Source organism: Mariniluteicoccus flavus, assembly GCF_054776655.1.
This window is the reverse complement of record NZ_BAAHBN010000001.1, coordinates 443,733-670,816: the sequence shown is the minus strand read 5'-3', so window position 1 is coordinate 670,816 and position 227,084 is coordinate 443,733. Positions and strand designations below refer to the sequence as shown.

Below are 227,084 nucleotides of genomic sequence, written 5' to 3'. Positions count from 1 at the left end.
CCACCCGGTTCGCCTACCACACCGACGGATCCCGGCTGATCCGCCGCGACGACACCACCACCGTGGTGAGCCTGGGCGACACCGAACTCACCCTCACCCGCGCCACCAACACCGTCACCGCGCAGCGCTACATCCAATACGCCGGACAGACCATCGCGATGCGGACCGGCCCGAACATCGCCGACGTCCACACCCTGTTCTCCGACGTCAACAACACCGCGAACTGGACGATCAACAACGCCACCTCCACGATCCAGACCCGCCGGACCCTCCCCTACGGCACCCCCCGCGGCGCCGACCCCGCCAGCTGGGCGCCGTCACGGGGATTCGTCCAAGGCCTCAACGACACCACCCTCGGCCTCATCCGGGTCGGGGCCCGCGACTACGACCCCACCACCGGACGATTCCTCTCCCCCGACCCCATCATCGACCTCACCGCACCCACCCAATGGAACCCCTACCACTACGGCAACAGCAACCCGATCGACCACCCCGACCCCACCGGCCTCCGCCCCGACGACTACACGCCGGAGATGTATAACGCGGAACTGACGGCACGTCGCAATGGCGAGCGGGACTGGTGGCAGGCTGCCTATAGGACACCCTCTGGCCGTGCCGGTGGGCAATCGTATAAGAACGCTTACGGGACCCGCAGGTATGACGAACTGAAGAGGATCACACATAAGTACGAGCGCCTCTATCGGTCCACCCCACGTAACCGGTGGAGTTCCCATGACCGTGCCCAAAGTGAAGAACGTCAGGCAGCCGACGTCCAGAAGCAGCTCAGTGATCAGAACGCCCGGGTTAAGAAGGCAGCCTCCGACGTCTGGCGCTCAGTCGTCGACACCTTCACATCCGCCTTCCTGAAACCCATGACCGGCGCCCAGATCAACGCCGCCGCCTGCGGATACGAATGCCCCATCTACATGGAGATGCTGCTGACCGATCCCGCGTTCCAAGAACAACAACAAGCCCAAGCAACCATCGCCGTCGACATGTGGGCCACCATCTTCCTCGGGGGCCCAAAGGTCAGCTTGGGTAAGGCCGCAAACAGCGTGAGGTCGGCCGCTCCCAGTACGTTGACTCGTGCTGAAGTGCTCAGGGGACGTGCATCGCAACGGACGGTCAATGAGATCGCGGAGTCGATGCGCGTCAACGGATGGCAGGGTGCACCAATCGACGTGGTGGAACTGAATGGCCAGCGTGTTGTGGTGGATGGGCACCATCGCCTCGCGGCTGCGCGCCGCGCAGGCATTGATGTCCAGTACCGGGTTGTCGATCCATCAACGGTGATTGGTCCAGGTCGGTACACGTCGATCGACGACATCCTCCAATCGACGTACTCCGTGGGCCGGGATAGGTTGCGATGACTCCCGGTGAGATCGTCGAGGCATTCGTGCAACTGACGGCCCAATGCCTAGATGCGCTTGTCGTGAGGTTCGAAGGGACCGAGCGGCCAACGATCTGGACGGGTGTGCTTCTTCAACCTCGAGACGGGAGCCATCTGGTGCGATCCGGTGCGCTTGACTGCTTGGGGACCTTTAGGCTCCATGGTCGTGGCTGTCGGTTCGAGTTGGAGTCGGGTGCGGATGTTGATGTGGATTGGGACGCTGAAGGCCGGGCGGTATTCGATTCTTGGCGAGTCCTGATGTATGCCCGCTCGATCGGTGAGGCTTCTGTAGACCAGGAGAGCTTGCGCCAGGCTGCTTTGGACGCGGTCGCGGTTGTCGCGATTGGCCCTGACACGTTCACGTGGCCGCATCGGCGGTATGACCTCACCGTTGGTGGCGTGTGATGCGGCGCGTCCTCTTGGCGTTCGTGGCGGCGCTCCTGGCGTTGGTTGGGTTGGTGTCGCCAGCGGCTGCCGCCCGGCCGGTTTCGGTGGTGGGTGCTGCCACCTACGCCTACGACTCTCCGGTCTACGACGCACCTGCAACTGCGAGCGATCGTGGTTCGCAGGTCGTGGGTTCCACCGATACCACCGACAACGGATCCGTGACGGTCGTGCAGGTCACCCGGACCGCCGGTGCGACCCTGGAGCCTTTCTGGGGTCTGCGCGTGGGACTGGCGCTGCTCACGACGGACGGTGTTGCCGCAAACAGCGCAGCGCCGAGATTCATTGGGAACAGCGCTGGCGACATCCTCGACACGACGCGGGTCACGATCCCCGAGGGCAAGTTTGGCTACCTGCTGAAGAACCCGAGTAAGTCCGGAGTCTTCAAGGACTCCATGGGCTTCGACCAAGCGGGCCTGGACTCCGCTCTCCGGAGTCACCTGACGACGAACTTTGGCAATGCGTCAGCTTCGGTCCCGATGACCGGCGGGGGCACCAAGTTCGTCGTTCGGGGACCGCTCACAGGTCCAAGCGGCCAGACCTGGAACATCACCTCAGCCTGGGGCGTAGACGTCGACGGCACCATCCGGCTGATCACAGCGACCCCATGAGCGCCGTCATGACTGGAGAGACTTTCATCCTGAGCGACCGCGTCTACGACGTCCGCGTGTCGCCAGCAGACGACCTCCGGGCCGCTGCGGTCACGGTGACGCTGGACGGGCGGTTCGAGTGGTCGCTGACGGTTCCCGGTTGGCGGGGGGTCTCCTTGGGCGCCTCAGGGGAGACCGGCTACCTATGGTCAGCTCGGGAGGTGATCGTGCTGCCCCGAGCCGCGGACGCGGAGTTGCAGGTGATCAGAGTCGATGAGGATCTGCTGTCCGCTTTCCGCGTTGACGACGGCTGGCTCGTGATCTGCGAGACATCAGTCCGCCGGCTGGTAGGTGTTGTCGAGACAGCTCGCGTTGAACTCGGTGATGTGGTCGAGGTTGCCAGGTGGGAAGGCGGAGTTCTGCTCGTCCGCGACGCCGGAGGCGAGGACCTTGCGCTACGCGTCGACGGTGAACACCTGATCGTGTAGCCGGCTCAGCCGGCGCCGCCGGTGATGAGCCTGAGCTTGGCCTTGGTGACAAGGGCGTCGATGACGTTGGTGATGGTGGCGCGTTCTTCGTCGGTGAGCTGGTCGAGGTCGGACAGGCGGGCGTCGACGTGGCTGCTGGGGGCGTTGAGCGGCCGGCGCTCGGCGCGTTCGATGAGCAGGTAGTCGACGGAGACGTTGAAGGTCTCGGCCATGCGGATGACGGCTTCGAGGCCGGGGGCGACCTTGTTGTTCTCGTAGCGGGAGACCTGGCGGGCGTCGGAGTCGATCTTCTCGGCCAGCTCTGCTTGGGACCAGCCGGCTTCGGTGCGCAGCGCCTTGAGGCGCTCGCCGTGGAAGGGGCTGGGCATCTGGTGGCCTCCGCTCGGGTCTGGTGATGCCCATTGTGCTGCGTTGATGACGGTCATGGTTGCCTCCGCTGGCCTGTCGCCTTGCACGGTGATGCGCTATCTGGCATATCGTGTTGCCTGCGAGTGTAAGTCAGAAATCTTTCAGGAGGTCCGGCGTGGCACGCATCCCCGACGCGGAGTTGGCCCGGTTGAAGGCCGAGGTCAGCGTGCAGCGGCTGGTCGAGGGCTGCGGCGTCGTGCTGCGCAAGCAGGGCAACGACCTGGTCGGTGCATGCCCGTTCCACGACGACAGCTCGCCGTCGCTGGTCGTGACGCCGGGCAAGAACCTGTGGCATTGCCTGGGTGCGTGCGGGCGGGGTGGTGGGCCGATCGATTGGGTGATGACCGCGCAGGGCGTGAGCTTTCGGCATGCGGTCGAGTTGCTGCGCGAGGCATCGCCAGAGCTGTCGGTGTTGTCGCAGACGAGGCCGTGGAAGGGTGCGGGGCCGGCGGCGAAGTCGACTCGGCCGAAGCTGCCGTCGCTGGTCGAGGTCGACGCCGCGGACCAGGAACTGTTGAACACGGTGGTCGGCTATTACGCCGAGACCCTCGTGACCCATGACGAAGCGAAGGCGTTCCTGGGTCGCCGGAGGATCGATCATCCCGAGGCGGTCGCGGTGTTTCGGCTGGGGTTCGGGGATCGGACGTTGGGCTACCGGATCCCGGGCAACCAGATTGTCGAGGGGAAGCGGATCCGCTCCCGCCTGCAGGCACTCGGGATCCTGCGTCAGACCGGGCATGAGCACTTCCGTGGCTCGCTGGTGATCCCGGTCATCGACGAGTCTGGTGACGTCGGGGAGGTCTACGGCCGCAAGATCCGCGATGACCTACGGGCCGGGACGCCGAAGCATCTCTACCTGCCGGGCCCGCACCGCGGGGTCTTCAACGCAGCGGCCTTCGCCGAGGCTGGCCGTGCTGGTGGTGGGGGCGAGTTGATCGTGTGTGAGTCGCTGATCGACGCACTCACGTTGTGGTGCGCGGGGTTCCGGCACGTGACGGCGACCTATGGCACCGACGGTTGGACCAGTGATCACCAGGCCGCGGTCGAGCGGCATGGGATCGGGCGGGTGTTGATCGCGTTCGATGCCGATGAGGCGGGTGACCGCGGAGCGGCCGCGCTGGCGGCACGGCTCGCTGAGACGGGCGTGGAGACGTTCCGGGTGCAGTTGCCGCGCGGCGCCGATGTCAACGAGGTCGCTGTCCAGGCAGGGCTGGAGGGGAGCCCGGCCGAGGTGTTGGGTCGGTTCCTGCGGAAGGCGACCTGGCTCGACACCGCCCGCCCCGCTAGTTGCCAGCCGCCGGCTGCTGTCGTCCGGCCGGGACTGGACTCACCTGCACATCTGATTGAGCCGGTCGAACCGGTGCCGGTGGTGGAGCCGATCGTTGTCCGGGCAGCCCCGCCGGTCGTGGCTGAGCAGGACGTCGAGGACGAGTCGACCGGTGAGCAGGGTGAGCAGGGCGCGGTGGTTGGTCGGGAGTTGGTGATCGAGCTGGGCACCCGTCGGTGGCGGGTCCGGGGCTTGGAGAAGGTCACGTCGTTCGATGTGTTGCGGGTCAATCTGCTGGTCACGAGGACGGACCGGCCAGGCTCGTCGCTGGGGTCGGATGCGGTGCCGGGGTTCCACGTGGACACGCTGGACCTGTACTCGGCGCGGGCGCGGGCGGCGTTCGTGGCGGCGGCTGCGGGCGAGCTGCGGTTCGAACCCGAGGTGATCAAGGCCGACCTGGGCCGCGTCCTGCTGGCCTGTGAGGCCAAGGCCGAGGAAGTCATCGCAGCGGCCCAGGCGCCCGCGAAGCCCGAGATCAGGCTCACCAGCGCGCAACGGGAGGCCGCGCTGGAGTTGCTGCGGGATCCGAAGTTGATCGATCGGATCGAGCGGGATTTCGGCCGGGTCGGGATGGTGGGCGAGGCGGTGAATTGTCTGGTCGGCTACCTCGCGGCCGTCAGCCGGCTGTTGCCCAGCCCACTCGCGGTGATCGTGCAGTCGACGTCGGCGGCTGGGAAGTCGGCGGTGATGGAGTCGGTGTTGGGCTTCGTCCCCGACGAGGACCGGGTGTCGTTCAGCGCGATGACCGGGCAGTCGCTGTTCTACCTGGGTGAGTCCGACCTGGCGCACAAGGTCTTGTCGATCGCCGAGGAGGAAGGCGCGTCCCGGGCGGCGTATGCGTTGAAGCTGTTGCAGTCGGAGGGCGAGCTGAGCATCGCGTCGACGGGTAAGGACACCGCGTCGGGGCGGTTGGTGACGCATACCTACAAGGTCACCGGACCGACCGCGATCGTGCTGACGACGACGGCGATCGACGTCGACGAGGAGCTGCTCAACCGGTGCCTGGTCCTCACCGTGGATGAGGACCGCGACCAGACCCGCGCGATCCACGCCGCACAACGCCGCGCCCAGACACTCGAGGGACTGGCCGCGCGGACCGAGCGGGACCAGATCGTCGGACTGCACCGCGACGCGCAGCGGCTGCTGGAGCCGCTCGCGGTCGTCAATCCGTTCGCGGACCGGCTCACGTTCGCCGACGGCCGCACCCGGACCCGGCGTGATCACGGGAAGTACCTCGGGCTGATCGCCGCGGTGACGTTGTTGCATCAGCATCAGCGGGAGCGGAAGACCGCCACGATCAACGGCAAGGTCGTCAGTTACGTGGAGTCCACGATCGGTGACATTGAGGTCGCCCACCGCTTGGCGCACGCGGTGCTGGGCCAGTCACTCGACGAGCTCGCGCCCCAGACGAGGCGGCTGCTGACCGCGGTCCACTCCTATGCGACGGCCGAGACGAAGCGGTTGGCGATCCCGTTGGACTTGGTGCGGTTCACCAGGCGTCAGCTGCGGGAGTACCTTGCCAGCCAGGGCGCCGGGTGGGGTGACACCCAGTTGAAGGTGCACCTGGCCCGGCTGGTCGACCTGGAGCTGGTGATCGTGCACCGGCTGGAGTCCGGCGCGTTCGGCTACGAACTCACCTGGAATCCACCTGTGGCCCCGAGTACGACCGGGCAGACGAGCAACGGCTACGACCACGGCGGCCGGTTCCTGGCGGGGCTCACCGACCCGAGTGCGCTCATCGACGGCATCGGGAACGGCTACGACCCGAAACCGGTCGGCCCGGAACCACCGCTGGTCGGGGTCTGGTCGGGGCCTGGTCGGGGGGTGGTCGGCCCCCAGTCGGCGGCATTGTCAAAGGTTCCTGAGGGCGGCTCGGAGCCTGATCTGAGGCGGGTGTTCGGGGATGGGTAAGCGTGGTGAGCATGTTCCGCAGAAGATCCCCGGTGATCCGACCGATCGGCACGGGTTCCCGGCATTGGTTGAGGAGTTCCTCACCGATCTGGCTGCCCGTGGCTACTCGCAGGCCACGATCCGTGGCCGTCGGCAACGGCTGGCCACGGTGGCCGGCTGGCTGGCCGATCGCGGGGTCACCAGGCCGGTGCAGGTCACCCGGCCGATGCTGGTCCGCTACCAGCGGTACTTGTTCCACTACCGCAAGGCCGACGGCGAACCACTGTCGTTCCGATCGCAGAACGAGACACTGTTGCCGGTCCGGGCGTTCTTCAAATGGGCCGTTCGCAACGATCACGTCGGATCGAACCCCGCCAGTGAGTTGGAGTTGCCGAAGGTCGAGAAACGCCTCCCGAAAGCTGCCCTGTCGGTGGAGGAGGCCGAGGCGGTGCTCGCGGTCCCGGACCTGACGAAACCGACCGGGGTGCGAGACAGAGCCATGATCGAGACCCTCTACGGCACCGGCATCCGACGCGGCGAACTCGCCCGGCTCAACGTCAGGGACCTCGACATCGAGCGGCACACCCTGATGGTCCGCCAGGGCAAGGGCAGGAAGGATCGGATGGTCCCGATCGGTCCCAGAGCCGTGGCGTGGATCGAGCGCTACCTCACCGAGACCAGGCCCAGATGGGTGGTCGAGCCGGATGACGGGATCTTGTTCCTCACCGTCGACGGCACCGGGTTCAGCGTCGACCGCTTGACACAGTTGGTGCGGGATTACGTGAAAGCGTCCGGGACGGACAAACAGGGGGCGTGTCACCTGTTCCGCCACACCCTGGCCACGTTGATGTTGGAGGGCGGGGCCGATATCCGCTACATCCAGGCCATGCTCGGCCATGCCGAACTGTCCACCACCCAGATCTACACCCAGGTCAGCATCAGGGCGCTGCAGGCCGTCCACGCCGCCACGTTCCCCGGAGCCACCAACGTCCCCCGATCCGGTCGACGAGATCACTCAGGCCACGACGACTTACCCGAGTCGTCCCAGAAGGTCAGTGCGGCTGAGTTGCTTGCTGCTATCGACTCCGAAATATCTTTAGAGAACCGCGGCCACCCCGGATCGCCCGACACCCCCTGACCCGTCGCGGCCGTGAGCTGACACCCGCACGCCCGTCCGAGTCGTACTCCCGCGATTTCGCCGAGATCGAAGTTCGGACACACCTCTTGCACTGTGGATAACCCCAGGTCCGCACCCGCTGGTCGTGTCACCCGGCCCAGAGCCTTACGGGAAGGGGCATGATGGGGTCATGACCCCACCCCGGCCCCCTGTCTTGGCACGGTGGTGGGTGCGTGTTTTCCTAGCTGCTTTGGTCGCGGTCTGGGCTGTCCTCGGTCTGGCCACAACCGCGTCCGCGGCCACCGAGGTCGGGGCTGAAAACCGCGTCCGGGCTTCCAGCATCACCATCGAGGTTCCCGTCGAGCCCCCGGAAGGTATCACCCCTAGTCAGCAGCTAGGAAACAATCCCTGTCGGACCGTAACCACGGCGGCTACCGGTGTTGCCGCAAACGGCGGTGAGCGGCTGCTCTGGACGTCATGGCAGAACTATCCGAAGGTCACGCAGGGAGGTCGTGAGTACGCCCAGATCGGCGACCGGCTCTACAGCCATCACGCCGTTGATCGGCTGCAGCCGAGCGGGCTTGGCGCACCGGCAGGAGCGACCGGGGCAGGCAGGAGCGTCTCGCCCAACTTCGTAGAGGACGTCCTTGGCAGCACCAAGGGTGTGCCAGTCAAGGGCCCGAACGGCGAAGCGAGGCTGTCGTTCACCAGCGGGACGGTGCAGGTCATTACCGAGGACAGCATCGTGATCACGGTGATCACGCGATGAAGATGAACGACTACAACACGACCGTCGCCCGGGACGTCCTCGACGCGATCGCCGGTCTCGAGGATGGCACGCTCACGCTCGCCGAGGCCCAAGCTCTGCTTCAGAGTGCCATCCCGCGCTTTGAGAACGACGGCTCCGGGATTGACGTGGCCGTGCGCCTCGCGGAAGCGGATCTTGAGGAGGTTCAGTTCACGATCCTGCTGGACGAACAGCGCCCCGCAGCGATCTTCCGGCTGGACGAGCTCCGCACGGCGATCGAGGACGTGTCTGATGCGTAGGTCTCTCGGTGCGCTCGTGGCCGCTTTCGTCGCGGCCCTCGTCGCACTACTCGCGATGCCGGTCCCGAGCAGCGTTGCTTGTGAGTCGACGGTGCCGGGCAACTTTGCCTGCGACGGCAGCCATCACATTGCCGTCCCGATCCACGCCTCCTCCGAGCGAGGCCCGCCCGCGACGTCCGACCCGAGCACCACCTACAACGCCGACGGCGAGTTGCCGCTCGGCGCTTCGGCGCGCCCGGACTGGCCTACGACCCCCACGGCCTACGGGTACGACGACCTCACTCGGCTTCTGCACACCACAGGCGGAGACCGCGTCGCCCAGGAGCAGGCCCGCCGCCAAGAGGCGAGCTCTGTCGTCGTTCAGCGATCTGACGTTGCCGCAAACAGCGCAGCGCCGAGATTCATTGGGAACAGCGCTGGCGACATCCTCGACACGACGCGGGTCACGATCCCCGAGGGCAAGTTTGGCTACCTGCTGAAGAACCCGAGTAAGTCCGGAGTCTTCAAGGACTCCATGGGCTTCGACCAAGCGGGCCTGGACTCCGCTCTCCGGAGTCACCTGACGACGAACTTTGGCAATGCGTCAGCTTCGGTCCCGATGACCGGCGGGGGCACCAAGTTCGTCGTTCGGGGACCGCTCACAGGTCCAAGCGGCCAGACCTGGAACATCACCTCAGCCTGGGGCGTAGACGTCGACGGCACCATCCGGCTGATCACAGCGACCCCATGAGCGCCGTCATGACTGGAGAGACTTTCATCCTGAGCGACCGCGTCTACGACGTCCGCGTGTCGCCAGCAGACGACCTCCGGGCCGCTGCGGTCACGGTGACGCTGGACGGGCGGTTCGAGTGGTCGCTGACGGTTCCCGGTTGGCGGGGGGTCTCCTTGGGCGCCTCAGGGGAGACCGGCTACCTATGGTCAGCTCGGGAGGTGATCGTGCTGCCCCGAGCCGCGGACGCGGAGTTGCAGGTGATCAGAGTCGATGAGGATCTGCTGTCCGCTTTCCGCGTTGACGACGGCTGGCTCGTGATCTGCGAGACATCAGTCCGCCGGCTGGTAGGTGTTGTCGAGACAGCTCGCGTTGAACTCGGTGATGTGGTCGAGGTTGCCAGGTGGGAAGGCGGAGTTCTGCTCGTCCGCGACGCCGGAGGCGAGGACCTTGCGCTACGCGTCGACGGTGAACACCTGATCGTGTAGCCGGCTCAGCCGGCGCCGCCGGTGATGAGCCTGAGCTTGGCCTTGGTGACAAGGGCGTCGATGACGTTGGTGATGGTGGCGCGTTCTTCGTCGGTGAGCTGGTCGAGGTCGGACAGGCGGGCGTCGACGTGGCTGCTGGGGGCGTTGAGCGGCCGGCGCTCGGCGCGTTCGATGAGCAGGTAGTCGACGGAGACGTTGAAGGTCTCGGCCATGCGGATGACGGCTTCGAGGCCGGGGGCGACCTTGTTGTTCTCGTAGCGGGAGACCTGGCGGGCGTCGGAGTCGATCTTCTCGGCCAGCTCTGCTTGGGACCAGCCGGCTTCGGTGCGCAGCGCCTTGAGGCGCTCGCCGTGGAAGGGGCTGGGCATCTGGTGGCCTCCGCTCGGGTCTGGTGATGCCCATTGTGCTGCGTTGATGACGGTCATGGTTGCCTCCGCTGGCCTGTCGCCTTGCACGGTGATGCGCTATCTGGCATATCGTGTTGCCTGCGAGTGTAAGTCAGAAATCTTTCAGGAGGTCCGGCGTGGCACGCATCCCCGACGCGGAGTTGGCCCGGTTGAAGGCCGAGGTCAGCGTGCAGCGGCTGGTCGAGGGCTGCGGCGTCGTGCTGCGCAAGCAGGGCAACGACCTGGTCGGTGCATGCCCGTTCCACGACGACAGCTCGCCGTCGCTGGTCGTGACGCCGGGCAAGAACCTGTGGCATTGCCTGGGTGCGTGCGGGCGGGGTGGTGGGCCGATCGATTGGGTGATGACCGCGCAGGGCGTGAGCTTTCGGCATGCGGTCGAGTTGCTGCGCGAGGCATCGCCAGAGCTGTCGGTGTTGTCGCAGACGAGGCCGTGGAAGGGTGCGGGGCCGGCGGCGAAGTCGACTCGGCCGAAGCTGCCGTCGCTGGTCGAGGTCGACGCCGCGGACCAGGAACTGTTGAACACGGTGGTCGGCTATTACGCCGAGACCCTCGTGACCCATGACGAAGCGAAGGCGTTCCTGGGTCGCCGGAGGATCGATCATCCCGAGGCGGTCGCGGTGTTTCGGCTGGGGTTCGGGGATCGGACGTTGGGCTACCGGATCCCGGGCAACCAGATTGTCGAGGGGAAGCGGATCCGCTCCCGCCTGCAGGCACTCGGGATCCTGCGTCAGACCGGGCATGAGCACTTCCGTGGCTCGCTGGTGATCCCGGTCATCGACGAGTCTGGTGACGTCGGGGAGGTCTACGGCCGCAAGATCCGCGATGACCTACGGGCCGGGACGCCGAAGCATCTCTACCTGCCGGGCCCGCACCGCGGGGTCTTCAACGCAGCGGCCTTCGCCGAGGCTGGCCGTGCTGGTGGTGGGGGCGAGTTGATCGTGTGTGAGTCGCTGATCGACGCACTCACGTTGTGGTGCGCGGGGTTCCGGCACGTGACGGCGACCTATGGCACCGACGGTTGGACCAGTGATCACCAGGCCGCGGTCGAGCGGCATGGGATCGGGCGGGTGTTGATCGCGTTCGATGCCGATGAGGCGGGTGACCGCGGAGCGGCCGCGCTGGCGGCACGGCTCGCTGAGACGGGCGTGGAGACGTTCCGGGTGCAGTTGCCGCGCGGCGCCGATGTCAACGAGGTCGCTGTCCAGGCAGGGCTGGAGGGGAGCCCGGCCGAGGTGTTGGGTCGGTTCCTGCGGAAGGCGACCTGGCTCGACACCGCCCGCCCCGCTAGTTGCCAGCCGCCGGCTGCTGTCGTCCGGCCGGGACTGGACTCACCTGCACATCTGATTGAGCCGGTCGAACCGGTGCCGGTGGTGGAGCCGATCGTTGTCCGGGCAGCCCCGCCGGTCGTGGCTGAGCAGGACGTCGAGGACGAGTCGACCGGTGAGCAGGGTGAGCAGGGCGCGGTGGTTGGTCGGGAGTTGGTGATCGAGCTGGGCACCCGTCGGTGGCGGGTCCGGGGCTTGGAGAAGGTCACGTCGTTCGATGTGTTGCGGGTCAATCTGCTGGTCACGAGGACGGACCGGCCAGGCTCGTCGCTGGGGTCGGATGCGGTGCCGGGGTTCCACGTGGACACGCTGGACCTGTACTCGGCGCGGGCGCGGGCGGCGTTCGTGGCGGCGGCTGCGGGCGAGCTGCGGTTCGAACCCGAGGTGATCAAGGCCGACCTGGGCCGCGTCCTGCTGGCCTGTGAGGCCAAGGCCGAGGAAGTCATCGCAGCGGCCCAGGCGCCCGCGAAGCCCGAGATCAGGCTCACCAGCGCGCAACGGGAGGCCGCGCTGGAGTTGCTGCGGGATCCGAAGTTGATCGATCGGATCGAGCGGGATTTCGGCCGGGTCGGGATGGTGGGCGAGGCGGTGAATTGTCTGGTCGGCTACCTCGCGGCCGTCAGCCGGCTGTTGCCCAGCCCACTCGCGGTGATCGTGCAGTCGACGTCGGCGGCTGGGAAGTCGGCGGTGATGGAGTCGGTGTTGGGCTTCGTCCCCGACGAGGACCGGGTGTCGTTCAGCGCGATGACCGGGCAGTCGCTGTTCTACCTGGGTGAGTCCGACCTGGCGCACAAGGTCTTGTCGATCGCCGAGGAGGAAGGCGCGTCCCGGGCGGCGTATGCGTTGAAGCTGTTGCAGTCGGAGGGCGAGCTGAGCATCGCGTCGACGGGTAAGGACACCGCGTCGGGGCGGTTGGTGACGCATACCTACAAGGTCACCGGACCGACCGCGATCGTGCTGACGACGACGGCGATCGACGTCGACGAGGAGCTGCTCAACCGGTGCCTGGTCCTCACCGTGGATGAGGACCGCGACCAGACCCGCGCGATCCACGCCGCACAACGCCGCGCCCAGACACTCGAGGGACTGGCCGCGCGGACCGAGCGGGACCAGATCGTCGGACTGCACCGCGACGCGCAGCGGCTGCTGGAGCCGCTCGCGGTCGTCAATCCGTTCGCGGACCGGCTCACGTTCGCCGACGGCCGCACCCGGACCCGGCGTGATCACGGGAAGTACCTCGGGCTGATCGCCGCGGTGACGTTGTTGCATCAGCATCAGCGGGAGCGGAAGACCGCCACGATCAACGGCAAGGTCGTCAGTTACGTGGAGTCCACGATCGGTGACATTGAGGTCGCCCACCGCTTGGCGCACGCGGTGCTGGGCCAGTCACTCGACGAGCTCGCGCCCCAGACGAGGCGGCTGCTGACCGCGGTCCACTCCTATGCGACGGCCGAGACGAAGCGGTTGGCGATCCCGTTGGACTTGGTGCGGTTCACCAGGCGTCAGCTGCGGGAGTACCTTGCCAGCCAGGGCGCCGGGTGGGGTGACACCCAGTTGAAGGTGCACCTGGCCCGGCTGGTCGACCTGGAGCTGGTGATCGTGCACCGGCTGGAGTCCGGCGCGTTCGGCTACGAACTCACCTGGAATCCACCTGTGGCCCCGAGTACGACCGGGCAGACGAGCAACGGCTACGACCACGGCGGCCGGTTCCTGGCGGGGCTCACCGACCCGAGTGCGCTCATCGACGGCATCGGGAACGGCTACGACCCGAAACCGGTCGGCCCGGAACCACCGCTGGTCGGGGTCTGGTCGGGGCCTGGTCGGGGGGTGGTCGGCCCCCAGTCGGCGGCATTGTCAAAGGTTCCTGAGGGCGGCTCGGAGCCTGATCTGAGGCGGGTGTTCGGGGATGGGTAAGCGTGGTGAGCATGTTCCGCAGAAGATCCCCGGTGATCCGACCGATCGGCACGGGTTCCCGGCATTGGTTGAGGAGTTCCTCACCGATCTGGCTGCCCGTGGCTACTCGCAGGCCACGATCCGTGGCCGTCGGCAACGGCTGGCCACGGTGGCCGGCTGGCTGGCCGATCGCGGGGTCACCAGGCCGGTGCAGGTCACCCGGCCGATGCTGGTCCGCTACCAGCGGTACTTGTTCCACTACCGCAAGGCCGACGGCGAACCACTGTCGTTCCGATCGCAGAACGAGACACTGTTGCCGGTCCGGGCGTTCTTCAAATGGGCCGTTCGCAACGATCACGTCGGATCGAACCCCGCCAGTGAGTTGGAGTTGCCGAAGGTCGAGAAACGCCTCCCGAAAGCTGCCCTGTCGGTGGAGGAGGCCGAGGCGGTGCTCGCGGTCCCGGACCTGACGAAACCGACCGGGGTGCGAGACAGAGCCATGATCGAGACCCTCTACGGCACCGGCATCCGACGCGGCGAACTCGCCCGGCTCAACGTCAGGGACCTCGACATCGAGCGGCACACCCTGATGGTCCGCCAGGGCAAGGGCAGGAAGGATCGGATGGTCCCGATCGGTCCCAGAGCCGTGGCGTGGATCGAGCGCTACCTCACCGAGACCAGGCCCAGATGGGTGGTCGAGCCGGATGACGGGATCTTGTTCCTCACCGTCGACGGCACCGGGTTCAGCGTCGACCGCTTGACACAGTTGGTGCGGGATTACGTGAAAGCGTCCGGGACGGACAAACAGGGGGCGTGTCACCTGTTCCGCCACACCCTGGCCACGTTGATGTTGGAGGGCGGGGCCGATATCCGCTACATCCAGGCCATGCTCGGCCATGCCGAACTGTCCACCACCCAGATCTACACCCAGGTCAGCATCAGGGCGCTGCAGGCCGTCCACGCCGCCACGTTCCCCGGAGCCACCAACGTCCCCCGATCCGGTCGACGAGATCACTCAGGCCACGACGACTTACCCGAGTCGTCCCAGAAGGTCAGTGCGGCTGAGTTGCTTGCTGCTATCGACTCCGAAATATCTTTAGAGAACCGCGGCCACCCCGGATCGCCCGACACCCCCTGACCCGTCGCGGCCGTGAGCTGACACCCGCACGCCCGTCCGAGTCGTACTCCCGCGATTTCGCCGAGATCGAAGTTCGGACACACCTCTTGCACTGTGGATAACCCCAGGTCCGCACCCGCTGGTCGTGTCACCCGGCCCAGAGCCTTACGGGAAGGGGCATGATGGGGTCATGACCCCACCCCGGCCCCCTGTCTTGGCACGGTGGTGGGTGCGTGTTTTCCTAGCTGCTTTGGTCGCGGTCTGGGCTGTCCTCGGTCTGGCCACAACCGCGTCCGCGGCCACCGAGGTCGGGGCTGAAAACCGCGTCCGGGCTTCCAGCATCACCATCGAGGTTCCCGTCGAGCCCCCGGAAGGTATCACCCCTAGTCAGCAGCTAGGAAACAATCCCTGTCGGACCGTAACCACGGCGGCTACCGGTGTTGCCGCAAACGCAGGAGTGAGGACCTGCCTGAACAGCTTCACCGGCACCACGCTCGTGCTCATGGCCGACGGCACCCGGAAGCCGATCAAGGACGTCAAGCTCGGCGACTGGGTAATGTCCACTGACCCGATCACCGGAGAGCGCGGACCGAGGAAGGTCATCGACCTGATCCAGCACGGTGGACTGCACACGATGGTCGCGGTCCAGCTTGCCGATGGGTCCACGATCGACGCGACCGATCGGCACCCGTTCTGGGTCGAGTCTCGCGGCGAGTGGGTCGACGCGATCGACCTGCAGCCCGGCGACGTGGTGGTGATGGCCGATGACGACCGGCTCGCGGTTGAGAGCGTCGGCATCAGCGAGCGGAACCTGACTGCCTACAACCTCACCGTTCAGGGCCTGCACACCTACTTCGTCGGCGCCGGGGACGTGCTCGTCCACAACGCGGTTTGCCCGACGGGGCTTCGTGGGGCATCGGATGGGCTGACGAGCGTCTTCGGTGGTGGGAGCGTCCGCGGAAGGTCTATCGCGGACATCCGCTCCGGGCTGCTCGACAACGGCTTCAAGCAGGGCCTGGCCGACAACAAGTCGGGCTACCGATTCGTCAACGGCACGGGCGAGGAGGTGCGGATCATGAGCCGTGGAGGTCAGTGGGACGTCCGCGTTCGGAACGCCGGTGGCAACTGGCTTGATGAGTTCGGGAACGTTCCCACGGGCCGTGCCGGTTCTCACGACATCTTCGTGTACTCGCGATGAAGATCGAAACGCTCGAGGAGATCAACGATTGGTTACCGCAGGTCGACAACCTGTGGGAGTCGCTGATGGACGAGTTGTCCCTCACGCACTTCGGGTACTCGGTACGTGTGGTGTTCACGCTGGTCATCGATCGGAACGGCCGCGTGTTGGAGGAACCGTTTCAGGTGACGTTCGACCTCGAGGGAGTTCAAGATCTGAGTCTTCATGGTGCACTTACCCCGCGAATGCTTGAGCATCCCGAGCGCATCAACTGGGGACTGAGCGAGGTCGCGCGGGTCCGTGTCACCCCGTCGGACGATGGGGTCTGCTTTGAAGTGCTCTGGGAGGGCGAGCGTCGAGTCGAGGTCACGTGCCGGCAGGCGACCCTCACGCTGCCAGGCCAACAGCCGTAGACCCTTCAGCCGGCGGTGTGGAGGGCTTGGCGGATGCGGGTGTTGGCGAGTAGGCCGTCGAGGATGTGGAGCAGGGCGGCGCGGTCGGCGTCGCTGAGCTTGTCGAGGTCGGCGAGCCGGGTGCCGAGTTCGTCGTGGGTCTGGCGGAACGGCCGCCTGTGTGCGTCTTCGACGAGGAGGTAGTCGACGGAGACGTCGAAGAGCTCGGCGAACTTCACGATCGCTTCGACCGAGGGCGTGATCTTGCCGTTCTCGTAGCGGCTGATCTGGCCGGCGTCGCCGACGATCTTGGTGGCGAGGTCGGCTTGGGACCATCCGCGTTCCTTGCGGAGGGTCTTGATCTGCTCACCGATCGCCATGGCCACCTGCCCGGGAGTGTTACGGGCTTCACGTGTGCCGTCATTTCGAGCCTCCTTGTTGGGTGCCGGCCTGTTGACTCATGTCAAGATGCCCGCTTCGGCGGGGTCGTTGAATCGCCCCGGGTCTCGTAGAGGGTCTGAAATCCCGAGAGGATGAGGGCTATGCCAGCACCAAGGAAGTATCCGCTGGAGTTGCGGGAGCGAGCGATGCGGCTCGTGCAGGAGGCGCGGAAGGAGAATCCGGAGGTGTCTGTGAACCAGGCACTGATCCGGATCGGGCAACGCGTGGGGGTGAACGCGGACACGCTTCGCGGATGGGTGAAACTGGCGCAGATCGACGCGGGCGAGTGGCCGGGGACGACGACAGATGACGCGTCGAAGATCAAGCAGCTCGAGGCGGAAGTGCGTGAGTTGAAGCGGGCGAACGAGATCTTGTTGGCGGCCTCCTCGTTCTTCGCGCGGGAGCTCGACCCGCGACTGCCGTGGTAGTTCAGGTCATTGACGATCATCGTGACCGGTTCGGGGTCGAGCCGATCTGCCGCGTGCTCACAGAGCACGGGGTGAAGATCGCTTCGTCCGGTTACTACGCATTCAAGACCCGGCCCGCCTCCGCGCGAGCCGTCAGCGACGCGGAACTGGTCGTGCAGATCGAGCGGGTGTTTTGGGACCGCAACCTCGGTCGCGGGATCAGCGGTGCCCGCAAGGTCTGGCGGTTGCTGCGACGCGAGGGCATTGTCGTTGCGCGGTGCACGGTTGAGCGCCTCATGCGCCAGCACGGCCTGCGCGGCATTCGCCGCGGTAAGCAGTTCATCACCACACGTGCCGATGACTCCGTGCCCAGGGCTGGGGATCACGTGAAGCGAGAGTTTCACGCGGACCGGCCGAACGAGCTTTGGGTGGTCGACTTCACCTATGTTCCGACGTGGTCGGGGATGGCGTTCACCGCGTTTGTCACCGACGTGTTCTCCCGCCGGATCGTGGGGAGCGTGTCAAGGTTTCTGTGTAAGTGGTGGTCTGGTGGGTTAGAGGTAGGGGTTGATTCGGTCGGGGTAGACGAGGGCGAGTTCGCCGAGGGCGGCTTTCCAGCCTTGGATGACGGAGCCTTCGACGAGTTTGCCGGGGGCTTTGCGTGCAGTGCCTTTGGGGAGGCCGGCTTCATTGGCGCGTTCCCGGGCGCGTTTGTCCTCGATGGTGCGGATCGCCAGCCACAGCAGCTTGATCGCGGACGCGTCGGAGGGGAAGTGGCCGCGGTTCTTGATGATCTTGCGGAGTTGGTAGTTCAGCGACTCGATGCTGTTGGTGGTGTAGATGACCTTGCGCCGTGCCGGACCGAACGCGAGGAACGGGACGAACCGCTCCCACGCGTTCTCCCACGAGGCGACCGCGGCCGGGTATTTCTTCCCAGCCTCGACGCGGGCTGCGCATCCCCTCTGGACGAGGAGCTAGGCCGCCCTTGCCCGCTCCGAGGCCGCCACGTCGATGGCCTCCTCGTAGTAGCCCAGCAGCCGCTCGACCATGAACGACCACGTGCGGTGTTCCACGGCCTCGCGGGCCCTCAGCGAGAACTGGGCGCGCTTGCGGTCGTCGCCGATCAGGTCGCGCACGTGGGAGCGCATCGACGCGAGGTCGCCCGGCCCATAGAGCCAGCCGGTGTGGGACGAGTCGATCAGGTCGATGGGGCCGCCGCGGGCCGGGGCGATCGCGGGCACGCCGGAGGCCAGAGCCTCCTGGATCGACTGGCAGAACGTCTCGAGCTCACCGGGCGCCACGAACAGGTCCATCGACGCCAACACGCGGGGAAGGTCGTCGCCGGTCAACTGGCCGAGGAAGGCCGCGCGGGGGAGGATCTGCTCCAGCTCGCCGCGGATCGGGCCGTCGCCCACGATGACGGTGCGCGTGTTCGGCAGGTCGGCCAGCACCTCGAGGTCGTCGACGCGCTTCTCGTACGCCAGCCGGCCCACATAGCCGATCAGCCGCTCGCCGTTGGGCGCGAGCTGGGCGCGCAGGGCCTCGTCACGCTTGGCGGGGTGGAACCGGGTCGAGTCGACGCCGCGACCCCACAGGCCTACGCGCTGCACCCCGATGTCGACCAACTGCTGGCGGGCGAACGTCGACGGCGCCAGCGTCATGGTGGCGAGTTGGTGGACGTTGCGTACCCACTTCCACAGCAGCGGCTCGGCCTGGGGGAAGCCGTACGCCTTCGCGTACGACGGGATCTCGGTCTGATAGATCGCGACCGACGGGATCAGGAGGCTCCGGGCGGCCTGCGCGGCCCGCTCGCCGATCGTGAAGGGAGCCGCGAGGTGGACCACGTCGGGCTGGAAGTCGGCGAAAACCCGCTCGAACCGCCACTGGGGCGACGCGCCGACGCGCACCTGGGCGTACCCCGGCAGGGAGACCGACGCGACCCCGACGACGGGGAAACCCGCGTACTCCCGCGGCGCCTGACCCGCATGAGCCGGCGCGATGACCAGGGCTTCGTGGCCCTGGTCGCGGAGGTGCTCGAGGACCCGCAGGACGGAGTGGGTGACTCCGTTGACCTGCGGCAGGAACGACTCGGTGACGATGGCTACCCGCACAGACCCAACGTAACCGGTCGCTCGGCGCCCGCCCCAACCGGCGAGCGACATGTCTGCCAACTCGAGGTGACGATTCGGTGATTTCAGGTAGCGAGTGACCCAGTGGTAGGGTGGTCCGGAACGATCGCGCGACTGACTGGCTCCATGGCTCAGGCAGTGCGGTCCCGGCTGCGCAGCGCAGACCGGAACATCGAGGCCAACCCGCCGAGGCGGGCGCCCTGGGTTCGTCTTCCGCCACCACTTCTTCACCACACGACTGTGTGGATCCGTGGGCTGGCCGCTGACGCACCTGACCAGCGGACCACGAGAGTCCAGAGAAGTGAGTGCATCATGTCCAAACGTCCCACCACGCCCATCCGCAGCAAGGCCAAGGCCGCTGCGAAGAAGGCCCCCAAGAGCTTCAAGGTCGACGGCACGCCCAAGAAGCGCTGGTCGCCGGCCGAGCGCGCCGAGCGCGGTCACACCCCCCGCCGCGGCGGCGGCCAGAGCCGTTCGCCCGAGCGCCGCGACGACCGGTTCGCCAAGCGCGATGACCGCAGCAGCAATGAGCGCTCGTTCGACCGCCGTGACGACCGCAGCAGCAATGAGCGCTCGTTCGATCGCCGTGACGATCGTTCGGTGAAGCGCGACGACCGCTATGGCAAGCGCGACGACCGCAGCAATGAGCGTTCCTTCGATCGTCGTGATGACCGCTTCGGCAAGCGCGACGACCGCACCGCCGACCGCGCGGGCCGCAACTTCGCGCGCCCGGAGCGCAACGACCGTGCAGATCGCGGCGACCGCAACGACCGCTTCGAGCGCAACGATCGCGGCGAGCGCGGCGACCGCGGTGCCGGCAATGACCGCTTCGACCGCAATGACCGCGGCGCCCGCAAGCCCTATTCGGCGTCGCGTCCCGCGCACCACCACGACCGTCCGCGTCCCGACAAGCAGGGCCTGCGCCCCGAGCCGCGCGAGCTGCGCAAGAACTTCCGCGACGACCACGCGGGCGACCGCAACGAGCGTTTCGATCGCCCCGAGCGCACGGAGCGTCCGCGCTTCGAGCGTGACGATCGCCCGCAGCGCAACGATCGCCCGCAGCGCAACGATCGTTTCGAGCGCAACGACCGTCCCCGCTTCGAGCGCACCGACCGTCCGCGCTTCGACCGCGACGACCGCCCGCAGCGCAGCGACCGTTTCGACCGCAACGATCGTCCCCGCTTCGACCGCAACGATCGCAATGACCGTCCCCGCTTCGATCGTGACGACCGCGACCAGCGCGACCGCTTCGACGACAACGACGCCGACCAGATGAGCTGGCAGGCCACCGAGGTCGCCGAGGTCGACGAGGCCACGGTCGCCGACGACGCGAGCTTCGCCCAGCTGGGCCTGCCGAAGGCGCTCGTGGGCGCCCTCGACCAGCAGGGCATCACGACGCCGTTCCCGATCCAGGCGGCGACGATCCCCGACGCGCTCACCGGGCGCGACGTGCTCGGCCGCGGACAGACGGGCTCCGGCAAGACGCTGGGCTTCGGCCTGCCGATGCTGGCCCGCCTCGCCGAGGGTGAGAAGGGCAAGGTCGGTCGCGCCCCCCGCGCCGTCGTCCTCGTCCCGACCCGCGAGCTGGCCCTCCAGGTCGCCGACGTGATCGCGCCGCTCGCCCAGGTCGTCGGCCTGTCGGCGACGCTGATCGCCGGCGGCATGGCGTTCGGCCCCCAGCTCAAGGCCTTCGACCGCGGCGTCGACATCGTCGTCGCCACGCCGGGACGCCTCATCGACCTGATGGAGCAGGGCGCGGCGAACCTGTCCGAGATCCAGGTGACCGTCCTCGACGAGGCCGACCACATGGCCGACCTCGGCTTCCTGCCCGCCGTCACGACGATCCTCGACGCCGTGCCGGCCGACGGCCAGCGCCTGTTGTTCTCGGCCACCCTCGACCGCGGCGTCGACCGGATCGTCAAGCGCTACCTGACCGACCCTGTCACCCACGAGGTCGACTCCGACCGCGCCTCGGTCACCACGATGGAGCACCGCATCCTCCACGTGCTGCCCCACGACAAGAACGCCATGACGGCGGCGATCGCCAACCGTGACGGGCGTACGGTCATCTTCGTCCGCACCCAGCGCGGCGCCGACCGCGTGGCCGAGCAGCTGCGTACCGCCGGTGTCATGGCCGGTGCACTGCATGGCGGCCTGACCCAGGGCGCTCGCGCCCGCATCCTCACCGCGTTCAAGGACGGCACCGTGCCCGTCCTGGTCGCGACCGACGTGGCCGCGCGCGGCATCCACGTCGACGAGGTCTCGCTCGTGCTGCAGGTCGACCCGCCCATGGGCCCGAAGGACTACCTCCACCGCGCCGGCCGCACCGCGCGCGCCGGTGGCACCGGTGTCGTGGCGTCCATCGTGCTGCCGCACCAGCGCCGCGAGATGTTCCGCCTCACGTCGCAGGCCGGCGTGAAGGCCGAGCCGATCGAGCTGCGCCCGTCCGACGACCTGCTCGGCGACCTCACGGGGGCGCGTACGCCGGAGGGCGACGCGATCTCCGAGGCCGACTATGCGGCCGTCATCGCCCCGCCCAAGGCCCAGCGCAAGTCGCGCCCGGCCCGCGGCGGCAAGTCCTGGGGACGCGACGACCGCCGCGGTGGCTTCAACCGTGGACAGGGTCGGCGCTCGCGCGACTGATCGGGTGTGATGGACCGGTGAACGCATCGGACGAAACACTCCCCGTCGAGCTGTCGCTCGCCGAGGTGGCGGACGCCGAGGGTGTCGTGGACGTGGTCCACGCCGCCTTCGGCGCCCGCGCCCACGTCGACCCGCCCCCGCCGGCGCTGTCGGAGACCGCCGAGACGGTCGCCGACGAGATCGCCGCCGGGGCCGGTGTCGTGGCCCGCGTCGACGGGCGTCCCGCCGGATTCATCGGCCTGCAGCCGACCGGGGAGCCCGGCGTGGTGACGCTCCAGCGCGTCTCGGTCCATCCCGACTTCCAGCGCCACGGCGTCGGTGCGGCGATGGTCGCGGCGGTCCAGCAGGTCGCCGCCGACGAGGGGTTCGCGGTCGCGGAACTCTTCGCCCGCAGGGAATTCCCGCACGTCGTGGCGTGGTGGGAGCGGCAGGGCTACACCCGCGTACGCGAACTCGAGCACGGCTTCGTCCTGCGACGACGGCTGCCCGTCGTGGCCGACGCCGCGACGCGCGAGGCGATGCACGAACTCGGCGCACGCCTCGCCGAAGTGCTGCGGGCCGGTGACCTCGTCATCGCCAGCGGTGACCTCGGCGCGGGCAAGACGACGCTGACTCAGGGCATCGGACGCGGCCTGCAGGTCGACGGCCCGATCATCTCCCCGACGTTCGTCCTGTCCCGCGTCCACCGGTCGACGGTCGGCGGGCCTGACCTCGTGCACGTGGACGCCTACCGGCTCGGATCGGCCGACGAGCTCGACGACATCGACCTCGCGGTCACGGCCGACCGGTCGGTGACGCTGGTGGAGTGGGGTGCAGGCCTGGCCGAGCAGCTCGCGGACGCGCGCCTGGAGATCGACATCCGCCGCAGCGACGTCGACGGCGACGAGGGCCGCCGCGTCTATCTGACCGGCATCGGCGCACGGTGGCAGGATGGGTCGCTGGAGGCGCTGGCCCCCGCGTACGCGACTCCCGCAATCCCCACGCACGAAGGAGAACGATGACCGGACTGGTGGTCGCCCTCGACACGTCGACCGACGTCCGCGTGGGCGTGGCCCGCGACGGCGAGGTGCTCGCACGCCGGGCCGTCGAGGACTCGCGCGCCCATGTCGAGCAGCTCGTGCCGCTGGTCCGCGAGGCGGTCGCCGAGGCCGGCGCGTCGCTCGAGGATCTGTCGCTGGTCTGCGTCGGGCTCGGGCCCGGTCCGTTCACGGGCCTGCGCGTGGGGATCGTCGCCGCCCAGGTGCTCGCGTCGGTGCGGCGCGTGCCGCTGCACGGGGTCTGCTCGCTGGACGTCGTGGCGCGGGCATACGCGGGGGGCGGTGTGGGCGGACCGTTCGTCGTCGCCTCCGACGCGCGCCGCAAGGAGCTCTATTGGGCGCAGTACGCGGCCGACGGCGTACGCGTCGGCGAGCCGCAGGTGAGCGCGCCGCAGGACCTTCCGGACCTGCCCGTCGTGGGCCCGGGCGCCGGGGTCTATCCCGACGTGATGGGTACGCGCGCGGTCGAGGGCCCGACGACCGTGGACGCCGGGCTGCTGGCCGCGCTCGGCCGGAAGATCCCCGGGGCCGGCACCGAGCCGCTCTATCTGCGCCGCCCCGATGCGGTGGTGTCCACGCGGCGCAAGTCGACGCTGGTCACCCCGCCGGTGCGGGTGCGGGGGAGGCGGCCGTGACTCCTCGACTGGCCGTCCTCGCCGACCTTCCCGCCATCGTCGCCCTCGAGGCGGACGGCTTCCCGCCCGGCGAGCGCTGGAGCGAGGCGTCCTGGCGCTCCGAGCTCGAGGCCGACAACCGCGACGTGCTGGTCGCCGGTGAGCCGGTCGCCGGCGTCATCACGGTGCAGCATGTCGGCGGCGTCGCCGACCTGAACCGCGTCGTCGTCGCATCGGCCGAGCGGGGCCGCGGTCTGGGGCGCCAGCTCGTCGAGGCGGGCGTCGCCGCGGCGTGGGAGGCCGAGTGCGAGGAGATGTTGCTGGAGGTGCGCCACGACAACGTCGCGGCCCTGCATCTCTATGCCCAGCAGGGATTCGTCGAGATCGCCCGCCGCCGCGGCTATTACGGCCCGGGCGTCGACGCGGTGATCCTGCGACGCGAACTCACCGATGACCCCAACCTCCCCCATGACCCAACTTGTGCACACCACTGCACGAGTTGCGTCGACACGCCGGGCCACGAGCCCCACGCGTGCACACACAACGACTCGACCGACTCCGAGGGAGACGACCGTGAGTGACCCCCTGATCCTCGGCATCGAGTCGTCCTGCGACGAGACCGGCGTCGGCATCGTCCGCGGCCACGAACTGCTCGCCCACGAGGTCGCCTCGTCGGTCGACGAGCACGTCCGCTTCGGCGGCGTCGTGCCCGAGATCGCCTCGCGGGCCCACCTCGAGGCCATGGTCCCGACGCTCGAGCGCGCCTGCGCGGCCGCCGACGTCGACCTCGCCGAGCTCGACGGCATCGCCGTGACCGCCGGGCCCGGCCTGATGGGCGCCCTCGTCGTCGGCATCTCGGCGGCGAAGACCCTGGCGTACGCGTTGGACAAGCCCCTCTACGGCGTCAACCACCTCGCGGGCCACGTCGCCGTCGACCTCCTCGACCACGGGCCGCTTCCCACCCCGTCGATGGCGCTGCTCGTGTCGGGCGGTCACACCTCGTTGCTGCGCGTCGACGACATCGCGACCTCGATCACCGAGGTCGGCTCGACGATCGACGACGCGGCGGGGGAGGCGTACGACAAGGTCGCCCGCGTTCTGGGGCTGGCGTACCCCGGCGGCCCGGTGATCGACCGTGCCGCCGCCGACGGCGACCCGCGCGCGATCGCCTTCCCGCGGGGGCTCACCGCGCGCCACGACCTCGAGAAGCACCGCTTCGACTTCTCGTTCTCCGGCCTGAAGACCGCCGTCGCCCGTTGGGTCGAGCAGCGTGAGCGCGCGGGCGAGGAGATCCCCGTCGCCGACGTCTGCGCGTCGTTCCAGGAGGCGGTGTGTGACGTGCTCACCGCCAAGACCGTCGATGCCTGCCGCCACTTCGGTGTCGACTCTCTGCTCATCGGCGGCGGCGTCGCCGCCAACGCGCGGCTGCGTTCGCTGTTGGAGGAGCGCTGCGCCGACCACGGCATCGCCCTGCGCCGCCCGCGTCCGGCGCTGTGCACCGACAACGGCGCCATGATCGCGGTCCTCGGCTCCGAGGTCGTACGCGCGGGTGGAAAGCCTTCTGGGCTTGACTTCGGTGCCGACTCCGGGCTGCCGGTGTCGCGGATCCTGGTCTGACGTGGACGCCCAGCTCGCGCGCACGCTCGTCTCACCCGAGGGCCGCGAGGCGCTCGAGGCCGCGCGGGCGTACGCCGACCCGACCTCGCTGGCGGCGGCCACGGCGATGCGGAAGGCGTACCCACCCGAGCTCGCCGCCGGGGCGCTGGCCCAGGAATCCCTGCGCCGCAAGGCCGTCGCGAAGTTCGGTGACGCCGCCCGGGACCTGTTCTTCACCCCCGCCGGGCTCGAGCAGGCCACCCGTCCCGCGGTGGCGCACTGGCGCGCTGAGGCGCTCGCGGCCACCGGCGTACGCCGGGTCGCCGACCTCGGCTGCGGTCTCGGCACCGACGCGGCGGCGTTCCGCGACGCCGGGCTGGGCGTACGCGCGGTCGAGCTCGACGAGGCGACTGCGATCCTCGCGAAGGCCAACCTGGGCGACGATGTGGAGGTCGTGACCGGACGCGCCGAGGACGTCGACCTGGCCGACGACGAGGCGGCCTACTGTGACCCCGCCCGCCGGAACGACCGCGGCCGGCTCTGGCGTGCCGAGGACTTCACGCCGGGCTGGGACTTCGTGCTTTCCCTACTGGCCAGGGATGCCGGCGCCTGCGTGAAGCTCGGACCGGCGCTGCCGCACCGCATGGTGCCCGACGGTGTGGGCGCGCGGTGGCTCAGTGACCACGGCGACGTCGTCGAGGTATCGCTGTGGAGCAAGGGGTTCGAGGGCTTCGGGGCGGTGCTGTTGCCGGCGGGGGTGGAGGTGGGTGGGCTTCGACTCGCTGGCGCTCGCTCAGCCGACGTGGGGGAGGGTGGGCTTCGACTCGCTGGCGCTCGCTCAGCCAACGTGGGGGAGGGCGCTCGCTCAGCCGACGTGGAGGGGGGCGCTCGCTCAGCCAACGTGGAGGAGGGCGCTCGCTCAGCCAACGTGGCGGAGGGCGCTCGCTCAGCCGTCGGCCCCCTCGGCGCCTTCGTCTTCGAACCCGATGGTGCCGTCATCCGGTCCGGCGTCCTCGACCAGGTCGCCGCCGACCTCGGACTGCGCCGCATCGACCCCGGCATCGCCTACCTCACCGGCGATGCGCCGGTCGCCTCCCCGCTCGTCACGACCTTCGCCGTCCGCGAGGTCCTGCCCTACAAGGAGAAGGCGCTGCGGCGCTGGGTCGCCGACCACGGCGTCGGCACCCTCGAGATCAAGAAGCGCGGCATCGACGTCGACCCGGCGGTCCTCCGCAAGCGCCTCAAGCCGGCCGGGTCGAACAGTGCGACCCTGATCCTCACCCCCACCGCCGCCGGGGCCATGGCGATCGTCGCGGAGCGCCTGCGCGAGCCCACCACCGGCTCGCTAGGCTCGGGGTGACCCCAACGACCTCGAGCGAGGGACGGCCCACCGTGAGCGCGATCGACCTGCCGGACACGATGCGCGCCTGCGTGCTCCACGGCGTGCGCGACCTCCGGGTCGACGAGCGCCCCGTGCCCCGGCCGGGGCCCGGCGACGTCCTCGTCAGGGTCGCCTCCGTCGCGGTCAGCATGTCCGATGTCGCCTACTTCACCCACGGCCGCAATCGCGAGCTGACGCTCGACGGCGACCTCGTCCTCGGGCGCGCCGCCTCGGGAACGATCGTCGCCGCCGGGGACCGCGTACCGACCGAACGCGTGGGGGAGCGCGTCGCCCTCGAGCCCACCATCGCGTGCCGCCGGTGCGCGAGCTGTCTGGCGGGGCGCTACAACCTCTGCGAGAAGCTGCGTTTCCTCGCGACGCCGGGCGTCGACGGCGCCCTCGCCGAGTTCGTGGCCCTCCCGGCGGAGTGCGCCCACCCGGTGCCCGATCACCTGAGCGATGACGCCGCCGCCATGGTCGAGCCCATGTCGGTCGCGGTCTCCGCCTGTCGCAAGGCCGAGGTCGGCGCCGGATCATCGCTGCTCATCACCGGCGCCGGCCCCATCGGGCTGATCACCGTTGCGGTGGCCAAGGCCCTCGGCGCCACCCGCATCGTCATCACCGACCTCTCCGACCAGCGCCTGGCCCGCGCCGAAGAACTGGGCGCGACCGTGGCGGTCAACACCTCCGACCCGACGAGCCAGATCCCGGAGCCCGCGTACGACGCCTTCATCGAGTGCTCCGGCTCGCCCGCCGCCATCCGCCGCGGCTTCCCGGCCGTACGCCCGGCCGGCCACGTCGTCCTGGTCGGCATGGGCCCGGAGTCGCTGCCCATGCCCGTACGCCAGCTCCACACCAACGAGCTCGTCGTCACCGGCACGTTCCGGTACGCCAACACGTTCCCCACCGCCATCGCGATGGCCGCCGCCGGCATGGTCGACCTCGACGGCCTGGTGACCAGCCGCTTCGGCCTCGACCAGGTCGAGCAGGCGCTGGCCTCGACGCGCGACCCGGCGACGTTGAAGTCGGTCGTGCGCGTCTGAGGGCTTCGACTCCTTCGTCGCTCAGCTGGCGTGGGAAGTCTGATTGGCACTCGGGTTGCCCGAGTGCCAGCCCCGCGCTAGATTCGGGTTAGCACTCTCCCCGTGAGTGTGCCAACAACCTGGGACGGCACCCGCGACGACGCCCCGGGCCTTGACACCCGTTGACCATCAAGACATTGAAAGGGGTTTGACGTGGCAGTCACGATCAAGCCGCTCGAGGACCGCGTCCTCGTTCAGCCGCTCGAGGCCGAGCAGACCACCGCTTCCGGTCTCGTCATTCCGGACACCGCCAAGGAGAAGCCGCAGGAGGGCAAGGTCCTGTCGATCGGCCCCGGCCGCGTGGACGACTCCGGCAAGCGCATCCCGATGGACGTCGCCGAGGGTGACGTCGTCATCTTCTCGAAGTACGGCGGCACCGAGGTGAAGTACGACGGTCAGGAATATCTCCTCCTGAACGCGCGCGACATCCTCGCCGTCGTCTCCAAGTGACGCTTCGGCCCACTCTGATCACCGAGGAGCACTGACCCTATGCCCAAGATCCTTCAGTTCGACGAGGAGGCGCGTCGCTCACTCGAGCGTGGCGTCGACATCCTCGCCAACACCGTCAAGGTGACGCTCGGCCCCAAGGGCCGCTACGTCGTCCTCGACAAGAAGTGGGGCGCGCCGACCATCACGAACGACGGTGTCACCGTCGCCCGTGAGGTCGAGCTCGACGACCCCTATGAGAACCTCGGCGCCCAGCTCGCCAAGGAAGTCGCCACCAAGACCAACGACGTCGCCGGTGACGGCACGACGACGGCCACGGTGCTGGCCCAGGCCCTGGTCCACGAGGGCCTCCGCGCCGTGGCGTCGGGGGCCAACCCCGTCGGCCTCAAGCGCGGCATCGAGGCGGCCGTCAAGGCCGTCGTGGAGCGCCTGCACGTCAACGCCCGCGACGTCGAGTCGACCGAGGACATGGCCAAGGTCGCCACCATCTCGTCGCGTGACGAGGAGATCGGCACCCTGATCGCCGACGCGTTCGACAAGGTCGGCAAGGACGGCGTCATCACCGTCGACGAGTCGCAGACCTTCGGCACCGAGCTCGAGTTCACCGAGGGCATGCAGTTCGACAAGGGCTACCTGTCGCCCTACATGGTGACCGACACCGAGCGCATGGAGGCCGTGCTCGACAACCCCTACATCCTGATCCACAGCGGCAAGATCTCGTCGATGAACGAGCTCCTGCCCCTGCTGGAGAAGGTCATCGGGGCCAACGGCACCCTGTTCATCGTGGCCGAGGACGTCGAGGGCGAGGCCCTGTCGACCCTGGTCGTGAACAAGATCCGCGGCACGTTCACCTCCGTCGCCGTCAAGGCGCCGGCGTTCGGTGACCGCCGCAAGGCCATGCTCGAGGACATCGCGATCCTCACCGGTGGCCAGGTCGTCGCCGCCGAGGTCGGCCTCAAGCTCGATCAGGTCGGTCTCGAGTCGCTCGGCCGCGCACGTCGCGTGGTCATCGACAAGGACAACACGACCATCGTCGACGGCGCCGGCGAGTCCAGCGAGGTCGAGGGCCGCGTGGCCCAGCTGCGCGCCGAGATCGAGCGCACCGACTCCGACTGGGATCGCGAGAAGCTCCAGGAGCGCGTCGCGAAGCTCGCCGGCGGCGTCTGCGTCATCAAGGTCGGCGCGGCCACCGAGGTGGAGCTCAAGGAGAAGAAGCACCGCATCGAGGACGCCGTCTCGGCCACCCGTGCGGCCATCGAGGAGGGCATCGTCGCCGGCGGCGGCTCCGCCCTCATCCATGCCGCCACGGTGCTCGAGGGTGACCTCGGGCTCGAGGGCGACGAGAAGGCGGGCGTACGCATCGTCGCCAAGTCGGTCGCCGAGCCGCTGCGCTGGATCGCCGAGAACGGCGGCCAGCCGGGCTACGTCATCACCTCGAAGGTCGCCGAGATGGAGCCGGGTCACGGCTACAACGCGAAGACCGACGAATACGTCAACCTCATCGAGGCCGGCGTCATCGACCCGGTGAAGGTGACGCGCTCCGCGCTCGCCAACGCCGCGTCGATCGCCGCCCTCCTGCTCACGACCGAGACCCTGGTCGTCGAGAAGCCCGAGGACGACGACGACGAGGCCGGTCACAAGCACTGACCCACCGGTCGACGAGGGCCCCTTTCCGCTTGGCGGGAAGGGGCCCTCGCGCATTTCCCCAACCCCGGTATCGGTCTGGCTACAGTTGGTCGCCAGTGCGCCCTCGGGAGGGCGCTCTCCCCGGTCGCTTGGCTAGCATGCCCGGGTAGCCCAGAGCGAGAGGATCCCGTGAAGCACACCGCGGACGGCAGCGCGCCGACGCTGTGGCGTACGCCCGGCGTCCTCACGGGCTTCCTCGGCATCCTGGCGATCGCCGTCGCGGTGATGACCCCGGGCTTCGTGCCCAACGCGTCGCTGGACTTCATCGTGCCGGTCCGGTGGCTGCGACGCGTGCTCCGCTACCAGGTCGGACGGGTCCTGATGGCCGTCGGCCTCATCCTGCTGTTCCGGTCCTGGATCGTGCTGCGGCCGGCCCGGGCGGGCGTGGTCAATCACGCCGCCATCCTCGCGCTGTGGTCGGTGCCGTTCCTCCTGGTGCCGCCCGTGTTCTCCAGCGACGCGTTCCTGTACGCAGACCAGGGCTGGATCCTGCATCGCGGGCTCAACCCCTATGAGGTGGGTCTCGCGCAGGCGGGAGGGCCGTTCGCGATCAACGTCCACCCGATCTGGCGCGGCACGACCGCGGTCTATCCACCGCTGGCGCTCGAGGTGCAACACCTCGTCACCTGGGCCACCGGTTTCCAGGGCCTGATCTCCGTCATCGCCATGCGGGTCCCCGCCCTCGTCGGGGTCGCCGTCATCGCCTGGACGGTCCCCCGCATCGCCCGCGAGCTCGGGGTCGACCCCCAGCTCGCGTCGTGGTTCGGCGTGCTCAACCCGCTCCTGCTGCTCCACTTCGTCGGCGGCATGCACAACGACGTCCCCATGGTCGCCCTGGTCGCGCTCGCCGTGTGGCTCACCCTGCGCTTCGGCCGGGTCGGCATGATCCCGGCCGCCGCGCTCGTCGGCGCGGGTGCGGCGTTCAAGCAGCCCGGCATCCTCGCGGCGGTCGCCATCGGCCTGATCCCCATCGGCCCGCGACTGAAGCCCATGCGCCTGGGGCCGCGGGTGGGGCTGATGGCCGCGTACTGCTCCGCCGCCGTCGCCATCGCCGCCGGCACGTTCGCGGCCATCACGGCGGCGACGGGACTCGGCTATGGCTGGATGTCGGCGACCAAGATCCACGAGCTGACCTGGGGGCTGTCGCCCGCCAGCATGATCGAACAGGTCATCGGCCCGCCCGTCCGGTGGATCACCCGCTGGAACCATGGCCTGCTGCCGTTCCTCACCCGGGTCACGACGGTGGTGAGCGTGCTGGTCACCATCGTCCTGGCCTGGCGCTACTTCTTCTGTGACCACGTGCTGCCGCGCCTCGTCCGCCACCACTCGCTCGACGCGGCCGGGCGGCGGGGCGGGGCCGAGCGTCGTTGGGACGACCACCCGCTGCGCTGGCTGGCGTGGGCCCTGACGGCGTTCGGGCTGGGCGGCGCCGGCTTCCACGTCTGGTATCTCATGTGGGGCGGGCTCTACCTCGGCATGCTGCGCTATTCCGACCGGGTCTTCCGCGGGCTGGCGTCGGTCATGATCATGTTCATCGTCGTCGAGGCCGGCGTGGAGTACTACGGGCTGCGCCCCGTCCCCGGCTATCCGCTGGGCGCCGCGATCGGATGGCTGTTCTGGGCCAACACGCCCGGCATGATGTTCAACCGGCCCGGCACCGAGCCCGCCTGGACCACCGGCGACGGCCCGTCCGGCATCGAGGGCGACGGCGACGAGCCGTCGGTCGCGCGCGATAACATGACTCCCTGAGCGGGCGTGGCCCGCGTACACCCGATTCGCTGCCCCCTGGGCCGACGAAAGGTTGCCGTGTCCGACCTGACCCCCGCTGGCGTCCCCCCGATGTTCGAGGCCATGGGCCTCACGTTCGACGACGTGCTGCTGCAACCGAACGAGTCCGACGTGATCCCGTCGGCCGCCGACACGGCCTCGAAGGTGTCGCGCAACATCTCCGTACGCATCCCCCTGCTCTCGTCGGCCATGGACACCGTCACCGAGTCGCGCATGGCGATCGCGATGGCGCGCGAGGGCGGCCTCGGCATCCTTCACCGCAACATGTCGATCGAGGAGCAGGCGTCGCAGGTCGACCAGGTGAAGCGGTCCGAGGCCGGCATGATCGACGAGCCCATCACCGTCACGCCCGACGCGACGATCGGCGAGGTCGACGAGATGTGCGGCCACTTCCGCATCTCGGGTGTCCCGGTCGTCGACTCCGACATGAAGCTGTTGGGCATTGTCACCAACCGCGACATGCGCTTCGAGAACGACCCCGGGCGCCTGGTGCGCGACGTGATGACGCCGATGCCGCTGGTCACCGGCAAGGTCGGCATCTCCGCCGACGACGCCATGCAGCTCCTCGCGAAGAACAAGATCGAGAAGCTCCCGCTGGTCGACGACGCGGGGCGCCTGCGCGGCCTGATCACGCTGAAGGACTACGTCAAGCGCGACAAATATCCGCTGGCGTCGAAGGACGAGCACGGCCGCCTGCGCGTCGGCGCGGCCATCGGCTTCTTCGGCGACTCGTGGGAGCGCGCGATGGCCCTGGTGGAGGAGGGCGTCGACCTCATCGTCGTCGACACCGCCCACGGCCACTCCCAGGGCGTCACCGACATGGTGCGCCGCCTCAAGGCCGAGAAGGCCTGCGCGGGCGTCGACATCGTCGGCGGCAACGTCGCGACGTACGCCGGGGCGAAGGCCCTGTGCGAGGCCGGCGTCGACGGGGTCAAGGTCGGCGTCGGGCCGGGCTCGATCTGCACCACGCGCGTGGTGGCGGGGGTCGGCGTACCCCAGGTGACGGCGATCCACAACGCGGGCCGCGCGTGCCGCGAGTTCGGCGTACCGGTGATCGGCGACGGCGGCCTGCAATATTCGGGCGACATCGCCAAGGCGCTGGTCGCCGGGGCCGACACGGTCATGCTGGGCTCTCTGCTGGCAGGCTGCGACGAGTCGCCGGGCGAGCTGACGTTCATCAACGGCAAGCAGTTCAAGACCTACCGCGGCATGGGCTCGCTGGGCGCGATGGCGGCCCGCGGCCGCAAGGCGTCCTATTCGAAGGACCGCTATTTCCAGGGCGACGTGACCTCCGACGACAAGCTCGTGCCCGAGGGCATCGAGGGCCAGGTGCCCTACCGCGGCCCGCTCGCGGCCGTGGCCTACCAGCTCGTGGGCGGTCTGCGGCAGTCGATGTTCTACACCGGCGCCTCGACCATTCCCCAGCTGAAGGAGCGCGGCTCGTTCGTCCGGATCACCTCGGCCGGCCTGCGTGAATCCCACCCCCACGACATCCAGATGACCGTGGAAGCGCCCAACTACTCGAGCCAGAATTGAGAGACCACATGTTCGACATCGGCCGCAGCAAGCGGGCCCCCCGCGCGTTCTCGCTCGACGACATCACGATCGTCCCCTCGCGCCGCACGCGCGGCATGGAGGAGGTGTCGCTGAAGTGGAAGATCGACGCGGTCGAGTTCGAGTTCCCGATGGTGGCGGCGCCGATGGACTCGGTGATGTCGCCCGAGACCGCGATCACCGTCGGCCGCCTGGGCGGCCTCGGCGTGCTCAACCTCGAGGGCCTGTGGACGCGCTATGACGACCCGCGCCCGCTGCTCGACGAGATCGCGGCCGTCGACGACCAGGTCGAGGCGACGCGCCTGATGCAGAAGCTGTACGCGGAGCCCATCCAGGCCGAGCTGATCACCGCCCGCATGAAGCAGATCCGCGACGCGGGCGTGCCGGCGGCCGGCGCGCTGTCGCCTCAGAACACCGCCGAGTTCGCGAAGACGGTCGAGGCGGCGGGGCCCGACTTCTTCGTGATCCGTGGCACGACCGTGTCGGCGGAGCATGTCTCGTCGGTGCGCGAGCCGCTGAACCTCAAGCAGTTCATCCACACGCTCGACGTGCCGGTGATCGTGGGCGGCTGCGCGACCTATCAGGCGGGGCTCCACCTGATGCGCGCCGGCGCCGCGGGCGTGCTCGTGGGGTTCGGCGGGGGTGCGGCCCACACCACGCGCGACGTGCTCGGCATCTCGGTGCCGATGGCGACGGCGATCGCCGACGTGGCCGAGGCCCGCCGTGACTATCTCGATGAGTCGGGCGGCCGCTATGTCCACGTGATCGCCGACGGCGCGGTGGGCCGCTCGGGCCACATCGCCCGGGCGATCGCCTGCGGCGCCGACGCCGTCATGGTCGGCTCGCCGCTGGCGCGCGCGACCGACGCGCCGGGCCAGGGCTGGCACTGGGGCGCCGAGGCGTGGCACGCGGAGCTGCCGCGCGGCGAGCGCGTGCGTTTCGGCCAGATCGGCACGCTGGAGGAGATCTTCACCGGTCCCTCCCACGTGGCCGACGGCACGATGAACCTCGTGGGCGCGCTGCGCCGCACGCTCGCGACGACCGGCTACACGGAGGTCAAGGAGTTCCAGCGGGTGGAGGTCGTGGTCAGCTGACGGCGGGGATGGTCGTGGCGGGGGTGTCAACCGGGGTTGCTAACTCGCTCCTTAGCAACTATGGTTGACACATGGAGAGCGCACCCCTGGATCGCGCGGCGGACCTGAGTGACCCCCGGGCCGGCCTGCGGGCGGTGAGCGCGCTGCGGCGCCTCGCCGATTCGCTGGAGCAGCAACAGGTCGAAGCGGCGCTCCGCTCCGGACTGTCGTGGTCGGACATCGGGTCCGATCTCGGGGTCACCCGTCAGGCGGTCCACAAGAAATACCACCACCGGATGCCGAGCGGCCTCGCTCCCGAGCGACGCCGCGGAACGGAGCGACCATGACCAGGCCCACCCTCGACGACTTCCTCGTCACCTATGCCGCGGCGGCGACCGAGGCGGCCCGCCTGCGTCACGCGGAGGTCGACATCGATCACCTCCTGCTCGGACTGCTGGCGGCCGGCGGCGAGCCGGCCCGGCGGCTGGCGGCCCAGGGCGTGACGCTGGCCGCGGCCCGTGGTGCCTGCGTACGACTGCAGGGCGAGGACCTCGGCGCGCTCGGCATCACCGCACCCGACACGACCGACGCCACGTCGACGGCGTCAGAGCTGGCCGACCGGGTGGCCGGGCTGCGCCTCACGCCGCGGGCCGAGCAGGCGCTGCCGCGCCACCGCGACGGCGACCTGCTGGAACACCTGCTGCGCGACGACCGCGTACGCCGGGGTCGTGACCGAGTGTGGGGGCGATCCCGACGTGCTGGCGTCGCGTGCCCCGGCGGGGACCCGGCGGGCGATCGGTGACCGACTGCTCGAGGTGGAGCAGTGGATCGGTGCCGACCCGGAGGCGGTCTATGCGCTGCTGGCGGAGCCGCGCCAGATGGTGCGCTGGAACAGCGGCATGCGCGACAGCTCGGTCGACGAGGACGGCGTGGTGCACGGCGACGAGGCCGGCGGGCTCACCGGCAATCGGCGCATGCGCGGGCGATGGGTCTGCACGGTGCTCTCGCCGCTGCGGGCCGGGCGTGCGCTGGTCGCCTGGAAGCTCGACGCGGGCGGAACGACGATGGTGGACGCGTACGAGGTCGAGGCCGACGGCGCAGGGACCCGCGTACGCCTGACCCGGGAGCGCCCCGGGCGCGGCCCGCTCGGGTGGCTCGTGGCGCGGCTCGCGCTGGTCGGCATGCGCCACCAGCTGTTGGGCCTGTCGCAGGCCGCGGCCTGACCGTCAGCTGATTTCGGTCTCGAACCGGAAGCCATGTGCGCGCAGCCGGTCGGCGTACGCATGGCCCAGCGCGGTGGCGGGCGTCCAGATGCCGCCGCGGTGGGCGTCCGGCAGGGCGAGCAGCGTACGCGCGGCCTCGCCCAGCATGATCGCCGTGCCGTCATAGCCGGGGTCGACGTCGGCGGCGACGGTGGAGGTGACGCGGGCGCCCGAGGTCGTGGTGCTGACGACCTCGACCTCGAACAGGCCGGCGGCGCGCTGGTTGTCGGACGGCCCGTCGCCGGGTTTCGGCAGGACGCGGTCGAGCACGCGGCGGCTGGGGCCGAAGGCGAGGCCGGCCACGGCGGCCGGGAGGACGCCCGCCACCGCGGCGGCGCGGGCCATGCCGCGGGCGCCGCGGCCGAGGTCGTGCACCTCGCGATAGCGGAAGGCGGGCCCATAGGCCAGGGCGCTGAGGGCGTTGCTGCGGTGGACGACCTGCCGGTTGTAGGCGCCCATGAAGAACGGTGCGCTCCAGCGATCGCCGGTGCGGCTCAGGACGACCTCGGGCTCGCGGGCGCTCGGGGCGGCGTCGCGGTCGGGGGAGAGGGCGTAGGGGTCGCCGGTCGCACGGGCGCTCTCGGCCGAGGCGCGGGCGCCGTCGACCTGGGTCTTGAGCGAGGCGATCGTGCCGCCCGACATGCCGCCGCGGAGGCGGCGCACGTGGAGCGTGGTGTCGGTGAGCTGGCCGGCGCCGGCCTCGCGCGCGGCGTCGGCGGCGTGGAGCACGGCGAGGTCGGACGGGACGGAGTCGAAGCCGCAGGAGTGGACGATGCGGGCGTGGGAGTTGGCCGCAGGCCGCTGGAACAGCTCGATGGAGTCGCGGACGAACAGCACTTCGCCGGTGAGGTCGACGTAGTCGGTGCCGGCCTTCGCACAGGCGGCGACAAGCGGGAGTCCGTGGGCGGCGTAGGGCCCGACGGTCGTGATGACGACGCGGGCGCTGTTGGCGAGGGCGTCGAGGGAGGCGGGGTCGTCGCTGTCGGCCTCGAGGACGGGCCAGTCGCCGGCGCCGGGGAGGTCGGCGCGGACGGCCTCGACCTTGGCGCGGGAGCGGCCGGCGAGGCCGATGCGGAGGTCGGGCGCATGCCGGGCGAGGTGGGCGGCGGTGAGGCGGCCGACGAAGCCGGTGCAGCCGAAGACGACGAGATCGAGGTCGCGGGTGTCGCTCATGGGTCCACCCCATCATGGCGGGGACGGGGTGGACACCAGGGGTCCGGATCATCGGGTGTAGTCACCCAGCGATCGTCATGTGCTCCGCGGCGCCGACGGGAGGGGATGGCGATCGTCGGGGGTAGTCACACGGTGATCGTCAGGCCGATGTTCTGGCCCGCGCCCGTAGAGTGGCGCCCATGACCGACGACGCCGTGGTGGACGAGCTCGAGCGCCTGCGGGCCAGCATCGACAACCTGGACGCCGCAGTGCTCCACATGCTGGCCGAGCGGTTCAAGATCACCGAGCGCGTGGGTCACCTCAAGGCGGAGCACGGGCTGCCGCCGGCCGACCCGGCGCGGGAGGCCCGCCAGATCGAACGGCTGCGGACCCTGGCGCACGACTCCCGCCTCGACCCGGCGTTCGCGGAAAAGTTCCTCAACTTCATCGTCAGTGAGGTCGTGTGGCACCACGAGCGGATCGCGCGGGAGAAGAAAGCCGACTGAACGTGAGCCTGTGGACGATCTGCAGGGATCGGGTCTCAAACCGCCGTGAGGTCGTCGAAACCCTCGATCTCTGCACATCGTCCATGACCAGCCGGTCTTTATAGGATCCCCTGGCAGTGCGGGCACCAATAACTGTGCCGTTCCTGCCCCTGCGGGCCGAACTCCTCGTGCTCGATCCTGGTGCCGCAGCGCAGGCACGGCCGTCCCGCCCGCTCGAACGTCCAGGTCCGTTGCCCCGGCCGGTCGCGTCCGGTCGTGAGGGTGTCAGAGCGGTCGAGGTTGGCCCGCAGCAACAACTGCGCCCGCACCACGAGTCGACGCAGCTTGGCCGGCTCGATCGTCCCGAGGGGCGTACGCGGGTGGATCCCCTGCAGGAACAGCGATTCCGCGCGATAGATGGTGCCGATGCCGGCGAGGTTGCGCTGGTCGAGCAGGGCTTCGCCGATGGTGCGGTCGGGCTGGGCGGTGAGTCGTCGCAGGGCCTCGTCGAGGTCCCAGTCGGGGCCCAACAGGTCGGGCCCGAGATGGCCGACGAGCTCCGATTCCCGAGTGGTGGGGACGATCGCGATGTCGTGGATGCGCAGCCCGATCGCGGTGTGCTCCGAGTTCTGCAGCACCACGCGGATCATGTGATCGGGCCCGGGCCAGCGCTGGCCCGTGTCGAGGGTCCGCCACGACCCGTCCAGCCGCAGGTGGGTGCGGAGCGTGCGCCCGTCCGACAGCCGGATCAGCTGGTGCTTGCCGCGAGGCACCACCTCCACGACTTCGGCACCCACAAGGTCGGCCGTGGCGTACGCCGGCACCCGCAGTTCGGCGCGGGTGAGCGTACGCCCGGCCAGCGCGGCGTGCAGGCGCCTGCACGCCCGGAAGACGGCATCACCTTCGGGCATGGGCGACAGTCAAGCAGATCGGGCCCGTGCTCTCGTCTCGCTGCGCTCGCTCGGAGAGCGTGGACCTGTGCTCCTCGTCTCGCTGCGCTCGCTCGGAGAGCGGTCGTCAGATGATCCATTCCGGCTCGAGCGGCTCGTCCGCCCGCTCGCGCACCTTGCCCGGGACGCCGACCACGGTGGCGGCCGCCGGCACGTCGCGGGTGACGACCGCGTTCGCGCCGATCCGCGCGCCCTGGCCCACCGTGATGGGGCCGAGGATGCGCGCGCCGGCGCCCACCACGACGCCGTCCTCGAGCGTGGGGTGGCGCTTCACCTTCGCGAGCGTCCGTCCGCCGAGGTTCACGCCGTTGTAGAGCATGCAGTCGTTGCCGATGACGGCGGTCTCGCCGATCACGACGCCCATGCCGTGGTCGATGAAGAACCGCCGCCCGATCGTCGCCCCCGGGTGGATCTCGATGCCGGTGACGCCGCGGTTGATGTGCGAAAGCACGCGGCCGGCGAGGTGGTGGCCCGAGTTCCACAGCGCGTGCGCGACGCGGTGCATCCACACCGCGTGCAGGCCGGGGTACGCGAGGACCAGCTCGGTCGTCGACCGCGCCGCGGGGTCGTTGCGCCGAGCGTTCTCCAGGTCCTCGGCGAACCAGGCCCGGACCTCGGCGAACGCGTCGGGAAGGAGCAGTCCGGTGAACCGGTCGAGGGCGACGAGGCTCATGGTCAGCCCGCCAGACCCTCGAAGAGGATGGTGGAGACATAGCGCTCGCCGAAGTCGGGGAACACCACAACGATGCGCTTGCCGGCGTTCTCGGGGCGCTGGGCGACCTCGACGGCGGCCGCGAGGGCGGCGCCCGACGAGATGCCGACCATGATGCCTTCCTCGGTGGCGGCGCGGCGGGCGAACTCGACGGCGGTGGGCGCGTCAACGGGGAGGACCTCGTCGATCACCGAGCGGTCGAGGATGTCGGGGATGAAGTTGGCCCCGATGCCCTGGATCTTGTGGGGCCCGGGCTGGCCGCCGGACAGGATCGCCGATTCCTTGGGCTCAACGGCGACCATATGGATGTCGGGGTTGCGCTGCTTGAGCACCTGGCCGACGCCGGAGATCGTGCCGCCCGTCCCGATGCCGGCAACGATGATGTCGACCTTGCCGTCGGTGTCGTTCCAGATCTCCTCGGCCGTCGTGCGGCGGTGGATGTCGATGTTGGCCTCGTTGGCGAACTGGCGGGCCAGGATCGCGTTGTCCTCCTGGGCGAGCTCCTCGGCCTTGGCGACGGCTCCCTTCATGCCCTCGGAGCCCGGGGTGAGGTGGAGCTCGGCGCCGAAGGCGCGCAGAAGCGCCTTGCGCTCGTTCGACATGGTCTCCGGCATGGCGAGCTTCACCGTGTAGCCGCGCGCCGCGCCGACCATCGCCAGCGCGATGCCGGTGTTGCCGCTCGTGCCCTCCACGATGGTCCCGCCGGGCTTGAGCTCGCCCGACTTCTCGGCCGCGTCGACGATCGCGACGCCGATGCGGTCCTTGACCGAGTTGGCCGGGTTGTAGAACTCGAGCTTGGCCACGACCTCGGCCTGGGCGTCGCCCGGGACGCGGTTGAGACGGACGAGGGGCGTGTTGCCCACCAGCTGGGTGATGTTCGCAAAGATGCTCATGCCACTATTAACAACACCTATGCACCCATTATTTCAAGTTCCGAGAAAGTTTCTCATTCCTCGGGCAGTGACCCCGGCGAGCTGAGCTCAGCCCTCGATCCACGAGGGAGCGTCCACCGTCAGCAGCGGCGCGCCGTCGCGCGCCACCCCGCCGCGCAGCGGCATGGCGGTGATGGTGTCGGAGTCGCGGCAGGCCACCAGTACGCGGCCGCTGTCGATGAACAGGTTCTGCGGCCAGTCACCGCCAGGATCGTGCTCGCCCAGCAGTTCGGGGGCGTGCGTACACAGGATGGACGCGACCGTGTCGATGCCGCGATTGGCGACGTAGGCCATGCGGCCGTCGGCCGCGGCGACGATGTCGGACGGATAGTTGCGTACGCCGTCGTCGGCCTCCCGCAGGGTGCTGGGGCAGATCTCCCAGACGCCGTCGTCGTCGAGTGATCCCACGAGGACGGTCGAGTTGAGCTCGCCGGAGATCGCGACGCGGCCCGCGCCCAGGTGGGCGAGGTGGCGGGGCCCGGTGCCGGGCGGCACGGCGAGGCGCCGCTGCTCGGTGAGGCCGTGGCGCCAGGCGAAGACGATGACGGCGTCGGCGCCGAGGTCGGTCAGGACCAGGTCGCGCCGCACGAACGCGACGTGGTGGGGGTGGCTGCCGCGCTGGCGGTCGGGGTCGGGGCCGGACCCCGTCATCTCCATCACCTCCGGGTTCCTGGGCACCCCGCGCTCGTCGAGGTCGAAGCGCGCGACGCTGCCCCCGTAGTTCGCGACCGCCAACACCTTCCCGTCGGGGGAGACCGCGACCGAGCACGGCTCCATCCCGCCCGTGGGCACGTCGGTCAGTGGGGCACCGTCCAACGACCACGCGTGCAGGCGGCCGCCGTGGGCCTCACAGCCGAGGCCATAGATGACCGGCAGCCGGGGGTGCCGCTCCAGCGCGGACACCTGCGGAGCGGGTGCGAGCAGCACCGCGCTGCCGTCCTCGGCGGCGTACAGGCCGTCGGGGTCGGTGACGGTCGAGGGGGCGCTGGTCCGCGTGGCGATCCACATGGCGCCGATCCTAGGCGGGTCTGACCGGGGTGGAGGCGACCGGGTGGGGCGCATGGCCAGCATTTGCCGCGCCTTGAAAGACTGGGACACGACCGAGGGCCGAACGACATCGTGAGGGGTGCTGTGACGCGCATCAGGGCCGTGCTGGTCGCCCTGCTGGCGGCCTGTCTGCTCGTCGCCTCCTGTACGCGGGCTCCCGACCGCCCGCCGTCCGACGGGCTCGTCGATGCGGGCGACTGGGCGGCCCGCCAGAAGGCGTACCTCCAGATCGCCACCGAGCGCATCGACCCGAACTCCCTCGACAGCCTCATCGCCGCCACCGGCCGAGCGCGCGGCGAGGCCGGCTTCGCGTGGGACGCGCGGAAGGTCACGACCGCGGGGCTCGCACCCGTGCTCGCCAAGGTCGAGCAGCACCGCGACACCAGTGACTTCGACCTGATGCGGCTGTGGGTCCTGTGGCACGACGCGCGGGACGAGCTCCCTGCACCCGTCCGCGACGCGTTGCAGGCAAGGATTCTCGGCTATCGCTACTGGTACACCGACCCCCAGCCGCGCGACGGCGTCGATCACAAGTGGTTCTGGTCGGAGAACCATCGCATCATCGCGCACACGCTGGAATATCTGGCCGGCAAGGACTTTGCGGACACGCGCTTCGCGGTCTCGGGTGAACCGGGGCGCGTCCACGCCGACCGCGGGCGCCAGCGAATCCTTGCCTGGTTGGACGAGAAGGCGCGCTGGGGATTCTCGGAGTGGCACTCGGATGTCTATTACCTCGCCGACATCGAGGCGCTCGTCCTGCTCGCGGAGCACGGCGACGACGAGGTGTCGGGGCGTGCGTCGGCAATGCTCGACTCGATGCTCCTCGACCTGGCCCTCCACCAGTTCAAGGGGAACATGGGGTCGACCCACGGCCGCTCCTACATGAAGGACAAGGCCCGCTCCGAGACCCAGGACGTCCACAACCTCATCCAGTTCCTGTTCGCCACGAGCCCCGAGGGATACACGCCGACGCCCGACTTCGCGTCGCTGCTCTTCGCGACATCGACGCGCTATCGCCTCCCCGAGGCGATCCGGCGGGTGGCGACCGACCCCGCGACCATGACCGACCGCGAGCGCATGGGTGTCCACCTCGACCTCACGGCTCCCTTCGGCGAGGCGACCCCGCCGCCCGGCACGTCGTTCACCGACCCGAACGCGCTGGCGTTCTGGTGGGACCGCGGCGCGATGACGGCGTGGCCGATCGTTCCCCTGTCCCTGCAGGCGATCCGCGAGCACAGGCTGTGGACCACCGACCTGTTCTCGCCGCTGGGCCCACTGCTGAAACGCGGCGATGTCCAGAACCCCATGGCGGCGCAGTACGCCGCGTACGCGCTCGGCTGCCAGATCAACCAGGGGCTCCTGACGCGCGCGAACACCGTCACCCACCGCACCGCCGACGCCATGCTGTCGAGCGTGCAGGACTACCGCGCGGGGTGTTTCGGAAGGCAATACCACGCGTGGCAGGCGACGCTCGGCTCGGATGCGGTGGTCTTCACGACCCATCCCGGCAACTCCGACCAGGGGCGCTGGGACGACCGCGACCTCTATTGGAACGGCGGCGTGACCATGCCGCGGGTGGCCCAGTCGAACGGCGCGCTGATCGCGGTCTACGCCCCGGCGTACGCGTCGGGGGAGGGTGACGAGGCGAACTTCCTGGCCATGACGCACGCCTATTTCCCGACCGAGAAGTTCGACGAGGTCCGCCAGGTCGGCCACTGGGTCTTCGGCCGCAAGGGCGACGGCTATGTCGCTCTGTGGTCCCACCGGGAGGCCGAGTTCCGTGACCCGGGACCGAACCCGGCGGGGCTGAAGAAGCGCTATGACCTCGTGGCGATCGGCGGAGCCGACAACGTGTGGATCTCGGAGGTCGGCCAGAAGGCGCGCTGGGGCTCGTTCGACGCGTTCGTCGAGGCCCATCGGGCCGCGCCGGTTCGCGTCACGCCCCGCCCCGAGCGCGCGCCGGGTGTGCCGGGCGGGTTCGAGGTCGCGTACGTGTCCCCGGCCGAGCGGCAGCTGGAATTCGGCACCGAGGGTCCTTTCCGCGTCGCGGGCCGCGAGGTCGCCCTGCACCCGGCTCCGCGGATGGACAACCCGTACGCGACCGTCGGCCCGGAGCAGCCGGCGATGACGGTCACGGCGGGGGACCAGCGGTGGTCGATGGACCTGGCGACGGGGCGGCGGGGTCCGGGCTGAGCGTGAGTCATTCGAGACGTTCCACGTTCGGATGGCCGCCGGGTTGGTTCAAGGCCGGGAGGACGCACGACGGCCCCGCCTCCCGAAGGAAGCGGGGCCGGGTTGAGGCGTGGAACGCTCTCCGAGCGAGGCCGCTTGCGGCCGAGACGAGGAGTGCTCCTCGTCTCGCTGGCGCTCGCTCGGAGAACGTGGGGCTCCTCGTCTCGCTGCGCTCGCTCGGAGAACGTGGGGCTCCTCGTCTCGCTGCGCTCGCTCGGAGAGCGTTGGGGCTCCTCGTCTCGCTGGCGCTCGCTCGGAGAACGTCGTGCTCACACGTCGAAGTTGACTCCCTGCGCCAGCGGCAGCGCGCCCGAGTAGTTGATCGTGTTCGTCGCCCGGCGCATGTACGCCTGCCACGCGTCGGAGCCCGACTCGCGGCCGCCGCCGGTCTCCTTCTCGCCGCCGAACGCGCCGCCGATCTCGGCGCCCGAGGTGCCGATGTTGACGTTCGCAATGCCGCAGTCGGAGCCCTCGGCCGACACGAACAGCTCGGCTTCGGCGAGGTCGGAGGTGAAGATCGACGACGACAGGCCCTGGGGCACGTCGTTGTTGATCGCGATGGCGTCGCGGACCTCGCCGGAATAGGTCAGCACATAGGTGACCGGCGCGAACGTCTCCGAGCGCACGATGTCGGTCTGGCCCGGCATGCGGACGATCGCGGGCTCGACATAGAACGCGTTCGGCGCCTCGTCGGCCAGGCGACGGCCGCCGCCGACGACGAGCTCGCCGCCCTGCTCCTGGGCCGCCTTCACGGCGCCCTCGAAGCCCTCGAAGGAGCGCTGGTCGATCAGCGGCCCGACCAGGGTGCCCTCGGCGCGCGGGTCGCCGATGGGGAGCTTCGCGTACACGGCCTTGAGGCGCGACACCAGCTCGTCGGCGATCGACTCGTGGGCGATGACGCGGCGCATGGTGGTGCAGCGCTGGCCAGCGGTGCCGGCGGCGGCGAAGACGATGCCGCGGACGGCGAGGTCGAGGTCGGCCGACGGCGCGACGATCGCCGCGTTGTTGCCGCCGAGCTCGAGCAGCGAGCGGCCGAAGCGGTCGGCGACGCGGGGGCCGACGGCCTTGCCCATGCGGGTCGAGCCGGTGGCCGACAGCAGCGCGACGCCCAGGTGGTCGACGAGCTTCTCGCCCACGTCGGCCGCGCCGATGACGACCTGAGACAGGCCGGCGGGGGCCCCGCAGTCGGCCAGCGCGCGCTGCATCAGCGCGTTGCTCGCCAGCGCACACATCGGGGCGGCCTCCGACGGCTTCCAGATCACGGGGTCGCCGCAGACGATGGCGAGCGCGGTGTTCCACGACCACACGGCGACGGGGAAGTTGAAGGCCGAGATGACGCCGACGACGCCCAGCGGGTGCCAGGTCTCCATCAGGCGGTGGCCGGGGCGCTCCGACACCATCGTCTTGCCATAGAGCTGGCGCGACAGGCCGACGGCGAACTCGCAGATGTCGATCATCTCCTGCACCTCGCCGAGGGCCTCGGAGGTGATCTTGCCGACCTCGATCGACACGAGCTCGCCGAGGTCGGCCTTGTGCTCGGTCAACAGCTCGCCGAGACGCTTGACGACGGCGCCGCGGACCGGGGCCGGGACGGTACGCCAGTCGGCGAACGCCTCGGACGCCGTGGCGACCATGCCGTCGACCTCGTCGGCGGTGTTCCAGCGCACGCGGTGGGCGACCTCGCCGTTGATCGGCGACGTGACGTCCTGGTCACCCTGGACGGCGTCCCAGTCGACGCCGCAGGCGACGGCTGCGGCCTTCGCGCGGGCGGCGAGGTCCTCGGCGGTGGGAATGGCTGTGGTCACGGTGTCCAACTTTCGTTTCGGTGGCGGTGCTTCGAGTGCGGTGAGATGGGGGCCGGCGTACGCGGCCTCAGACGATGTTGAACTCCGGCCGCAGGTCGGCGCTGGCGAAGCGGCGCGCGTCCATGCCGGAGACGTCGACGAAGGGTTCGGTGCCAAGGTACAGGTCGCGCATGACCTCGCCGCACGCCGGACCCTGCAGGAACCCGTGGCCGGCGAACCCCGTGCAGTAGAGGAATCGGGACACGCCCTCGGCCTCGCCGATCAGGGCGTTGTGGTCGGGGGTGTTCTCATAGAGCCCGGCCCAACCGGAGGCGAAACCGACCTCGGCCAGCGAGGGGATGCGGCGCTCCATCGCCTCGGCGAGCTCGTCGAGCCAGTCGTCGGTCTGGGTGGTGTGGAAGCCGGGCTCCTGCTGCGAATAGGACATGCCGAGCAGCAGTCCGGGCCCCTCGTTGTGGAAATAGAGCGTCGTGGCCTGGTCGATGGTGAACGGCGTGTCCGCCGGCAGTCCCGGGATCGCTTCGGTGATGAGGATCTGGCGCTTCAGCGGCTCGACAGGCAGGGAGACGCCCACCCAGTCGCCGACCTGCTTGGACCACGCGCCGGCCGCGCAGATGACCGTGTCGGTCTCGACGCGCCCCGCCTCGGTCTCGACTCCCCGGATCTGGCCGTCGACGACGTCGATGCCGGTCACGCGGCAGTTGTTCACCAGCGTCGCGCCGGCCTTCCGCGCCGCGCGGACATAGCCGCCCACGACCGACTCCGGCGTGCAGTGGCCGTCACGCGGCGTCCAGGCGGCGGCGACCAGCCCGTCGGTGGAGATGTAGGGCGAGCGCCGCTTCGCCTCCTCGACCGAGATGATGTGGCTCTCGAGCCCGAGCCCGGTCTGCAGCTCGGCGTTGCGCTCGAACGCCTTCAGCGCCTGGTCGTTGTCGAGCAGGAAAAGATAGCCGACCTGGTGGAGGTCGATGTCCTGGTCGAACTTTTGCTGGAAGTTCTCGAACGTCTCGAGGCTGCGTGCGCCGAGCTGGATGTTCACCTCGTCGGAAAACTGCGCGCGTACGCCGCCCGCCGCGCGGCAGGTCGACGCCTCGCCGAACCCGGCCGCCTCGAGCAGCAGCACGTCGGTGACGCCGGCGTTCGCGAGCTCGTACGCGGTGGCGACGCCCATGACGCCTCCACCGATGATGACGACGCTGGCGCGGGAGGGGAGAGTTGCCATGGTTTTCCTTGCCGGGTTGAAGATCGCGGGTGGTCGGGTCGAGCAGGGTCGGGGCGCGCGGCGGCGTCAGCGCGTGATCGCCGCGAGTCCCAGCCGCGCGGCGGCGGCGTCGAGGGACGCGTCCGACTGGGCAGCGTACAGCTCCTCGGGCGCCTTGATCGCCCGCCCGATCACCGACGAGAGCCAGTCCATGTCGCGCTCGGTCGCCTGCTGCGACTCATCCTTCGCGCCGCGGCTGGTGAGGTTGGAGTTGAAGATGCCGGCGGCCGACCGCGGCAGGAAGTCCTCATAGACGATCGGCTCGGCGGTCAGCCAACCCTCGGCGATCAGGGTCTGGAGGTCGGCGCCGTCGGGGCGTCCGCCGGCCAGCCTCTGCTCGTCGACCTCGTAGTGGAAATACGCCAATCCCTGCTGGTGCAGCTCTTCCTCGGTGCGGGGGCACATCTCGCGCCACACGTCACGCGCCACGTCCACGCGTACGCCGCCCTCGGTCTCGGCGAGTCGGCGGTCGGACTCGGCGGTCATCGCGTCGAACAGTTCGCGGCCCTTGGGCGTGAGGGCGATGCCGCGCTGCTCGACCTCGCCGAAGCGTACGCGCAGCTGGCCGGTGGTAACCGAGCCGTCGGCCTCGCGGAAGGCGCGGTCCTCGGCGAGCGCGCGGAACGATGTCTGACGCAGCAGGAGGTCGGGGCCCTCCCAGCCGGGCGGTCCCTGGATCTCGGAGATCATCTCGATGCCCAACGCCTGCATGGATTCATAGAGGTCGTCGATGTCCAGCACGCGCGGGGTGAGGTGGTTGATGTGGGTCGAGGTGATGCCGCCGATGTCGGCCGCGACGCCGGAGACGGCGGACAGCTCCTCATACCAGGCGCGGTCGACGGGCTCGGTCGACAACTCGAACGCCTCGCCCGCCAGCTGGAGGAAGCGGTCGGCGTCGGCGTCCTCGAGGCCGCCCTGCGCCTCCGCGCGATCGGCCAGCTCCAGCAGCTCCGGCCCGAACAGCTCGCGCGCGTCGAGGAACGCGATCAGGCGGCGCTCCTGGTCCTCGGTGAAGAAGCGGCGGTCCTGCGGCACCAGCATCGACGTGAACACGCGGAACGGGTTCTTCGCGAGCTCGTCGGCGTCGTGGGGGCGATAGGCCGTCGACACGACGGGGATCGGCTGGGGCTGGGCGTCGCGGAGGTCATAGAACCCCGTCGGATACATGCCGAACGCGCCGAACACGCGCGCCACCTGCGACATCTCCGCCGGCGACCCCACGCGGATCGCGCCGTGGCGCTCGGCCGTCACGCGGTCGATGGTGCCGAGCCGTTCGGCGGCGGCCCCCTCGCGATCCATCACGCGCCGGTTCACCTGCGTGGAGACGTCCACGAGCGTGTTGTACGCGGGGACCTCGCCGCCATAGAGCTCGGCCAGGCGGACGGCGAAGCGTGCGCGCAGCTGCCAGGTGGGAACGAGGGCCATCGTGTCTCCAATGCGTGGTGGGTCGCGGCGTGCGACGAATACGTGCTGGGGCCCAAGCCAAGCCTGCCCCGCTCCCATCGGCCAGCGATCAAGGGCGTGGGTCCGTTGCGGTGGGTCAAGATTCTCTTGCGCTGCCCGCGGGGCGATGGGCGGGCCCGGAGGCCATGCTGGAGGCCGGACCGAGAGGAGAAACACCATGACGCAGCGCCCCACGACCCCGCCCGAGCCGACCCAGCACGAGATCTCGTTGCTGTCGGCCGACGCCGTCCGGGAGGTCTTCGACCCGCGTACGGCGCTCGAGTCCCAGCGCGCCGCGTTCACCGCGCTCGGCGCCGGAGCCGCGGTGCTGCCCGCGCGGCTGCTGCTGCCGGGCAGCGATGACGCGTCGGCCTTCTGCTACGCCGCCCGCCTCTCGCCCGACGGTCCCGCGGTGTCGAAGTTCGGCAGCGTTAACCCGGCCAACAGCGGCCGGGGCCTTCCGGCGATCTCGGCCGTCATCACCGTGCTGGACCCGGCCACCGGCCGGCCGCAGGCGATCATGGACGGCACCGTGGTCACGACCCTGCGTACGGCCGCCGCGTCGGTGCTGGCGGCCCAGGTCCTCGGGGCCGACAGCGGCGTGCTGGCGGTCATCGGCTCGGGGGTGCAGGCCGCGGCCCACCTCGAGGCGCTCGCGGCGGTCTGCCCCGCGCGTGAGGTGCGGCTGTTCGGGCGCGACGCCGACGCCGCCCGCCGGTGCGCGGACCAGGCGCCGGGCCCGCAGGTGCGCGTGTGCGCGACCGCGGAAGAAGCCGTACGCGGGGCCTCGCTGATCGTCACCGCCACCACGTCGGTCGAGCCCGTCCTCGAGGCCGACTGGGTCGCGCCCGGCGCCACCGTGATCAGCGTGGGGTCGTTCGCCGCCGACCGGCACGAGCTCGACCAGGCGCTGGTCTCGCGCGCGGCCGCCGTGGTCGTCGACGACCTCGAGACCGCGCTCGAACACGCGGGCCCGGTCGTGCGGGCGGTCGCCGAAGGGACGCTGCGGCGCGAGGACATCGCCGACCTCGGCGCGGTGCTGACCGGGGGGCGCCCGTGGCGGCGCGAGGCCGGTGAGATCGTCTACTACAACTCGGTCGGCATGGGGGTGCAGGACGCCGCAGCCGCGGCAGCGATCGCGGAGGCGGTGGCGCAGCGGCCGGAGCTGGGGAGGCGGATGGTGTGGTGACCCTTCGACTCGCTGCGCTCGCTCAGGGAGCGTGGGGGTGACCCTTCGACTCGCTGCGCTCGCTCAGGGAGCGTGGGGGTGACCCTTCGACTCGCTGCGCTCGCTCAGGGAGCGTGGGGGCGCTGCGCTCGCTCAGGGAGCGTCGGTGTCGCAGTCCGCTGCCGCCGCCTGCAGCGCCGCGATCGCCTGTGCCACGTGGGGGCCCGCCGGTCCACGGTGGGTCAGGAAGATGTGGCGGCGGACGTCGACGCCGGCCAGGCGTACGGCCTTCACGCCGGGGGTCTCCAGGTGGCCGAGCGTGGGCACCAGCGCGATGCCGAGCCCGGCCTGCACCAGCCCACGGATGACGGCGTAGTTGTCGGAGCGATACGCGATCTGGGGCTCGAACCCCTCTTTGGCGCACAGCCGCTGGAGGCACATCGCACATGACGTGGGCTCGGTGGTGTTGATCCACACCTCCTCGGCGAGCCGGCCGAGCGCCACCTCGTGGTGGTCAGCCAGCGGGTGGCTCTCCGGCAGCAGCAGCACCAGCGGATCCTCGAGCAGCGGGAGCCGCTGGATGCCGCGCGGCCAGGGGCGCGGCACGAGGTCATAGCGATAGACCAGCGCGAGGTCGAGCTCGCCGTCCGCGATCAGGGGAAGCAGCTGGTCGGGCTCGCCCTCGTCGAGGTGGACCTCGAGGTCCGGGTGGTCGCGGCGGTGGGCGGCGAGCCAGCGGGGGATGATGCGCTCGCTCGCGGTCGCGAAGCTGCCGACGCGCAGCAGCCCGCGCTGCCCCTCGGCCAGGCCCGACACCTCGTCCTCCAGTTGCGCGATGACGGCCAGCACCTCGTGGGCGTGCTCCGCCAGGAACTCGGCCGCCGGGGTCGGGCGTACGCTGTGGGCCTCGCGTTCGAACAGGGTCAGGCGCACGGCGCGTTCGAGGCTCGCGATCTGTTGGCTGACCGCCGATCCGGTGTAGCCGAGGCGGCGCGCGGCGTCGGCGAACGAGCCCGTGCGCACCACGGTGACCAATGTGCGCAGGTGGATCGGGTTGAGCACAAGTTCTCCTTCCGGGCAGACCGCACCATCCGGACAAATCCGTGCAATCCTGTGACGGGCGCCACTTTGCCAGCGCAAGACGTGCTTAAGCAAGCCTGATCATCGCTGATGCTGAGTTCCCTTCCCAAGGGTCCTCGGGTCGGGCATTGTCGGGGCTCAACCGCCGGTGCCGGCGTACAACGTGCACCATGTCGAAGCCGGGAGTCGAAACTCGATGACGCAATCTGTAAGCCCACCCGCGATCGTTCTGGAATCGGTGGCCAAGAGCTTCGGTGACAACGAGGTCCTGGCCGACGTCTCCATGAGCGTCCGCGAGGGCGAGGTGTGCGCGATGATCGGGCCGTCGGGCGCCGGCAAGAGCACGCTGCTGCGCTGCATCAACCTGCTCGAGCGCCCCGACCACGGGCTGATCACCGTCGAGGGCCACACCATCGACGCCGACAAGAAGTTCTCCCCGGCCGCACTGGCCAAGCTGCGCCGCGAGGTCGGCATGGTCTTCCAGCACTTCAACCTCTTCCCCCACCTGTCGGTGCTGCGCAACGTCTCGCTGCCGCAGCAACGCGTGCTGGGCCGCTCGAAGTCGGAGGCCGACGCCCGCTCGATGTCCCTGCTGGAGCGCGTGGGCCTGGCCGACAAGGCGAGCCAATATCCGGGCCGCTGCTCCGGCGGCCAGCAGCAGCGCATCGCGATCGCACGAGCGCTGGCGCTCGACCCCAAGGTGATGTTGTTCGACGAGCCGACGTCGGCGCTCGACCCCGAATATGGCCTCGAGGTGCTCGGCGTCATGCGCGAGCTGGCTGCCGAGGGCATGACGATGGTCGTCGTCACCCACGAGATGCAGTTCGCCCGCGACGTGTCCGACCACCTGGTCGTCATGGCGAACGGGCGCATCATCGAGGAGGGCGACCCGCGCGAGATCTTCGCCGCGCCGGCCCACGAGCGCACGAAGAAGTTCCTCAGCGCCGTCCTGGAACGGTGAGCGGCGTGGACATCTTCCTCGCGCTGCTGGCCGGCGTACCCATGACGCTGCTGCTGACGTTCGGCAGCCTCGCGATCGGCGCAGTCCTCGGCGTCCCGCTGGTGCTGATGCGCCGGTCGTCGAAGGCGCTCGTGCACCTGCCGGCGCGCGCGGTCATCGAGATCGCCCGCGGCATCCCGCCGATCGTCTGGCTGTTCATCATCTTCTTCGGGGTGGGGGCGTCGCTGCCCGACCTCAGCCCGCTCGCGGCCGCACTCATCGGCCTCGGGGTGATCTCGGCGGGCTACATGGCCGAGATCTATCGCGGCGGCTGGGTCGCCGTCGGCCACGGCCAGGAGGAGGCGGCCGACGCGCTCGGCCTGCGCCGGGGCCACACGCTGGCCGACGTCATCGGCCCACAGGTGTTTCGGGTGTCGCTGCCGGCCGCGGCCGGCTATGGCATCGGCCTGCTGAAGGACTCGTCGGTGGCCTACACGATCGGCGTCACCGAGGTCATGTATTTCGCCAACGAGCAGTCGAAGTCGTCGTCCGACGCCATGACGCCGTTCCTCATCGCCGCGCTCGTCTACATCATCATGACCGTCCCGTGCGCCTGGGGCGCCCGCGCACTCGACGCGCGCCTGCGGAAGGCGGTCTCCCGATGATCGACTATCTCCCGAACCTCGCCCAGGGCCTGCTGATCTCGTTGCAGCTCACCGTGGCCGCGCTCGCGCTCGGGCTGCCGGGCGGCCTCGTCCTCGCCCTGCTCGCGGCGTCACCGGTCAAGGCGGTCCGCTGGATCACGATCCCGCTGGTCGAGCTCGGCCGCGGTACGCCGATGCTCGTCGTCCTGCAGATCTTCTATTTCGGGCTGCCGTCCTTCGGGCTCACGCTGTCGTCGTTCATCGCGGCCACGCTGGCGCTGGCGCTGACGACCGCCGCGTACACCTCGGAGATCCTGCGAGGGGCGCTGCTGTCGGTCAACGAGGGCCACATCGAGGCGGCGCAGGCCATGGGCATGCGCCAGCTCGACACCCTGCGCGACATCCTCCTGCCGCAGGCCATCCGCGTCGCGATCCCTGCCCTGATGGGGTTTGCGATCCTGATCTTCCAGGGAACGTCGCTGGCCTACACCATTGCGTTGCCCGAACTGCTCAGCCAGGCGTACTCGGCCGGGTCATCGACGTTCCGCTATCTCGCGATCCTCTCGATCGCCGGACTCATGTATGCGGTCATCACCGTCCCCGCCAGCATTCTCAGCGACCGACTGGAGCGCCGCATGGCGCGCTACACCTGACCATCCCAACCAACCGAACCTCACTGCTTTCCCTTACCACCAGGAGAATCCCATGACCCGCAAACTCGCGGCAGCTGCCACCGCACTCGTCACCGTCGCCGCCCTGTCCGCCTGTGGCGGCGGCGCCAGCGGCGGTGCGGCGCAGGCCAACTGCACCCCCAAGCACCAGTTCGAGACCGTCAAGAAGGGCTCCCTCACCGTCGCCTTCTATGACCTCCCGCCGTTCACGAAGGCCGAGGGCAAGAAGGTCACCGGGGTCGACGGCGAGATCCTCGACGAGATCGCCAAGATGGAGTGCCTCGACATCGTGGCCCAGCCGCTCGCGGCCGCCGCCGTCATCCCCACCGTCCAGTCGGGGCGTGCCGACCTCGCCGCCGCCGACTGGTATCGCACGAAGGCCCGCGCCGAGATCGTGACCCTGAGCGATCCGATGTATCTCGACCAGATGGCGATCATCTCCAAGGACGGACTCAGGTCGGTGCAGGCGTTGAAGGGCAAGAAGGTCGGCACGGTCGACGGCTACATGTGGGTGGAGGACATGAAGAAGCTCCTCGGCGACAGCCTCAAGGTCTATCCCTCGACGCTGAACATGAACCAGGACCTGAAGGCCGGCCGCATCGAGGTCGGCATCGACTCCTATGGCTCGGGCGTCTTCAACAACCCCGACCTCAAGGTGAAGGTCGTCGACGTCGACCCGGCCGTGGGAGGCACGAAGGAGGCCGCCCAGTCGACCTTCCCGATGCCGAAGGGCAAGGACGCGCTGGCCAAGGCCATCAACGAGGACATCGCCGAGCTCCACAAGAACGGCAAGATCAAGGAGATCCTCGTCAAGCACAAGCTCGACGCGACCGCCGGTGACGTGGGCGCGCCGCGCGTGCTCTGATTGCCCTGCAGAGCAACAGGTTCACAAGGACGCGCCGTCCGCCCGGGATTCGGGCGGATGGCGCGTTCGCTGTGTCACAAGGGGATGTACGCCGGGTGAGCTCAGACCGCCCGGCCCGCGCGGAGCCCCGAGTGGAGACAGCCGCCGAGGAAGGTCCCCTCGAGCGCGCGCCAGCCGTGGACCCCACCACCGCCGAAGCCCGCGGCCTCGCCGACCGCGTACAGGCCCTCGATCGAGTCCCCGTCGGCGCCCAGCACGCGCGCGTCGAGGTCGGTGTGGAGGCCGCCCAGCGTCTTGCGGGTCAGGACGTGCAGGCGGGTGGCGATCAGGCGGCCGCCCGAGCCGTGGTGACCGGGGCGGTTCGGATCGGTCAGGCGATGCGGCGCCACGACGCGCATCAGCTTGTCGACCACGAAGGTGCGCGCCGCGCGGGTCGCGACCACCTGCGGGTCCTTCCCGAGGCCCGTCGCGACCTGGCCGTCGCGTTCGCTGATCGTCGCGAGCAGGGCGTCGGCGTCGATGTCGTCGTTGCCCACCAGCGCGTTCATCTTCGCCGCGAGCTCGGCCACTGTGTCGGCGACCACGATGTCGATGCCGGCGTCGATGAACGCCTGCACCTCCGGCGTGGGGCCGGGGCGCAATCGCTTGCTGAGCAGGGGGACGTCCTTGCCGGTGAGGTCGGCGTTCTGCTCCGACCCCGACAGCGCGAACTCCTTGGCGATGGTCGCCTCGTCGAGCACGAACCACGACCAGGAGTCGCCGCGACCGGTGATCTCGCGCAGCGTGCCGAGCGCGTCGAACCCGGGGAAGTTGGGGGCGGGAAGGCGCTCGCCGCGGGCGTCGAGCCACAGCGACGACGGCGCGGGCAACACGCGGATGCCGTGCTGCGACCACAGCGGGTCGTGGCTGCGGATGCCCTCCGGGTAGTGCCACATGCGGTCGCGATTGATGATCGCGCCACCGGCGTCCTGGGCGATGAGCAGCATCGACCCGTCGACATAGTCGGGCACGCCCTGCACGATGTCCCCGCGGTTGGGCAGCGACCCGTGGGCCGCGGGCCACAGCTCGCGCACCAGGTCGAGGTTGCCGCCGATGCCGCCGGAGGCCACGACGACCTTCGCGGCGCGGAGCGCGAACTCACCGACACCGTCGCGCGTGGTCGGCCGGCCGCGCTCGGCATGGTCGGGGGCGAGCGTGCGGCCGCGTACGGTCCAGCCGCCGGCGTCGCGCTCGAGGCCCTCGACATAGTGGCGGAACTTCAGGTCGACCAGGCGCGACGCGAGCGCCCGTTCGGCGAAGGGCGCGACCACGCCCGGTCCGGTGCCCCAGGTGATGTGGAAGCGCGGGACGGTGTTGCCGTGCCCGGGGGAGAGGTGGCCGCCGCGCTCGGCCCACTGGACGAGCGGAAAGAAGCGGACGCCGAGCTGGTGCAGCCAGGCGCGCTTCTCACCGGCGGCGAAGTGGACGTACGCCTCCGCCCACTTCCGGCCCCACGCGTCCTCGGGACGGTCGAAGTTGGCGGACCCGAGCCAGTCGGACAGCGCGAGTTCTTCGCTGTCGCGAACGCCGAGGCGGCGCTGCTCGGGGGAGTTGACGAGGAAGAGGCCGCCGAACGACCAGAAGGCCTGACCGCCGATCGACTGGGGGCCCTCGCCGTCCACGATGATGACCCTCTGGCCGCGCTCGGCGGCGGTGGTGGCGGTGACGAGGCCCGACAGGCCCGCGCCGATCACGATGACATCTGCGTCCATTGATCAAGCGTCCCACAAGGGTGGGGTGCTGGGAAGGGGTTCGTCAGCGCACGGGAGGAGGCGTCAGGCGAGGCCGATCCGCGTCGCGTGGTCGTCGACGATCCGGTTCCAATAGGGATCGGCGGGGTCGACCGACCCGACGAGGTGGCCGAAGCGCTCGAGCGAGACAGTGCCGAGCAGGTGGGTCCAGGCGTCGACGACGGCGGCGAGCGTGGCGGGGTCGAGGTCGACGTCGAGCTGGGCCGCGAGGTCGCCGAGCTGGCGGCGGAGCAGGCCCGTCGGGGCATCGGCTGTCGCATGGGCCTCGGCGTCCGCGGCGATGCGGATCAGCACCAGGGCGACGCGCGAGGCGGGCTCGACGGTGTCCTGCGGTGCGGCATAGTCCGGCACCGGCGAGCCGTAGATCAACGCCCACTCGTGGGGGTGCTCGGCGGCCCAGGCGCGGATGGCGTGGCACGCGTTGCGCCAGCGGCCCCGGTGGTCGCCGCGGCGCCGCCTGCGCTCGGCCGTGGTCACCGCGTCGGCGAGCGACGCGTACGCGGTGGTGATCAGCCGGGTGAGCAGGGCGTCGCGGCTCGCGACATAGCGATAGACCGCCGACGACGACACCCCGAGGTCGCGGGCGATGGCGCGGAGGGAGAGCTGCTGGGGGCCGACCTCGGCGAGCTGGGCGCGGCCGAGCTCGAGGATGCGCTCGAGCGTGGCGGCGTGGGCGATCTCGCGCGGCGTGGGCATGGACCCATGGTGGAACGCGAGAGCACGGGAAGCAAATGAGAGCAGTGCTCTTGCTCGTGGCCAGGGCGGTGTGCCACGATGAAAACAGAGAGCGGCGCTCTCGTTGTCTGCTGAGGAGACGTCATGGACATCCGCCGAATCATCAACCGACTCGTGGTGGCGCTGGCCGGCGCCAGACTCCTGCCGGGCGCGCGCGTACTCGAAGTGCGTGGTCGCCGGTCGGGGGAACTGCGGCGCGCCGTGGTGAACCCCCTGGCGTACGCGGGGTCCACCCACCTCGTGGCCCCGCGCGGGCAGACCCAGTGGGTACGCAACGTCCGCGCGGCCGGGCGCTGCAGGGTCGGGGGAGCGGAGTTCACGGCCCACGAGGTACCCGTCGCCGACCGCGGCCCGCTCCTGGCGGCGTACGTCGCGCGCTGGGGGTGGCAGGTGCGCTCGTGGATGTCCGACGAGCCCGACGCAGCCGCCCATCCCGTGTTCCGGCTGGAGCCGGTCAGCCCAAGCCCGTATTAGCGACCCGTAATCCCACTCAGCACACCGTGCAGGGGCTGCTGAGTGGGATTACGGGTCGCTAATACGTGGATGGGGGAGCCTGTCCGATTCCCCTAGACTGCCGCCCATGTCGGAAAACCTCCAGATCGCCCAGGATGTCGTGGCCGATCATGACCGGGTCGTCGTCGTCGACTTCGGTGCCCAGTACGCCCAGCTCATCGCCCGTCGCGTCCGCGAGGCCGACGTCTTCTCCGAGATCGTGCCCTCGACGGCGTCGGTCGACGAGATCCTCGCGAAGCAGCCCTCGGCGATCATCCTGTCCGGCGGCCCGTCGTCGGTGTACGCCGAGGGCGCGCCCCAGGTCGATCCCGCGCTGTTCGAGGCCGGCGTACCGGTGTTCGGCATCTGCTACGGCTTCCAGGCCATGGCCGCCGCCCTCGGCGGCACGGTGCAACAGACCGGCCTGAGCGAGTTCGGGCGTACGCAGACCACCGTCGCCGAGCCTGGCCGCCTCCTGGCCGACCTGCCCGCATCGATGAACATCTGGATGAGCCACGGCGACTCGGTGGCCGAGGCCCCCGAGGGCTTCACGACCCTCGCGTCGACCCCCGGCGCGCAGGTCGCCGCGTTCGAGAACGTCGACCGGCGCCTCGCCGGCGTCCAGTGGCACCCCGAGGTCAACCACTGCGAGCGCGGCCAGGACGTGCTCGAGCACTTCCTGTTCGACGTCGCGGGGGTGCGACCCGACTGGACCGCGGCCAACATCGTGGAGGACTCCGTCGCCGCGATCCGCGAGCAGGTCGGCGACAAGCGCGTCCTCTGCGCGCTGTCCGGCGGCGTCGACTCCGCCGTCGCGGCGGCCCTGGTGCAGAAGGCCATCGGTGACCAGCTCACCTGCGTGTTCGTCGACCACGGCCTGCTCCGCAAGGGCGAGGCCGAGCAGGTCGAGCAGGACTATGTGGCCGCCACGGGCGTCGACCTCGTCGTCAAGGAGGTGTCCGACCAGTTCCTCGGCCACCTCGCCGGCGTCACCGACCCCGAGACGAAGCGCAAGATCATCGGGCGCGAGTTCATCCGCACGTTCGAGGCCGCCGCGCGAGAGATCGCCGACGACCACGGCATCGACTTCCTCGTGCAGGGCACGCTCTATCCCGACGTCGTCGAGTCCGGCGGCGGCGAGGGCGCGGCCAACATCAAGTCCCACCACAACGTGGGCGGCCTGCCCGACGACCTCCAGTTCCAGCTCATCGAGCCCCTGCGCACCCTGTTCAAGGACGAGGTACGCGCGGTCGGCGCCGAGCTCGGCCTGCCCGACGCCATGGTCTGGCGCCAGCCGTTCCCCGGCCCGGGGCTCGCGATCCGCATCATCGGCGAGGTCACCCGCGACCGCCTCGACCTGTTGCGCGAGGCCGATGCCATCGCGCGCGCCGAGCTGACGGCCGCCGGGCTCGACCGCGACGTCTGGCAGTTCCCCGTGGTCCTCCTGGCCGACGTGCGCTCGGTCGGGGTCCAGGGGGACGGGCGTACGTATGGTCACCCGATCGTCCTGCGCCCCGTCAGCTCCGAGGACGCCATGACGGCCGACTGGAGCCGCTTGCCCTACGAGCTGCTCGAGAAGGTCTCGACCCGCATCACCAACGAGGTGCGCGAGGTCAACCGCGTCGTCGTCGACATCACGTCGAAGCCGCCGGGCACCATCGAGTGGGAGTGAGGCGTACGCGCCCTCCGAGACAGAGCAACGGCCCCGAGCGGATTCGCTCGGGGCCGTTGTGCTGGGGTCAGCGCAGGTCGTCGCCGTTCGGGTAGCCGTTGCCCTGCGTACCCGGGTGGGTGCCGTAGGGCTGGTTCGTGCCGGCGTTCTTCTTGGCCTGCTGGTCCTTCACCCACGCCTCGCCGCGCTTGAACGCGTCCTCGGCGATCGTCTTCTCGCCGGTGTCGGCCGGGATGACGGCCCACGCGAGGAGGTAGGCGACGATGCCGACGCCGGTGAACAGCACGAGGGCGGCGACGCCCAGGCGGACGAGCGTGGCGTCGACGCCGAAATAGCGCGCGGCGCCGCCGCAGACGCCGCCCAGCATCTTGTCGCTGGTGCTGCGGGTGAGCTTCTTGGTCGAGTAGTCGTTCATGGTCTCTCCTTGTTGGGTGGGAATCCAGGCAATCGGTGGGCGGTCGGTCAGGTCTGGTCGCGTCCCCGCGAGAGGACGAGCCCCGCGCCGCCCACGGCGACGAGGAAGACGGGCAGGGCGACCTTGAGCCAGTCGCCGCGCAGGGTCCCGCCGAACGCCACGAACAGCGATGCGGCGGCGAAACAGGTGAAGATCGAGCCCATCACGAGGCCGACGACGTCGGGGCGCGTACGCTCCGGGCGCCGGTCGCCGCGCGTGTCGACGGTGGTACGCCGGGCGCTCATCGCTCGATCACCAGCTGGCCGGCGTCGACGTGGGCGACGATCGTGAGCAAGGGACCGGTTGGCGACGGGTCGTCCACCGTGGTGCCCTTGACGTCGACGCCCCCCTCGTGAGTCCGACCCAGGATCGAGGCGTGCCCGACATCGGTCGAGTAGTCGACGCGGACCCGCGCGTTCTGGGGCACCTTGATGTGGAGGTGGCCGACGTCGACCTTCGCGGTCATGGTGCGGTCCTCGGTGAGTGTCACCGCCGACAGGTCGATGTCGACCGGGCCGCGGTTGCGGATCACCTCGACGGGGATGTCGGACGGCGCCACGGCCGTGATCATGGTCGCGGCGCTCGGGCTGTGATTGCTGCGATCGGCGAGTCCGCCGAGCGTCGTGAGCGCCAGCACCACGCCGAGCGCCACGAACCCGCGGGGGCGGCCGAAGCGCGTGCCGGCGAGCAGGGCGAGCCCCACCACGAGGAGCGCCGCCGCGGGATAGGCCTCGAACGGGACGACGCGGAAGATGTCCACGACGCCGACCGCGCCGAGTGCGGCGCCCATCGCGGTCAGGCCGAGCCAGGCGAGGCGGCGGTTCGTCCGCCGCGCCCGGGTCGTCGGCTCGACCGACGCCCCGGTCGAGGTCGCCAGGGTCGTGGGCTCGGCGTACAGGCCGACGGGATCGGGGGCCGCGAGGAAGGCCTCGAGCGAATAGCCGGGATGGGTCGCGTACGCGGGCTCCTGCGTACGCCCGCTCTGGAGCTCGACCCCGGGTGTCCGCGGGGGCGGGGGCGGCATCTGGCCACTGCGCGCGAGGTGGTCGTGGACGCGGGCCTGCCAGGCGGCCGCCAGCTGGGTGAACTCGGTCTCCTGGGCGAACGGCGACGAGGTGGTGGCGGTGACCGACGTGTGTTCGCGGGAATGCCCGGACCGGTCCGCGGCGGCGGCGCGGCGGGGACGATGGAAGCCGAAATACCAGACCGCGAGGACCACCAGCGACGGTGTGACGCCGAAGGGGAGGATGGCGCCCAGCGCCGCCGACACGAGCAGCGAGGCGACGACCAGGACGGCGCCGACTGCCACCGGGGGCCACTGCCGCCAGCCGGGGAAGACGCCGTCGAGATGGCTGCGGTCGGACCCCTGCTTCGGGAGGGCGAGCCAGGCGGCTGCGTACAACACGATGCCGACGCCGCCGCCGAGCGCGAGGACGACGCAGACGATGCGGAGCACGAGCGGGTCGATGCGCCACGAGGCCGCGAGTCCGGCGCAGACGCCGGCGGCCTTGGCGTCGGGCGCGGCGCTGCGGCGCAGCGTGGTGAGGTCCATGCGTCCATGGTTCCCGGTGGGGGCGCTCCGCACCATCGGGGGTGACCCCGACTTTCACCCCTGTGAGCGATCCACACGTCGGGCTTCAGGGGATCATGGGTGATGTCCCTGTTGGCCAGGGGCGTGCCGCGTGTGAGGCTGGGAGGACCATGGCGACCACTGACCCGACCCCTCCCGCGCGCGCCGACGAGTTCGAGCGCCGCGGGTCGGTCACGCCCGCCGATCAGGCCGCGGCGAAGCCCGGGACCGCGGTCGACCGCCCCGACGGCCCACACGCCCGGGCGACCCGCGACCCCGACGGTGCCTGGCTCGGCGGTGTCTGCACCGGCCTGGCCGCCCACCTCGGCTGCCCCGTCATGGTCCTGCGCGTCGGCTTCGTCGCCCTGGCGGCCGTCCAGTTCATCGGTCTCCTCGTGTACGCGGCCCTCTGGCTCGCCCTTCCGCCCGCGGGTCCGAAGGAGCAGGCGCCGGGACTCGAGTCGGCGCAGCGCACGAACATGCGTACGGTCGAGAAGAAGGCCAGGCGGGCCAGCGACGTCGGGGCCGTGCTGGCCCTCGGCATGTTGGCCCTCGGCCTCTTCGCACTCGCCCAGACCAGTGGGATGGGCATGTCGCAGGCGTTCTTCTGGCCCGTTCTGTTCGCCGGCGCCGGGCTGGCGCTGGTGTGGCGTACGGCCGACACCGCGGGCCAGCAGCGCCCCGAACGCGTCGACGGACCGACCTGGCTCGCCCCGTTCGTCGCCCGCGGCCGCCTGCTGACCATCGCGCGCATCGTGCTCGGCATGGCCCTTGTGGGCGCCGCCGTGTCGTTCGTGATCGCCGCGCAGGCAGGCATGCAGGAGCTGCCAAGCGCCCTGGCCACCATCGGCCTCGGCATCGCCGGCACCGGCCTCGTCGTCGCGCCGTGGGTCTATCGCTCGCGCATCGCCCTGCGTACGGCGCGGGAGGACAAGGTGCGCGCCGACGAGCGCGCCGACATGGCCGCCCACCTGCACGACTCGGTGCTGCAGACGCTCGCGCTGATCCAACGCCAGTCCGATGACCCGAAGGCCGTCTCGACGCTCGCCCGCCGGCAGGAGCGGGAGCTGCGTACGTGGCTGTATGGCGACGTCATCAAGGAGGCCACTGTCAAGGCCGCCCTGGCCGCCGCGGCGGCCGAGGTCGAGGACGAGCGCGGCACGCCGGTCGAGGTCGTGTGCGTCGGCGACGTGCCCATGGACGAGCGCGTCGAGGCCACGATCCGCGCGGCGCGCGAGGCGATGGTCAACGCGGCCAAGCACTCGGGGGCGCCCAAGATCGACGTGTACGCCGAGGCCGACGAGGACGCGCTCGAGGTGTTCATCCGCGACCGCGGCCGGGGCTTCGACATGGCCGACATCGAGGACGACCGCATGGGCGTGCGAGGATCGATCCTGGGACGCATGGAACGCCACGGTGGCAGCGCCCGCATCAGGTCGGCCCCCGGGGACGGCACCGAAGTGAGACTGGAGATGAAGCGATGACGAACACCGACCAGCCCGGTCGCCCGCTCGGCGAGCAGCCGAGCGGACTCGGCAGCGGCAACACGGCGAGTTCGCCCGTCGGGGGAGTGCCCACCGATCCCACCAAGCGCCTGCGCGTCGTGGTGGTCGACGACCACGCGATGTTCCGGGCCGGCGTGAAGCACGAGATCGGCCGCTCGGTCGACGTCGTCGGCGAGGGCGAGGACGTCGCGACGGCGGTGGCCGCGATCGCGCGTACGCAGCCCGACGTGGTGCTGCTGGACGTCCACCTGCCCGGCGGCGGCGGGGTCGAGGTGCTGAAACAGGTCCACGCGGTCGATCCGGACCGGCGGTTCCTGGCGCTGTCGGTGTCGGACGCGGCCGAGGATGTCATCGGCGTCATCCGCGGCGGGGCCAGGGGCTACGTGACCAAGTCGATCTCGTCCGACGAGCTGATCGACGCGATCCGGCGTGTGTCGGAGGGCGACGCGGTGTTCTCGCCGCGGCTGGCCGGGTTCGTGCTGGACGCGTTCTCGGGCGCCATCGACATCGCGTCGGTCGACGAGGACCTCGACAAGCTGTCGAACCGCGAGCGCGAGGTGCTCCGGCTGATCGCACGGGGGTACGCGTACAAGGAGATCGCGAAGGAGCTGTTCATCTCGATCAAGACCGTGGAGACCCACGTGTCGTCGGTGCTCCGCAAGCTGCAGCTGTCGAACCGCCACCAGCTGACGCGGTGGGCGACGGACCGCAAGCTGGTCTGAGCGTCGCCCCTGTTCTGGGAACGAAGAACCGCCCCCCGCGTGAGCGGGGGGCGGTTCGGTGAATATTGGGGAAGGCTGAGCCTGGATCAGACGCGGGCGCCGCCACCACGACGCTGCATGGCGCCGTAGATGGCCAGGACGATCAGCGAACCGATGACCGCGATGATCACGGAGATGATCCAGTTGCCCGAGAGCGCGAGGCTCAGCGAACCGTTGAGGAGGAGGTTGGAGAGCAGACCACCGACGAGCGCACCGATGACGCCGAGGATGATCGTTGCCACGATGCCGCCACCCTGCTTGCCGGGCATGATGGCCTTTGCGATGGCGCCGGCGATGAGGCCAACGATGATGTAAAAGAGAATCGTCATGTGGCAAATGTAGCGGTAATCGCATGCTCGGTAGCAACTATATCGACAATTCTCAGTAACGCTTTGGTCAGAGTGACGTGAACATCGGTGGGATTCCGCGTTTTTGCGAGAAATTCCTCATTTCAGCGTGACCTTATCGTGACCGTCTGGGTTGATTTCTCAATCGTCTCTCAGCGAATGACGGGTCATCCCCATCACAGCAGCGGGCTCAGCGGCTTCAGCACGGCCTCGGAGAACTTCATCATCCAGTGGCGCGACGTCCACTCGTCGAGGGTGAGTTCGCGGCAGTTGGTGAGGTCGAGCTCGAACACTTCGGCCATCTTCCCGGCCATCACCTCGTCGGTGATGTCGAGGTTGACCTCGTAGTTGCCGGCCAGCGACAACCGGTCGAGGTTGGCCGTGCCGACCGTGGTCCACGCGTCGTCCACGAGCGCGGTCTTGGCGTGGACCATCGCGCCCTGGAACAGGAACAGGCGTACGCCGCCGTTCAGCAGCGCGCGGTAGCAGCCGCGCGAGACCCAGTCGGCCACGATGTGGTTGGAGCGCTCCGGGACGATGATGCGGACGTCGACGCCCCGGCGTACGGCCTGGGTGAGGGAGCGCAGGAGATCCTCGTCAGGGATGAGGTAGGCGTGGGTCAGCCAGATGCGGTCGGTGGCGCGGTCGATGGCCTCGAGATACATGTAGCGGATCGGGAAGACGCCGAGTTTCGGCACGTTGCGCTGCACCTTGATGCGGGAGAAGAAGTCACGGCGGGTCGAGTCGACCAGTTGGGCACGGGCGTGGGACGGGCGCAGGTTCCAGAAGTCGATGAAGGCGTTGTCGAGCTCCGCCACGGCCGGCCCCTCGAGCCGGACGTGCGTGTCGCGCCAGTCAGTCGCGTACAGCGAGCCGATGTTGTAGCCGCCGATGAAGCCGACCTCGCCGTCGACCGTCATCAGCTTGCGGTGGTTGCGCCCGAAGTTCCGCGGGTGCCAGAAGTCCCACACCGGGTCGATGATCGGGTGGCGCAACACCTGGATCTTCGGGTTGAAGCGATAGAACTTCGGCGGGACGACCAGGTTGGCGAAGCCGTCCCAGACCAGGTGGACCTCGACACCGCGGTCGGCGGCGTGGTTCAGCGCCCGGCGGAAGGCGCGGCCGGTGGCGTCGCTCTTCCAGATGTAGGTCTCGAGGAAGATCCGCTCGCGGGCCCCCATGATCGCCTCGAGCATCGCGTCGAAGACGTCCTGGCCGTAGGTGTAGACCGTCACCTCGGAGCCGGCCGCCTCGACCGGTGTGGGGTCGGTGCGGGGGAAGACGACCGGGCTGCGGTCGCGCTTGCGCTGGTTGTCGACGACGGTCAGGGCGGCGATGGTCACGGCCTGGAGCCCGATCCCCGCGAGCACCGCGCGGCCGGCCCAGGTGCGGACACGTCGGAAGAACATGCCCCGAGACTAGCCGGGGCGACGACGGGTCGGTTTTGTCGGTCGTCGGGCCTAGGCTTGGGTGCGCCATGACGACACCCGATCTCGACTCCCTGTTCCCCGACTTCCAGCCCCAGCGCGCCGATCGGCCGACCCGGCGTACGCGGGGGGAGAAGCCCGCCCCGGAGAAGGGGCCCTCACCGCTGCTGGAGGGGCTGAACGAGCCCCAGAAGCAGGCGGTGCTCCACCGCGGGTCGCCCGTGCTCGTCGTCGCGGGTGCGGGGTCCGGCAAGACGCGCGTGCTGACGCGGCGCATCGCCCACCTGGTGAAGGAGCGCGGCGTCCATCCGGGGTCGATCCTCGCGATCACGTTCACCAACAAGGCCGCGGCCGAGATGCGCCACCGCGTGGCCGACATCGTCGGCAACCGGGCGAAGCTGATGTGGGTGTCCACGTTCCACTCGGCCTGCGTACGCATCCTGCGGGCCGAGATCGGGCGGTTCGGCTATTCGCGGTCGTTCTCGATCTATGACGACACCGACTCCAAGCGCCTGATGCAACTGGTCTGCAGCGACCTGTCCCTCGACCCCAAGCGGTTCCCCGTCCGCGGGGTCATGAACTGGGTGTCGAACGCGAAGAACGACCTCGTCGACCACGAGGCCATCGCGTCGCGCATCACGAACGGCAACGACGAGGTGTACGCGGAGGCGTACGGGGAATACCAGCGTCGGCTGCGGGCGGCGAACGCGGTCGACTTCGACGACCTGATCATGCTGACCGTCCACCTGCTGCAGGCGTTCCCCGACGTCCGCGAGCAATACCGGCGGCGGTTCCGCCACGTGCTGGTCGACGAATACCAGGACACGAACCACGCGCAGTACGCGCTGATCCGCGAGCTGTGCGGTCCGGAGGTCGGCGACGACGCCATCAAGGGCATCGAGCCGCCCGAACTGATGGTCGTCGGCGACTCCGACCAGTCGATCTATGCGTTCCGTGGGGCGACGATCCGCAACATCCTCGACTTCGAGTCCGACTTCCCGGGCGCGCGGACAATCCTGCTGGAGCAGAACTATCGCTCGACCCAGACGATCCTGACCGCGGCGAACGCGGTGATCTCGAAGAACGAGGGAAGGCCGGCCAAGAACCTGTGGTCCGACGCCGGCGACGGCAGCCGCATCACGGGCTATGTCGCCGACACCGACCGCGACGAGGCCCAATGGGTCGCGACCGAGATCGACCGGTTGGTCGACGCGGGGGAGGCGGCGTACGCCGACACGGCGGTCTTCTATCGCACCAACGCACAGTCGCGCGCGTTCGAGGAGGTGTTCATCCGCACCGGGCTGCCCTACAAGGTGGTCGGTGGCGTCCGCTTCTATGAGCGCAAGGAGGTGCGCGACCTCATCGCCTACCTCCGCGCGATCGCGAACCGGGCCGACGACGTGTCCGTACGCCGCATCCTGAATGTCCCCAAGCGCGGCATCGGCGACCGGGCCGAGGCCGTCGTCGAGGCCATCGCCCAGCGCGACCGCGTGCCGTTCGCCGACGCGCTGCGGCGGGTCGACGGGGCCGGGCTGGCCACGCGCTCGGAGAAGCAGATCAAGGGCTTCGTGGAACTCATGGACGCCCACGAGAAGATGGTCGCCGACGGCGCGGCCGCCGACGAGATCGTGGTGTCGATCCTGGCCGGGTCGGGCTATCTCGACGAACTGAAGAACTCGACCGATCCCCAGGACCAGACGCGGCTGGAGAACCTCGCCGAGTTCGTGGCGGTGGCCGAGGAGTTCGTGGCCGCCGCCGCGGTCGTCGACGCGGTCGACGACGAGGAGGGCCTGATCGGTGTGCCCGAGCCCGACCCGTCGCTCACGGCGTTCCTGGAGCGCATCGCGCTGGTCGCCGACTCCGACCAGATCCCCGACGCCCCCGAGGGCGAGGAGCGCGGCGTGGTGACGCTGATGACGCTCCACACGGCCAAGGGCCTCGAGTTCGACACGGTGTTCCTGACCGGGTTGGAAGACGGCGTCTTCCCCCACATGCGGGCGCTGGGCGACAAGGCCGAACTCGAGGAGGAGCGGAGGCTGGCGTACGTCGGTGTCACGCGGGCCCGCAAGCGGCTCCACCTGTCCCGCGCGGTGACGCGCGCCGCGTGGGGCGCGCCCCAGCACAACCCGGCCAGCCGGTTCCTCGACGAGGTGCCGGCCCACCTGATGGACTGGCAGCGGCTCGAGTCGGCCCAGACCCAGTGGCGGTCCACGTCGGCCACGTCGCGATGGGGCGATCGGCCCCGCAGCGGCACGGCCGACTTCGCCCAGACCGTGGGGTACGCGGCCAAGCGCGAGAAGCGGGAGGTGCCGTCGCTGGCCGCGGGAGACCGCGTGCTCCACTCGACGTTCGGCATGGGGACGGTCGTGGCGACCAGCGGCGCGGGAGACGCCACCAAGGCCGACATCGATTTCGGGTCGGTCGGCGTGAAGCGGCTCGCGCTGAAGTTCGCGCCGCTGGAGAAGCTGTAGGTCTCCCCGGAGACGAACGACCCCCGCGAGCCAGGGCTCGCGGGGGTCGCTGCTGTTCGGACCGGGCCGAGGCTCAGAGGCGTACGCCCTGGCTCAGCATCCAGCGGTAGGGGTCATCGGACGAATAGGGGTTCGACGTCTGGCCGCTGGCGGGGTAGTGCTCGAAGTGCAGGTGGGGGCCGAACGTGCGGCCCGTCATGCCGACGGCGCCGACCGGCTGGCCCGCGGCCACGGTCTGGCCGGGGCGGACGGCCGCGTGCGACATGTGCGCATACAGCGTGTAGGTGCCGTCGCCGTGGCGGACGATCACGTGGTTGCCGGCCCAGCCGCCCGCGTTCGGCGACACGACGATGCCGGACGAGACCGCGCGGATCTGGGTGCCGATGGGGGCCGACAGGTCGATGCCGGTGTGGTAGCGGGACCACGAGCCGACCGCACCCCAACCGGCGCCGCGGCTGTAGCTGGCCATGGGCTGGACGGCGCCGCCGGGGGAGACCGCCGGGGCCGGACCTGCGGCCGGGGCGGGGAGGCCGGGGGCCGGAGCCGCGGGGGCGGCCGGGCCGTTGTTGGTGGGGAGCTTGCCCTGCTTGATGAGCTCCTCGGTCTTGCGCTTCTCCTCGGCCAGGCGGGCCTGCTCGCGCTTGGCCGCCTCCTTGGTGTTGTTCAGCTCGGTGGAGCGCGCGTCCTGGATCGCGGTGCCGGACGACTCGTTCGAGCGCTGGTTCGACAGCGTGAGCGAGGCGCCGCGCTCACGGGCCTTCTGGGAGGCGACGGCGCGGTCGATCTCGGCGCGCACGGCGTTGCGGCTGGCTCCGTCGGCGGCGGCGCGCGAGAAGGCCTCGAGCGCACCGTCGGCCTGCGGCGTGTCGTGCTGGGCCTTCTCCTCGGGCGGGATCGCGGCCTCCTGGGCACGCTGCTGCACGGCCTCGGGAACGGCCTGCGTCGCGTCGGGGGAGGCGCCGCGGGCGGCGGTGGACGCGGAGGTCTCGACCGACTGGGCCGCGGCGGTCAGGCTGATCGAGCCGACGAGGCCGAGGCCCAGGGCTGATACGGCGGCTGCTGCGAGGGCGTGCTTGACGAGCGTGGTCGTCGTGTCCTCAGCCGTGTCAACGACGTGGGAAACGGCGCGACGGGGCCCGGCGTGGGCTGCTCGCCTGGCTTGCTTGAGTGCCATTCGTTCTCCTGGATCGTGCGCCCGGGGGTGGCGCCGAGGGAGAACTTATCCCTTTCTAAGAAACTTTCACAATTCGCACGGCTGAAATTGGGGCTGATGTGACGAAAGTGACGCGATTGGCGGTGATTCGGCCCGAAAGGTGAGCAGGTTCACACTGCGGCGGGCCATGCTGAGCGACCGGTCGGTCAGGAATGACCGGGGTGGAGGAGGATGCTCTCAGAGTCGGACGCCCTGGCGGAGAAGCCAGGCGTACGGATCGTCAGTGGAATAGACGTCTCCCGGACGGGCGTCGACGGGGTAGTGCTCGAAGTGGAGGTGGGGGCCGCGGGTGTTACCCGTCATGCCGACGATGCCGACGTGCTGGCCGGCCTGTACCACTTGTCCCGGGCGCACCGAGGTGCCATTGAGATGGGCGTACAGGGTGGCGGAGCCGTCGGTGTGGCGCACGACGACGTGGATGCCGGCCCACCCGGCACCGGATGCGCCGCTGGTCACGATGCCGGGGGCGGCGGACCGGACCGACGTGCCGATCGGGGCCGGGAGGTCCTGGCCCGTGTGGTAGCGGGCCCAGACGCCCACGGCCCCCCAGCGGGCCCCGACGGAGTAGGCACCCGGGGGCAGGGGGGTGGCGGCGGTGCCGCCGGTTCCGCCGGTGAGGGCCGGGCCGGCACCGCCGGGGATCGGCACGGGCAGGGCCTGCGGGCCGCCCGGGGGCGCCGCAGGATTGGGCAGGAGGCCCGCCTTCATGGCCTCGTCGGCCTTGCGCTTCTCCTCGGCGAGGCGGGCCTGCTCGCGCTTGGCTGCCTCCTTGGTGTTGTTGAGCTCGGTCGAGCGGGCGTCCTGGAGCGCCGCACCGGAGATGGCGGTCTGCCTCTGCTCGCCGTGGGTGAGGGAGGCGCCGCGCTCGCGCGCCTTCTGGGAGGCGACGGCGCGGTCGATCTCGGCGCGTACGGCGCTTCGGCTGGCCCCGTCGGCGGCTGCGCGGGAGAAGGCTTCGAGGGCGCCGGTCAACTCGGGGGAGTCGGGCTTCTGCTGGGCGGTCTCGGGCGGGACCGCGGCTTCCCGGGCTCGCCGGGTGGCCGCCTCGGGGATGGCCTGCGTCGTGTCGGGAGACGCCCCCTGAGCGGTGGACGCCGAGGTCCGGACCGACTGGGCCGCGGCCGTCAGGGAGATCGAACCGACGAGACCGATGCCGAGAGCCGACACCGCCGCGAGGGCGTGTTTGAGCAGGGACGAAAGGGTCTCCTCGGCCGGTGTGTTGACCTTGGAAGCGGCCCGGCGGGGCCCGGCGTGGGCCGCCCGCCGTGCAGTTGCGTGGGCCATGATTCTCCTGGTTCGAGCGCCCGGGGGTGTGGCGCCAGGACGAACCTAACGTTGCTAAGAGAATCTCACAATGCGATCAGCGAAATCGGGCCAGGATTGGTGCTGCTGGGTCTGGGGGGACGGTTGGGGCGTCGCCCGGAGGCCGGTGCGGCGGGTTCAGAGGCGGACGCCGAGCGACAACATCCACCGATAGGGGTCGTCCGTCACGTAGGGGTTGCCGACCACGCCGCTCGGGTAGTGCTCGAAGTGGAGGTGGGGTCCGAAGGTGCGGCCCGTCATGCCGACGGCGCCGATGGGCTGGCCCGCGGTGACAGTCTGGCCGGGGCGTACGAGCGAGGTGGACATGTGCGCATACAGCGTCGCGGAGCCGTCCGCGTGCCTGATGACGACGTGGGTGCCGGCCCACCCGCCTCCGTTGGGGGACATGACGACGCCGCCGGCGGCCGCGCGCAGCTGCGTGCCCACGGGCGCGGGGAGGTCCTGACCTGTGTGGTAGCGCGACCACGAGCCGACCGCGCCCCATCGCGCGCCGAGGCTGTAGGAGCCCGGGGCCATGGGGCTGGCACCGCGAGCGTTGACGCCGGCGGAGCCGGCCGGGGCGGCGGCGCTCACCTGCGGCGCCGCGGCCGGAGCCTTGGACGAGGACTGGGCTGCCGCGGCGGCGGCGGGCGCGGCCTGGGCCGGAAGGTTGCCGCCCTGGCTGCCCTGGGCGTTCTGGGCGTTCTGGGCGGCCTCCTGGGCCTTCTTCAGGGCCTCCTCGGCCTTGCGCTTCTCCTCGGCCAGGCGCGCCTGCTCCCGCTTGGAGGCCTCCGCGGTGTTCACGAGGTTCGTGGACCGGGCGTCCTGCACGGCGGCGCCGGAACTCTGCGACTGCTTCTCCTCGGCCATCGACAGGGTGGCGCCCCGCTCGCGGGCCTTCTGGTCGGCCACGGCGCGGTCGATCTCGGCGCGCACCGCATTGCGGGAGGTGCCGTCGGAGGAGGAGCGTCCGAAGGCGCCCAGGGCTCCGTCGCTCTGCTCGGGCTCGTCATTCCCGCGGTTGTCGATGGCCTGCTCGCCCTGGGCCTGGGGTGCTGGCGGGGCCGCCTTGGCCTGGGTGGTGTCGGGGGAGCCCTGGCCGGCGACGGTCGAACTCGCCGTCACCGTCGACTGGGCTCCGGCCGTCAGCGTCACGGTCGCGACGAGGCCGAGGCCCAACGCCGAGACCGCGAGCGCGGCCAGGCCTTGACTGATCAACGACGAGCCGTCGTCGAGGCCGCTGTTCGGAGCCAGCACCGTGGTGGGGTCAACAGCCGCAGCGCGGCGCGGACCCCTGGCCTGGCGGAACGAGCGAGAAGTCACGAGTTATCTCCTGAAGAACGACAATGTGAAGCGTGTGCAACGCGGGAACCGCGCACCCCTCCAAGGTAACGGGCGGATAACTGCGGAACAAGCGGAAGCCCAAGATTTTCTGAGATTCTCTCAGGGCGGCCAATTCGAGAGGTTGCCTGCGGCCCCGCGTACGCGACTTGTAGGGTGCTGTCTGTGGATACCAACGCCCCAGTTCGAGTGGTCGTCGCCAAGCCGGGTCTTGACGGACACGACCGCGGTGCCAAGGTCGTCGCCCGCGCCCTGAGGGACGCCGGCATGGAGGTCATCTACACCGGCCTCCACCAGACCCCGGAGCAGATCGTGAAGACCGCGATCGCCGAGGACGCGGATGCGATCGGCATGTCGATCCTGTCCGGCGCCCACATGACGCTGTTCGCCAAGGTCCTCGACCTCCTGAAGGCCGAGGACGCGAGCGACATCGTCGTGTTCGGCGGCGGCATCATCCCCGAGGACGACCGCCAGCCGCTGGCCGACCTCGGCGTCGCCCACGTGTTCACCCCGGGGGCGACGATGGCCGACATCGTGGCGTGGGTGCGCGACAACGTGAAGCGGCCGGCGTCCGTCTGATGACCGCGGAGGCGGCGTGCGCGCCCCCCGCCATCGATCGGCCGGCCCACCCACTAGGCTCCCCATCGCGGTCGCGAGGGGAGCCTCGTCGGTCCTGAACCCGTCTTGGCACGCGGATTTCCCACGAGCGCCGAGCAGCGATAGAAACATGAGCAGAGGCCGGGCCCCCCGGCGTACCCAAGCCGCCAAGCACGGCGGACAACCTCCCGCCATCGAGCGGGAACGAACAAGGATGGAGCCGTCGTGGATCTCTACGAATACCAGGCGCGCGACCTCTTCGAGTCGCATGGCGTGCCGGTCCTTCGGGGCATCACCGTCACCGACGCCGAGGAGGCCCGCAAGGCCGCCGAGGAGCTCGGAACTCCCGTCGTCGTCGTCAAGGCCCAGGTGAAGACCGGTGGGCGTGGCAAGGCCGGCGGCGTGAAGATCGCCAAGAGCGCCGAGGAAGCGGTCGAGAAGGCCCGCGAGATCCTCGGGATGGACATCAAGGGCCACACGGTTCAGCGGGTCATGCTCGCCGAGGGCGCCGACATCGCCGAGGAATACTATTTCTCGCTGCTGCTCGACCGCGCCAACCGCAGTTATCTCGCGATGTGCTCGAAGGAGGGCGGCGTCGACATCGAGACGCTGGCCGTCGAGCGCCCCGAGGCCCTGGCCAAGGTGGCCGTCGATCCGGTCGTCGGCATCGACGAGGCCAAGGCGCTCGAGATCGCCCGCGAGGCGGGGTTCGACGAGGCCGACCACGCCAAGCTCGCGGAGGTCTTCCAGCTGCTCGGCAAGGTCTATCAGGCCGAGGACGCCACGCTCGTCGAGGTGAACCCGCTGATCAAGTCGGGCGACGGCCGCATCATCGCGCTGGACGGCAAGGTGTCGCTCGACGAGAACGCCCGCTTCCGCCATGAGGGTCACGAGGCCCTCGAGGACCACTCGGCGACCGATCCGCTGGAGAAGAAGGCCCAGGACCTCAACCTCAACTATGTGAAGCTCGACGGCAACGTCGGCATCATCGGCAACGGCGCGGGCCTCGTCATGTCGACGCTCGACGTGGTGGCGTACGCGGGCGAGGAGTTCCCCGGGGCGCCCAAGCCCGCCAACTTCCTCGACATCGGCGGCGGCGCCAACGCCGAGGTCATGGCCAACGGCCTCGACGTCATCCTCGGCGACGAGCAGGTGAAGTCGGTGTTCGTCAACGTCTTCGGCGGCATCACGGCGTGCGACGCGGTCGCCAACGGCATCGTGCAGGCGTACGAGATCCTGAAGGGGAAGGGCTCCGAGCCCAAGCCGCTGGTCGTGCGCCTCGACGGCAACAACGCCGAGCTGGGTCGCAAGATCCTCGACGACGCCGCTCTGCCGCTGCTGGAGCGCGTCGACACCATGGACGGGGCGGCGCGCCGCGTCGCCGAGCTGGCCTCCCAGGCCAAGTGAGAGGACCAGAACAACAATGGCTATCTTCCTGACATCCGATTCCAAGGTCATCGTCCAGGGCATGACCGGCTCCGAGGGCATGAAGCACACGCAGCGCATGCTCGACTCCGGCACGAACATCGTCGGCGGCGTCAACCCCAAGAAGGCCGGTGAGACCGTCGAGTTCACCGGCGGCGTCGCGGTCCCCGTGTTCGGCTCGGTCGCCGAGGCCATGATGGAGACCGGCGCAGATGTGTCGGTCATCTTCGTCCCGGCGAAGTTCACCAAGTCGGCAGTCGTCGAGGCCATCGAGGCCGAGATGCCGCTCGCGGTCTGCATCACCGAGGGCGTGGCGGTCAAGGACACCGCCGAGTTCTTCACGATGACCCAGGGCTCCAAGACCCGCCTCATCGGCCCGAACTGCCCCGGCCTCATCTCGCCCGGACAGTCGAACGCCGGCATCATCCCGGCCGACATCGCGCCGAAGCCCGGCCGCATCGGCCTGGTGTCGAAGTCGGGCACGCTGACCTACCAGATGATGTACGAGCTGCGGGACTTCGGTTTCTCCACCGGCGTCGGCATCGGCGGCGACCCCATCATCGGGACCACCCACATCGACTGCCTGCAGGCGTTCCAGGACGATCCCGAGACCGACGCGATCGTGATGATCGGCGAGATCGGCGGCGACGCGGAGGAGCGGGCGGCCGACTACATCAAGGCGAACGTCACCAAGCCGGTCGTCGGCTATGTCGCGGGCTTCACCGCTCCCGAGGGCAAGACCATGGGCCACGCCGGCGCCATCGTGTCGGGCTCGTCGGGCACGGCCGCGGCGAAGAAGGAGGCCCTCGAGGCCGCCGGTGTGAAGGTCGGCAAGACGCCGTCCGAGACCGCCGCCCTGATGCGCGAGATCATGGAGGGCCTCAGCAAGTGAGCTGAGCCCCGCGCACGCGACGCCCGTCCCCGTGGGGGCGGGCGTCGTTGCGTTGAGGCGCAACTTGTACGCACGCGTGCGTGTGGGGGCTGGGTTGGTGGCCCTCGGTTCCCTCGGGCGCAACTTGTGCACACGGGTGCGTGAGTCGGGTCGACACGCCGGGGTGGGTAGGCAACCCTCGCACACGGGACGAATCAGCGCGTACGCCCGGACTGGCCGGCCCACCAGCGTCGCGACGCGGCGACCAGTTCGTCGCCCATCGGGGACGGGTTGTGCGCCACCTCCCATCGGAATCCGTCGGGATCGGCGAAGTAGCCGGAGTAGCCGCCCCAGTCGCGAACCGTTCCGGGTTCGACCGCGGTCGCGCCCGCCCGGGAGGCCGTGTGGAGGACCGCGTCGACCTCGGCGGGTGAGCTCACGTTGTGGGCCAGCGTGATCGGCGCGAGGCCCGAGGCCGGCGTACCGACTTCGACCTCGAACTCATGCCGTGCCCACAGGGACAGGACCAGGCCCTCGCCGAGGGGGATCATGACCACCTCGCCGGCGGCCTCGAACGTGACGGGCCACCCCAGCCCGGTGACGTAGAAGTCACGAGTGCGCGCGAGGTCGCGTACCGCCAGGGTGACGAAGTTGAGGCGTGGGTCCATGTCGCGATTCTCGCAGGACGTCGCGTGTGCACGAGTTGCGTCGACACGCCGGGGTGCAAACCCAACCTGCGCAGCGGTGTGCACAAGTTGCGTCAGGGGGAGCGGAGCGACCAGCTCAGGGGGAGCGGAGCGACCAGCACAGGGGGAGCGGAGTGGGTCACGGCGGGTGCGCTAACGTGAATGGCCCAACCGGAATCCAGAAGGAAGGACACCCTCCAATGAGCTTCATGGACAAGGCGAAGGATCTCGCGGGCAAGAACCCGGACGCCGCCCGCGGCGGCATCGACAAGGTCGAGGACGCGGTCGACGCGAGGACGGGCGGCCAGCACGCCCAGCACGTCGACAGGGCGGGCGACATGGCCGAGAAGCACCTCGGCGTCAACGACCCCGCGGCCGGACAGCCGCCGGTCGATCCGCCGCCGGCGGATCAGCCCCCGGCCTGACACAGGCGCAGACGTACGCGGAGCCGCGGTCCCTCGGGGCCGCGGCTCCGTCGCGTCCCCATCCGATCAGGCCGGGGCGCTCACGAGATCGTGGCGGACACCCCTCCGGATCGCCAGCGTGACCAGCGTCGCGATGGCACACAGGGCGGCCCCTCCCAGCCACGCCGGCGTATAGCTGCCGTGCGCCTCGCGCACGAAACCCGCGGCCAGCGCGGCGATGGCCGCCCCGACCTGGTGGGACGCGAAGACCCACCCGAACACGATGGTCCCCTCCGACCCGAACGCCCGCTGGCACAGGATCGCGGTCGGCGGAACGGTGGCCACCCAGTCGAGGCCGTAGAAGATGATGAAGAACCACATGCTCGGCTGCACCGTGGCGCCCAGCAGCGACGGGAGGGCCATCAGGCTGATGCCGCGGCCGAAATAGTATGCGGCCAGCAGCAGTTTCGGATCGAACCGGTCCGACAGCCAGCCCGACGCGATCGTGCCGAGGATGTCGAAGACGCCGACGGCAGCGAGCAGTCCCGCCGCAACCGTCGTCGGCATGCCGTGGTCATGGGCTCCGGGGATGAAGTGGGTGCCGACCAGACCGTTCGTGGTCGCCCCGCAGACCGCGAACCCGAGCGCGAGGAACCAGAAGGTCGGGAAGCGCGCGGCGGCGCGGAGAACGCGGAGCGTACGCAGGGCTGCGTCGCGCGCCGCGGGCCCCTGCGGCGCGGATGTCGGGATGTGCTCGACGGGCGTGCCGGGCGGGCTGCCGTAGGGCGTGACGCCGACGGCGGCGGGTGAGCTGTGCAGGAAGAGGCGGACCAGCGGGATCACGGCGAGGGCGAAGGCGGTCACGACCCACGTGGCCGGCCGCCAGTCGAGGTGTTCGACGGCCCACGCGACCACGGGCAGGATGACGAGCTGTCCGGCGGCGCTGCCGGAGGTCAGGATGCCCATGACCAGGCCCTTGTTGGTCGTGAACCACGCGTTCACGACGGTCGCGGCGAAGACCAGTGCCATCGAGCCGGCGCCGAGGCCGATCATGACCCCCCACGTCGCGACCATCTGCCACGGGCGGGTCGCGAACGTCGACAGCAGCGCCCCCAGACCGATCAGCGCGAGCGCGGCGGTGACGACGTCGCGTACGCCGAACCGCTCCATCAGGGCCGCCGCGAACGGCGCCGTGAGTCCGAACAGCAGGAGGTTGACCGAGATCGCGGTCGACAGCACCGTGCGATCGAAGCCGAGGGACTCTTCGACCGGGATCATGAGCGCGCTCGGCGCCGCCCGGAACCCGGCTGCCCCGATGAGGGCGAGGAACGCCACGACGGCCACGGTCCAGGCCGGGTGCCACCGATGCTGCTTGCTCATGCGCCGATGATGTCAGGCCCGACGCCCCCGGCGGGGACTGTCCGCGGCCCAGACTCGGCGCCGGAACTCAGCGGGCCTGTGTGGCGCGCTCGCCCGCGCGGAGGGCGATGCCCAGCCACTGCTCGTCGGTGAAGTCGAACGTGTCGCTCGGGTTCGAGCGCAGGTAGATGACCTTCTGTCCCGCGGTGAGGACGGCCACGCGGTATTTGGCGCTGCGGTTCGCGTCGACCTTGATGTTGACGACATACCACTTGCCCCTGACCGGCATGCCACCCAGGCCGGGCGTGGTGATGTCGCGCCGCTGGTTGGGCGGCACCTTGGCGACGAGGGTGCGCTGTTCGCACGACTCGATCGACTGGGTGACGCGGTCGGCCAGGCCCTGGGCGTCGTTGCCGCCGTTCATGGTGAGCACGACCTCGTCGATGCCGAACTGCGGCGGCGCCTTCGGGTCGTTGCGCAGGAGGTAGGTGCGCTGCTGGCGGCTCGTGGCGCCGGCCGTGGTGTTGAAGTCGATCGACTCGCAGCCCGAGCCGTCCTGCACGTCCACGCGGTTGGCGAGGGCGTTGCCGCGCCAGGTGCCCTGGCCGACCGTGATGCGGGGGATGTCGCCCGCGGCCAGGAAGCCCGGCTGGTCGCCGCCGGGCGGCGGGACCGTGGTCGTGACCTCGACCTTCGGGGCCGCGCACAGGCCGACGGCGGCCGAGCACTGCCGGTTGATGACCTGGGCGAGCGCCTTCGTGATGCCCTCGGGCTCGACGGGCTGACCGAAGCGGACGACGTCGACGACGTCCACGATCTTGCCGGTGCGGGCGAGGATGATCGTGTGGTATTCCGAGCTCTGCTCGAGCAGGACCACGCGTACGCCCAGCGACTGGTTGCCGAGGCCCTTCACGTCCATGCCCTTCTCCACATAGAGCGGGGAGCCCACGCAGCCGCCGAGTTCGTTGGCGCGGAAGTTGTAGACCTGGGCCGCCTCCTCGGGCGTCGTGAAGGCGTCAGCCCGGTGGAGGGCCTGGCTGCGGTCGTTGCCGTTGCCGCTCAGGCCGCGGATGTAGGTGAGCTGCGGGATGGGCTGACCGGTCGCCTGCGGACCGATGCAGGCGGCACCGGGGGACTGCTCGGTGGCGCCGTTCTGGGTCAGGGTGGTCGTCCACGTGCGGCTGGGATCGATGGCCTTGGCCATGCCGTCGGTCATCATCATGCCCTCGGTGAGCACGGGGCCGGGTGTCAGACCGGGGACGGCCGACGGCTGGGCCTGACGGCTCACCTCGGCCTGCTGGCCGCGGGCCCACAGCACGTATGACACGACCAGGGCGATCACCGCCAGCGCGGCGATCCCGGCGATCGTGAGGGCCGTGGTGTTGCGTCGCTGGACCGCGCGGCGCCCCACGGGCGCCTGCTGGCGGCGGAACACGCTCGTACGCCCCGCTGCACGGCGGCCGGACTCCTCGTCGTTGCCCGCGCGCTTCTTGAGCCCGAACCGGCGCCTGTTCGGCTCGTCGTCGTCCTCGATCTCGGCGAAGGGGTTGTGCGGGCGCTCGGACGGGGCTGCGGGGGCGGCGGCGACCTTCGTCTCGGGCGCGCCGTCCCTGTGGGATGGTCCGGCCGCCGTCGCGGCGGTCTGGCCCGGTCCGGCGAAGTCGGGGCCTCGCCTCGGGGAATCCTGGGCAGGGGAGGTGGCGGCCGCCTCGACCTTGGCCGGGGACTCTGTCTGCGCGGAGGGAACCCCAGCCCTGGCCGGGGTGGCGGGCTTGGCCGGGGTGTCCGGCGTCGCGGCAGCGTTCGGCTTCGCCGCAGCGTTCGGCTTTGCCCCAGCGTTCGGCTTGGCAGGGGTGGCGGGCTTGGCCGGCGCCTGCGGCGCGGCCGTGCCATCGGGCTTGGAGTCCGGGCCGCCCGGTTTGGCGACCGGCGTGCTGGCGTTCGGGTCGGGCTTGCCCTGAGGGGCCACGGGAGGACGGGCGGGACCCTCGGCGCTCGGGACCAGCGGCGTGGGGTCGGCTCCCGCCACGGCGCGGGGGCTGGGCGGGGCGGGTGTGTCGCCGCTGGGGATCGGCTTGGTGGAGGAGGCGTCCGCCGCGCGGCCCTTGCGGGCGCGATTGACCCAACTGGCGGCCGCACCGATCGCGGCAGCGGCTCCGGCCGCGGCGGACCTGGAGGCGTCCTTGGGGGCCGAAGGCGTGGAGGCCGCGGGCGTGGGAGCCGCAGGCGTGGGAGGGGCTGTCTTCTCGGGCTTCGGGTCCTTTGGCTTAGGGTCCGCACCGCGTTCGGCGTCGCCGTTCGGGCGCTCCCCGCCAGCCGGGCGTACGGGCTCGTCCTTCGCGTCCGACGGGGCCCAGCCGCGCTTGGGGCGGGGGGTTTCGGTGGACTCCTGGTTCTGATCGGGCTTGTCCGGCACCTCGTCACGAGGGGTCGACAGCGCGGCCCGCCGGGGGCGGTAATCCTTCGCGTCGTCGTTGGTCAAGCTCGCTCCTCCCTGTTGCTCATGGCCTCGCACTGCTCACAGGTGATCAAACTTTACCCGGTCAGGGCGTGTCTGGGCGATTCCGCCCGTCTCGTGCGGAACGATGCACACAGTCATGCCTCGCCTCCTGCCTTCCCGTCGCGGCACCTCCGGCCTCCGGCTGAAGGTGCGCTCCACGGACGAACCCGACGTCGCGGGCGGCCACCTGCCCCCCGCCGACGACCCCCGGCTGCCGTGGCCCCTGGCCTCACTCCTCGCCGGCGTCGGCGGTGCACTCGGGGGCTGGTTGATCGTTGCGGGGTTGGTCGTGCTCGCGTGGCTGGCTGCGCGCGACGGCGGCCTGGCCGCCGCGCTGGCCACGGCCACCCAGGGGTGGCTGCTGGCCAACGGCGGCGGGCTGGTCATCGCGGGGCAGCGCCTCACGCTGGTGCCGTTGGGTGCGACCGCGCTCTTCGCCCTCCTGCTGAGCGGGCTCGTGCAGGTCGCCGCGCGCCAGGCCACCGTGGGCGAACTCGTGGCCGGCATCGACCTCACCACGCGCGACCGTGGACGGATCGTCAGGAACGTCACCCTCGTGGCGACGCTGGGCTATGCCGCATCGGTCACCCTGGCCGCCACGATGATCGGCACGACCAACCAGGGAGCGCGGGCGCTCGTGGGCTCCCTCATCATCGGGGCCCTCGCGTCCCTCGCCGGTGCGTGTCGCGGGGCCGCGTACAGACTCCGCGATGCCCTGCCCGCCTGGGCGACGCCCCTGCCCGGCGCCCTTCGCGCCGGCCTGGCGACCGCGATCGCCGGTGGTGCGGCAGCACTGGCCGTGACCGTGGCGGTCCATCGCGGGCAGGTGGCCGCGCTGTACGCCGCCCTGGCCCCCGACAGCGCCTCCCAGGGAGCGGTCACCGTCGTGCAACTGCTGTTCTGGCCAACGCTGGTGGTGTGGGCGACGGCGTACGCGCTGGGCGCGGGCTTCGGTCTCGGCGAGGGGTCGGTCGTCTCGCCCGCGAACACCGACCTCGGGCTCATCCCGGGCATCCCGGTGCTGGGCGCGCTCCCGGTGGAGGGGTCCGGGTCGTGGGCGACGCTCGCGTGGATGCTCGTCGGGGTCGCAGCGGGAGCCGCGGCCGCCGCGGTGGTGATGCGCGGGCGTCCGCGCGCGCGGTTCGACGAGACGGCCGTGGTGGGCGGGCTGGCCGGGGTGCTCGTCGCCCTGTGCCTCGTCGCCATCGCGGCCGCGACGCGCGGCGACCTCGGTGGCGGCCGCCTGGTGGGCCTCGGCCCCCGGCTGCCCGAGCTCGCGCTGCTGGGCGGGTCGGTGATGGGGCTCGCCGGCCTGACGACGGGTCTGGTCTGGGGGTTGGTCCGGGGCACGGATCGCCGCCCCGAGCCCCCGGGAGCCGCGACCGATGGCCCACCTGCCGCGGAGGACGCGGGGGACGTGACCGTCGGCGAGCCCGAACCGAGTGAGCATCCCGCCGTCATCGGCGATCCGTCGGACGAACCGACCCGCCGCGTCGGCCCGGACGACGACGAGCCGACCCAGGAGATCGGCCCGCGGAGCCGATGGTGGCATCGGCGCTGAAGGACGATGCGGCGTCGGAACGCGTCCCAGCGGCTCGCCGGTAGGGTGGGGGCGTGACCTTCCGCCTCGCCGTGCTCGTGTCCGGTTCGGGCACCCTGCTGCAGCACCTCTTGGACGCCATCGCCGCGGGGGAGTGCGCCGCCGAGGTCGTGGTCGTCGGGGCGGACCGCGCGGACGCGTACGGTCTCGAGCGTGCCCGCCGCGCCGGAATCGCGACCTTCGCCCACCCGTACGCGAAGGGCTCCGACCGCGCCGCCTGGGACGCCGAGCTGACCCGCCTGGTGGCCGGCCACGAACCCGACCTCGTCGTGAGCGCCGGGTTCATGAAGCTCGTCGGCGAGGCCTTCCTCGCCCGCTTCGGCGGCCGCACGATCAACACCCACCCGGCCCTGCTGCCGAGCTTCCCCGGCATGCACGGGGCCCGGGACGCGCTTGCGTACGGGGTCAAGGTCACCGGCGCCACCGTGTTCCAGGTGGACGCGGGCGTCGACACCGGCACGATCCTCGCGCAGGCCGCCGTCCCCGTGCTCGACGGCGACACCGAGGACACGCTCCACGAGCGCATCAAGGTCGAGGAACGCCGCCTCCTCGTCGAGACCGTCAACGAACTCGCACGCCAGAACGACCCGACCCGCAGGAGTGACCATGGCTGACCACCGCAACCCGATCAGGCGCGCCCTCGTCTCGGTCTACGACAAGACCGGGCTGGAGGACCTCGGTCGCGCGCTCGCGGCCGCCGGAGTCGAGGTCGTCTCGACTGGGTCGACGGCCAAGCGCCTCGCCGAGGTGGGCGTGGACGTGACGCCGGTCGACCGGCTCACCGGATTCCCCGAGTGCCTCGACGGGCGCGTGAAGACCCTCCACCCGAAGGTCCACGCCGGCATCCTCGCCGACCGCCGCCTGGCCGACCACGTCCGCCAGCTCGAGGAACTCGAGGTCGCGCCGTTCGACCTCGTGGTGGTCAACCTCTATCCCTTCGCCGAGACCGTCGCCTCGGGCGCGTCGCCCGACGAGTGCGTCGAGCAGATTGACATCGGCGGCCCCACGATGGTGCGCGCGGCCGCGAAGAACCACCCGAGCGTCGCCGTGGTCACCTCCCCGGAGCAGTACGCCGACCTGACCGCCGCGCTCGACGGTGGCGGTTTCACCCTGGCCGAGCGCCAGCGCCTCGCGGCGGCGGCGTTCGCGCACACGGCGGCGTACGACGTGCAGGTCGCGACGTGGATGGAGCGCACGCTCGTCGACCCCGCGACGTTCTCGGAGTTCACCGGGTCGACCTATCGCAAGCAGGCCGACCTGCGCTATGGCGAGAACTCCCACCAGGGCGCGGCGCTCTACACCGACGGCACCGGCGGCGGCCTGGCCGCGGCCGAGCAGCTGAACGGCAAGGAGATGTCCTACAACAACTACGTCGACACCGACGCGGCGCGGCGGGCGGCGTACGACTTCGACCAGCCCGCGGTCGCGATCATCAAGCACGCGAACCCCTGTGGCATCGCGACGGGCGCGACGATCGAGGAGGCGTACGCGAAGGCCCACGCCTGCGACCCGGTCTCGGCGTACGGCGGCGTGATCGCGGCGAACCGCCCCGTCTCGGCCGCGATGGCGGAGGAGGTCGCGAAGGTCTTCACGGAGGTGATCGTGGCCCCGGCGTACGACGACGGGGCCGTGGGCCTGCTGTCGGCGAAGAAGAACGTACGCGTCCTCGTCTGCCCCGAGGGCGAGAAGCAGACCCGCACCGAGGTGCGCGCCATCTCCGGCGGCGTGCTCGTGCAGGAGGTCGACCGGTTCCAGGCCGAGGGGGACGACCCCGCGAACTGGGAGCTGGCGACCGGCGAGGTCGCCGACGAGCAGACCCTCGCCGACCTCGCGTTCGCCTGGAGGGCCTGCCGCGCCGTCAAGTCGAACGCGATTCTGCTGGCCAAGGACGGCGCCTCCGTCGGCGTCGGCATGGGCCAGGTCAACCGGGTCGACTCCTGCCGCCTCGCCGTCGAGCGCGCGGGCGACCGGGTCAAGGGCGCGGTGGCCGCGTCGGACGCCTTCTTCCCGTTCGCCGACGGGGCCCAGATCCTCATCGACGCGGGGGTGAAGGCCATCGTGCAGCCGGGCGGGTCGATCCGCGACGAGGAGACCATCGAGGCCTGCCAGAAGGCCGGAGTCACGATGTATCTCACGAAGACGCGCCACTTCTTCCACTGAGCCTGGTTTCCACTGAGCATGGTCGACTTCCACTGGAGAGGCATGGTCGACTGGGGTCATGACCAACCCCGAGAAGCGCCCGGTCGAGCAGTGGTGTGGCACCGAAACGCCCGCCCCGCGCGCGGCGATCGAGCTGCTCGAGCCGCGTGACGTGCCGCTCGGTGGCCCGCGCGCGATGACGGTGCGGCGCACACTGCCGCAGCGCCAGCGGTCGCTGATCGGGGCGTGGTGCTTCGTCGACCACTACGGGCCCGACGACGTGGCGGAGACCGGCGGCATGGACGTGGCGCCCCACCCCCACACCGGGCTCCAGACCGTCAGCTGGCTGTTCACCGGCGAGATCGAGCACCGCGACAGCCACGGCGTGCACGCCCGGGTGCGACCGGGCGAGCTCAACCTCATGACCGCCGGCCACGGCATCTGCCACAGCGAGGTCTCCATGCCCGACACCGCGGTGCTGCACGGCGTCCAGCTGTGGGTCGCGCTGCCGGGCGCTCACCGGGACGTGCCGCGCGACTTCGCCCACTTCGCGCCGGTCCCGGTGGAGCGCGACGGCGTCCGCCTCAGCGTGTTCCTGGGCGAGCTCGCCGACCAGGCCTCTCCGGTCACGACCTTCACCCCGCTGCTCGGCGCCGAGCTGGTGCTGGCGCCCGGTGCGCGATTCGACGCCGAGGTCGACCCGGCGTACGAGCACGGCGTGCTCGTCGACACGGGCGAGGTGGGGGTCGACGGGACGCCGGTGGCGCAGGGGGTGCTCGCGTACGCGCCCCCCGGCGCCCGGCGGTTGAACCTGGCGAACGAGGGCGCGACGTCCGCCCGCGTGATCGTGCTGGGCGGCGCGCCGCTCGACGAGGAGATCTTGATGTGGTGGAACTTCGTGGGTCGCACCCACGAGGAGATCGTGGCCTTCCGCGCCGCGTGGGAGGAGCGCTCCGCGCGGTTCGGCGAGGTCGACGGCTATGGGGGCGAGCCGGGGCGGCTGCCCGCACCGGCGTTGCCGCCGGTGCGGATCAGGCCGCGCCGCAATCGCTGAACGACCTGTGGCGGACCTTGGCTGCCGGGCCTCAGTGCTGTGCTGCCCGAGGCGGGTCGAGCGTCGGCGGCTGGGCGGCCGGCGTCTGTTCCAGCCGCGCGAGCGCCTGGCTGATGGCCTCGTCGAGCTGGCGGTCGACCTCGGCCTCCCCCATGAAGTCGGCCGGGCTGACGACGACCTCGGTGTCGGGATCGGCGCCGTGGTTCTCCATGCCCCAGTGGTAGTCGAGCCCCCAGAACCCGTAGCGCGGCTGGGTGACGCCGGTGCCGTCGACGAGGTCGAAGCGCCCGTCGATGCCGACCACGCCGCCCCAGGACCGCTCGCCGATCACCGGGCCGAGGCCCTTGGCCTGGGCCGACATCGACACGATGTCGCCGTCGGAGCCCGCCCACTGGTTCGTCACCAGCACCACGGGGCCGCGGATCGCCTGGGCGGGGTAGGTCATCGCCGAGGCGAAGTGGCGCGCGATGTTCCAGTTGAGCACGGTGCGGCTCAGCCGCTCGATCACCAGCTGGGACGTGTGGCCGCCGTGGTTCCACCGCACGTCGACGACGACCCCCTCGCGCTGGGTGGCGCGCTCCAGGTCGCGATGGATCTGGGCCCAACCCGCGGCCATCATGTCGGGCACGTGGACATAACCGAGTCGCCCGCCCGACTTCTCGGCGACATAGGCCGACCGCGACGCCACCCACGCGTGGTAGCGCAGCGGCCGCTCGTCGGCGATCGGCACGACCGCGACCCGGCGTACGCCGCCCTCGGCCGACCTCAGCGTGACCTCGACCGGCACGCCGACCGTGCCCTGCAGCAGCGGGCCTACGCCGCCGGCGTCGGCCACCGACTGGCCGTTGACGGCGACGATCACGTCGCCGGGCCGCGCCCCCACCCCGGCGGCGGCGAGCGGGCAGCGGGCACCGGGGTCGGAGGACTCACCCGGCAGGAGCGCGTCGATGCGGGCGCCGTCGTCGGTCAGCGTGAGCTCGGCGCCGAGATGGCCGACCGCCCGGCCCAGGTCGCCCGGCTTCGGCATGACGTAGGCGTGGGACGTGTTCAGCTCGGCGACGGTCTCCCAGAGCAGGTCGACGAGGTCGTCGTGGGTCGACAGGGTCTCGACCAGAGGGCGATAGCGCTCGAGCACGCCCGCCCAGTCGACACCGTCCATGTCCTCGCGCCAATAGTGCTGGGCCATCAGCCGGCCCTGCTCGTCGAACATCTGGCGCCACTCGGCGCGCAGGTCGACCTCGCGGCGCAGGCGCTTGAGGTCGACGGAGATGTGGGCGTCGTCGTCGGGCTTCACCTCGCGGTCGACGGGCTGCAGGTGGACCTCGTCCTTGTGGCGGACCACCGCATACTTCCCGTCACCCGACACCGACACCGCGGTGACCGGCGTGGCGACCGTGACGCGCTTGCGGGTGGCGAACGAGAAGTGCTCGAGGCGATCCTCGGGGCGCCCGTCGGGCGCGGCGCCCGCCCCCAGCGGATGGGGGACCGAGGCCTTCCGGATCCAGGCGACGCCGTCGGCGGTGGCCCACAGCCCCGCGTACTGGCCCGACTCCACCGGGAACGGCGTGATGCGCTGTTCGAACCCCTCGACGTCGATGACGCACGTGACCTTCGGCTTGGCGCCCGCCTCCGCCACCGTCTTCTCGGTGGTCTCGGCCGACTCGGGGTCGAGCTCGGCGACGGGCCAGCCGTCGGCGGCGACCCCGAACGGGGCCGGCTCGTCGGCGCGCAGCGGCACCAGCCAGGGGCGCGTGGCGTCGGTGAACGACAGGTCGAAGGTGTGCTCGTCGTAGGCCGGGTCGAACGTGCGGCGCGACAGGAACACCAGGTGTTTCCCGTCGAGGGTGAACACGGGGTCGCGGTCGTCGAAGCGCCCGTCGGTCAGGCTCACCACCGAGCGGTCGGTCAGGTCGCAGCAGCGCAGCTGGCCGACCTCGCCCTCGGCGGCCACGGGCTGACGCCACACCAGATAGCGGCCGTCGGGCGAGAAGCGCGGCCCGGTCGCCTCGCCCTCGGTCGACCGGTCGACCTCGGTCACCTCGCCCGAGTCGGCGTCGACCAGGCGAACGGCGCCGTCGTGGCTGATCGTCGCGATGGTCGCCCCGTCTAGCGTGGCCGTCAGGTGGAGCACGCGCCCGAGCCGGCCGTGGGCCAGCCGCACGGGCTCACCCTCGCCGCTCAAGGGCATGATCTCAAGGCAGTCGTCGCCCTCGGCGTCGGTCGCCCAGACGCCACGGTCGGCGCCGAGGGGACGCGGCTCGCGGATGCGTACGCCGGGCAACGCCGACAGCGCCCGTCCCGGCCCGGCCCGGTGGGTCAGGAAGTAGGCCGCCCCGCGCCACTCGAGCAGCGAGCCGTTGCCGCGCTGGTCGGCGACGATCGCGGTGAGCCGGTCGGTGCCGTCGATGAGCGCGGTCGCGCGGCCGGTGCCCGGACAGTCCACCTCGAGCAGGCGGGGCTCGGCGTCCAGCCCGTCGAGCACGAACAGGCGGCCGCGCGCGTGGAACACGATCGTGGAGCCGTCGGTGCGCGGGTCGCGGACATAGCCCTCGGCGGGCGTGTGGTGGGTGTGCTGGCGCAGGTCGCCGCCCTCGAGGTCGACCGAGTGGAGCTGGGCCTGTCCGTCCGGGTCGCCCGCGAGCGAGGCCCCGAGATCGGAGCTGAAGAACAGCCGGTCGCCGGCGAAGCCGGGTGAATAGAGGCCTGCCTCCTCGTCGGGCAACAGGCGCGTCCAGTCGGCACCGGTTCCGTCGCGGTCGAGCCACAGGCGCCCCGCCATGCCACCCCGATAGCGCTTCCACATCGCGGAGTCGCGGCCGTTGGGCGTGACGATGGCCCGGGTGTCGCCGGGGCCGAACGCGACGGCCATCGCCATGCCGAGCGGGAGGACCTCGTCGGATCCGTCGAAACCGATCGCGTGGATGCGCATGCGGCCCGTGTCCATCTGGTCGTGGGCCGTCGCGACCAGCACGCGGTCGCCGAGCCAGCCCGCGACGCGGAACGCGCGTGCGGCCGAGAGGTGGGTGAGCCGGTGGCGCTCGCCGGTGTCGAGGTCGAGCACGTGGGCGTCCCAGCCGCCGTCGCGCGTCGAACCCCACGCCACCTTGCGGCCGTCGGGCGAGAACCAGGGGTACGCCACCGGCGTACGGTCGCTCGTCAGCCGCGAGGCGCGACCGCCGGAGGTGGGAACGAGCCAGAGGTCGTCATCGGCGACGAAGACGATCTGGTCCGCGTGGACATGGGGGTGTCTGCTGTACGCGTGAGCCATGGGAGCGACCCTAACGGGAGGGTCCGACAGGACCATCGGCGCCTGAGATACCGGATTTGATACCATGAATCCATGGCCATGACTCTTCGACTCACTGATGCCGAGGCAGAAGCGCTCCGCAGGCGCTCCGTGCTGGAGGAGCGCTCGATGCAAGACATCGCGCGCCGCGCGATCGTGGAATACGTCGAGCGACACAGCCACCGGGACCTGCTCGACCAAGTTCTCGATCGGGAACTGCCGAAATACGCAGAGGCTCTGGAACGGCTCGGACAGTGATCTATCTGAGCGCCGACGACCTGGTCCACGTCGCCAACCGCGCGACCGGCACGCAGGTCGGCGTGCGCGACTTCGGTCTCCTCGAGTCGGCCGCAGCCCGCCCTCAGGCGACAGCGTTCGGCGAGGACGCCTACCCCGATCTCGTCACCAAGGCCGCGGCCCTCACGCAGTCCATCGTCGCCAGCCATGCGCTCGTGGATGGCAACAAGCGCCTTGGCCTCGCCGCCCTGATCGCCTTCCTCGGCATGAACGGGCTGAGGCTCACCTGGTCCAACGACGAGGCCTACGACGTGATCATCGGCATTGCCGAAGGACGGTTGTCGGACGTCGCGGTGATCGCGGAGCAGATACGGGCGGGCAGCGCGCCCTCCTAGCAATCGTGTCGGACCCGCCTTGTAACGTCCCTCAGGTGACCACCTACCTCCCCGCCAGCAATCCGTTCGCCCGGCCCAGCGCCCTCGATCTCGAGCTGCCCGACTTCGCCGCGATCTCCGACGACGACTTCCTTCCCGCCATCCGCGCCGGCATCGAACAGGCCCGCGACGAGGTCACCGCCATCGCCGAGAACCCCGACGAGCCCACGTTCGACAACACCGTCGGCGCGCTCGAGCGCGCCGGACAGCTGCTGGCCCGCGTACGCGCAGTCCTGTTCAACCTGATCTCCGCCGACGGCACCGACGACCGCATCAAGCTGGAGTCGGAGGTCATGCCGGAGCTGTCGGCCCACAGCTCGTGGCTCCACCTCAACCCGGCCCTGTTCGCCCGCATCACCGCGGTCCACGACCGGCTCGACGAGCTCGACCTCGACCCCGAGTCGCGCCGCCTGGTGGAGGAGACCCACCGGGCGTTCGTCCGGGCCGGGGCGGCGCTCGGCGACGACGACCGCGCGCGACTGGCCGACCTCGACAACCGTCTGTCGGCACTCGGCACGACCTATCGCCAGAACGCCGTCCACGCCATGGCCCGCAGCGCCGTCCTCGTCACCGACGCCGACGAGCTCGCCGGGCTCGACGCGCCCACCCGCGCGGCCGCTGCGGCGTACGCGGCCGAGCAGGGCCACCCGGGCGCCTGGCTGTTCAAGCTGCTCTCGCCGACCATCCAGCCCCTGCTGCGCAGCGCGACCGACCGCGGCTTCCGCGAGCGGGTCTGGCGCGCGTCGACCGAGCGGGCGACCACGGGCGAAAGCCCCAACACCGAGCTGGCGGTCGAGATCGCGCGCCTGCGCGCCGAGCGCGCGGCCCTCCTCGGCCACCGCACGCACGCCGACTGGGTGCTGGCCGACACCATGGCGGGGTCGTACGCGGCGGTGAAGGACATGCTCGACCGGCTCATCCCGCCGACGGTGGCCGCCGCCCGCGCCGAGTCCGTACGCCTGCGCGAGCGTGCCCTGGCCGATGGCGTCGACGCCCTTCAACCCTGGGACTGGCCCTTCTATGCGGCCCGGGTGCAGGAGGAGGACTACCGCCTCGACGCCGACCGGTTGAAGCACTACTTCCCGCTCGAGCGCGTCCTGCGCGACGGCGTGTTCCGCACCGCGGAGATCCTCTACGGCGTCACGATCACCGAGCGCGACGACCTCGCCGGCTATGCCGAGGGCACCCGCGTGTTCGAGGTCGCGCGCGACGGCGCCCCGATCGGCCTGCTCGTCGGCGACTGGTTCACCCGCGCCACGAAGGCCGGCGGCGCGTGGATGAACTCCCTGCGGACGCAGTCGCGCCTGCTCGACCGCCTGCCGGTCGTCGTCAACAACATGAACATCGCGCGCCCCGAGCCGGGTCGCGACGCGCTGCTGACCTTCGACGAGGTCACGACGCTGTTCCACGAGTTCGGCCACGGGCTCCACGGGCTGCTGTCGGACGTCACCTATCCCCGCTTCTCCGGCACGGCGGTGAGCCGCGACTTCGTCGAGTTCCCCAGCCAGGTCAACGAGATCTGGGCGTTCTGGCCCGAGGTCCTGGACGCGTACGCGCGCCACGTCGACACCGGTGAGCGCCTCGGCACGACCGACGTCGCCGAGATCGAGGCGGCCAAGCGGTGGGGTCTGGGCTTCGCGAAGCACGAGTTCATCCAGGCCGCCGTGCTCGACTTCGGCTGGCACACGCTGACCGTCGACGACGAGGTGACCGACGCGGCCGCCTTCGAACGCGAGGTGCTGGAGCAGTGGGGGATGGCCAACCCGCTGATCGCGCCGCGCTATGGATCGGCCTACTTCACCCACATCTTCGGCGGGGGCTACTCGGCGGGCTACTACGCCTACCTGTGGGCCGAGGTGCTCGACGCGCACGGTGAGGCCTGGTTCGCGGCGAACGGCGGGCTCGACCGGGCCAACGGCGCCCATCTCGAAGAGACGGTGCTCAGCCGCGGAAACGCCCGCGACGTGGCCGCGTCGTTCCGTGCGTTCGCGGGGGAGGAGCCGAAGATCGAGCCGCTGCTCGAGCGCTATGGGTTTGCCAGCTCGAAAAGCGGCGACGTGGAAGAATGACCGGCGACCGCGATGAACGAGCACCGATGACCGCCGCGACGAAGGAGCACCGATGACCGCACAGAGGCTCGACGGCAAGGCCTGCGCCGCGACGATCAAGGACGAGCTGAAGGCCCGCGTCGCGCGGCTGAAGGAGCACGGCATCACCCCCGGCCTCGGAACCGTGCTGATCGGCGACGACCCCGGGTCCCGCATCTATGTCGGCGGCAAGCATCGCGACTGCGAGCAGGTCGGCATTGCCTCGATCCGCGTCGACCTGCCGGCCGACACGTCGGCCGAGCGCCTGCGTGAGGAGCTCGAGAAGCTCAACTCCGACGACGCCTGCACCGGCTACATCGTCCAGCTGCCCCTGCCCGCCCACCTCGACGAGCACGAGGCGCTGGCGCTGATCGACCCGTCCAAGGACGCCGACGGGCTGGCGCCGATGAGCCTCGGCAAGCTCGTGCTCGGCGAGGCCGGGCCGCTGCCCTGCACGCCCCGCGGCATCGTCGAACTCTTGCGCCGCAACGGCGTCGAGCTCGCCGGTGCCGAGGTGTGCGTCGTCGGGCGCGGAACGACGGTCGGCCGTCCACTGGGGCTCCTGCTGACGCGTCGCTCCGAGAACTCCACGGTCACGCTCTGCCACACCGGCACGCGCGACCTCGCCAAACACACGCGCGAGGCCGACATCGTGGTCGCCGCCGCCGGGGTGCCCGGCATGATCACCGCCGAGATGATCAAGCCCGGTGCGGCGCTCGTCGACGTCGGCATCACCCGCAACAACGAGGGCAAGCAGGTCGGTGACTTCCACGAGTCGGTCTGGGACGTCGCGGCCTGGGTGACCCCGAACCCCGGCGGCGTGGGCCCGATGACGCGGGCCATGCTGCTCGAGAACGTCGTCGAGCGCGCGGAGCAACTGGCCGGCGCGAAGGCCTGACATGGGGGTGCGCGACACGGCGTTCAAGACGGCGGCGAGCGCGCGGGCCAAGTCGCTGAGCCAGTGGCCCCTGCTCGTCGTGATCGGCGGCGAGCTGGTGGGACTCCTGCTGGTGGTTCTCGACCACTGGCGCTGGGGCACGGCCGTCATCGGCGCCAGCCTGTGCCTGGGGGCGCTGGAGCGGGCGTTCCTCCCGCGCCGCGTGGCGGGGCTGCTCCAGGTCCGCACCCGCACGGTCGACGTCATCGTGCTGACCGGCATGGGCCTTGCCATCATCGTGCTGTCGTGGTGGGTCCCGGCCCGCGTCTGACGGTTCGCCTGCGAAGCTCCCGGCCCCAGGACTACCCGGTGGTGGCGAGCGCCAGCACGACCATCAGCAGGATGAAGCTGCCGAAAGCCCCCGTGATCAGCCCGCCCACGGCGAGCCCGCTGCCCTCATAGGTGTCCGGCTCGCGACGCACCTGGACGAGCGCGGCGATGCCGAGCCCGATCGCGACCGGGCCGGTGATCCACACGAGCAGCGACACCAGCCCGCTGATCAGCGACGCGGTCGCGTACGGCGAGGACCTGCGCGCCACCGGCCACGCGGGAGCGTGGGGATAGCCGTAGGCCGCCATCGCAGGGTATGCCGGGAACGGCTGCATCGGCGGGTACGCCGGGTCTGGTGCGTACGCGGCGTAAGGCTGTTGAGGGACGGGATCGACGTACGCCGGTGCAGACTGTGCGGGAGGCGGCGTCGCGGGCGGATTGTCGAGCACCTGGGGTTCGGCGCCGAGGGCGTCCTCGGGTCGCGAGCCCTCGCGACTGAATGGGCTGGGTCCACCCTGCGTCATCATGGCCATCCTCGATCGTCCCTTCGTCGAGCCTACGGGATGTGGACGGTCATCGGCCCTCCGCCGGTTCCCTCCGCACGCACAGCTGATTTGACGGATATACCCCGGGGGGTATTATTTCCACCATGAACCAACCCCGGACACATGTCATCGTGGGCGGCGTGGCGGGTGGGATGTCCGCTGCCACCCGGCTGCGCCGTCTTTCCGAGCGTGACCGCATCGTCGTGGTCGAGCGCTCCGGCCACGTGAGCTTCGCCAACTGTGGTCTGCCCTACTACGCGGGCGGGGTCATCGCCGACCGCGACGCCCTCCTGCTGCAGACTCCCGAGTCCCTTGCCGCGCGGTTCCGCATCGAGGTGCGGGTCCACACCGAGGTGACGGCCATCGACACCGACGCTCGAGCTGTCACCCTCCGGTCCGTCGCCGGTGGCGGCGACGAGCAGCTGGCCTATGACTCGCTGTTGCTCGCCCCGGGGGCGACCCCGGTCCGGCCGCGGATCCCCGGGCTCGAGCGTGCGCTCAGCGTGCGCGACGTCGAATCCATCGACGCCGTTGTCGCGGCGATGCCGCCCGAGGGTGAGCCCGCCGTCGTGATCGGTGGAGGCTTCATCGGTGTGGAGATGGCGGAAAACCTGGTCGAACGCGGACTCCGCGTCACGCTGGTGGAGGCCCAGGACCAGGTGATGGCGCCCCTGGATGTGGAGATGGCAGCGCTGGTCCACGATCGGCTCGGCGCCCATGGCGTCGACCTCCGCCTGGGCGCAGAGGTGACGGAATTGACGGCTGGCGCCGTGCGCCTGGGTGTCGACGAGGTGCCCGCCGCGATCGTGGTGGCGGCCTTCGGCGTACGCCCGGACTCAACCCTGGCGGTGGATGCCGGTCTGGAGGTGGCCGAGTCCGGCGCGATCGTGGTCGATGAGCGGATGCGCACGTCGGCGCCCGGTGTGTACGCCGTCGGTGACGCCGTGCAGAAGAAGGACGCCCTCGACGGTTCGGCGACCCTGGTGCCCCTGGCCAACACCGCCAACATGCAGGGTCGGCTCGTCGCCGATGTCATCGCGGGTCGCGACGTGTCCCAGCGACCGGTCCATGGCACCGCGATCGTGGGCGTGTTCGGCCTCGGAGTGGCGTCGACGGGCTGGAACGAGAAGCGGCTGCAGGGGGCGGGGCGCGACTATCGGGCGATCCACACCTACCCGTCGAGTCACGCCGGCTACTACCCGGGCGCGGCTGGGCTGGCGTTGAAGCTGCTGGTGGATCCCGAGACCGATGCGATCCTCGGCGCTCAGGCGATCGGCGAGCAGGGGGCAGACAAGCGGATCGACGTGATCGCCACGGCGATGCAGGGCGGACTGACGGCGAGCGACCTGGCGGAGCTGGAGCTGGCGTACTCGCCGCAGTACGGCTCCGCGAAGGACCCCGTGAACATGCTCGGGTGGATCAATCGCAACATCGCGGAAGGACTGGTCGAGACCGTCCAGTGGCACGAGCTCGAGGCGCGGGTCGCGGCCGGGGCCCGGGTGATCGACGTGCGTACGCCGACGGAGTTCGACGCCGGCGCGATTCCCGGCGCCCAGTTGATCCCCGTCGACGAGCTCCGCGACCGCCTCGACGAGCTTCCCGACGGTGAGTTGGTCGTGCACTGCGCGGTGGGGCTTCGCGGCTATCTGGCTGCGCGGCTGCTGACCCAGCACGGGCGCCGGGTCGCCAATCTCGACGGCGGCTATCGCGCGTGGTCGGCCAGCCCGGCCGGTCGCACCGACACGGGTGAGTTGTGATGCAGGTCGATCCCCAGTCGCTCAAGCCCGCCATCAATCGGCTTAAGCGGGCCCGCGGCCAGATGGACGCGGTCATCCGCATGCTGGAGGAGGGGGCCGACTGCGAGGACGTGATCCGGCAGGTCTCCGCGGTGTCCACCGCCATCGACCGCGCCGGCTTCGCCATCATCGCCGACACACTGCAGCACTGCCTGAGTGACGGCGACGCGGAGGTCGACGTCCCTCGGCTCGAGAAGCTCTTCCTGTCGCTCGCCTGACGTGCGAACCCTCGGAATCACCACAGAACAAGGAGAAGAACCATGTGTCGTCCCGTTTCCTGCAAGGTCTGCGGCAAGACCACGTGGGCCGGCTGCGGCCAACACATCGCCAGCGTCAAGGCCTCGGTCCCCGCCCGCGACTGGTGCGGCGGTGAGCACACCGACGCTGAGCGCGCCGCCGCCCAGCCGTCCGGGGGACTCTTCAGCCGGTTGTTCGGCCGCTGAACCACTCACGCCTGCACGACCTCCTTCGCCAGCCGTCGCTCGAGCTGTTCGGTCACGTACGCGTTGCCGTTGCGTTCGTCGAACTTGGCCGCCAGCGCGTACGCCTCCTCCCGCAGGCGGGGCGCCAGCTCGGCCGCGCTCGGCCAGGTCGGCCAGCCAGGCGACGACCCGGTCGCCCAACGCGTCGGCGACGTCGTCGAGCAGGCCGTCGGCGTACAGCGCCTCGCGCGACGCGGTGGGCCGCAGCCCGGACGCGTCGAACACGCCGCGGACGAAGAAGCACCAGTCAGGCAGCAGGCCGTCGACGTGCTCGTCGAGCAGCATCCCCTTCAGGTAGACGCGGTGGCCGGCGCGCGTGCCGGGCGCCACCTCGTCGGGCCGCACGTACGCCACCCCGCGTACGCCGGCGACCTCCACCTCCAACGGGAAGGACACCATGGGCGTGAACCCGAGCGCCTCGGTCGCGTACGCCTCGCGCTCGGCGACCGACGACTCCCAGGGGCGCGGCGAGCCCGTGATGGTCTCGGTCCCGGCGACGGTGCGGCACTCCACCGTGACCGGGAGCATCGACCCGTAGCGCCGCAGCGTCTCCACCACGAACGCGTCCTCCTGCAGGTGGGTGTCGTGGCCGCGGTCGAGGATCACGACGGTGCCGGGCTCGTCGAGCCGCTCGTCGTCCGCCGCGTCGTCGATGACGAACGTGCCGTCCGACGACGCGGTCCACCGCACCGTGGGGGCGTCCGGTTCGCGCGCCGACCGGCTGAGGACGACCGCGCGCTCGCACGCGAGGAACGCCGACAGCAGGCCGATGCCGAACTGGCCGAGGAACTCGGTGCGGCCGAGGTCGAGCTCGTCGCGCTTCGAGCTGGCCCCGATGGTGGCCAGCAGTTCGCGCATCTCGTCGGCCGTCAGCCCGATGCCGTTGTCGGGGACGCGCAGGCGGTCGCCGCTGGCGGCCGGGGTCTCGACGACGATGCGCCCGGACGGGGGCCGGGCGTCGACCTCCGCGCGCGCGGTGATGGCGTCGAGCCCGTTCTGCAGTAGCTCGCGCAGATAGACCGCCGGCGTCGAATAGAGGTTCTGGGACAGGAGTCTGACCAGGCCGCGAGGTCGACAGGAAGTTCTGGCTCGAGGTGGGGGTCGCGGAGTCGCTCATCCGACCCATTGTGCCAACCCCCCGGTTCCATTCCCCCGGGAATGCCGCGGGCCCCGCCCCACGAGGGGAGCGGGGCCCGCGTACGCAGTGGTCTGCGGCGAAGGGGTCTGCGGCGAAGGGGTCTGCGGTGAACCGGGCCTCAGATCAGGCCCAGCTCCTTGACCGCGTCGCGCTCCTCGGCCAGCTCGGCCACCGAGGCGTCGATCTTGGCGCGCGAGAATTCGTTGACCTCGAGGCCCTGGACGATCTCGTACTGGCCGTTCTTCACGGTGCACGGGAACGAGGAGATCAGGCCCTCCTCGACGCCGTAGGAGCCGTCGGACGGCACCGACATCGAGACCCAGTCGCCGTCGGGCGTGCCCTGGACCCAGTCGCGCATGTGGTCGATGGTCGCCGACGCGGCCGAGGCCGCCGACGAGGCGCCGCGGGCCTCGATGATCGCCGCGCCGCGCTTGGCGACGGTCGGGATGAAGGTGTTCTCGAGCCAGTCCTGGTCGTTGACCTTCTCGGCCGCGCTCTCACCGTTGACCTTTGCGTTGAACAGGTCAGGGTATTGCGTTGCCGAGTGGTTGCCCCAGATCGTCATGTGGGTGATGTCGTTCACCGTGACGCCCAGCTTCTCGGCCAGCTGCGACATCGCCCGGTTGTGGTCGAGGCGCGTCAGCGCGTTGAAGCGCTCGTTGGGGATGTCGGGCGCGTTGTTCATGGCGATCAGCGCGTTGGTGTTGGCCGGGTTGCCGGTCACCAGCACCCGCACGTCGTCGGCCGCGTTGTCGTTGAGCGCCTTGCCCTGCGGCGCGAAGATGCCGCCGTTGTCCTTGAGCAGGTCACCGCGCTCCATGCCCTTGCCGCGCGGCTTCGCGCCGACCAGCAGGGCGATGTTGACGCCGTCGAAGACCTTGTTCGCGTCGTCGCCGGTCACGATGTTGCTGAGCAGGGGGAAGGCGGCGTCGTTGAGCTCCATGCAGACACCCTCGAGGGCCTTGAGGGCCGGGGTGATCTCGAGCAGGTGGAGGTCGACGGGCTGGTCCTTGCCGAGCAGGTCGCCGGCGGCGATGCGGAACAGCAGGCTGTAGCAGATCTGGCCGGCCGCACCGGTCACGGCTACCTTGACGGGGGTCTTGCTCACGGGTTTCTCCCTTGGTCTCGACGTCGAGCGAACTGTTCAGAAACTATCAGCGGGGCCGCGGCCGCGTACGGGTGACCGGCGTGATGCAGGTCACCGGTACGCCGGGCCGCGGCCCCGCAGGCGGTGGGCCTCAGTGGGAGATGGCCTCGCCGGCACCGGCGCCGGTGAGGGATCGGACCTCCATCTCGGTCGACACGGCGGTGTTGTCCTCCTTGCTGAGCACCGAGCCGAGCCAGCCGAGGAAGAACCCGATCGGCACCGACACCAGGGCAGGGTTGTCGAGCGGGAACCAGGCGAAGTTCGCCGTCGGGATCATCGCGCTCTTGTTGCCCGAGACGGCCGGGGAGAAGATGATCAGGCCGATCGCCGAGATGAGGCCGCCGTAGATCGACCACACCGAACCCTGGGTCTTGAATCCCTTCCAGTACAACGAATAGAGGATCGACGGCAGGTTCGCCGAGGCTGCCACCGCGAACGCCAGCGACACGAGGAAGGCGATGTTCTGCGACTTCGCCGCGATGCCGCCGACGATCGACAGGGCGCCGATGACGAGCACCGTGTAGCGGGCGACCTTCACCTCCTTCACCGGGTCGGCCTGCCCGTTCATGATCACGCTGTTGTAGATGTCGTGGGCGAACGACGCCGACGCGGTGATGGTGAGGCCGGCCACGACCGCGAGGATCGTCGCGAACGCGACGCCCGCGATGATCGCCAGCAGGATCGAGCCGCCGAGCGCGAAGGCCAGGGCCGGGGCGGCGGCGTTCGCAGCACCCGGCATCAGGGCGATCTTTTCCTTGCCGACGAGCGCCGCGGCGCCGTAGCCGAGGATCATGGTCATCAGATAGAAGGCGCCGATCAGCCCGATGGCCCACGTCACGGAGCGGCGCGCCTCGCGGGCGGTCGGCACCGTGTAGAAGCGCATCAGCACGTGGGGCAGGCCCGCGGCGCCGAGCACCAGCGCGATCGACAGCGAGATGAAGCCGATCTTGTTCGTGCCGTAGCGGCCCATCGGCTGGATCAGGCCCTCGCCCGACCCCGCCTTCAGCGTGTTCACGTGGTCGATGGCCGACTGGATCATGGTCGACAGGTTGAACCCGAACCGGGCCATCACCCAGATCGACATGATGAGGACCCCGCCCACCAGGAGGATGGCCTTGATCATCTGCACCCAGGTGGTGCCCTTCATGCCGCCGATGAGGACGTACGCGATCATCAGCACGCCCACGATGGCGATCACGACGTTCTGGGCGGCCTCGCCCTTGACGCCCAGCAGGAGGGCCACGAGTCCGCCGGCGCCGGCCATCTGGGCCAGCAGGTAGAAGAACGACACGAGGAGTGTCGAGATGGCCGCGGCCATGCGTACGGGCTTCTGCTTCATGCGGAACGACAGCACGTCGGCCATGGTGTATTTGCCGGTGTTGCGCAGCGGCTCGGCGACGAGCAGGAGCGCCACGAGCCACGCGACGAGGAAGCCGATCGAATAGAGCAGGCCGTCGTAGCCGTAGAAGGCGACGGCGCCGGCGATGCCGAGGAACGACGCGGCCGACAGGTAGTCGCCCGCGATGGCCAGCCCGTTCTGGCGGCCGTCGAACTGGGCGCCGCCGGTGTAGAAGTCGCCCGAGTCGGCCTTCTTCTTGCGGCCGCCCTGGGAGACGCTGATGACGATGGCCAGCGTCGCCACGACGAAGATCGCGAAGATCGCGATGTTGAAGATCGGGTTGCCGAGCTCGCCGGCGAGCGGAGTGATCATCGGGGCTCCTCCAGTTGGGCCTTCAGGCGCTCGGCGATCGGGTCGAGGTTCTTGTTGGCGTGGCGGATGTAGAGCCACGTCAGCAGGAACGTGGTCACGAACTGGCCGACGCCGAGCAGGAGCCCGATCGTGATGGCGGAGCCGCCGAGGCGCGTGGACATGAACTTCTCGGCGTAGGTCGACAGGAGGACGTAGGCGAAATACCAGACCAGGAAGAAGGCCGTCATCGGGAACGCGAAGCCGCGGAACTTCTTCCTCAGCGCGATGAAGTCGTCGGACTGGGCGACCTCGGCGAACTCCTCGCGCGTCGGGTCATAGCGGTGGCTGCCCTCCGAGAGGGCGGGCAGGGGGTTGTGTCGCTCGGGGAGGTGGCGCTCCGCGTCATATTCGTGATCGCGGAACGGCTCCCCGCCGGGGGGCGTGGCCCCCGTGGGCCGGTTCGGCCCGGTGGGTGTGGACATGGCGCTCCTTTGCGTCGATGCTGGGGAAACCCTCGCACCGTGGAGCGCCGGCCGTCTCGGGATCGGCCGAAATCGTGACGTTACTGGTCAGTAGTGTCCGTGGGCCGGTCGGGCTCAGCGGAAGATGATCGTCCGGTGGCCGTCGAGGAGCACGCGGTGTTCGGCGAACAGCTTCACGGCGGCCGTGAGCGTACGCGACTCCTCGTCCTGGCCGATCGCCATCAGCTCGGTGGGCGCCTTCGTGTGGTCGACCCGCACGACGTTCTGCTCGATGATCGGACCCTCGTCGAGGTCGCTGGTGACGAAGTGGGCGGTGGCGCCGATGAGCTTGACCCCGCGCGCGTGGGCCTGCCGGTAGGGGTTGGCGCCCTTGAAGCCCGGCAGGAACGAGTGATGGATGTTGATCGCCCGGCCGGCCAGGAACTCGCACAGCTCCGGCGACAGGATCTGCATGTAGCGCGCCAGCACCACCAGTTCGATGTCGTGCTCCTCCACGACCTCGCGTACGCGGTCCTCGAACTGCGACTTCGTCTCGGGAAGCACCGCGTGGCTCTCGAACGGGACGCCGTAGAAGTCGGCCAGTCCGTGGAGGTCGGGATGGTTCGCCATGACCAGCGGCACATCGACCGGCAGCCAGCCCGACCGCTGACGACCGAGGAGGTCGTTGAGGCAGTGGGAGGACTTCGAACCCAGCACCAGGGTGCGGATGCGGCGACCCACGACATCGAGGTGCCACTCGGCGCCGAGGTCGTCGACCACGGGGGTGAGTGCGGACCTGAGGTCGGCCCAGCCTGCCTCCGCCTCCACCTGGATGCGCATGAAGAACCGGCCGGTGTCGGCCGAGGAGAACTGCTGGGACTCCGTGATGTTGCCGCCCGCGGCGACGATGGCCCCCGAGACCGCGTGGACGATGCCGGGCCGGTCGTCGCACGACAGGGTCACGACCCAGTGGCGCCTGGAGGAGGGCTCGCTCGACTCGGTCGGGTCGGTGGTCGCACGGGGTTCGGTCACGCCGCAGGAGTTTACCGCGCGGGCGGTCGGAACGGGCCGCCGGTGTGGTGGACTGGCCGCATGACGCAACCGCCACAGAACTGGGGGCCGGGGCCTGGAGGACGGGGTCCGCAGGGGCCCGCGTACGGGCCGGGGCCGCAGGGGCCCGCGTACGGGCCGGGTCCGCAGGGGCCCGCGTACGGGCCGGGTCCGCAGGGGCCCGCGTACGGGCCGGGTCCGCAGGGGCCCGCGTACGGACCGGGGCCGGCGCCGAGGAAGAAGTCGAAGCTGCCGCTCGTGCTGGGGATCGTCGGGGGCGTCCTCCTGCTGCTCATCGGGGGTGGGGTGGCCGTCGGCATGCTGTTGTCACGGGCGCCGAACCTGGCGAAGGACCGGACGATCATGATCTTCGAGGAGCCCGGGGTCCGGGTCGGATCGGGGACACTGACGCGGGCCAAGAAATCCACGTCGACGGCGTTCGGCACGTCCGACGACTGCTCGAAGAAACTCACCGCCGCGACGGCGGGGTCCGACTCGATCGTGAACGTCGGTCCCAACGCGGGGGCCTCCGCGATCGCGGCCCGCACCGAGACGGCGGAGGGAACGGACCGGGTGTTCGCCGCGCTCGCGGGCGAGATGAAGGACTGTCGCGCGCCGAGATATTCGGTGACGTCGAAGGGGGCCGTTGCGGGCGTCGCCAACGGGGTCCGCTATCAACGCTTCGTGGTCGAGGAGACCTCGGGATCGAGACCGCGGGTGACCGACCTGCAGCTCATGAAATATGGCAACACCTGGAGTGTCGTCCTGACCCCCCAGGCGTCGGGCGCCGACCCCTCCGACATCGCGAAGTCGTACGCCGCCCGGGTGAAGGCTGCGGCGAAGTAGCCCTTGGCGTCGTTACCGTGGTGCGAGCCCAAACCACGAAGGAGATCCCATGATCCGCTCCCGCTTCGCTGCGACCACCGCACTCGGTGCCGTCACCGTCCTGGCCCTCTCGGCGTGCAGCGCCGGCACGGCCACGAAGTCGGAGACCCAGGCGCCCGCCTCCGCGCCCGCGTCGTCGAGGGCCACGTCCGGGGCGCCGGCCTCGTCGGCCCCTGCCTCGTCCGCGCCGGCATCGTCGGCTCCCGCATCGCAGGGCGGCGGCGGTTCCAAGCCCTCCACCCCGGCGACGCAGCTCGCGATCACGGGCAACGTGGCTGGCCTGGACTTCCAGCCTGTCGATGACGCGGCCAAGCAGCAGGCGACCGGCATCCAGCAGATGGCCAAGAACGCGAAGATCGAGCCCGCGTCGTGCCAGAAGGTGCTCCAGATGAGCCAGGCCACCGACCCCAAGGCCACGGGCATGTCGATGGCCATGAACGGTCAGACGGGATATGTCGCGGGCGTTGCACCGTCCACGGTGTCGCTCAAGGAGATGAAGGCGCTGTATCAGGCCTGCCCGAAGATGACCATGGAGTTCCAGGGCCAGAAGATTCCCATGGAGATCAAGGTCAGCGACGTGTCCGCGCCCGGGGCCACCGAGGCCCTCATGATGACCCAGACCTTGGAGGTCATGGGACAGAAGGCGACCAACGTCGCCATCAGCGGGTCGGCCCGAGGCCTGCTCGTGACCGCGATGGGTTCGGGCGCCGCGGTCGAACCGGCCAAGGTGACCGAGATCTTCAAGGCCCAGGCCGCCAAGGTGGCCAGCGCGACGTGACCGGGTGCCCGTGTGGGTGATCTGAGGGGGATCCCGGGACGTCGAGCGAGGGCTCAGACTCCCGGGATCTTCGCTTCCCCGGCCTTCGCACCGAGTTCGTCGAGCACGGTCAGCACCACGTCGCGCTGCTCCACGTCGAAGACCACGAACCCTCGCAGGGTCTGGCCGGCCTGCAGCGTCTGATGGGCCAGGGTCGGCTCGTTGCCGTCGCGGCCGAAGGTGGGGTCGACGGTCGCACCGCCGGGCACCACGGCCTTGATGTTCAGGGGCAACACCTCGACCACCCCCGTGGTGGCGATGATCTCCACGTCGAGCACCAGATAGCGCTGGCTCGGAGGGACCGAGTTCTCGCCGAACTTCGTGCGCTGCCAGGAGTAGGTCACGACCCGCAGCAGTCCTTCGCCCTGGGGGGTGCGATAACGGATCTCCGGCCCGGGCGCCGTGCGTCGCTCCTCGGTCGGCGTGGGCGACGGTGTCGGCGTACGCAACTTCGCGGTGGGGGCCGCGGCCGGAGGAATGCCGGTGGCGGTCGCCAGCGAGGTGGGGCGCCCCGCCACGGTGACGCCGTCGCCACACCCCGTGAGGGCAAGCGCGCCGGCGCAGGCGAGCGCGAGGCCGGCGACAGCGGCAGGGGTGCGAGGCGCGGAAGTCATCACAGCAGTTGTATCAACTCGGGTGCGGGGCGTCGGTTCGGCGCGCCCGGCGGGTTCCTGTCGACCCTCGGCATCACAGGGTCGCGGCGCGTCCCATCTGGACGACCTTCCACCCGGCGCGGACCCAGGTCGGGCGGTGGAGCTTGAGCCGGCCGTCGATCAGCACCTTGTTCTTCACCAGGTCGGAGAAGTCGGCGGGTTCGAGGTGGCGGAACTCGGGCCACTCGGTGAGGTGCAGCACGATCTCGGCGTCGCGCAGGGCGTCCTCGATCGTCGCCGCCTGGGTCATGTCCGCGCGAGTGACACGGGCCTGGGGGTCATAGACGTGGACGTCGGCACCCTTCTCGGCCAGGAAGTGGGCCACGTCGAGGGCGGGGGAGTTGCGGGTGTCGTCGGTGCCCGGCTTGAAGGCGGCGCCGAGGATGGCGATCTTGCGGCCGCGTACATCTCCTCCGAGCTGGTTGACGGCGAGCTCGGCGACCTCGGTGCGCTGGCCGGCGTTGATGGCCTCCACGGACGCGATGAGCCCGGACAGGACGCCGACCTCGAGCTCGTCGGCGCGCGTTGCGAGCGCGCGGATGTCCTTCGGCAGGCAGCCGCCCCCGAAGCCCAGTCCGGCGTTGAGGAACTCGCGGCCGATGCGCTTGTCGTGGCCGATGGCGTCGGCCAGCACCGTCACGTCGCCGCCGGCGGCCTGACACATCTGGGCCATGGCGTTGATGAAGGAGATCTTGGTGGCGAGGAAGGCGTTCGCGGCGGTCTTCACCAGTTCGGCGGTCGCGAGGTCGCACTCGATGACCGGCGTGTTCTCCGAGATGGGAATGGCATAGCAGTGGCGCATCGCGTCGAGCGCTTCAGGGCTCTGCACCCCCAGGACGATGCGGTCGGGGCGCAGCGTGTCCTCGACCGCGTACGCCTCCCTCAGGAACTCGGGGTTCCAGACGATCTCGGCCCTGCGGCCGACGGGTGCGGTCTCGGTGAGGCGCTGCTGCAGCTGGGCTGCGGTGCCGACGGGGACGGTGGACTTGCCGGCGATCACGCAGGGTTTCGTGAGCAGGGGCGCGAGCGTGTCGATGGCCCCGCGCACCTGGGACAGGTCAGCCGCGCCCGACTCGGACTGGGGGGTCCCGACACACAGGAAGTGGATGTCGGCCCAGTCGGCGATCTCGCGGTAGTCGGTGGTGAACCGCAGGCGGCCCGAGCGCGTGTGGCGCTCGAGCAGGGGCTCGAGGCCTTCCTCGAAGATCGTGGATCGGCCGGCGTTCAGGGTGTCGACCCGGTCCTGGACGACGTCGACGCCGATGACGTGATGGCCGAACTCGGCCATCCCGGCGGCGTGGGCCGCGCCCAGGTAGTTGGTCCCGATGACCGCGATGTTCAGAGGCACAAGGGGATCATGGCACAGGCTGTGTGAACGTTCGGTTGCGTGAGGTGAACGGACGGAGGGAGTGGGCGATGCGCCGGACATGCGTGAGGGGCGCGGGGGCACCTCACCGCAGGCGCACGTGTCCGACCAGGTCGGCGTACGCGCCGTCGCGCAGACGCTGCGCGCGCGGGACGACCCCGGTCTCGGTGAATCCGGTGCGCGCCGCCACCGCGCGCGACGCCACGTTCGCGGCCGCGCAGCGCAGCACCAGCGAGTCGTGGGGCCCGTGCCCGAGTGCATACGCCGCCACGGCCCCGGACGCCTCGGTCATGAGGCCGCGGCCGCGCGCGTCGGGGTGGAGCCAATAGCCGATCTCGCCCTGCCGTGACGGGGCCCGCAGCCGGGAGAGGGTCACGGCGCCGACACAGCGGTCGGGGTCGGGAGCGCTGGAGTCGGTGACGGCCCAGGTCCACTGGGTGCCGGCGTACGCGCCCTCCCGGCAGGCGTCGACGAACGCCTGCGCGTCGGAAGGGCCGTACGGGCTGGGGAGGAGGGGCAGCCAGCGCGCGCTGTCCGCGTCGCTGCAGGCCTCGACGATGCGCGGGGCATCCGCGTCGACGAACGGGCGCAGGCGTACGCGGTTGCCAGCCAGGAGCGGCTGGCGCGGTGCGGCCACCGAGACGCGTGGGTCGTCGGGCAGCAGGGAGGCCGACCAGTGGTCGCGCAGTTCGCCACGGTGGAGCCGGTCGCGACGGCGTACGCCCTCGTCGCGGAAACCGAGAGCCGCCGCGGTGTGGCGCGACGGCCAGTTGCCGACCAGTGCCGCCCACCGCATGACCTGCAGGCGCCGCACGTCGAACGCCCAGTCGATCGCGAGGCGCGCGGCGACGGTCATGATCCCGCGGCCGCGCGCGGCGGGGTGGAGGGCGAACCCGATCTCGCCGCGCAGATCGTCGGGGTGGCGGACGTCGACCTGGCCGCAGAACCGGCGTACTCCGTCGATCTCGGCCTCGATCGCCCAGGCCGACTGGGTGTCGGTGCGCCAGCAGGAGGCGACCATGTCGTGGATGTACGCGTGGGCCTCCGCCACGCCGTAGGGCTGCGGCACGGTGGTCCAGCGCACGGACTCGGAATCGATGCACTGCTCGATGAGCGCCGGGATGTCGGCGTCGGTGTGGGCGCGCAGGGTCACGCCGGTGGCGGTGTCCACCAGGGTGGGGACACAGTCGGGCCAGAGGCGTGGCGGGGGCCGGTCGTGAGCGCGCATGGTCCGCATTGTGGCGCAGAACGCGACAGGGCGCCCCCGGTTTCCCGGGGGCGCCCGGTGGCCTGCGCTGCGCACGTCCTCCGAGCGAGCGCAGCGAGTCGAGGACTCAGGCGTTCTTGATCGCCGAGATGTCGAACTCGAGGGTGATCTTGTCGGACACCAGCACGCCGCCGGTCTCGAGCGCGGCGTTGAAGTTGATGCCGAAGTCGGAGCGGTTGATCGAGGTGGAGCCCTCGACGCCGGCGCGGATGTTGCCGTAGGGGTCCTGCGCGGTGCCGGCGTACTCGAAGTCGATGGTGACGGGCTTCGTCGTGTCCTTGATGGTCAGGTCGCCGGTGACGCGGAGGGTCTCGGCGTCGGCCAGCTCGACTCGGGTCGAGCGGAACGTGATCGTCGGGAAGCGATCGGCCTCGAAGAAGTCGCTGGTGCGCAGGTGGTTGTCGCGGTCGGCGTTGCGGGTGTCGATGCTGGCGACGGCGATCGTCAGGTCGATCTGGGCGTCGGACGCGCCGGCGCCGGTCGTCGCGGTGCCCTGGAACTCGGTGAAGCCGCCGCGGACCTTGGTCACCATGGCGTGGCGGGCCACGAAGCCGATGCGGCTGTGGGTGGGGTCGATGGCCCAGGTGCCGGAGAGGTCCTGCAGGTTCTGGGTGGCGGTGTTCTCGGTCATGTGGGGTGCTCCTTCAGTCGTTGTCGTTGGCTCCAGTCTGGCACAGAAAGATTGAAGTTTCAACTAAGGCGCTGGGGACCTCCGCGTCCCACTACTCTGGGGCCCGTGAGACGCAGCGCCAAGGAGTGCCACAGACCCGTGGGTGACCGATGAACGAGATCGTCCTCAACGTCGTCCTGATCTTCGTGTTCATCCTGATCGGGGGTGTGTTCGCGGCCGCCGAGATGTCGCTGGTCTCGCTGCGGGAGAGCCAGGTGAAGCAGCTGTCCACACGCGGGTCGCGGGGCCGTACGGTCGCGAAGCTCGCCGCCGAGCCCAACACCTTCCTCTCCGCCGTGCAGATCGGCGTCACGCTGTCGGGCTTCCTGTCGGCCGCGTTCGGTGGCGCCACGCTGTCGAACGCCCTCGCCCCCCACCTGGTCGACCTCGGCCTGCCCGCGGGTGTCGCAGGCGTCGCCGCTTTGGTGCTCATCACGATCGCGATCTCCTATTTCTCGATCGTGTTGGGCGAGCTGGCCTCCAAGCGCCTCGCCATGCAGCGGGCGGAGGGCTTCGCCATGGCGCTGGCGCCCATCGTGAACTCGATCGCGATCATCGCGCGCCCCGTGATCTGGTTCCTGGGATTCTCGACCGACGTCGTCGTCCGCGTGCTCGGGGGCGACCCCAGCGCGTCGCGCGAAGAGGTCACCGACGAGGAGATCCGCGCGATGGTGTCGGGGTCACAGACCCTCGGCGAGCAGGAGCGCCAGATCGTGGACGACGTCTTCGACGCCGGCGAGCGGTCCCTGCGGGAAGTCATGATCCCGCGTACGGAGGTGGACTTCCTGCCGGGCGACATGCCGGCGTACAAGGCGGTCCGCGAGATGGCGGACAAGCCCCACTCGCGCTATCCGGTCACTCGCGACTCCGCCGACGACATCGCGGGCTTCGTGCACGTCCGCGACCTGTTCGACCCCGAGGTCGCGACCAGGTCCACCCCCGTCCTCGAGCTCGTACGCCCGGTCCTGTCGCTGCCGGAGACGGTCAAGGTGCTGGTGGCCCTGAGCGAGATGCGCCGCGAGTCGATGCACATGGCGATCGTGCGCGACGAATACGGCGGCACGGCGGGCATCGTCACGATGGAGGACCTGGTCGAGGAGCTGGTGGGCGACATCACCGACGAATACGACATCGTCGAGGAAGAGACCGTCACCCGCCTCGACCAGCGCGAGCTCGACGGCCTGGTCTCGCTGGAGGACTTCGCGGACGAGACCGGATTCGTGCTGGCCGAAGGCCCCTATGACACCTTGGCGGGCTGGTTCATGGGTCAGACCGGCCGCCTGCCGGCGCTCGGTGACGAGGTGGCGGCGGCGCTCGCGGCCGAGGAGGCGACCGACGAGGACGAGGAGCCGACCGAGTTCGTCTTCCGCGTCGTCGAGATGGACGGACGCCGGGCCTCCCGCATCCTGATGCGCCGCCCCGACGCCGCCACCGACGGGCCGATTCCGATTGGAACCGCGGACCCGACTGGGTAGAGGATGGGACCCATGACCAGCACGCCCCCCCGCGCACTCTCGCTCGCCCAGTCGACCGGTGACTCCATGCACCTCGGCAACTACCTGGGTGCCCTGCGGCAGTGGGTCGGCATGCAGGACGAGTTCGAGACGTTCTTCGGCGTCGCCAACCTCCACTCGCTCAACGAGTGGCCCGATCCGGCGGAGCTGCGGGAGCGTACGCTCCGCACCGCGGCCCAGATCATCGGCGCCGGGATCGACCCGCAGCGGTCTGTGGTCTTCGTGCAGTCGCAGGTGCGGCCCCACACCGAGCTGATGTGGGTCCTGTCGTGCCTGACGGGCTTCGGCCAGGCCTCGCGCATGACCCAGTTCAAGGACAAGGCCGCCAAGCGGGGCACGGACTCGACCAACGTCGGACTGTTCACCTATCCGATCCTGATGGCCGCGGACATCCTGCTCTACCAGGCCGACAAGGTGCCGGTGGGGGAGGACCAGCGCCAGCACCTCGAGCTCACGCGCGACCTCGCCGAACGCTTCAACCACACCTACGGCGAGACCTTCGTCGTGCCCGAGCCCCACATCCTGAAGTCGGTCGGCAAGATCCAGGACCTGCAGGACCCCCTGGCCAAGATGTCGAAGTCGTCGGTGTCGCCCAACGGCCGCATCGACCTGCTGGACGACCCCAAGGCGATCATGAAGCGGTTCAAGTCGGCGGTCACGGACTCGGGCTCGGAGGTCCGCTTCGACGTCGAGACCAAGCCGGGCGTCTCCAACCTGCTGACCATCCTGGCGGCCGTCACCGGCACGTCGATCCCCGACCTCGAGCGCGAGTTCGAGGGCAAGATGTATGGCCACCTCAAGGTGGCCGTCGGCGAGGCCGTCGTGGAAGCGCTCGCCCCGATCCGTACGCGGACGCTCGAGCTGCTCGACGACCGCGCCGAGCTCGAGCGCATCCTGGCCGACGGCAACGCACGGGCGGCGGAGGTCGCCGAGGCGACCGTGGCTGATACGTATGCAAAGATCGGCCTGCTGCGCGCCCGCTGACAGTGACCGACCACGACACCCCGCGAGGAGCTCCACGCCCGTGACGACCGCCGCCCACGACCCCGACGGGTCGCAGCTGCTCACCACCCCGGCGGTGGGCCCGTTGCTGGCCGCGGCGGTGCAGCACGCGGGCGGCACGCTGGTGTCGTGGGACCTCGACCACGTCGACGCCAACCCGAACCAGTCGACGACCGCGACGTACACCGCCGTGGTCGACTGGGCCTTCGGGCGGCGCAACGAGCTCCTCGGTGTCTCGGCCCGAGCGGGCGGCCGCGCCCCCAATGACGAGCGGGCCGAGATCTTCGCCGACGGCGACCGCGAGGCCGTCGTCTGGCTCTATCCGCGCGACCCGGACCTGCCAGGTCTGGCGCGGGCCGCGTACCCCGACTCGATGGCCGCGCTGCTCTCCGACGTGATGCAGGTCCGCATCCCGCCCGACCGTGTCCGCCTCGACATGATCGGCTACCGCCCGCGTCGCCGGGCCGTGCTGCGGGCGACGGTGAACCACATCGGGCCGCAGGGCCCCGTACGCACGGTCTTCTATGTGAAGGTTCTGCGGGAGGCGCTGTTCCGGGAGGTCAAGCTGCGCCACGACCTGCTCGGCCAGGCCGGCGTACCGGCTCCACGCGTGGCGGCGGCGACCCCCGACTGTCTCCTGGTGCTCGACGAACTGCCCGGCGTGCCCCTGTCGAAGGCGATCTTCGACGAGAAGCCGCCCTGCACGGCCGAACAGCTGATCTGGGTGCTCGACTCGATGCCGCAACAGGTCGCCGACCTGCCCCGACGCGCGCCGTGGGCCGACGCCATCCACCACTACACCGAGATGGTCGTGCAGGCGATGCCGACGCTCGAACCGCGGCTGCGCTGGCTGGCGGCCGAGATCGAGTCGGGCCTGCGCCCGATCCCGCCGGGCAACGAGCCCACCCACGGCGACTTCCACGAGGGCCAGATCCACGTCGCGGGCGGCACCATCTGCGGCATCCTCGACATCGACACCATCGGCCCCGGCAACCGCGCGGACGACCTCGCCTGCCTCGTGGCCCACCTCTCGACCGTCCAGCGCATGAACCCGCAGCAGGCGGCCCGCGTACGCCACCTCCTGTCGACCTGGGTGCCGGTGTTCGACGAGCGCGTCGACCCGACGGAGCTGCGGCTGCGGGCGGCGGCGGTCGTCATCTCGCTGGCGACGGGCCCGTACCGCAGCCAGGAACCGAACTGGCAGGCGGAGACGGTGGGCATCGTCGACGCGGCGGAGACGTTGGTTTCGCAGGTCCTGTAGGGGCGTTGCCGGCGCAAGCCCCCCCTTACCCCAACTTGTGCACACTCGCCCTCGAGTTGGGTCGACACGCCGGGTAGAAAACGCAACCTGCGCACACGAAACGATCCACGAACCCCACGAGACAAGAGTGGTACGCGGGCCCCGATCTCGTCGACTCTCAGTGAAACACCGTCACCGCACAACGCTGGTTCTTGCGCCCTCCCCGGACCTGCCGGGGACGGGTGGCCAAACGCACTCGGTTGTCCGGCGCAGCCCGCTCCTGCCGGTCGCGGCCCCTCGTCTCGTGAGGCGCGTGGGTGGGGGCGGCGGCGTGGGGTGTTCGGCGGTCGCGAGTCCGGTGAAGCGGCGTAAAGACGCCGCGAATCCCCGTGACCAAAGAACCCGCGACTCGGCGTCCCAGCCGCAAGCCGGAGTTCGCGAAGCCGAACACCCCACACCCCCGCCCCCATCCGCCCCCACCCAGACAACAAAGACAGGGCCGCCTCCCGAAGGAGACGGCCCCGTCAGCACATCAGAGAACGATCAGCGCAGACCCGCCACCGAGCTCCAGCCCAACCACTGGCGCTCGAACCCCTGCCTGCACTCCAGCGCACCACCCGGAGCGGTGTTGCAGATCTCGACGCCGGTGGGATAGCCGAAGCGACCGTTCTCCCAACCCGTGACACCCCACTCGGCGCGGATGGATCCCCAGACCGGCCAGGCGCCGGTCGCCGGGGACCAATAGATGGCGCCGCCCTGGAAGGCCTGCCAGCAGCCGCCGTCGCGGAGGCCGCACATCTCGTTGCTGACCGGATAGCCCAGGCGGCTGGTCTCCCAGCCGAGCGCGGCATACCGGGACTCGATGGCGCCCCAGACGGTGTGGGCGCCGGTGGCCGGGCTCCAATGGATCAGCCCGCCCTGGAACCGCTGGGCGCACCCGCCGTCGCGGAGACCGCAGAACTCATCGGACGTGGGGTAGCCGAGCTGGCTGTTCTCCCAGCCGTGGGCCGCGTACTGGTCGCGGATGGCGCCCCAGTTGGTGTGGGTCCCGGTCGCGGGCGACCAATAGATCGCGCCGCCCTGGAAGATCGAGACGCAGCCGCCGTCGCGGAGGCCGCAGATCTCGTCGGAGGTGGGATAGCCGAGCCGGCTGTTCTCCCAGCCCATCGAGGCCCACTTGTCGAAGATGGCGCCCTTGACCAGGTGGGGGTCGGTGGAGGCCGAGTCATAGATGGATCCGCCGGCGAAGTGCCGGAAGCAGCCGGCGTCGCGGATGCCGCAGGTCTCGTCGATCACCGGGGCGCCGACCGGGCCGGTGGCCCCGCCGAGCGAGTTCCACTTGTCGGTGATGGGCGTGGAGGCCTTCGCGAGCTTGATGCCGACGAGCGCCGGGTCGTGGTCGGAGGCCGCGTACGGCTCGGTCGTGTAGTAGTCGACGATGTTGTAGTGGCGGCGCGAATATTGCATCGCGACCGACTCGTCGCCGTTGATGTCCCACACGCCCGCGCGGTCGACGAGCGTCTTCATCGCGATGTCGTTGGCGAAGATGTGGTCGAGCGAGCCGAGGCGTCCGCCGAACTGATAGGTCGTCGCCTTCGGTTCGAACACCTTCTCGGTCTCGACATAGCCGGCGCCGGTGATGACCTCGATCGGGTCCTCCTTCGAGTAGGCGTTGAAGTCGCCCAGGAGGAAGACGGGCTGGCCGGCGAAACGCGTGTTGGCGAAGTTCACGAGCGCCTTGGCCTGCTCGACTCGCGCCGGGTTGGACAGCCCCTGGCCGGTGCCGTCGTCGTAGCCCGAGCCCTTCGACTTGAAGTGGTTCGCGATGGCGACGAACTCGGTGGTGGAGTTGGCTCCCTTGAACTTCTGGGCCAGCGGATAGCGCGCATTGGCGAACGCGCCGTCGGAGAGGATCTCTGAGGCGCCCACCGGCGTGACGGCCTTCGGGTTGTAGATGAAGGCGAGACGGATCATGTCCTCACCGGTCGGCACGGTGACCGGGCTGGGCGCGTACGCCCACGAGCCGCCCTTCGCGTTCAACTCGTCGACGAGGTGCTTCAGCGTCGCGTCGCGGTCGTGGCCGAAGGCGGCCGAGTTCTCGACCTCCATCAGGGCGACGATCTCGGCGCCCGAGGTGTTGATGGCGTTGACGATCTTGGCCTGCTGGTCGGCGAACGCCGCGGGGGTGTAGGCGCCGCGGACCTTGCAGCCGTTCGACCCCACGGGCGTCCCGTTCATGTCCGTGTAGGGCTTGCAGTTCGCCTCGTCCTGGCCGAGGTCGGTGAAGTAGTTCAGGATGTTGAACGTCGCCATCTGGACGTCGCCGCCCACGTTCGGCGGGGTGGCCTCACGGTCGTTCTCGGTGGTCAGGAAGGCCTGGTTCGTGCCGACCACGGGTGCGGTCGGCTGATAGTTCCACTGGAAGCGGAAGTCCATGATGACCGGCTTGGTGAAGCCCACCTGCGAGTCGGTACGCATCGGCGAGGCCTGCGACAGGTAGGGCAGCGGCGACTGCTTGGCCGCCGCGTTGGTCATGTAGTTCCACGACTGCCCGTCGTCGAGCGTGATGTATTTCTTCTTCTGCTCGGCCTCGAAGGCGGGGGCCTCGGCCGGGTCTACGACGTCGGTGGGCGTGTAGAGCGGCTCGGTGCCGACCGCCAGGCCGATCTGCCCGTACGTGTTCAGGTCGTAGTTGTTGGTGATCGTGTAGGGACCCTGGGGGAGCACCAGCATGCCCTCGTAGGGCTCCTTGTCGGCGTCGGTGACAGGCACCGTCGACAGCGGGGTGGCCACCGGGGCGGCGCACTCGGTGACGGCGGTGAAGGTCGGCTTCGTGAGCTGGGTCAGGCCGTTGTATTCGGCAGCGGTCGCGGTGATGTCGAAGCACTGGCCGACCTGCTGGGTCGGGGCGCCGCCGGTGTAGACGAAGATGCCGTCGGAGGCCTGGCCCGCGGTGCGCGGCTGACCGCCCGTGCCGGGGGTCTGCACATAGATGCCGTTGAACCCACCCGTCGGGTACGCCGCGGTCACGACGCCGCGCGTCGTGACGACCTGGCCGGCCAGCGGGGTGGCCGCGCCGGTGCCCTGGATCTCGGCGATGGTCTTCGGGGTGGCCGGCGCCGGCGTCGTCGGGGACGCGGTGGGCGTCGCGGTCGACGTGGGCGTGGGGGTCGGGGTCGGTGTCGTCGTCCCGGAGTTCTGCGGCGTCGGCGCGCCGACGGCGAAGTCGGCGGCGTTGTTGTCGGTGTCGGTGGTGGAGGTGCGGGAGGCCGACGTCGAGTTGGTCAACGCCGGGGTCGCCGTCCCCTCCCTCTTCGTGGCAGTGCCATATCCCACGAGGTCGACCAGCCCGGCGGCGTTCACGAGCTCGACCGAGCCGTTGGTGCCGGACATGTTGAACGTGCAGGTCGCATCCGGCGTCGGGAGCGCCGTCGAGGGCGTGGCGCCGGCGGCGCCCTGGATCAGGTAGGTGCCGCGCGCGGCGATCGAGCCGGTCAGGGTGCACGTCCCGCCCGAACCGCCGGCGGAGGAGTAGTAGGTGACCTTGTAGCCCGTCAGGTCGATGGCGCTCGACGTGGGGTTCGTGAGCTCGACGAAGTCGTTGCTGAACGTGGCGCCGGTGTTGCCGCCGCCGCCGTACACCTCGTTGATGAGCACGCCGGTGGACACGGCGTGCGCCGGCAGGGCGGGCAGCGTCGCGCCGGCGACGGCCGCGCCCAGGCCGACGGCGAGCACCGCGGCAACCTGCCGACGGCCCGCCTTGAACGGGTTGATCATGGATTCTCCCAGGGATTCTCGGTGAGGTTCGGCCGACCCGAGGTCGGCCACCTCGGCACGCTAGCCCGTTCAGGGCCTTCTCAGGAACCCCTCAGGGCGCGCCGGGGAAGAGTTCACCCAAGGGCACCGTTCGTTCACCTCACGCGGCGCCGGGCGGGCAGTTTTCGTGACCGCGTCGGAGTGGGGGATACCCCGCACGTGGCCCGCGTCACGCGAGTAGGGTCGGGGCCATGAGCGGACAGACTGAGACCGGTACCGAGTTCAAGTCGGTGTATGACGCCGACTCCCTGCAGGGATTCGACGCCTCGGAGAAGCTGGGCCAGCCCGGCTCCTACCCCTACACCCGCGGCGTCTATCCGACGATGTACACCTCTCGTCCGTGGACGATGCGTCAGTACGCCGGGTTCGGCACCGCGGTCGAGTCGAACGCGCGCTACAAGGAGCTGATCGCCAACGGCACCATGGGCCTGTCGGTCGCCTTCGACCTCCCGACCCAGATGGGCTACGACTCCGACGATCCGATGGCCTCGGGAGAGGTCGGCAAGGTCGGTGTCGCCATCGACTCGATCGAGGACATGCGCATCCTCTTCGACGGCATCCCCCTCGACCAGGTGTCGACGTCGATGACCATCAACGCGCCCGCCGCCGTCCTCCTGCTGCTCTATCAGCTGGTCGCCGAGGAGAAGGGCATCTCCGCCGACAAGCTCACCGGCACGATCCAGAACGACGTGCTGAAGGAATACATCGCGCGCGGCACCTACATCTTCCCGCCGGCCCCGTCGCTGCGCCTGATCTCCGACATCTTCGGCTACTGCAAGGACAACATCCCGCGCTGGAACACGATCTCGATCTCGGGTTACCACATGGCCGAGGCCGGGGCGACGCCCGCCGAGGAGATCGCCTTCACCATTGCCGACGGCATCGCGTACGTCGAGGCCGCGATCGCCGCCGGCCTGAACGTCGACGACTTCGCCCCCCGCCTGTCGTTCTTCTTCGTCTCGCGCACCACGATCATCGAGGAGGTCGCGAAGTTCCGCGCCGCCCGCCGCATCTGGGCCAAGATCATGAAGGAGCGCTTCGGCGCGCAGAACCCCAAGTCGTTGATGCTCCGCTTCCACACCCAGACCGCGGGCGTCCAACTCACCGCCCAGCAGCCCGAGGTCAACATGGTGCGCGTCGCCGTGCAGGCCCTCGCCGCAGCCATGGGCGGCACCCAGTCGCTCCACACCAACTCGTTCGACGAGGCCATCGCCCTGCCCACCCAGAAGTCGGCCCGCCTGGCCCTGCGTACGCAGCAGGTCATCGCCTACGAGTCCGACGTGTGCAAGACCGTCGACCCCTTCGCGGGGTCCTATGTCGTCGAATCGCTCACCGACGACGTCGAGGCGGAGGCGCTGAAGCTCATCGAGCGCGTCGACGACCTCGGCGGTGCGGTGAAGGCCATCGAACAGGGGTTCCAGAAGAACGAGATCGAGCGCTCGGCGTACGCGATCGCCCAGCAGATCGACTCGGCCGAGCGCATCGTCGTCGGGGTGAACCGCTTCCAGCTCGACGAGGAGGAGCACTACGACCCGCTGAAGGTCGATCCGGCGATCGGCGACCAGCAGGCCGAGCGGCTGCGTACGCTGCGGGAGACCCGCGACAACGCCGCCGTCGATGCCGCGATCGCGAAGATCAAGGCTGCGGCCCAGGGCGACGAGAACCTCCTGCTTCCCATGAAGGAGGCGCTGAAGGCGAAGGCAACGATCGGCGAGGTCTGCAACGCCCTGCGTGACGTGTGGGGGGTGTACGAGCCCAACGATGCGTTCTGATCCCGACACGACCCACGACGGGATCGGCGCTCAGGGCTCGGTCGCCGACGCGATCGCGGCCGAGGCCGCGCGGTTGACGCCGCGCCTGGTCGAGCTGCGGCGCGACCTCCATCGCCACGCCGAGACCAGCCGGAACGAGTTCCGGACCACCCAACGCATCCGCGACCTCTTGGAGGGCCTCGGCCTCGAGCCGCAGGCTCTTGGGGTGCCCACCGGGTGCTACGTGGACATCGTCCCCGAGGCGTACGCGGGCGAGCTCGTCGGCCTGCGCGCCGACATCGACGCCCTCCCGCTCGACGACCCCAAGGACGTCCCCTATCGCTCGGTCAGCCCCGGCGCGACCCACGCGTGTGGTCACGACGTCCACACCACGGTCCTGCTCGGCGCTGCCGCCGTGCTCAGCCGCCTGCGCCGTGCCGGCCGGCTGACGCGCGGCGCGCGGCTGTTCTTCCAGCCGTCGGAGGAGTCGAGCCCCGGCGGGGCGCTCGACATCATCGCGGCAGGGGGGCTCGACGGCGTGCGCGAGGCGTACGCGCTCCACTGCGACCCCGGCACCACGGTGGGCCGGGTGGCCGTCCGCACCGGACCCATCACGTCGGCGTGCGACCAGTTCAGCGTGCGGTTCACGGGTCCCGGCGGCCACACGTCGCGGCCCCACCTGTCGGCCGATCTCGTCGGGGCGATGGGCGCGGTGATCACCCAGCTGCCGTTGCTCCTGTCGAGGCGGATCGACCCGCGCGGGGGAGCGTCGCTCATCTGGGGGCGCGCCCATGCGGGGAACGCCCCCAACGCGATCCCGGCGTCCGGGGTGCTCGAGGGCACTCTCCGCTGTCTGGACGTCGACGCGTGGCGTGAGGCGCGGGAGGTCATCGCCCCCCTGGTGGCCGAGGTCGCCCGACCCTTCGGTGTCGACGTGGCCGTCGAGCGCGCGACAGGCATCCCGCCGACGGTCAACCATCCCGCCGGGGCGGCCCGGGTCACGGCCGTGGTGGCCCAGCTCCTCGGCCCCGACGCCGTCGGCGAGACCGGCCAGTCGCTCGGCGGCGAGGACTTCGGTGAGTTCCTCCAGCGGGTCCCCGGCGCCATGGCGCGCCTCGGCGTACGCCCGGTCGGACAGGAGGCCGCCGGCGACCTGCACCGTCCCGAGTTCGACGTCGACGAAGGGTGCCTCCCCGTCGGCGTCCAGGTGATGGCGGGATTGGCGGCCCTCTAGCCACGCGGCTTCGTTGTAGACTGCGCGGCGCACACGACCGCCTCCCGAAGGGTGTCCATGCGCCACGCCGATGTTCTTGCCCGTGTCACCGCCGTCACCGGCCTCGCCCTCGCGGCGCTGCTGGCAGGGGCGCCGCTGGCGTCCGCAGCGCCCCCTGCCCAGCCGGGGGCCGACCCCGGCCTCCGCGAGGCGGTGCGGCGCGACCTCGGCCTGAGCTGGGAGGACTACGTGCAGCGCGGCGTCGCGGCCGAGCGGGCCGCCCAGTTGGACGCCGAACTCGCGAACACCCCTGGCTACCACGGCGTCAGCCTCGACGGCTCCGCCGTCGTCGTGTCCGGCGATGGCCAGGCCGTGCGCGACGCGGCCCGGCGCGCCGGGGCCCGCACCGACGGACGCCGCACTGCGCGCGCCGCCGATGACATCGCGGCCAGGTATGCCTCCGCGGTGGGCAACGACGGGGTCCAGTCGGTGGCCGTGACGGCGACCGGTGTCGAGATCCGCGCCACCGACCCCACCCGCGTACGCGCCGGGCGCACGTCGCCGGAGAAGTTCGCGGCGGCGAACCCCGGCGTACGCGTGGTTGCGGCGCGCGGGCCCGCCGTGCCGCACGCGATCAACGGGGGCGAGGGCTACAGCATGTCCAGCACGCTGTGCTCCATCGGCTTCGCGGCCTTCACCGCCACCGGTGGTCAGGCGATGGCGAGCGCCGGCCACTGCACTGTCGACGGCAGCCTCACCCAGGCCGTCCTCGAGACCGACCCGCGGGTGTCGCTGGGGCGGGCGGTGTTCAGCCAGTTCGGCGGCGCGGGCAACACGTCGAACTCCGCGTCCCAGCCCGGCATCGACCTCACCATCTTCGAGGGCTCGGCCCCCGACCTCGTCGGACGAACCCAGACGTGGTCCGGGTCGACGGTCGCGGTGAGCGGCCAGACGACGGCGGTCGTGAACGCGCCGGTCTGCACGAGCGGCCGGACGACGCGCGCCTGGCGGTGTGGCAGGGTCATGACGACCGGTGTCTACAACGTGCAGGGCCACCGCGGCGAGACCGACGTCCGCTGGGTCGCCGGGTTCGAGACCGACGTCGTCACCCGACCGGGAGACTCCGGCGGACCGATCCTGCAGGGCGCGAAGGCGCTGGGCATGGTGTCGGCGGGTTATGACGCGTGGACGGATCCGAGCACGGGCATCTTCTATCCGCCGTCGACCGTCGGCGCCCCCGTCACGGAGCTGACCCGGCGGGGCTATGCCCTCGAGTTCTGGCTGAACGCCCCGGTGGTCGGCGCGGGCGCCCAGGGGGCGCAGGTCACCGGACGCATCCCCGTCGACGGCTCGCTGCCGCCCGGGACCGTGGTCGAGTTGAACCGCAACGGCACCCTCACCCGCATCACACCCGCGGCCAACGGCAGCTTCACGTACGCGGCGCTCGACGGTGACCGACTCACCGCCGTCGCCGGGTTCTCCCGCAGCGAGACGGTGACGTGGACCCCCGCGTACGGCACGACCTCCGGCGGGCTGATCTGCGGGCTGCGCAACAACGGCTGCCTGCAGGCGTACGCCGAGGGGACCGTCTATTGGTCGGCGTCGACGCCGCGCAGCTTGGTCAAGGGAGCCATCCGCGACAGGTGGGGCTCGCTCGGCTGGGAGAACGGGCGCCTCGGCTATCCGCTGTCGGGTGAGGTCTGCGGGCTCCGGGACGGCGGCTGCTTCCAGCGCTTCGAGGGCGGCTCGATGTATTTCTCGCCCGCCGGCGGCACCCATCCCGTGTGGGGGGCCATGGGCGGACCCTGGGCCGAGCAGGGCTGGGAGAACGGCGCGATGGGATATCCCACCAGCGACGAGATGTGCGGGCTCCGCGACGGCGGCTGCCGCCAGGACTTCCAGGACGGCTCGGTGACGTGGGCCTCCGGTCCGGGCGCCCACTTCGTCCGCGGGGCGATCGCCCGCGAGTGGCGCGTCCAGGGCGCGCAACAGGGGTGGCTGGGCTATCCGCTGACCAACGAGATGTGCCGGCTGGTCGACGGTGGCTGCTGGCAGGTCTTCCAGGGCGGGCGCGTCTATTGGTCGCCCGCGAGCGGCGCCCATCACGTCCGCGGCGAGATCGGCAGGGCGTGGGACGCGACCGACTATGAGCACGGCCGCCTGGGCTATCCGACCTCGGGCGAGTTCTGCGGGCTGCGCGACGGGGGCTGTGGCCAGCACTTCCAGCGCGGCACGATCTATTGGTCGGCGCGCTCGGGCGCCCACCCGGTCAACGGCGCCATCCGTGATCGATATGCCGCGCTCGGCTGGGAGGGGGGCCACCTGGCCTATCCGGTGATGGGCGAGAACTGCGGGCTGATCAACTCCGGCTGCTTCCAGCGGTTCCAGGACGGATCGATCTATTTCTCGCCGGCTTCGGGCGTGTGGGAGGTCTGGGGCGCGATCTATGACCACTGGGCCTCGACGGGCTGGGAGACCGGCCGACTGGGCTATCCCTCGGGGCCCGAGGTGTGCGACGCGGGCGGCTGCCGCCAGGGCTTCGAGCGCGGCACCGTGACGTGGTCGCTGAGCGGGGGAGCGCGGGGCTGACGGCCGTACGCGGAGCCGCGCGTACGCCCGGGAATAGATCGGAGGGGGGACGCCTTACAGTAGGTGGTTGAACAAGCAACTATCTCAGGAGTCCCCATGCAGCTCGGCGTCTTCAGCGTCAGCGACATCACGCGCGACCCCACCAACGGCACGACGCCCACGGAGCACGGCCGCATCAGGGCGATCGTCGAGATCGCGAAGAAGGCCGAGGACATCGGCCTCGACGTCTTCGCCCTCGGCCAGCACCACAACCCGCCGTTCTTCTCGTCGGCGCCGACCACGACGCTCGCCTACATCGCGGCCCAGACGACGAAGCTGCGCCTGTCGACCGCGACGACCCTGATCACCACGACCGACCCGGTGCGCATCGCCGAGGACTATGCGATGCTCCAGCACCTCAGCGACGGGCGCATGGACCTGATGCTCGGCCGCGGCAACACCGGGCCGGTCTATCCGTGGTTCGGCAAGGACATCCGCGAGGGCATCGGCCTGGCCGTCGAGAACTACGCGCTGCTGCACCGACTGTGGCGCGAGGAGGTCGTGGACTGGGAGGGGAAATACCGCACGCCCCTGCAGGGCTTCACGTCGACGCCGCGCCCGCTGGCCGACATCCCGCCGTTCGTCTGGCACGGGTCGATCCGCAGCCCGGAGATCGCGGAGCAGGCCGCCTACTACGGCGACGGTTTCTTCCACAACAACATCTTCTGGCCGGTGCGCCACACCAAGCAGATGGTCACGCTGTATCGCCGCCGGTTCGAGCACTACGGCCACGGCCGCGCCGACCAGGCGATCGTTGGTCTGGGCGGCCAGTTCTTCATGCGCCGCAACGCCCAGGACGCGGTCAACGAGTTCCGCCCCTATTTCGACCACGCCCCCGTCTATGGCGGCGGCCCCTCGCTCGAGGAGTTCTCGCGCGAGACCCCGCTCACGGTCGGCTCGCCGCAGCAGGTGCTCGAGCGCTACCTCGGCATGACCGAGCACGTCGGCCACTACCAGCGCCAGCTGTTCCTGGTCGACCACGCCGGCCTGCCGCTCAAGACCGTGCTCGAGCAGCTCGACCTGCTCGGCGAGATCGTGCCCGAGTTGCGCAAGGGGTACGCGGAGGGCCGGCCGGCCGATGTTCCGGCGACGGCGCCGCTGCACCCGGGCGCGCTGGGCTGAACCCGGTCCTGCGTTGGCTGAGCGAGCGCCTGTCCCACGTTGGCTGAGCGAGCGCCTGTCCCACGTTGGCTGAGCGAGCGCCAGCGAGTCGAAGCCCCCACCACCCCAAGGAGACACCCATGACCACCCTCGTCGTCATCACCGCCGGGCTGTCCCAGCCCAGCTCCACCCGCCTGCTCGGCGAGCGCCTCGCCGAGGCGACGGTTGCCGCGCTCGGCTCGCGAGCCGACCGCTCGGGCGACCAGTCGGAGGTCGTATTCGTCGACCTGCGCGACCTGGCGCGTGACCTGACCAACCGCCTGCTCACCCACGTGTCACCGGTGGCGCTCGAGGAGGTCCTCGAGCAGGTCGCGCGCGCCGACGCCGTCATCGCGGTGTCGCCGATCTTCAACGCGGCGTACTCGGGCCTGTTCAAGCTCTTCTTCGACGTGCTGGAGGAGGGGGCGCTGCGTGGCAGGCCGGTGCTGCTCGGCGCGACCGGGGGGACGCCGCGCCACTCGCTGGCGATCGACCAGTCGATGCTGCCGCTGTTCTTCTATCTGAAGGCGTCGGTCGTCCCGACCAGCGTGTTCGCGGCGACCGACGACTGGGGCACAGCTGACTCCGGCCTGTCCCGACGCATCACGGCGGCGGGGCGCGACCTGGCGGCGGCGCTGGGCCCGACGTTCTCCGAGCGAGCGCAGCGAGTCGAGGAGTCCGAGCGGGTCGAGGAAGCTCACTCCGACGACGTCGACACCGAGGCGTTCCCCACCTTCACCCCGTTCGCGGACCTGCTGGCCCGCTGAGTCCCAGCCCGACCCGCGCGATTGTCGACAATCGCGCGGGTCGGTACGCTGGTCCGGTCGCTGCTGCTTCGCCATGAAGGCAGCGGCCCTCCATCCTCCGGGGTGGCCGAAGTCCCGACCCTCGGGCGCGTACTGTCTTCACGCCCCGACAGGAGAAACTGCATTGGTCCCCACCTGGATCTGGATCGCCACGATCGTCGGCATCGTCGGCCTGCTGTTGTTCGACTTCTTCTTCCACGTCCGCAAGGCTCATACGCCGACGCTCAAGGAGGCCGGCGTCTGGTCGGCCATCTATGTCGGACTGGCGCTCGTCTTCGGCGTGGGCGTCTGGATCTTCGGCGGACACCAGATGGGCACCGAATATTTCGCGGGCTACATCACCGAGAAGGCGCTGTCGGTCGACAACCTGTTCGTCTTCCTGATCATCATGTCGAGCTTCCGGGTCCCGCGCGCTGACCAGCAGAAGGTGCTGCTGTTCGGCATCGTGTTCTCGCTGATCGCCCGCACCGGGTTCATCTTCCTCGGTGCCGCGCTGATCAACTCGTTCGCTTGGATCTTCTATCTGTTCGGCCTCATCCTCATCATCACCGCCGGCAACCTGCTGAAGAGCGAGCTGTCCAGTGACGACGACCACGGCGCCGACAACATCATGATCCGCGTCGCGAGGAAGCTCGTGCACACGTCCGACCACTACGACGGCGACAAGCTGTTCACGGTGGAGAACGGCAAGAAGGTCCTGACGCCGATGCTGTTGGTGATGATCGCCATCGGCGGCACCGACATCCTGTTCGCGCTCGACTCGATCCCGGCGATCTTCGGCCTCACCCAGAACGTGTTCATCGTGTTCACGGCGACCGCGTTCTCGCTGATGGGCCTGCGCCAGCTCTACTTCCTGATCGACGGCCTGCTCGACCGCCTCATCTACCTGTCCTACGGTCTCGCGGCGATCCTGGGCTTCATCGGCGTCAAGCTGATCCTCCATGCCCTTCACGAGAACAACCTGCCGTTCATCAACGACGGCGAGCACGTGAAGGTCGTCGAGGTCTCCACGACCCTGTCGCTGAGCGTCATCATCGGCGTTCTGGTCGTCACCGTCATCGCCTCGCTGGTCAGCCCGCGCGGCCGCGCGAAGAACTATGTGGCCAATGCGCGTCGCCATGCGACGCAATACCTGGACGCCGACTACGAGACCGACCAGGAGCTCAAGGAGAAGAACTACGCGAAGCTCCTCGACGAGGAGGACCAGATCCGCAAGCTGCCCGAGAAGTTCCGCAAGGAGATCCGCGACTCCGACGAACTGATGGCCCTGCTCAAGCGGGCCCACGACTCCCACGACGGCTACGTCGAGGCGGGGAAGATGGCGCGCGACCCGCGCTGATCGCTGTAGGGAGGCGTACGCGGGGCGCGCCTCACCACCCTCTTGGCACAATGGAGGGGTGAGCATCGCCCTTGCCGTCGCCGGCCTCCTGATCTGCACCCTCATGATCGTCGTGTCCGTGGTGGCGCGCCGTCGATCCCGTGACGAGATCTTCGAGGGATTGACGCCCGGACTGCTGCCCCTCAAGGGCCAGCAGCCCGGGCGTCGTCGCCTGTCCGGACGGGAGTACGCCGGTCCCGTTGCGGTGCAGTTCTCCCCGCCGCGGGATGTCGCGCCCGGTCTGGTCGGCACGATCGTCGACGGCCGCGCCGAGATGCGCGACGTGACGGCGACCATCGTCGACCTCGCCGTACGCGGGTTCCTGACCATCAAGACCGTGCCGCTGCTCGGAGAGAACGAGGCGCCCGAGGTGTCCCACGACGCCCCGGTCGGTGAGACCGGCCCGTCGTCGCGCCGCAAGAAGGCCAAGCAGGACTGGCTGCTGCGCGCCGACCCCAACCCGCCGAGCGACGTGCGGCCGTTCGAGAAGACCCTGCTGCAGGCGATGTTCGGCCAGGGCCCGACCGTACGCATGTCCGACCTGCAGCACGGCTTCGGCGCCGCGATGCGCGAGGCCCAGGTCGACCTCTATCGCCAGGTCGTCGACAACGGGTGGTATCCCCGGCACCCCCTCGCCAAGGGCGGCAAGCTCCGCATCTGGGGCGGCATCCTGCTGGCGCTCGGGGTCCTCGCGGCCGTCGTGGTGTTCGGGGCGATCGGCGCGGACCGCCTCGAGGTCCCGGCCTTCCTGCTCCCGCTCGGCATGGTCATCGGCGGCATCGTCGCCCTCGTCATCGGGCGCGGCGTACGCGTGGGCCGCACGGCCGAGGGCACGGCGATGATGATCCAGTCGCTGGGGTTCAAGCAATACCTCGCGACGGCCGAGGCCGACCAGATCAAGTTCGAGGAGGCGTCCGAGATCTTCTCTCGCTACCTCCCGTACGCGATCGTGTTCGGCGTGGCCGAGCACTGGTCGAAGGTCTTCGGCGACGTCGCGAAGCGCTACAAGGAGATGGGCGGCGGCGGGCTCGCCGACGGGGGCTACACCGGCACCGACCTGATGTTCGACCTGATGTGGTTCGACTTCATGACCCCCGACCTCCACTTCGGCGGCGACGCCGACCTGTTCGCCGTCGGCGACGCGTTCGGCGGCGGGTTCGACATGCCCGACATGGGTGAGATGTTCGGCAACGTGGGCGAGGGCGCCGGCGAGGTCTTCGGCGCCTTCACCGAGGGTGTGTCGGGCTTCGTCGACTCGGCCGGCGGCTTCGAGATGCCGGACCTCGGAGGCTGCGACCTGGACGGCTGCGACCTCGGCTGAGACACGTTCTCCGAGCGAGTCCGCCTGCGGCCGAGACGAGGAGTGAATAATCGGATGCGCCCTTCCCGCGATCCCTTCTATGGTTGACGTGTTGCGTTCGCCGGTCGGGCCGGAGGCGCGTCGGTTATCATTTCAGATTACGAAGGTTGCGGGTTCGAGTCCCGTCGCGGTTCGCCGCGTAGCTCAACTGGCAGAGCGCCGTCCGGGAAACCGGGATCCGATGGCCACAACACGCCCGACCGGTCGCAACACCAACCCAACAAGCAGCACCATCACGAGGTTCACCGGGCGACCGGTGGGCGCGTACGGGCCGGATCGGTCCGGTTATCTGGCATCCAACGGTTCGAATCCGCCCCTTCGGGGGACTCCGGTCCGAACACCATGCCCGTGCGCGCCCTCCGGCCGTCCGGCGCCTGGTGCACCTGGCGACCCTTGAAGGAGGGACACCCATGATCAACGACATCCTGACCACGTTCGGCCTCCGCCGCACGCCGCAGCACGCCAAGGCGCGCGCCGACCAGGTCTGCAACACCGCCGGTGGGTGGACCTTCGAGCTCGACGACGCCGCGCGCCTGCGCCGTTTCCTCGTGCTCGGCACCGACGGCGGCACGTTCTATGTCGGCGCCCGCGAGCTCACGCGCGACAACGCGGAGGTCGTCGTACGCATGGCCGAGAACGACCCGGAGACCCTGCTCGCGACCATCGAGGAGGTGTCGCTCTCGGGCGCCGCCCCGCGCCCCAACGCGACGCTGTTCGCGCTCGCGATCGCTTCCTCGATCGGGGATGCGGACCATCGCCGAGCTGCGCTCGCGCTTCTCCCGAAGGTCGCCCGCACGGGCACCCACCTGTTCCTGTTCGCCGGCTACGTCGAGCAGTTCCGCGGGTGGGGCCGCGGCCTCCGCCGTGCGGTCGCCGGCTGGTACGCGGACGCGCCCGTCGAGGACGTCGCGTACCAGGTCGTGAAGTATCGCTCCCGTGAGGGCTGGTCGCACCGCGACCTGCTCCGCCTCGCCCACCCGGCGACCGACGAGCCGCAGCGCCGCGCGCTGTTCTCGTGGGTGACCGGCCACGGTGACGGGGACGGTGCGCCCGAGGTCGTGGGTCGCTACCTCGCCGCCCAGACGGGTGGCGTCGACGACATCGTCGCGCTCATCGAGGGCGGCGGTGTCACGTGGGAGATGCTCCCGCCCGAGACGCTGGGGGAGCGTCGCGTCTGGGAGGCCCTTGTCCGCATGGGAATCCCGATGACGGCGTTGCTCCGCAACCTCGGTCGGCTCACCGCGCTCGGCGTGCTCGCGCCGGGTGCGGAGGCCACGCGGATCGTCGTCGACCAGTTCGCCGACGCCGAGCGCGTACGCCGCGCCCGCCTGCACCCGCTCCAGGTGTTGACGGCGCTCACGACGTACGCGAACGGCCACGGCGTACGCGGTGGTCTCGTGTGGGAACCGGTGCAGGCGATCGTCGACGCCATGGATGCTCTGTTCTACAAGGCATTCCAGACCGTCGAGCCGACGGGCAAGCGCGTGATGCTCGCGTTGGACGTGTCGGGCTCGATGGGCTTCGGCACCATCGCCGGATCGCCCATCACCCCGGCGGTGGGGGCGGCCGCGATGGCACTCGTCACCGCGGCCACCGAGCGCGACGTGCAGGTCGTCGCGTTCAGCGATCGCATGGTCCCGGTGCGGATCAGCCCTCGCCAGCGCCTCGACGACGTGGTGGCGCGGTTGGCCCGCATCCCCATGGGGGCGACCGATGTCGCGCTGCCCATGCAGCACGCCATCGAGCGCGGCCTCGCAGTGGACGCCTTCGTGGTCTACACCGACAACGAGACCTGGTTCGGAGCGGAGCACCCGTTCCAGGCGTTGCGTCGCTATCGCGAGACCAGCGGCATCGCCGCAAAGCTCGTGGTGGTGGGGATGACGGCGACCGGGTTCACCGTGGCCGACCCCGATGACGGCGGGATGTTGGACGTCGTCGGGTTCGACGCGGGGGCGCCGGCGGTGATCGGGGACTTCGTGCGGGGTTGAGTTGGATGGCCTGGCTCCGCCAGGCGTACGGCCTCGCGCGCACAATCCGGTGTCTTCGGACGCTCTTCGCCACGCGGCCCTCGTTTCTGGATCGGTTCCGGTCTGGTTGCGGGGGCCGCGTTGCTCATCGGTCCTCCAGACACCGGGCGCGCGAGCCCAAGAGCGTCCCCGCTCACGTTGGCTCGTCGAGAACGAGTCGAAGCCACCTGTGTCGTCTACCCACGTTCTCCGAGCGAGCGCCAGCGAGACGAGGAGCAGGCGACCGATCCGGGGACTCGCGGTCACGCTGGCTGAGCGAGGAACGAGTCGAAGCCACCCGGGGGTCACGCTGGCTGAGCGACGCAGGAGTCGAAGCCACCCGCGCGCGATCGCCTTCCACGCAAGCAAAAAAATAGTTCGAGATTCTTTTCGGAAGACCCTGTTCTGGGCCCGAAATTGTCAGACCCCCTTCCTAGGCTGGAACCATCACCACACCCCAGGGGGAAACCATGGACGATCTCATCGAACACCTTGTTGCGAAGGGAAAACCCGACCGCACCGCGGTCATCCTCGGCCTCAAAGACGCCGCCGACCGCCAACGCCAGGCCGAGATCGACCAGCTCGCCCTCGTCGCCGCGGCGGCGGAGGCGTACTCGTGGATCGACGAACCCCTCGATGACTGCACTGGCAGCGATTCCGCGCCGTCGGTCCTCCACGGCGAACGGCTGATGGTTCTCGGCGGTGATGGTACGCCGGAGGTCGCCGAGTTCTGCACCCTCGAAGTCGGCCCTGCACTAGGCATGTCCCCGGACGCGGCCGCCCAGCTCATCGCCGACGTCCTCGACCTCCGCCACCGCCACCCCAAGCTGTGGGCCTTGGTGATCGGCGGGTTCGTCCGCGTATTCGCCGCGCGGAAGGTTGCCCAACTCACCCGCACCCGTGAACTCACCGCCGACATGGCGGGTGAGGTCGACCGGAAACTCGCGCCGTTCGCTCCGCAGTACACCGTCACGCGGCTGCTGAACCAGGCCGAACTCCTGTGCGATGTCGTCGACCCCGACGGTGCGGAGGCCCGCAGGAAGGCTGCACTGGAACGGCGCTTCGTCACCGTTCGGCCAGGGGAGGCTGGGACCGCGCTGGTCACCGGGCAGGTCGACGGCCCCGCCGCGCTGCGGCTCGACAAGACCATCACCCAGCTCGCGGGCATCCTCCGTGGTGCCGGACGCCAGGACTCGGCCGACAGTGATGGCACCGTGGCCGAGGGAGCTGATGTCGATCCGTTGGATCATCAGTTCGCCGTGTTGCGCGCCCAGGCGATCGAACTCCTCGCCGATCCCGCCCGTGCGGGACGCGTCCTGGGCGCTGGAACCCTCGACCTCGACGGCACTGATCAAGCCGACTCGTCGCCGGGATTGCCGGCGCGCAAGGACCTCCTCGAACTCGTCGTCCACGTCCGCCCGGACCAGGTCGACCGCGGCGCCGGCGGTCAGGTCACCGGCCTCGGCTCGGTCGCCCGGTCCCAACTCGATGCACTCCTTGCGAACGCCGCGAAGGTGACCGTGCGGCCGGTTCTGGATCCCGAGACCCCGCACGTGACCGTCGGCTACGAACCCACCGAGGCGCAACGGCGGGAGGTGCTTTTGCGGGAGGAATACGAGGCATTCCCGTTCTCCACACGGCGTTCGGCCGGAAAGTTCATCGACCTCGATCACATCGTCGAGTTCCCCCTCGGCCAGACCTGCACGACGAACCTCACCCCACTGTCGAAGCGGGTCCACCGCGCCAAGACGTTCGGCGGGTTCACCTCCACCCTCGTTCGGTCGGGCGTTACGCACTGGAGAACCCCGACCGGACAGGAGTTCTGGACCACCCCCCACGGCACCTACACCCGCAACCCCGACACCGACCTGATCATCGACCCAACAGGCACCCGACGACGCATCCGCCAGGCCACCCGACGAGCCGCCGAACTCGCCCACAAACACGCACAACACCAGATCCGTGACGAAGCCACAGCTGCTGCCGCACGGTTGTTCGCCACCATGAGCCCCGCGCTCATCCCCCTGATAGAGGAAGCGGCCGCCTGAACCGATGTCGCGCTTTGTGGGCTCGGGTCGGCCCGGAATGATCGGCCCAGCCCAGAGGCCACACCCTTCCACCTGTTGACGAACCGCCGGGAGAGCCGTCCCGGGGGCAGCGAAGCATGCCCGGCTCCTCGTCTCGGCCGCAGGCGGCCTCGCTTGGAGGACGTGGGTGCGGTCCCGCGGGATGCCCGGCTCCTCGTCTCGCTGGTGCTTGCTTGGAGAGCGTGGGCCGTGGCTCCTCGTCTCGCTGGCGCTCGCTCGGAGAACCTGGCCGTGGCTCCTCGTCTCGCTGGCGCTCGCTCGGAGAACGTGGCCGTGGCTCCTCGTCTCGCTGGCGCTGGCTCGGAGAACGGAGTGGCTTCGACTCCTTCGTCGCTCAGCCAGCGTGGGGCTCCTCGTCTCGCTGGCGCTGGCTCGGAGAACGGAGTGGCTTCGACTCCTTCGTCGCTCAGCCAGCGTGGGACTCCTCGTCTCGCAGGCGTTCGCCGGCGAACGTGGGATCATGCGTCCCATTCCGTCAGTCGATGTCCTCGCCCGCCAGCGCCTTCGCCGCAAGCCGTTCCTCTTCCGCGGCCTCCCAGACCTCCTTGGCCGCCGACAGGTTCAGCACAACGATCAGCAGCCCCAGCACGATGTCGGGCCAGCCCGACCGCCAGAACATCGTCACCACCCCCATCGCGATGATCGCGAGGTTCGCGACGACGTCGTTGCGCGCCGCCAGGAACGCCGCCTTCGACATCGACCCCGCATCGTGGCGGAATCGTGCCAGCAGCCACGCGCAGACCGAGTTCACGATCGCGGCCACCCCGGCGGTGGCGATCAGCCAGCCCACATCGGGCGCCTCGGGGTTCGCGAACTTTGCGACGGCCTGCCAGATCGCCGCCAGGGCAGGGATGCAGATGATCAGCGCCATCACCTTGCCGGCCGCGGCGCGCCGGGCGATCGGCCAGCCGAGCGCGAGGAAGATCAGCAGGTTGACCGCCGTGTCCTCGCCGAAGTCGACGGCATCAGCAAACAGCGACACCGACCCGATGAACAGCGCGACGGTCATCTCGGCGACCATCGCTGCGGCGTTCAGCCCGGCAACCCCCAGCACCGTACGACGCAGCGCGTGCTCCCGCTCAACTCTTATCACGGCGACAGCGTACGCGGATCCCCTCGCCCCAACCCCTACAGCGACGACGCCTTCTTCGCCGCCCTGATCGCCGATGCAGCCACGTCGTGGGCCGCGTTCTGGTGGGCCTCCTCCCGCTCCCACAGCACGCCGTAGGTGAACGTCGGCTCGCCGGCGTCCGCGGCCACACGCGCCAGCTCAACCAGGCGCTCGCGCGCCACGACGGTGTCCTGGGCCGTCCCGAGCGACTCGGTGACCTGCTCCCAGGCCGCGGCCGCTTCCTCCGCAGCGGGGAAGGCCGGGATCACGGCCTCCCACGCATAGCGCGCAGCCTTGGCCTTCTTGCGCGCCTCGTGGGCGAGGTGGAGCCGCTCGTCGGCGTCCTCGGCCTCCTGCGCCGCCTTCCACCGCTTCGTGACGCGCTTGGTCGCCTTCTCCAGCAGGGGAGGTAGTACGCCCTTGGCGCGCGCGTCCGCGTAGTCGGTGAACGGCGACTCGGTGAACAGCCCCACCAGGTCGTCGAACAGGGTCTGGCAACGATCCGAGTCAAGCGCCTCGACCAGCGCGCGGTGGGTCTCGTCATGGCGCGAGGACAGCTCGCAGGCCACGCGCTCGGCGACGGGCCCCTGCACGGCATCGGCCGGAAGTCCTGCCACCGCAGCATTCAGCCGCTCCGCCAGCACTTCGGCGTCGCGCGGGCCGCCCAACATCTCGCCGAGCCACTTCAGCTCGCCGCGCAGACGCTCGGTGCGCTTGGCGTCCATGAGGTCGCGGAATGTACGCAGGGTGCTGCGCAGTCGGCGCGTCGCCACGCGCATCTTGTGGACCGAGTCGGGGGCGTCCTCGCGGACCTCGGGCTCGCGGCCCTGGATCATGCCGACCTGGGCGCCGATGTAGGCGCGCAGGACCGCCGCAGCGCTGGACTTGCGGCCCAGCCGCTCGTCCTCGGCGCTCCTCAGGCGGTCACCCATGGCCTGGACCAGCTTCGACACCGACTCGCTGGGCTCGACGCCGCCGGCCGCGAGGGCCTCGGTGATCGCGTCGAGGTCGGACAGCTCGCCACCGGCGAGTTCGACCTCGAGTTCGCGCCACTTCTGCTCCTCGCCGTTGCGTACGGCGGTCACGGTGTCGTCGCAGAGGATGGCGAGGCGCCGGCCGCGCGCGGTCGTCAGGTCGGTCTCGGTGCGTCGGGTGCGCAGGTCGACGACGGGGACCAGGGGTGCGTACCCGATCAGGTCGGAGACCTGCGTACGCAGGGCTGCAGGCACCCGCAGCGTGCTGGCACCGCGCACGATGGGCTCGTGGATCTCCTCGCGCGCGTGGCCGTCGCCCGGCAGCTTGAGGTGCCAGCCCGCGTCGCCGCCTCCGGTGCGACGGCGCAGGGTGACGCGGTTCCGGGCCAGTTCGAGCGTGGGGGTGTCGAAATAGACCGCCGACAGGTTGAACCGGCGCGAGTCGCCCAGTGTGGCGGCGTCGCCGAGCTCGGGCACGCGTACGCCGGGGGCGATGGTGAACTTGCGTTCGATCTCGACGGCCATGGGGCTCCTTCGCTCGTGGTGACCGCCCATTCTATCGCCGGGGTGCCGCGTACGCCCCTGAACCGCCGATCAGGACGGGCCGAACCATTTCAAGATCAGTCCGGCCAGACCCCGGCACTGCCTCGGCGGTGGGAGTCGACGAGATGGGTGTCGATGATGCCGGTGGCCTCCATGAGGGCGAACACCGTCGTCGGCCCCACGAACCGGAACCCGAGCTTCTTGAGGGCCTTCGAGCACGCGATCGACTCGGCGGAGGTGCTCGGGATCTCCGCGAACGACCTTGGACGCAGCGTGTCGGCCGGCTGGAACGACCAGATGAAGGTCGCGAGGTCGGTCTCGGGACGGAGCGCGATCGTGGCCTGCGCGTTGCCGATCGTGGCGAGGATCTTCGCGCGGTTGCGGACGATGCCGGCGTCGGCCATGAGCCGATCGATGTCGTCGTCCCCGAAGGTCGCCACCACGTCCGGGTCGAAGCCCGCGAACGCCGCACGGAAGTTCTCGCGCTTGCGGAGGATCGTCGCCCAGCTCAAGCCTGCTTGGAATCCCTCGAGGCTGAGCCGTTCGAACATGCCGCGCTCGTCGCGCACCGGCATGCCCCACTCGGTGTCGTAGTAGTCCCGCAGCAGGGGGTCGGTGGAAGCCCACGCGGGGCGTGCCAGACCGTCGTCGCCGAGGACGACGTCGGTCTTCGCGCCGCGGCTGGCCGGTTGGGCGGCCGCGGTCTCGTTCGTCGATTCGCTCACGTCCCCAGTCTGCCGGTGGACCTGCCGGACGTGCCGGGTGTGGGCGAGAGGGACAACACGGGAGGGGAAGGGGACAACACTCCTCGTCTCACTTCGCTCGCTCGGAGAGCGTTCTCGGGCTCCTCGTCTCGCTTCGCTCGCTCGGAGAACGTAGTCGGTCGCGGAGACCGTTCTTCCGCCTGTCACCTTCGCCCGCTAGGTTCCCGCGGGTGAGCGCACCGCAGCCACCCCTCCAACGCCGCCTCGGCCTCGGCGACGCCGTCGTCATCGGCCTGGGTTCCATGATCGGCGCGGGGGTCTTCGTCGTCTGGTCCCCGGCGGCCGCGGTGGCGGGAGACGGCCTGCTCATGGGACTCGCGCTCGCGCTCGTCGCGGCCTACTGCAACGCGACCTCGTCGGCCCAGCTCGCCGCGCAATACCCGACTTCGGGCGGCACCTACGTCTACGGCCGCGAACGGCTGGGGGAGTGGCCGGGATTCCTTGCCGGGTGGGGATTCGTCATCGGCAAGACCGCGTCGGTGGCGGCAATGGCGCTCACCCTCGCCTCGTACGCGGCCCCCCACCTCCAGCGCCCGCTCGCCGTCGCCGCCGTGCTCGTGCTCACCGCGATCAACCTGTTCGGCGTCACGCGCACCGCCCGTGCCACGCGCGTCATCATCGCGATCGTGCTGCCCGTCCTCGCCGTGGTTGTCGCGCTCGGCCTGACGCCCGCCCTGCACCCGACGGACTCCACGGTTCTCGAGTCGGTCGTGACCCCCGGCGGCGTCCTGCAATCGGCCGGCCTGCTCTTCTTCGCCTTCGCCGGCTATGCGCGCATCGCGACCATGGGGGAGGAGGTCCGCGATCCCACGCGCACGATCCCCCGCGCCATCCTGATCGCGCTCGCGATCGCCGCCGTCGTGTACGCCGGAGTCGGCTCCGTTCTCCTGGCCGCGCTGGGCCCGGCGCGGCTCGCGGCCAGTCCCGCTCCGCTGGGCGACCTCGGCCGCGCCGCGAACGCGCCCTGGCTCGTTCCCGTCATCGCCGTCGCCGCCGGCCTCGCCATCGCCGGCGCCATGCTCAACCTGATGACCGGGATCGGCCGCACCACCCTCGCCATGGCCCGCAACGGCGACCTGCCCCGAGGCCTCGCCGTCGTCGATCCCCGCCACAGCGTCCCGCGCCGCGCCGAACTGGCACTCGCCGCCGCCGTCATCGTCCTGGTGCTCGTCGGCGACATCCGCACCGTCATCGGGTTCTCGAGCTTCGGCGTCCTGCTCTACTACCTCGTGGCGAACGTGGCCGCGTACACCCAGACCGCCGACCACCGCCGCTTCCCCAGCGCCCTGCAGGTGATCGGCGCGATCCTCTGCGTCACGCTCGTCGTGACGCTCCCGTGGCGCTCCATCGCCATCGGCGTCGCCGTGTACGCGGTGGGCGCGCTCGTCCGTGTCACACTCCGCGCAGCCGGGGGCCGCCGCTCACCCCAGGTCGCGGAGGAACCGGGAGAGCGCCCGCAGAGGTGACCCCGTGGCCCCGACCGGCCACGGATAGCAGTCGCGCGTGAGGTATGCGGTGCCCCCGTTGTCGATGTGCGCCCACGGAAGCCCGTCGGTGAACGCCGACAGATAGACCCCCGCCATCAGGGCTCCACCCACGCCCAAACCCGGCGCCGAGTTCACGGCGTCGGCGACCGGCGTGGCGAGCAGGTCGGCGTACTGCTCGACCAGCGGCAGTTCCCACCCCGCGTCGCCCGGCCGCCATCAGTTCGTCGATCAGCCCGCGGCCCGACACGCTCCACAGCTTTGGCCCGAAGCCGCCGCCGTCGGTGAGCGTGCCGACGTCGACCAGCCCGTCCGCCCCCTCACCTGCCAGGAACGTGAGCGCGTCGGCCAGCACCAGCCTTCCCTCGCAGTCGGTGTTGGTGACCTCGGTGGTGCGGCGATTCGGGTGGGTCACGACGTCGCCGGGTCGCAGTGCATCGCGCGAGACCATGTTCTCGGCGATCGGCAGCGCCACGGTCAGCGTGGGGTCGGCCCCGGCGGCCACGGCTGCGGCGACCGCCCCCGCGACGCTCGCGGCCCCGGCCATGTCGGACTTCATCCAGGCGATCTCGCCGGTGTCGGTCTTGATGTTCACCCCGCCCGAGTCGAACGTGATGCCTTTGCCGGCCAGGCCGAGGTGGCGCGTACGCCCGCTCCGGCGCCCCACGACCAGCCGCGCCCCCGATCGGGAACCACGGCCGACGGCGACGGTCGCGCCGAAGCCGCACCGCTCCAGTTCGGCGGCGTCCCAGACCTCGCACGCGACACCGGCGCCCTCGAGCAGTTCGACGCACGCCGCGGCGAACGCGTCGGGGTCGAGGTCGTCGGCCGGCCGCTCGACCAGCCGCCGGGCGTGGTTCGCCAACGCCCCCGTCCGTACGCCGGCACGGGCCGCCTCCGCAGACCCCGCGCCGAGCAGCTCGACCCGGGGCTCCTCGGCACGCCCATAGCGGTAGGACCCGAGCACGAGCCCCTCCGCCACCAGCTCGGTGGCGAGCTCGAGGTCACCCGGGGCCGCCAGCCGCGGGAGGGCGCTCACCAGCGTGGTCGCTCCCTCGACGTGGCGCGCAGCCAGCGTGGCCGCCTCGCCGAGCGCCTGCGGCGTCGGGTCGTCGCCGACGTGCACCACGACGAGCCGATGCACCCGCCCGTCGGGCGCCACGAGTGTGGTGGTCGCGGCGCCGCGTACGCCGACGTCGACCCCGGCCGCGAGCGACTCGCGCAGGCCCGGGCGACCCTCGACGCCGTCGAGCACCGACAGTCCCAGCGCGGCCGCGATCTCGCGATCTCCCGGCAGCTCCCGGGCCTCACCGGTCCACGGCCACACCACGGCGGACCCGGGCTGGTCGGTGCGGGCCACGTCGTGGCGACCGGAGACGGTCACGGCCACGTCTTTCCTCATCTGTGGATACCTCTCCGTGCGTGGACCAGACGACTAGCATCGACCCCATGGCCCAGCGCAAAGACACCCGGCGTGACGACATCCTCTCGATGACGCTGGAGCAGATCGCCGAGCGCGGCATGGCCGCGACCCGCGTGCAGGACGTCGCGAAGGCGCTCGGCATCAGCACCGCGCTGGTCCACTACCACTTCGACTCGAAGGAGGCGCTGATGGTGGCGGCCTTCGAGCACTACGCCAACAACGACCTCGCGAGCATCGAGCGCCTCACGTCGCGCTCCGGCCCGATCGCCGCGCGCGTCGGTCGCTTCCTGCGGGAGTGCGGCCCGACCGGCGCGACCGGCAGCTGGCGCCTGTGGATCGACGCCTGGTCGGTCGCCCTGCGGGAGCCGCGCATCCGGCGTACGCTCCGCGACCTCGACGCCGCCTGGGTGTCGGCGCTGGCCGCCCTGATCAGCGAGGGTGTCGACGAGGGCGTGTTCACCTGCGCCGATCCGGCCGGGGCTGCGCGGCGCCTGATCTCCAGCCTCGACGGGCTGTCGGTGGCGTCGGTCGTCTACGGCCGCACGACCAAGACGGCACTGCGTCAGTCGATCGCCGCGCTCGCGGCGAACGAGCTCGACATCGACGCGGCCGACCTCGGTCGCTGAGCCCACGGCGTACGCGGCCCTCATTGCGCCTCCGTGAGCCAGCACGCCGCGGCGTGGGGGCCTGACCCCGGCAGGATCGCGGGGTCGCTGCTGCGGCACCGGTCGGTCACCGCGTCGGCCCGGCCCGAGGCCAGCTCGGGGCAGCGCGGGTTGAACCGGCACCCCGTCGGGATGTTCGTGGGGTCGGGGATCTCGCCCGACAGCACGATCGGATCGCGCCCGCCTGCCTCCGGGACCACTGACAGCAGCGCCCGGGTGTAGGGGTGTTGCGGGTTCTGCAGCACCTCCTCGGTCGTCCCCGACTCGATGATGCGGCCGAGATGCATCACGACGATGCGGTCGGCGACGTTCCACGCCAGACCCACGTCGTGCGTGACGACGGCGAGCGTCACGCCGCGCTCCTCGCGGAGCTTCAGCAACAGGGCCAGGATCTCCCCGCGCAGCGACGCGTCCAGCGAGCTGGCGGGCTCGTCGGCGATCAACACCTCCGGCTCGAGCGCGAGCGCGCCAGCGATCAGGACCCGCTGGCGCTGTCCGCCGGAGAGCTCGTGGGGATAGCGCAAGAAATAGTTCTCCGGAGGCCGCAGGCCCGCGCCCGACAGGGCGTCGGCCACCATCTCGACCTCGGTGCGGCGATGCTCGCCCTCCTGGCGGTGGGCGACCCTGTGGAGCCGGAGCCCCTCGGCGACCGACTCGTAGACGGTCTGGCGCGGGTTGAGCGCGCCACTGGAGTCCTGCAGCACCAGCTGGACGCGACGGCGGTAGTGGTGCAGACGCTTCGCGTCGTACGCCAGGCGCTCGCCGTGGTGCTCGACCGCGCCGTCGACGGGCCGCTCGAGGCCCATCAGCGTGCGCGCGAGCGTGGTCTTGCCCGACCCCGACTCACCGACGATGGCGAGGATCTCTCCGAGACGGATGTCGAGGTCCACGCCGTCGAGCGCCGTCGCCGTGCGTCCGTGGCGGCCGCGGAACTCGATACGGACGCCGTCGGCGCGCAGGGCCGGGGCCGCGATCCCACCCGATGCGTCGCGCGTGGTCTGGTCGGTGCTCATGCGGGCTCCCTCGTGGACGGTCGTCATCGCGCTGCTCCGATCGGGCTGGGCGCGTCGACCCGCAGGCAGGCCACGCGTCGGTCGGCGTCATGTTGGTGGAGAGGCGGGTCGGTGTCGGCGCACGCGTCGACGGCCTTCGGGCAGCGCGGCTGGAACGGGCAGCCCGGCGGCAGGACGCGGGGGTCGGGGGGATCGCCCGCGAGGCCTGCCGGCGCGAATCGGCTGGCCACGTCCCCGATGGTCGGGAACGCGCGCGACAGCGCCCGCGGATAGGGGTGCAGGGGGTCGGCGAAGATCTGGTCGGCCGGGGCGGTCTCGACGACTCGGCCGGCATACATCACCGCGACGCGGTCGGACTGGGCCGCCAGCATCGACAGGTCGTGGCTGATCAGCATCATGCCGAGGCCGAGCTCGCGCACCAGGTCGCCGAGCACCTTGAGCACCTGGGCCTGCACCATCACGTCGAGCGCCGTGGTCGGCTCGTCGGCGACGATGAGCGACGGCCGGCACGCCAGCGCCATCGCGATCATCACGCGCTGCTTCTGTCCGCCCGACAGCTGGTGCGGGTACGCGTCCGCGCGGCTCGCCGGCAGCCCGACCTGGGCCAACAGCTCCGCCACCCGCCCCAACAGGTCGCCCTTCTCGCCGTGGACGGCCATGGGCTCGGCGATCTGGTCGCCGATGCGGCGCACGGGGTTGAGGGAGTGCTGGGCGCCCTGGAAGACGATCGACGCCTCGCTCCACCGCAGGGCGCGCAGCGCGCCCCAACCCATGGTGAGCACGTCGGCCCCGTTGACGAGGATCTCGCCGGTGACCGTCGCACTCTTCGGCTGTGCCGAGCCAGGCCTGGGCCGAGGGCCCCTCCAGCGGCGGCAGCGCCGCGCGGGTGACGCTGAGCCCGGACTCGGGGGCCAGCAGCGGCGCCGCGAGGGCGACGACGGTGAAGAAGACGATGATGCCGAGGCCGGCGACGCCCGCACGGTGGGCGCGGAACTCCCGCCAGATGCGGGTCACCGACTGGACGCGGCGGCGCCGGTCCAGCGTACGCGGGCTCAACGCCCGCAGGTCGATCTGCGTGGTGCTCATGGGTCTCCGATCGGGCGCGCGACTACGTGCGTACGCGGGGGTCGAGCCAGCCGTAGAGCAGGTTGGCGAGCAGGTTGGCGCCGATGACCGAGGCCGAGGTGATCAGGAAGATCCCCTGCAGCATCGGATAGTCGGGCACCGCGAGGGCGTCGGTGGTGAGCAGGCCGATGCCGGGGATCGAGAAGATCGTCTCGACGGTGATGGTGCCGGACACGATCGAGCCGAGGCTCAGCGCGATCATGGTGGTGGTCGGCAGCATCGCGTTCGGGATGGCGTGGCGGCCGCGTACGTCGTTCTCGCGCAGGCCCTTGGCGCGCGCGGTGGTGAGGTAGTCCTCGCCCATCTCCTCGAGCAGGCTCGAGCGCATGATCAGGGCGTACGCGGCCACGAGCGCCAGGCTCAGCGTCAGCACGGGCAGCACCAGGTGCCACGCCGCGTTCAGCCAACCCGCTGGGGTTGCCGGGTCATAGCCCGCGTCCATCAGCTGGCCGGTGGGGAAGATGCCGGGCACCGGGCCGAGGCCGACCGCGAGGACGGCCAGCAGGATCAGGCCGAGCCACCACGCCGGCATGGCGTACAGGATGAGGCCGATGGCCGTGCTCCACCGGTCGAACCGGCCGCCGCGGCGCCAGGCCGAGACCATGCCGATCCAGAAGCCGAGCGCGAGACCGATCACGGTCGAGGGGCCGACGAGCGCGAGGGTCGGGCCGATGCGCTCGAGCATGATCTCGAGCACCGGCCGGCCGTAGGTGAACGAGTTGCCGAGCTCGCCCTGCACGAGGTTGCCGAGATAGACGACGAACTGCTCGGGCAGGGGCTTGTCGAGCCCCAGCTTCTCGGTCATCAGCGCGATCTCGTCGGGGGTCGACTCGCGGGCGCGGGCCAGCGTCTTCACCGGGTCGCCGGAGATCACCCGGAACAGGAAGAAGTTGAAGACGATGGTGAACAACAGGGCGCCGAGCGAGCCGAGGGCGCGCTGGCCGACGTACGCCGCGTACTTGGCCGCCGAGCCACCGCTGCGGCGGCGGTTGGGGGCCTGGTCGGTGAACGCCTCGACCCGGGCGGTGGCCAACGACTCACTCACGCTCGTCCACCGTCCTCTTCCGGTTGCGGAGCAGGAAGAAGGCGCCGGCGCCGAGGACGAGGACGCCGGCGGCGACCCCGCCGATCACGGCCGGGCTCGTGCCGCCCGCACTGGCCGCCTTCGCGGCCACGGGGTGGACCTTCATCAGCGAGCCGGCGCCGTAGCCGAGCAGCAGCGAGCCGTCGGGGGCGGGACGCGGCACGAAGCCCTCGATGCGGTCGGTGCGCCAGGCGTCGGAGGTCTTGTTGAACACGAGCACCTGATTGGGCGCCTGGGTGAACGCGAGCTCCTGCATCTCCTTGATCAGTGCGACGCGCTTGGCGCGGTCCTGCTCGCCGTGCTGGGCCTCGTAGAGCTTGTCGTAGTCGGGGTTGCAGAAGAACGTGTCCGAAGATCCGCTGCGGGCCGCGCGGGTGATGAAGCTCAGCATGGCGTCGGGGTCGGGGCGTACGGCCCAGCCCCAGTGGAAGATGTCGTAGGTGCCGGCCGAGATCTGGTCGGACATGCGGTTGGTGTCCATCGGCTCGGGGCGGGTCTCGATGCCGACCTTGCCGAACCACTCCTGGAGGTATTTCATCGACGACGTCGCCGAGTCGGACTTCGCGTCGCCGTAGAAGCGCAGGGTTCCGATGGGCTTGCCGTCCGGCATGGTGCGCCTGCCGTCCGCGCCCACCTTGTAGCCGGCCTCGTCGAGGAGCTGGGCCGCCTTGGCCAGGTCGAAGGTGTAGGGCGACTTCGGCGCCGCGTGGTAGGCCGGGTAGGTCGACGGGATGATCGTCTGGCCGGGCGCGCCGCCGCCCTGGTAGGCGTTGTTGGCGATGAGGTCGCGATCGATCGCATAGCCGAGCGCGTGGCGGAACTTCGGGTCGCGCACGGCGGGGCTGCGTCGCCGACCGGAGCCTTCGACTTGGCGTCGACCGCGCCCGCGTTGAAGCCGATGTGGTCGAACCCGCGGGCCAGCGAGAGCTTGGTCTTGATGTTCGGCTTGTTCTCCAGCGCCTTGAGCTGCACCGGGGACACGCCCGCGGCGAAGTCGATGTCCCCCTTGATCAGGCCCTGCACCATCGGGTCCTGAGCGTTGTAGAGGCGCAGGTTGATCTGCTCGGCCGCGGGCTTTCCGCGCCAGTGCTTCGGGTTGGCCCGGTAGGAGTACGCCGACCCCGACGCGGTGCCCTCGACCAGGTCGAAGGGGCCCGACGACACGAGGTTGGGCGGCTCGGCCTTGAACGAGTCGACGCCGCCGACCAGGCCGATGCTCAGGGGCTTCGGCGGGGCCTCCTCCGCGCGTCGGGGGTGACACCCATCGCGAGCAGCATCATGACGACGCTCACCGGACCGCAGTCGGCCCACTGGCCCGGCTGGCCCTGGCCCTGACGGATCGGCTGGATGATGCCGGGCGGCTGTCCGTCGTGCTTCGACGCAATGGACGGGCCGGCCATTGCCGGGCTCGCCGCGGTGGAGAGGATGAGTGCGGGGTGGCGAACGCGCCGGCGGTGGAACGGAAGATGGACTTCATTGACCTGCCTCCTGTGATGGGTGTCCGCACGACTGACTTGCGAGTCAGGTGGGTTCGTATCAGCCTGCCTGAATTTCCGTCAGTGTTCGGTTGCGTCAGTCCAGCTTCTCATCATGCAGTCACAATTCTGACTGCTGAATCAGTTCAGGACCACCCGGTACGCGTCCTCGCCGCCGTTGCCCCGCGGTGGCGGTCACCGCGGTCGCCCTCGCTAGAGTGACTCCGTGCCCCAACCTGATGTCGCCATCCACGGCGCCGGCCTCACCGGCCTCACGCTCGGCCTCGCGCTGGCCCGCGCCGGTGTCGCCACCGCCGTCGTCGACCCCGGCCTGCGCCCGGGCCGACGCGACGGGTTGATGGCCGGCCTCGCCACCGCCCACCAAGAGCTCCAGCACCACCACGTGTGGCGCTGGTGCGGCCCCGATGCGGCGCGACGGTACGCGGCCGAGGTCGCCCGCGGCCAGGGTCACGTCCTGGCGTTGGCGACGGAGCTGGGCGTACGCGTCCGCCGACGTCCCACCGCGACCGTGACCTCCGACGGGCACGAGGCGTTCTGGTTGCGCCACGAGGCGCGGGCCGAGCGGCTGGCGGGCCTCGAGCCGGAGTTCACCGACACGACCGGGCTGCCGATGGCGACGCGGCCCCAGCTGATCCTGGACGGCCAGCCGTCGTTCGACGTCGTGGCCTACCGCGACGGGTTGGTGGAGGCGTACCGGGACGCCGGCGGCGTGCTGGCCGACAGTCCGGTCGAGGCCGGCCGCCGCGTGTCGACCACGGCACGACCGCAGGTCGCGGGGCGACCCGTACGCGGCCTCGAGGCGCGGATGCAGCGCATGACGTGGAGCTGGCTGTCGTTCCGTGCCCCGGACCCGATCGGCCCCGGTGAGCCGGTGAGCCGTGACGTGTTCCACCTCGACGAGGGGGGTCGCATGGTCGTGGGCGTCGGCGACGAGCTGTGGGTCGGCAGCCGCCGCGACCCAGGCGTCGATTGGGTGAACCGCTATTTCGAGCGCCCCGAGATCACCGGCCACTGGGAGGCGGCGACGTCGGCGACGTTCGACGCGCTGCCGTTGGCGGGCCCGGTCGGACCGGGCGCCGGCCTGGTCGCCTGCGGGTTCGGGCCGTGGGAGTCCACCCTCGGCACGGCCGCCGCCCTCCAGCTGGCCGACGCGATCACCGCGGGCTCCGACGACCTGCCGTGGACGCCGCGCCGGCTGCCGCGCGCATCGGCGGTCGGTCGGGCCGTGTGGGGAGCCACCCGCCACGCCATGCGCATCAGCGCCGTGACCCCCTTCCCTCGCCGTGGCTGAGGCGGGGCGACCGGGCGTCGCGGCGGGCGACGCGGGTGACGCGCCTCCCGCCCGCATCGCCGACGCCGAACTGCTGCTGCTCGCCCATCGCGCATGGCTCGCGGCCGACGTGCGTGACATCGACGGGTGGCTGGTGCGTCGCGACCAGGGCGTGACGGGGCGGGCGAACTCGGTGCTGCCCCTGGGCGAGCCGGCCGACCTCGCGATGGCCCTGCAGCTCGCCTCGGCCCTGTATCGCCAGAAGCAGATCCGACCGTGTTTCCAGATCAGCACGTCGGCGCTCCCGACCGGCCTCGACGACGAGCTCGCCGAGCGCGGGTGGGAGGAGGCGCGCCACGCGTACGCGATGGTCGCCCAGACCGACGAGGTGGTGGCGCGCGCGGGGGAGCGTACGCGGCCCGTGCACGTCTCCGGCGGGCTCGACGACGCCCACCTCGACCTGTGGGCCCGCATCGACGGGCGCGACTCGGGCGCGGGCCTGGCCGAGCTGGCGGGCGTGGCCCGGCGTACGCCGGCGGTCTATGCGTCGATGCGGCGCGAGGGCCGCGTGTGGGCCACCGCCCGCGGGACACTGGACGACGGCTGGTGCGGAATCGACGGCCTGGCGACCGACGAGTCGGCGCGGGGGCGAGGCCTGGCGACCGATCTGATCGCCGAGATCGCGCGTCGGGCCTCGAAGGCGGGCGCGCGCGGCATGTGGCTGCTCGTGGCGCGGGACAACCCGGCGCAGTCGCTGTATGAGCGGCTGGGCTTCACGCGGCAGTTCGCGTATCACTACCGATGGGCGCCGACGGGGAAGTGAGGCGGGGAGCGCTGGGCGGGTGAAAAGTGCACAGGTGTGCGCAACACGCTGGGTGGGGGAGCGCTGGGTGGGTGGAAAGTGCACAGGTGTGCGCAACACGCTGGGTGGGGGAGTGCTGGGTGGGTGGAAAGTGCACAGGTGTGCGCAACACGCTGGGTGGGGAAGCGTTGGGTGGGTGGAAAGTGCACAGGTGTGCGCAACGCGCTGGGTGGGAAGCCTCAGGTCTCGCTGAATGCGCGCACCTGCGCACTTTTCACACACGGCCTCAGGCCGCCTGACCCCTCAGATCGAGGTTGCGGGCCCGAATCCCTGCGACGGCGCACCACCTGTCCCCGAAGGACGGCTTGGGTCCGCGATAACCGTGCGAGACAAGGGCGCGATGGATGCGATGGATGCGATGGACGACGGCGACGGGGTCTCGGAGGTGTTCAGCCGTGAAACGCAGCACGATGTACCCCTCCGCGACCATGGCTTCATAACGCGCCACGTCCTTGCTCCACTGGGCGGGATCGGTGAGGTGATGACGACCCTCGTACTCGCAGATGACCTTGAACTCCGGATCGAGTTCGTCCACTCTGCCCAGCCAGACTCCGCAGCCGTCGTAGATGTCGACCTGCAGGTCGGGCTCCGGCAGCCCGGCGAGGCATCGGAGCAGGCGGAGGCGCGTCTCCATGTTCGACTCGGATCCCTCACGAAGAAGACGCGCGACCTTGCGGGGTGCGACGTCGTGCAGATCGGCGAGTTCACCGCGCCTGAGTTGAATCAGTCGATCGCCCACCTCGACCGAGTCACGGAGGTCGTGCATCGCGCAGAAGGCGGCGAAGGCTTCCGGAACCGGGGCGACCCCACCGGGTGAGACGAGTTCGGCCACGCGACGAACCTGCACCCCTCCTCGTCGGACGGCATGGGGGTGGGTGGTCTCGAACACCAGAGGGAAGTCGTCGAGTAGGTCAAGGCCGGCCATGCGCAATGCGGTCAAGCCGGTGAGTCGAGCATCAGTCGGGAGGACGAGCCGAGCGGCCTCGACCCGGGTGGCTTGGTCCAGGACGCGGTTCGACGCGATCGCGACGCCGTGGAACAGGCGGCGATAGGCCGAACTGCGCAGTTGGGACGGGGAAATGCCATGGGTCTCGGCGTCACGGGTGCGGAAGGGTTTGTTCATCATGGCCGGAGGATGCCGGCCTGACCCGCGAATTGTTCACGAGTGCGCACTCCCTGTGGATAGTGCTTCGCGGCGGTGGCGGGGTGTGGATAGCTCCGGGCAGGGGTGAAAACTGCGCAGGTGTGCGCATGTCGCGGGCCGGCGTACGCCTGGCTGGGCGTTTTGGGCGCAGGTGTGCGCATTTCACATCCCCGCGTACGCCTGGCTGGGCGTGTTGGGCGCAGGTGTGCGCATTTCACGTCCCCGTGTACGCCTGGCTGGGCGTGTTGGGCGCAGGTGTGCGCATTTCACATCCCCGCGTCATCCCCGCGTTACGCCCACCGACCGTGTTGCGCACACCTGTGCACTTTTCACGCAGTCAGGCCGACCCGCCCCACCCTCACTTCACGAAGCCGACCTGCTCCCATCGCGTCGACGCCAGGCCGTTCGCCCCGAAGTTTGCGACGCGGATGCGGGTGCCCACGACCTCCGCGTTCTGATACAGCGGGATGGTCGGCAGGAGGTCCCACAGCTTCCGGTCGAGCTCGTTCGCCGCGTCGGCCCTCGCCTGATAGCTCTTCTCGTTCTTGACCTTCTCGATCAGCGCATCCACCTCGGGCGACTCGAGCCGCGCATAGTTCCGCTCGGCACCCGAGGCGAAGCGCTCCTCCAGCCCCGAGAACGGGTCGCGCGAGCCCCGGCCACCCATGGTGATCAGGTCGAACTGGCCGCCCGACAGCACCGAGCCGTCGGAGAACTGGGCCGGCGAGATGTCCTCGACGTCGACCTGGATGCCGATCTGCTTGAGCTGGTCGCGGATCTGCGCGGACTCGATCTCCGAGGCGGCCACACCCCGCACCTGCACCATGCGCAGGCGCAGCTGCTTGCCGTCCTTCTGGCGCACCCCGTTGCTCTCCTTCCAGCCCGCGTCGTCGAGGGCCTTCCGGGCCTTGTCGAGGTCGCGGGTCAGGGCGAGCTGGGCCGCGGAGTCGGAGAACCCCTCCTGGCCCGGCAGCAGGATGCGGTTGTTCAGCGGTGCCGGCTTCGCCTCGACCGAGGCGTTCACGGCGGCGCCGATGCCGGAGCGGTTGAGCCCCAGCATGATCGCCTTCCGCACCGCAGGCTCCGACACGGGCGTGCCGCCCTGCGTGTTCAGCACCAGCTGGCGCCAGCCGGTCGATGCGGCGCTGCGCAGCGCATAGTCCGGGACGCGGCGTACGGCGTCATAGAGCTCGCGCGACGTGCCGACGTCGAGCACGTCGGTGTCGTTGTCGGCGAAGTTCTTCATCTGGTTCTCGCGCGGGACCTCGCGTACGACGAGACGCTCCAGCATCGGCTTGTCGCCCCACCACAACGAGCTCGGCGTGGCGGTCAGCACCTTGGCCGACGCGTCCCAGCTGTCGACGCCGAACGGCCCCGACGTCCATTTCTTCTTAAGCGAGGTCCAGCCGCTGTTGAACGTCGCCGCGTCCTTGACCGAGTCGGCGCGCAGCACCGACACCCGATCGAACGTCTGTCGCCAGCCGGGGTTGGCCTGCGTGAACGTGATCGTCACGTCCTGTTCGGTGGCACCCTGCTTCACGTCGGCGATCTGCGGGAAGCCCAGGTCGGTGGAACACCGGAATCCCTGCGAGCGCCCGTTGCATGCGCTCCAGGTGGCGATGACGTCCTTGGCCGAGATCGGCGTCCCGTCGCCCCAGACCGCGCGCTGGTTCAGCTTCAGCGCGACGACGGTGGGGCTCTGGGAGGTCTCCTCGGCCGACGTGACGTACGCCGGGTTCGGCTTCGCGACCCCCGTCGCGTCATAGGTGAAGAACGTGGGCAGGAAGGCCCCGCGTACGCCGTCGACCTCGGGCGCGCTGTCGGCCGCCATGGGGTTCAGGCTGCCGAACCGCTCGACGGGCAGGCGGAGCTCACCGCCCTGCTGCATGGCGCCGCGGTCGCGGGCGTTGATGTCCTGCGCGGGCATCGGCTGGGTGTTGAGCTCGCCGCGATCCTCGGCCTTCGAGCAGGCCGTCAGGGCGAGCGGAACCAGCGCGCCGGTGGCGATGATCCGGCGGAGCTTCACATTTCCTCCAGGTCGAACGTGGGCGTTGAACCAAGACAGCGTACGTCGAAACCGCGACGCGCCGGAAAACGAAGGGTGGGGCCGGCGCTCAGATCCAGGACTTCAACCACATGCGGGCCTGCCACTGGGAATGGGTCAGGATGCCGTCGGACAGCACCGGATAGAGGTACGCGAAGTTCAGCGTCACCAGCGCGAGGAACACCCCGACGACGATGGCGCCCGCCCGGCGACGGGGGCTGTCGGCGTTGCCGAGGACCTTGCCGAGGCACAGCGCGACGGCGATCACCGTGAACGGAATGATCATGATCGCGTAGAAGAAGAACAGCGGCCGGTCGGCGTTGGGGAACCAGGTGAGCCAGAACGTCGCGACGCCCACGACGGGCACGGCGAAGCGCCAGTCGCGGTTGCCGATCCAGAGCACCAGGGCGGCGATGAGCGCGAAGATGCCGCCCCACCACAGCAGGGGCGTGCCGATGCCGTCGATGACGCGGAGGCAGTTCTCTCCGCCGGGAGGGCAGCCGTCCTGGCCGGGTTTGATGTCGTTGATCGCGTCGATGCCGATGGAGCGCGCGACGAACAGCCAGCCCGCGGGGTGGGCCTCATAGGGATGGGTGGCCTGCTTCATGCCGTCGCCGGTGTGGAACTCGAACATCTGTCGGTGATAGTCGAGCAGCGAGGCCAGCGGGCCGCCGAGCAGGCGTACGGACGTGGCGTCGGGGTTGTTCGCGGCGAAGTCGCGCGCATAGCTGCCGGACGAGCCGAGCCAGCCCCACCACGACGCCAGATAGACCAGCACCATCACCACGACGTGGTAGACGAACGCCATCGGGGCGTCGACGAGCAGCGACTTCCACTGCGTACGCCCGGCTCCGGCGAGCCGGCGCGCGCCCACGTCCCAGGCGACGGACAGCAGCGAGAAGGTCGCGACCGCATAGATCGAGTTCCACTTGGTGGCGACGGCGAGGCCGAACGCCACGCCCGCGGCGAGTCGCCAGGGCCGCCACAGCAGCCGGGGCCCGAACCGCCCTTGCAGGTCGGGGATGCCCTTCGCTGCGAGGTGGTCCGCCAGTTTCGCCCGGAACCAGTCGCGGTCGACCACCAGCAGCAGCACCGCGAGCAGTGTGAACAGGGACTGGAAGATGTCGAGCAGGGCGATGCGCGACATGACGAAGTGGAGGCCGTCCACCGACAGCAGCAGAGCCGCCATGGCGCCCACCAGCGTCGAGCGCGCCAGGCGACGGGCGAGGAAGAAGACCACCAGGACCAGCAACGTGCCGGCGACCAGCGGCATGAACCGCCAGCCGAACGAGCCGGGCCCGAAGACCTGCTCGCCCAGGCCGATCAGCCACTTGCCGAGCGGCGGGTGGACGATGAACGAGCCGGACTCCTTGACACCCGAATAGTCGCCCGCGGCGAACAGGACGTCGGACCCCTCGTTCCAATCGCGTTCGTGGCCGAAGTTCCACAGCGCCCAGCCGTCCTTGGCGTAGTAGATCTCGTCGAACACCATGTTCTTCGGGAAGCCGAGGTTGACCACGCGCACGACGAACGCGAACAGGGTGAGGACGGCGCCGATCAGCCACGCGTTGACGACATCACCCGGAATGGGGTCGCGCAGCCGGTCGATCGTCGACGCCGGCAGCCGACCCTGTCGCTCGCCGGTGACGGGGTGGGGCAGGGCATACCAGGGCCTCGTCGGGCTGCGGTCGGTCGTCGCGGCGGGGGCTTGGGTCACGCCCCGCATCCTAACCGCGCACTAGGGTGAGTTCGTGCTTGTGCTGGCGGGGACCCCGATCGGTGACGCGGAGGACGCGTCGCCGCGGCTGCTGCGCGTGCTCACCGAGGCCAACGTCGTCGCCGCGGAGGACACGCGCCGGTTCGGCGACCTGCTGCGCCGGCTCGGCGTACGCACGTCGGCGCGCGTCGTGTCCTATTTCGAGGGCAACGAGGCCGCGCGTACGCCGGAGCTGCTCGCCGACCTCGCCGCCGGACTGACGGTCGTCGTCGTGACCGATGCCGGCATGCCGTCGGTGTCCGACCCGGGCTATCGGCTCGTGGCGGCCGCCGTCGAGGCGGGGCTCCCGATCTCGGCGGTGCCCGGGCCGTCGGCGGTGCTCACGGCGCTCGCCGTGTCGGGCCTGCCGGTCGACCGGTTCTGCTTCGAGGGCTTCCTGCCGCGCCGCGCGGGGGAGCGTACGCGGCGGCTCGAGCGCCTCGCGGGCGAGGAACGCACCATGGTCTTCTTCGAGGCGCCCCACCGCGTCGCCGAGTTCCTCGCCGACGCCGCGGGGGCGCTGGGGGATTCGCGGCCGGCGGCGGTGTGCCGGGAGCTGACGAAGACCTACGAGGAGGTACGCCGCGGCACGCTGGCCGAGCTGGCGGCGTGGGCGGCCGAGGGCGTACGCGGGGAGATCACGGTGGTGGTGCAGGGCGCGGACGCTGCGGACGCCGACCCGGAGCACGCGGTGGCCGAGGTCCAGGGCCTCATCGCGGACGGGCAGAAGATGAAGGCGGCGGTCGCGGAGGTGGCCGAGCGCACGGGGGTGGCGCGGAACGCGCTGTACGAGGCGGTGCTGGCGGCGCGGCGACGGGGTTAGCTGGCCCCACGTTGGCTGAGCGAGCGAAGCGTCCCACGTTGGCTGAGCGAGCGAAGCGTCCCACGTTGGCTGAGCGAGCGAAGCGTCCCACGTTGGCTGAGCGAGCGAAGCGAGTCGAAGCCCCTACCCCTCCAGCAGCCTCAGCACCGCCGTCACCCGGCGGTGCGTCTGCGGGTCCGGCTCCAGGCCGAGCTTCGCGAAGATGCGCTGGGTGTGCTTCTCGACGGCCCCCTCGGTGACGACCAACCGGGCCGCGATCGCGGCGTTCGTGTGGCCCTCGGCCATCAGCTCCAACACCTCGCGCTCGCGCGGCGTGAGCCCGTGCACGGGGCCGCGCGGACGCGACCGCCCCAGCATCTGCGCGACGACCTCGGGGTCGAGCACCATGCCGCCCGCGGCGACTCGGTCGACGGCGTCGAGGAACGCGTCGATGTCGCTGACGCGGTCCTTCAGCAGATAGCCGATCGCGCCACTGCCCGAGGCGAGCAGCTCGGCGGCATAGCTGAGGACAACATATTGGCTGAGCAGCAGGATCGGGGCGTCGGGCCACGACTCCCGCAGCGCGACCGCCGCGCGCAGGCCCTCATCGGTGTGGGACGGCGGCATGCGGATGTCGCTGATCACCAGGTCGGGCCGCAGCACCCTGGCCCGCGCGACCAGTTCATCACCGGTGCCGACGCTGGCCACCACCTCGTGACCCCCCTCGGTCACGATGTGACCCAGACCCTCGCGCAGCAGCACCGAGTCGTCGGCGATCAGGACGCGCACGGCACCACCGCCTCGATGCTGGTCGGCCCGCCGTCGGGCGAGGTCACCGTGAGCGTACCGTCGACGCCCCGGAGCCGTTCGGCCAGACCGGCGAGCCCGTGCCCCTTCGCGGGACTGGCGCCCCCGACGCCGTCGTCGCTGATCGTGAGATAGAGGTGGTCGTCCTGGACCGCGGCGTACACCTCGGCGGTGGTGGCCCTCGCGTGCTTGTTCAGGTTGGCGAGCGCCTCGGAGACCACGAAGTAGGCGGCCGTCTCCACGTGGGAGGGCAGGTCGTCCAGGCTTGCGTACACCGTCACGGGGACGACCGAGCGGCCGGCGGCCTCCAGGATGGCGGCCTCGAGCCCGCGGTCGACGAGGACGGGCGGGGCGATGCCGCGGCTGAGCTGGCGGAGCTCGGCGAGCGTGGCCTGGGTCTGGGCCATGGCATCGACGATGAGCGCGTCGGCCTGCGCGGGGTCCGCCTGGCGGCGGGCGCGCGCGAGGTCCATGGTCAGCCGCACCAGGCGCTGCTGGGGGCCGTCGTGGATGTCGCGCTCGAGGCGGCGGAGCGCGTCGGTCTCGGCCCGGCGTACGGCGTCGCGGGAGCGGGTGAGGTCGGCGACCTGCGCGCGGTCGCGGGCGCCGTTCGACAGGAGCATCTCGCTGAACCCCGTCTGCAGCGCAGCCAGGCCGCGCAGGACGGGCACGCAGGTGAAGGCGAAGGCGAGGCCGAGGCAGAACTGCATGACCATGTCGGTGAAAGTGCCGCCGGGGAGGTGGAGGAGCTCGGCGAGGCCGTTGTGCTCGTTGCCGAGCAGGATCTCGAGGATCAGGGTCGCGACGGGCCCGGCGACGGTGCCGATGGCGCCGACGACCCAGACCAGCGCCAATGACCAGGTGATCGTCGAGACGAAGAAGCCGGTGACGACCCAGAGGACGTCGAGCCACGACTGCGGGTCGCGGAGGGGAGCGAGCAGGCGACCGACGGGCGAGGTCGTCGTGATTTCGCGGTAGGCGCTGCGCGGCTCGTCGCGGTCCAGCAGGCGACCCGTCGCGCGCCGCTCGACGGTGGCGAAGCCGCGTGCGGCGTACGCGGCCGCGACCAGGATCGGCAGGCCGACCCAGATGATGATCGTGGCCAGTCCGACGCTGAACAGCGTGAAGACCAGGACGAACGCGATCAGGTGGAGGGGCCAGCCCAACAGCAGGTACGCGGCGTCGCGCGCGAACCGGGTGCGGCGGGTCTCGGGGGTGGGTCTGGACGCGAGGGGTGCGGTGGATGCGTGTGCGGTCATGTCTCCAGCCTCGTCTCGTCGCGCCCCTGACAGTATCCCGCGGCCCGGTCGATGGGGGGTGGGGCCAGCCCGACAATCTTTGGGCCGCGTACGCCCGCCGAAAGGCTGAAGTCGCGCCTCAGGGTTGCGTGGCGGTCGCGTTGTCGCGGGTATATCGTCGGGGTCCCCCCACCCCCCGGGGGGTTCAACGCCGAGCGAAAGGCGGGCCCATGGAAACCGTGCGGCTTGATGCCCACTGGATCGACTACGTGCTCATCGCACTGTATTTCGTGTTCGTGCTGGGGGTGGGGTGGTTCGCCAAGCGCGGCGTCTCCAACTCCATCGAGTTCTTCCTCTCCGGGCGCTCGCTGCCCGCGTGGGTGACCGGTCTCGCGTTCATCTCGGCGAACCTCGGCGCGGTGGAGATCATGGGCATGTCGGCCACCGGCGCCCAGTACGGCTATCCGACGATGCACTACTTCTGGGTCGGCGCCATCCCGGCCATGCTGTTCCTCGGCGTGGTGATGATGCCGTTCTACTACGGCTCGAAGGTGCGCTCGGTCCCCGAGTTCATGCGTAAGCGCTACGGCACCGGCGCCCACCTGGTCAACGCGCTGTCGTTCGCCGTGGCGCAGATCCTCATCGCCGGCGTGAACCTCTATCTGCTCGGCTCGATCGTGAACAAGCTACTCGGCTGGCCGCTGTGGATCGCCCTGATCGTGGCGGCAGCGATCGTGCTGTCCTACATCACGTTGGGCGGTCTGTCGGCGGCGATCTACAACGAGGTGCTGCAGTTCTTCGTGATCATCGCCGCGCTCCTGCCGCTCACCCTGATCGGACTGAACCGCGTCGGGGGTTGGAAGGGGTTCACCGAGAGGATCGCGGGAGACGGCATGTTGGGTGCGGAGCAGCTCCACACCTGGCCGGGCGGCCAGTTGTCGGGATTCGCGAACCCCGTGCTGTCGGTGGTCGGCATCATCTTCGGCCTGGGCTTCGTGCTCTCGTTCGGCTATTGGACGACCAACTTCGTCGAGGTCCAGCGCGCCATGGCCTCGAAGGACATCACGTCGGCCCGCATGACGCCGATCATCGGCGCCTTCCCGAAGATGTTCGTGCCGTTCATCGTCATCATCCCCGGCATGATCGCGGCGCTCCTGGTTCCGGAGCTCACCAAGTACAAGCAGGTGTTCCACACGGCCGGCGAAGAGGCGGCCAAGGCGCAGGCCGGGGGCGTCACCTACAACGACGCACTCCTGCTCCTGATGCGCGACACCCTGCCGAACGGCCTGCTCGGCATCGCGATCGCCGGCCTGCTGGCGGCCTTCATGGCCGGCATGGCGGCGAACGTGTCGGCGTTCAACACCGTGTTCTCCTACGACCTGTGGCAGCAGTACGTGGTCAAGGACCGCGACGATGAGTACTACTTGAAGGTCGGCCGCCTGGCGACGGTGGCCGCCTGCGTCATCGCGATCGGCACCGCACTCATCGCTGCGAACTTCTCCAACCTGATGGACTATCTGCAGACGCTGTTCGGGTTCTTCAACGCGCCGCTGTTCGCCACCTTCATCCTGGGCATGTTCTGGAAGCGCGCGACGCCGACGGCTGGCTGGATCGGCCTGCTGGCCGGCACCGGCTCGGCCATCGCGGTCTATGTGATGAGCCAGACGGGCGTGTTCTCGCTGCCCGGGCAGGGTGCGGCGTTCCTGTCCGCGGCGACCGCCTTCGTGGTCGACATCGTCGTCATGGTCGTGGTCTCGCTGGCCACCAAGCCGAAGCCCAAGGAGGAGCTGCGTGGCCTGGTCTATTCGGAGACCCCGAAGGCCGACTTCACCGATGAGGGCGCAGCGCACCACCGCTGGTATCAGAAGCCCACGATCATGGCCGGCATCGCGCTGGTGATGGTCATCGCCCTCAACGTCATCTTCGCCTGAGGAGGAGGACACCATGTCGACCAACACTGCAGCTGCCCACACGCCGTCGTCCGGGAAGGGCGACCACGTCGAGAAGGCGGGCGCGTTCGACGTCCGCAACTTCATCGCCGCCCTGATCGGTCTCTATGGGCTCGTCGTGCTCATCGCGGGCCTCGTCTCGTTCACGCCGGAGGACGCCGCCAAGACCGGAGGGGTCAACGCGAACCTCTGGGCCGGTGTCGTGATGCTGGCCTTCGCGGCGGCATTCTTCGCGTGGGCGAAGGTCGCGCCGATCAAGGTGGAGGTGCACGAGACGGAGGACGGCAAGGAGCTGGAGGCGGCGGACTGAGGTCCGGCGCTGGCTGAGCGACGAAGGAGTCGAAGCCGCGCTCCGGCTTCGACTCGGCCGTGGACGGCCTCGCTCAGCCAACGCAACGCCACGTTGGCTGAGCGACGAAGGAGTCGAAGCGGCGCGGTTCACGTTGGCTGAGCGACGAAGGAGTCGAAGTCACGCGGTTCACGCTGGCTGAGCGACGAAGGAGTCGAAGTCACGCTCCGGCTTCGACTCGGCCGTGGACGGCCTCGCTCAGCCAACGCAACGCCACGTTGGCTGAGCGACGAAGGAGTCGAAGCCCCTAGCCGTCCACCCGCTCGAACGCCAGCGTCCGCACCACCGCCGAGCCCGCCGCGTCCGACGCCTCGAGCGGCACCTCGGCCAGCACCTGCCAGTCGTGGTTGCCCTCGGGGTCGTGGACGATCTGGCGGACGGTCCAGACTCCTCGACTCGCTGCGCTCGCTCGGAGGGCGTCAGGCTTCTCCACCAGGAACAGCGACGGTCCCCGCGCCTCCGCGTCGAGCAGCATCTCGTCGTGCTCGTCCCAGTAGTCGGCGAGCGCATCGTCCCAGCGCTCCGCCGTCATGACGACCTCCAGCGGCGGGTCGACCTTGGCGCACTCGGACAGTTCCAGCGCGCCCAACTCCTCCCAGCGGTCGCGCGCGGCCAGTTCGAGCCGACGGAACATCGCGGTGCGGATCATGGCCCGGAAGGCGCGCTCGTTGCCGGTCACCGGGCGCGGCGGCGCCGGCGGCTTCCCGGCGGCGTGGGCCGCGGCCGCCCGCGCGACGGACTCCGGATCGGTCAGCGCCTCCCACTCGTCGAGCAGCGACGAGTCGGTCTGGCGGATCGTCTCGCCGAGCCATTCGAGCAGGTCGTCGATCTCCTCGGTGCGGTAGGCCTCCGGCACGGTCTGGCGCAGGGCGCGATAGGCGTCGGTGAAATAGCGGAGCACGAGCCCCTCGGACCGCTGCAACCCGTAGTACGCCACGAACTGGTTGAAGTCCATGGCACGCTCCCACAGGTCGCGGACCACGGCCTTGGGCGACAGCGAACTCGGGTCCACCCATGGATGGGTCGTCGTGTAGACGCCCAGCGCGTGCTCGAGCAGTTCGGCCAGCGGCTTGGGCCAGGTGACCTCCTCGAGCAGTTGCATGCGCTCCTCGTACTCGATGCCGTCGGCCTTCATCTCGGCGACCGCCTCGCCGCGCGCCTTGAACTGCTGCTGCAGCAGGACCTGGAAGGGATCCTCGAGCACCGCCTCGATGACCGAGACGACATCCAGTGCGTACGTCAGCGACTCGCGGTCGAGCAGGTCGAGCGCCGCGACCGCGAACGGGGCGAGCGGCTGGTTCAGCGCGAAGTCGGCCTGCACCTCGTCGCTCAGCGCGCACGTGCGCCCGGTGGCATCCGGGGAGGCCAACTTCACGAGTACGCCGGACTCCAGCAATCCTCGCGTCAGCGAGATCGCCCGGCGCGAGAGGCGGCGCTGGGAGCGCCAGTCCTCGTGGTTGTCCTGCAGCAGCTGCCTGAGGGCGATCCACGGATCACCCTTGCGCGCAACGACATTGAGGATCATCGAGTGGGAGACCTTCATGCGGGAGACCAGCGGCTCGGGCTCCTGGCCGATGAGCTTCGCGTACGTCTCCTCGGTCCAGACCACGGAGCCCTCGGGCGGCTTGCGGCGCTGGAACTTCTTTTTCTTCTTGGGATCGTCGCCGATGCGGGCGAGCGCGCGCTCGTTCTCGATGACGTGCTCGGGGGCCTGGACCACGACGTAGCCGACGGTGTCGAACCCGGCCCGGCCGGCGCGTCCGGCGATCTGGTGGAACTCGCGCGACCGCAGCTTGCGGGTGCGGGACCCGTCGTACTTCGTGAGCCCGGTGAACATCACCGTGCGGATCGGCACGTTGATGCCGACGCCGAGGGTGTCGGTGCCGCAGATGATCTTGAGCAGGCCGGTCTGGGCGAGCTGTTCGACGAGGCGGCGATATTTCGGCAGCATGCCGGCGTGGTGGACGCCGATCCCTGCCCTGACGAGCTTTGCGAGGATCTTGCCGAAGCCGTTGCCGAACTGGAACGCGCCGATCTCGGCCTTCACGCGGTCCTGCTCCTCGGCGTTCAGGAGCTTCATGGTGAGCAGCCCCTGGGCGCGCTCGAGCGCGTCGGCCTGGGTGAAGTGGACGACGTAGACGGGCGCGCGGTCGTCGCGGACGAGCTCCTCGAGGCGCTCCGACAGCGGAGTCATCGACCACTCGAAGTGCAGCGGCACGGGGCGCTCGGCGTCGGCGATGACCGCGGTGTCGCGCCCCGTGCGCCGATTCAGGTCAGCCACGAACGTCGACACGTCGCCGAGTGTCGCCGACATCAGCACGAACTGGGCCTGGGGCAGCTCGAGCAGCGGGACCTGCCAGGCCCAGCCGCGGTCGGGCTCGGAATAGAAGTGGAACTCGTCCATGACGACCGACCCGACGTCGGCCTCCGCACCCTCGCGCAGGGCGATGTTGGCGAGGATCTCCGCGGTGCAGCAGATGATGGGGGCGTCGGCGTTGACCGATCCGTCGCCGGTGACCATGCCGACGTTGTCGGCGCCGAACACCTCGCACAGGGCGAAGAACTTCTCGCTCACCAGCGCCTTGATGGGCGCGGTGTAGAAGGACACCTCGTCGCGGGCGAGGGTGGCGAAGTGGGCGGCGATGGCCACGAGCGACTTGCCGGACCCGGTGGGGGTGGCCATGACGAGGTTCTTGCCGGAGAACAGCTCGATGGCGGCCTCGTCCTGGTGGTCGTAGGGCGTGATCCCGCGCTCGGCACACCAGGCGTGGAAGTGCTCATAGAGGGTGTCGGCATCGGCGGGAACGGGATCGGTGAGGCGCATCGCCCCCATCTTCCCACCGAACGTTGGCTGAGCGACGCAGGAGTCGAACGTTGGCTGAGCGACGGAGGAGTCGAAGCCGCCTGGTTCATGTTGGCTGAGCGACGGAGGAGTCGAAGCCGCCTGGTTCATGTTGGCTGAGCGACGGAGGAGTCGAAGGCACCCCAACCCACGTTGGCTGAGCGACGGAGGAGTCGAAGCCGTCCGGTTCACGTTGGCTGAGCGACGGAGGAGTCGAAGGCACCCCAACCCACGTTGGCTGAGCGACGGAGGAGTCGAAGCCTCGCCCCGGCTTCGACTCGGCCGCCTCCCTCAGCCAACGCAGAGCCAACGTGCCGTGTCAGCACACGAGCGACTCCCTCACTCGGGTTGGCCCTCAGCTGCTTCGGGTTGAAAGAGGGCCTTCCCCCGCGACCGTGCGGAATAGCCCTGCAGCTCACCGATCCGCCCCTCGATCAGAGCGAGCTTCTTGACCCGCGTCCACCCCTGCACCTTGTGTTCCATGGCCCACGCATCGTCCACACGTTCGAACTCCTCGGCCCACACCAGTGCGACGGGGAGACGCTTTCGGGTGTACGCACCCCCGCGTCCAGACGCGTGTTGGCTCAGGCGTCCATCGAGGTCCTTGGTGCTTCCCACGTAGTAGGAGCCGTCGCTGCATTCGAGCATGTAGGTCCATGGCATGGAATCAGTCTGGTGAGCGGGGGAAGGACGATGGGGCCCTCTGGTGAGATCTGTGGATAACTTGGGCATCCGACTGGGTGGCTTCGACTCCTTCGTCGCTCAGCCAGCGTGGAGTTGAGTTGGCTGAGCGAGGCCGCTTGCGGCCGAGTCGAAGCTGGGCGGGTGGCTTCGACTCCTTCGTCGCTCAGCCAGCGTTCGACTCCTTCGTCGCTCAGCCAGCGTGGGGTGGCTCCCTTCCAGTACGCTGACCCCACGCATCGTCCGCGAGGAGGTCTCATGGTCAACCCCAAGGTTGTCCTCGAGTGGCCCGTCGTGCGCCAGTTCCGGTCCGGCGACCTCCTCGGGCGCGGTCCTTCGGTCACCTCGCAGAGGACCCGCAGCCAGACCAACCGCCTCGACGAGGCCGATCGCGTCGCCCAGAGCGTCTGCCCCTATTGCGCCGTGGGCTGCGGCCAGCGCATCTTCGTCAAGGACGAGAAGATCCTCCAGATCGAGGGTGACCCCGACTCGCCCATCAGCCGCGGGCGACTGTGCCCCAAGGGAGCCGCCAGCGAGCAGCTCGTGAACTCGCCGCGCCGCGTCACCAAGGTGCGCTATCGCCGCCCCCACGGCACCGAGTGGGAGGACCTCGACCTCGACGTCGCGATCGACATGATCACCGACCGGTTCCTGAAGACCCGCCACGACTACTGGCAGGAACAGGACGAGGAGGGCCACCGCGACCTCCACCGCACCATGGGCATCGCGACCCTCGGCGGCGCGACGCTGGACAACGAGGAGAACTACCTCATCAAGAAGTTGTTCACCGCGGCCGGCGCGATCCAGATCGAGAACCAGGCCCGCATTTGACACTCCGCGACGGTTCCCGGTCTGGGAGCCTCGTTCGGGCGGGGAGGCGCCACCCAATCACTCCAGGACCTCGCGAACTCTGACTGCATCGTCATCCAGGGCTCGAACATGGCCGAGTGCCACCCCGTGGGGTTCCAGTGGGTCACCGAGGCCAAGCTCCGCGGTGCGAAGGTCATCCACGTCGATCCCCGCTTCACGCGCACGTCGGCCCAGGCCGACCGCCACATCCCGCTGCGCGCGGGCTCCGACATCGCCCTGCTCGGCGGCCTGATCAACCACGTGCTGGTCAACGACCTGTGGTTCCGCGACTACGTCGTCAACTACACGAACGCGACGTCGCTGGTCGACGAGGACTTCGTCGACACCGAAGAACTGGGCGGCCTGTTCAGCGGCTACGACGACGAGCTGAAGGCGTACGACACCAAGAGCTGGGCGTACGCGCGGGACGAGGAGGCCGCGAAGGCGGGCGACCCCGGAGGCGTACGCGAGCACGGGAGCAAGCAGTCGGAGGCGTCGACCCCCGAGACGCACGGCTCGGGCGGGCCGGCCCTCGAGAACCAGGCGATCCTCAAGGACCCGACGCTGACCGACCCGCGCTGTGTCCTGAACGTCCTGAAGCGCCACTTCGCCCGCTACACCCCCGAGATGGTCGAGGAGGTCTGCGGCATCAGCCGGGAGGACTTCGCGTACCTCGCCGACGCGATGACCCAGAACTCGGGCCGCGACCGCACGACGAGCCTCTGCTATGCCGTCGGCTTCACCCAGCACACCGACGGCGCCCAGATGATCCGGGCGGCGTCGATCCTGCAGCTGCTGCTCGGCAACATGGGACGTCCCGGCGGCGGCATCATGGCGTTGCGCGGCCACGCGTCGATCCAGGGCTCGACCGACATCCCGACGCTCTACAACCTGCTGCCGGGCTATCTGCCGATGCCGATCGCGGGCTCGACCGACACCTTCGCCGACTACTGCGCGAGCATCGGATCGCCCCACCAGAAGGGATATTGGGCGAACGCCGAGACGTACGCGATCAACCTGCTGAAGGCGTGGTTCGGCGACGCGGCCACGGCCGAGAACGACTGGTGCTTCGGCCGGCTCCCGAAGCTGACGGGCGCCCACGGCACCTACCAGACCGTGATGCGCATGCTGGACGGCAAGGTCGGCGGCTATTTCGTCGTGGGTCAGAACCCCGGCGTCGGCTCGGCCCACGCCCGCATGCAGCGACAGGCGCTCGCGAAGCTCGACTGGCTCGTCGTACGCGACCTCCAGCTCATCGAGACCGCCACGTTCTGGGCCGACTCCCCGGAGATCGCGACCGGCGAGCTCGTCACCGAGGACATCGCCACCGAGGTGTTCTTCCTGCCCGCGGCCTCCCACGCCGAGAAGTCCGGCACGTTCACCCAGACCCAGCGCCTGCTGCAGTGGCGCCACAAGGCGGTCAACCCGCCGGGCGACGCCCAGAGCGAGCTGCAGTTCTTCCACCTGCTGGGACAGAGGATCCGCGAGAAGCTGGCCGGCTCGACCGACGAGCGCGACCGCGCGCTGCTCGACCTGACGTGGGACTACCCGCTCGACGACGAGGGCGAGGTCAGCCCCGAGGCCGTGCTGCAGGAGATCAACGGGCGCCACGTCTCCGGCGAGAAGGCGGGCGAGCTGCTGTCGGCGTACACCGAGATGGAGGCCGACGGCTCGACCTCGGGCGGCTGCTGGATCTACACCGGCGTGTTTGCAGAGGGCGTCAACCGCGCGGCCTCCCGCGTACCGGGTCGTGAGCAGACCGAGATCGCGCCCGACTGGGGCTGGGCGTGGCCGGCGAACCGCCGCATCCTCTACAACCGCGCGTCGGCCGACCCCGACGGGCGTCCGTGGAGCGAGCGCAAGAAGCTCGTCTGGTGGGACGCCGACGCCCGCCGGTGGATCGGCGACGACGTGCCCGACTTCCCGATCGGTACGCCGCCGGACCACCGCGCGGCGCAGGACGCCGGCGGCCCCGACGGGCTCGACGGCACCGATCCGTTCGTCATGCAGGCCGACGGCGTCGGCTGGTTGTACGCGCCCAAGGGCCTGGTCGACGGGCCGATGCCGACCCACTACGAGTCGCCGGAGACGTCGGTGACGAACCCGCTCTATCCGGTCCAGGCCAGCCCGACGCGCATCACGTTCCCGCGACGCGACAACCTCAACGCGCCGTCCGGTGACGCCCCCGGCGCCGATGTCTACCCGTACGCCTTCATGATCTATCGCCTCACCGAACACCACACCGCGGGCGGCATGAGCCGCTGGCTGCCCTACCTCGCCGAGCTCCAGCCCGAGATGTTCTGCGAGGTGTCGCGCGAGCTCGCCGCCGAGCGGGGCCTGGAGAACGGCGGCTGGGCCACGATCGTCTCGCCGCGCTCGGCGATCGAGGCGCGCGTGCTCGTGACCGACCGCGTACGCCCGCTCCGCATCGCGGGCCGCGTCGTCCACCAGATCGGCATGCCCTACCACTGGGGCGTCGGCGACCGCGCCGTCGTCACCGGCGACTCGGCCAACGACCTCCTCGGTGTCGCGCTCGACCCGAACGTCCAGATCCAGGAGGGCAAGGTCGGCAGCTGTGACATCCGACCGGGCCGCCGCCCGCGCGGACGCGACCTGCTCGACCTGGTGGCGGACTACCAACAGCGGGCCGGGTTGACCCCCGAGACCGGCAAGGAGCGTCCCTGATGGACATCTGGCGCAACCAGCTCAGCGGGCCCACCAACCCGGCCGCCGACGCCGCGTGGGGAGGGCTCGAGGAGACCCGCAAGGGGTTCTTCACCGACACCTCGATCTGCATCGGCTGCAAGGCCTGCGAGGTCGCGTGCAAGGAGTGGAACCACGTCCCGTCGCGCGCCGACGGCGGCGAGGGCCGCGAGATGTTGGGGTCGTCGTACGACAACTCCGGCTCACTCGGCGCCAACACCTGGCGCCACGTCGCGTTCGTCGAGCAGGGCCCCGACCAGCTCGAGCGCGCGCGGCGCAGCGGCGCGGTCGACCTCGGCATGCCGGCCGTACGCGGGCCCGAGGCCCCGGTTCAGGCGCCCCTGTCCCCGCCGCAGCAGGCCGAGTCCCCGCCGCAGCAGACCGGGCCTGACACCCCCGGCCTCCCGCCGGTGCGCTGGCTGATGAGCTCGGATGTCTGCAAGCACTGCACCCACGCCGGCTGCCTCGACGTCTGCCCGACCGGCGCGCTGTTCCGCACCGAGTTCGGCACCGTCGTCGTCCAGGCCGACGTGTGCAACGGCTGTGGCTATTGCGTGGCGTCGTGCCCGTTCGGCGTCATCGGGCGCCGCGACAACGGCACCGTCGAGGTCGCCGGGGGGACCGAGGCGATCCCCAACGGCGGCGTCGCCCAGAAGTGCACCCTCTGCTACGACCGGCTCAAGGCCGACCAGCAGCCGGCCTGCGCCCAGACCTGCCCCACGACGAGCATCAGGTTCGGCGACCACGACGCGATGGTCGACGCCGCGCGCGAGCGCCTCGACGTGCTCCACGCCCAGGGCCACACCGAGGCCCGCCTCTATGGCGCGAACCCCGACGACGGCGTGGGCGGCACCGGCTCGGTCTTCCTGCTGATGGACGAGCCGGAGGCGTACGGCCTGCCGCCCGACCCCGTCGTGACGACCCACGACCTGCCCCGGATGTTCACCCTGGCAGGGATCGCCGGCACCGCCATGATCGGCGTGGTGCTGGCCGTGTTCGCCGGGAACGGAAGGATGCGATGACGACCAGCCCGTTCGACGCCGACCGCCCGCCCGAGCCGCCGCGTCGCGGGGGAGGCCGCGGGGGCCGCCGCGGCGACCCGAACGCGACCGTGCCCGACGTCGAGTTCACGAGCTATTACGGCCGCCCGATCGTGAAGCCCGCGCCGTGGGGCCACGAGATCGCGGCCTACCTGTTCCTCGGGGGTCTCGCCGGCGGGTCGGCGCTCGTCGGCGCCGGCGCCCACCTGACCGGACGCCGCGGGCTGCGCCGCCACGCCCGCGCCTCGGCGCTGACGGCGATCGGCCTCGGTGGTGTCGCGCTGGTCGCCGACCTCGGGCGGCCGATGCGGGCGCTGAACATGATGCGCACGGTGAAGCTGACCTCGCCGATGAGTGTGGGCTCCTGGATCGTTGCGGCCTTCTCGGCGTGCGCGGGGGCGGCGGCCGCCGCCGAGATTGGGCAGGCCGTGCTCAGGCCCGGCAGCGGTCTGCGGAAGGTGGTCGACCTCGTCGATCCCCTCGCGAGCGTGGGCTCGGCGTTCTTCGCGCCGCCGCTGGCTGCGTACACCGCCGTGCTGCTCTCCGACACCGCGACCCCGCTGTGGCACCAGTCGTTCCGCGAGCTCCCGTTCATCTTCGTGTCGTCCGGCACCGCGGCCGGCTGCGGCCTCACGATGGCGACCGCGCCGACCGCCGAGACCAGCCCCGTACGCCAGCTCGCGGCCCTCGCGGCGGCGTGCGACCTGACGGCCGACCACCTGCTCGAGCGCCGGCTCGGCGAGGAGGGCCAGCCCCTGCGCGAGGGCCACGCCCACCACCTCCACGCGGCCGCGCGTACGCTGACCGCCGTCGGCGGCGTCGGGGCCCTGCTCGCGGGGCGCAGCCGCGTCCTCAACGCGGTGTCGGGCGCAGCGCTCCTGGCGGGCTCGGTGTGCACGCGCTTCGCCGTCTATGACGCTGGCATCGCGTCGGCCAAGGACCCGATCTACACCGTCCGGCCGCAGCGCCGCCGTGCGGAGGCGAAGCGGGCCCAGGGTCAGGGCGTCACCCAGCGGGGCGGGGACTGGCCGGGCTGACGTTCCCGGGGGCTCTCGGCGCGGTGGGCCGAGCTGAGGACGACGGCGGCGAGCCGGGCGTACGCCTGCTCCAGCCGCGCGAGGACGATGCCGCGGACGAACAGCTCCTCGTTGAGGCCGACCAGGGCGAGGGTGAGCCCCCACAGGAGGAAGCCCGGGGGCCGTTCGCGCAGGCCGTGAGGAGCCAGCCACAGGGCGACGTCGGCCACGAGCGGGACGAGCCAGAGCAGGGCGGTCCAGGAGCGGGGGACCAGCCCGCCCAGCCGACCCCAGAGGCCGCGGCGGTGGACGATGACCACGGCGGTGACGGCCAGGGCGAGGTTGGCGCAGAGCCCGGCGTACCAGCCCAGGGGCGCGGTCAGCCACACCACGACGACCATGATCAGCAGGCGCAGCAGCATGACGGCCACCGCGTCGAGCAACGCCCTCCTGCGCATGGGCGTCACTCTAGGGTCAGCGCACCTCCACCGCCGCCTCGCCGCGCGCCACGAACTCGCCGATGACCGTCGCGCCCGGGATCTCGCCGGCGACCAGCAGCCCGCCGGAGGTCTGGGCGTCGGCGAGCAGCAGCAGCTCGTCCTCGTCGACGCCCGCCGACAGGTGGGGGCGGACCCAGTCGAGGTTGCGTCGGCTGCCGCCCGGCACGAAACCGTCGGCGAAGCTGCGCCGGGCCCCGTCGAGATAGGGCACCCCCGCGGCGTCGACCACCGCGGTCACGCCCGAGGCCCGCGCCATCTTGAAAAGGTGGCCGAGCAGGCCGAACCCCGTGACGTCGGTGGCGGCGCGGATGCCGGCGTCGAGCGCCGCCCGCGAGGGGACGTCGTTGAGGGTCGTCATCGAGGCGATGGCCTCGGGAAACACCTCGCCCGTGGCCTTGTGCCGGTTGTTCAGGACGCCGACGCCGATCGGCTTGGTCAGCGAGATCGGCGTGCCCGCGGTCGCGGCGTCGTTGCGCAGCAGCCGATCGGCGTGGCCGAGTCCGGTCACCGCGAGGCCATATTTCGGCTCCGGGTCGTCGATCGAGTGGCCGCCCGCGAGCGGGGTGTCGGCCAGCGCGCAGACGTCCAGACCGCCGCGCAGCACCTCGGTCGCGAGCTCGGCGGGCAGCACGTCGCGCGGCCACCCGAGCAGGTTGATGGCGAGGACGGGGCGCCCGCCCATCGCGTACACGTCGCTCAGGGCGTTGGCGGCGGCGATGCGACCCCAGTCGTACGCGTCGTCGACCACGGGCGTGAAGAAGTCGGTGGTCGAGATGACGACCTGGCGGTCGTCGGTGCCGGGGCGCACCAGCACGGCCGCGGCGTCGTCGCCGTCATCGAGGCCGACGACGAGCCCCGGGCTGGGCCGGCCGACGAGTCCGGCGACCATCGCCTCGAGCTCGCCCGGCGGGATCTTGCAGGCGCACCCACCGCCGTGGGCGAACTGGGTGAGGCGGATGGGGCCTGTGGGGGACTGGGCGCCGGTCATGACCCCAACCTAGGGGGCGCTACTCTGGCCGCCCCGGAGGCGTATGAGTTCCTGGTGGGCTCCCCGGTCTTCAACACCGGTGAGGCCGAGCATCTCGGCCTGGCGGGTTCGATTCCCGTCCGCCTCCGCCATCAGTGCGTGGACCAGCTGGCGAGAGGATGCGCGTGGACGAGCGGCGCAGGACCCCGCGTACGGACGTGGTGCTGGGCGACCCGCGCTTGGTCGCGGCGATGCGTACGCACGGGCGCGCGCTGGTCAAGGAAGCCGTTGCGCGGGCACAGCAGCGCGTGCGGGACGGCGAGATCGCGCCCGGGGCCGTGGCCGACGCTGCCGTCGCCGACCTGGCACCCGTGAGCTCTCTGCGGCCGGTCATCAACGCGACCGGGGTGGTCGTCCACACCAACCTGGGGCGGGCGCCGCTGTCGCGGGCGGCGCGCGAGGCCGTGGCGGCGGCCTGCGGCCACGTCGACCTCGAGCTCGACCTCGAGACGGGGCGGCGCTCGCGCCGCGGGGCGGGGGTCGAGGGGGCGCTGCTCGCCGCCGTCGAGCCCGCGGAGGCCGCGATGGTCGTCAACAACGGGGCCGCCGCGCTGGTGCTGGCGACGACCGCGCTGGCTGCGGGCCGCGAGGTCGTCGTCTCGCGCGGCGAGCTGGTCGAGATCGGCGACGGCTTCCGGCTGCCGGACCTGATCGCGTCGACCGGCGCGCGGCTGCGCGAGGTCGGCACCACGAATCGCACCCACCTGGCCGACTATGCCGACGCGATCGGCCCCGAGACGGGCTGCGTGCTCAAGGTGCACCCCAGCAACTTCCGGGTCGAGGGCTTCGCGCACGGGGTCGACGTCGCCGAGCTGGCGGGCCTGCGGATGCCCGGCGGCGAGGTGGTGCCGGTGGTGGTGGACATCGGGTCCGGTCTCCTGGCCCCCGACCGGGGGCTCCCTGACGAGCCCGACGCCGCCTCCGCGCTGGAGGCGGGCGCCGCAGTCGTCACGGCGTCGGGGGACAAGCTGCTCGGCGGGCCGCAGGCCGGCCTCCTCCTGGGCTCCGGCGACGCGGTCCAGCGGCTGCGCCGCCACCCGCTGGCCCGCGCCCTGCGGGTCGACAAGCTCACGCTCGCGGCGCTGGAGGCGACCCTGCGGGGGCCGGAACCTCCGGTCACGGTCGCGCGCCGCGCGGGGGCCACCCCGGATCTGATCGCCCGGACGGACGCCCTCGCCGCGGCGGTGGGCGGCCGCGTCGTCGCCGTCGACGGGCGCGTGGGCGGCGGGGGAGCCCCCGGCGTACCGCTGCCCGGGGTCGCGGTCGCCCTGCCCGGCGACCACCCCGACCGGCTGGCGCTGGCGCTGCGTACGGGCGCGACGGCGGTCATGCCGCGCATCGATTCCGGCGCCTGCCTGGTCGACCTGCGCTGCGTCGACCCCGCCGAGGACGCGGACCTGACCGCGGCGGTGCTGGCCGCGCTGGCGGGCGAGGGCCGCGCGTGAGGGTGATCGCGACCGCCGGCCACGTCGACCACGGCAAGTCGGCGCTCGTACGCGCCCTCACCGGCACCGACCCCGACCGCTGGGCCGAGGAGCACCGGCGCGGCCTGACCATCGACCTGGGGTACGCGTGGACGCGGCTCCCGGGCGGGGAAACCGTGGCCGTCGTCGACGTGCCGGGCCACCAGCGGTTCATCGCGAACATGCTCGCGGGCGTCGGGCCGGCTCCCGCGGTGCTGTTCGTCGTGGCGGCCGACGAGGGGTGGCGCGCCCAGAGCGGCGAACACCTCGACGCGGTTCGTGCGCTCGGCATCGAGCGCGCCGTCGTCGCGATCACGCGCAGCGACCTCGCTGAGCCGGGGCCGGCGATGGCGCAGGTGGGCGACAGGCTCGCGGGGACTGCGCTGGCGGGCTGCGAGGTCGTGGCGTGCTCGGCGGTGACCGGCGAGGGGCTCGACGACCTGCGCGCGGCCCTGGCCCGGCTGTGCGCGGCGTCGCCGGAGCCGGAGGTCGACGGCCGCGTACGCCTGTGGGTGGACCGGGTGTTCACCGTCCGCGGCGCGGGGACGGTGGTGACCGGGACGCTCGAATCGGGGCGGGTGCGCGTGGGGGACCGGCTCGCGGTGAGTGGGGTTTCGGGGGCTCGCGACGCGACCGTGCGCGGGCTGCAGAGCCTCGAGGTTGCGGTGGGCGAGGCGACGGCGACCGCCCGCGCGGCCGTGAACCTGCGCGGTGTGGCGACCGACGAGGTGGCGCGCGGCGACGTGTTGCTCGGTGGTCCCTGGCACCGCACCTCCGCCGTGGACGCGCGGCTCGACGTGGCCGCGGATTCCCTTCCTGAGCACGTGATGGCGCATGTCGGCACGGCGGCTGTGGAGGTCCGCGTACGCCCGTTGGCGGGACAGGTGGCGCGGCTGACGTGGGTCGGTGGGCTGCCGCTGGCGGTCGGGGACAGGCTCGTGTTGCGCGACCCGGGACAGCAGCGCGTGGTCTGTGGCGCCGTCGTGCTGGACGTCGATCCGCCGGCACTCACGCGGCGCGGTGACGGGCGGCGCCGGGGGGAGTCGCTCGCGGACGTGCCGGCGGTGCTCGACGTCGAACGCGAGGTGACACGGCGCGGCTGGATGCGTGGGGAGGCACTGTGGGCGCTGGGGGCGAGTGAGGGTGAGGTCGCGGCGGCGACGGGGTCCGGGGTGGTGCGGGCGGTGAGTGGCGTGCTGGTCGCGCCGACGCAGTGGGACGTCTGGGCGAAAGAACTGCGCGCCGTGGTGGAGGGTGCCGTTGCCGGCGATCCCCTGCAGGGAAGGATGTCGGCGCGTGCGGCGGTCGAGGCGATCGGGGTTCCCGAGGCGTCGATCCTCGCCGAACTGGCCCCGGCCGCGGGTCTGGAACTGGCCGAGGGATATCTGTCGCTGCCGGGACGGGCCGCCGACCTGGGCGCGGCGGAGCCGGGGGTGGCCTCGCTCGAACGGCGTCTGGCGGAGCGGCCGTTCGCGGCGCCGGAGCGCGACGAATTGGTTGCTCTGGGGCTTGGCGTCAAGGAGGTGGCGGCGGCGGTGCGGCTCGGGCGTCTGGTCGAACTCGGGGACGCGATCGTGCTCGCGCCGACCGGCCCGGCTCGGGCCATGCGTGAGTTGGCCGCCCTTCCGCAGCCGTTCACGACCAGCGAGGCCCGTCAGGCACTGGACACGACGCGGCGCGTGGTCATCCCGCTGCTCGAGGAGCTCGACCGGCGGGGCTGGACGCGTCGGGTGGATGCGTCGCACCGCGAAGTGGTGCGGTGACGGGCGCCCTTGTCGGGGGTTCGTGGCTCAGCGGCGGAAGCCGCCCTCGGTGCTGAGCACCTGCCCGACCATCCAGCGACCCTCGTCGCTGACGAGCCAGGCCACGAGCCGCGCCGGGTCGTCGGGCTCGCCGAAACGGCCGGTGGGGCAGTGGGCGAGGATGTCGTCCAGCCGATCGGCGCGGTCGGAGGTGTCGGCGTCGAGATAGCCGGTGTTCACCGGGCCGGGGTTGACGGTGTTCATGACGATGCCGCGGTCGATGAGGTCGTCGGCCACGCTCGGGGTGAGGCCGGCGAGGGCGGCCTTGGAGGCGGCGTACGCGATCTCGTCCGACATCGGGCCGGCGACCTGGCCGGAGGTGAACCAGATGACGCGGCCGCCGTCGCGGCCGTCGTGCTGGGCCGCGAAGGCCTTGGTGGCAAGGATTGTGGAGCGCGCGTTGACCGCCCAGTGGCCGTCGAGCGACTCGGCTGTCTGGTCGGCCAGGGGTCCGTCGTCGCCGGAGCGCGCGTGGTTGCACACGAGAATGTCGAGGTGGCCGAGCCGGTCGTGGGCTCGCGCGACGAGGTCCTCGCCGGCGGTCGGGGCGGCGAGGTCGAGGCTGAGGTCGGCCAGTCGGGCTCCGGGGGCGAGGCGCGACCGCAGGGCGTCGCGGACGGCGTCGAGGTCGTCACCGCCCCAGGGCTGGTCGGCGTCGTGGGGCTGCCAGTGCTGCGTGACGAGGCTCGCGCCCATGGCGGCCAGCCGCGCGGCGATCGCGAAGCCGATGCCCTGGCGGCGGCTGACGCCGGTGACGACGGCGGTGCGGCCGTGGAGGGGGAAATGCATGCCCCCACGCTATGTGCCGATGCGCCGTGTTCGATCGAACCCTCGATGCAAAGCAATGGTGTCTCAGCCCCTCCATCGCGCATCGAGCGTGCGATCCGACACGCTGACCGTAGACTCTGCCCGGTGAAGGACGAGCTGCCCCCGATGCCCGAGGCCCTGCCGCGACCGGTGGTCGACTCCCACTGCCACCTCGACACCGCGTTCGAGGTCGTCGGCCACGACCCGGCCCGCGCGATCCGCCAGGCCGCCGAGGCCAACATCACGCGCATCGTGCAGGTCGGGTGCGATGTCGAGGGCTCGCGCTGGGCCGTCGAGGCGGCCGCGCGCTTCCCCGAGGTCGTCGCGAGCGTCGCGATCCACCCGAACGACGCCGCTCGACTCGGGTCCGACCTGCCCGCCGCCCTCGAGGTCGTCGCCCAGCTGGCCGCCACCGGCGGCGACCGCGTGCGGGGCGTGGGGGAGACCGGGCTCGACTATTTCCGCACGCGCGACGCCGACGCCCAGCGCGTCCAGAAGGAGTCCTTCGCCTTCCACATCGCGCTGGCGAAGGAGCATGACAAGACACTCGTCATCCACGACCGGGACGCCCACGACGACATCCTCGCCGTGCTCGACGCCGAGGGCGTGCCCGCGCGCGTCGTGATGCACTGCTTCTCCGGCGACGCCGACTTCGCCCGGGCCTGCCTCGACCGCGGCGCCTACCTGAGTTTCCCCGGCCCCGTGACCTACAAGGCGAACGCCGACCTGCGCGAGGCGCTGCGGGTGACTCCCCGCAACCGGCTGCTGACCGAGACCGATGCTCCCTATCTCGTGCCGGTGCCCCACCGTGGCTATCCCAACGCGAGCTATCTCATCCCCCACACCGTGCGGTTCATGGCCGCCGAGCGCGGCGACGACCTCGCCGAACTCTGCGATTCCCTGACGGACAACGCGTTCGCGGCGTTCGGAGGTGCGTGGTGACTCCTCGTCTCGGCCGCGAACGGCCTCGCTCGGAGATCGAGGGCGATGCGCGTGACTCTCGCTCGGAGGTCGACCGGGTGATCCGGCGTCGCCGGATGGTCCGGGAATACACCTCCGAGCCCGTCGACCGCGAGACCGTCGACGCCCTCCTCGACCTCGGCGTACGCGCTCCCTCGGCCGGCTTCTCCCAAGGCGTCAACTTCCAGGCCCTCGACGGTGACGACCTGTCCCGGTTCTGGGAACTCACGGTGGACGATGCGACCCGCTGGCTCGAGCGCATGTCGACCGCGCCCGTGCTCATCCTCGTGTGGTGCAGCAAGGAGGCGTACCTCGATCGCTACGCCGAGCCCGACAAGGGCTGGACCGACCGCGACGAGGGGCGTTGGCCCACGCCGTTCTGGTATGTCGACGCGGGCATGGCGGCGGAGAACATCCTCCTGGGCGCGGTCGACCGCAGACTCGGCGCCTGCTTCTTCGGCATCCCGCCCGAAAAGGTCGATGCGGTGCGCGCCGGCTTCGGCGTACCCCCCGACCAGTTGGTCGCCGGCGTGATCAGCCTGGGCCATCCGGCCGAGGCCGAGCAGTCGGGGTCGCCGCTGCGGCGCGCCCGCCGCTCGCGCGAGACTCAGGTGCGCTGGGGGCAGTGGTGACCGGCCTCCTCGACCCGACCTCGGTGCGCGCGCTCGCCACCCAGCTCGACCTGCGGCCGACCAAGCAGCGCGGCCAGAACTTCGTCACCGACGCCAACACCGTGCGGCGCATTGTCACGCTCGCCGCGGTGAAGCCCGACGACGTCGTCCTCGAGATCGGTCCGGGCCTCGGGTCGCTGACCCTCGGCCTGCTCGAGGCCGCGCGCCATGTCACGGTCGTCGAGATCGAGGACCGCCTCGCCGAGCGGTTGCCCCACACCGTCGCCACCCGCATGCCGGAGGCCGCCGACAAGCTGACGGTCATCCATCGCGACGCCCTCCTCGTCGACGAGCTCCCCGAGCCCGCGCCGACGACCGTGGTGGCGAACCTGCCCTACAACGTCAGCGTCCCGGTGCTGCTCCACCTGCTCGCGCGATTCCCAACCCTGCAACGCGGTCTGGTGATGGTGCAGCTCGAGGTCGCCGACCGGCTCGTCGCGAAGCCGGGCTCCAAGGTCTACGGCGTGCCCTCGGTGAAGATGGAGTGGTACGCGGCCGCCCGCCGCGTCGGCACCGTCCCACCGAGCGTCTTCTGGCCCGTCCCAAACGTCGATTCCGGGCTCGTCGAGATCGTCCGCCGCGACCCGCCCCCGACGACGGCGACGCGCGAACAGGTCTTCGCGGTCATCGACGCGGCGTTCGGCCAGCGACGCAAGATGTTGCGGGCCGCCCTGGCCGGCATGGCGGGCGGATCGGCCGCGGCGAGCGCGGCCCTCGATGCCGCTGGCATCGACCCGACCGTGCGCGGCGAGTCGCTGACGGTGGAGGCGTTCGCGCGGATCGCAGAGGCGCTGCACCGCTGAGGGACCCCGGGTCCCTGTGGGCTCGACGTCCACTACGTTGGCGGCGTGGCCTCACCCATGCTCCCGGAGCCGACGTCCGTACGCGTCCGCGTCCCGGCGAAGATCAACCTCGCGCTGTGCGTGGGGGCCGTCGGCGACGACGGCTACCACCCGCTGACGACGGTGTTCCAGGCGGTGTCGATGCACGACGAGCTGGTCGCCCAGCTCGAGGAGCCGGGCCACTTCTCGCTGGCGATGAGCGGTGAGGGCGCCTCGACCGTCGCCGTCGACGACTCCAACCTCGCGATGCGGGCCGCCCGCCTGGTGGCCGACCGGTTCGGCGGGGACGACCGCCACGGCGTACGCATGACCATCAAGAAGTCCATCCCCGTCGCGGGCGGCATGGCCGGGGGCTCGGCCGACGCCGCGGCCGCGTTGCTGGCCTGCTCGGTGTTGTGGGACCTCGACGCCGAACACGAGGAGCTGCGCGAGCTGGGGGCCGAGCTCGGCGCCGACGTGCCGTTCTCGCTGCTCGGCGGCACCGCGATCGGCACCGGACGCGGCGACGAGCTCGTGCCCGCCCTCACGCGTGGCACCCATCACTGGGTGATCGCGCTCGCCGAGGGCGGACTGTCCACCCCGGCGGTCTATCGCCGCTTCGACGAGCTCCACCCCGACGGGCGCCCGACCGACATGCCGACCGACCTGATGGACGCCCTGGCCCGCGGCGACAGTGCCGCCCTGGGCCCGCTGCTCCGCAACGACCTCGCCGAGGCCGCCATCGACCTCAAGCCCGAACTGCAGCAGACCCTGGACGCCGGCCTCGAGCTGGGCGCGCTGGGCGCGATGGTCTCGGGGTCTGGCCCGACCTGCGCCTTCCTGTGTGGGAACGAGGACGAGGCCATCACGCTGTCGACGGCCCTGTCGTCGGAGGGTGTCGCCCGCGCCGTACGCCGGGTCCACGGCCCGGTCGCGGGCGCGCGGCTGATCAGTTGATCACCCCAGCCCCCGACTCATTGAGCCCTACTGCGACTGATCGAGCCCCATGGGGCTCGCTGGGTGACAGTTGGGCTCGCTAAGACGCAGGGGCCACCGCGCCCTGTCCCGGGACCCGGCCTACGCGGGTTCGCCGGGCTGTGCCAGAGTGCTGCGCAGCCCAGCCAAGGAGGAGCCGTGACCGATCCCCGCCCCGCCCGCATCGGCGTACAGATCCAGCCGCAGCACGCCGACTATCCCGCGATCCGCCGCGCCGTCGCCCGGGCCGAGGAGGCCGGTGCCGACGTGCTCTTCAACTGGGATCATTTCTTCCCACTCAACGGCGATCCCGACGGCAAGCACTTCGAGTGCTGGACCATGCTCGCGGCGTGGGCCGAGGCGACCGAGCGCGTCGAGATCGGCGCCCTGGTCACGTGCAACAGCTATCGCAACCCGCAGCTGCTCGCCGACATGGCCCGGACCGTCGACCACATCTCGGCCAAGGCCGGTGAGGGACGCCTCATCCTCGGCATCGGGTCGGGCTGGTTCGAGAAGGACTACGAGGAGTATGGCTATGACTTCGGCGACAAGATCAGCCGCCTCGACGACCTCGACCGCGACCTCCCGATCCTCAAGCGGCGTTGGGAATCGCTGAACCCGCGGCCCACGCGCGAGATCCCCGTGCTGATCGGAGGGGGCGGGGAGAAGAAGACCCTCCGCATCGTCGCCGAGCAGGCGAACATCTGGCATGGCTTCGGCGACCCGGAGACCATCGCCCACAAGCATGAGGTGCTCGACCGCTGGTGTGCGAAGGTGGGCCGCGACCCGCTGGAGATCGAACGGTCGGCCGGCGTGTCGCCCACGCCGGGCCGCGTTCCCGAAGACGTGAAGGACTATGCGGGCAACGCCGACGAGCGGTACGCGGTCGGCACCCGGCTGTTCACCATCGGCACGAGCGGCCCCGACTACGACCTGGGTCCGCTGCGCGAGCTCGTGGCGTGGCGCGACGAGAAGAACCGGGCGAACTGACCGGTCGGGTGGCGGAGTTGAGCCGTGACTACGCGGCTCAACTCCGCCACCCACCCGGTCAGGACCCCCTCCGGCCCACCACGAACGACCGCGGGAACGGCAGCACGGTCCCCAGCTCGGTCTTCGGGTACGCCCGCCTCAGCAGCGCCTTGTAGTCCTCCGCGTACTCCTCCCGGAGCCCCGCCGGCAGCGCGTCCAGCGTCGGCCGCGCGCCCGTCGACGAGATCCAGTCGAACACCGCGTCCTCGCCCTGCAGCACGTGCAGGTAGGTCGTCTCCCAGCCGTCCACCACGAATCCCAGCCCGTGCAGCCGCCGCATCACGTCGGTCGTGTCGACCATCCGCGTGCGCGCGACGCCCTCGAGGTGGGGCGCGAATCGCGGGTGCTCGCCCAGCTCGCGCATCAGCACGTGGTTGGGCTGGTCCCAGTTGCGCGGCACCTGGAACGCGACCCAGCCGCCTGGGACGACGTCGGTGACCAGGTCGGGCAGCAGGGTCGGCCAGTCCGGAATCCATTGCAGGGTGGCGTTCGAGACCAGCACGTCGACCGGCCCGTCGGCCCGCCACTCGCGCAGGTCGGCCTGGACCACCTCGACTGTCGGGGCCCCCGTGCGGGCACGCTCGAGCATCGCCGCCGAGGAGTCCACGCCGACCACCCGCGCGTCGGGCCAGCGCTCGGCCAGCGTGACCGTCAGGTTCGCCGGCCCACAGCCGAGGTCGACGACGAGACCGGGCGAGGCGGCACCCACCCGTGCCATCAGGTCGTGGAACGGGCGGCCGCGCTCGTCGGCGTACGCCAGGTAGTGCGTGGGATCCCAGTCGCCCATGCGGCCTCCTCGGTCGGGTGGTGTCGAGACCGAGAGTGCGCCCCAAGAATCTCGATGTCAAGACACTTGGGTACGCTCGGGCCATGCCCGACGACAGCAGGGACGACCCGCGTGACGACGATGTCGACCGCCTGCTCCGCGACTGGGCGCGCGAGCGCGCCGACCTCGACCTCAGCCCCATGGAGGTCCTCTCGCGCGTGTCCCGGCTCAGCCTGCTGCTCGACCGGGCCCGGAACGACGCGTTCGCCGCCCATGACTTCGTCACGTGGGAGTTCGACGTCCTGGCGGCGCTGCGCCGCGCGGGGAAGCCCTATGAACTGTCGCCGGGCCGCCTGCTGCGGGAGACGCTCGTGACGTCGGGCACGATGACGAACCGCGTCGACCGGCTCGTCGGCCGCGGCCTGGTGGAGCGTCGGCCCGATCCCGGCGACCGGCGCGGCGTGCTCGTACGCCTGACCCCGGCCGGACGGGCCGCCGTCGACGGGGCGCTCGAAGCGCTGCTGGCCAGGGAGGCGGAGCTGCTCGGGTCGCTGGCGGCCGATGAGCGGAAGGCGCTGTCGGGGCTGCTGCGGCGGCTGATGACGAGGTTCGGGGAGTGACTTCGACTCGCTGGCGCTCGCTCAGTCAACGTGGGTACGCGCGCTCGCTCAGTCAACGTGGGTACGCGCGCGCGCTCAGTCAAGTTGGCTGAGCGAGGCCGCCTGCGGCCGAGTCGAAGCCGCCTGCGGCCGAGTCGAAGCCGCATGCGGCCGAGTCGAAGCCGCAAGGCCCCCGCACCCAATCCGGGTGCGGGGGCCTCGTTCACGGCGAGGGGACTGCGGTCAGTGCCCGGCCTCGATGCGCTCGCCCGTGGCGCCCTTGGGCGCCGGGGCCGCCTTCAGGATCAGCGTGATGATCGCCGCGGCGATCATCGCACCACCGACGATCCACAGGCCCGTCCTCTGGTTGCCCGTCAGGTCGGCCATCCAGCCCGTGATGTAGGGGGCGGCGAAGCCCGACAGGTTGCCGATCGAGTTGACCAGGGCGATGCCTGTGGCCGCGGCCGCTCCGGTGAGGAACGTCGTCGGCAGGGTCCAGAACACCGACAGGAACGCCATGATGCAGACGGTGCAGATCGTGACCATGAACATGGCCATGAACGGGTTGCGCATGTACAGCGTGATCGGGATCGCGATGCCGCCGAGGATCAGCGGCCCCGCGGTGTGCCACACCCGCTCCTTGGTGCGGTCGGAGTGGCGACCCCAGATCAACATCGCGATCACGCCGAACACGAACGGGACGGCGTTGATCAGGCCGTTCTGCACGACGGTGAACTTGGTGTTGTAGGTCTGCGCGAACCCCTTGATGATGGTCGGCAGGAAGAACGACAGGGCGTACAGGCCGTAGACGCCGCCGAAATAGACCAGCGAGAGCGCCCACACGCGCGGCATCTTGAGCGCCTGGCCCATGCCGACTTCATAGGTGCTCTGCTTGTGGTCGTGCTCACGGTCCAGCTGGTTCTGGAGGGTGTCCTGCTCCTCCGGCGTGAGCCACTTCGCGGAACGCGGGCGGTCGGTCAGGTACCACCAGCAGATGATGCCGAGGATGATCGACGGGATGCCCTCGAGGAGGAACATCGCGCGCCAGCCCGCCATGCCGAAGAACGACCCGTGCGTGTACTGGATGATCAGGGTGGACAGCGTCGAACCCAGTGCGCTCGACAGCGGGATGGCGGTCAGGAACAGCGCCGTGTATTTCGCCCGGTCCTTCTGGGGGAACCAGTAGGTCAGGTAGAGGATGATGCCGGGGAAGAAGCCCGCCTCGGCGATGCCCAGCAGCACGCGCAGGCCCATCAGCCAGCCGGCGTTGGGGACCCACGCCATGACCGTCGCGACGATGCCCCACGAGACCATGATGCGGGCGATCCAACGCCGCGCGCCGAACTTGTGGAGGGCGATGTTCGACGGCACCTCGAGCAGCAGGTAGCCGATGAAGAAGAGGCCGGACGCGAGTCCGAACGCGGCCTGCGTCAGTCCCAGGTCCCTGTTCATGCCGTTCGGGCCGGCGAAGGCGATGTTCGTCCGGTCCAGGTAGTTGATGAAGTACAGGATGATCAGGAACGGGACCAGTCGCTTCGCGACCTTGGACACGGTTCTTTCCAACGCCGCCTGGTCGGCCACCTCGTCGTGGACGGTCGTGCTCATGGAGGGCCTTTCGTGGGAGGGATTCCCGTCTGGACGGGGATTCAGGGTTTCGCCGACGGGTTCAGTCGCGCGGCAGCGGGGGGTCGAAACGGCCGTCGATGGCGGTCCAGCCGCCGTCGACGTTGATGGCGGCGCCGGTCACGAACGTCGAGGCGTCCGAGGCGAGCCAGATCACGGCGCCCACGAGTTCGTGGGGCTGTCCCCAGCGCTTCAGGGCGCTTGCGTCGGCGTACGCGGCGTACCAGTCGGGGGACTGCTTGATCTGCGCCGTCAGCGGCGTCTCCATGACGCCCGGACAGATCGCGTTCACGCGCACGCCCTGGGGCCCCAGCTCGGCCGCGGCGGTCGCGACGAGTTTGAGTACGCCGGCCTTGGCGGCCGCGTACGCCGACTGTCCGGGCTCGACGACGTGGGCGCGGAGCGAGGAGAAGATCGTGATGGAGCCGCGGCCGGCCTCGGCCATGCGGCGGCCGAACGACTGGATGGCGAAGAACGGACCCTTGAGGTTCAACGCGAGAACGCGGTCGAGCTCATCGGGCGTGTAGTTCAGCAACGGCTTCCGGATGTTCGCCCCGGCCGTGACCACCAGGGCGTCGACGGCCCCGAGCTCGGCGGCCAGCGTCTCGACGGCGACGGGGTCGGTCAGGTCGAGCGCGTGGCCCGAGGCATTGGGGAGCGAGGCGGCGACGTCCATCGCGAGGGCGCCGTCGATGTCGGCACAGACCACACGGGCTCCGAAGTCGGCGAGGGCGCGGGCGAGCTCGACGCCGATGCCGCCGACGCCGATGAGCACCACGGTGCGACCGTCGAGCCGGAACAGATCCGTGCTGGCCACGCTGCCACCCTCCTTCGCGCGGCGCGTGCCGTCGCTGGGTGAACTGTGCTCCTGACCAGCGGGACGGTCAAGATCTGGAACGATTTATCCGACATTTGGAATCAGGTCGTGATGAACCGGGCTTCGACTCGCTGGCGCTCGCTCAGCCAGCGTCTCCTCACGTTGCCTGAGCGAGGCCGCTTGCGGCCAAGTCGAAGGTGGCTTCGACTCGCTGGCGCTCGCTCAGCCAACGTCCCCGCACGTTGCCCGAGTCGAAGGTGGCTTCGACTCGCTGGCGCTCGCTCAGCCAGCGTCTCCTCACGTTGCCTGAGCGAGGCCGCTTGCGGCCAAGTCGAAGGTGGCTTCGACTCGCTGGCGCTCGCTCAGCCAACGTCCCCGCACGTTGCCCGAGTCGAAGGTGGCTTCGACTCGCTGCGCTCGCTCAGCCAACGTCCCCGCACGTTGCCCAAGTCGAAGGTGGCTTCGACTCGCTGCGCTCGCTCAGCCAGCGTTGCGGGCTGCGCGCGCTCGGCCGGCGTCTCCGCTCAGTCGCGGTCCCGCGTACGCGCCCGCAGCCGCGGGTTCGCCTCGATGTTGCGCAGGCCGTTCCAGGCGAGGTTCACGAGGTGGGCCGCGACGTCGTCCTTCTTCTGCTTGCGGTTGTCGAGCCACCACTGGCCGGTGAGCCCGACCATGCCGACGAGCATCTGCGCATAGAGCGGGGCCGCCTTCGCGTCGAGCTTCCGCGCCTTGAACTCCGCCACAAGGATGTCCTCGACCTGTGACGCCACATCGCTCAGGATCGACGCGAACGAGCCCGCCGACGAGCCGACGTGGGAGTCGCGGACCAGGATGCGGAAGCCGTCGGTGTGGGCCTCGACATAGTCGAGCAGGGCGGTGGCCGCATATTCGATCAGGTCGCGCTGCGACGCCTGGTCGTGGAGCAGGGAGCTGCGTACGGAGTCGAGCAGCGTGCGGACCTCGCGGTCGACCACCACCGCGTAGAGGCCCTCCTTGCCGCCGAAGTGTTCATAGACGACCGGCTTCGACACCGCCGCGCGGGCCGCGACCTCCTCGATGGAGGTGCCCTCGAACCCCTTGCCGGCGAACAGTCCGCGCGCGATCTCGATGAGCTGTTCGCGGCGCTGCTGACCGGTCATCCGGACACGGCGGGGGGTGCGGTTGTCGGTCACACCGGCCAGTCTCGCACGCCTCGGCGTCGGGACCGGTAGTCTGACCCACGGCCCCGGAGCTGCACGCGGGGTCGTTCCCCGGTTGGTCTGCCGGCAGGGCCCGCCTGACTTTGAATCAGGACAAGCGACGCAGGTTCGACTCCTGCCCGGGGAGCGAGGTTCGCCGACCGCACCGTCTTGAGGGAGACCCCTTGTCCGAGCACATCGCCGCCGTTGTCGTCCTCGCCGCCGGGGGCGGCACCCGCATGAAGTCGCAGCGGTCCAAGCTGCTCCACGAGGTCGCGGGCCATTCGATGCTGTCGTACGCGGTGTCCGCCGCCGAGGCCGTCGCGCCGCAGCACCTCGTCGTCGTCGTGGGCCACCAGCGCGAGCAGGTCGAGGCCCACCTGGGCGAGATCGCGCCCGAGGTCCGCACCGCGGTGCAGGACCAGCAGAACGGCACGGGCCACGCGGTCCAGTGCGGCCTCGCGGGGCTCGACGACCTCGAGGGCGACGTCATCGTGACCTACGGCGACGTGCCGATGCTCACCGGCGAGACGCTGCAGTCGCTCGTCGCCGCCCATCGCGAGATGGCCGACCAGGTCACCGTCCTGACCGCGCGCGTGCCCGACCCGACCGGCTATGGCCGCATCGTCCGCGACGCCGACGGCCTCGTCGAGCGCATCGTCGAGCACAAGGACGCCGACGACGAGCTCCGCCGCATCGACGAGATCAACTCCGGCATCTACATCTTCGACGCCCGCGTGCTCCGCGACGGCCTGGCGCGCATCACCAGCGACAACGCCCAGGGCGAGCTCTATCTCACCGACGTGCTCGGCATCGCCCGCGGCGACGGGCTGCGCGTGGGGGCGTACGAGGTCGACGACCTGTGGCAGACCGAGGGCGTCAATGACCGCGTCCAGCTCGCCCGCATGAACCGCGAGATGAACCGCCGCCTGTGCGAGAAGTGGATGCGCGCAGGGGTGACGATCCTCGACCCCGCGACCACGTGGATCCACGCCTCGGTGGACATCGCGGCCGATGTCACCGTGCTTCCCGGCACGTTCCTCGAGGGGGCGACCTCGATCGCCGCGGGCGCCACGATCGGCCCCGACACGACGCTCGTCGACTGCGAGGTCGGCGAGAGCGCGACCGTCGAGCGGTCGAAGGCCACGCTGGCCGTGATCGGTGCCGGCGCGAGCGTTGGCCCGTTCGCGTACGTCCGCCCCGGCAGCCGCATCGGCGCGAAGGCGAAGGTCGGCACGTTCGTCGAGACCAAGAACACCACGATCGGCGACGGCGCGAAGGTGCCCCACCTGACGTACGCGGGCGACGCGATCATCGATGCCGGCGCCAACATCGGGGCCGGCACGATCTTCGCCAACTACGACGGCGACAACAAGTGGAAGACCCACATCGGCCGCAACGCCTTCGTGGGTTCGAACTCCGTGCTTGTCGCGCCCGTCGACATCGGCGACGCGGGCTTCGTCGCGGCCGGCTCGGCCGTGACCGAGAACGTCGCGCCGGGCGCGCTCGCCGTGGCCCGCGGGCGCCAGCACACCTCCGACGGCTGGGTGCAGCGTCGCAAGGCCGGCACGAAGTTCGACGCCGCCGCCGGCGAGGCGGGGGCGTACGCGCCCCACGGCGACGTGGTCGCCGACCAGCAGCGCCAGCGCGGCGAGGGCGACGCGCGATGAGTGGGGTCAAGAAGAACGACCAGAAACACTTGATGCTGTTCTCGGGGCGTGCCTACCCCGAGTTGGCCCAGGAGGTCGCCGAGCTGCTGGGCGTCGAGCTGACGCCGACGCGCTCGGTGACCTATGCGAACTCCGAGATCTATGTCCGCTTCGAGGAGTCGGTGCGCGGCGCCGACGCGTTCGTGATCCAGTCCCATCCGGCGCCGGTCAACGAGTGGATGATGGAGCAGTTGATCATGGTCGACGCGCTCAAGCGCGCCTCGGCCGAGCGCATCACGGTCGTCTCGCCCTTCTATCCGTACGCCCGCCAGGACAAGAAGCACGTCGGCCGCGAACCCATCTCGGCGCGCCTGATGGCCGACCTGTACGCCGCCGCCGGCGCCCATCGCCTGATGTCGGTCGACCTCCACGCCGCCCAGATCCAGGGCTTCTTCGACGGGCCGGTCGACCACCTGTGGGGCCTGCCGGTGCTCGCCGACTACGTGAAGGACAAGTACGCGAGCGAGGACCTCGTGGTCGTCTCGCCAGACGCTGGCCGCGTACGCCTGGCCGACCTGTGGACCGACCGCCTCGGCTGCCCGCTGGCGATCATCCACAAGCGGCGCGACCCGAATGTCGCGAACCAGGTCGCGGTCCACGAGGTCGTCGGCGACGTCGAGGGGCGCGTGTGCCTGCTGGTCGACGACATGATCGACACCGCCGGCACGATCTGCCAGGCCGCCGATGCGCTGAAGGCGCGCGGTGCGTCAAAGGTGATCGCCGCGGCGACCCACCCCGTGCTGTCGGGGCCGGCCGTCGAGCGCCTCAACGCGAGCGCGTTCGAGGAGGTCATCGTGACCAACACGCTGCCGATCACCGCGAATGTCGAGATCAACAAGCTGACGGTGCTGTCGATCGCGCCGCTGCTCGCCCGCGCGATCAACGAGGTGTTCGAGGACGGCTCGGTCACGTCGCTGTTCGACGGCCAGAGCTGACGTGCCCGCGGGACAGCGTCCGGTCGCGCGCCCGCGCAACCGCCGGTCCGCGGCGTACGCGGCCCTGGCCATCGGCGCGCTGGTGGTGGTTGGGGGAGTGGGCGTACGCGTGCTCGGCGAGGAGAACGACGGTGCGGCGACCGGCGGGGCGGCGGGGGCGCGGGAGATGCGCAACCTCGCGGTGGGGGACTGCCTGCGCATCGTCCCGAGGCCCGAAAAGGGGCGCGGGGCCAGCGGCGGCATGAACATCGCCCACGAGGAGGTCGCCTGCGATCGGCCCGGCGCGGTGACCTATGTCGTGGCCTCCGTGGCGCAGGGGCCGCTCGCGTGCCCGAACGCGAACTATCAGGAATATTGGGAGGTCGACGACCGCGACAAGAAGAACCCGCGGCGGTGGACGGCCTGCCTGGTGCCGAACCTCACCGTGGGGACCTGCTACCACGCCGACGACCACACCCGCGGGTACGAGGCGGGTGAGTGTGGCGCGAACATGCTCTTCAAGGTCGAGTCGGTGGCGCCGGTGGACGACGTGACGAAGTGCGGCGGGGCCACCGAGCCGTTCACGTTCCCGACCCCGGCCCGGACGTACTGTGTGACGTCGGTGTGAGGGCGGCCTTCGTCTGCGCGATCAGGGAGTCAGCGCGGTTGACCCGCTGAACAGGTCCAGCAGCGGGAATCACGCCACCGCGACGGCGACGACGCCGGCGATGACGAGCCCCCAGCGCGACGCGGGACGTTGCTTGCGCAACCCCACGATGACCAGTGCGACGCCCGCCGCGAACAGGCAGAGCAGCCACGCTGATGGTCCGATGATGACCAGTGCGGCGATGAAGATTGCCACAGCTGTCAGGCTGGTGGCGGTTCGGCGTCGGGTCGAGGTCCATGGTGGTCCTCCAGGGGGGAGGCCCCACGCTACCTCGTGACTTGTCCCGGCGACAGGCTCCGACTAGACTCGGCCCCTGTCTTGGCGAGGGACCACTGGTCCGTGATCGACTGGAATCTCCTCGTCCGTGCGCTTCGGCGCAGTCATCCACGACGTGAGGAGTCACCAATGTCCGACCAGCTCAAGCTGAGCGCCGAGAAGCGCACCGAGTTCGGCAAGGGTGCGGCCCGCCGCATCCGCCGCGCCGACAAGATCCCCGCCGTGATCTACGGCCACGGCATCGACCCGATCCACATCGCCCTCCCCGGTCACGAGACCCTGCTGGCGCTCCGCGTCCAGAACGCCGTCCTGACGATCGACGTCGAGGGGGACACCCAGCTCGCGCTCGCCAAGCAGGTCACGCGTGACCCGCTGAAGGGCTTCATCGAGCACGTCGACCTGGTCGTCGTCCGCAAGGGCGAGAAGGTCACCGTGGACGTCGCGATCCACGTCACGGGCGAGGCCGCTCCCGAGACCGTCGTCGTCGTCGACAACAACACCGTGTCGCTCGAGGCCGAGGCCACCAACATCCCCGAGTCGATCGAGGTCTCGATCGAGGGCATGCAGGCCGGCTCGCAGGTCCTGGCCAAGGACCTCACGCTGCCGTCGGGCTCCGTGCTCGCGGGCGACGAGGAGCAGCTCATCGTCAACGTGACCCAGGCCGTCTCCGAGGAGCAGCTCGAGGCCGAGCTCGCTGAGGCCGAGGCCGAGGCCGGCATCGAGCGCGAGGAGTCCGATGAGGAGGCCGCCGAGGCCGCCGAGGGTGACGCCGCCGAGGGCGAGGGCGACGCCGCTGAGGGCGACGCCGAGGGCGACAAGGAGTGATCCACTCCGTCCCCCAGGACTGAACAGATGTCATGGCTGGTGGTCGGGCTCGGTAATCCGGGCCCGACCTACGCTTTTCACCGCCACAACGTCGGCTTCATGGTCGTCGACGAGTTGGCGCGCCGGGCCTCGCTCGGCTTCGCGGCGCCTCGCGGCATGCGAGCCGAGGTCTGCGAGACCCGCATCGGGTCGGCCGGGACCGGCGTACCGTCGGCCGACGCCCAGCGCGTCGCCCTGGTGAAGCCGCGGACGTTCATGAACGAGTCGGGCCAGGCGGTCGGCAAGCTGGCGGCTTACCACAAGGTGCCGGTCAATCAGGTCATCGCGATCCACGACGAGCTCGACCTCGACTTCGGCGTCCTGCGCCTGAAGGCGGGCGGCGGAGACAACGGCCACAACGGGCTGAAGTCGATGCGGGCTCACCTCAGGTCGGGCGACTTCCTCCGCGTACGCGTCGGCATCGGCCGCCCGCCGGGTCGCCAGGCGCCGGCCGACTTCGTGCTGTCGAACTTCGCCGCGAACCATAAGGTGGACCTCGAGATCGAGGTGTCGCGGGCCGCGGACGCGGTCGAGGCGCTGGTGACCGAGGGGCTGCAGGCGGCGCAGAACCGGTTCAACGGCTGATCGATGCAACTGACCGGTCGGGTGGCGGAGTTCAGCCGCGTAGTCACGGCTCAACTCCGCCACCCGAGCGGTCAGGAAGCCCTTCCTGAACGCCGCCTGAGCCCAGTCTGGCCACCCGCTGAGGGTGTCGTGAGAGTCCCCTCATTAAGTGGGCACTCGCGGGGATATGTCGATAACGTCGAGGCGTCGCCGACCGAAGGAGCACCACCCGTGTCCCGCATCCTCATCATCGTCACCAGCGCAGACGAGTACGCCGACGCCGGCTATCGCACCGGACTCTGGCTCGGTGAACTCACCCACTTCTGGGACGTCGCCGAGAAGGCGGGCCACACCATGGAGATCGCGTCGATCGCGGGCGGCAAGGTCCCGCTCGACCCCGAGTCGCTGGGCGCGCCCGTCCTCGCGATGGGCGGCACCAAGAAGCGCTACCGCGACCGCAACTTCATGAACCTGCTCGTCGACACGAAGTCGGTGGCCCAGGTGAGTGCCGACGACTACGACGCCATCTATCTCACCGGCGGTCACGGCACCATGTTCGACTTCCCCGAGAGCCGCCACCTCGGTCGCCTCATCGGCGCGTTCGCCGACCAGGGCAAGATCGTCTCGGCCGTCTGCCACGGGCCGACCGGTCTGCTCAACGCCACGCGCGGCAACGGCAAGGCGTTCCTCGAGGGCTGCAAGGTGACCGGGTTCTCGTGGGCCGAGGAGAAGGTCGCCGGCCGTCGTGACGTGGTTCCTTTCAACCTGGAGAAGATGCTCGGGGCGAAGTCGCGCCGGTTCACCAAGGCCCGCGTACCCATGGGCAAGCACGTCGTCGTCGACGGCAACCTGGTGACCGGACAGAACCCGACCTCGGCCAAGGGCGTCGCCCAGGCCGTGGTCAAGCTGCTGGCCAAGCGCTGACCGGGCCCCACCTGACTCCGTTGGTCTCTTTGTAGACAGTTCGGGCAGCGGGGCCTCCCGGCCCCGGCGACATCGCTGCCGAGCACCCTCGACCGAAGGAGCCCGCATGTTCTCCCTGTCCTCACTCGCCGCCCGCGGCATCGACGCCTACCAGCGCCACCTCTCGCCCCGCAAGGGCTATCGCTGCGCCCACGCGGTACTCCACGGCGGCTCGGGCTGCTCGGGCGCGATCCGTGCCGAGGTGCTCGACCGCGGCCTCATCGGTGCGGCCATCCCCACCATCGGCCGGTTCGCGGCGTGCGCGTCCGCCTACCGCACCCTGCTCGGCATGCAGCGCAGCGGCACCCGCGTGGAGGGGTTCTGCTGCTGCAACGGGATCCCGATCCCGATCCGCTTCTGATTCACTCCTGACCGCCCGGGTGGCGGAGTTCAGCCGCGTAGTCACGGCTCAACTCCGCCACCCGATCGGTCAGTGGCGCGATTGGGTCCTCTCCCACCGACCGAGTAGCGTGTCCGGGTGATCCTGCAGGGACTCGTCAAGCTCGCATCCACCGATCCCGTCATCGCCGAGGCCTGCGATGACGCGCGCTCGCGTACCGTTTCGGCGTTGGACCTCACCGCGCCGCCCGCGCTGCGCCCCGTGCTCGCCGGCGCGCTGGCCGAGCACCGGCCGCTGCTGCTCGTCACCTCGACCTATCGCGAGGCCGAGAACCTCACCGCCGCCATCGGCGCGGTCATCGGCGACGCGCAGGTCGCCTACTACCCGGCCTGGGAGACGCTGCCCCACGAGCGGCTGAGCCCGCGGTCTGACACCGTCGGCCGCCGCCTGTCGGTCCTGCGCCGGCTCGCCGGCCGCGGCGGCGACGACGAGCCCACGCCCCGCGTGGTCGTGGCGCCCGTCCGCTCGGTGCTCCAGCCCCAGGTGACCGGGCTGGCCGACCTCACCCCCGTACGCCTCGCCGTCGGCACCGACCACGACCTCGACGGCCTCGCCCAGCGGCTGGTGGACGCGGCGTACCACCGGGTCGACCTCGTCGAGCGCCGAGGCGAGTTCGCCGTCCGCGGCGGCATCGTCGACGTGTTCCCGCCCATCGCCGAACACCCCGTGCGCATCGACTTCTTCGGCGACACCATCGAGGAGATCCGCACCTTCACCGTCGCCGACCAGCGCTCCACGGACACCACGCTGACCGAGGTCGTCGCCGACCCGTGCCGCGAGCTCCTGCTCACCCCCGAGGTACGCGAGCGCGCGACCGCGCTGGGCGAGCGCCACCCGGAGTTGGCCGAGATGCTCGAGAAGATCGCCGAGGGTCACGCCGTCGAGGGCATGGAGGCGCTCGCGCCCGCGCTCGTCGACGGCATGGAGCTGCTCGTCGACGTCATGCCCGCCGACACCCTCGTGATGGTCGCCGACCCCGAGCTCGTCCGCGGCCGCGCCGCCGACCTCGTCGCCACCAGCGACGAGTTCCTGCAGGCGTCCTGGGCCGCGGCCGCCGGGGGAGGGCAGGCGCCGGTCGACCTGGGGGCGTCCGCGTACCGCTCGCTGTCGGACGTCCGCGCCCACGCGCTCGGCCGCGGGCAGGGGTGGTGGAGCCTGAGCCAGTTCCAGGCGGCGCCCGGCGAGGCCGGCACCGTGCGTACCGACGACGGGGAGGTCGTCGACCTCTCCCTGGTCGGTGCCTCCGCCAGCGTCGAGTCGCGCATCATCGGCGCCCACGCCATCGACCCCTGGCGCGGCGACGCCGAGGCCGCAGTCACTGACATCAAGGGCCTGCTGGCCGACGACTGGCGCATCGTGCTCGTCGCCGAGGGCAAGGGTCTCGTCAAGCGCATGGTCGAGCTCCTCGGCGAGCACGAGGTCGGCACCAAGCCGGTCCGCGCCCTCAACGCGGCTCCCAAGAAGGACCTCGTCACCGTCGCGCTGGCCGACCTGCCCCACGGCTTCCGCCTCGACTCGGTCAGGCTCGCCGTGTTCACCGGCGGCGACCTGTCCGGGCGCGGGCCGGCCGACAAGTCCGCGCGGCGCATGCCGACGCGGCGCAAGAACCAGATAGACCCGCTCGAACTCGCGACCGGCGACCCCGTCGTCCATGATCAACACGGGGTCGGCCGCTATGTCGAGATGATCCAGCGCACCGCGGGGGGCTCGACGCGCGAATACCTCGTCATCGAGTACGCGCCCTCCAAGCGCGGCCAGCCCGGCGACCGCCTGTTCGTCCCGATGGACCAGCTCAACCTCGTCACCCGCTATGTCGGCGGCGAGGCGCCCACGCTCGACAAGATGGGCGGCGCCGACTGGAACAGGCGCAAGTCGCGCGCCCGCAAGGCCGTCCGCGAGATCGCCGCCGAGCTGATCAAGCTGTACGCGGCCCGCCAGGCCTCCCGCGGCCACGCCTTCTCGGCCGACACCACGTGGCAGCGCGAGCTCGAGGACGCCTTCGCGTACGTCGAGACCCCCGACCAGCTCGCCTGCATCGAGGAGGTCAAGCGCGACATGGAGCAGGTCGTGCCGATGGACCGCCTGATCTGCGGCGACGTCGGCTATGGCAAGACCGAGATCGCCGTGCGGGCTGCGTTCAAGGCCGTGCAGGACGGCAAGCAGGTCGCCGTGCTCGTGCCGACGACCATCCTCGTGCGCCAGCACGCCGAGACGTTCGCCGGCCGCTTCGCCGGCTTCCCCGTGCGAGTGGGCCAGCTGTCGCGGTTCCAGTCGCCGTCGGAGGCGAAGAAGGTACGCGAGGGCATCACCGACGGCACCCTCGACATCGTCGTCGGGACCCACGGGCTGTTGTCGGACCAGATCAGGTTCAAAGACCTCGGCCTCGTGATCATCGACGAGGAGCAGCGGTTCGGCGTCGAACACAAGGAGCAGCTGAAGAAGCTGCGCCTCAACGTCGACGTGCTGGCGATGTCGGCGACGCCGATCCCGCGCACGCTCGAGATGGCCGTCACCGGCATCCGCGAGATGTCGACCATCCAGACCCCGCCGGAGGAGCGCCACCCGGTGCTGACGTTCGTGGGGGCGTACGACCGGGCCCAGATCGGCGCCGCCATCCGCCGCGAGCTGTTGCGCGAGGGCCAGGTCTTCTACATCCACAACCGGGTGCAGTCCATCGAGCGCACGGCCCAACAGCTCGCCGAGCTGGTCCCCGAGGCGCGGGTCGCGACCGCCCACGGCCAGATGGGGGAGAAGCGGCTCGACCAGGTCATGCAGGACTTTGTCGACCGCAAGCACGACGTGCTCGTCTGCACCACCATCGTCGAGGCCGGTCTCGACATCTCGACCGCGAACACCCTGATCATCGAGCGCGCCGACATGTTCGGCCTGTCGCAGCTCCACCAGCTCCGCGGACGCGTCGGGCGCTCGCGGGAGCGGGGGTACGCGTACTTCCTCTATCCGCCGGACAAGCCGCTCACCGAGACCGCCCACGACCGGCTCGCCACCATGGCGGCCCACACGGACCTGGGCGCCGGCATGCAGATCGCGATGAAGGACCTCGAGATCCGCGGCGCCGGCAACCTGCTCGGCGGCGAGCAGTCGGGCCACATCGCCGACGTGGGCTTCGACCTCTACATCAGGCTCGTCGGCGAGGCAGTCACCGACTTCCGCAGCGACGGCACCGAGACCGCGACCGAGCCCGAGATGCGCATCGAGATCCCGGTCGAGGCCCACCTGCCCGAGGACTACGTCGGGTCGGAGCGCCTGCGGCTCGAGATGTACAAGCGCCTGGCCGAGGTGCGCGACGAGGCCGGCATCACCGAAGTACGCGCGGAGCTGGTCGACCGCTACGGCGAGCCGCCGGCGGCGGTCGACACGCTGCTCGAGGTTGCCCGGTTCCGGAACCTGTGCCGCGAGGCGGGGCTGACCGAGGTCGTGGCGCAGGGCCCGCAGATCCGCTTCGGGCCCCACGACCTGCCGGAGTCGCGGATGTTGCGACTCAAGCGCATGCACCCGCGCGCCGTGGTCAAGCCGCAGTGGATCCTGATCCCGCGCCCGCTGGCGGCGCAGGTGGGCGGGCAGGCGCCGGTGGACCGGGAGCTGCTGCAGTGGTGTGAACAGGTGGTGCGGGAGATCTTCCTGGCGTAGGGCGCGAATTGCGCGCTCGCTCTGGTCAGAACGGTGGACGATCGTCGTCCGCCCTGGGTGGGTAGGGCTCGCCAGCGAAGGGCGCGGCGTTGATGTCATCGGTCCCGGCACCGGTAAGGGGCCGATGTTTGGCCACGATCTCGAGGGCGGCTCGGAGCATCGCCCGTGTCGTGGCGCCCGGGTCGGGGCCGGGCCGAGGCCCTCGAGGCCGCCTGTCGCCAGCGCGCGGGCCGCCGCGTCGAGGGTGTGATCGAGATGGACCGCCGCGGCGGCATCGAGACGTCCGTGGACCTGGGCTGTGCCGTCCAGCTCGCCGATGATGTCCACGAAGCGATGGCGGCGAGCGCGTTCGCGACGCTCTTCTGCATCGTCGTCGAGCAGTGCAGTCAGCCGTTCGGCCTCGCGCATGAGTGAAGCCTCGGTCTGGCCGCCGGCGGTTGGGGAGAGGCGCGCGTCGAGGTTGCGGGCCTTGTCGAGGGGAAGCATTTCGGTGGCGCGTGCGACGTGACGGGCGACCCAGGCGCGGACGTTGCCGTTGATGGTGAGTTCCTACAGGATCGGCAGGCGGTGTCGGAGGTTCAGGACGTCGGCGATGAGGGTGTGGGCGGACTCCGGCGACAGGTGGAGGGCCGGACCCAGTTCGAGGGCGAGGAACTCCGCGACGCCAGGGGTGCCGGGGCCGCCGGGGTTCACGAGGCGCTCGCCGAACAGCACGTGGGGGCCGCGTCGCCGCGGGAGTCGAACGCGGAATCGTCAGTCACCGACCAGACATCGCACATGAGTGCCACGGTGGTCCGCTTGGTGATGTCGGCACGAACCTCGAGGGCGTGGGTCTCCTTGGCCGCCGCCACGAGTTCGCGTTTCGTCGGCATCGCGACATCGGTCGTCATGGAATCCACCCCCTCCCAACTCTTGCGTACCCTTCTATTTTAGTCCAGGTGTTCGAATAAAGCGAGAGGGGGAGTGCCCTAAGATGGGCCCGACTCGAGAGCACCTTCGAAGGGAATCGTTATGGGCAAGGGCCGGCTGGCGCAGATCTCTGGACGCATCGCAGGGGCGGGAGCCGCAGGCGTACTCGCCGTGTCTCTCACCGCGTGCGGGGCGGGCTCGCCGAGCACGGCCGCGATCGTGGACGGCCACCGCATCACCACCGGTGAGGTCACCAGCGCCACGAACGCCTACAACGAGGTCGCGGGCCAGCTCGCCCAGCAGCAGGGTCAGAAGGCCAGGCCGCTGCCGGAGTCGATCATCCTCAGCACTCTCATGCGCGGCGAGGCGTCCGCGTCGGTAGCCCGCAACCAGGGCCAGAACCTCGATGCCACCGCCGACGCGATGCTCGACACCGATCCCGAGCTCGCGCCGTTCGCCAAGGACGCCCGGGTGCGCCCGCTCTTCCGCGCGCTGGCGCGCACCCAGGTGCTGACCCAGGGCATCGGCGAGGACCGGGTCGACGCCGAACTCGGCAAGGTCGCCCACACCATCAACCCGCGCTTCGGCCTGACCGGGCTGGGCCAGGTCGCGTCCAACCCCCAGACCGGCGAGATCCAGACGACGTCGAACTCGCTGTCGCAGCTGGCCCAGGGCCAGGGCTGATCCGCCGGTGAGCGACGGGGGCGAGCTCGACCGCTTCGTCGGCGTCATGCGGCGCCTGCGGGTCGAATGTCCCTGGGACGCCGAGCAGACCCACCGTTCGCTGGTCCACTACCTGGTCGAGGAGACCTGCGAGGTCGTCGACGCCGTCGAGTCCGGCGACGACACCGACCTGCGCGAGGAACTGGGCGACCTGCTGCTGCAGGTGGTGTTCCACGCCACCATTGCCGAGCAGGAGGGCCGCTTCACCCTTGACGACGTCGCGCGCGGCGTGGCCGACAAACTGATCGACCGCCACCCCTACGTGTTCGGCGACGGTGAGGTCCCCGACGACCTGAATGCGACGTGGGAGGCCCGCAAGCGCGCCGAGAAGGGGCGGACCTCGTCGCTCGACGGCATCCCCGTGCGCCTGTCCGCACTCGCCCGCGCGAACAAGGTGGTGTCGCGGGCGCGCTCGCACGCGGTGCCGCTGGACCTGCCCGAAGAGTCGGTCACGGCCGAGGAGGTGGGCCGGGACGCGCTGGCCCTCGTCGCCCGCGCGCAGGCGTCGGGCGTCGACCCCGAACAGGCCGTACGCGACGCCCTGCGGGGGCTGGAGGACTGCGTACGCGAGGCCGAGCGACCCGCCTGAACCCGTCGCGGCCCGGAGTCTAGGGTTGGTGGTGAAGGTCGTGCCCGAGCGGCTCGACCACCTGTGAACCCACACGAAAGGCACCACTGTGGCAACCATCGAATTCGTCGACGCACGCGAGATCCTCGACTCGCGCGGCAACCCCACTGTCGAGGTCCAGGTCGTCCTCGACGACGGCGCCGAGGGTCGCGCGGCGGTCCCGTCGGGCGCCTCCACCGGCGCCTTCGAGGCCGTCGAGCTCCGTGACGGCGGCGAGCGCTATGGCGGCAAGGGCGTGCTGAAGGCCGTGGAGAACGTCATCGAGCAGATCGCCCCCGAGATCCTCGGCTTCGAGGCCTCCGAGCAGCGCCTCGTCGACGACGCCATGCTCGAGCTCGACGGGACCGACAACAAGGGCAAGCTCGGCGCGAACGCCATCCTCGGCGTCTCGCTGGCCGTCGCCCACGCCGCCGCCGAGTCGGCCGGGCTCAACCTCTATCGCTACGTCGGCGGCCCCAACGCCCACGTGCTGCCGGTCCCGATGATGAACATCCTCAACGGTGGATCCCACGCCGACTCGAACGTGGACATCCAGGAGTTCATGATCGCCCCGATCGGCGCCTCGACGTTCCGCGAGGCCGTCGAGATGGGCGCGACCGTCTATCACGCGCTCAAGAAGGTCCTCAAGGACAAGGGCCTGTCGACCGGCCTCGGCGACGAGGGCGGCTTCGCGCCGAACCTCGAGTCGAACCGCGCCGCGCTCGACCTGATCATGGAAGCGATCCACGCCGCGGGCTACACCCCGGGCGAGCAGATCGCGCTGGCGCTCGACGTCGCCGCGTCCGAGTTCTTCGACAACGGCTCCTACACGTTCGAGGGCAGGCAGCTGTCGGCCGCCGAGATGACGGACCTCTACGCGGAGTGGGTCGACGCCTACCCGCTGGTCTCCATCGAGGATCCTCTGAACGAGGAGGACTGGGACGGCTGGAAGACGATCACCGATCGCCTGGGTGCCAAGGTCCAGCTCGTGGGCGACGACCTGTTCGTCACCAACCCCGAGCGCCTGCAGCGCGGCATCGACACCCAGACCGCCAACGCGCTCCTGGTGAAGGTGAACCAGATCGGCTCGCTGACCGAGACCCTCGAGGCCGTCGAGCTGGCCCACCGCGCCGGCTATCGCTGCATGATGTCGCACCGCTCCGGCGAGACCGAGGACGTCACGATCGCCGACCTCGCCGTCGCCACGAACTGCGGCCAGATCAAGACCGGCGCGCCGGCCCGTTCCGATCGCGTCGCGAAATACAACCAGCTGCTCCGCATCGAGGAAGACCTCGACGACGCGGCGGAGTACGCGGGCGCCGCGGCGTTCCCGCGGTTCAAGGGCTGACTCCTCGCTCGGAGAACGTAGGAACGACGGCCGTGGCCGGGACCCAGGTCCCGCCACGGCCGTCCTCGTTCCCGGGAACCGGCGCTCCGCGCGCCTACACTGGCGGCGATGCCCAGCACGCCACGCACCTCCCGACCCGGAGCCGGCCCCGGCCGCGGAAAGCCGCGCCCCCGGTCGGTCGCGCGCGAACAGGCGACGCCGACGGTCACCGCCGAGCGGGTCCCCGAGGGGTCTGCCGACGAACAGCCGCGCGGCATCGGCGTCACCCGTCGCGCGGTGATCCTGATCGCCGTGCTGGCCTTCCTCCTCCTGTCGTACGCCGGCTCCCTGCGCATCTATCTGGACACCGAGCGCCAGAACGCCGAGAACGCACAGACGATCCAGAGGTCACAGGCCCACATCGACGAACTCAACGCCAAGCTGCGGCGCTGGGACGACCCCGACTTCGTGCGGGCGCAGGCGCGCGAACGACTGGGCTGGGTGATGCCGGGGGAGATCGGCTATCGCGTGATCGGGCCCGACGGGAAGCCCGTGGGCACCCGCATCGAGCCGATGCCGAACGAGGCCGCCCCTCCCCAGCGCCAGTGGTGGCAGCGCATGTGGGGAGCCATCAGGACGGCGGACACCCCCGTCCCGCCGCCGACCGCCGCCCCCACGCCGACCGCCGCGTCGGAGCGTCCGCCCCTGACCGACGGCACGCGCACCCCTGCGCCGAAGAAGACGCCGACGCCGACCAAGAAGGCCCGATGACCCGCACGTTCGAACCGATGACGCCGGCCGACGAAGCCGCTGTCGAGACCCAGCTCGAGAGGGCACCCCGTGGCGTCGCCGGCATCGCGTGGCGCTGCCCGTGCGGCAAGCCCGGCGTGGTCGCCACCGAACCGCGCCTGCCGAACGGGACGCCGTTCCCCACGACCTACTACCTCACGTGCCCCCGCGCCACGGCGGCCTGCTCCACCCTCGAGTCGCAGGGTGTCATGGCCGAGATGACCGAGCGGCTCGGCTCCGACCCAGAGCTGGCCCGCGCGTACGCGGGTGCCCACGAGGCCTACCTCGCCGACCGCGCAGACCTCGGCGACGTCCCGGAGATCGACGGCATCTCGGCCGGAGGCATGCCGACCCGCGTGAAGTGCCTCCACGTCCTCGTGGGCCATGCGCTCGCCGCCGGGCCGGGAGTGAACCCCCTCGGTGACGAGGCGGTGGAGGCTATCGGTGCGTTCTGGACGCGCCCGTGCGCGGGTCCCGACGACGCCGGGCCGAACCCCCCAATTCCGTGACCTGATTGATGCCTTTCGGCTCTGGAACGGCTCGGCCGACGGCCCCCGGGGCGCTAGGGTGCTCTCGAAGGGTTCGTGACTGGAGGTTCAGATGCAATCGTGGCAGTGGGCCCTACTGGCCGTCCCGGCCATCGTGCTGCTCGTGTCGATCGTGATGATCGTGCGCATCCTGACCGCATCGCGCCGCGCTCAGGCCCACGGCCCTGTCGAACCCGCACCGCGCGAAGAGGTCCCGCCCGTGGTCGATCACGAGCGCCCGGCCGACCGCGCCGATGGCGACGACCGCGACGATGACCGCCCGAGCCTGTTCTCCCGGCCCGACGACGAGGACGACGCCACCGAGACCGTCCCCTCAGCGCCGAACCCCGAACCTGCTGTCGCGCCGGCCTCGGCCGACTCCGCGGAGGAGGTCGACGCCGAGCGCGCCCTCAGCGGCAAGAACGCCGTGATCGAGGGCAGCGGCGCCCGCCCGCGCAACGCCGCGGAGTGATCGGCCCCCGGCCCCGAAGCGCCGCGTACGCCTTCGTGGTCCTCCTGGAGTGGGACCGTGCGCCGGCTCAGTGACCTCCTCGCCCGCCGCCGTGCCCTGGGCGACGTCCTCCTGGCGCTGGCGATCCTGCCGGTCTGCCTGCTCGACGCGTTCTCCCACGAGGTGACGTGGGGCAAGGGCCTCGTCCTTGCCGTCCCGTTCGTCGTCCCGCTGGCGGTGCGGCGCACCCGCCCCGTCGTCGCCGCCACCCTCTCGGTGGTGCCGCACGCGCTGCCCCGGGAGCGGTGGTCACGGAGGCGACGATGAGGGCGTTGGCGCCGCAGGCGGCGGCCGCGGCGTGGGTGCGGTTCGCCGAGGGAGCGAACATCGCCGACGCGATGGAGGGTCTGCGCGCGGCCGTGGCCGACGTGCCGGGGGCCCAGGTCGGGGGCGCCGCCGCCGAGCGGGCCGAGATGAAGAAGATCCTCGACGGGGTCGTCGCGGTCGCCCTGGCCCTGACGGCCGTCGCCGTGGCCATCGCGGTCGTCGGCATCGGCAACACCCTCGGCCTGGCCGTGCTGGAGCGGACGCGCGAGTTCGGTCTGCTGCGGGCGCTCGGGCTGACGCGTCGACGGCTGCGGATGATGCTGGGACTCGAGGCCGTCGTGCTCGCCGCCGTCGCCGTGCTGATCGGCGTCGGGCTCGGCATTGCGTACGGCATCACCGGCATCAGGGCCGTCGTGGGCACCGGGTTCACGGTCATCCCGGAGGTCCCGTGGGGCCAGCTCGCGCTGGTGGTCGCGTTCGCGCTGGCGGCAGGCTGGCTGGCCTCGGTGCTGCCGGGGGCGCGGGCCGCGAAGACCAGCCCGTCCGCGGCGCTGGCCGAGGAATAGACCCCATCCCCAGGGGGAGCGCCGCTCCGGGTCTCGTCCCGGGGCGGCGCTCTTTTCGCCCCCGGTGCCCCCGATGGGACTCGAACCCATACTTGGGCGGGTTTAAGCCGCCTGCCTCTGCCGTTGGGCTACGAGGGCTGCAGGGTGCAGGATACGGGGCTTCGACTCGCTGGCGCTCGCTCAGCCAACGTGGGGGGCGCTCGCTCGGCCGGGGCTTCGACTCGCTGGCGCTCGCTCAGCCAACGTGGGGCAGCCGGGGCTTCGACTCGCTGGCGCTCGCTCAGCCAACGTCGACCAGGCACTGCGGTCTGGCAGGCTGGCACCCATGACGCAGCCCCCGCGCCAGCAGTTCGGACCGCCGCAGCAGCACCCGTACGCACCTCCCGGACCCGCGTACGCCCCGCCTCCCACCCCTCCGCGAGCGAGGCGGACCGGTCTCGTGATCGCCGGCGTCGTCGGCGGGCTGGTCCTCGCGCTCGTCGCGGTCGCGGTCATCTGGCGCCTGGTGGCGCCGCCCGCCAAGGTGTCCGCCCGCGACTACCAGGACCTCGAGCTGCGGGCGACGAACACCGGCCTCGTCCTCACCGCGGCCGAGTCGACGGCGCAGCGCCTCTCCGCGTCGATCGAGGCACCCCTGCAGCAGGCCGGGCTCACCGCGCTCGAACGCCAGACCGGTGAACTCGGAAAGCCCATGGCCGGTGTCGAACAGAACCCGGCGTACGCCCACGACCCCAGCGCGAAGGAGAAGGCCGACGCGGTGGTGGCGGCGACCCGGGTGTACGCCGAGGTCCTCGGCCGCTACCGCAGCGCCTACCCGGCCGTCCAGGGCGTGGCGTCGCACTGTGGCGCGCTCCGCAAGGAGATGGCCTCGCGCATCGGTGGGGACGCGGCGAGCTGGACCGCGCAGGCCCAGCCGTGCCGGCGCGCCCTCGACCAGGCGTCGAGCGTGGCGATGCAGCAGTCACTGGTGGACGGCTATCGATCGTGGCTGGACCTCTCGCTCGAGCACAAGCGCCACGGTGACGCCTATGTGAACGGCGACCCCGCCGCCCTCCAGCGATCGGCCGACGCGGCCAAGCGGGCCCAGCAGGCGCTGACCGCCGCGGTCAAGAAGAACGCCGCGGAGACCGGCGGTGCGCTCGACGACAGCGCGTCCGCGCTCAAGGCCGCGCTGCGCGAGGTGCAGGAGTACGCCACCGACAAGGCACGCTGACCTCGGGGAAACCCCCGATTCGCCCCCGGCGCGGGAACACCCCATGCTTGGGACCTGTTCTAGTCTTGGAAGAGACACCCGTCCCAGGAGGACCCATGCGCAGTTCCAACCCGATTCTTTCCCGCGACGACGCCTTCACCCCGGCGTCGCAGTTCGGCGGGGCCCCGCGCGGCGGGCTGATGACCGTCGACGACGTCATCACCAAGACCGCCGTCTCGCTGGCCGTGCTCATCGCCGCCGCCGGCGCGATGTTCCTGCTGATGCCGCCCCAGCTCGTGATGCCGATCGGCATCGGTTCGGCGCTGGCCGCGTTCGTCGCCTCGCTCGTGGTCGCGTTCCGCCGCACCGTGTCGCCGGCCCTCGTGCTGGCCTTCGCCGCGCTCGAGGGGCTGTTCGTCGGCGCCATCTCGCGCATGTTCGAGGGGCTCTACGACGGCATCGTCGTCCAGGCCATCTTCGCGACGTTCATCGCCGCGGCGGCGACGCTGGGCGCCTACAAGTTCTTCAACATCCGCGTCACGCCGCGCTTCCGCCAGGTCGTCACCATCGCGACCGTCGGCTTCGTGGTGCTGATGCTCGTCAACCTCGGCCTGTCGTTCGCCGGCATCAACCTCGGCCTGCGTGACGGCGGCACGGGCGGCATCAGCCTGCTCGCCGTCGGCGTCTCGCTGTTCGCCCTCGTGCTCGGCGTGCTGAACCTCGTGCTCGACTTCGACTACGTCGAGCAGGGCGTACGCATGGGTGCCCCGGCCTCGCAGTCGTGGAAGGCCGCCTTCGGCCTCACCGCCACGCTGGTCTGGCTCTACATCGAGATGCTGCGCATGCTGTCCTACCTGCGCCGCTGACGCGTACGCACGACCCATCCACGGGCGCCGTCCTTCGGGGCGGCGCCCGTGGTGGCTTCGACTCGCTGGCGCTCGCTCAGCCAGCGTGGGGCGGGGGCGCTCGCTCAGCCAGCATGGGGCGGGGGCGCTCGCTCAGCCAGCGGGGGGTGGGGGCGCTCGCTCAGTCGGCGTTGGGGGTGGGGGCGCTCGCTCAGTCGGCGTTGGGGGCGGGGGCGCTCGCGCAGCCGGCGTGGGGGTGGGGGCGCTCGCTCAGCCGGCGTGGGGGTGGGGGCGCTCGCTCAGCCGGCGTGGGGGCGCAGGTGCTTGTCCAGCAGGGAGCGCGCGCCCGCCGTCCAGTGCGTGCGCCGCCACTGGTCGGTCCCGACCCAGCGCGCGTCCGATGTCGTGCCGCCCACGTCGTGGACGACCGGATCCGTCGGTTCGTCGCACACCGCGGTGTAGACGAGCCGGACCGCGTGGAAGTCCTCCGCCGCGCCGCTGGGGGAACGGCCGATCCAGTGGTCGCTCTGGATGTCGACGAGCTCGCCCATCCGGACGTATTGGCCCGTCTCCTCCCACACCTCGCGCTCGACGGTGCGGCTGGGGTGTTCGCCCGGGTCGACGCCGCCGCCGGGCAGTCCCCACTGGCCGGGGACGTGCGTACGGTCGGAGAACTCCGTCGCGAGGACTCCGCGCGCGCTGCGCACGATGCCGTACGCGGCCACGCGTTGGCGTACCTCGGGCACCTCACCGGGGCGCAACCGCAGGTCGGGGTCCATGCCGCGCGGGCGGCGCACGTGGACGCGGCCGTGCGAGTGGGGCGCGCCGAGCACGGTGAGGACGATCTCGTCGTCCTGGCGGGTGGCCGACAGGGGGCGGGTGAGGCTGAGTCCGTGCTGCCACACGGCGAGGTGCGGGTCCTCCCCATGACCGAGCGTGGTCATGAACAGGGCGGCCCCCCCCGGCGCGGAGACACAGACGATCTTCATCGGGCCATCATCACCCAACGGTCGCCGGCGACGCGACCTCCGGCGCCGGTGTGGCTATTCTTTTGGCCAGCGTCCACTCAGGACCCCCGCCGAGAACCGGAGGATCGATGCAATACAACGAGAACAGCCCCCTCGACGCGGGGCAGGTCACCTCCGGTGGGGGTGGCGGCGGTGGCCGCATCGCCGTCGGCGGCGGCATCGGCACCATGATCATCCTGTTCATCCTGTCGCAGATCCTCGGCGTCGACCTGACCGGTCTCGCCGGCGGCGGCCAGCCGCAGGACCAGGGCAGCGAGACCACGATGTCGCAGTGCAAGACCGGTGGCGACGTCGAGAAGAACCGCGAGTGCCGCTGGGTGGCCTACACGAACTCGATCCAGGGCTATTGGAGCAAGTCGTTGCAGGGTTACCAGATGACCCAGACGAAGCTGTTCACCGGCCAGATCCAGACCGCGTGTGGCACCGCATCGTCGGCGGTGGGCCCCTTCTATTGCCCCGCCGACAAGTTCATCTACCTCGACACGGGGTTCTTCGACCAGCTGATCCAGCAGCTCGGCGCCAAGGGCGGCGACGCCGCGGAGGCGTACGTCATCGCCCACGAGTACGGCCACCACATCTCCAACCAGACCGGCGTCATGGAGCAGGTCAACCGCGCCGGCAACGAGACCGGCCCCCAGTCGCCGGCCGTGCGCCTGGAGCTGCAGGCGGACTGCTACGCGGGCGTGTGGATGAAGAACGCGACCGCCGACCCCAACGGCCCGATCAAGGGCATCACCCAGGATGACCTCGACCGTGCCGTCGACGCGGCCAAGGCGGTCGGCGACGACCGCATCCAGCAGCAGTCGCAGGGCCGCGTGAACCCCGAGAAGTGGACCCACGGCAGCTCGGAGATGCGGAAGTACTGGCTGGCGCAGGGCTACAACTCCGGTGACCCCCGCAGCTGCGACACCTTCTCGCCGCAGGCCAAGGTCGGCTGACCCACTCACTGCCGGGCGTACGCGCCCCCCGTGCTCACCCATGGCCGCCATTCGCAAGAATGGCGGCCATGCGCATTGTTGACGAAGCCACCCTGTCCGCCCGTCTGTCCGTCGTGCCCAACGGGGCGCGCGTCGTCGCCACCGGCAACTTCGCGGCGCCGGGACGGCTGTTGTCGGTCGTCGACGGGGCCATCGAGTCGTTCCGGCTGTGCATGTTGAACGCCCAGCCCGGCATCCCCGACCGCGAGGGCATCCAGTACGAGACGTCATTCGTGGGCCCCGGCATGCGACGCCACCCGCGGCTGCACTACTACCCCGCACGGTTGTCGCTGGTGCCGCGCCTGTTCGACGGGCCGCTGGCACCCGACGTCGTCGTGCTCCACACGTCGGCCCCGCGGGGACAGGTCGTCTCGCTCGGCATCGAGGTGAACGTGCTCCCGGCGGCCATCGAGGCGTGCCGTCGACGTGGCGGGCTCGTGATCGCCCAGGTCAACCCGCGCATGCCGTTCATCCAGGGCGATGCCATCGTGCCGCTGGCCGACATCGACCTCGCGATCGAGGCGGACGAGCCACTGGCGACCCACGCGCCGGGCGCGATCGACGACGAGTCGCGCGTGATCGGCACGTCGATCGCCGATCGGGTGGGCGACGGTGCGACGCTGCAGACCGGCATCGGCGCCGTCCCCGACGCCGTGCTGGCGTCGCTCACGGGTCGCCGCGGGCTGAAGGTGTGGACCGAGATGTTCTCCGACGGCGTGCTCGAGCTCGAGCGTCGCGGCTGCATGGACGCGGCGACGCCGATCACCGCGTCATTCCTGTTCGGCTCGCAGGACCTCTATGACTGGGCGGCCGACAACGACCGCGTACGCATGCTCCGCACCGAGAAGACCAACGACCCCGGGCTCATCGCCGCGAACCCCCAGATGGTCAGCGTGAACACCGCGCTGCAGGTCGACCTGTTCATCCAGGCGAACGCGTCGCGCATCAACAACGCCATCTATTCCGGCACCGGGGGCCAGACCGACTTCATCGTCGGAGCGCTCCACTCGCCGGGGGGCCAGGCGATGCTGGCGCTGAAGTCGTGGCACCCCAAGGCGAACGTCTCGACCATCGTGGGCCACCTGAAGGAGGCGACGACGTCGATGCAGATGTCCCACGTGGTCACCGAACAGGGCATCGCCCAGATCTTCGGACACACCCAGGCCGAGCAGGCCGCGAACCTCATCACCCACGCGGCGCACCCGGACGCGCGGGAGCGGCTGTGGGAGGAGGGGCGGGAGCTGGGGCTGGTGTAGGGGCTTCGACTCGCTGCGCTCGCTCAGCCAACGGGTGGGGCGGGAGCTGGGGCTGGTGTAGGGGGCTTCGACTCGCTGCGCTCGCTCAGCCAACGGGTGGGGCGAGGCCGCCCGGCCCATCCACGTTCCCTGAGCGAGGCCGCCCGCGGCCGAGTCGAAGGGTCACCGACCGCACACCCGCACCGTCGCGTCCTCGTACACCGGCCGCGCGCACGGGAAGTTGCGGCGGACCGCTTCCGCCACGGGGGCTGGGACCCGGTCGAGGTCGAACCAGCCCTTCTCGATCACCGCGAACCGCGCGCGCGGATCGTCGAGGCACGCCAGGTTCTCGCGGAAGCTGGCGCTCGCCCGCACGCCACGGAGCGACGCGCGCTGCAGGAACGTCGGGCTCACATAGCGGCACGTCGACGGGTTGGGCAGCTGCCACGGGGTGTTGAAGCCGAGGTGCACGACGGGGGCGTCGGGCGGCACGACCGCGGCCACGCGCCCCGCCAGCGCCCGCGCGTCGACCGCCTGCTGACGGTTCACCGCGGGGGTCACGCGGTCGTGGGCCATGGAGACCGAGTACGCGGTGCGGGGCGACAGGGCCACGAGCAGGGGGACCAGCAGCAGGGGAGCGACCGCGAGGGGGAGCATGCGCCCGCCGGACGCCCGATCCCAGGCGTTGCCCGCGAACACGGCCACCACGGGGAGGACGATCGCGACCACCGTCAGCGCGAGGCCGATCCACCAGAGCCCGTCACGCGTACGCGGCCCCGCGGCGAACACGAGTACGCCGATCACCGTCCCGCCCACCGCGACCGCCAACCAGGTGCGGTGGACGCGCGCCGCTCCCGATGGCGCCGCGACGCCCAGCGCCAGCAGGGCGGCGGTGGCGCCGGCCGCGAAGACCGGCAGCGGCGCGAGGTGGTAGAGGAAGCCCTGGTGCTGCACGGCGAACGGCACGGCCAGCACGATCAGCCCGGCCAGCCCCGCCAGCGCGAGCCGCGCGCGGCCGCGGAAGGCGAGGTCGGTGAGTGCCGTGATCCCCACCAGCGTGAGCGGCGAGACCAGCACGTGGTTCGACCAGCCCTCGACCACGCGCAGCGCGGTCGCCCCGGTCAGCGGAGGGTTCAGGAGCGGCATGTCGCGCAGCCACTGCCACTCGTGCGGTGACACGAGCAGCGAGACACCGAACAGGGCCACGGTCGCCGCTCCCGTGGCCAGCGCGAGCCAGCGCCCGCGGCGGTGGTCGAGGACCCACACACAGGCCACGGCGACCACGGCCACGGTCACCGTCGTGTATTTCAGCAGCCCCACCCCGGCCAGCAGCACGCCGGCGAGCCCCGCGCCGGTCCGCGGGCCCAGCGCGAACGCCACCCCGATCGCCGCCGCCGCACCGACCGCGGCGAACCACTCGGGCTCGGCGAAGTCCCAGGCCGGCGCCACGACCAGCGCAGCGCCCACGGCCAGGGCCACGAAACCGGCGCCCTGGCGGCCCAGGGGGCCGCGCAGCCCGTGACCGAGAACCGCGGCGGCCAGCGCCGCCAGCAGCGAGCACACGACGCGCAGGACCCGGTCGGCGCCCACCGGGTCGGACGGCAAGGCCAGCCCCAGTGCCCCCATCACCAGCCGGCTCGCGAGCGGCCGGTGGGCCCACGCGTCGGCCACGCCGAACCCGCCGGCCCGGGCACCGCGCAGGACGCCGGCGACCTGGCGTACGTCCTGGTTCACGCCCACCCGCCAGCACTGCCACGCGGTCGCCAGCGCGAGGGCGGCGAGCAGGCCGATCCAGGCCGCGCGGGGGAGCGCGAACCGCGCTCGGGGCGGGCGGGAGGGGTGCGCGATGCTCACACGGGAAAACTAGCGCACGGCTAGATTGGCGAGCATGATCAAATACCTGGGGTCGAAGCGGGCGTTGGTGCCCGTGCTCGGGGACCTGATCGACCGCACCGGCGCGACGACCGCCCTCGACCTGTTCACCGGCACCACGCGCGTGGCGCAGGAGTTCTGCCGACGCGGGGCGTACGTCCACGCCAACGACCGCGCCGCGTACGCCGAGGCGTTCGCCCGCACGTACGTCGAACTGGACGCCGACGCCGTGGACACCGCCGAGATCGACGACGCGATCGCGCGGCTCGAGGCGCTGCCCGACCGCCGGGGCTATGTCACCGAGGTGTTCTGCGAGCGCGCCCGTTATTTCCAGCCGCACAACGGGGTGCGGATCGACGCGATCCGCGCGGGCATCGAGGGGCTGTACGCAGGCACCTGGCTCCACCCCGTGCTGCTGACCAGCCTCGTCGAGGCCGCCGACCGGGTGGACTCGACCGTCGGACTGCAGATGGCGTTCCTGAAGCGGTGGTCGCGGCGATCGAACGCGCCGCTGGCGCTGCGTACGCCGATTCTCGTGCCGGGCACCGGACGCGCCCACCGGCTCGACGCGCTGGCGGCGGCGCAGACGCTGCCCGAGGTCGACCTCGCCTACCTCGATCCTCCCTACAACCAGCACCGCTATTTCACGAACTACCACGTGTGGGAGACGCTCGTGCGGGCCGACGAGCCCGACCACTACGGCATCGCGTGCAAGCGCGTCGACGCGAGGGACGTCGAGAACAAGAGCCCGTGGAACAGCCGCCGCACGATCGCAGCGACCTTCGCCGAGACGTTCGCCGCGGTCCGGGCCCGCACGATCGTGGTCTCGTTCTCGAACGAGGGATTCCTGTCGCTGGACCAGTTGCTGGAGGTGTGCGAGGCGCGGGGCCCGGTGGAGCTGCATGCCTTCGACACCCGCCGCTATGTCGGCGCGCAGCTCGGGGTCCACGGCCCGGACGGCACGAAGGTGGGCCAGGTCAGCCACCTGCGCAACGTGGAATACGTGCTGGTGTGCGGCGAGGGAGCCAGTTCCTACGTTGGCTGAGCGAGGCCGCCGGCCAGTTCTTACGTTGGCTGAGCGAGGCCGCCCGCGGCCGAGTCGAAGCCCAGCGCCCCGTCCACCACCTTCTGCCGCTGCGGCGCGATGTCGCCGGTCTCCCGCGACGGGTGCACACGGTTGCTCAGCAGCACCACGACAGCCTGGTCCTCGGGGGAGACCACCAGCGCGGTCCCGGTGAACCCGCCGTGGCCGAAGGCGGTCGGCGAGGGACCGGTCAGCGTCCGCTGCCCGATGCGTACGCCGAGGCCCTGCTGGAACCCCGCCTGGGCCTCGAGCTCGGGCGACAGCTGCGGCGTACGCATCGCCCGCGGCACCGGTCCGTCGGCCAGGAGCAGCTCGCCGAACGCCGCGAGCTCGTCCGCCGGCGCGAAAAGCCCCGCGTTGCCGACGGCGCCGCCCAGCGCCCAGGCCGCCTCGTCGTGGACCTCGCCGCGGACCATCCCTCGCGGCGGGTCGCTCATCTGTTCGGTCGGCGCGATGGGGCGGCGTTCGCCCCGCTGGCGGGGGTTGAAGCCGAGGTGCTCGAGCCCGAGGGGCTCGGTCACCAGACCGCGGACGAGGTCGGGGAGCGGCGTGCGGGTGACCGCCTCGCACCAGAACCCGAGGGTCTGGAATCCCACGCACGAATAGGCGAACCGTGTCCCGGGCTCGGCCTCGAGCGGGGCGGCCAGCACGGTCCGGTGGCGCTGCGTGGCCGGCAGGTCGTGCACGCGCAGCGTCGGCGGCAGCCCGGAGGTGTGCGTCAGCAGGTGGCGCGGCGTGACCGTGCCGCGGACGCCGTCACGCCACGGCGGCAGCACCGCACCCAGCGGCTCGTCGAGGTCGCGCCCCGAGGCGTCGGCCACCGACAGCGCGACGAAGGCCGTCACGACCTTCGTCACCGACGCCAGGTCGAACACCGTGTCGGGCGTCATCGGCTCGCCGGTGGCGAGGTCGCGTACGCCCGCCACCGCCGCCTCGTCGGGCCGTCCCGGCCGGCGGACGAGGAGCACCGCGCCCGGCCACGCGGGGGTCGCGCCGTCGCGGCAGCCGTCGCGAAGGGCCGCGTACGCCTGATCGAGCACCATTCCCGGTTCTTTCATGTAGCCTGTTTTCGCAGTCTAAGTCGTGAATGTAAGTCATTGACGACCAGTGGTTCGGATCGAGTGATCGACGGAGATCGGAGGGCAGGCATGGCGACCGACGTGACCGATGCGCGCGGGGGACGTCCCTCGGCCTGGATGGAGCTCAGCACCGAGGAACGCAACCCCGCGACCCTCGACCTCGACCGCCGCGACACCCTCGGCATCGTGACCGCGCTGAACGACGAGGACGCGAAGGCGGCGCCGGCCGTGCGCGCCATCCTTCCCCAGATCGCGGCACTCGTCGACGACGCGGCCCCCCGCGTACGCCGGGGCGGGCGCGTCCACTATTTCGGCGCCGGCACCTCGGGCCGCCTCGGCGTGATCGACGCGGCCGAGCTGCGGCCCACGTTCAACCTGCCCGACGGCGTCGTGATCGGCCACCACGCCGGCGGCCCCGCCGCCCTCATCGCCGCGGTGGAGAACCTCGAGGACCAGTGGGACGCCGGCCGTCACGAGGCGGCCGACGTCGGCCCCGACGACGTGGCGATCGGCATCGCCGCCTCCGGGCGCACGCCGTTCGTCGGCGGCGCGCTCGAACGGGCCCGCGAGGCCGGCGCGATCACCGGGCTGATCGCGTGTGCGCGCGAACCGGAGCTGGCGCCGTACGCCGACCACGTCCTGGTCGCCGACACCGGGCCCGAGGCGCTCGCGGGATCGACGCGCCTCAAGGCCGGGACCGCCCAGAAGATCATGTTGAACACGTTCTCGACGGCGCTCATGGTGCGGCTGGGGAAGACCTGGTCGAACCTCATGGTGTCGGTCGTGGCGTCGAACGACAAGCTGCGCCGCCGCACGGTCCGCATCCTCATGGAGGCCACCGGCGACGACGAGGAGACCTGCACCCGCGCGCTCGAGGCCGCCGACGGCGACCTCAAGGTCGCGATCGTGACACGACTGGGCGGCGTCGACGTCGCGCAGGCCCGCGCGGCGCTCGAGGCGTCCGGGGGCGTGGTGGCGCAGGCGCTGGCCTAGCGGAACACCGCCACCTTGTCCGGCATCGCCACCGCATAGAACCCCGGGACTCCTTCGCCCAGGCTCCCCGCCGGCTGAGTGACCCCGACCGCGACCACCCCTGCCACGCTGAACTGCGCGGGCGCGTCGGAGACCTGGGTCGCGGTGCACGGTCGATGGGACAGTGCCGTCACCTTCGTGGGCCCGACGTCCACCGTGCGGCGCGTCTCGCACGCCGCCCAGTGGCTGTCGTCCATCGCGGTCAGCTCGCCCGTCGCGAGATCGCCGATCCAGGCCTGGTCACCCTGCCGGAGCAGCCAGGTGCCGCTCGGTGTCCGCAGCGGCGCTCCCTTCGGCCCGGTCGCTGGACCCGCGCCGCGCAGCTTCTTGCTCCACTGCGCATCGCGCCCGCCTGACGGGAGCCCCGCGTACGTCACGGTGCCGGCGACCGGGGTGAAGGTGCGGCTGGTGCGGTCCCTGCGCTCGTACGCCAGCTCGCCCGAGCACGAGACGCCGGTGCCGCCCGGGCACCACAGGGACGCCGCGTCGGACTCCCAGACCACCTGGCCGGTCTGGGTCTCGATCACCCGCGACTGCAGCTCGCCGGCGGGGATCTTCAGGTCGGTGTCCTTGAGCGGGGCGCGGCGCAGCGTGATGGACAGCTCGGACGCCGCCGGGTCGAACGACAGCCAGCTCAGCGTCGCCGGCAGCTCGACATCGGCCCCGAAGAACTCCGCCAGCGGACGCTCCCACGCGTCCTCGCCCACCCGGCCCAGGAAGGTCGTGGTGTCGCGCCGCGCGACGTAGACACCCCCGCCGAGGTCGGCGACGCGGTCGACCGGGCCCTGCTTGAGCTGGAGTCGATCGGCCTTCCCGGTGACCGGGTCGATCCGGATGGGCGTCCGCCGGCCGCCCGGCCCGACCTGTTCGGCGCAGAGCCCTCCGACGACCTTGCACGTGCCGAGGCCCGTGGCGTTCGGCACTTCGACCTCGCGGGAGTCTCCGGTGCGCGGGTCGGCGAGCACGACCTTCACCGGCGCCTTCGGGTCGTCGGCGGGAGCGAAGAACGCGGTGACCGCGTGGCCCTCGGGGGTGCTGGCGAGGACGGCGTCGAGCCGGGTCGAGCCGACGCCGGCGGCGCCCACGCCCGCAGGCCGGCGCCACAGCTCGCGCCCCGTCGGGAGGTCGTATGCCACCGCGGCAGGGCGGCCGTCGGTGACGTCGATCGCGACCAGGGTGTCGGTGGTGGCGGCGGTCTTCCCGCCGGCCTGCACCGGGGCGGTCCACACGGGACTCACGTGTTTGACGAGCGCGCCGATCGGGGTGTTCGCCTGGAAACGGAGGTCCGGCAGGGGGTTCTGGGTGGGCACGGTGCATCCGGCCAGCAGGACCGCCCCGAGCGCGGACGCGACGGCGGACACCCCGCCCCCACGTCGACACCTCACCCGCGCCACTGTAGCCCGCGTACGCTTCATCCCATGAGCCTGCGAGCACCCGAAGACGTGTCCACCGCCCCCGTCGTGGCCCTCGGCCTGCTGGGCGGCTATCTCACCGCCCGCGAGTCCGGCGTACGCCCGCTCGGCGGCGTCGTCCTCGGCGCCTGCGGCGCGTACGCGGGCCGCACGTGGCTGGCGAAGCGCGGACCGGCGGTGGCCGGGGCGCTCGGGGCGGCGTACCTGTTGGGGTTCGGGCTGTCCCACCCGCTGGCCAAGAAGATCGGTGCGTGGCCGTCGGTGCTCGCCGTCACCGCCGCGACCTCCGCGCTGGCGTACGCGCTGGTGGACCGGGAGGCCTGAGCGGGGGCTGATCCGCACGGGGCCTACGATCGGGCGGTGGACATGACACCGATCCGAGCCCTCCAGCAGCGGCCGCTCGACCTCTCACGGCTGTTCAGCGCGACCTTCGCCGTGCTTGGCCGCCGGTTCGGGCTGCTGTTCGGACTGGGCGCACTGGCGGTGATCCCGCTGTGGCTGGCCTTCGGTCTCGGGTCCATCCCGCTCGTGTTGGGCCTCATCTCGCTCACCAACGGCCAGGGCACCGACTGGGGGACGCTGGGCGGGGGAACCGCCCTGCTGGTGGCCACCCAATTCGTGTCCGCCCTGTGCATGGCGCGGGCCGCGGCCATGCAGTGTGTAGTGGTCGACGGGTGCGCCGGGGGTCAGCGTGTCACCTTCGCGGGGGCGTGGGCGCGTACGCGGGGCCATGTCGTCCGGCTGGTCGCCTTCCTGGCGGTGTGCTTCCTGGTCGGCCTGGTCCTCTACAGCATCCTGGGCGGCCTGATGTACGTGGCGAACGCGCCGTTCGCGCAGACGAGCGGCCCCACCCCCGAGCCGTCCCCGCTGTTCGTCCTCCCGATCCTGCTGTCCTATCTCGTCCTGTATGTCGGCCTGATCTGGTTGGGGGTCAAGCTCGGGTATCTCGTCCCCGCCATGGCGCTGGAGGGCCTGACCGGGTTCGCCGCGAGCCGGCGTTCATGGACCATCACGCGGGGCCAGTTCTGGCGCACGCTGGGGTGGACCATTGTCATCTCGGGAGTGGCGTCGTTCGCGTACTCTTTCGTCTCGTACTTCCTGTCGCTGTTCGCCATCGGACCCATCGTGGTCGCGAGCCAGGGGGCGCAGGCCGGGCTCGACACAGCGACCATCTATCTCCGCACGTTGCCGTGGATCATGCTGGCGCTGCTGCCCCAGATGCTGCTGCTGGCCCTGTTCGTCGCTTATCAGCAGGTGTTCGTGACGTTGATGTTCCGCGACCAGCGCCACCGCGACGAGATGGTGGCCGCCGGGATCCCGCTGACGGGTCCGTACGGGCCGGCGTACGGGGCTCCGATGCCGCCGCAGGGGTACGGGCCGCAGGGGTACGGGCCGCAGGGGTACGGGCCGCAGGCGTATCCGTCCCCGTACGGTGGTCCTCCGGCGCCGCAGAACACGTGGGAGCCGTCGGGTCCGCAGGGCCAGCCGGGGCAGGGGCAGCAGCCGGGCGGCCCAAGGACCTGACGACCGCGCCCGGCCCTGAACGTTCTCCGAGCGAGCGCCAGCGAGTCGAGGAGCCATGGACCTGACGACCGCGCCCGGCCCTGAACGTTCTCCGAGCGAGCGCCAGCGAGTCGAGGAGCCATGGACCTGACGATCCTTCCGGGACCCGGCGTACCCCGCGGGCTCGTCGTGCCCGCCGGCGAGCTGCTCGAGCGGTTCGCCCGCGCATCCGGACCGGGTGGTCAGGGCGTCAACACCACGGACTCCCGGGTCCAGCTCGGGCTCGACCTCGCCACCTGTCCGGGCCTCACGGACGCCCAGCGGGCCCGCGCTCTCGACCGGCTGGCGCCGCGCCTCGTCGACACCGTGCTCACCGTCGACGCGACCGAGGAGCGGTCGCAACACCGCAACCGCCAGCTCGCGCGCGAGCGTCTGGCCGGTCTGCTGCGCGAGGCGCTGGCCCCGCCGCCCCCCGTACGCAGGGCCACCCGGCCCACGCGGGGCTCGAAGGAGCGCCGGCTGGCGGCCAAGCGTCGCCGATCGCAGATCAAGGGCGGCCGCGGGCGGGTGGAGGACTGAACTTCGAGGCGCGGGCTGAACCTCGGGGTTCGCGCTCGCGTACCCCTTCCACCACGAACCCCACCGTTCAGGACGAACCCCGCATGCAGGGTTCGCGGTGCACCCCGGGGTTCGTGCTCGACAGTTCAGGTTCGCGCTGAACGCCAGGGTGCGCCCTGAACACCAGGGTTCCCGTTGGGTCAGGGCGTCGAGCGCCCAGGCCTCATGACCCCGGGTTGCAGGTGACCCCCGTCGCGTGGATCGGGCAATAGCCGTTCGGGTTCTTCTCGAGGTATTGCTGGTGGTAGTCCTCCGCGTAGTACCACTCGCCGGCCGGCGCGATCTCGGTCTGGATCGTCTCGAAGCCCCGGTCGGTGAACGCCTTCTGGAACGCCGCGGTCGCCTCACGCGCGGCCTGCTCCTGCTCGGGGGTCGTGGTGAAGATCGCCGAGCGATACTGCGAACCGCGGTCGTTGCCCTGGCGCATGTATTGCGTCGGGTCGTGGTTCTCGTAGAAGACCTTGAGCAGGTCCGCGTACGTGATCTTCGCCGGGTCGAACACCACCCGCACCGTCTCGGCGTGGCCGGTCCGGCCCGAGCAGACCTCCTCGTAGGTCGGGTTCGGCGTGAAGCCGCCGAGGTTGCCGGCGGCGGTGACCTTCACACCCGGCAGGTTCCAGAACAGCTTCTCGACGCCCCAGTAGCAGCCTGCCGCCAAGTAGGCGACCTCGCAGCCCGCGGGGACTTCGTCGAGGCGCGAGCCGAGCACCGCGTGGAACTGCGGCATCGCCAGCACGGGCCGCTCGCGCCCGGGGAGCGCGTCGGCGGGGGAGACCATGGTCGGGTTGCGGTGTCCGAAGAGCATGCGACCCAGCGTACGCGCGGCTTCCAGCGCTCCCCGCGCGTGCTCGCAGGGCGACCCTCAGCGCTCGATGCGCCAGTCGATCGGGTCGGCGCCCTGCCCCTCCAGCAATGCGTTGACCCGGCTGAACGGCTTGGACCCGAAGAACCCGTTGTGGGCGGACAGGGGCGACGGGTGGACCGACTTCACGTGCGGCATGCCACCCAGCATCGGGATCAGCGACTGCGCGTCGCGCCCCCACAGGATCGCCACGAGCGGGCCGCGGCGTTCGACTAGCGCCTCTATCGCACGCTGGGTGATCGCCTCCCACCCCTTGCCGCGGTGGGCCGCGGACTTCCCGGGTTGCACCGTCAGGCACCGGTTCAGCAGCAGCACGCCCTGCTCGAACCACGGGGTCAGGTCGCCGGAGACGGCCGGCGGTACGCCGAGGTCGTCGTGGAGCTCGCGATAGATGTTGACCAGCGACTTCGGGAGCGGGCGTACGTCGGCGGCCACCGAGAACGACAGCCCCACCGCGTGGCCCGGCGTCGGATAGGGGTCCTGGCCGACCAGCAGTACGCGGACGTCGGCCAGCGGCAGCCGGAACGCCCGCAGCACGTTCTCGCCCGACGGCAGATAGCCGCGGCCGGCGGCGTTCTCGGCGCGCAGGAACTCGCCCATGCGGGCGATGTCGTCGGCCACCGGGGCGAGCGCGTCGGCCCAGTCGGGCGCCATGATCTCGTGCAGGGGGCGGGTCATCGGAGCTCCTTCTCTGGTTCCGCGTCCGGCTCGTGCTTCTCCTCCTCGTCCGGCAGCCCGCCCGGCATCCGCAGGCTGTACGCCGCGGACGCCAGCAGGATCGCCGCGCCCACCGCGTACGCCACCGGCATCGACGCCCGGTCGGCGAGGAACCCCGCGGCCACCGGGCCCACGATGGCGCCGAGGTCGGTGAACATCGAGAACATCGCGATCGGGGTGCCGCCGCGGCCGCGCGTCACGTCGCCGACGGCCGCGGTCGGCGCCGTGCCCATCGCCGCGGCGGCGACGCCGAACGCGGACAGCAGCACCATGAGCACCCAGATGTTCGGCGCGAACGGTACGCCGAGCATCGCCAGCCCGCCGAGCAGGCCCGAGGCCACCATGGCGGGCCGTCGGCCGACGGTGTCCACGAACCGCCCGGCCGGCCCGAGGGCGACGGTCTGGGCGACGGCGGCGACGGCGAAGGCGATGCCGGTCCACTTGGGGTCGCGGTGGAGCACCTCGACGACGAGGGTGGGCGTGAGGGAGTTGCGCACGCCGAACGCGTTCCAGCCCTGGCCGATCGAGGTCAGGCAGGCCGCGCGATAGCGCACGTCGGCGGCCGCCTCGCGGAACGACATCTCGGGCTGGCGTACGCGCTGGTCCTTCGGGACGCGGCCCGGCGTACGCAGCAGGGCGAGCCCGACGATGCCCGCGGCCGCGAGCGTGATCGCATAGAAGTGGAAGGGCGCGGTCACCGAGACCTGCGAGACGAGGCCGCCGAGGGCGGGGCCGAGCATGCCGCCGAGCAGGAAGCCGCCCTGGAAGAAGCCGGACGCGCGGCCGCGCATGCGCGGTTCGACGCTCGCGACGAGCAGGGTCATGGCCGAGACGGTGAACATCGCCGAGCCGATGCCGCCGATGCCGCGGACGAGCAACAGCTGCCAGAACGACTGGGAGAACGCGGCGGCCGACGAACTGGCGGCGACGATGAAGACGCCGGTGGCGAGGGCCACCTTGAGGCCGAGGGCGTCGGCGATCCGGCCGCAGAACGGGCTGGTCACCAGCCGCATCAGCGAGAACACCGCGATGACGAGCCCGACCGCGAAGTTGTCGACGTGGAAGGACTTCGCGAAGACCGGGAGCACCGGGATGAGCACGCCGAACCCGACCGCGACGCAGAACGCGATGAGGCCGAGGACGACGACGTCCCGGGGAAGCGTGGTGCGTTTGCGCACGAACTGCTTCACCCGGGACATCACGACGAGCAGGCTATCCGAGATCGGGCGCTCAGATCGCCCGCTTGCCCGCCGCCAGCTCGGTGCTCGTGTCGACCATGTACGCGGCCGTCAGGTCGGCCCCGACGGCGTGCAGCTTGTCGACGTCGACGGCCTCGAACCCCTTGAGGATCGGCGGCTCCATCTCGGCGAGCACCAGGTCGCGGTCGCGGTGGGCCGCCAGCACGGCGATGCGCTTGCGGAGATCGTCGCTGAGGACGCCGCCGGGGCGCGAGCCCGCCGCGGCCACCTCGGCCGCGTACTCCTCGCACGCCGCCGCCTCGGCCGCGTCCTCTGACGTGAGCATGCGCGACGTCCGCGTGAGCAGGCCGAGCCCGCGGTCGAGGTCGCCCCCGCCCAGCTCGGCGACCGCCTCGGTGAGGAGCGGTCGGCCGCCCGCCGCGGCCTCGTCGGCGATCAGCGCGAGCTGGAGCCCGAGGATGCGTTCCCGCGTACGCGTGTGGCCGGCGGCCATGCCGAGCTGGGGGACGAGCTCGGTCGAGTCGTGCGACGACTGGCCCATGGTGTCCATCAGCTCGCGGCCGGCGTCCTCGCCGGAGTGGATGGTGTTGCGCAGCGGGATCGCCTTGATGAACAGCGTGGCGACGACGGCGAGGCCGGCCAGGGGCAGGCCGATGAGGAACACGTTGTGCAGCGCGTCGGCCAGGCCCATGCGTACGGCGTCGGCCACCGGCTTCGGGAGCTTGGCGAGCACCGAGGGGTCGAGCACGGCGCCGGCGTTCAGCTTGCCGCCGCCCATCTGGGCGGCCATGCCCGGGGGCAGGTGCTTCGCGATGGCGCCCGGCATGGTGGAGGTCATGATGGTGCCGTAGATCGCGATGCCGACGGTGGAGCCGACGTTGCGGAAGAACTGGTTGGTGGCCGTGGCCACGCCGAGGTCGGTGCGGCGCGCGTTGTTCTGGATCATCAGCGTGTACTGCTGCATGCAGGCGCCGAGGCCGACACCGAGGACGCCCATGGCGATGGTGAGGTCGAGGTTGCTCGAGCCGAAGTGCATGCGGGTCAGCAGCCAGTAGCCGACGCCCACGAGCACGACGCCGGCCACGGTGAGCTCCTTGTAGCGGCCGGTGCGGGTGATGAGCAGGCCGCCGACCATGCCGACGACGATGAGGCCGAGCATCAGCGGCATCAGGATCAGGCCGGAGTTCGTGGCGCTGACGCCGAGGACGCCCTGGGCATACACCGGGATGTAGATGATCGCGCCGAACATCATGATGGCGATGAAGAAGCTCGCGAGGTTGGCGAGGGTGAACACCGAGCTGCGGAACAGGCGCAGCGGGATGACGGGCTCGACGGCCTTCGACTCGATGGCGACGAAGGCGATCGCGAAGACCGCGCCCACGCCGTAGAGCGTGAGGATCTGCCAGGACGACCACGCGTACGTGGTGCCGCCGAAGGAGGTGGCGAGCAGGATGCAGACCAGGGCGATGGCCATCGTGATGATGCCGGCGATGTCGATCTTGGCCTCGCGGCGCTCGTGGTCGAGGTGGAGGAAGCGGCCGATCACGAACAGGGCGACGATGCCGACCGGCAGCGAGACGAAGAACAGCCAGCGCCAGCCGAAGTGGTCGGTGATGAAGCCGCCGGCCAGCGGTCCGGCGATCGAGGTGAACCCGAAGACCGAGCCCATGATCCCCTGGTATTTGCCGCGGGCGCGCGGCGGGATGATGTCGCCGATGATGGTCTGCGACAGCGGCATCAGCGTGCCCATGCCGAGGCCCTGGACGGCGCGGCCGAAGACCAGCATCCAGAACGAGCCGGCGAAGCCCGAGATGATCGAGCCGAGCATGAAGACGACCAGGCCGCCCAGATAGAAGGAGCGGCGGCCATAGAGGTCGGAGAGCTTGCCGACGATCGGCACGGACACGGCGGAGACCAGCATGGCGGCCGTCGCGAGCCACGAATAGTGGTCCATGCCGCCGAGTTCGGCGACGATGCGGGGGAGCGCGGGGCCGACGATGGTCTGGCTGATCGAGGCGACCAGCATGCCGAGCATGAGGCCGATGAACACGCGGCGGTGGGCGGGGCTGAGCTTGAAGGGGACGTCGGCCTCGGGGGCGCTGGCGTCGGGAACGGTGGCGGGAGTGCGCGAGGTCACGGGGTCTTCCTGGTCGTGGTGTGGCTGGCCTCGATCTGGGCGGCGAGGCGGGACATGAGCGTGGTGAGGGTCTCGAGGTCGGCGGGAGACCAGTCGGCGAGGCGGTCGGCGACGAGCGCGCGGCGCTTGGTGCGGGTGCGGACGAGGGCGTCGTGCCCGGCCGGGGTGACGGCGACGCGGGAGGCGCGGCCGTCGTCGGGGTCGGGCGTACGCGCCACCAGGCCGCGATCCTCGAGCTGGCGGACGTGGCGGGAGACGGTCGAGACGTCGAGGTCGCACGCGGCGGCGAGCTGGGTGAGGCGCATCTCGCCGTGGGTGTCGATGATGTGGAGGAGCCACTGGCCGCCGCGGTCGAGGTCGCCGCCGAGGGTGTTCTTCATGGCCCGCCCGATGGTCCAGAAGGCGTCGATGAGGCGGTCCTCGAGCTCGCCCGGGGCAGACGCGTCGCGAGGGGTGGATGTTTGCATGGTGCAAGCATATGAGGATTGCTTGCGCCATGCAAATGGTTTCTGACCGGATGGTCGTGGGGCGTGGTCGTGGGGGTGTGGGGCGTGGGGCGTGGAAAGTGCACAGGTGTGCTCAGGATGTTGAGCGGGGGGTGGAATGTGCACAGGTGTGCTCAGATCGTCGCCGCGGGGCGGATTCGCTCGGCGTGTTGAGCGCACGTGTGCACTTTTCGCGGGCCGGGAACCCCGTCGCTCGGCGTGTTGAGCGCACGTGTGCACTTTTCGCGGGCCGGGAAGGCTGTCGCTCGGCGTGTTGAGCACACGTGTGCACTTTTCGCGGGCCGGGACCCGATTCGCTCGGCGTGTTGAGCACACGTGTGCACTTTTCGCGGGCCGGGAAGGCATTCGCTCGGCCTGTTGAGCGCACGTGCGCACTTTTCACTCCGTCCCTACGCTGGCCCCATGCTCGAGCTCCCCCCGCTGACCGATCACGCCGACTGGTCCATCGCCCTCCGCGACGCGGCCACGGGGGAGGTGCTCGCCGCCCGCGACCCCGACCGGGTCCTCAAGACGGCCTCCATCGGCAAGGTCTTCCTGCTGGTCGAGGCGGCGTCGCGCCTCGAGGCCGGTACGCAGGACCCCGCCGAGCCCCTGACCTGGACCGACGACGAACTCGTCGCCGACTCCGGCCTCTGGTACCTGATGGCCTCCCGCCACCTCCCCTTCGCCGACCTCTGCCTGCTGATCGGGGCGTTCAGCGACAACCTCGCGACGAACGTCCTGGTGCGCCACCTCGGCCTCGATGCCCCGCGGGATCGCGCCCGCGAACTCGGCTGCCGCGAGTCGGCGCTGCTCGACCGCATCCGCTCCGAGCGCCTGCCCGGCATGCCGCCCACCCTCTCGGTCGGCTGCGCCGGCGAACTGTCCGACGTGATGGCGCGGCTCGACCGCGGCGACGCGGTGTCACCCGCGGTCTCTGAGCGCGTGCTGCGCTGGCTCGGCGCCGACGCCGACCTGTCGATGGTGGCGGCTGCGTACGGCCTCGATCCGCTGGCGCACGACGAGCCCGACCGCGGCATCCACCTGATCAACAAGACCGGAACGATCTCCACCGCACGCGTCGACATCGGGCTCGTTCGCGGCCCCCGCCGCACCATCGCATACGCGGTGGGCGCGAACTGGGCCGACGACGTCGACCCGCGTGACGCGGTGCTCGCCGACATGAGGGCGGTGGGGGACCTGATCGGGTCGGTGGTGGCCTGAGGGGCTGCGGCCCGCGAAAAGTGCGCACGTGTGCGCAACACGCGGAGCGACGAGCCCCCCGGCCCGCGAAAAGTGCGCACGTGTGCACTTTTCACATCACACCACCACACCACCCCACCACCACCCCCCGGATCACACCCCTACACCGTCTCCAGGAACGCCCGCAGCATCCTCTGCCCGATCACCACCGCCGCGACCGGCGTCCGCTCGTCGGTCGAGTGCTGCCCCTCCGACCGCCGATTCTCGGGGTCGGGGCCGAGCGGGGTGAAGCCGTACGTCTGCAGGCCCAGCTTCGCGAACGCCTTCGAGTCGGTCCCGCCGCCCATGCAGTACGGCACCACGACCGCCTCCGGGTCGTACGCCCGCACCGACGCCGCCATCGCCGCGAACCACTCCGAGTCCACCGGTGATTCCACCGGCGGCTGGTGCGCCGTGTACGCCCACTCCACGTCGGGTCCCACCAGCTCGGCGAGCGTCGTCTCCATCGCGTCGTGGAAGCCCGGAGGGCACCGCACGTCCACCTCCGCGTACGCCACCCCCGGCACCACGTTCACCTTGTAGCCGGCCTCGAGCATCGTCGGCGTCGACGACCCGCGGATCGTGTAGCGCGCGACCTCGGCCGACGCGCCGATCCGGTCGATCAGCGCGAGGATCGACTCCTCGCTCGACAGGTCGGCCTCCAGCCCGATCGCCGCGGCGGTCTGCTCCAGCTGGGCCCGCACGACGGGTGACAGGGCCAGCGGCCACGCGTACGTCGCGATGCGGTGGACCGCCTCGATCAGCCGCCGCACCGCGTCCTCGCCGGTCGGTCGCGAGCCGTGACCCGACACGCCGCGCGCCGTCAGCCGCAGGTGCATGGTGCCGCGCTCGGCGCAGGCGATCGGATAGAGCCGCACGGTCGACCCGTCGGCGTGGTCCACCGGGGTGAAGTACGCGCCCGACTCACCGATCGACGCCCCGCAGCCGGCGAACAGGTCGGGGCGCTCGGCCACGAGCCACTCCGCACCCCAGGCGCCCTGGTCCTCCTCGTCGGCGAGGAACGCGGCCACGATGTCGCGCTGCGGCACGACGCCCTCGCGCCCCCACTCGAGCAGGGTCGTGAGCGTCATCGCGCACGCGTCCTTCATGTCCGAGGCGCCGCGGCCATAGACGTAGCCGTCGCGTACCTCGGCGGCGAACGGATCCATCGACCACTGCTCCGGCTCGGCGGGCACGACGTCCAGGTGGCCCTGCACGACCAGTCCGGGGAGTGACCGGTCGCGACCCGGTACGCGGACCACCACGTTGGCCCGTTCGGGCGCGTCGTCGCGGGCGACGATCACGGGCTCGTGGCCCACCTCGCGCAGCCGGGCGGCGATCCACTCGGCGCACTCCCGCTCGCCGCGCGCGTTCCCGCGCCCGTGGTTGGTGGTGTCGAAACGAATCAGGGTACGCAGGATCTCGATGACCTCGGTGCTCACCGGGGCCACTCTGCCAGAGGGGATCCGCGGGAGGGCGGAATGTTTCCATCGTGATACGACACGGCGGAACTGATTGACTCACGGCGGCGGGGGCGGTTGTCTGGCGAGACCACCCCATTCCCCGGGGCACGTGAGAAGAGGCTGACATGACCAAGTGGACCCCGCGCGGCGCCATCGCCCCGCGCCTGGCGGCGATCGGACTGACGGCTGGCCTGGTGGCCGCCCCGACCCTGGCGGCGGCTCCGGTCGCCCATGCGGAGGAGGCACCCAACCTGAAGCTGGCGATCGTGGCCGACATCGACACGTTCAACCCGTTCAAGACGATCCTCGCGTCGTCGATCAACGTGAACCGCATGGTCTACGAGTCGCTGGTCGAATACGGACCCAAGAAGAATGAGCTCGTCGGCGGCCTGGCCGAGAAGTGGGAGGTGACGCCGGACGGCAAGACGTGGACGTTCACACTGCCGGACGGGCGCACGTGGTCCGACGGGACGCCCATCACCGCCGAGGACCCCGCCTGGACCGTGAACCAGGTCCTGACGAACAAGGACCTGGCGACGGCCAACGGCTCGCTGGTCGAGAACGTCGAGTCGGCCACCGCGAAGGACAAGAACACCTTCGTGGTCGTCATGAAGAATCCGCAGGCGTCCAACCCCGGCACCGAGCTGCCGATCGTCCCCAAGCACGTGTGGGAGAAGGTCGACGCCAGCAAATATCCGGCCGACGGCTCCGACGGCAAGCCGGTCGTCGGCTCGGGTCCCTTCGTGATCAGCAAGTACGCGAAGGGCCAGTCGGTCGAGCTGAAGCCGAACGCCAAGTTCCACCGCGGCGCGCCGAAGGTCTCCGGCCTGACGTGGGTCTACTACAAGAACACCGACGCGGCCGTGCAGGGCCTGCGCGCGGGTGAGCTCGACCTGGTGTCGGGCCTCACGACGGCCCAGTTCAACTCGCTGAAGGGCCAGCCGAACATCGCGACGGCGAACGGCAAGGGCCGCCGCTACCAGGCGCTCGCCATCAACCCGGGCACGATCGACGACACCGGAAAGCCCATGGGTGATGGGAATCCGGCGCTCCAGGACCCGAAGCTGCGCGAGGCGATCTTCACCGCCGTCGACAACAACGTGCTCCTGACCCGTGTGCTCGGCGGCCTCGGCCAGCCCGGCCGGACGCAGGTGCCGTCGGTCTATCCGGACTATTTCGGCCTCGCGCCGGGCACCCCGGAGCGGAAGTTCGACCCGGCCGCCGCCAACAAGATCCTCGACGATGCGGGCTACGCGAAGGGTGCCAACGGCATCCGCAACGACAAGCAGGGCAAGCCGCTGAAGCTGCGCCTCATGGGCCGCAACTCCGACGCCACCCACCAGCAGCTCGCCGACTTCGTGAAGCCGTGGATGAAGGACATCGGCATCGAGGTCGACACCATGATGGTGTCGTCGACGCAGGTCAACAACGACTCGACGCTCGGCAAGTACGACCTCTATTTCACGGGCTGGGGCATCGGGCCCGACCCCGACTTCCAGCTGTCGATCAACCAGTGCTCCTCGCGCCCGAAGGCTGACGGCTCGGGCAACACCAGCGAGAACAACTGGTGCTCGCCCGAGTTCGACGAGCTCTACAAGCAGCAGCACTCCGAGCTCGACCCGGCCAAGCGCCAGGCGCTGGTGAAGCAGGCCTACTCCGTGCTCTACAGGGCGAACGTGCTGAACGTCCTGTACTACGCCGACACGCTGGAGGCGTACCGCAGCGACCGGTTCGCGTCGTTCCAGAAACAGCCGGAGGACGGTGGCGTGATCACCGGCCAGAACTCCTACTGGGGTCTCTATTCGGCGACGCCGGTGAAGGCGGCCGGCCAGAACGCCACCGAGGGCAAGGATTCCGGCGGACTGCCGACCGGCGCCTGGGTCGCCATCGCCGCCGCCCTGGCTGTCGCGATCGGCGGCGGCGCCTACGCCGCCACCAAGAAGAAGAAGAAGAACGAAGACCGGGAGTGATGTGAGCGCACCCGTCGAGACCGCGGAGGTGTTGCAGCCCGAGGACGAGTCCCCCCGGGGCTCGTCCTTGGGCCGCTACCTCCTGTCCAAGGCGAGCGGGGCCCTGATCAGCCTGGTCATGGTGGTCTTCATGGGGTTCTTCGCCTTCCGCATCCTGCCGGGCGATCCCGCGATCTCGATGACGCGCGGGCGTCGAGTGACCCCGGAGGAGGTCGACGCCCTGCGCCAGCAGTACGGGCTCGACCAGCCGCTGATCGTGCAGTTCGGTCGCTATCTGCAGAACCTGTTCACCGGCGACCTCGGCACGTCGTACACCTACAACCAGCCCGTCGCCCAGCTGATCGGCGAACGGGTCGGGTCGACGCTGCTGCTCACCGGCACCGCCGCCGCGCTGTCGATCGTCCTCGGCCTGTGGCTCGGGCAGAAGGCCGCGTGGTCGCGGGGAAGCCTGTTCGACAAGGTGCAGACCGGTCTGGCGCTGATCTTCTGGTCGGTGCCGACGTTCTGGCTCGGCCTGCTCGTGCTGATGCTGTTCGGCGGCACGCTGCACCTGCTGCCGACCGGCGGCATGGTCACGCCCGGGCTGAACGCGACGGGGTTCGCGTACGTCCTCGACGTCGCGAAACACCTCGTGATGCCGGTGCTGACGATGGTGGCCGTCGTCTATGCCCAATACCTCATGGTGATGCGGGCGTCGGTGCTCGAGGAGATGTCGGCCGACTACCTCACCACCGCCCGCGCCAAGGGCCTGAACGAGGACGGCGTACGCACCCGCCACGCGGTCCCGAACGCGCTGCTGCCGACCGTGACGCTGATCTTCCTCACCCTCGGCCACCTGATCGGCGGGGCCGTCACGGTCGAGACCGTGTTCTCGTGGCCGGGCCTCGGCTATCTCACCTTCCAGGGCCTGAGCGGGCCCGATCTTCCTCTGCTGCAAGGGACATTCGTGGTCTTCTCGTCCATCGTCGTGATCATGAACTTCGTGGCCGACCTCATCTATCGCGTGCTCGACCCGCGCCTCAAGGCCGCCTGATGGCTGTCGCATCGGTGGCCGCCAAGCGGCGCGAGAAGGCGAAGGAGAACTGGGCCGAGTTCGCGAGCAACCGCGGCGGCCTGATCGGCCTGCTGGGGCTCGTGGTCGTCGTGGCGCTGGCCCTGCTCGCGCCGGTGCTGGTGCCCATCGGGACGCTCGACGTCACCAAGGTGACCGCGATGCAGAACGAGCCCCCGAGCGGCGCGCACTGGCTCGGCACCGACCCGGCGGGCCGCGACGTCGTGGGGCTGCTGCTCTGGGGTGCGCGGATCTCCTTGCTCGTGGGCTTTTCCGCCACGCTGGTGTCGATGGTGATCGGCACGATCGTCGGCATGATGGCGGGCCACTTCACCGGGTTCACCCAGGCCGTCATCCTGCGCGTGATCGACTTCTTCCTCGTCATCCCGAGCCTCGTGCTGGCCATCGTCCTGTCGACCGTGCTCACGCGCGGCGTCTGGACCATCATCATCGCGATCGGCGTCACGGGGTGGGCCTCGACGGCGCGCATCGTGCGCTCCCAGACCCTGACGATCGAGGCGCGTCCCTACATCGAGCGTGCCCGCGCGCTCGGCGCCGGCGACGTCCACATCCTCGGGCGCCACGTGCTGCCGGCGGTCCTGCCGATCGTGCTCGCGAACACCACGCTCGCCGTGGGTTCGGCGGTCATCTCGGAGTCGACCCTGTCGTTCCTCGGTCTGGGCGACCCCGGTGTCATCTCGTGGGGTTCGATGCTGAAGAGCGCGCTCGACACGGGGTCGGCCACCGCCGGCTATTGGTGGTTCGTGCTGCCGCCCGGCATCGCGATCGTCGTGGTCGTGCTCTGCTTCACACTCGTCGGCCGCGCCCTCGAGGCCGTGGTCAACCCGACATTGAGGGGCCGCTGATGTCCACCGAAGCGACCGCCGCGGAGTCGGCGAAGCCCGCGAACCCCGTCACCGAAGGGAACTCCGGCGACGACGGCGGTGCCGCCATCGAGTGGCGCGACGTCCGTATCGCCTACCGCACCACGCGGGACGAGGGCCGCGACGAGCTCGTCGCGGTCGACGGGGTGAGCCTGCGGGTCGCCCCGGGCGAGACGGTCGGCCTCGCGGGAGAATCGGGCTGCGGGAAGTCGACGCTCGCGGTGTCGGCCCTGCGCCTGCTGCCGAAGAGCGCGAAGGTCACCGGCGACATCCTCATCGGCGGCGAGGACATCATGGCCATGAAGTGGGCCCGCGTCCGCGCCGTGCGGTGGACCGCCGCGTCCATCGTGTTCCAGGGGGCCATGCACTCGCTCAACCCCGTACGCCGGGTCCGCGTCCAGATCGCCGAGGCGCTCGAGCTGCACGCCCGCGACGACTGGTCGTCGGACGCGAAGCGGGACGCCCGCGTCAACGAGCTGCTGGCGCTGGTCGACCTGCCGAAGGCCAAGGGGGATTCCTATCCCCACGAGCTTTCCGGTGGCCAGAAGCAGCGCGTGATGATCGCGATGGCGCTCGCGTGCGACCCCGACATCATCATCGCCGACGAGCCGACGACGGCCCTCGACGTGGTCGTCCAGGCGCAGGTGCTGGACGTGCTCGCCGACCTCGTGCGCGACCGGAACCTGTCGCTGGTGATGATCTCCCACGACCTGTCGGTGCTGGCGCAGGTCTGCGAGCGCATCGTGGTCATGCGCCACGGCCGCATCGTGGAGGAGGGCCCGAGCAAGCAGCTCATGGCCGACCCCCAGCACGAGCACACCCGCGAGCTCGCCGCCGCGTTCCCGACCATCGGCGACCCGGCCTCGCGTCTGCGGGTGGGCCGTCGGGCGCTCGCGGAGGCGTACGACCCGACGGTGCCGGTCGAGGGGGAGCGTACGCCCGGGGCCGAGCGCCTCGAGGTCCGCAACCTGTCGGTCGAGTTCCACGCGCGCGGCCAGCGCGTACGCGCCGTCCAGGACGTGTCGATGACGTGCCGCCAGGGCGAGATCGTGGCGCTGGTGGGCCAGTCCGGGTCGGGCAAGACGACACTGGCGCGGACGATCCTCGGGTTGCAGCAGCCGACGTCGGGCGAGGTGCTGTTCGACGGGAAACCCATGCCGCGTTCGAAATCGGGGCTGAAGGACTATCGCCGCAAGGTGCAGTTCGTGCTGCAGGACCCGAGCGCGTCGCTGAACCCGAAGCACACGGTCTATGAGGCCGTGGCGGAGGGGCTGCAGATCCACCGCCTCGGCGGCGACGAGACGGCGCGCGTGGCGAAGGCGCTCGAGCAGGCCGAGCTCACCCCGCCCGAGCGCTACTTCGGCGTCATCCCGCAGGAGTTGTCCGGCGGCCAGCGGCAGCGCGTCGTGATCGCGGGCGCGCTGGCGCTGGAGCCGGAATATCTGGTGGCCGACGAGCCGGTGGCGTCGCTGGACGCCTCGGTGCGCGGCGAGATCCTCGCGCTGCTGCTCGACCTGCGGCGCAACCTGGGGCTCGGCGCGCTGGTGATCACGCACGACCTCGGGTTGGCGTGGAACATCGCCGACCGCGTGATCGTGATGCAGAACGGGCGCATCGTCGAGGACGGGCCGGTGGAGCAGGTGCTGCTGGATCCGCAGCACGACTACACGAAGACCTTGCTGAAGGTCGTTCCCGAGGGCTGGGGGCACAGGGCGTGAGCGCGTCTCCGCTGGGGCCGTTGTCTCCCGGCGCCCGCGTCGCGGTCGTCGGCACGTCGGGCCCGCCCACCCGCCAGCTGCATCGGCGCGCGCTGGAACTCCTGTCCTCGTGGGGTTTCGACGCGGTCGCGTACGCCAGTTCGCGCGCCGAACACCCGCGGGCCGACTATCTCACCGGGCCGGATTCCCTGCGGGCCAAGGACTTCGAGGACGCCTGGTGTGACCCCGAGGTCGACGGTGTCGTCGCGATCCGTGGTGGCTACGGCAGCGTACGCATGCTCGACCTGCTGGATGCCGACCGCATGCGCGCGGCGCGGCCCAAGCCGTTCTTCGGGTCGAGTGACACGACGGGGCTGCAGGAGTGGTTGCGGGAGGTGCTCGGGGCGCCGTCGTGGTTCACGCCGATGCCGGGCGTCGGGTCCCACCTCCACGACCACGTGGCGATGGAGGGCCTGCGCCAGGTGATGGTGGAACCGTGGCAGGGGCGGCGGATCACGGCGGAGGACGCGGAGGTGCTCGTTCCCGGGACGGCGTCCGGGACGACGATCGGCGGCAACCTGTCGCTGCTGCAGATGACGCTGGGGGCGCGGACGCGCCGTCCGGTCGACAACACCGACACGATCGCGCTGCTGGAGGACGTGAACGAGGACGCGTACAAGGTGGACGGGTTCCTCACCTCGCTGCTGCGCGCCGGCTGGTTCGACGGCGTACGCGGCATCGCGCTCGGCTCGTGGCTCGGCTGCGTCGACGAGGAGGTCCGCGAGCTGTGCGTCGAGCTGCTGGCACCGCTGGGTGTGCCGATGGTGTGGGAGCTGGGCTTCGGCCACTGCCTGGGCGCGACGAGCGTGCCGCTGGGCGTACGCGCGCGGCTCGAGGCGACGGGGGAGCCGGGGCTGGTCCTCGAGGGGTAGGCGGTCGGTGAAAAGTGCGCAGGTGTGCACTTTTCGGTCCTGGGATGTGAAATGGGCGCAGGTGTGCGCGACACGCTGAGCGTGAGCGGCCCTGGGCTGCCAGATGGGCGCAGGTGTGCGCGACACGCTGGGCGTGAGCGGCCCTGGGCTGCCAGATGGGCGCAGGTGTGCGCTTTTCGTTCCCGGGATGTGAAATGGGCGCAGGTGTGCGCGACACGCTGGGCGTGAGGCGTCCTGGGCGGCGGAATGGGCGCAGGTGTGCACTTTTCACGGCCGAGCCAGTCCCATAACCCTGAACTGACCCCGAGTCACCTCCCATTCTGGAAAGCACCCCTTCGAAAGTGAGCGGCGGCGCTTTACATTTGATGCATGAGCACCCCGGACATGACGACGATCCTCGAGGACCTCGCGGCAGGGCGCATCGACGCCGCCGAGGCCTCGCGACGGATCGAGGCGCTGAAGACCACGTCGGCCCAGCCGACCGATGACGCGGGGCCCCAGCGGGCCGAAACGACCCCGACGCCCCCCACTGCCGCGGGCGGTCCCACGGCCGACGCCCCGAAGCGGTCCGCCGGCGAGCCGGGCCCGAACCGCTGGCGTACCTACGCCCGCGAGACCTTCTCCCGTGTCCGCGACGGCCAGCCCGCCGACGCACCGCCCATCACCGACACCAAGGGCGTCGAGTCCGTATCGATCCGCGCGGTCGGCCGCCGCGTACGCGTGATCGGCGACGGCCGCGTCTCGACCGCCTCGGTCGAGGGCCAGCACGTCCTGCGCCGAAACGGCTCGGTCATGGAGATCACCTCCGAGGGCGAGGTCGGGCCGTCGCTCGACGGGTTCACCATCCTCAAGCCGCCCCGCAGCCTCGAGGACGTCCGCAACCTCGGCCTCGGCAAGGAACTGCTCGTCCGCGTCAACCCCGGCCTGCTCGTCGACGTCGAGCTGACGGCGGGCTCCCTGACGACCGAAGACGTACGCCGGCTCGGCAAGGTACGCGTCACAGCCGGCGGCGCGAAGGTCACGGGCTTCGAAGAGGCCCACGACGTGCTCGTCCAGGCCGGGCAGGCCACGCTGTCGGGCACCGTCACGACCGGCCGCTCGCGCGTGCGCTGCGAATCGGGCTCGCTGTCGATCCAGCTCGGGGACGGCTCCAATGTGACCGTCCGTGCCGAGTCGCAACTCGGCAAGGTGGCCTGGGCCGGCCAGCACCAGGGCTCGGGCGACGAGGTCGTCATGGGCAACGGTTCGGCCCGCCTCGACGTGGGCGTGGTCATGGGCCACGCGCAGGTGCGCGTCGGCTCGGAGAGCGAGAAGGCGACCGGCGACAAGACCAACGACACCAAGGAGGACCTCCGATGAGCCACGACCATGAGCACCGCGCACCTCATGACTGCCCGGTCTGCGGCGATCAGCTCGCCGTCACCCGCCTGGGCTGCACGTCGTGCGGGTCGGAGATCGGCGGCATGTTCGCCACCTGTGAGTTCTGCGCCCTCGACAAGGGCGAGATCGAGACCCTGCGGGTCTTCCTGGCCTCGCGCGGCAACCTGCGCGAGGTCGAGAAGCACCTCGGGGTGTCCTATCCGACCGCCCGTCTGCGCCTTACCCAACTGCTGATGAAGCTCGGCCTGTCGGGCGAGGCGGGGGAGCCCGTCGGCGAACCCGACCCCACCCCCACGCGCGACGAGGTCCTCACCGGCGTCGCGGACGGGTCGATCAGCCCGGCCGAGGCACAGGCGTTGCTGGCGAGGCTCTGAGCCCGCGTACCCCCGCCCTAGAGCCCAACTTGTGCACGCGAGTGCGCAAGTTGGGTGGCTGGCCCGGCGTGTCACCCCAACTTCTGCACAAGCGGCAACGGAGCAGGGTGCGGGCAGGACCGCGTACGTCGTGAGCCTGCGTACGCCGTGAGCCCGCGTACGCCCCGTGAACCCGCGAGCGACCACCGCACGTTGACGTGTGTGCGCAAGTTGGGGTGACACGCCGGGCGCGGAACCCAACCCATGCACTCGTGTGCGCAAGTTGGGTCGAGGGACCGGGCCCACGCACAAACAGCGAGCCGCCCCGGTCACCCGGGGCGGCTCGCTGTATGGCGGAAATCCAGCGGGTCAGCCTCGGAAGGGTTCGACCTTGATGATCTTGACGGCGATCGTCTTGCCGTTCGGCGTCTCATACTCGGCCATGTCGCCGACCTTCTTGCCGGTGATGGCGGCGCCCAGCGGAGACTGGGGCGAATAGACGTTCACGTCGTCGGCCGCGTCGTCGAGTCCAAGGACCTCGCGCGAGCCGAGCAGGAACGTGTCGGTGTCGTCCTCGTCGCCGTCGAAGGCGATGGTGACCTTGGTGCCGGGCGCGACCTCGTCGCCGGAGGCCGGGGCCTCGCCCACCTGGGCGCGACGCAACATCTGCTGCAGCTGCGCGATGCGGGCCTCCATCTTGCCCTGCTCCTCGCGAGCGGCGTGGTAGCCGCCGTTCTCGCGGAGGTCGCCCTCGTCACGCGCGGCCGCGATGCGGTCGGCGATCTCGGTGCGGCCCTCGCCCTCGAGGTGGGCGAGCTCCTCGGTGAGCTTGTCGTACGCGTCCTGGGTCAGCCAGACGGTGTCAGTGGTGATTTCTGCCATTGGGGGAGTCTACCAGTGGGAAGCAAAGAAGGGCGGGAATGCTCCTCGACTCGCTGCGCTCGCTCGGAGAACGTTCCGAACTCCTCGTCTCGCTGCGCCTGTGCTGAGCGAGGCCGCCCGCGGCCGAGACGAAGTGCTCGCTCGGAGAACGTTCACCCGCAGTGGTCCACCGACGCCGACGTGCCGCGCCGGAACGTGCGTACGCTCACCCAGCGCTCGTCGGTCTTCCGATCCGCCGGTCCGATCGGCACCGACACCTCGCCCACCCGCTCGAAGTCGACGGCCTGCACATAGACCAGGCAGCGCCCGGACGTGGCCGGCGTACGCCGGTCGACCATCACCTTCACCCGCGTCTCGGTGTCGCTGACGACCTGGAAGCTCGACACGTTGCCCTGCAGCGGCGGGTTGGCCTTACCGGCCGAGATCCACAGCCAGTACGCGACCAGCGACCCCAGCGCCACCACCAGCAGCGGCACCAGCCACGGCCGCCGACGCACGGGATAGCGCTCGGCGATCCGCCGCTCGGCCTCGGTCATGCTCACGCGCGTCACTCTAGTCCGCCGTCTGGACGACCCCGCCCCCCAACGACCGCCCACTAGAGTGTCTGCGGCCCCGAACCGAGGAGATCCATGAGCGACCTGCGCCTGCTCCACGTCCACGCCCACCCCGACGACGAGTCGAGCAAGGGTGCGGCCGTGACGGCCCGCTATGTCCAGGAAGGGGTACGCGTCGTCGTCGCCACCTGCACCGGCGGCGAGCGCGGCTCGATCCTCAACCCTGCGATGGAGCGCGAGGACATCATCGCCAACATCAGCGAGGTACGCCGGGCCGAGATGGACGCCGCCCGCGAGATCCTCGGCGTCGAGCAGATCTGGCTCGGCTTCGTCGACTCCGGCCTGCCGGAGGGCGACCCGCTGCCCCCGCTGCCGGACGGCTGCTTCGCGACGCAGGACCTCGACGAGGCCGCCGGGCGGCTCGTCCAGGTCATCCGCGACCTCCGGCCGCAGGTCGTCACGACCTACGACGAGAACGGCGGCTATCCCCACCCCGACCACATCATGTGCCACCGCCTGACCATGGCCGCGGTCGAGGCTGCCGCCGACCCCGACCTGTGGCCGGAGCACGGCGAGCCCTGGCAGGTGTCCAAGGTCTACTACCACTTCACCTTCAACAGGCCGCGTACGCAGGCCCTCCACGACGCCATGATCGCCCGCGGGCTCGAGTCGCCGTACGTCGAGCGGCTCGCGAAGTGGGACGACTTCCCGCGCGTCTCGTCGGACCGCATCACGACCCGCGTCCCGTGCGCGGACTTCTTCCACGTCCGCGACCGCGCCCTCATCGCCCACGCCACGCAGGTGGACCCGAACGGCGCCTGGTTCGCCGTGCCGCTCGAGGTCGAGCAGGAGGCGTGGCCGACCGAGGACTTCGAGCTCGTCGTGAACCACGTCGGGGCCTTGACCCCCGAGGACGATCTTTTCGCCGGGCTGCGCTGACGGGCGTACAGTCGATCCCATGACTTTCCTGGAGATCGACCCCAACTCGGTCGTGGCGGGGTGGATCCCGCTGGTGCTGACGATCGTGCTGGGCATCGTGGTGTTCCTGCTGTTCCGCAGCATGCGCACGCAACTGCGCCGCATCGACATCCCCGACGAGGGCATCGACACCCGCGCCGAGCAGGGCGATCGCACCGAGCGGCCGAAGGCCGACACCCAGGCGTGAGCGAGGGCGACGGCACCCCCGCCGACCCCATCGATCCCGCCGACCCCATCGATCCCGCCGACCTCGAGGCCGCCCTGCGCGTGCTCCGCGCCGCGCCCGTGCTGCCCGAGGGCCATCCCGACCTCGTCGCGGTGCAGCGCGCGGCGACCACGTTCGACAAGACGCTCCGCAAGGTACGCCGGGCCCGCGCGCGCGACGAGCGGCGTACGCCGGTGGTCGAGCACGATGCAGCGATCCTCGCCGCCACGGCGACCGGATCACCCATGCGGATCGACGACGAGACCAAGGGCATCCCGTTGGTCTCGCAGGTCGTGGGGGCGTACGCGGGGGAGCTGAAGCAGGAGCGCGGGTGCTACATGTGCCACGCGAAATACCGGCTCGTCGACGCGTTCTACCACTGGCTGTGCCCCGACTGCGCGCGGCTCAGCCACCGCAAGCGCCACCAGCGCGCCGACCTGCGCAGGCGCCGCGCCCTGCTGACGGGCGGGCGCGCGAAGATCGGCATGTACATCGCGCTGATGCTCCTGCGTGACGGCGCCGAGCTCACGATCACCACGCGGTTCCCGCGCGACGCCGCCCGACGGTTCGCCGAGCTGGCGGACTCGCCGGAGTGGATCGACCGACTCACCATCGTCGGCATCGACCTGCGCGACCCCGCCCAGGTCGTCGCGCTCGCCGACGAGGTCGCGGCGGGCGGCCCGCTGGACATCCTCATCAACAACGCGGCCCAGACCGTGCGGCGGAGCCCGGGGGCGTACGCGAACCTGGTCGACGCCGAGGACCAGCCGCTGCCCGAGGGGCCGCTGCCACGCATCATCGCCTTCGACCGCATCAGCGAGGCCCACCCGGCGGCGTTGACCGGGGCGTTGCGGGGTCAACGCTCGCCGAGTGAGCGCCAGCGAGACGAGGAGTCACACGAGCGCACCGCTGAACGTTCTCCGAGCGAGCGCTTCGCCTCGGCCGCGGGCGGCCTCGCTCGGCACAGGCGCCAGCGCGACGAGGAGCCGGCTCACCAGCCCACCCCCGCCGCTCTGACCTCCCTCACTCTTTCCGCCGGCCACGCCAGCCTGGAGGCGTACGCCTCCGGCACCGCCGTCGACGCCGGCGGCCTGCTGCCCGACACCCAGCGCGTGAACTCGTGGAAGCAGAAGGTCGAGGAGGTCGACCCGCTGGAGCTCCTCGAGGTGCAGCTGTGCAACTCGACCGCGCCGTTCCTGCTGGTCTCGCGGCTGCGCCCCGCGATGCGCGCGGCCGTCGCGGCGGGGGCGAGGCGGGCGTACGTCGTGAACGTGTCGGCGATGGAGGGGCAGTTCGGGCGCCGCTACAAGGGGCCGGGCCACCCCCACACGAACATGGCGAAGGCGGCGCTGAACATGCTGACGCGCACGAGCGCGGCGGAGATGTTCGAGACCGACCAGATCCTGATGACCGCGGTCGACACGGGCTGGATCACCGACGAGCGGCCCCACCACGAGAAGCTGCGCATCGCGGCCGAGGGCTGGCACGCGCCGCTCGATCTCGTCGACGGGGCGGCGCGGGTCTATGACCCGATCGTGCGGGGCGAGGCGGGGGAGGACCTGTATGGGTGCTTCCTGAAGGACTTCGCGCCGGGGGAGTGGTGAGGCTTCGACTCGGCCGCGGGCGGCCTCGCTCAGCCAGCGTGGGGCTTCGACTCGGCCGCAGGCGGCCTCGCTCAGCCAGCGTGGAGGCTTCGACTCGGCCGCGGGCGGCCTCGCTCAGCCAGCGTGGGGGCTTCGACTCGGCCGCGGGCGGCCTCGCTCAGCCAGCGTGGGGGCTTCGACTCGGCCGCGGGCGGCCTCGCTCAGCCAGCGTGGGGGCTTCGACTCGGCCGCGGGCGGCCTCGCGCAGCCAGCGTGGGGGCTTCGACTCGGCCGCAGGCGGCCTCGCTCAGCCAGCGTGGGGCGTCAGCGCAGCGTCAGCAGCAGGATCGCGACGAAGTGGCACGCGCAGCCCAGCACCGTCCCGAGGTGGAAGATCTCGTGGAAGCCGAACCACGCGGGGCTCGGGTTCGGGCGCTTCCGTGCGTACGCGACCGCCCCCAGTGAATAGCAGAGCCCGCCGGCGATGATCAGCCCGAACACCAGCGGCCCGCCGGTGCCCAGGAACTGGTTGAGCCAGCCGAGCGCGGCCCACCCCATGCCGAGATAGAGGGCGACATAGAGCCAGCGCGGCGCGCTGAGCCAGAGCACGCGGAACAACAGCCCGAGGATGCCGACGATCCAGATGATGGTGAGCAGGAGCACCCGCGAGTTCCCATGCAGCATCAGCAGCGCCATCGGCGTGTAGGACGCCGCGATGAACACGAAGATGTTCGCGTGGTCGAGGCGGCGCAGCACGGCAAGGGCGGCGGTGCTCCAGCGGCCGCGGTGATAGATGGCGCTGGTGCCGAACAGCATCAGCGATCCGGCGAGGAACACGGCGTTGCCGATGCGGGCGGTGGGGGTCTTCGACAGCAGGATGAGGACGATGCTGCCGATCACGACCAGCGGCGTCCATCCGGCATGCAGCCAGCCGCGGAGCTTCGGTTTCAGGGGCGCGAGGGCCTCGTCGACGGCGGGCGTGACCTCGGACTTCGTGTCGCTCGGCATGGACACCTCCTCTGAAACCTACGGTACCGTAACCTACGGGCCGGTAATGGCTGCCCGGATGAACTCCGGGTGGCCATCAGGTGTGCCCGACTACCGTAGCCGTCACGAGAAGCCGCCCACCGACGCCGTGCACGACACCAGGGGCGGGACGCGCGGGAAGGTGCTCGTCAGCACGGAGTCCGACCCCACCGAGGGGGAAGCCCGACCGTAGGCCCTGCCGCGCCGGCGTGCGGATGGCTAGTGTGGCCCCATGGCGCGTATCGACCGGCTCCGTGAGCTCGTGGACCGGATGCACCCGGCGGGGCTGCTCTATTCGACCTACGAGCAGCGGCTCCTCGCCGAACTCGACCACGACCAACTCCCCAAGCACGTCGCCGTGATGGCCGACGGCAACCGGCGCTGGGCGCGCATGAACGCGCCGGGCCAGCCGCTGGTCGCGGGCTATCGCGCCGGCGCCGAGAAGCTGCTGCAGTTCGTGGGCTGGTGTGACGAGGTCGGCGTCGAGGTCGTGACCCTCTGGGTGCTGTCGACCGACAACCTCCACCGCGCCGCCGACTCCGAGCTCCAGCCCCTGCTCGAGGTCATCGTCGACATGGTCGACGACCTCGCCGGCCACCACTGGGCGGTCAAGCCCATGGGCGCGCTCGACCTGCTGCCGGCCGACGTCGCCGCGCGGCTGAAGGACGCGGAGGCCCGTACGGCCGGCAACGACGGCATGCACGTCAATATCGCCGTGTCGTACGGGGGTCGCCACGAGCTGCGGGACGCCGTGCGCTCACTGCTCGCCGCCGAGGCGGCCAGGGGCACGTCGCTCGCCGAGCTCGCCGAGACCGCCGAGATGGAGGACATCGCGGCCCATCTCTACACCGCGGGCCAGCCCGACCCCGACCTCGTGATCCGCACGTCGGGCGAGCAGCGGCTCTCGGGCTTCCTGATCTGGCAGTCGGCCCACAGCGAGTTCTATTTCTGCGAGGCCCTGTGGCCCGACTTCCGCAAGGTCGACTTCATCCGCGCCCTGCGCTCGTACGCGCAGCGCGAGCGCCGCTTCGGGCGTTAACGGCAGGAGAACAGTCAGTTACGCGACACGCGTACGGCGTGGTGACGTGACATGTGCCGTACGCGGCCGCGTACCTTCGTGGGCAACGGGCGGTGGGGAAGCCGCCCGCGACCGGAGGCATCGTCCATGCGACGTCCAGCTCGAACGAGCGCGACCCGCGGGCCAGCACCAGGCCCTGAGGCTCTCCGGCCCATCACCTGAAACCAGGTGGGGCCGGGCGCCGGTGACGCGCGGTCCCACAGAAGGAATTGACTGTGTCCCAGACCGCCGCCCGCCGGACCTATGTGATCGACACTTCGGTACTTCTGAGTGACCCCCACGCCATGCGCCGCTTCGCGGAGCACGACGTGGTGCTCCCCGTCGTGGTGATCACCGAGCTCGAGGCCAAACGCCACCACCCCGAGCTCGGGTATTTCGCGCGCACCGCGCTCCGGCACCTCGACGACCTCCGCATCGCCCACGGCCGCCTCGACGCGCCGCTGCCGGTGAACGAGCAGGGGGGAACGCTCCATGTCGAGCTCAACCACACCGACGATTCCGTGCTGCCGAAGGGATTCCGCCTGGGTGACAACGACTCGCGCATCCTCGCGGTCGCGCTGAACTATCGCTCCGAGGGCAACGACGTCGTGCTGGTGTCGAAGGACCTGCCGATGCG

At 70.6% G+C, this 227,084-nt stretch carries 205 protein-coding genes, 3 tRNA genes, 6 pseudogenes and 1 other annotated feature (2 of these 215 cut by a window edge); of the genes and pseudogenes, 132 read left to right on the top strand and 82 right to left on the bottom strand.

Annotated features, from left to right (window positions below; all coding sequences use genetic code 11):
* The 4 genes in view from ACYVAG_RS03325 to ACYVAG_RS03310 are tightly spaced (each overlapping or abutting the next) and all read left to right on the top strand, a layout consistent with a single transcriptional unit that may run on beyond the window.
* Positions 1-1,370, top strand: the end of a protein-coding gene (locus ACYVAG_RS03325; protein WP_460766446.1) for an RHS repeat-associated core domain-containing protein. The gene continues 5,032 nt to the left of window position 1, outside the view; only the last 1,370 of its 6,402 coding nucleotides appear in the window; the start codon falls outside the window, past its left edge; its stop codon occupies positions 1,368-1,370.
* Positions 1,367-1,795, top strand: coding sequence for a DUF6896 domain-containing protein (locus ACYVAG_RS03320; RefSeq protein WP_460741366.1), 429 nt, complete (start codon positions 1,367-1,369; stop codon positions 1,793-1,795). Before ACYVAG_RS03325 ends, ACYVAG_RS03320 begins: the two co-directional genes overlap by 4 nt.
* Positions 1,795-2,445, top strand: a complete 651-nt coding sequence (locus tag ACYVAG_RS03315; protein WP_460766443.1) for a hypothetical protein — start codon at positions 1,795-1,797, stop codon at positions 2,443-2,445. Before ACYVAG_RS03320 ends, ACYVAG_RS03315 begins: the two co-directional genes overlap by 1 nt.
* On the top strand, positions 2,442-2,912 hold the full coding sequence (locus ACYVAG_RS03310) for a hypothetical protein (RefSeq protein ID WP_460766432.1): 471 nt from the start codon (positions 2,442-2,444) through the stop codon (positions 2,910-2,912). Before ACYVAG_RS03315 ends, ACYVAG_RS03310 begins: the two co-directional genes overlap by 4 nt.
* A 5-nt stretch (positions 2,913-2,917) precedes the next feature.
* On the opposite strand, the gene ACYVAG_RS03305 is transcribed toward ACYVAG_RS03310, so the two are convergent.
* Positions 2,918-3,337 carry a helix-turn-helix domain-containing protein gene (locus ACYVAG_RS03305; protein ID WP_460766430.1) on the bottom strand — a complete coding sequence of 140 codons (420 nt, stop codon included), beginning with the start codon at positions 3,335-3,337 and terminating at the stop codon, positions 2,918-2,920.
* A gap of 53 nt (positions 3,338-3,390) precedes the next feature.
* Between ACYVAG_RS03305 and ACYVAG_RS03300 the strand changes: the two genes are divergently transcribed.
* From ACYVAG_RS03300 to ACYVAG_RS03275, 6 genes are all read left to right on the top strand, one after another.
* A complete protein-coding gene (locus tag ACYVAG_RS03300; protein ID WP_460766426.1) occupies positions 3,391-6,558 on the top strand; it encodes a CHC2 zinc finger domain-containing protein in 3,168 nt (1,055 codons plus the stop codon).
* Positions 6,551-7,675, top strand: a complete 1,125-nt coding sequence (gene xerC / locus ACYVAG_RS03295) for a site-specific tyrosine recombinase XerC (RefSeq protein ID WP_460766423.1) — start codon at positions 6,551-6,553, stop codon at positions 7,673-7,675. The genes ACYVAG_RS03300 and xerC (ACYVAG_RS03295) overlap by 8 nt, the downstream gene beginning before the upstream one ends.
* A 169-nt stretch (positions 7,676-7,844) precedes the next feature.
* Complete coding sequence (locus ACYVAG_RS03290) at positions 7,845-8,423, top strand: hypothetical protein (RefSeq protein ID WP_460766440.1); 579 nt, start codon at positions 7,845-7,847, stop codon at positions 8,421-8,423.
* Positions 8,420-8,701 (top strand): hypothetical protein, encoded by a 282-nt coding sequence (locus ACYVAG_RS03285; RefSeq protein WP_460766438.1) that lies wholly within the window; start codon positions 8,420-8,422, stop codon positions 8,699-8,701. The genes ACYVAG_RS03290 and ACYVAG_RS03285 overlap by 4 nt, the downstream gene beginning before the upstream one ends.
* The gene (locus ACYVAG_RS03280; protein ID WP_460766435.1) at positions 8,694-9,431 is read left to right on the top strand and encodes a hypothetical protein; all 738 of its coding nucleotides are present in this window, start codon (positions 8,694-8,696) and stop codon (positions 9,429-9,431) included. Before ACYVAG_RS03285 ends, ACYVAG_RS03280 begins: the two co-directional genes overlap by 8 nt.
* A complete protein-coding gene (locus tag ACYVAG_RS03275; protein ID WP_460766432.1) occupies positions 9,428-9,898 on the top strand; it encodes a hypothetical protein in 471 nt (156 codons plus the stop codon). The genes ACYVAG_RS03280 and ACYVAG_RS03275 overlap by 4 nt, the downstream gene beginning before the upstream one ends.
* Before the next feature lie 5 nt (positions 9,899-9,903).
* Here the strand turns inward: ACYVAG_RS03275 and ACYVAG_RS03270 are convergent, their stop codons facing one another.
* On the bottom strand, positions 9,904-10,323 hold the full coding sequence (locus ACYVAG_RS03270; protein ID WP_460766430.1) for a helix-turn-helix domain-containing protein: 420 nt from the start codon (positions 10,321-10,323) through the stop codon (positions 9,904-9,906).
* Positions 10,324-10,376: 53 nt separating this feature from the next.
* On the opposite strand from ACYVAG_RS03270, the gene ACYVAG_RS03265 reads away from it, so the two are divergent.
* The 4 genes from ACYVAG_RS03265 (at position 10,377) to ACYVAG_RS03250 (ending at position 16,230) form a co-directional block, all read left to right on the top strand.
* Positions 10,377-13,544, top strand: a complete 3,168-nt coding sequence (locus ACYVAG_RS03265; protein WP_460766426.1) for a CHC2 zinc finger domain-containing protein — start codon at positions 10,377-10,379, stop codon at positions 13,542-13,544.
* Positions 13,537-14,661 (top strand): site-specific tyrosine recombinase XerC, encoded by a 1,125-nt coding sequence (gene xerC, locus ACYVAG_RS03260; RefSeq protein WP_460766423.1) that lies wholly within the window; start codon positions 13,537-13,539, stop codon positions 14,659-14,661. Before ACYVAG_RS03265 ends, xerC (ACYVAG_RS03260) begins: the two co-directional genes overlap by 8 nt.
* A 481-nt stretch (positions 14,662-15,142) precedes the next feature.
* Entirely contained in the window at positions 15,143-15,838 is a 696-nt protein-coding gene (locus tag ACYVAG_RS03255; RefSeq protein WP_460766420.1) for a Hint domain-containing protein, read from the top strand.
* Positions 15,835-16,230, top strand: coding sequence for a hypothetical protein (locus ACYVAG_RS03250; RefSeq protein WP_460766417.1), 396 nt, complete (start codon positions 15,835-15,837; stop codon positions 16,228-16,230). The genes ACYVAG_RS03255 and ACYVAG_RS03250 overlap by 4 nt, the downstream gene beginning before the upstream one ends.
* Before the next feature lie 5 nt (positions 16,231-16,235).
* Here the strand turns inward: ACYVAG_RS03250 and ACYVAG_RS03245 are convergent, their stop codons facing one another.
* Entirely contained in the window at positions 16,236-16,589 is a 354-nt protein-coding gene (locus tag ACYVAG_RS03245; protein WP_460766414.1) for a helix-turn-helix domain-containing protein, read from the bottom strand.
* A 446-nt stretch (positions 16,590-17,035) separates the two neighbouring features.
* Positions 17,036-17,164 (top strand) — a sequence feature (AL1L pseudoknot).
* Between ACYVAG_RS03245 and ACYVAG_RS03240 the strand changes: the two are divergent.
* A pseudogene (locus ACYVAG_RS03240) lies at positions 17,072-17,332 on the top strand (IS3 family transposase); the annotation flags it as partial. (Overlaps the previous feature by 93 nt.)
* A gap of 279 nt (positions 17,333-17,611) precedes the next feature.
* Here ACYVAG_RS03240 and ACYVAG_RS03235 read toward each other — a convergent pair.
* Positions 17,612-17,998: pseudogene (locus ACYVAG_RS03235) on the bottom strand (transposase); the annotation flags it as partial.
* Positions 17,999-18,031: 33 nt separating this feature from the next.
* Positions 18,032-19,168, bottom strand: coding sequence for a glycosyltransferase family 4 protein (locus ACYVAG_RS03230; RefSeq protein WP_460766411.1), 1,137 nt, complete (start codon positions 19,166-19,168; stop codon positions 18,032-18,034).
* 330 nt (positions 19,169-19,498) lie between these two features.
* On the opposite strand from ACYVAG_RS03230, the gene ACYVAG_RS03225 reads away from it, so the two are divergent.
* From ACYVAG_RS03225 to ACYVAG_RS03155, 15 genes are all read left to right on the top strand, one after another.
* Positions 19,499-21,829 (top strand): DEAD/DEAH box helicase, encoded by a 2,331-nt coding sequence (locus tag ACYVAG_RS03225; protein ID WP_460766407.1) that lies wholly within the window; start codon positions 19,499-19,501, stop codon positions 21,827-21,829.
* A gap of 17 nt (positions 21,830-21,846) precedes the next feature.
* The gene (gene tsaE / locus ACYVAG_RS03220; RefSeq protein WP_460766404.1) at positions 21,847-22,830 is read left to right on the top strand and encodes a tRNA (adenosine(37)-N6)-threonylcarbamoyltransferase complex ATPase subunit type 1 TsaE; all 984 of its coding nucleotides are present in this window, start codon (positions 21,847-21,849) and stop codon (positions 22,828-22,830) included.
* Positions 22,827-23,501, top strand: a complete 675-nt coding sequence (gene tsaB, locus ACYVAG_RS03215; RefSeq protein WP_460766401.1) for a tRNA (adenosine(37)-N6)-threonylcarbamoyltransferase complex dimerization subunit type 1 TsaB — start codon at positions 22,827-22,829, stop codon at positions 23,499-23,501. Before tsaE ends, tsaB begins: the two co-directional genes overlap by 4 nt.
* Complete coding sequence (locus tag ACYVAG_RS03210; protein WP_460766399.1) at positions 23,498-24,061, top strand: GNAT family N-acetyltransferase; 564 nt, start codon at positions 23,498-23,500, stop codon at positions 24,059-24,061. Before tsaB ends, ACYVAG_RS03210 begins: the two co-directional genes overlap by 4 nt.
* Positions 24,054-25,097, top strand: a complete 1,044-nt coding sequence (gene tsaD, locus ACYVAG_RS03205) for a tRNA (adenosine(37)-N6)-threonylcarbamoyltransferase complex transferase subunit TsaD (RefSeq protein ID WP_460766396.1) — start codon at positions 24,054-24,056, stop codon at positions 25,095-25,097. The genes ACYVAG_RS03210 and tsaD overlap by 8 nt, the downstream gene beginning before the upstream one ends.
* Before the next feature lies 1 nt (position 25,098).
* Positions 25,099-26,436 carry a class I SAM-dependent methyltransferase gene (locus ACYVAG_RS03200; protein ID WP_460766393.1) on the top strand — a complete coding sequence of 446 codons (1,338 nt, stop codon included), beginning with the start codon at positions 25,099-25,101 and terminating at the stop codon, positions 26,434-26,436.
* A 32-nt stretch (positions 26,437-26,468) separates the two neighbouring features.
* Positions 26,469-27,500 (top strand): NAD(P)-dependent alcohol dehydrogenase, encoded by a 1,032-nt coding sequence (locus ACYVAG_RS03195; RefSeq protein ID WP_460766390.1) that lies wholly within the window; start codon positions 26,469-26,471, stop codon positions 27,498-27,500.
* A gap of 192 nt (positions 27,501-27,692) precedes the next feature.
* Positions 27,693-27,989, top strand: a complete 297-nt coding sequence (gene groES / locus ACYVAG_RS03190; protein ID WP_460766387.1) for a co-chaperone GroES — start codon at positions 27,693-27,695, stop codon at positions 27,987-27,989.
* A 39-nt stretch (positions 27,990-28,028) separates the two neighbouring features.
* Positions 28,029-29,633: a chaperonin GroEL gene (gene groL, locus ACYVAG_RS03185; RefSeq protein WP_460766384.1), complete on the top strand. Its 1,605-nt coding sequence runs from the start codon at positions 28,029-28,031 to the stop codon at positions 29,631-29,633.
* Positions 29,634-29,801: 168 nt separating this feature from the next.
* Positions 29,802-31,421: a polyprenol phosphomannose-dependent alpha 1,6 mannosyltransferase MptB gene (gene mptB / locus ACYVAG_RS03180; protein ID WP_460766381.1), complete on the top strand. Its 1,620-nt coding sequence runs from the start codon at positions 29,802-29,804 to the stop codon at positions 31,419-31,421.
* A gap of 90 nt (positions 31,422-31,511) precedes the next feature.
* Positions 31,512-32,996, top strand: coding sequence for an IMP dehydrogenase (guaB, locus tag ACYVAG_RS03175; protein WP_460766829.1), 1,485 nt, complete (start codon positions 31,512-31,514; stop codon positions 32,994-32,996).
* Positions 32,997-33,004: 8 nt separating this feature from the next.
* Positions 33,005-34,108, top strand: coding sequence for a GuaB3 family IMP dehydrogenase-related protein (locus ACYVAG_RS03170; protein ID WP_460766379.1), 1,104 nt, complete (start codon positions 33,005-33,007; stop codon positions 34,106-34,108).
* 71 nt (positions 34,109-34,179) lie between these two features.
* Complete coding sequence (locus tag ACYVAG_RS03165) at positions 34,180-34,434, top strand: RNA polymerase subunit sigma-70 (protein ID WP_460766376.1); 255 nt, start codon at positions 34,180-34,182, stop codon at positions 34,432-34,434.
* Entirely contained in the window at positions 34,431-34,889 is a 459-nt protein-coding gene (locus ACYVAG_RS03160; RefSeq protein WP_460766373.1) for a Clp protease N-terminal domain-containing protein, read from the top strand. The genes ACYVAG_RS03165 and ACYVAG_RS03160 overlap by 4 nt, the downstream gene beginning before the upstream one ends.
* Positions 34,816-35,310, top strand: coding sequence for an SRPBCC family protein (locus ACYVAG_RS03155; RefSeq protein ID WP_460766370.1), 495 nt, complete (start codon positions 34,816-34,818; stop codon positions 35,308-35,310). Before ACYVAG_RS03160 ends, ACYVAG_RS03155 begins: the two co-directional genes overlap by 74 nt.
* 3 nt (positions 35,311-35,313) lie before the next feature.
* On the opposite strand, the gene ACYVAG_RS03150 is transcribed toward ACYVAG_RS03155, so the two are convergent.
* On the bottom strand, positions 35,314-36,522 hold the full coding sequence (locus ACYVAG_RS03150; protein ID WP_460766367.1) for a saccharopine dehydrogenase family protein: 1,209 nt from the start codon (positions 36,520-36,522) through the stop codon (positions 35,314-35,316).
* Between the two features lie 179 nt (positions 36,523-36,701).
* On the opposite strand from ACYVAG_RS03150, the gene ACYVAG_RS03145 reads away from it, so the two are divergent.
* Complete coding sequence (locus ACYVAG_RS03145) at positions 36,702-37,007, top strand: chorismate mutase (RefSeq protein WP_460766364.1); 306 nt, start codon at positions 36,702-36,704, stop codon at positions 37,005-37,007.
* A 98-nt stretch (positions 37,008-37,105) separates the two neighbouring features.
* Here the strand turns inward: ACYVAG_RS03145 and ACYVAG_RS03140 are convergent, their stop codons facing one another.
* The 4 genes from ACYVAG_RS03140 to ACYVAG_RS03125 all read right to left on the bottom strand — a co-directional run bounded on the left by ACYVAG_RS03140 (position 37,106) and on the right by ACYVAG_RS03125 (position 40,588).
* The gene (locus ACYVAG_RS03140) at positions 37,106-37,897 is read right to left on the bottom strand and encodes an Fpg/Nei family DNA glycosylase (RefSeq protein ID WP_460766361.1); all 792 of its coding nucleotides are present in this window, start codon (positions 37,895-37,897) and stop codon (positions 37,106-37,108) included.
* A gap of 106 nt (positions 37,898-38,003) precedes the next feature.
* A complete protein-coding gene (epsC, locus tag ACYVAG_RS03135) occupies positions 38,004-38,609 on the bottom strand; it encodes a serine O-acetyltransferase EpsC (RefSeq protein ID WP_460766357.1) in 606 nt (201 codons plus the stop codon).
* A gap of 2 nt (positions 38,610-38,611) precedes the next feature.
* On the bottom strand, positions 38,612-39,541 hold the full coding sequence (gene cysK / locus ACYVAG_RS03130; RefSeq protein ID WP_460766354.1) for a cysteine synthase A: 930 nt from the start codon (positions 39,539-39,541) through the stop codon (positions 38,612-38,614).
* 87 nt (positions 39,542-39,628) lie between these two features.
* On the bottom strand, positions 39,629-40,588 hold the full coding sequence (locus ACYVAG_RS03125; RefSeq protein WP_460766351.1) for a lactonase family protein: 960 nt from the start codon (positions 40,586-40,588) through the stop codon (positions 39,629-39,631).
* A 123-nt stretch (positions 40,589-40,711) separates the two neighbouring features.
* On the opposite strand from ACYVAG_RS03125, the gene ACYVAG_RS03120 reads away from it, so the two are divergent.
* On the top strand, positions 40,712-42,820 hold the full coding sequence (locus tag ACYVAG_RS03120; protein ID WP_460766348.1) for a hypothetical protein: 2,109 nt from the start codon (positions 40,712-40,714) through the stop codon (positions 42,818-42,820).
* Positions 42,821-43,128: 308 nt separating this feature from the next.
* Here the strand turns inward: ACYVAG_RS03120 and amaB are convergent, their stop codons facing one another.
* The 3 genes from amaB to hglS all read right to left on the bottom strand — a co-directional run bounded on the left by amaB (position 43,129) and on the right by hglS (position 47,350).
* Positions 43,129-44,664 (bottom strand): L-piperidine-6-carboxylate dehydrogenase, encoded by a 1,536-nt coding sequence (amaB, locus tag ACYVAG_RS03115; protein WP_460766345.1) that lies wholly within the window; start codon positions 44,662-44,664, stop codon positions 43,129-43,131.
* 67 nt (positions 44,665-44,731) lie between these two features.
* Positions 44,732-45,886 carry an NAD(P)/FAD-dependent oxidoreductase gene (locus ACYVAG_RS03110; protein ID WP_460766342.1) on the bottom strand — a complete coding sequence of 385 codons (1,155 nt, stop codon included), beginning with the start codon at positions 45,884-45,886 and terminating at the stop codon, positions 44,732-44,734.
* Positions 45,887-45,952: 66 nt separating this feature from the next.
* Positions 45,953-47,350: a 2-oxoadipate dioxygenase/decarboxylase gene (gene hglS / locus ACYVAG_RS03105; RefSeq protein ID WP_460766339.1), complete on the bottom strand. Its 1,398-nt coding sequence runs from the start codon at positions 47,348-47,350 to the stop codon at positions 45,953-45,955.
* A 196-nt stretch (positions 47,351-47,546) separates the two neighbouring features.
* Between hglS and ACYVAG_RS03100 the strand changes: the two genes are divergently transcribed.
* Positions 47,547-48,557 (top strand): ornithine cyclodeaminase family protein, encoded by a 1,011-nt coding sequence (locus tag ACYVAG_RS03100; RefSeq protein ID WP_460766336.1) that lies wholly within the window; start codon positions 47,547-47,549, stop codon positions 48,555-48,557.
* 132 nt (positions 48,558-48,689) lie between these two features.
* Here the strand turns inward: ACYVAG_RS03100 and ACYVAG_RS03095 are convergent, their stop codons facing one another.
* Positions 48,690-49,598: a LysR substrate-binding domain-containing protein gene (locus ACYVAG_RS03095; protein ID WP_460766334.1), complete on the bottom strand. Its 909-nt coding sequence runs from the start codon at positions 49,596-49,598 to the stop codon at positions 48,690-48,692.
* Positions 49,599-49,812: 214 nt separating this feature from the next.
* Between ACYVAG_RS03095 and ACYVAG_RS03090 the strand changes: the two genes are divergently transcribed.
* From ACYVAG_RS03090 to ACYVAG_RS03075, 4 genes are read left to right on the top strand one after another with little or no spacing between them, the layout of a single operon-like run.
* A complete protein-coding gene (locus ACYVAG_RS03090) occupies positions 49,813-50,577 on the top strand; it encodes an amino acid ABC transporter ATP-binding protein (protein ID WP_460766332.1) in 765 nt (254 codons plus the stop codon).
* Positions 50,578-50,582: 5 nt separating this feature from the next.
* The gene (locus ACYVAG_RS03085; protein WP_460766329.1) at positions 50,583-51,221 is read left to right on the top strand and encodes an amino acid ABC transporter permease; all 639 of its coding nucleotides are present in this window, start codon (positions 50,583-50,585) and stop codon (positions 51,219-51,221) included.
* On the top strand, positions 51,218-51,853 hold the full coding sequence (locus ACYVAG_RS03080) for an amino acid ABC transporter permease (protein WP_460766326.1): 636 nt from the start codon (positions 51,218-51,220) through the stop codon (positions 51,851-51,853). The genes ACYVAG_RS03085 and ACYVAG_RS03080 overlap by 4 nt, the downstream gene beginning before the upstream one ends.
* A 52-nt stretch (positions 51,854-51,905) precedes the next feature.
* Positions 51,906-52,736 carry a substrate-binding periplasmic protein gene (locus ACYVAG_RS03075; RefSeq protein WP_460766323.1) on the top strand — a complete coding sequence of 277 codons (831 nt, stop codon included), beginning with the start codon at positions 51,906-51,908 and terminating at the stop codon, positions 52,734-52,736.
* A 101-nt stretch (positions 52,737-52,837) separates the two neighbouring features.
* Here the strand turns inward: ACYVAG_RS03075 and ACYVAG_RS03070 are convergent, their stop codons facing one another.
* Positions 52,838-54,487, bottom strand: coding sequence for an FAD-binding dehydrogenase (locus ACYVAG_RS03070; RefSeq protein WP_460766321.1), 1,650 nt, complete (start codon positions 54,485-54,487; stop codon positions 52,838-52,840).
* Between the two features lie 63 nt (positions 54,488-54,550).
* Positions 54,551-55,222, bottom strand: coding sequence for a TetR/AcrR family transcriptional regulator (locus ACYVAG_RS03065; RefSeq protein ID WP_460766318.1), 672 nt, complete (start codon positions 55,220-55,222; stop codon positions 54,551-54,553).
* Between the two features lie 123 nt (positions 55,223-55,345).
* Between ACYVAG_RS03065 and ACYVAG_RS03060 the strand changes: the two genes are divergently transcribed.
* A complete protein-coding gene (locus ACYVAG_RS03060; RefSeq protein ID WP_460766315.1) occupies positions 55,346-55,735 on the top strand; it encodes a nitroreductase/quinone reductase family protein in 390 nt (129 codons plus the stop codon).
* 106 nt (positions 55,736-55,841) lie between these two features.
* Entirely contained in the window at positions 55,842-57,425 is a 1,584-nt protein-coding gene (gene guaA / locus ACYVAG_RS03055; RefSeq protein WP_460766312.1) for a glutamine-hydrolyzing GMP synthase, read from the top strand.
* 67 nt (positions 57,426-57,492) lie between these two features.
* Here guaA and ACYVAG_RS03050 read toward each other — a convergent pair whose 3' ends face one another.
* Genes ACYVAG_RS03050 through ACYVAG_RS03040 form a run of 3 tightly spaced genes read right to left on the bottom strand, consistent with a single transcriptional unit; the run spans position 57,493 to position 59,431 of the window.
* Positions 57,493-57,840: a PspC domain-containing protein gene (locus tag ACYVAG_RS03050; protein ID WP_460766310.1), complete on the bottom strand. Its 348-nt coding sequence runs from the start codon at positions 57,838-57,840 to the stop codon at positions 57,493-57,495.
* Positions 57,841-57,887: 47 nt separating this feature from the next.
* Positions 57,888-58,124 (bottom strand): hypothetical protein, encoded by a 237-nt coding sequence (locus ACYVAG_RS03045; RefSeq protein ID WP_460766307.1) that lies wholly within the window; start codon positions 58,122-58,124, stop codon positions 57,888-57,890.
* Positions 58,121-59,431, bottom strand: coding sequence for a PspC domain-containing protein (locus ACYVAG_RS03040; protein WP_460766305.1), 1,311 nt, complete (start codon positions 59,429-59,431; stop codon positions 58,121-58,123). Before ACYVAG_RS03040 ends, ACYVAG_RS03045 begins: the two co-directional genes overlap by 4 nt.
* A 149-nt stretch (positions 59,432-59,580) precedes the next feature.
* Between ACYVAG_RS03040 and ACYVAG_RS03035 the strand changes: the two genes are divergently transcribed.
* Positions 59,581-60,933 carry an ATP-binding protein gene (locus ACYVAG_RS03035; RefSeq protein ID WP_460766302.1) on the top strand — a complete coding sequence of 451 codons (1,353 nt, stop codon included), beginning with the start codon at positions 59,581-59,583 and terminating at the stop codon, positions 60,931-60,933.
* Positions 60,930-61,676, top strand: coding sequence for a LuxR C-terminal-related transcriptional regulator (locus ACYVAG_RS03030; protein WP_460766299.1), 747 nt, complete (start codon positions 60,930-60,932; stop codon positions 61,674-61,676). Before ACYVAG_RS03035 ends, ACYVAG_RS03030 begins: the two co-directional genes overlap by 4 nt.
* An 86-nt stretch (positions 61,677-61,762) precedes the next feature.
* On the opposite strand, the gene ACYVAG_RS03025 is transcribed toward ACYVAG_RS03030, so the two are convergent.
* Together ACYVAG_RS03025 and ACYVAG_RS03020 are read right to left on the bottom strand one after the other, a co-directional pair.
* The gene (locus ACYVAG_RS03025) at positions 61,763-62,044 is read right to left on the bottom strand and encodes a GlsB/YeaQ/YmgE family stress response membrane protein (protein ID WP_460766296.1); all 282 of its coding nucleotides are present in this window, start codon (positions 62,042-62,044) and stop codon (positions 61,763-61,765) included.
* Positions 62,045-62,238: 194 nt separating this feature from the next.
* On the bottom strand, positions 62,239-63,471 hold the full coding sequence (locus ACYVAG_RS03020) for a phospholipase D-like domain-containing protein (RefSeq protein WP_460766293.1): 1,233 nt from the start codon (positions 63,469-63,471) through the stop codon (positions 62,239-62,241).
* 68 nt (positions 63,472-63,539) lie between these two features.
* Between ACYVAG_RS03020 and pcrA the strand changes: the two genes are divergently transcribed.
* Positions 63,540-65,960 carry a DNA helicase PcrA gene (gene pcrA, locus ACYVAG_RS03015; RefSeq protein WP_460766290.1) on the top strand — a complete coding sequence of 807 codons (2,421 nt, stop codon included), beginning with the start codon at positions 63,540-63,542 and terminating at the stop codon, positions 65,958-65,960.
* Between the two features lie 73 nt (positions 65,961-66,033).
* Here the strand turns inward: pcrA and ACYVAG_RS03010 are convergent, their stop codons facing one another.
* The 3 genes from ACYVAG_RS03010 to ACYVAG_RS03000 all read right to left on the bottom strand — a co-directional run bounded on the left by ACYVAG_RS03010 (position 66,034) and on the right by ACYVAG_RS03000 (position 69,798).
* Complete coding sequence (locus tag ACYVAG_RS03010; protein WP_460766288.1) at positions 66,034-67,134, bottom strand: peptidoglycan DD-metalloendopeptidase family protein; 1,101 nt, start codon at positions 67,132-67,134, stop codon at positions 66,034-66,036.
* Between the two features lie 216 nt (positions 67,135-67,350).
* Positions 67,351-68,457: a peptidoglycan DD-metalloendopeptidase family protein gene (locus tag ACYVAG_RS03005; protein WP_460766285.1), complete on the bottom strand. Its 1,107-nt coding sequence runs from the start codon at positions 68,455-68,457 to the stop codon at positions 67,351-67,353.
* A 156-nt stretch (positions 68,458-68,613) separates the two neighbouring features.
* Positions 68,614-69,798, bottom strand: coding sequence for a peptidoglycan DD-metalloendopeptidase family protein (locus ACYVAG_RS03000; RefSeq protein WP_460766282.1), 1,185 nt, complete (start codon positions 69,796-69,798; stop codon positions 68,614-68,616).
* A 183-nt stretch (positions 69,799-69,981) separates the two neighbouring features.
* Between ACYVAG_RS03000 and ACYVAG_RS02995 the strand changes: the two genes are divergently transcribed.
* The 3 genes from ACYVAG_RS02995 to sucD all read left to right on the top strand — a co-directional run bounded on the left by ACYVAG_RS02995 (position 69,982) and on the right by sucD (position 72,730).
* Positions 69,982-70,395, top strand: a complete 414-nt coding sequence (locus tag ACYVAG_RS02995; protein ID WP_460766280.1) for a cobalamin B12-binding domain-containing protein — start codon at positions 69,982-69,984, stop codon at positions 70,393-70,395.
* A 243-nt stretch (positions 70,396-70,638) separates the two neighbouring features.
* The gene (gene sucC, locus ACYVAG_RS02990) at positions 70,639-71,820 is read left to right on the top strand and encodes an ADP-forming succinate--CoA ligase subunit beta (RefSeq protein ID WP_460766277.1); all 1,182 of its coding nucleotides are present in this window, start codon (positions 70,639-70,641) and stop codon (positions 71,818-71,820) included.
* A 16-nt stretch (positions 71,821-71,836) separates the two neighbouring features.
* Positions 71,837-72,730 carry a succinate--CoA ligase subunit alpha gene (gene sucD, locus ACYVAG_RS02985; protein ID WP_460766274.1) on the top strand — a complete coding sequence of 298 codons (894 nt, stop codon included), beginning with the start codon at positions 71,837-71,839 and terminating at the stop codon, positions 72,728-72,730.
* Positions 72,731-72,924: 194 nt separating this feature from the next.
* Here sucD and ACYVAG_RS02980 read toward each other — a convergent pair whose 3' ends face one another.
* The gene (locus ACYVAG_RS02980; RefSeq protein WP_460766271.1) at positions 72,925-73,377 is read right to left on the bottom strand and encodes a VOC family protein; all 453 of its coding nucleotides are present in this window, start codon (positions 73,375-73,377) and stop codon (positions 72,925-72,927) included.
* A gap of 218 nt (positions 73,378-73,595) precedes the next feature.
* Between ACYVAG_RS02980 and ACYVAG_RS02975 the strand changes: the two genes are divergently transcribed.
* The gene (locus ACYVAG_RS02975) at positions 73,596-73,820 is read left to right on the top strand and encodes an antitoxin (protein ID WP_460766268.1); all 225 of its coding nucleotides are present in this window, start codon (positions 73,596-73,598) and stop codon (positions 73,818-73,820) included.
* Between the two features lie 66 nt (positions 73,821-73,886).
* On the opposite strand, the gene ACYVAG_RS02970 is transcribed toward ACYVAG_RS02975, so the two are convergent.
* On the bottom strand, positions 73,887-75,179 hold the full coding sequence (locus ACYVAG_RS02970) for an MFS transporter (RefSeq protein ID WP_460766265.1): 1,293 nt from the start codon (positions 75,177-75,179) through the stop codon (positions 73,887-73,889).
* Between the two features lie 67 nt (positions 75,180-75,246).
* Complete coding sequence (locus ACYVAG_RS02965) at positions 75,247-77,640, bottom strand: hypothetical protein (RefSeq protein WP_460766263.1); 2,394 nt, start codon at positions 77,638-77,640, stop codon at positions 75,247-75,249.
* Between the two features lie 115 nt (positions 77,641-77,755).
* On the opposite strand from ACYVAG_RS02965, the gene ACYVAG_RS02960 reads away from it, so the two are divergent.
* Genes ACYVAG_RS02960 through ACYVAG_RS02945 form a run of 4 tightly spaced genes read left to right on the top strand, consistent with a single transcriptional unit; the run spans position 77,756 to position 82,451 of the window.
* On the top strand, positions 77,756-79,219 hold the full coding sequence (locus tag ACYVAG_RS02960) for a cell division protein PerM (RefSeq protein ID WP_460766260.1): 1,464 nt from the start codon (positions 77,756-77,758) through the stop codon (positions 79,217-79,219).
* A gap of 53 nt (positions 79,220-79,272) precedes the next feature.
* Positions 79,273-79,872 (top strand): phosphoribosylglycinamide formyltransferase, encoded by a 600-nt coding sequence (gene purN / locus ACYVAG_RS02955; protein ID WP_460766257.1) that lies wholly within the window; start codon positions 79,273-79,275, stop codon positions 79,870-79,872.
* On the top strand, positions 79,865-81,418 hold the full coding sequence (purH, locus tag ACYVAG_RS02950) for a bifunctional phosphoribosylaminoimidazolecarboxamide formyltransferase/IMP cyclohydrolase (protein ID WP_460766254.1): 1,554 nt from the start codon (positions 79,865-79,867) through the stop codon (positions 81,416-81,418). The genes purN and purH overlap by 8 nt, the downstream gene beginning before the upstream one ends.
* Before the next feature lie 58 nt (positions 81,419-81,476).
* Complete coding sequence (locus ACYVAG_RS02945; RefSeq protein ID WP_460766251.1) at positions 81,477-82,451, top strand: pirin family protein; 975 nt, start codon at positions 81,477-81,479, stop codon at positions 82,449-82,451.
* 31 nt (positions 82,452-82,482) lie between these two features.
* On the opposite strand, the gene ACYVAG_RS02940 is transcribed toward ACYVAG_RS02945, so the two are convergent.
* Positions 82,483-85,719 carry a S41 family peptidase gene (locus ACYVAG_RS02940; RefSeq protein ID WP_460766248.1) on the bottom strand — a complete coding sequence of 1,079 codons (3,237 nt, stop codon included), beginning with the start codon at positions 85,717-85,719 and terminating at the stop codon, positions 82,483-82,485.
* A 72-nt stretch (positions 85,720-85,791) separates the two neighbouring features.
* On the opposite strand from ACYVAG_RS02940, the gene ACYVAG_RS02935 reads away from it, so the two are divergent.
* From ACYVAG_RS02935 to ACYVAG_RS02915, 5 genes are read left to right on the top strand one after another with little or no spacing between them, the layout of a single operon-like run.
* Entirely contained in the window at positions 85,792-85,995 is a 204-nt protein-coding gene (locus tag ACYVAG_RS02935; RefSeq protein WP_460766246.1) for a hypothetical protein, read from the top strand.
* Positions 85,992-86,369, top strand: a complete 378-nt coding sequence (locus ACYVAG_RS02930; protein WP_460766243.1) for a type II toxin-antitoxin system death-on-curing family toxin — start codon at positions 85,992-85,994, stop codon at positions 86,367-86,369. Before ACYVAG_RS02935 ends, ACYVAG_RS02930 begins: the two co-directional genes overlap by 4 nt.
* 35 nt (positions 86,370-86,404) lie before the next feature.
* Positions 86,405-88,477: a M3 family metallopeptidase gene (locus tag ACYVAG_RS02925; protein ID WP_460766240.1), complete on the top strand. Its 2,073-nt coding sequence runs from the start codon at positions 86,405-86,407 to the stop codon at positions 88,475-88,477.
* 52 nt (positions 88,478-88,529) lie between these two features.
* Complete coding sequence (locus ACYVAG_RS02920) at positions 88,530-89,393, top strand: bifunctional methylenetetrahydrofolate dehydrogenase/methenyltetrahydrofolate cyclohydrolase (RefSeq protein WP_460766237.1); 864 nt, start codon at positions 88,530-88,532, stop codon at positions 89,391-89,393.
* A 1-nt stretch (position 89,394) separates the two neighbouring features.
* A complete protein-coding gene (locus tag ACYVAG_RS02915) occupies positions 89,395-89,703 on the top strand; it encodes a DUF3017 domain-containing protein (RefSeq protein ID WP_460766234.1) in 309 nt (102 codons plus the stop codon).
* Positions 89,704-89,734: 31 nt separating this feature from the next.
* Here the strand turns inward: ACYVAG_RS02915 and ACYVAG_RS02910 are convergent, their stop codons facing one another.
* Complete coding sequence (locus ACYVAG_RS02910; protein WP_460766231.1) at positions 89,735-90,226, bottom strand: DUF4190 domain-containing protein; 492 nt, start codon at positions 90,224-90,226, stop codon at positions 89,735-89,737.
* Between the two features lie 125 nt (positions 90,227-90,351).
* Between ACYVAG_RS02910 and ACYVAG_RS02905 the strand changes: the two genes are divergently transcribed.
* The 4 genes from ACYVAG_RS02905 to ACYVAG_RS02890 all read left to right on the top strand — a co-directional run bounded on the left by ACYVAG_RS02905 (position 90,352) and on the right by ACYVAG_RS02890 (position 93,063).
* Complete coding sequence (locus tag ACYVAG_RS02905; RefSeq protein ID WP_460766228.1) at positions 90,352-92,004, top strand: FAD-dependent oxidoreductase; 1,653 nt, start codon at positions 90,352-90,354, stop codon at positions 92,002-92,004.
* Entirely contained in the window at positions 92,004-92,261 is a 258-nt protein-coding gene (locus ACYVAG_RS02900; RefSeq protein ID WP_460766226.1) for a metal-sensitive transcriptional regulator, read from the top strand. The genes ACYVAG_RS02905 and ACYVAG_RS02900 overlap by 1 nt, the downstream gene beginning before the upstream one ends.
* Positions 92,262-92,303: 42 nt before the next feature.
* On the top strand, positions 92,304-92,486 hold the full coding sequence (locus ACYVAG_RS02895) for a hypothetical protein (protein ID WP_460766224.1): 183 nt from the start codon (positions 92,304-92,306) through the stop codon (positions 92,484-92,486).
* 355 nt (positions 92,487-92,841) lie between these two features.
* Complete coding sequence (locus tag ACYVAG_RS02890) at positions 92,842-93,063, top strand: hypothetical protein (RefSeq protein WP_460766221.1); 222 nt, start codon at positions 92,842-92,844, stop codon at positions 93,061-93,063.
* A gap of 143 nt (positions 93,064-93,206) precedes the next feature.
* Here ACYVAG_RS02890 and ACYVAG_RS02885 read toward each other — a convergent pair.
* The 5 genes and pseudogenes from ACYVAG_RS02885 to ACYVAG_RS02865 all read right to left on the bottom strand — a co-directional run.
* Positions 93,207-93,539, bottom strand: a pseudogene (locus ACYVAG_RS02885) (ATP-binding protein); the annotation flags it as partial.
* Positions 93,540-93,781: 242 nt separating this feature from the next.
* A complete protein-coding gene (locus ACYVAG_RS02880; RefSeq protein WP_460766218.1) occupies positions 93,782-94,771 on the bottom strand; it encodes a malate dehydrogenase in 990 nt (329 codons plus the stop codon).
* Between the two features lie 130 nt (positions 94,772-94,901).
* A complete protein-coding gene (locus ACYVAG_RS02875; protein ID WP_460766216.1) occupies positions 94,902-96,521 on the bottom strand; it encodes a solute symporter family protein in 1,620 nt (539 codons plus the stop codon).
* Positions 96,518-96,982, bottom strand: coding sequence for a DUF485 domain-containing protein (locus ACYVAG_RS02870; protein WP_460766214.1), 465 nt, complete (start codon positions 96,980-96,982; stop codon positions 96,518-96,520). The genes ACYVAG_RS02875 and ACYVAG_RS02870 overlap by 4 nt, the downstream gene beginning before the upstream one ends.
* 114 nt (positions 96,983-97,096) lie before the next feature.
* Positions 97,097-97,993, bottom strand: a complete 897-nt coding sequence (locus ACYVAG_RS02865; RefSeq protein WP_460766211.1) for a formyltetrahydrofolate deformylase — start codon at positions 97,991-97,993, stop codon at positions 97,097-97,099.
* A 60-nt stretch (positions 97,994-98,053) separates the two neighbouring features.
* Here ACYVAG_RS02865 and ACYVAG_RS02860 point away from each other — a divergent pair, with 60 nt between their 5' ends.
* The gene (locus ACYVAG_RS02860) at positions 98,054-98,857 is read left to right on the top strand and encodes a hypothetical protein (RefSeq protein ID WP_460766208.1); all 804 of its coding nucleotides are present in this window, start codon (positions 98,054-98,056) and stop codon (positions 98,855-98,857) included.
* Positions 98,858-98,906: 49 nt separating this feature from the next.
* A complete protein-coding gene (locus ACYVAG_RS02855) occupies positions 98,907-99,674 on the top strand; it encodes a hypothetical protein (protein WP_460766205.1) in 768 nt (255 codons plus the stop codon).
* A 53-nt stretch (positions 99,675-99,727) separates the two neighbouring features.
* Here ACYVAG_RS02855 and ACYVAG_RS02850 read toward each other — a convergent pair whose 3' ends face one another.
* The 4 genes from ACYVAG_RS02850 to ACYVAG_RS02835 form a co-directional block, all read right to left on the bottom strand.
* Entirely contained in the window at positions 99,728-100,327 is a 600-nt protein-coding gene (locus ACYVAG_RS02850; protein WP_460766203.1) for a hypothetical protein, read from the bottom strand.
* A 73-nt stretch (positions 100,328-100,400) separates the two neighbouring features.
* Positions 100,401-101,714 (bottom strand): UDP-glucose dehydrogenase family protein, encoded by a 1,314-nt coding sequence (locus tag ACYVAG_RS02845; protein ID WP_460766201.1) that lies wholly within the window; start codon positions 101,712-101,714, stop codon positions 100,401-100,403.
* 103 nt (positions 101,715-101,817) lie between these two features.
* A complete protein-coding gene (locus ACYVAG_RS02840; RefSeq protein ID WP_460766198.1) occupies positions 101,818-102,960 on the bottom strand; it encodes a GNAT family N-acetyltransferase in 1,143 nt (380 codons plus the stop codon).
* Between the two features lie 106 nt (positions 102,961-103,066).
* The gene (locus ACYVAG_RS02835; RefSeq protein WP_460766195.1) at positions 103,067-103,630 is read right to left on the bottom strand and encodes a YceI family protein; all 564 of its coding nucleotides are present in this window, start codon (positions 103,628-103,630) and stop codon (positions 103,067-103,069) included.
* 149 nt (positions 103,631-103,779) lie between these two features.
* Here ACYVAG_RS02835 and ACYVAG_RS02830 point away from each other — a divergent pair, with 149 nt between their 5' ends.
* From ACYVAG_RS02830 to ACYVAG_RS02820, 3 genes are read left to right on the top strand one after another with little or no spacing between them, the layout of a single operon-like run.
* The gene (locus ACYVAG_RS02830; RefSeq protein ID WP_460766192.1) at positions 103,780-105,144 is read left to right on the top strand and encodes a hemolysin family protein; all 1,365 of its coding nucleotides are present in this window, start codon (positions 103,780-103,782) and stop codon (positions 105,142-105,144) included.
* Positions 105,145-105,156: 12 nt separating this feature from the next.
* Positions 105,157-106,167, top strand: coding sequence for a tryptophan--tRNA ligase (gene trpS, locus ACYVAG_RS02825; RefSeq protein ID WP_460766189.1), 1,011 nt, complete (start codon positions 105,157-105,159; stop codon positions 106,165-106,167).
* 40 nt (positions 106,168-106,207) lie between these two features.
* Positions 106,208-107,446, top strand: coding sequence for a phosphotransferase (locus ACYVAG_RS02820; protein ID WP_460766186.1), 1,239 nt, complete (start codon positions 106,208-106,210; stop codon positions 107,444-107,446).
* 522 nt (positions 107,447-107,968) lie between these two features.
* Here ACYVAG_RS02820 and ACYVAG_RS02815 read toward each other — a convergent pair.
* Complete coding sequence (locus tag ACYVAG_RS02815; RefSeq protein WP_460766184.1) at positions 107,969-111,202, bottom strand: ExeM/NucH family extracellular endonuclease; 3,234 nt, start codon at positions 111,200-111,202, stop codon at positions 107,969-107,971.
* A 230-nt stretch (positions 111,203-111,432) separates the two neighbouring features.
* Here ACYVAG_RS02815 and ACYVAG_RS02810 point away from each other — a divergent pair, with 230 nt between their 5' ends.
* The 9 genes from ACYVAG_RS02810 (at position 111,433) to ACYVAG_RS02770 (ending at position 125,571) form a co-directional block, all read left to right on the top strand.
* Positions 111,433-113,013, top strand: a complete 1,581-nt coding sequence (locus ACYVAG_RS02810; RefSeq protein WP_460766182.1) for an acyl-CoA mutase large subunit family protein — start codon at positions 111,433-111,435, stop codon at positions 113,011-113,013.
* Positions 113,003-114,226, top strand: coding sequence for an amidohydrolase (locus ACYVAG_RS02805; protein WP_460766179.1), 1,224 nt, complete (start codon positions 113,003-113,005; stop codon positions 114,224-114,226). The genes ACYVAG_RS02810 and ACYVAG_RS02805 overlap by 11 nt, the downstream gene beginning before the upstream one ends.
* A gap of 57 nt (positions 114,227-114,283) precedes the next feature.
* Positions 114,284-116,794: a hypothetical protein gene (locus tag ACYVAG_RS02800; protein WP_460766177.1), complete on the top strand. Its 2,511-nt coding sequence runs from the start codon at positions 114,284-114,286 to the stop codon at positions 116,792-116,794.
* 96 nt (positions 116,795-116,890) lie between these two features.
* Complete coding sequence (locus tag ACYVAG_RS02795) at positions 116,891-117,955, top strand: LLM class flavin-dependent oxidoreductase (protein ID WP_460766174.1); 1,065 nt, start codon at positions 116,891-116,893, stop codon at positions 117,953-117,955.
* 119 nt (positions 117,956-118,074) lie between these two features.
* Entirely contained in the window at positions 118,075-118,740 is a 666-nt protein-coding gene (locus ACYVAG_RS02790) for a CE1759 family FMN reductase (protein WP_460766172.1), read from the top strand.
* A gap of 163 nt (positions 118,741-118,903) precedes the next feature.
* Positions 118,904-120,118: a TerC family protein gene (locus tag ACYVAG_RS02785; protein WP_460766170.1), complete on the top strand. Its 1,215-nt coding sequence runs from the start codon at positions 118,904-118,906 to the stop codon at positions 120,116-120,118.
* A gap of 58 nt (positions 120,119-120,176) precedes the next feature.
* Entirely contained in the window at positions 120,177-121,478 is a 1,302-nt protein-coding gene (locus tag ACYVAG_RS02780) for a DUF2207 domain-containing protein (RefSeq protein WP_460766167.1), read from the top strand.
* A 449-nt stretch (positions 121,479-121,927) separates the two neighbouring features.
* Positions 121,928-123,505, top strand: coding sequence for a TROVE domain-containing protein (locus tag ACYVAG_RS02775; protein ID WP_460766164.1), 1,578 nt, complete (start codon positions 121,928-121,930; stop codon positions 123,503-123,505).
* Between the two features lie 488 nt (positions 123,506-123,993).
* Positions 123,994-125,571 carry a DUF222 domain-containing protein gene (locus ACYVAG_RS02770; protein WP_460766161.1) on the top strand — a complete coding sequence of 526 codons (1,578 nt, stop codon included), beginning with the start codon at positions 123,994-123,996 and terminating at the stop codon, positions 125,569-125,571.
* Between the two features lie 514 nt (positions 125,572-126,085).
* Here the strand turns inward: ACYVAG_RS02770 and ACYVAG_RS02765 are convergent.
* From ACYVAG_RS02765 to ACYVAG_RS02755, 3 genes are all read right to left on the bottom strand, one after another.
* Entirely contained in the window at positions 126,086-126,703 is a 618-nt protein-coding gene (locus tag ACYVAG_RS02765; protein WP_460766158.1) for a cation transporter, read from the bottom strand.
* Between the two features lie 35 nt (positions 126,704-126,738).
* Positions 126,739-128,220, bottom strand: a complete 1,482-nt coding sequence (locus ACYVAG_RS02760; RefSeq protein WP_460766156.1) for a CYTH and CHAD domain-containing protein — start codon at positions 128,218-128,220, stop codon at positions 126,739-126,741.
* A 95-nt stretch (positions 128,221-128,315) separates the two neighbouring features.
* Positions 128,316-128,963, bottom strand: a complete 648-nt coding sequence (locus ACYVAG_RS02755) for a DNA-3-methyladenine glycosylase I (protein WP_460766154.1) — start codon at positions 128,961-128,963, stop codon at positions 128,316-128,318.
* A 209-nt stretch (positions 128,964-129,172) separates the two neighbouring features.
* Between ACYVAG_RS02755 and ACYVAG_RS02750 the strand changes: the two genes are divergently transcribed.
* Positions 129,173-130,468: an APC family permease gene (locus tag ACYVAG_RS02750; RefSeq protein ID WP_460766151.1), complete on the top strand. Its 1,296-nt coding sequence runs from the start codon at positions 129,173-129,175 to the stop codon at positions 130,466-130,468.
* Here the strand turns inward: ACYVAG_RS02750 and ACYVAG_RS02745 are convergent.
* A complete protein-coding gene (locus ACYVAG_RS02745; RefSeq protein WP_460766825.1) occupies positions 130,424-130,651 on the bottom strand; it encodes a hypothetical protein in 228 nt (75 codons plus the stop codon). The genes ACYVAG_RS02750 and ACYVAG_RS02745 overlap by 45 nt on opposite strands.
* A 127-nt stretch (positions 130,652-130,778) precedes the next feature.
* Positions 130,779-131,888 (bottom strand): annotated as a pseudogene (locus ACYVAG_RS02740) (M17 family peptidase N-terminal domain-containing protein); the annotation flags it as partial.
* 47 nt (positions 131,889-131,935) lie between these two features.
* On the opposite strand from ACYVAG_RS02740, the gene ACYVAG_RS02735 reads away from it, so the two are divergent.
* Complete coding sequence (locus ACYVAG_RS02735) at positions 131,936-132,535, top strand: TetR/AcrR family transcriptional regulator (protein ID WP_460766148.1); 600 nt, start codon at positions 131,936-131,938, stop codon at positions 132,533-132,535.
* Between the two features lie 20 nt (positions 132,536-132,555).
* Here ACYVAG_RS02735 and ACYVAG_RS02730 read toward each other — a convergent pair whose 3' ends face one another.
* The 7 genes and pseudogenes from ACYVAG_RS02730 to ACYVAG_RS02700 form a co-directional block, all read right to left on the bottom strand.
* Positions 132,556-133,587 (bottom strand): ABC transporter ATP-binding protein, encoded by a 1,032-nt coding sequence (locus ACYVAG_RS02730; RefSeq protein WP_460766146.1) that lies wholly within the window; start codon positions 133,585-133,587, stop codon positions 132,556-132,558.
* A 23-nt stretch (positions 133,588-133,610) separates the two neighbouring features.
* Complete coding sequence (locus ACYVAG_RS02725; protein ID WP_460766143.1) at positions 133,611-134,567, bottom strand: ABC transporter ATP-binding protein; 957 nt, start codon at positions 134,565-134,567, stop codon at positions 133,611-133,613.
* Positions 134,500-134,673: pseudogene (locus ACYVAG_RS02720) on the bottom strand (hypothetical protein); the annotation flags it as partial. The pseudogene ACYVAG_RS02720 and the gene ACYVAG_RS02725, both read right to left, overlap by 68 nt.
* A gap of 22 nt (positions 134,674-134,695) precedes the next feature.
* Positions 134,696-135,757, bottom strand: coding sequence for an ABC transporter permease (locus ACYVAG_RS02715; RefSeq protein ID WP_460766140.1), 1,062 nt, complete (start codon positions 135,755-135,757; stop codon positions 134,696-134,698).
* A complete protein-coding gene (locus ACYVAG_RS02710) occupies positions 135,750-136,631 on the bottom strand; it encodes an ABC transporter substrate-binding protein (protein WP_460766138.1) in 882 nt (293 codons plus the stop codon). Before ACYVAG_RS02710 ends, ACYVAG_RS02715 begins: the two co-directional genes overlap by 8 nt.
* 41 nt (positions 136,632-136,672) lie before the next feature.
* Positions 136,673-137,005: pseudogene (locus ACYVAG_RS02705) on the bottom strand (ABC transporter substrate-binding protein); the annotation flags it as partial.
* Between the two features lie 8 nt (positions 137,006-137,013).
* On the bottom strand, positions 137,014-137,196 hold the full coding sequence (locus ACYVAG_RS02700; RefSeq protein ID WP_460766843.1) for a hypothetical protein: 183 nt from the start codon (positions 137,194-137,196) through the stop codon (positions 137,014-137,016).
* A gap of 301 nt (positions 137,197-137,497) precedes the next feature.
* On the opposite strand from ACYVAG_RS02700, the gene ACYVAG_RS02695 reads away from it, so the two are divergent.
* On the top strand, positions 137,498-138,583 hold the full coding sequence (locus ACYVAG_RS02695; protein WP_460766135.1) for an FAD-binding oxidoreductase/lyase: 1,086 nt from the start codon (positions 137,498-137,500) through the stop codon (positions 138,581-138,583).
* Positions 138,576-139,385, top strand: coding sequence for a GNAT family N-acetyltransferase (locus ACYVAG_RS02690; protein ID WP_460766132.1), 810 nt, complete (start codon positions 138,576-138,578; stop codon positions 139,383-139,385). The genes ACYVAG_RS02695 and ACYVAG_RS02690 overlap by 8 nt, the downstream gene beginning before the upstream one ends.
* A 265-nt stretch (positions 139,386-139,650) precedes the next feature.
* On the opposite strand, the gene ACYVAG_RS02685 is transcribed toward ACYVAG_RS02690, so the two are convergent.
* The 3 genes from ACYVAG_RS02685 to ACYVAG_RS02675 all read right to left on the bottom strand — a co-directional run bounded on the left by ACYVAG_RS02685 (position 139,651) and on the right by ACYVAG_RS02675 (position 144,338).
* On the bottom strand, positions 139,651-140,550 hold the full coding sequence (locus ACYVAG_RS02685) for a DUF559 domain-containing protein (protein WP_460766128.1): 900 nt from the start codon (positions 140,548-140,550) through the stop codon (positions 139,651-139,653).
* A gap of 376 nt (positions 140,551-140,926) precedes the next feature.
* A complete protein-coding gene (locus tag ACYVAG_RS02680) occupies positions 140,927-142,594 on the bottom strand; it encodes an ABC transporter family substrate-binding protein (protein ID WP_460766125.1) in 1,668 nt (555 codons plus the stop codon).
* Between the two features lie 88 nt (positions 142,595-142,682).
* On the bottom strand, positions 142,683-144,338 hold the full coding sequence (locus ACYVAG_RS02675) for a dolichyl-phosphate-mannose--protein mannosyltransferase (RefSeq protein WP_460766122.1): 1,656 nt from the start codon (positions 144,336-144,338) through the stop codon (positions 142,683-142,685).
* A gap of 25 nt (positions 144,339-144,363) precedes the next feature.
* Between ACYVAG_RS02675 and rsmI the strand changes: the two genes are divergently transcribed.
* On the top strand, positions 144,364-145,191 hold the full coding sequence (gene rsmI, locus ACYVAG_RS02670) for a 16S rRNA (cytidine(1402)-2'-O)-methyltransferase (protein WP_460766119.1): 828 nt from the start codon (positions 144,364-144,366) through the stop codon (positions 145,189-145,191).
* A 123-nt stretch (positions 145,192-145,314) separates the two neighbouring features.
* Here rsmI and ACYVAG_RS02665 read toward each other — a convergent pair whose 3' ends face one another.
* Entirely contained in the window at positions 145,315-145,959 is a 645-nt protein-coding gene (locus tag ACYVAG_RS02665; RefSeq protein WP_460766116.1) for a response regulator, read from the bottom strand.
* Positions 145,947-147,236, bottom strand: coding sequence for a sensor histidine kinase (locus tag ACYVAG_RS02660; protein ID WP_460766114.1), 1,290 nt, complete (start codon positions 147,234-147,236; stop codon positions 145,947-145,949). Before ACYVAG_RS02660 ends, ACYVAG_RS02665 begins: the two co-directional genes overlap by 13 nt.
* A gap of 209 nt (positions 147,237-147,445) precedes the next feature.
* Here ACYVAG_RS02660 and ACYVAG_RS02655 point away from each other — a divergent pair, with 209 nt between their 5' ends.
* Together ACYVAG_RS02655 and ACYVAG_RS02650 are read left to right on the top strand one after the other, a co-directional pair.
* Positions 147,446-149,146, top strand: a complete 1,701-nt coding sequence (locus ACYVAG_RS02655) for a sodium:solute symporter family protein (protein WP_460766111.1) — start codon at positions 147,446-147,448, stop codon at positions 149,144-149,146.
* Positions 149,147-149,159: 13 nt separating this feature from the next.
* On the top strand, positions 149,160-149,474 hold the full coding sequence (locus ACYVAG_RS02650; RefSeq protein WP_460766109.1) for a hypothetical protein: 315 nt from the start codon (positions 149,160-149,162) through the stop codon (positions 149,472-149,474).
* Between the two features lie 286 nt (positions 149,475-149,760).
* Here the strand turns inward: ACYVAG_RS02650 and ACYVAG_RS02645 are convergent, their stop codons facing one another.
* Both ACYVAG_RS02645 and ACYVAG_RS02640 read right to left on the bottom strand, forming a co-directional pair.
* Positions 149,761-152,337, bottom strand: coding sequence for a DEAD/DEAH box helicase (locus tag ACYVAG_RS02645; protein ID WP_460766106.1), 2,577 nt, complete (start codon positions 152,335-152,337; stop codon positions 149,761-149,763).
* Positions 152,338-152,694: 357 nt separating this feature from the next.
* Positions 152,695-153,018 (bottom strand): GIY-YIG nuclease family protein, encoded by a 324-nt coding sequence (locus tag ACYVAG_RS02640; RefSeq protein ID WP_460766104.1) that lies wholly within the window; start codon positions 153,016-153,018, stop codon positions 152,695-152,697.
* Positions 153,019-153,294: 276 nt separating this feature from the next.
* Between ACYVAG_RS02640 and fdh the strand changes: the two genes are divergently transcribed.
* The 3 genes from fdh to nrfD are packed head-to-tail and all read left to right on the top strand — an operon-like array spanning position 153,295 to position 158,665.
* On the top strand, positions 153,295-156,570 hold the full coding sequence (gene fdh, locus ACYVAG_RS02635; RefSeq protein WP_460766101.1) for a formate dehydrogenase: 3,276 nt from the start codon (positions 153,295-153,297) through the stop codon (positions 156,568-156,570).
* Complete coding sequence (locus ACYVAG_RS02630) at positions 156,570-157,610, top strand: 4Fe-4S dicluster domain-containing protein (RefSeq protein ID WP_460766098.1); 1,041 nt, start codon at positions 156,570-156,572, stop codon at positions 157,608-157,610. The genes fdh and ACYVAG_RS02630 overlap by 1 nt, the downstream gene beginning before the upstream one ends.
* The gene (gene nrfD / locus ACYVAG_RS02625; RefSeq protein WP_460766095.1) at positions 157,607-158,665 is read left to right on the top strand and encodes an NrfD/PsrC family molybdoenzyme membrane anchor subunit; all 1,059 of its coding nucleotides are present in this window, start codon (positions 157,607-157,609) and stop codon (positions 158,663-158,665) included. The genes ACYVAG_RS02630 and nrfD overlap by 4 nt, the downstream gene beginning before the upstream one ends.
* Here the strand turns inward: nrfD and ACYVAG_RS02620 are convergent.
* Together ACYVAG_RS02620 and selD are read right to left on the bottom strand one after the other, a co-directional pair.
* On the bottom strand, positions 158,626-159,102 hold the full coding sequence (locus ACYVAG_RS02620) for a CPBP family glutamic-type intramembrane protease (protein WP_460766092.1): 477 nt from the start codon (positions 159,100-159,102) through the stop codon (positions 158,626-158,628). The two genes, nrfD and ACYVAG_RS02620, sit on opposite strands and share 40 nt — an antisense overlap.
* 16 nt (positions 159,103-159,118) lie before the next feature.
* Complete coding sequence (gene selD, locus ACYVAG_RS02615) at positions 159,119-160,132, bottom strand: selenide, water dikinase SelD (protein WP_460766089.1); 1,014 nt, start codon at positions 160,130-160,132, stop codon at positions 159,119-159,121.
* A 35-nt stretch (positions 160,133-160,167) separates the two neighbouring features.
* On the opposite strand from selD, the gene ACYVAG_RS02610 reads away from it, so the two are divergent.
* The 3 genes from ACYVAG_RS02610 to selB all read left to right on the top strand — a co-directional run bounded on the left by ACYVAG_RS02610 (position 160,168) and on the right by selB (position 163,397).
* Positions 160,168-160,263 (top strand) — tRNA-Sec (locus ACYVAG_RS02610).
* Between the two features lie 27 nt (positions 160,264-160,290).
* Positions 160,291-161,616, top strand: coding sequence for an L-seryl-tRNA(Sec) selenium transferase (gene selA, locus ACYVAG_RS02605; protein WP_460766086.1), 1,326 nt, complete (start codon positions 160,291-160,293; stop codon positions 161,614-161,616).
* Positions 161,613-163,397, top strand: a complete 1,785-nt coding sequence (selB, locus tag ACYVAG_RS02600; protein WP_460766084.1) for a selenocysteine-specific translation elongation factor — start codon at positions 161,613-161,615, stop codon at positions 163,395-163,397. The genes selA and selB overlap by 4 nt, the downstream gene beginning before the upstream one ends.
* A 27-nt stretch (positions 163,398-163,424) precedes the next feature.
* Here the strand turns inward: selB and ACYVAG_RS02595 are convergent, their stop codons facing one another.
* Positions 163,425-164,225 carry an SDR family oxidoreductase gene (locus ACYVAG_RS02595; protein WP_460766081.1) on the bottom strand — a complete coding sequence of 267 codons (801 nt, stop codon included), beginning with the start codon at positions 164,223-164,225 and terminating at the stop codon, positions 163,425-163,427.
* 144 nt (positions 164,226-164,369) lie between these two features.
* On the opposite strand from ACYVAG_RS02595, the gene ACYVAG_RS02590 reads away from it, so the two are divergent.
* The 5 genes from ACYVAG_RS02590 (at position 164,370) to ACYVAG_RS02570 (ending at position 168,660) form a co-directional block, all read left to right on the top strand.
* The gene (locus ACYVAG_RS02590) at positions 164,370-165,185 is read left to right on the top strand and encodes a TatD family hydrolase (RefSeq protein ID WP_460766822.1); all 816 of its coding nucleotides are present in this window, start codon (positions 164,370-164,372) and stop codon (positions 165,183-165,185) included.
* Positions 165,182-165,835 carry a nitroreductase family protein gene (locus ACYVAG_RS02585; protein ID WP_460766079.1) on the top strand — a complete coding sequence of 218 codons (654 nt, stop codon included), beginning with the start codon at positions 165,182-165,184 and terminating at the stop codon, positions 165,833-165,835. Before ACYVAG_RS02590 ends, ACYVAG_RS02585 begins: the two co-directional genes overlap by 4 nt.
* Positions 165,832-166,677, top strand: a complete 846-nt coding sequence (gene rsmA, locus ACYVAG_RS02580; RefSeq protein WP_460766076.1) for a 16S rRNA (adenine(1518)-N(6)/adenine(1519)-N(6))-dimethyltransferase RsmA — start codon at positions 165,832-165,834, stop codon at positions 166,675-166,677. The genes ACYVAG_RS02585 and rsmA overlap by 4 nt, the downstream gene beginning before the upstream one ends.
* A 45-nt stretch (positions 166,678-166,722) precedes the next feature.
* On the top strand, positions 166,723-167,652 hold the full coding sequence (locus ACYVAG_RS02575) for a 4-(cytidine 5'-diphospho)-2-C-methyl-D-erythritol kinase (RefSeq protein ID WP_460766073.1): 930 nt from the start codon (positions 166,723-166,725) through the stop codon (positions 167,650-167,652).
* A 177-nt stretch (positions 167,653-167,829) separates the two neighbouring features.
* Entirely contained in the window at positions 167,830-168,660 is an 831-nt protein-coding gene (locus ACYVAG_RS02570; RefSeq protein ID WP_460766070.1) for an LLM class F420-dependent oxidoreductase, read from the top strand.
* Positions 168,661-168,718: 58 nt separating this feature from the next.
* Here ACYVAG_RS02570 and ACYVAG_RS02565 read toward each other — a convergent pair whose 3' ends face one another.
* Entirely contained in the window at positions 168,719-169,486 is a 768-nt protein-coding gene (locus ACYVAG_RS02565) for a methyltransferase domain-containing protein (RefSeq protein ID WP_460766067.1), read from the bottom strand.
* Between the two features lie 83 nt (positions 169,487-169,569).
* Between ACYVAG_RS02565 and ACYVAG_RS02560 the strand changes: the two genes are divergently transcribed.
* A complete protein-coding gene (locus tag ACYVAG_RS02560; protein ID WP_460766064.1) occupies positions 169,570-170,085 on the top strand; it encodes a MarR family winged helix-turn-helix transcriptional regulator in 516 nt (171 codons plus the stop codon).
* A gap of 222 nt (positions 170,086-170,307) precedes the next feature.
* Here the strand turns inward: ACYVAG_RS02560 and ACYVAG_RS02555 are convergent, their stop codons facing one another.
* From ACYVAG_RS02555 to ACYVAG_RS02545, 3 genes are all read right to left on the bottom strand, one after another.
* Positions 170,308-171,669 carry an MFS transporter gene (locus tag ACYVAG_RS02555; protein WP_460766062.1) on the bottom strand — a complete coding sequence of 454 codons (1,362 nt, stop codon included), beginning with the start codon at positions 171,667-171,669 and terminating at the stop codon, positions 170,308-170,310.
* A 61-nt stretch (positions 171,670-171,730) separates the two neighbouring features.
* Positions 171,731-172,504: an SDR family NAD(P)-dependent oxidoreductase gene (locus tag ACYVAG_RS02550; RefSeq protein WP_460766059.1), complete on the bottom strand. Its 774-nt coding sequence runs from the start codon at positions 172,502-172,504 to the stop codon at positions 171,731-171,733.
* 524 nt (positions 172,505-173,028) lie between these two features.
* On the bottom strand, positions 173,029-173,643 hold the full coding sequence (locus ACYVAG_RS02545) for a TetR/AcrR family transcriptional regulator (protein WP_460766819.1): 615 nt from the start codon (positions 173,641-173,643) through the stop codon (positions 173,029-173,031).
* 108 nt (positions 173,644-173,751) lie between these two features.
* On the opposite strand from ACYVAG_RS02545, the gene ACYVAG_RS02540 reads away from it, so the two are divergent.
* The 4 genes from ACYVAG_RS02540 (at position 173,752) to ACYVAG_RS02525 (ending at position 176,933) form a co-directional block, all read left to right on the top strand.
* Positions 173,752-173,830 (top strand) — tRNA-Gln (locus ACYVAG_RS02540).
* 37 nt (positions 173,831-173,867) lie between these two features.
* Positions 173,868-175,352: a bifunctional UDP-N-acetylglucosamine diphosphorylase/glucosamine-1-phosphate N-acetyltransferase GlmU gene (gene glmU / locus ACYVAG_RS02535; protein WP_460766056.1), complete on the top strand. Its 1,485-nt coding sequence runs from the start codon at positions 173,868-173,870 to the stop codon at positions 175,350-175,352.
* A complete protein-coding gene (locus tag ACYVAG_RS02530) occupies positions 175,349-176,326 on the top strand; it encodes a ribose-phosphate diphosphokinase (RefSeq protein WP_460766053.1) in 978 nt (325 codons plus the stop codon). Before glmU ends, ACYVAG_RS02530 begins: the two co-directional genes overlap by 4 nt.
* A gap of 1 nt (position 176,327) precedes the next feature.
* Positions 176,328-176,933: a hypothetical protein gene (locus ACYVAG_RS02525; RefSeq protein WP_460766050.1), complete on the top strand. Its 606-nt coding sequence runs from the start codon at positions 176,328-176,330 to the stop codon at positions 176,931-176,933.
* Positions 176,934-177,002: 69 nt separating this feature from the next.
* Here ACYVAG_RS02525 and ACYVAG_RS02520 read toward each other — a convergent pair whose 3' ends face one another.
* On the bottom strand, positions 177,003-177,167 hold the full coding sequence (locus ACYVAG_RS02520) for a hypothetical protein (protein ID WP_460766048.1): 165 nt from the start codon (positions 177,165-177,167) through the stop codon (positions 177,003-177,005).
* Between the two features lie 210 nt (positions 177,168-177,377).
* Between ACYVAG_RS02520 and ACYVAG_RS02515 the strand changes: the two genes are divergently transcribed.
* The 6 genes from ACYVAG_RS02515 to ACYVAG_RS02490 all read left to right on the top strand — a co-directional run bounded on the left by ACYVAG_RS02515 (position 177,378) and on the right by ACYVAG_RS02490 (position 184,101).
* Positions 177,378-178,073, top strand: a complete 696-nt coding sequence (locus ACYVAG_RS02515) for a 50S ribosomal protein L25/general stress protein Ctc (protein WP_460766045.1) — start codon at positions 177,378-177,380, stop codon at positions 178,071-178,073.
* A gap of 27 nt (positions 178,074-178,100) precedes the next feature.
* Entirely contained in the window at positions 178,101-178,697 is a 597-nt protein-coding gene (gene pth, locus ACYVAG_RS02510; protein ID WP_460766042.1) for an aminoacyl-tRNA hydrolase, read from the top strand.
* A gap of 210 nt (positions 178,698-178,907) precedes the next feature.
* On the top strand, positions 178,908-179,600 hold the full coding sequence (locus ACYVAG_RS02505) for a type 1 glutamine amidotransferase domain-containing protein (RefSeq protein ID WP_460766039.1): 693 nt from the start codon (positions 178,908-178,910) through the stop codon (positions 179,598-179,600).
* A 106-nt stretch (positions 179,601-179,706) separates the two neighbouring features.
* Entirely contained in the window at positions 179,707-180,000 is a 294-nt protein-coding gene (gene yidD, locus ACYVAG_RS02500; RefSeq protein WP_460766037.1) for a membrane protein insertion efficiency factor YidD, read from the top strand.
* Positions 180,001-180,117: 117 nt separating this feature from the next.
* Positions 180,118-183,687 carry a transcription-repair coupling factor gene (gene mfd / locus ACYVAG_RS02495; protein WP_460766034.1) on the top strand — a complete coding sequence of 1,190 codons (3,570 nt, stop codon included), beginning with the start codon at positions 180,118-180,120 and terminating at the stop codon, positions 183,685-183,687.
* A gap of 165 nt (positions 183,688-183,852) precedes the next feature.
* On the top strand, positions 183,853-184,101 hold the full coding sequence (locus ACYVAG_RS02490; protein ID WP_460766031.1) for a hypothetical protein: 249 nt from the start codon (positions 183,853-183,855) through the stop codon (positions 184,099-184,101).
* A 135-nt stretch (positions 184,102-184,236) separates the two neighbouring features.
* Here the strand turns inward: ACYVAG_RS02490 and ACYVAG_RS02485 are convergent, their stop codons facing one another.
* The gene (locus ACYVAG_RS02485; RefSeq protein WP_460766029.1) at positions 184,237-184,380 is read right to left on the bottom strand and encodes a hypothetical protein; all 144 of its coding nucleotides are present in this window, start codon (positions 184,378-184,380) and stop codon (positions 184,237-184,239) included.
* Positions 184,377-184,577 carry a hypothetical protein gene (locus tag ACYVAG_RS02480; RefSeq protein ID WP_460766026.1) on the bottom strand — a complete coding sequence of 67 codons (201 nt, stop codon included), beginning with the start codon at positions 184,575-184,577 and terminating at the stop codon, positions 184,377-184,379. Before ACYVAG_RS02480 ends, ACYVAG_RS02485 begins: the two co-directional genes overlap by 4 nt.
* A gap of 190 nt (positions 184,578-184,767) precedes the next feature.
* Between ACYVAG_RS02480 and ACYVAG_RS02475 the strand changes: the two genes are divergently transcribed.
* The 8 genes from ACYVAG_RS02475 to ACYVAG_RS02440 all read left to right on the top strand — a co-directional run bounded on the left by ACYVAG_RS02475 (position 184,768) and on the right by ACYVAG_RS02440 (position 189,913).
* The gene (locus ACYVAG_RS02475) at positions 184,768-185,280 is read left to right on the top strand and encodes a hypothetical protein (protein WP_460766023.1); all 513 of its coding nucleotides are present in this window, start codon (positions 184,768-184,770) and stop codon (positions 185,278-185,280) included.
* Positions 185,281-185,326: 46 nt separating this feature from the next.
* Positions 185,327-185,908, top strand: coding sequence for a nucleoside triphosphate pyrophosphohydrolase (locus tag ACYVAG_RS02470; protein ID WP_460766816.1), 582 nt, complete (start codon positions 185,327-185,329; stop codon positions 185,906-185,908).
* Between the two features lie 88 nt (positions 185,909-185,996).
* Positions 185,997-187,274, top strand: coding sequence for a phosphopyruvate hydratase (gene eno / locus ACYVAG_RS02465; RefSeq protein WP_460766020.1), 1,278 nt, complete (start codon positions 185,997-185,999; stop codon positions 187,272-187,274).
* Between the two features lie 108 nt (positions 187,275-187,382).
* Positions 187,383-188,024 (top strand): FtsB family cell division protein, encoded by a 642-nt coding sequence (locus ACYVAG_RS02460; protein WP_460766018.1) that lies wholly within the window; start codon positions 187,383-187,385, stop codon positions 188,022-188,024.
* A complete protein-coding gene (locus ACYVAG_RS02455) occupies positions 188,021-188,551 on the top strand; it encodes a DUF501 domain-containing protein (RefSeq protein ID WP_460766015.1) in 531 nt (176 codons plus the stop codon). The genes ACYVAG_RS02460 and ACYVAG_RS02455 overlap by 4 nt, the downstream gene beginning before the upstream one ends.
* A gap of 91 nt (positions 188,552-188,642) precedes the next feature.
* Positions 188,643-189,041 carry a hypothetical protein gene (locus tag ACYVAG_RS02450; protein ID WP_460766012.1) on the top strand — a complete coding sequence of 133 codons (399 nt, stop codon included), beginning with the start codon at positions 188,643-188,645 and terminating at the stop codon, positions 189,039-189,041.
* Positions 189,042-189,098: 57 nt separating this feature from the next.
* Entirely contained in the window at positions 189,099-189,347 is a 249-nt protein-coding gene (locus ACYVAG_RS02445) for a hypothetical protein (protein WP_460766009.1), read from the top strand.
* Complete coding sequence (locus ACYVAG_RS02440) at positions 189,344-189,913, top strand: ABC transporter permease (protein ID WP_460766007.1); 570 nt, start codon at positions 189,344-189,346, stop codon at positions 189,911-189,913. The genes ACYVAG_RS02445 and ACYVAG_RS02440 overlap by 4 nt, the downstream gene beginning before the upstream one ends.
* 65 nt (positions 189,914-189,978) lie before the next feature.
* Here ACYVAG_RS02440 and ACYVAG_RS02435 read toward each other — a convergent pair.
* Positions 189,979-190,051, bottom strand: a tRNA-Leu gene (locus tag ACYVAG_RS02435).
* A gap of 187 nt (positions 190,052-190,238) precedes the next feature.
* On the opposite strand from ACYVAG_RS02435, the gene ACYVAG_RS02430 reads away from it, so the two are divergent.
* Both ACYVAG_RS02430 and ACYVAG_RS02425 read left to right on the top strand, forming a co-directional pair.
* Entirely contained in the window at positions 190,239-191,126 is an 888-nt protein-coding gene (locus ACYVAG_RS02430) for a hypothetical protein (protein WP_460766004.1), read from the top strand.
* Positions 191,127-191,221: 95 nt separating this feature from the next.
* Complete coding sequence (locus tag ACYVAG_RS02425) at positions 191,222-191,971, top strand: Bax inhibitor-1/YccA family protein (protein ID WP_460766002.1); 750 nt, start codon at positions 191,222-191,224, stop codon at positions 191,969-191,971.
* A gap of 278 nt (positions 191,972-192,249) precedes the next feature.
* Here ACYVAG_RS02425 and ACYVAG_RS02420 read toward each other — a convergent pair whose 3' ends face one another.
* On the bottom strand, positions 192,250-192,939 hold the full coding sequence (locus tag ACYVAG_RS02420) for an NUDIX hydrolase (protein WP_460765999.1): 690 nt from the start codon (positions 192,937-192,939) through the stop codon (positions 192,250-192,252).
* A 107-nt stretch (positions 192,940-193,046) separates the two neighbouring features.
* On the opposite strand from ACYVAG_RS02420, the gene ypfJ reads away from it, so the two are divergent.
* Positions 193,047-193,916: a KPN_02809 family neutral zinc metallopeptidase gene (gene ypfJ, locus ACYVAG_RS02415; RefSeq protein WP_460765997.1), complete on the top strand. Its 870-nt coding sequence runs from the start codon at positions 193,047-193,049 to the stop codon at positions 193,914-193,916.
* Between the two features lie 74 nt (positions 193,917-193,990).
* The gene (locus tag ACYVAG_RS02410; protein WP_460766813.1) at positions 193,991-195,211 is read left to right on the top strand and encodes an acetyl-CoA hydrolase/transferase family protein; all 1,221 of its coding nucleotides are present in this window, start codon (positions 193,991-193,993) and stop codon (positions 195,209-195,211) included.
* 162 nt (positions 195,212-195,373) lie between these two features.
* Here ACYVAG_RS02410 and ACYVAG_RS02405 read toward each other — a convergent pair whose 3' ends face one another.
* Positions 195,374-197,044, bottom strand: a complete 1,671-nt coding sequence (locus ACYVAG_RS02405) for a hypothetical protein (RefSeq protein ID WP_460765994.1) — start codon at positions 197,042-197,044, stop codon at positions 195,374-195,376.
* Positions 197,045-197,078: 34 nt separating this feature from the next.
* Here ACYVAG_RS02405 and ACYVAG_RS02400 point away from each other — a divergent pair, with 34 nt between their 5' ends.
* On the top strand, positions 197,079-198,107 hold the full coding sequence (locus tag ACYVAG_RS02400) for a DNA adenine methylase (RefSeq protein ID WP_460765992.1): 1,029 nt from the start codon (positions 197,079-197,081) through the stop codon (positions 198,105-198,107).
* Positions 198,108-198,127: 20 nt separating this feature from the next.
* Here the strand turns inward: ACYVAG_RS02400 and ACYVAG_RS02395 are convergent, their stop codons facing one another.
* Complete coding sequence (locus ACYVAG_RS02395) at positions 198,128-199,204, bottom strand: serine hydrolase domain-containing protein (RefSeq protein WP_460765989.1); 1,077 nt, start codon at positions 199,202-199,204, stop codon at positions 198,128-198,130.
* A 90-nt stretch (positions 199,205-199,294) separates the two neighbouring features.
* Between ACYVAG_RS02395 and murQ the strand changes: the two genes are divergently transcribed.
* Complete coding sequence (gene murQ, locus ACYVAG_RS02390) at positions 199,295-200,218, top strand: N-acetylmuramic acid 6-phosphate etherase (protein WP_460765986.1); 924 nt, start codon at positions 199,295-199,297, stop codon at positions 200,216-200,218.
* Here the strand turns inward: murQ and ACYVAG_RS02385 are convergent.
* Positions 200,215-201,642 (bottom strand): hypothetical protein, encoded by a 1,428-nt coding sequence (locus ACYVAG_RS02385; RefSeq protein WP_460765983.1) that lies wholly within the window; start codon positions 201,640-201,642, stop codon positions 200,215-200,217. The two genes, murQ and ACYVAG_RS02385, sit on opposite strands and share 4 nt — an antisense overlap.
* Positions 201,643-201,675: 33 nt before the next feature.
* Here ACYVAG_RS02385 and ACYVAG_RS02380 point away from each other — a divergent pair, with 33 nt between their 5' ends.
* The 3 genes from ACYVAG_RS02380 (at position 201,676) to arfB (ending at position 203,751) form a co-directional block, all read left to right on the top strand.
* Positions 201,676-201,993 (top strand): hypothetical protein, encoded by a 318-nt coding sequence (locus ACYVAG_RS02380; RefSeq protein ID WP_460765981.1) that lies wholly within the window; start codon positions 201,676-201,678, stop codon positions 201,991-201,993.
* A gap of 42 nt (positions 201,994-202,035) precedes the next feature.
* The gene (locus tag ACYVAG_RS02375) at positions 202,036-203,193 is read left to right on the top strand and encodes a glycerophosphoryl diester phosphodiesterase membrane domain-containing protein (RefSeq protein WP_460766810.1); all 1,158 of its coding nucleotides are present in this window, start codon (positions 202,036-202,038) and stop codon (positions 203,191-203,193) included.
* Between the two features lie 120 nt (positions 203,194-203,313).
* Positions 203,314-203,751 carry an alternative ribosome rescue aminoacyl-tRNA hydrolase ArfB gene (arfB, locus tag ACYVAG_RS02370; RefSeq protein ID WP_460765978.1) on the top strand — a complete coding sequence of 146 codons (438 nt, stop codon included), beginning with the start codon at positions 203,314-203,316 and terminating at the stop codon, positions 203,749-203,751.
* A 202-nt stretch (positions 203,752-203,953) separates the two neighbouring features.
* On the opposite strand, the gene msrA is transcribed toward arfB, so the two are convergent.
* The 5 genes from msrA to ACYVAG_RS02345 are packed head-to-tail and all read right to left on the bottom strand — an operon-like array spanning position 203,954 to position 209,172.
* Positions 203,954-204,595 (bottom strand): peptide-methionine (S)-S-oxide reductase MsrA, encoded by a 642-nt coding sequence (gene msrA, locus ACYVAG_RS02365; protein WP_460765975.1) that lies wholly within the window; start codon positions 204,593-204,595, stop codon positions 203,954-203,956.
* Between the two features lie 57 nt (positions 204,596-204,652).
* Positions 204,653-205,330 carry a uracil-DNA glycosylase gene (locus ACYVAG_RS02360; RefSeq protein ID WP_460765972.1) on the bottom strand — a complete coding sequence of 226 codons (678 nt, stop codon included), beginning with the start codon at positions 205,328-205,330 and terminating at the stop codon, positions 204,653-204,655.
* Complete coding sequence (locus ACYVAG_RS02355) at positions 205,327-206,568, bottom strand: MFS transporter (RefSeq protein WP_460766808.1); 1,242 nt, start codon at positions 206,566-206,568, stop codon at positions 205,327-205,329. Before ACYVAG_RS02355 ends, ACYVAG_RS02360 begins: the two co-directional genes overlap by 4 nt.
* Positions 206,569-206,599: 31 nt before the next feature.
* Entirely contained in the window at positions 206,600-208,705 is a 2,106-nt protein-coding gene (locus ACYVAG_RS02350; RefSeq protein ID WP_460765970.1) for an MDR family MFS transporter, read from the bottom strand.
* Entirely contained in the window at positions 208,702-209,172 is a 471-nt protein-coding gene (locus tag ACYVAG_RS02345) for a MarR family winged helix-turn-helix transcriptional regulator (protein WP_460765967.1), read from the bottom strand. The genes ACYVAG_RS02350 and ACYVAG_RS02345 overlap by 4 nt, the downstream gene beginning before the upstream one ends.
* Positions 209,173-209,613: 441 nt before the next feature.
* On the opposite strand from ACYVAG_RS02345, the gene ACYVAG_RS02340 reads away from it, so the two are divergent.
* Complete coding sequence (locus tag ACYVAG_RS02340; protein WP_460765964.1) at positions 209,614-210,414, top strand: serine hydrolase; 801 nt, start codon at positions 209,614-209,616, stop codon at positions 210,412-210,414.
* Positions 210,415-210,554: 140 nt separating this feature from the next.
* On the opposite strand, the gene ACYVAG_RS02335 is transcribed toward ACYVAG_RS02340, so the two are convergent.
* On the bottom strand, positions 210,555-211,874 hold the full coding sequence (locus tag ACYVAG_RS02335) for a M20/M25/M40 family metallo-hydrolase (protein ID WP_460765961.1): 1,320 nt from the start codon (positions 211,872-211,874) through the stop codon (positions 210,555-210,557).
* Positions 211,875-212,020: 146 nt separating this feature from the next.
* Here ACYVAG_RS02335 and ACYVAG_RS02330 point away from each other — a divergent pair, with 146 nt between their 5' ends.
* The 7 genes from ACYVAG_RS02330 to ACYVAG_RS02300 all read left to right on the top strand — a co-directional run bounded on the left by ACYVAG_RS02330 (position 212,021) and on the right by ACYVAG_RS02300 (position 220,183).
* On the top strand, positions 212,021-213,865 hold the full coding sequence (locus tag ACYVAG_RS02330; protein WP_460765958.1) for an ABC transporter substrate-binding protein: 1,845 nt from the start codon (positions 212,021-212,023) through the stop codon (positions 213,863-213,865).
* 1 nt (position 213,866) lies between these two features.
* On the top strand, positions 213,867-214,898 hold the full coding sequence (locus ACYVAG_RS02325; RefSeq protein WP_460765955.1) for an ABC transporter permease: 1,032 nt from the start codon (positions 213,867-213,869) through the stop codon (positions 214,896-214,898).
* Positions 214,898-215,782 carry an ABC transporter permease gene (locus ACYVAG_RS02320; RefSeq protein ID WP_460765952.1) on the top strand — a complete coding sequence of 295 codons (885 nt, stop codon included), beginning with the start codon at positions 214,898-214,900 and terminating at the stop codon, positions 215,780-215,782. Before ACYVAG_RS02325 ends, ACYVAG_RS02320 begins: the two co-directional genes overlap by 1 nt.
* Positions 215,782-217,518, top strand: a complete 1,737-nt coding sequence (locus ACYVAG_RS02315; RefSeq protein WP_460765950.1) for a dipeptide ABC transporter ATP-binding protein — start codon at positions 215,782-215,784, stop codon at positions 217,516-217,518. Before ACYVAG_RS02320 ends, ACYVAG_RS02315 begins: the two co-directional genes overlap by 1 nt.
* Positions 217,515-218,429: a S66 peptidase family protein gene (locus ACYVAG_RS02310; RefSeq protein WP_460765947.1), complete on the top strand. Its 915-nt coding sequence runs from the start codon at positions 217,515-217,517 to the stop codon at positions 218,427-218,429. Before ACYVAG_RS02315 ends, ACYVAG_RS02310 begins: the two co-directional genes overlap by 4 nt.
* Positions 218,430-218,798: 369 nt before the next feature.
* A complete protein-coding gene (locus ACYVAG_RS02305) occupies positions 218,799-219,788 on the top strand; it encodes a hypothetical protein (protein WP_460765944.1) in 990 nt (329 codons plus the stop codon).
* Positions 219,785-220,183: a DUF2089 family protein gene (locus tag ACYVAG_RS02300; RefSeq protein WP_460765941.1), complete on the top strand. Its 399-nt coding sequence runs from the start codon at positions 219,785-219,787 to the stop codon at positions 220,181-220,183. The genes ACYVAG_RS02305 and ACYVAG_RS02300 overlap by 4 nt, the downstream gene beginning before the upstream one ends.
* Before the next feature lie 348 nt (positions 220,184-220,531).
* Here the strand turns inward: ACYVAG_RS02300 and greA are convergent, their stop codons facing one another.
* Both greA and ACYVAG_RS02290 read right to left on the bottom strand, forming a co-directional pair.
* Positions 220,532-221,044 (bottom strand): transcription elongation factor GreA, encoded by a 513-nt coding sequence (gene greA / locus ACYVAG_RS02295; protein WP_460765938.1) that lies wholly within the window; start codon positions 221,042-221,044, stop codon positions 220,532-220,534.
* A gap of 152 nt (positions 221,045-221,196) precedes the next feature.
* The gene (locus ACYVAG_RS02290; protein WP_460766805.1) at positions 221,197-221,580 is read right to left on the bottom strand and encodes a DUF4307 domain-containing protein; all 384 of its coding nucleotides are present in this window, start codon (positions 221,578-221,580) and stop codon (positions 221,197-221,199) included.
* A 93-nt stretch (positions 221,581-221,673) separates the two neighbouring features.
* Here ACYVAG_RS02290 and mca point away from each other — a divergent pair, with 93 nt between their 5' ends.
* Genes mca through ACYVAG_RS02275 form a run of 3 tightly spaced genes read left to right on the top strand, consistent with a single transcriptional unit; the run spans position 221,674 to position 224,385 of the window.
* On the top strand, positions 221,674-222,537 hold the full coding sequence (gene mca, locus ACYVAG_RS02285; RefSeq protein ID WP_460765935.1) for a mycothiol conjugate amidase Mca: 864 nt from the start codon (positions 221,674-221,676) through the stop codon (positions 222,535-222,537).
* A 19-nt stretch (positions 222,538-222,556) separates the two neighbouring features.
* Positions 222,557-222,763 (top strand): hypothetical protein, encoded by a 207-nt coding sequence (locus tag ACYVAG_RS02280; protein WP_460765932.1) that lies wholly within the window; start codon positions 222,557-222,559, stop codon positions 222,761-222,763.
* Positions 222,760-224,385, top strand: coding sequence for an SDR family NAD(P)-dependent oxidoreductase (locus ACYVAG_RS02275; protein ID WP_460765929.1), 1,626 nt, complete (start codon positions 222,760-222,762; stop codon positions 224,383-224,385). The genes ACYVAG_RS02280 and ACYVAG_RS02275 overlap by 4 nt, the downstream gene beginning before the upstream one ends.
* A 303-nt stretch (positions 224,386-224,688) precedes the next feature.
* Here the strand turns inward: ACYVAG_RS02275 and trhA are convergent, their stop codons facing one another.
* A complete protein-coding gene (gene trhA, locus ACYVAG_RS02270) occupies positions 224,689-225,372 on the bottom strand; it encodes a PAQR family membrane homeostasis protein TrhA (protein WP_460765926.1) in 684 nt (227 codons plus the stop codon).
* Between the two features lie 250 nt (positions 225,373-225,622).
* Here trhA and ACYVAG_RS02265 point away from each other — a divergent pair, with 250 nt between their 5' ends.
* The gene (locus tag ACYVAG_RS02265) at positions 225,623-226,429 is read left to right on the top strand and encodes an isoprenyl transferase (RefSeq protein ID WP_460765923.1); all 807 of its coding nucleotides are present in this window, start codon (positions 225,623-225,625) and stop codon (positions 226,427-226,429) included.
* A gap of 254 nt (positions 226,430-226,683) precedes the next feature.
* A protein-coding gene (locus ACYVAG_RS02260) for a PhoH family protein (protein ID WP_460765920.1) crosses the window boundary here: on the top strand, positions 226,684-227,084 show its 5' end (the start). Its footprint extends 904 nt past the window's final position; 401 of the gene's 1,305 nt are visible here — the first part of the coding sequence; the start codon lies at positions 226,684-226,686; its stop codon lies off the right edge, out of view.

What these genes read in the sequence shown, in the direction of transcription:
- ACYVAG_RS03070 (WP_460766321.1), bottom strand. Translation starts at nt 54,487, where the DNA reads ATGGACGCAGATGTCATCGTGATCGGCGCGGGCCTGTCGGGCCTCGTC.
- ACYVAG_RS02645 (WP_460766106.1), bottom strand. Translation starts at nt 152,337, where the DNA reads ATGCGCCTCACCGATCCCGTTCCCGCCGATGCCGACACCCTCTATGAG.
- selD (WP_460766089.1), bottom strand. Translation starts at nt 160,132, where the DNA reads ATGACCGGCGCCCAGTCCCCCACAGGCCCCATCCGCCTCACCCAGTTC.
- ACYVAG_RS03150 (WP_460766367.1), bottom strand. Translation starts at nt 36,522, where the DNA reads ATGAGCGACACCCGCGACCTCGATCTCGTCGTCTTCGGCTGCACCGGC.
- ACYVAG_RS03285 (WP_460766438.1), top strand. Translation starts at nt 8,420, where the DNA reads ATGAAGATGAACGACTACAACACGACCGTCGCCCGGGACGTCCTCGAC.
- trhA (WP_460765926.1), bottom strand. Translation starts at nt 225,372, where the DNA reads ATGCCGAGCGACACGAAGTCCGAGGTCACGCCCGCCGTCGACGAGGCC.
- ACYVAG_RS02770 (WP_460766161.1), top strand. Translation starts at nt 123,994, where the DNA reads ATGGACGATCTCATCGAACACCTTGTTGCGAAGGGAAAACCCGACCGC.
- ACYVAG_RS02975 (WP_460766268.1), top strand. Translation starts at nt 73,596, where the DNA reads ATGAGCTTCATGGACAAGGCGAAGGATCTCGCGGGCAAGAACCCGGAC.
- ACYVAG_RS03170 (WP_460766379.1), top strand. Translation starts at nt 33,005, where the DNA reads ATGTTCGACATCGGCCGCAGCAAGCGGGCCCCCCGCGCGTTCTCGCTC.
- ACYVAG_RS02660 (WP_460766114.1), bottom strand. Translation starts at nt 147,236, where the DNA reads ATGACCGCACACGCATCCACCGCACCCCTCGCGTCCAGACCCACCCCC.
- ACYVAG_RS02395 (WP_460765989.1), bottom strand. Translation starts at nt 199,204, where the DNA reads ATGAAAGAACCGGGAATGGTGCTCGATCAGGCGTACGCGGCCCTTCGC.
- arfB (WP_460765978.1), top strand. Translation starts at nt 203,314, where the DNA reads ATGGACCTGACGATCCTTCCGGGACCCGGCGTACCCCGCGGGCTCGTC.
- ACYVAG_RS02970 (WP_460766265.1), bottom strand. Translation starts at nt 75,179, where the DNA reads ATGAGCAAGCAGCATCGGTGGCACCCGGCCTGGACCGTGGCCGTCGTG.
- ACYVAG_RS02345 (WP_460765967.1), bottom strand. Translation starts at nt 209,172, where the DNA reads ATGCAAACATCCACCCCTCGCGACGCGTCTGCCCCGGGCGAGCTCGAG.
- murQ (WP_460765986.1), top strand. Translation starts at nt 199,295, where the DNA reads ATGGCGACCGACGTGACCGATGCGCGCGGGGGACGTCCCTCGGCCTGG.
- ACYVAG_RS02640 (WP_460766104.1), bottom strand. Translation starts at nt 153,018, where the DNA reads ATGCCATGGACCTACATGCTCGAATGCAGCGACGGCTCCTACTACGTG.
- ACYVAG_RS02910 (WP_460766231.1), bottom strand. Translation starts at nt 90,226, where the DNA reads ATGACGCAGGGTGGACCCAGCCCATTCAGTCGCGAGGGCTCGCGACCC.
- ACYVAG_RS02835 (WP_460766195.1), bottom strand. Translation starts at nt 103,630, where the DNA reads ATGACCGAGAACACCGCCACCCAGAACCTGCAGGACCTCTCCGGCACC.
- ACYVAG_RS02565 (WP_460766067.1), bottom strand. Translation starts at nt 169,486, where the DNA reads ATGGGCGACTGGGATCCCACGCACTACCTGGCGTACGCCGACGAGCGC.
- ACYVAG_RS03060 (WP_460766315.1), top strand. Translation starts at nt 55,346, where the DNA reads ATGGACATCCGCCGAATCATCAACCGACTCGTGGTGGCGCTGGCCGGC.
- ACYVAG_RS03315 (WP_460766443.1), top strand. Translation starts at nt 1,795, where the DNA reads ATGCGGCGCGTCCTCTTGGCGTTCGTGGCGGCGCTCCTGGCGTTGGTT.
- ACYVAG_RS03030 (WP_460766299.1), top strand. Translation starts at nt 60,930, where the DNA reads ATGACGAACACCGACCAGCCCGGTCGCCCGCTCGGCGAGCAGCCGAGC.
- ACYVAG_RS02760 (WP_460766156.1), bottom strand. Translation starts at nt 128,220, where the DNA reads ATGGCCGTCGAGATCGAACGCAAGTTCACCATCGCCCCCGGCGTACGC.
- ACYVAG_RS02730 (WP_460766146.1), bottom strand. Translation starts at nt 133,587, where the DNA reads ATGAGCACCGACCAGACCACGCGCGACGCATCGGGTGGGATCGCGGCC.
- ACYVAG_RS03140 (WP_460766361.1), bottom strand. Translation starts at nt 37,897, where the DNA reads ATGCCCGAAGGTGATGCCGTCTTCCGGGCGTGCAGGCGCCTGCACGCC.
- ACYVAG_RS02460 (WP_460766018.1), top strand. Translation starts at nt 187,383, where the DNA reads ATGCCCAGCACGCCACGCACCTCCCGACCCGGAGCCGGCCCCGGCCGC.
- ACYVAG_RS03040 (WP_460766305.1), bottom strand. Translation starts at nt 59,431, where the DNA reads ATGGACCTCACCACGCTGCGCCGCAGCGCCGCGCCCGACGCCAAGGCC.
- ACYVAG_RS03280 (WP_460766435.1), top strand. Translation starts at nt 8,694, where the DNA reads ATGCGTAGGTCTCTCGGTGCGCTCGTGGCCGCTTTCGTCGCGGCCCTC.
- ACYVAG_RS02700 (WP_460766843.1), bottom strand. Translation starts at nt 137,196, where the DNA reads ATGGCCGGCCCGTCCATTGCGTCGAAGCACGACGGACAGCCGCCCGGC.
- ACYVAG_RS03275 (WP_460766432.1), top strand. Translation starts at nt 9,428, where the DNA reads ATGAGCGCCGTCATGACTGGAGAGACTTTCATCCTGAGCGACCGCGTC.
- ACYVAG_RS02870 (WP_460766214.1), bottom strand. Translation starts at nt 96,982, where the DNA reads ATGTCCACACCCACCGGGCCGAACCGGCCCACGGGGGCCACGCCCCCC.
- ACYVAG_RS02960 (WP_460766260.1), top strand. Translation starts at nt 77,756, where the DNA reads ATGCCTCGCCTCCTGCCTTCCCGTCGCGGCACCTCCGGCCTCCGGCTG.
- ACYVAG_RS02330 (WP_460765958.1), top strand. Translation starts at nt 212,021, where the DNA reads ATGACCAAGTGGACCCCGCGCGGCGCCATCGCCCCGCGCCTGGCGGCG.
- cysK (WP_460766354.1), bottom strand. Translation starts at nt 39,541, where the DNA reads ATGAGCATCTTTGCGAACATCACCCAGCTGGTGGGCAACACGCCCCTC.
- ACYVAG_RS02685 (WP_460766128.1), bottom strand. Translation starts at nt 140,550, where the DNA reads ATGATGAACAAACCCTTCCGCACCCGTGACGCCGAGACCCATGGCATT.
- guaB (WP_460766829.1), top strand. Translation starts at nt 31,512, where the DNA reads ATGTTCGAGGCCATGGGCCTCACGTTCGACGACGTGCTGCTGCAACCG.
- greA (WP_460765938.1), bottom strand. Translation starts at nt 221,044, where the DNA reads ATGGCAGAAATCACCACTGACACCGTCTGGCTGACCCAGGACGCGTAC.
- ACYVAG_RS03305 (WP_460766430.1), bottom strand. Translation starts at nt 3,337, where the DNA reads ATGACCGTCATCAACGCAGCACAATGGGCATCACCAGACCCGAGCGGA.
- ACYVAG_RS02515 (WP_460766045.1), top strand. Translation starts at nt 177,378, where the DNA reads ATGTCCGACCAGCTCAAGCTGAGCGCCGAGAAGCGCACCGAGTTCGGC.
- ACYVAG_RS03310 (WP_460766432.1), top strand. Translation starts at nt 2,442, where the DNA reads ATGAGCGCCGTCATGACTGGAGAGACTTTCATCCTGAGCGACCGCGTC.
- ACYVAG_RS03025 (WP_460766296.1), bottom strand. Translation starts at nt 62,044, where the DNA reads ATGACGATTCTCTTTTACATCATCGTTGGCCTCATCGCCGGCGCCATC.
- ACYVAG_RS03020 (WP_460766293.1), bottom strand. Translation starts at nt 63,471, where the DNA reads ATGTTCTTCCGACGTGTCCGCACCTGGGCCGGCCGCGCGGTGCTCGCG.
- ACYVAG_RS03225 (WP_460766407.1), top strand. Translation starts at nt 19,499, where the DNA reads ATGTCCAAACGTCCCACCACGCCCATCCGCAGCAAGGCCAAGGCCGCT.
- ACYVAG_RS03010 (WP_460766288.1), bottom strand. Translation starts at nt 67,134, where the DNA reads ATGGCACTCAAGCAAGCCAGGCGAGCAGCCCACGCCGGGCCCCGTCGC.
- ACYVAG_RS02800 (WP_460766177.1), top strand. Translation starts at nt 114,284, where the DNA reads ATGCGCCACGCCGATGTTCTTGCCCGTGTCACCGCCGTCACCGGCCTC.
- ACYVAG_RS02480 (WP_460766026.1), bottom strand. Translation starts at nt 184,577, where the DNA reads ATGACGACCGATGTCGCGATGCCGACGAAACGCGAACTCGTGGCGGCG.
- ACYVAG_RS02795 (WP_460766174.1), top strand. Translation starts at nt 116,891, where the DNA reads ATGCAGCTCGGCGTCTTCAGCGTCAGCGACATCACGCGCGACCCCACC.
- ACYVAG_RS02375 (WP_460766810.1), top strand. Translation starts at nt 202,036, where the DNA reads ATGACACCGATCCGAGCCCTCCAGCAGCGGCCGCTCGACCTCTCACGG.
- ACYVAG_RS02940 (WP_460766248.1), bottom strand. Translation starts at nt 85,719, where the DNA reads ATGGCTCACGCGTACAGCAGACACCCCCATGTCCACGCGGACCAGATC.
- ACYVAG_RS03270 (WP_460766430.1), bottom strand. Translation starts at nt 10,323, where the DNA reads ATGACCGTCATCAACGCAGCACAATGGGCATCACCAGACCCGAGCGGA.
- ACYVAG_RS02655 (WP_460766111.1), top strand. Translation starts at nt 147,446, where the DNA reads ATGGAAACCGTGCGGCTTGATGCCCACTGGATCGACTACGTGCTCATC.
- ACYVAG_RS02815 (WP_460766184.1), bottom strand. Translation starts at nt 111,202, where the DNA reads ATGATCAACCCGTTCAAGGCGGGCCGTCGGCAGGTTGCCGCGGTGCTC.
- ACYVAG_RS02560 (WP_460766064.1), top strand. Translation starts at nt 169,570, where the DNA reads ATGCCCGACGACAGCAGGGACGACCCGCGTGACGACGATGTCGACCGC.
- ACYVAG_RS02735 (WP_460766148.1), top strand. Translation starts at nt 131,936, where the DNA reads ATGGCCCAGCGCAAAGACACCCGGCGTGACGACATCCTCTCGATGACG.
- guaA (WP_460766312.1), top strand. Translation starts at nt 55,842, where the DNA reads ATGTCGGAAAACCTCCAGATCGCCCAGGATGTCGTGGCCGATCATGAC.
- ACYVAG_RS02400 (WP_460765992.1), top strand. Translation starts at nt 197,079, where the DNA reads ATGATCAAATACCTGGGGTCGAAGCGGGCGTTGGTGCCCGTGCTCGGG.
- msrA (WP_460765975.1), bottom strand. Translation starts at nt 204,595, where the DNA reads ATGCTCTTCGGACACCGCAACCCGACCATGGTCTCCCCCGCCGACGCG.
- selA (WP_460766086.1), top strand. Translation starts at nt 160,291, where the DNA reads ATGCGCGTGGACGAGCGGCGCAGGACCCCGCGTACGGACGTGGTGCTG.
- ACYVAG_RS02895 (WP_460766224.1), top strand. Translation starts at nt 92,304, where the DNA reads ATGTGTCGTCCCGTTTCCTGCAAGGTCTGCGGCAAGACCACGTGGGCC.
- tsaB (WP_460766401.1), top strand. Translation starts at nt 22,827, where the DNA reads ATGACCGGACTGGTGGTCGCCCTCGACACGTCGACCGACGTCCGCGTG.
- ACYVAG_RS02790 (WP_460766172.1), top strand. Translation starts at nt 118,075, where the DNA reads ATGACCACCCTCGTCGTCATCACCGCCGGGCTGTCCCAGCCCAGCTCC.
- ACYVAG_RS02840 (WP_460766198.1), bottom strand. Translation starts at nt 102,960, where the DNA reads ATGCGCGCTCACGACCGGCCCCCGCCACGCCTCTGGCCCGACTGTGTC.
- epsC (WP_460766357.1), bottom strand. Translation starts at nt 38,609, where the DNA reads ATGAGCCTCGTCGCCCTCGACCGGTTCACCGGACTGCTCCTTCCCGAC.
- ACYVAG_RS02905 (WP_460766228.1), top strand. Translation starts at nt 90,352, where the DNA reads ATGAACCAACCCCGGACACATGTCATCGTGGGCGGCGTGGCGGGTGGG.
- ACYVAG_RS03090 (WP_460766332.1), top strand. Translation starts at nt 49,813, where the DNA reads ATGACGCAATCTGTAAGCCCACCCGCGATCGTTCTGGAATCGGTGGCC.
- ACYVAG_RS03290 (WP_460766440.1), top strand. Translation starts at nt 7,845, where the DNA reads ATGACCCCACCCCGGCCCCCTGTCTTGGCACGGTGGTGGGTGCGTGTT.
- ACYVAG_RS02920 (WP_460766237.1), top strand. Translation starts at nt 88,530, where the DNA reads ATGACCGCACAGAGGCTCGACGGCAAGGCCTGCGCCGCGACGATCAAG.
- yidD (WP_460766037.1), top strand. Translation starts at nt 179,707, where the DNA reads ATGTTCTCCCTGTCCTCACTCGCCGCCCGCGGCATCGACGCCTACCAG.
- purH (WP_460766254.1), top strand. Translation starts at nt 79,865, where the DNA reads ATGGCTGACCACCGCAACCCGATCAGGCGCGCCCTCGTCTCGGTCTAC.
- ACYVAG_RS02305 (WP_460765944.1), top strand. Translation starts at nt 218,799, where the DNA reads ATGAGCACCCCGGACATGACGACGATCCTCGAGGACCTCGCGGCAGGG.
- ACYVAG_RS03160 (WP_460766373.1), top strand. Translation starts at nt 34,431, where the DNA reads ATGACCAGGCCCACCCTCGACGACTTCCTCGTCACCTATGCCGCGGCG.
- ACYVAG_RS02530 (WP_460766053.1), top strand. Translation starts at nt 175,349, where the DNA reads ATGAGTGGGGTCAAGAAGAACGACCAGAAACACTTGATGCTGTTCTCG.
- ACYVAG_RS02265 (WP_460765923.1), top strand. Translation starts at nt 225,623, where the DNA reads ATGGCGCGTATCGACCGGCTCCGTGAGCTCGTGGACCGGATGCACCCG.
- ACYVAG_RS02450 (WP_460766012.1), top strand. Translation starts at nt 188,643, where the DNA reads ATGCAATCGTGGCAGTGGGCCCTACTGGCCGTCCCGGCCATCGTGCTG.
- pcrA (WP_460766290.1), top strand. Translation starts at nt 63,540, where the DNA reads ATGACGACACCCGATCTCGACTCCCTGTTCCCCGACTTCCAGCCCCAG.
- ACYVAG_RS02935 (WP_460766246.1), top strand. Translation starts at nt 85,792, where the DNA reads ATGGCCATGACTCTTCGACTCACTGATGCCGAGGCAGAAGCGCTCCGC.
- ACYVAG_RS02340 (WP_460765964.1), top strand. Translation starts at nt 209,614, where the DNA reads ATGCTCGAGCTCCCCCCGCTGACCGATCACGCCGACTGGTCCATCGCC.
- ACYVAG_RS02455 (WP_460766015.1), top strand. Translation starts at nt 188,021, where the DNA reads ATGACCCGCACGTTCGAACCGATGACGCCGGCCGACGAAGCCGCTGTC.
- ACYVAG_RS02630 (WP_460766098.1), top strand. Translation starts at nt 156,570, where the DNA reads ATGGACATCTGGCGCAACCAGCTCAGCGGGCCCACCAACCCGGCCGCC.
- ACYVAG_RS02280 (WP_460765932.1), top strand. Translation starts at nt 222,557, where the DNA reads ATGACTTTCCTGGAGATCGACCCCAACTCGGTCGTGGCGGGGTGGATC.
- ACYVAG_RS02290 (WP_460766805.1), bottom strand. Translation starts at nt 221,580, where the DNA reads ATGACCGAGGCCGAGCGGCGGATCGCCGAGCGCTATCCCGTGCGTCGG.
- ACYVAG_RS03050 (WP_460766310.1), bottom strand. Translation starts at nt 57,840, where the DNA reads ATGAACGACTACTCGACCAAGAAGCTCACCCGCAGCACCAGCGACAAG.
- ACYVAG_RS03035 (WP_460766302.1), top strand. Translation starts at nt 59,581, where the DNA reads ATGGCGACCACTGACCCGACCCCTCCCGCGCGCGCCGACGAGTTCGAG.
- ACYVAG_RS02355 (WP_460766808.1), bottom strand. Translation starts at nt 206,568, where the DNA reads ATGTCCCGGGTGAAGCAGTTCGTGCGCAAACGCACCACGCTTCCCCGG.
- ACYVAG_RS02315 (WP_460765950.1), top strand. Translation starts at nt 215,782, where the DNA reads ATGTCCACCGAAGCGACCGCCGCGGAGTCGGCGAAGCCCGCGAACCCC.
- ACYVAG_RS02850 (WP_460766203.1), bottom strand. Translation starts at nt 100,327, where the DNA reads ATGACTTCCGCGCCTCGCACCCCTGCCGCTGTCGCCGGCCTCGCGCTC.
- trpS (WP_460766189.1), top strand. Translation starts at nt 105,157, where the DNA reads ATGACCAGCACGCCCCCCCGCGCACTCTCGCTCGCCCAGTCGACCGGT.
- sucD (WP_460766274.1), top strand. Translation starts at nt 71,837, where the DNA reads ATGGCTATCTTCCTGACATCCGATTCCAAGGTCATCGTCCAGGGCATG.
- ACYVAG_RS03320 (WP_460741366.1), top strand. Translation starts at nt 1,367, where the DNA reads ATGACTCCCGGTGAGATCGTCGAGGCATTCGTGCAACTGACGGCCCAA.
- xerC (WP_460766423.1), top strand. Translation starts at nt 13,537, where the DNA reads ATGGGTAAGCGTGGTGAGCATGTTCCGCAGAAGATCCCCGGTGATCCG.
- ACYVAG_RS02420 (WP_460765999.1), bottom strand. Translation starts at nt 192,939, where the DNA reads ATGAAGATCGTCTGTGTCTCCGCGCCGGGGGGGGCCGCCCTGTTCATG.
- ACYVAG_RS02805 (WP_460766179.1), top strand. Translation starts at nt 113,003, where the DNA reads ATGCGTTCTGATCCCGACACGACCCACGACGGGATCGGCGCTCAGGGC.
- ACYVAG_RS02320 (WP_460765952.1), top strand. Translation starts at nt 214,898, where the DNA reads ATGGCTGTCGCATCGGTGGCCGCCAAGCGGCGCGAGAAGGCGAAGGAG.
- ACYVAG_RS02915 (WP_460766234.1), top strand. Translation starts at nt 89,395, where the DNA reads ATGGGGGTGCGCGACACGGCGTTCAAGACGGCGGCGAGCGCGCGGGCC.
- ACYVAG_RS03245 (WP_460766414.1), bottom strand. Translation starts at nt 16,589, where the DNA reads ATGGCGATCGGTGAGCAGATCAAGACCCTCCGCAAGGAACGCGGATGG.
- ACYVAG_RS02430 (WP_460766004.1), top strand. Translation starts at nt 190,239, where the DNA reads ATGACGCAGCCCCCGCGCCAGCAGTTCGGACCGCCGCAGCAGCACCCG.
- ACYVAG_RS03125 (WP_460766351.1), bottom strand. Translation starts at nt 40,588, where the DNA reads ATGTGGATCGCCACGCGGACCAGCGCCCCCTCGACCGTCACCGACCCC.
- ACYVAG_RS02380 (WP_460765981.1), top strand. Translation starts at nt 201,676, where the DNA reads ATGAGCCTGCGAGCACCCGAAGACGTGTCCACCGCCCCCGTCGTGGCC.
- ACYVAG_RS02945 (WP_460766251.1), top strand. Translation starts at nt 81,477, where the DNA reads ATGACCAACCCCGAGAAGCGCCCGGTCGAGCAGTGGTGTGGCACCGAA.
- groL (WP_460766384.1), top strand. Translation starts at nt 28,029, where the DNA reads ATGCCCAAGATCCTTCAGTTCGACGAGGAGGCGCGTCGCTCACTCGAG.
- ACYVAG_RS02300 (WP_460765941.1), top strand. Translation starts at nt 219,785, where the DNA reads ATGAGCCACGACCATGAGCACCGCGCACCTCATGACTGCCCGGTCTGC.
- ACYVAG_RS02810 (WP_460766182.1), top strand. Translation starts at nt 111,433, where the DNA reads ATGAGCGGACAGACTGAGACCGGTACCGAGTTCAAGTCGGTGTATGAC.
- ypfJ (WP_460765997.1), top strand. Translation starts at nt 193,047, where the DNA reads ATGCAATACAACGAGAACAGCCCCCTCGACGCGGGGCAGGTCACCTCC.
- ACYVAG_RS02440 (WP_460766007.1), top strand. Translation starts at nt 189,344, where the DNA reads ATGAGGGCGTTGGCGCCGCAGGCGGCGGCCGCGGCGTGGGTGCGGTTC.
- ACYVAG_RS02775 (WP_460766164.1), top strand. Translation starts at nt 121,928, where the DNA reads ATGATCAACGACATCCTGACCACGTTCGGCCTCCGCCGCACGCCGCAG.
- ACYVAG_RS03075 (WP_460766323.1), top strand. Translation starts at nt 51,906, where the DNA reads ATGACCCGCAAACTCGCGGCAGCTGCCACCGCACTCGTCACCGTCGCC.
- ACYVAG_RS02830 (WP_460766192.1), top strand. Translation starts at nt 103,780, where the DNA reads ATGAACGAGATCGTCCTCAACGTCGTCCTGATCTTCGTGTTCATCCTG.
- xerC (WP_460766423.1), top strand. Translation starts at nt 6,551, where the DNA reads ATGGGTAAGCGTGGTGAGCATGTTCCGCAGAAGATCCCCGGTGATCCG.
- ACYVAG_RS02595 (WP_460766081.1), bottom strand. Translation starts at nt 164,225, where the DNA reads ATGCATTTCCCCCTCCACGGCCGCACCGCCGTCGTCACCGGCGTCAGC.
- ACYVAG_RS02545 (WP_460766819.1), bottom strand. Translation starts at nt 173,643, where the DNA reads ATGACCGGTCAGCAGCGCCGCGAACAGCTCATCGAGATCGCGCGCGGA.
- ACYVAG_RS02875 (WP_460766216.1), bottom strand. Translation starts at nt 96,521, where the DNA reads ATGATCACTCCGCTCGCCGGCGAGCTCGGCAACCCGATCTTCAACATC.
- pth (WP_460766042.1), top strand. Translation starts at nt 178,101, where the DNA reads ATGTCATGGCTGGTGGTCGGGCTCGGTAATCCGGGCCCGACCTACGCT.
- ACYVAG_RS02860 (WP_460766208.1), top strand. Translation starts at nt 98,054, where the DNA reads ATGACGCAACCGCCACAGAACTGGGGGCCGGGGCCTGGAGGACGGGGT.
- ACYVAG_RS02470 (WP_460766816.1), top strand. Translation starts at nt 185,327, where the DNA reads ATGCGGCGCCTGCGGGTCGAATGTCCCTGGGACGCCGAGCAGACCCAC.
- ACYVAG_RS02650 (WP_460766109.1), top strand. Translation starts at nt 149,160, where the DNA reads ATGTCGACCAACACTGCAGCTGCCCACACGCCGTCGTCCGGGAAGGGC.
- ACYVAG_RS02620 (WP_460766092.1), bottom strand. Translation starts at nt 159,102, where the DNA reads ATGCGCAGGAGGGCGTTGCTCGACGCGGTGGCCGTCATGCTGCTGCGC.
- ACYVAG_RS03045 (WP_460766307.1), bottom strand. Translation starts at nt 58,124, where the DNA reads ATGAGCGCCCGGCGTACCACCGTCGACACGCGCGGCGACCGGCGCCCG.
- ACYVAG_RS03165 (WP_460766376.1), top strand. Translation starts at nt 34,180, where the DNA reads ATGGAGAGCGCACCCCTGGATCGCGCGGCGGACCTGAGTGACCCCCGG.
- ACYVAG_RS02900 (WP_460766226.1), top strand. Translation starts at nt 92,004, where the DNA reads ATGCAGGTCGATCCCCAGTCGCTCAAGCCCGCCATCAATCGGCTTAAG.
- ACYVAG_RS03100 (WP_460766336.1), top strand. Translation starts at nt 47,547, where the DNA reads ATGACGCAGCGCCCCACGACCCCGCCCGAGCCGACCCAGCACGAGATC.
- hglS (WP_460766339.1), bottom strand. Translation starts at nt 47,350, where the DNA reads ATGGCCCTCGTTCCCACCTGGCAGCTGCGCGCACGCTTCGCCGTCCGC.
- ACYVAG_RS02590 (WP_460766822.1), top strand. Translation starts at nt 164,370, where the DNA reads ATGCCCGAGGCCCTGCCGCGACCGGTGGTCGACTCCCACTGCCACCTC.
- ACYVAG_RS03250 (WP_460766417.1), top strand. Translation starts at nt 15,835, where the DNA reads ATGAAGATCGAAACGCTCGAGGAGATCAACGATTGGTTACCGCAGGTC.
- ACYVAG_RS02555 (WP_460766062.1), bottom strand. Translation starts at nt 171,669, where the DNA reads ATGAGCACGACCGTCCACGACGAGGTGGCCGACCAGGCGGCGTTGGAA.
- ACYVAG_RS03110 (WP_460766342.1), bottom strand. Translation starts at nt 45,886, where the DNA reads ATGGCAACTCTCCCCTCCCGCGCCAGCGTCGTCATCATCGGTGGAGGC.
- ACYVAG_RS03145 (WP_460766364.1), top strand. Translation starts at nt 36,702, where the DNA reads ATGACCGACGACGCCGTGGTGGACGAGCTCGAGCGCCTGCGGGCCAGC.
- ACYVAG_RS02360 (WP_460765972.1), bottom strand. Translation starts at nt 205,330, where the DNA reads ATGACCCGCCCCCTGCACGAGATCATGGCGCCCGACTGGGCCGACGCG.
- ACYVAG_RS03080 (WP_460766326.1), top strand. Translation starts at nt 51,218, where the DNA reads ATGATCGACTATCTCCCGAACCTCGCCCAGGGCCTGCTGATCTCGTTG.
- ACYVAG_RS02980 (WP_460766271.1), bottom strand. Translation starts at nt 73,377, where the DNA reads ATGGACCCACGCCTCAACTTCGTCACCCTGGCGGTACGCGACCTCGCG.
- ACYVAG_RS03005 (WP_460766285.1), bottom strand. Translation starts at nt 68,457, where the DNA reads ATGGCCCACGCAACTGCACGGCGGGCGGCCCACGCCGGGCCCCGCCGG.
- ACYVAG_RS03255 (WP_460766420.1), top strand. Translation starts at nt 15,143, where the DNA reads ATGGCCGACGGCACCCGGAAGCCGATCAAGGACGTCAAGCTCGGCGAC.
- ACYVAG_RS02675 (WP_460766122.1), bottom strand. Translation starts at nt 144,338, where the DNA reads ATGCGGGGCGTGACCCAAGCCCCCGCCGCGACGACCGACCGCAGCCCG.
- ACYVAG_RS02425 (WP_460766002.1), top strand. Translation starts at nt 191,222, where the DNA reads ATGCGCAGTTCCAACCCGATTCTTTCCCGCGACGACGCCTTCACCCCG.
- ACYVAG_RS02855 (WP_460766205.1), top strand. Translation starts at nt 98,907, where the DNA reads ATGATCCGCTCCCGCTTCGCTGCGACCACCGCACTCGGTGCCGTCACC.
- nrfD (WP_460766095.1), top strand. Translation starts at nt 157,607, where the DNA reads ATGACGACCAGCCCGTTCGACGCCGACCGCCCGCCCGAGCCGCCGCGT.
- mca (WP_460765935.1), top strand. Translation starts at nt 221,674, where the DNA reads ATGAGCGACCTGCGCCTGCTCCACGTCCACGCCCACCCCGACGACGAG.
- ACYVAG_RS03065 (WP_460766318.1), bottom strand. Translation starts at nt 55,222, where the DNA reads ATGCCCACGCCGCGCGAGATCGCCCACGCCGCCACGCTCGAGCGCATC.